The sequence below is a fragment of the Neorhizobium vignae genome (assembly GCF_000732195.1).
Classification (GTDB): domain Bacteria; phylum Pseudomonadota; class Alphaproteobacteria; order Rhizobiales; family Rhizobiaceae; genus Neorhizobium; species Neorhizobium vignae.
Genome location: NZ_JNNU01000003.1, coordinates 286,680 through 480,562 on the forward strand (window position 1 = coordinate 286,680; position 193,883 = coordinate 480,562).

A 193,883-nucleotide genomic window follows, 5' to 3' on the forward strand; every position below is an offset into this window, starting at 1 on the left:
CGATGAATGCACAGCGATGGAAAGTCTTCGCCAATCGTGCACGTTTGCCGGAAGCGGCGGTGCTCAAAGCGGTGGTCGATACCGTTGAACGCGTCAACCAGCTTTGGTGGTCGCTGCCGGAGCGTGAGGTCGTTCCGGCAAAAGTTCTTGAGCGGATCGATGCTCATGTGAAGTTGATGATACCAATCCTCAGCACGTGCGCGGACTAGCTTAAGGGCGTCGTCTGTCCGAACGGGCACAAGGCTCCGTACTAGCCGGCGCGCAAATTTTCCTGGCGCATTTTCACTCGTTGCCAAAGCGCATCGTCGATGCGACGGGACTTCCTGGATGACATCCCGCGCGGCGCATTCTCTCGCGATCAAGCGGCCCGCCGCATCTGAGGTCGGCGGGCACCGATGATCTGGCGGTTAGTTTGACCTGGGGCTCTCAACACCGGGGTCTTACGCACCATGGGTGGAGAGGGGCCCGAGGCGTTCGTGAATAGCGAGGAGGTAAGGGTACCGGCGCTGCCCGTGGATGCCGTGGATACGACTGCAGCCGGCGACTGCTTTGTGGGCGTACTGGCTTCGGCTCTCGATCGAGGTCTTTCGCTCGACGCAGCAATGCGACGGGCCGCAACGGCCGCCGCAATTGCCTGCTCCCGTCCGGGAAGCCAGTCGAGTATTCCTCTCATGACCGAGACGAATAGTTGGTTGGCCTGAGAAAAAGAGACGAGAGCAGCGCACTGTGCAGACATATGGATGTGACTGAAGTCGACATCAATTAAACCGCGAAGGACGGTATGCGACGAGGCGGTTTCTATCGACATAGACGAGTTGCGGCTGCGCGGTAAAGCCATCAAATGCAAAAGTTATGCGGCAGGCCGGAGCGATGCTGACGCCGCGCAACGCCACTGCCTTCCCGGCCATCTCTAGACTTGCATCTGGCTGGGGGCCGTGAAGCATCGGCCGGGTGTGTTAGATCCTGTCGTAGGTGAACGATGTCAGAAGCGTTGTGACGAAATTACTCGCCTTCTCCTTGACGAGAACTTCGGTCCACTCGTCGGTACCCCGTAGCATCAGCCCTGTGTAAATGCTGTCCACCGCGGCCTCTTCTACACGTTTGATATGCGCGTGAAACGAAGCCTCGTCCCCTGACTTGTAAAGATCCCGGACAACCATTCTCAGGATTTCCTGGATCGCGATCTGCCAGGCCGTATTGATCGCTTGCAGTTCGTTGGCGTGCTCTTTCATAGGATCTCCGATAATTGCCAACCGCGATCAGCAATCGATATGGATCGATCATTTTGATCAGCCATAAAAAAAGGCCAGGCATGATACCTGACCTCGATTGGTAGTTTGCTTTCGACAGTGCCAGTACATCCGTGGTCAAAGGAAAGCAGGTACCGGTTATACGGCCTGCAGATTGCAGGCAGACATCTTGCCCGACTTGTTGTCGCGCTCCAACTCGTAGCCGATCTTCTGGCCTTCGACAATTTCGCGCATACCGGCGCGCTCGACGGCAGAGATATGGACAAAAGCGTCAGTGCCGCCGTCGTCAGGCTGAATGAAGCCGAAGCCCTTGGTGGAATTGAACCATTTAACTGTGCCAGTGGTCATGATGAACCCTTTTCATAGCAATATAGGAAGACCGTGGCGCGGGAAGCGCTACGGATGGCGATAACGATTTTTGAAAGGAAGGTTCGTTCAGGGCGCGGTGCCAATCGCGCAGTAACCAAAGCTCAGCAAGCAAATATCGACAGCTGCATCAATAGGCTTATTGCCAACGCGCGTCAACTTTTAGTTTTTGTATCTGGCGGATTCTACCTATAATCGCATTCATCGATTTTGCAATTCTTCGAGAGGCGTCGCTTTTCCGGCATGTTTTGCGCAGAGCCAGCGCGGTACAAAGTTGACCGGTTCTGTGGCCAGGCGACTTACGATTGCCGCCGATAAAAATGATGCTTGAGAAAGTCAGAGGCTCTGTACCTGACGCCGGAAGGTCGTTCGGGATCCGCCATGTCAGATTCGGCCAGCATCTCCTCGTCCGCGGACAGCTTCCGCATGGGCACGGCGAGGAGCCTACGCCCCGACTCCGCGGTGAGGGCCTCGATCGCCCTCCGCAGGGAACCATGCTTGTCTACGGCGGCCCCCACGTCGGACCCGCTCCGTCCAAGGTGTTCGCCCACAAGCGCATTCCGCTGCTCGGTGATTTTAGCGGAGACATTCTCCTGATCGGGGCCAGCTTCGATGATGATGTCACATTCGGTGTCATAGCCCATCGAACGATTGTTGAGATTGGCCGATCCAAGTTTCAGAACCCTGTCATCGGCGATCATGATTTTGGCATGCACGTAAATCGCTGTCCCGGCAGCGTTGACAGGATAAAGCAGACGGAAACGATCGTACATGTCGGCCGTCCGGACCAGGCTCATCAGCCGGATTCGAGCGGAGTCCATCGTCTTGGCTTCAAGCCAGCCATTCGCGCCTTGCGGGTTGACCACGATGACCTCGGGGCCATCCGCTTCTTTGAGCCGTTCGGCGATTGCTTCCGCAACGCGACGCGACGCAAAATACTGGCTTTCGATATAGAGCGTCCGCTCTGCGTTCTTGATGATAGCGAGCGTGGCCGTTTCGATTTCGACGGTCTGCTTGCGACCTTCGTATTCCGGCAATGTGCGCGCTATGCCGATATCGATGTTGCGGAAATCCACTTCGAGATCGTCCGGCCATGCATCTGAGCACGTCTTAACCCGCTCAAGCGTTTCGTCCGTTGCAGTCTGCCAGCGTGACCGCGCCAGTTCGGCAAGTGTTGCTGCCGCGTCGCCGGAGAAGCATGTTGTCGCGTCATGCCAAGGGTTCTGGGCAAATCCCATCGGCGAGCGGCGACGCTTGTCCTTTTCCAGGTGATCGGGCGTATCCCACCGCCCGACGGTCATGTCGATACCGCCGCAGAATGCGACCTGGTCGTCGATGACAAGGAGCTTCATGTGGTGCGCGGACGCTAGAGGATGCGCGCTGTCCAGCTTTAGGTGCACGCGCTTGGAAAACATCCAGCCGAACATGTAAAGCGGCGTCTCTCCGCGCACGGCCGACGAAAGCAGGCCCATGTCCCACTTGAGGATACGGATAGTGAGCTGATCGTTCCGTTTGGCGAGCCAGTTCAGGAAACTTCCGAGCTTGTCTGGCGGCCCGTCTTCGTGTTTACCGGGAACAAGATCGATACGGGTGTCGAAATCCCATCCGATCAACAGGATCGATTCGCGTGCCTTCAGCATGGCTTGCCGGGCAAGCCGGAAGAAATCCGCGGCGTCGACGATCACCGACAGCCGGTCGGCACGGCTGATGCGCCAGCACGTTTCGCCTTCTGCCAATATCGTTCGCATGCCGTATACCAAATGACCTCGTTGCGGCCGCTATGTAGTGTCCGCTGTGGCTTTGACCAGTCGGCACCATCTCCTGCGAAGCCTCGGCGCAGATTTGATCAGCCTTAGTGTGGATCGTCAGCTGCGCAGAATGATCCGCTGCTCGCATAAATCATTACGGATGGTGGTGGCGGCGACTGAAGCCTGGCCCATGGCGCTGCTGATCTGGTCGAGACCCAGTACGACATCGCCAGCCGCATAGAGCCCAGTGACAGTAGTTCTTTGGTGCCGGTCGACCTCGACGCATCCCGCAGCGGTCCGCGTCACTCCAAGGGCTGCTGCAAGTTCCGACCGCACGTCGGATCCCAGCGCCGCGTAGATTGAGGCGAAGGTCAAAACGCGGTCAGTCAATATGAGGGTGATCTTGTCATCGTCCAACTCGATCCCAGCGACCGGGCCTGCAAAGACTTCTACTCGGTATCGCGCCAACGTGAGCAACTGTTCCCCAGTCAGGTCGTGGGCGCCTTCCGGCGCGATCAGGGTTATGCGGGAGGTAAAACTCCTCAGGAACAGGGCCTCGTTGAATGCGCGTTCCCCGGTTCCGAGAACACCGATGTGCTTATCGGTAATCTCGAAACCATCGCAGACCGGGCAGTATCGGATCAGCCCTTTCGCCAGCGCATCGGCGTGTAGTTCGTCAGACATCGGCGGTCTGTGATTTACGACGCCAGTGGCCAGCAGTACGGCTCGCGCGATGATAGGGTCATCGTTTGCCGTCGCGATAAAGCTGTCACCGTTGCTTTTCAGGGATGTCACCTCCGCGATGCGAAGCTGTGCCCCATACCGTTCGGCCTGGAGCCGCATCCGCCGGACAAGATCGTGCCCAGGTATCCCCTCCGGAAAACCTGCATGATTGTGAGTAATAGGGATGGATGCAGCGCGCCCCTGGCCGTGATCCACCACGATCACGCTCAGGTGGAACCGCGCCAGGTAGATGGCGGCGGTAAGACCGGCTGGTCCACCGCCGATCACGAGACAGTCATACATCATCGAGCTCGATCATGCGGTCAGCACTACCTTGATGCAGTTGTCTTTCTTGTCGCGAAAGGTTTCGTAAAGGGCAGGGCCGTCCTCGAGCCTTGCCCGGTGGGTGATAATGAAGCTCGGGTCGATCTCGCCTTCTTCGATGCGTCGCAGGAGATCCAGAGAATAGCGGTTGACGTGGGTCTGCCCGGTTCGGATCGTCAACCCCTTGTTCATGGCCGCCCCGAACGGGACCTTGTCGAGGAAGCCACCGTAGACGCCGGGGACCGACACGATCCCGCCCGGACGGCAAGCCATGATGGCGGCGCGCAGGGCGTGAGGTCGGTCTGTGCCCAGAAGCGTCGCAGCCTTGACTTTGTCGATGATTGCATCGAACGACGCGGTGGCATGGGACTCGGCTCCGACCGCATCGATGCACTTGTCTGCGCCGTGACCGCCTGTCATTTCCTTGATCCGCTCGAGAATGGTCGCGTCTTCATCGGCGAAGTTGATGATTTCTGCGCCCGCCTGTTGTGCCAAGGCGAGGCGCTCGGGCACGTTGTCGATCGCGATGACACGCGCCGCTCCCTGCATCAGCGCGCTCTTGATGCAGAACTGGCCAACGGGGCCGCAGCCCCAGATCGCCACGATGTCGGAAGGTTCGATCTCGCAATTGGCAGCCGCCATCCAGCCTGTCGGGAAGATATCGCCGAGAAACAGCGCCTGTTCGTCGCTCATGCCGTTCGGGACGACGATCGGCGAGACGTCGGCGTAAGGCACACGGACATACTCCGCCTGGCCGCCGGCATAGGCCCCGGTCAGGTGAGAATATCCAAACAGACCTGCGGTCGGATATCCGAAGGCCTTGGTGGCGTTGTCGGCATTCCGGTTCGTCCGCTCACAGACCGACCAGTTGCCTTTCAGGCATTGCTGGCAATCGCCACAGCAGATGGTGAAGGGGACGACCACTCTATCCCCGACCTTCAGCTTCTTGTTATCGCGTCCAACCTCAACCACTTCCCCCATGAACTCGTGTCCAAGAATGTCGCCTTTTTCCATGAAGGGAATATAGCCATCCATAAGATGCAGGTCGGATCCGCAGATGGCGCAAGCGGTCATCTTGATGATGACGTCTCGGCCGTCCTCGATCGTCGGTTCAGGAACCGTGTCGCAGCGGATATCGCCCTTGCCGTGCCAGCAAAGTGCCTTCATGTGATAATCTCCTTGTTGTCATTTTGCCCAGCTGTCCCGCTCGCACGGATTTCCGTGGTTGCTGCAAGGAAGAGTGCGGCTACGCCGACGAGATAGCTGGGCCACCGGAAATCCGGCGGGAAGTCGAGCAGCGATGGCAAGACCAGCATGAAAGGCAATGCGATGGCGATAAGACCAACAATGTAATCGATCACGCCGTGAACAAGCGTGGGAACGAACCGCATTCGTCATTCTCCGTTTTACGGTGGCTAGACCCAACGGAAGTTCTCTCGGTTTGTTCCTTTGCGTTTTTGATCGATGGCACGACCGTGGCAGAGAATGTGGTACCGGGCAGGAGCTGGGAGTTTCCCTATCTGTGACCCGATCAGGCGCGATGTCCTCGAGACGAGCGGGGATCGTTCGGCGATGCTCCGGCGCAAGGTCTCGAAGGGGGCCTCCGCGCGGGAGACCTCGAGAGGTCGCCGTGAGCCTCGATCGCACCGACAAGGCTGAAAAGCCTTTCTGAGTCAGTCAGTTGAACTGCGAAGACATCGCCTCACTGCACCTCGTTGACATAGCGGTGGTTGGCGGTGGTTGCCCGGTGCGCTGAAATCAAAACCGGTACGGCCATCTGGTCATAGGCCACTTCATCGATCGTTAGGACCGCTGCTGGCGGGCTCAGGTCCAGCCAATGGGCATCGGGCTCGGTCGCAAGGTCGGCGCCGATCTGCTCGCGTATGGCCGAGATGCGGATCCCATAGTTTTCCAGCAGGTGCAGGTAGAAGAGCTGAGGGATTTCCTCCGGCCTTTCCGGGAAGTCCGGAACCCGTTCGCAAGACAGGGTCAGCGTCTCGTGCATGATCGGCCGCTCATCGATGTAACGTACCCGGTGGAAGGTGACGATCGGCGATCCTTCGTCGATCTGAAGTTTTCGCGCATCGGCCGCGCAAGCAACGCTTCGGTCGAGCGATGTCACCTTCGTGACCGATTTGCTGAGCGAGCCATCCAGCCCGTGCAGTCGAAAATACTGAAAAAACAGTCGCAGGCTGTGCTGCGGCTTGCGGCCGGTCACGACGGTGCCAGTCTTGCGACGGCGGCTGAGAAGGCCGTCATTGGTGAGATCCATCAGCGCCCGCCGGATCGTGCCCACCGCCACGCCGTAGGTTTGCGACAGCGCCACTTCGCTCGGCAGAACCGAACCCGGTTCCAGTTTGCCGAGCATGATCGCTTCGGTGATCTGTCGTTTGACGACTTCATAGAGCGGCAACGACAATTCCGTCAGCTTGATCGCTCCTGATGAATTATTGGGCAGTTCCGGCAATGATTTGCCTCTTCTTTGGAGTTGACTCAGGGTATCGATCTACGCAGTATTACTATATAGTTTATATTAAAGCGCAAGCTGGGGAGGCTGGCGCGACGGGGACCGGGGACACTGCCATGAACACGCCGCCGCCAGCTTCTTCGCAACAGATCCTTGGATCTGCCATGGCAGCGATTGAGCAGGATGTCGAGGTTGCTGTCCATGATCTGGCCCGGATGATCGAAGTTGACACCTCATTCCCGCCGGGTCTGGGTTATGACGCTTTTGCCGATCTGATGGGCGAACTCCTTTCGCCCTTGGGGTTTGAGTTCGAGCGGGTCGTCGTGCCTCGTGATCTTTGGTACGTGCCCGGTGGACCGGCATCCGGCGAGCGGACCAACCTCATTGCTACCCGCGAAACGGGAAAGCCCGTCTGCGGTCTTTATTATCACGTCGATACGGTCCCGGCCGCGCCTGGCTGGGCGCGCGATCCTTTGAAGCTGACGGTTGAGGGTGACGATCTGTTCGGGCTGGGCGCAGCGGATATGAAGGGCACTATCGCAGCAACCCTGCTGGCGTTGCGGGCCGCCAAAAAATGCGGCCTGCCTCTGTACTACGATCCGATGCTGCTCCTCTGCACCGACGAGGAAGGGGGCCTGTATCCCGGCATTCGCTATCTGGCGGAGCAGGGCATGTTGAAAGGTCATATCCTCAATTTCAACGGGTCCGCGGCGCCGCGCATCTGGGCGGGTTGCTTCGGTGTCTTCCATCTGCAGGTGACGATCAGGGGGCACGCCGTTCATGCGGGCGAAGGCAATCGCACCGGCGCCGGCATCAATGCTATCGAAGGCGCCTTGCCCTTGCTGAATGCCTTGATGGCATTGAAGCCGGGTGTCGCCAGCCGGGCATCCGCGCTGCCGCCGCCGCCGCACACCACAGGTCCGCTGCGACCGCAGCTGTCGATTTCGGCCGTCAACGGCGGTACCGCCGGCGGGCAGGTGCCGGCGGAGATCAAGATTCTCGTGAGCCGGCGTTACGCGCCGGAAGAAAACTATGAGGACGCGCGCGCAGAGATCGAAAGCCTGATCCGCGACAGCGTCGCCGGCACAGGGCTGGGGCTCGAAGCGGACTTAGTCGGCCATCTCATCCCGACGGACGATCCGGAAGGTCCCCATTGGCCACGCTGGCAAAAGGCGCTGTCGCTGGGTTTCGGCTACAAGCCGGAAGACTTTCAAAAATGGGGCGCCGCGAGCTGTTCCGACTTTGGCTACGTGCAGAAGTCGGGCTTCGCACAGGAGGTGCTGCTGGGCGGGCTCGGCCGCCCGGAAAGCTGCATCCACAGTCCCGAAGAGCATACCACCCGCCAGGACATCATCGCCTTGGCGAAAAGCATACTGGCCTATCTCGCGGCGGACTTTGCCGCCGAAGCCATTCCTGAAAACCGCGCCTGAACCATAAGGGAACTGAAAAATGCTGGAAATGAAACGTCGCCTCTTCCTCGCCGGCACCGCCGCCGTCTTTGCTGCACCAGCGCTTGGCCTGGCGCAGACCGCAAAGTCCGCCAAGGGCGGCACGCTGCGTATCTCGGTCGACCAGGCCGCAAGCGTCATCCATCCGCTTTTGACGCGCGTCAACCCGGAATATCTGGTTACCGAGCTGCTCTATAGCAATTTGACACGCCTGAAAGTCGACATGTCGGTCGAGCCCGACCTGGCCGAAAGCTGGACGCCCAATGACGGCCTGACCGAATGGACGTTCAAGCTGCGCAAGGGCGTGACCTTCCATGACGGCTCGCCGTTCACGGCAAAGGACGTCGTCGCCACCTTCAAGGCAATCCTTAATCCGGCAACCGCGTCGCCCGGCCGCAACAATGTCGGCCCGATCTCCGACATCGTCGCCGTCGACGATACGACCGTGCTGTTCAAGCTCTCCGGCGCCTATGCCGACTTGCCGGTCGCAATGGCCTACACCAACGCTCGCATCATTCCGGCTTCGATCGCCACCGGCGACCTCAAGAGCCTTTCCACCAAGGCTGTCGGCACCGGCCCGTTCAAGCTGGTTTCCTACGAGCCTGACCGTCTGATCGTCGTCGAACGCAACCCGAACTATTACGACCCGGCTCGCCCTTATCTCGATCGTATCGAGGTCCAGGTATTCCCGGATATCTCTGCCGAAGGCTCGGCGATGATCGCCGGCAATGTCGACATCATCTCGACGCTGCAGCCGACCGAATACCTCCGGCTTGACGGCAATGACGGCGTCGAGGTCCTGCGCACGCCGTCCGGCCAGTTCTGCAACATCAACTTCGGTTGCGACACGGCACCGTTCAACGATGCGCGCGTCCGCCGTGCGATCGCGCTCACGGTCGATCGCGAGGCGATGGTCAACTTCGTTACCGAAGGTTTCGGCACGCCGGGCAACGACACGCCGCTGAACCCGTCCTACCAGTTCTTCAAGGCTGCCAAACAGCGCCAAAAGAATATCGCGGAAGCCAAGAAGCTGCTCGCGGAAGCCGGTTTCCCGAATGGCCTGCAAGCGACGCTCATCGCCTCCGACCGCCCGGCCGTGCGCACGCAGCTTGCCGTCGCCCTCAAGGAAATGGCCAAGGAAGCCGGCATTACCATCAACGTCCAGACGATGCCGCATGCCACCTATCTGGAGCAGGTGTGGAAGAAGGGCAGTTTCTACGTCGGCTTCTACAACATGCAGCCGACCCCGGACGGCATCTTCAAGCTTCTCTATACTTCGGATGCCTCCTGGAACGAGACGCGCTGGAACAACAAGGCCTTCGACGCCCTGGTCGCCGAAGCCCGCGGCACGATCGACGCCGCCAAGCGTACCGAGCTTTATACCAAGGCCCAGGAACTGATGAACGAGGAAGTGCCCTCGATCATCCCGTCCTTCTTCGACGTATTGTCGGCCAAGCGTAGCTGGGTCAGCGGTTACCAGGCGCATCCGCGCGCCTCGGTCTTCCGCCTCGACTACGCTTCCCTGACCGACAAGGCGCCCAAGCGCGGCTGATCCCGAACAATGCCGGGCGCTCCTTGAGCGTCCGGCTGGTGGAACAAGGAACACGACCGTGTCCCCGAACTATGTAGCCAAGCGGCTGGTGATGATCGTCTATACGCTCTTCATCGTATCGCTCATCGTCTTCGCCATCACCCAGATCCTGCCGGCCGATGCCGCCGTCATGATGCTGGGTGAGAATGCGACCCAAGACGCCCTCGCTGCACTGCGGGAAAACATGGGGCTCAACGCTCCGGTGTGGCAGCAATATGCAATTTGGCTCGGCCACGTGCTGCAGGGCGATCTCGGAACCTCGCTGCGCACCGGCCAGCCTGTCGGCCCCGTGATGTTCGAGGCGCTCGGCCGTTCGCTGCTTTTGGCCCTCCTGTCGATCGGCCTGATGCTGGTTCTCGCCATTCCGCTCGGCATCATCGCCGCCGTCCGTCGCGGCAAGATCGCCGACATGGTCGTCAGCCTGATCTCCTATGCCGGCGTGGCGCTTCCGGAATTCGTCACGGCAACCATCGCCGTCCTCGTCTTTGCCGACCTGATGAAATGGTTGCCGCCGACCGGCTATGTGCCGCTCACCGAGAATTTCGCCAGCGGCATTGCGCATCTGGTCCTGCCGGTCTGCGTCATTTCGGTGATCCTGATCGCCCACGTCTCGCGGATGGTTCGCTCTGAACTCGTCGACGTGCTGCATACCGACTATATCCGCGCCGCCCGGCTGAAGGGAATTTCACGCGGACAAGTCCTTCGTCGCCATGCGTTGCGCAATGCGCTCTTGCCGACCATTACCATAGTTGCGCTCGATGTGGGTTACCTGCTCGGTGGCGTCATCGTCGTCGAAGAGATCTTTGCCATTCCCGGCATCGGCCGCCAGTTGATCGTGGCGATCCAGGCGCGTGACCTGCCGGCCATCCAGGCCGGCGTGCTGATCATGGCGGCCACCTATTCGATCGTCAATTTCATCGCCGACATCCTCTATGCCTGGCTCGACAAGAGGATCCAGTATGACTGATTTCACCAAACGCCTTCTGCGCACGCCGCAGGGCGCGATCGGCCTGTTCCTTGTCCTGCTGGTGCTGGTGATCGTGCTGCTCGGACCAATGCTCGCGCCGCACGACCCGGAAACTCTTGCACCGCTGGCGCGATACAAGGGGCCGAGCGCCGCCTACTGGCTGGGAACTGATCAATACGGCCGCGACATCTTCAGCCGCCTGCTGATCGGCGCCCGCGCCACCGTGGTCATGGCCGTGCTCGCAACCATCGCCGGCACGCTGTTCGGCGCCTTCGTCGGGACCACCTCCGCCTTCCTCGGCGGTCGCGCTGACGAGTTGATCATGCGAACCATCGACGCCGTCATGTCGATCCCGAGCCTGCTGTTTGCGCTTCTGGTGGTCAACCTGCTCGGGTCCAGCACGGTCAACGCGCTGATCGCCGTTGCCATCGCGTTCGCGCCGGGCATGGCCCGCATCACCCGCAGCGTCGCGCTGTCGGTGCGCAAGCAGGATTACGTCAACGCGGCGGTCGCCCGTGGGGAGAGCTCCGCCTACATCATCCTGCGGGAAATGCTGCCGAACGTCATTGCGCCGATCATTGTCGAGATGACCATCCGCGTGTCCTTTGCAGTCATGCTGTTTGCAACGCTCAGTTTTCTCGGTCTCGGCGCGCAGCCGCCGGCGGCCGAATGGGGCCTGATGGTCTCGGAGGCGCGCCGCTACATGCACCTGAGTGCCGGTATCCTGATCTGGCCGAGCGTGGCGATCGCCGTCGTCGCCGTCGGCTTCAACCTTCTGGGCGACGGTCTTCGCGATGCCCTCAATCCGCGAACCTGAGGCCACGACCATGACGACAAAACCAGAAACTCCGGTTCTCGCGATCGAGAACTACTCGTTGGATTATGACACGGCCTCCGGCGTCTTCCATGCGCTCAAGAATATCGACCTCTCCGTCCACCGAGGCGAGATCCTCGGCCTGGTGGGTGAATCCGGTTCCGGCAAGACCTCGCTTGCCTGGTCGATCATGCGCTATCTGCCCAAAAACGCCCGCGAACCGAGCGGCCGCATCCTGCTGAGCGGCGAGAACCTGCTGGAAAAGACCGATGTCCAGATCGAGGCCTTTCGCGGCCGGCGCATCAGCATGGTCTTCCAGGATCCGAGCACGTCGCTCAACCCGACCCTGTCGCTCGGCACCCAGCTCGCCGAGGTGCTGGTCCGTCACCGCGGACTGACACGGCAGCAGGCCTGGAAGGAAGGCGAGGCGATGCTTGATCGCGTCGGCCTGAAGACGCCGGCAGCAATGATGAACCGCATGCCGCACGAGGCATCGGGCGGCGAGAAGCAGCGCGTCGTCATCGCATCGGCGTTCGCGTGCAATCCCGAATGCATCATCTTCGACGAACCGACGACGGCGCTCGACGTCATCACCTCATGCCAGATCCTTGACCTGTTCGTGGAACTGCAGGCCGAGACCGGTGTCGCCTCGCTCTACATTTCCCACGATCTGGCGCTGGTGTCGCGCACGGCCAGCCGCGTCGCGGTCATACGTCGCGGCGACATCGTCGAGCAGGGCGCGGTGCGCGATATCTTTGCCAATCCGCAGCAGGACTATACCCGCGAACTGATCGCGGCGGTTCCTGACCCGGCCCATAGGCTGGTCGACGACACTGTCGTTGAAACGAACAACCCGCTGGTGCGGGTCGAGAACGTCAGCGTCCACTTCGGCCGCAAGCCGTTCCTGGCAGCGCTGACCGGTCGTAAGACGGAACGTGTCGCCGGCAACAATGCCATCAGCCTCAGCGTCAATCCGGGCGAAATTCTTGGCATCGTCGGTGAATCCGGCTCCGGCAAGTCGACCCTGGCGAAGGCGATGACCGGTCTCAACCGCTTCGAGGGCAAGATCTGGTTCGACGGTCGCGAGATCAGGAACCTTGGCGACATGGACAATGCCTATCGCAAGGACGTGCAGATCATCTTCCAGCACCCCGACGCCTCGCTCAATCCTCGCCACAAGATCAGCGAGATCCTGTCGCGGCCGCTAAAGCTGTTCGGGGACGCGTCTCATCTCGACCAGAAGGTGGGCGACATGCTGGAGCAGGTGCGCCTGCCGCGCACCCATGCCCAGCGGTATCCGCATCAGCTGTCGGGCGGCGAGAAACAGCGGGTGGCGATCGCCCGTGCGTTCGCCTCCAAGCCGAAACTGGTCATCTGCGACGAGATTACTTCCGCACTCGACGTGTCGGTGCAGGCGTCCATCGTCCAGCTGCTGCTGGAACTGCAGAAGGCCAGTGGCACCGCCTATCTGTTCATTACCCACGACCTCAACCTTATCCGCCAGATCGCCCACCGGATCGCCGTGATGTATCGCGGCAATCTCGTCGAGATCGCACCGGCAGCGGACATCGATAGCCAGGATCGCGCCGAATATACCCGCCGCCTGATCAGTGCGGTGCCGCGCGCGGCCGGCCAATACCTATGACAATGCATCAAGGAGCATGACAATGGACCCGAAGTCCCTGGTGGATCGGATCGACGAAAAGGCCTGCCTCGATTTCCTGTCGAAGATGGTCCAGCACAAGAGCCATTCGGAAACCGACGGCGAGCGTGAACTTGCGCGCTACATGGCCGGCGAACTGGAAAGGATCGGCGTCGAAGCCGAACTGCAGCCATTCGACGAAGGCCGCCGCTTCAACACGATCGGACGCCTCAAGGGTACCGGCGGCGGCAAGAGCCTCCTGTTCAACGGCCATCTAGACACCAACCCGGTGACCGAAGGCTGGACGGTCGATCCCTACGCCGGCCTCATCGATGAGAGGTTCATCTACGGTATCGGCGTGTCGAACATGAAGGCCGGCGATGCCGCCTATTTCTGTGCGGTCAAGACGCTGCTCGAGGCCGGTGTCAAGCTCAAGGGCGACGTTATCCTGACCTTCGTGGTCGGCGAACTGCAGGGCGGCGTCGGCACGCTTGCGGCGATCAGACACGGCGTCAAGGCGGACTATTTCATCAACAGCGAACCGAGCGATCTCGTCGCCGTCACCATGCATGCGGCGGCTCTCAGCTATGTCATCGAACTGACCGGCGACACGCGCCATCTCTCCAAGCGCGAAGAGTCTGTCGATGCGATCGCGGCGGCTTGCGACATCATCCCGCGCATCAACGCCATGACCTTCAGCGGCGCCAGGAGTGACGTGCACCGGTCGATCAATCGCGGCCATGTCGGCGTCGTCCATGGTGCACTCGGCCGCAGCCTTGAGGAATGGCGTCCGCCACAGGTGGCTGATTTCGTCCGCCTCAAGGGTTCGTGCCGTTATGCGCCGGGGCAGACGCAGGAGGGCGTGTTGGCCGATCTCGAAAAGGAACTGGTGGACCTCGAAGGCCGCTTCCCCGGCCTCAAGGCCAAGCTGGTTCCGGAATTGATCGAGGGTCGCCCGCTGATGCCGCCCTTCGAGGTCTCGCCGGAATCGCGCATCGTCAAGTCGATCAACGCGGCCTATGAAGCCGTGCGCGGCGAAAAACAACCGACCGGCGCAATCACGCCGACCCGCTTCTACGGTACCGATGCCGGCCATCTCTACAAGGAGCTCGGCATGGAAGGTATCGTGTGCGGCCCCGGCGGCCGTTACAACACCATGCCCGACGAGCGTGTCGACATCGTCGACTATCTCGACATGATCCGCGTCTACATGCTGACCATCCTCGATATCTGCGAGGTTGCCTGATCATGTTCTCCCGGGCGGAGTTCGATAGTCGTATCGCACGCGCCCGGGACGCCATGGCATCAGCCGACGTCGATCTGCTGCTCGTCGACAGCGGCGAGCTGCTGGCTTGGCTGACCGGCTACACCGTCTCCGAAACCATGTACCGCGCCGCCTTTTTACCGCGCGAGGGCGATGCCTGGTTCACGCTGCGGGCGCTGGACGAGGCGCCGTGCCGGGAAAAGAGCTGGATTTCCGACGTGGTCGGTTTTGCCGATACCGACGAAGCACAAGCGGTCGTCGCGGCAAGCATCCGCGAGCGCCGATTTGCCGGTGCGCGCATCGGCCTCGATACCAATTCCTACAGCATGAGCGCTGCAACGTTCATGCGGCTTTCGGCGCTGCTGCCGGATGCGAAGTTCATCCCGATGCCGGGGCTCAGCGACAGCCTGCGCTGGGTCAAGTCGGAGGAGGAGATTGCCATCCTCCGCCAGGCATCTGCAATCGCCGACAAGGCGATGATCGAGATCGCAAGACAGGCTCGTCCGGGAATGACCACCCGCGATGCGGCGGCAATCGCCTCGCAGGTCTTCCTTCGTGAAGGTGCCGATACCGGGGAAGTGGGTCCGATCGTCAAGGCCACCGGCAACCACGAGTTTCTGCACGGCGCATTCAGGACCGAAACGATCACGGAGGGCGACGTCCTACATGTCGAACTCATCCCGCGCGTCGGAAACTATGGGGCGCGGATGATGCGGCCGGTCGTCGTGGGTGCTCCCTCCGCGGCACTTACCGCGACGGCTGGAAAGCTGATCGAGCTGCAGGATCGGCAGATCATGGCGATGAAGCCGGGCGCCATGGCGCGAGACGTTGATGCGATCATGCGCCGAGGTGCGGTCGACATGGGCCTCCGACCGACCTACGAAAACGTCACCGCCTATACGCTCGGTCTCTATACCCGCACGCCCCGCACTAGCGACTTTTCGCGGGCTCTACTGCCCACATCCGACTGGCCGCTGGAGGAGGGGATGGTGTTTCACCTTTATGCTACAGCTCAAGGCCTGGGCTTCAGCGAAACGGTGGTCGTCGATAAAGGGGGAGGCGTTCGGCTCACGAACACGCCGAGACAGGTTTTGGCGCCTAACCCAGCTGGTCGTTGATCAGAGGTGGATCCATGACGGGCTGCGTCTGTTCCAGGAAAAACCGCATGAGCCGCCAGCACCTTCGCGGCCCCTTACTCTCAAGCTAGTCCTAGGCGCTGTGTCGCGGTATCAATCTTCCCGTAAAAAGACGATTGAGATCCCGCTCTTCCGGATCCGCCAAAACTTTGACGAGGTATTCAACCATTTCCGTAAGGGGCTGCCGATAGGTGGTGAGGCGGTAGTTTGGATTGTCCGCCTGGGGCACGTCGTCAAAACCTGTAATGGCGATGTCCTTGGGAATTTCCAGTCCCAGCTTGTGCCGGATAACGTCACTTGCCCCCATTGCGAGTGCGTCATTCTCGCAAACGATGACATCCGGCAAGTCTGATGGCCCCCGATGGCTTAACGTTTCCATCACGATAGTTGCGGCCAGCGCGGGATCATAGGCAGGAACCGTGACCGACTCGGGTTGGAACGAGAAATGTTTCCCCCAGTATTCGAGAAATGTTTCTTTCCGGAGCAGATGTGCCGAATGGCTTTGGGGGCCTGCAACGAATAGAGGGCGTCGGTATCCGCGTTGATGCACGTAACGCGCCAGTTCTGTCATTGCTCCGACATCATCGACTGCGATCGAGATGGTGTCCGGGTTCTCCGAACTACGGGCGAAGACGATCAGCTTGCGGAAGCGGCGAGCCTGCAGCGCTGTTTCCAGTACGTCGTCGTCAAATTGGATGCCGATCAGGATTACCGCGTCGACGCGCCGCTGGCTTGCGTTCAGCAGCGCATGGCCAGCATCGTCTCTGTTCAGCGTGTTTACCAGCAGGATGTCCCAGCCCTCGCGCCGCAGGATACGGGTGAGGCGCTCCATCATGACCAGCTTGTGCGGATTGGCGAAGTCGTCGATCAGCAGCGCTACCAGGTTGGATCTGTCCGAGGCGAGGCTTGCGGCACGCAAATCAGGCAGATAGCCGAGACGCTCTGCCGCAACCATCACCTTCTGGAGGCTTTTCGGCGAGATGGATGCATCTTTGCGGAAGGCGCGATTGACCGTCCAGCGCGACACGCCTGCAGCGATTGCGACATCGTCCGCCGTGACGTTTTCGGCAAAAGGGGGTCTCTTTTGGTTCGGCATTCCGATCTCCCGCCTCTGTTTTGTATTGGTTTCGCCTCCATTGATAGCGCCTTTTTCATTTATCCCATCTTTTTTGCTCACGGGAGCAGATTTTTCTTGCTCGCGCGAGCAAATGTAAGGATAGTCCGTTTCAAGGCGGCGGGAGGCCGCTTTCGGGAGGATAATAGTGCTGAGAATTGGATTGCTCGGTGCCGGCCGTATTGGCCGTGTGCACGCCATTAATATTGCCGGTCATGCCAGGAGCGAACTGGTCGCCGTGGCGGACGTTAACGACGAGGCTGCGCGATCCCTTGCCAGCTTCTACGATGCGAAGGCACTGAGTTCCGAGGCGATCCTCAAGGACGCTTCGATCGATGCCGTGCTGATCGCGACCTCTACTGATACCCATTCCGATTTGATCGAGGAGGCCGCGAAGGCCGGCAAAGCCGTGCTTTGTGAAAAGCCGGTGGATCTCTCGCTGCAGCGAGCCAAGGCATGCTTGGCGATGGCTTCGGCCACTGGTGTTCCGGTCATGATCGGCTTTAATCGTCGCTTCGATCCGAATTTTGCAAGGGTCAAGGCGGCATTGGACGCCGGCGAAATCGGCAAGCCGGAACTGCTTTCGATTACCTCGTTCGACCCGGCTCCGCCGCCGGTCAGCTATATTAAGGTGTCGGGCGGGCTGTTTCGCGACATGATGATTCACGACTTCGACATGGCGAATTTCCTGATGGGAGATGCGCCGAAGACCCTTCACGCGACTGGAACGTCGATCGTCGATGCCGAAATCGGCGCGGCAGGCGACGTCGATACCGCCGTTGTCACGCTGACCTATGCCGACGGGCGTATCGCGGTCATCAAGAACAGCCGCCGCGCCGTCTACGGTTATGACCAGCGTGTCGAGCTGCTGGGCGCTGAGGGACTGCTGTCGGCGGCAAATGTACTCGAAAACACGGTGTCCAAGGCGACGAAAGCCGGCGTGACGAGCGCCAAGCCAGAGTTCTTTTTCCTGGAGCGCTACATGCGCGCCTATGCGGCGGAATGGGATGCCTTCCTGCGCGCCATTCTCGACGGTGCCCCCATCCCGGTCACGCTGGCGGACGGCGTTGCGGCGCTGGCGATGGCCGAGGCTGCGACCCAGTCGGCACGGTCGGGCCAATCGGTCGATCTGGCGCCTTAAGCATTTAGGGCGGTGGCCGGGGCCATCGCGCACGCATTGCCGCGGCACACGGGAGGTGTCGCCGCCGGCTGTCGGTTCCGGCCTGCTTGGCCGGAGGAATGGACGTACGGGAGTGACGTCCAAGGGGAATTCAATCGGGAGGTTAGCATGAAGAAATTATTAGCATCCGTCGCCATCGCCGCGGTCGTCGCCATGGCCGGTCCTGCCCTTGCGACCGACATCATCGTCGTGGCTCACGGCCAGGCGAACGATCCGTTCTGGTCGGTGGTGAAAAACGGCGTCGAAAAGGCGGCCAAGGATACAGGCGTTAAAGTCCAGTTCCGCTCGCCGGAAACTTTCGACATGGTTCAGATGGGCCAGATGATCGACGCCGCCGTCAACCAGGACCCCGACGGCCTCGTCGTCTCGATTCCTGATGGCGACGCGCTGGGTCCGGCGATCAAACGCGCAGTTGCTGCCGGCATTCCGGTCATTTCCATGAATTCCGGTTCGGATGTCGCGCACAAGCTCGGTGCGTTGCTGCATGTTGGTCAATCGGAATTTGACGCCGGAAAGATCGCCGGCCAGAAGCTTGCCGAACTGGGCGGCAAAAAGGCCATTTGCGTCAATCAGGAAGTCGGCAACGTTTCGCTCGACCTGCGTTGCGCCGGCTTCAAGGAAGGTTTCGGCAAGGCGGTCAAAGTGCTCCCGACCACCAACGATCCGGCGGAAGTCGAAGCCAAGGTGCGCGCAGCACTGGAGTCCGATCCGGACTTGAATGTAATCCTTGCACTCAACGCCTCGCTCGTCGGCGAGCCCAGCGTCAAGGCGGCGCAGGCGGTTGGACGCAACACGGTGTTGATCTCCACCTTCGACCTGTCAGCCGGTTTTCTCAAGTTCATCGCGGACGGCAAGGCGGCATTCGCGATCGACCAGCAGCAGTTCCTGCAGGGCTATCTGCCCGTCGCCTTCCTCGCGCTCAATGCGCAATATGGCCTTGTTCCAGGTGGTGACGTTCCGTCCGGGCCGAACCTCGTGACCAAGGAGGCTGCCGCCAAGGTCATCGATCTTTCGGCCAAGGGCATCCGTTAACCGCAGTTGATTGCCGGGCCGCAGCGTTCCACGTCGCGGCTCGGCCACCGATCAGGAGGCAGGTCAATGTCGACAGAAACGCTGGTGCGAGCGGACGAACGGGTCAAAACCGAGTCCTTCGCAACGAAACTCATGAAGCGGCCGGAACTTGGGGCGATCGGAGGGGTCGTTCTCGTCACCGTGTTCTTTTTCCTGACCGCAGACCGCACCATGTTCACGCTATCCGGGATCATGAACTTCATGACGCCGGCCGCACAGCTTGGCATTCTCGGCATCGCCGCCGCCATGCTGATGATCGGGGGCGAATTCGATTTGTCGATCGGCTCGATGGTGGCTTTTGCGGGCATGGTCTTTGGCGTCTTCGTTGTCAACATCGGCATGCCGCTCGTCATCGCAATACCATTGACGATGGGGCTCGCCGCGGCACTTGGCGTGACCAACGGGCTGATCGTGCTGCGCACGGGGTTGCCTTCATTCATCGTCACGCTCGCCGGTCTTTTCGTGTTGAGGGGCGCATCACTGGTCGGCCTGAAAATCTTCACCGGCGGTTCCACCCAGCTGCGCGGCATCCGCGAAGCAGTCGAGGGCGATTTCCTGGCGCCGATCTTTTCCGGTGACGCCTTCGGCTTTATTCTGACGTGGCTGGCAAAGGCGGGTCTTGTCGACAGCTTCAAATCCGGCGTGCCAAAGGTGCCGGGCATCCCGGTCGAGATTATCTGGTTTATCGCCTTCGCGCTGGTCGCAACTTATGTCCTGCTGCGCACGCCGGCCGGGAACTGGATCTTTGCCACTGGCGGTGACGCCTTGGCGGCGCAGAATTCCGGTGTGCCCGTCCGTCGGGTCAAGATCTCGCTGTTCATGCTGACGGCCATGGCCGCCGCGCTGGTTGCCATCATCACTGTGATCGATGCCGGTTCCACGGACGCCCGCCGCGGCTTTATGAAGGAGTTCGAAGCGATCATCGCCGCAGTCATCGGCGGCTGCCTCCTGACCGGCGGCTACGGTTCGGCGATCGGTGCCTTCTTCGGTGCGATCATCTTCGGCATGGTCACCATCGGGCTGACCTATACCCGCTTCGACCAGGACTGGTTCCAGGTTTTCCTCGGCGCGATGCTGCTGCTCGCCGTGATCTTCAACAACGTCATCCGCCGACGTGTGACCGGAGAGCGCTGAGATGTCCGCCCCTATCATCCATATGGAAAACATCAAAAAGCACTATGGCAACGTCATCGCGCTCAATGGCGTGACCTTCGACCTGCGCGCCGGGGAATGCCATTGCCTGCTCGGCGACAACGGTGCCGGCAAGTCGACCTTCATCAAGACCATGTCGGGCGTGCACAAGCCGACCGAGGGCTCCATCACTTTCGAGGGAAGGCCGCTTTCCTTCGACAGCCCGCGCGACGCCATGGAGGCCGGCATCGCCACGGTGTTCCAGGATCTCGCCATGATCCCGCTAATGTCCGTGACCCGCAACTTCTTCATGGGACGCGAGCCGACCAAGGGACGGGGCCTGTTCAAGCGCTTCGATATCGACACCGCCAACGAGATTACCATGGCGGAAATGCGCAAGATGGGCATCAACCTGCGCGGCCCCGACCAGGCGGTCGGCACACTTTCGGGTGGTGAGCGGCAGACCGTGGCGATTGCCCGCGCCGTCTATTTCGGAGCCAAGGTGCTGATCCTCGACGAGCCGACCTCGGCGCTCGGGGTGCGGCAGACCGCCAATGTACTTTCGACAATCAACCGCGTGCGTGCTCAGGGAATAGGCGTCGTGTTCATCTCCCACAACGTCCGCCATGCGCTTGCCGTGGGCGACCGCTTCACCGTGCTCAACCGTGGGCAGACGCTCGGCACCGCTACCCGCGGCGAAATCACTGCCGCCCAGCTACAGGACTTGATGGCCGGCGGCCAGGAAATGGCCGAGCTCGAAGGCTCGCTCGGCGGAACGGTCTGAGGTAGCCAGAATGGATAATTCGTCCTTACTCCCTCAACGTCCGCTCGGGGTCGCCCTCATCGGCACGGGCTTCATGGGCAAGTGCCACGCCATGGCCTGGCGCAACGTCGCCGCGGTATTCGGCGGCGCGCATCACCGGCTTGAGATCCTGTCGGATGCCACACCGGAGAGTGCCGAGGCCTTCGCCCGCCAGTTCGGTTTTGCCCGCGCCACCGGGCGCTGGGAGGAAGCCGTAGTCGATCCAAAGGTTGACATAGTCTCGATCACTGCTCCGAACGGCATGCACCGCCCGATGGCCGAGGCGGCGCTCAGGGCCGGCAAGCACGTATGGCTGGAAAAGCCGATGGCCCTAACGCTCGCCGACGCCGAGGCCATGGCGGCGACGGCAGCCGCACATCCGGGCCAGGTGACCATCCTCGGCTACAACTATCTGAGGAGCCCGGCCTTCCAGGCGGCCCGCGGCCTGATCCGCGACGGCGCGATCGGGCGACCGGGCGCCTTCCGCGGCGTCTATGACGAAGACTATTCGGCCGACCCGCTCCTCCCGTGGTCGTGGCGAATGACTCACGAGGCTGGCGGACTGGGCGCACTCGGCGACCTTGGCTGCCACCTCGTGAGCCATATGCTGGCGTTGATGGGGCCGGTCAGCGAAGTGGTCGCCCAGACCCAGGTGACCATCCCCACGCGCCCTTCTCCAGATGGGCCGAAACGGGTCGAGAACGAGGACAGTGCTCTGGCGCTCCTGCGCTTCGCCTCGGGTGCGCAGGGTTCGTTCGCCACCTCCCGTGTGGCACGGGGCCGCAAGTGCCGGCTGCAATGGGAGGTGCATGGCAGCGACGGCACGATCGTGTTCGATCAGGAGAACATGAACGAATTGTGGGTGCATCGCGCCGGCGATGCCGGCTTCGTGCGTCATCTGACCGGACCCGGGCAACCGGACTTTACCGCCTTCTGTCCGGCGCCGGGACACAATTTCGGCTTCAACGAGCAGAAGGTGGTCGAGGCGCGCGACCTGCTGCTGGCGATCGCTGGCGGTCCGAACTCAGGTCCCGATTTCGCCCAAGGGCTCGACATCGAGAAGGTCATTCACGCCATGGCCGCCTCGAATGGAGCGGTCGTCCGCATCGAAATGCAGTGAACGTGAGGGAGAACGTGATGTCATCGCCATTCGGCGCGGTGCGATCGATGCGGCACTGAGGGCTGAGAACCTCCAGCTGACAGAGCCTCATTCGCGACCCGTATCGGCTGAACGTCTAACAACATCGTCTGCGGCAGCGTCAGGCCCCGAATGAAGACGAACCTTCCTATGTCCCAGAAAAATCGAGAGAGTAAACATGGATCAACCCTTCACGCTCGCCGCCTGTGCAGAAATGCTGTGGCGCGACAAGCCGATCGAGTGGCGCTGCGCGCGGCTGGCCGACCTGGGCTTTCAAGTCGGCCTGTGGAACTGGCCGGACCACGATCTCGCCAGGCTGGAGAGATCGGGGGCCACGTTCTCGATCATGAACGGTTATCTTACCGGGCGACTTGCAGACGCCGAGGGCGCCGACGAACTGCTGCGTTCCGCGCGCGAAACGGCCATGGTCGGCAAGCGGCTCGGCGTCGCGCGCCTTAACCTGCATGGGACCGGGCTTGGCGAGGGCGGGCTCCCGGCCCGACCCAGCGATGTGGTGACAGGACGGATGTGGCTGAAGGCAAGGGACACGCTTTGCCGCATCGCAGACATGGCGGAGGAGGAAGACGTTGTCTTCACTCTGGAAAACCTCAACCTGCCGGTTGACCATCCCGGCACGCCGTTCGGACGTGCCGAGGATACCCTGACTCTGGTCGCATCGGTCAACCATCCGCGTTTACGCCTCAACCTCGACCTCTATCACGTGCAGATCGGAGAGGGGAACCTGATCGAAACCTGCCGTGCCTGCCTCCCATGGATCGGCGAGGTGCAAGTGGCCGATGTGCCCGGTCGGTGCGAGCCCGGTACCGGCGAGGTAAATTACCCGATGATAGCGCGCGCGCTCCACGAGATGGGCTATCGGGGGCCTGTCGGCATGGAGGCTTTCGCAAAGGGCGATCCGGAGAGTGCCCTCGAGGCATTTCGCGCCGCGTTTACACTTCGCAGGTAGGATAGTTCCGGTCCCTGCCTGGCCTGGGGTCTTTGCCATGGCCGGCGGTGATCGCCTACTGGCCAGGAAGGGCATTGCGCTTCTTGAGCGGTTCGGAAGCCCGGGATGTGTTATCCCGGTCCGCCTTCATCTGTCTTCTGCGATCAGGATGCTTTAACGCCAACCGAACGCCTTGAGGCGACATAACCTCTGCTGCCATCCATCAGCACGCGGGTATAGGGATGCGCGACGGTGTCGGCGAGCAGCTGCGCCTTAGTCGCCACTTCCACGAAGCCACCGTTCTGCATGATGGCGACGCGATCGCAAAGATGCGCGACGACCGCCAGGTCGTGGCTCACGAGGATATAGGTCAGCTTCTCCCGATCGCGCAGATCCTTCAAGAGATTGAGGATTTCCGCCTGAATGGATACGTCCAGGGCTGAGGTGGGCTCGTCGAGCAGCAGGATCCGCGGTTCCAGGATGAGTGCCCGGGCAATCGCTACGCGCTGCCGCTGTCCGCCCGAAAGCTGATGCGGGAAGCGATAGCGGAAATTGAGGGGCAGCCCGACATCCTTGAGCGCCTTTTCGACGCGCTCCTGCCGGTTGTCCTTGCCGTGGATTTCCAGAGGCTCCAGCAAGGTCCGCCCGATCGTGTGGCGGGGATGGATGGAGCCGAACGGATCCTGGAACACCATCTGTTGCTTGGCGAGCTGTGAAATCGACCGTTTCTGGCCGATCGCCTCGTCGTCGATGCGGATGGAGCCGGTCCATTGTCTGTTCCGGCCGGCGAGCGCTCCAAGGACCGTGGATTTGCCGCAGCCGCTTTCGCCGACCAGTCCGAATGTCTCGCCCTTCGCAACCTCGAAGGACACATCGTTGACGACACGGATGAGGCTGTCGCCGTGGCCATAGGAAACCGCAAGATGATCGACCTTGATCATGGTCATGGTTCAGTTCTCCAACCAGGCCGGATCGCGGCGCAGAACCTCGAGCCGATCGCGCGGATGGTCGAGGCTCGGCAGCGCGTTCAAGAGGCCGCGGGTATACGGATGCTGCGCGTCGTCCAGATCGGCGGCCGCGATCGTTTCCACGACACGACCCGCATACATGATGATGACGCGGTCGCAGAAGCTGCGCACCAGATTGAGATCGTGGGAGATGAAGATCAGCCCGAGGTTCCGCTCCGTCACCAGGTCGTCGAGGATGGACAGAACCTGCTGGCGCACGGTCACGTCCAGCGCCGAGGTGGGCTCATCGGCGATGATCAGTGACGGCGAGGCGATCAGCATCATGGAAATCATGATGCGCTGCCCCATTCCGCCGGAAACCTCGTGCGGATAAAGGTCGAAAACACGCTGCGGATCGCGGATGTTGACGCGCTCCAGCATGGCCAGCGTCCGCTGCCGGGCTTCTTTCCGCGAGACCCGCTCATGCAGGATGACGGTCTCCGCAATCTGCTCCCCCACGGTCATGACCGGATTGAGCGAATATTTCGGATCCTGCAGGATCATCGAAATCCGCCGTCCGCGCACCGAAAGCATCTGCTCCTCGGGGGCGGTCAGCAGGTTGATGTCTTCGAATTGCAGCCTGTCAGCCTTAACGACCGCCTGTGGGGGCTGTAGCCGCATGATCGCGCGCCCGACCGTGCTCTTGCCCGAGCCGGATTCGCCGATGATGCCGACTTTCTCGCGGCCGACGCTGAAGGAGACGTTGCGCACGGCGGTGACGACGCCGGACAGCGTCGGGAATTCCACCGACATGTTCTGAACGGTCAGGATGTTTTCGGGCGGTTTAAGCATTGCGGGGATCCAGTATGTCGCGCAGGCCGTCGCCGAAGAGATTGAACGCCAAGCTGACGACCAGGATTGCAAGGCCCGGGATCGTCGTCAGCCACCACGCATCGAGAAGATACTTGCGTCCGGCGGCGGCCATGGCGCCCCATTCGGCCATCGGCGGCTGGGCGCCGAGGCCGAGGAAGCCGAGGCCCGCGGCGGTGAGGATGATGCTCGACATGTTGAGAGTCAGGCGGACGATGATGGACGGCGCACAGAGCGGCACGATATGGCGAAGCAGAATGCGGCCCATGCGCGCGCCCTGCAGTTCTGCGGCGACGACGAAGTCGGCATGGCGGAAGGTCAGCGTTTCCGCCCGCGCCAGCCGGGCGATCGGCGGCCATATGGTCAAGGCGATGGCGATCACCGCATTTTCGATGCCGGGCCCGAGTGCCGCCGAGAACGCCAGCGCCAGGACAAGGCTCGGGAAGGAGAGGAAGATATCGGTGATGCGCATCAGCACGACATCGACCCAGCCGCCGAGATAACCTGCGCTGGCACCGATCACGAAGCCGATCGGAGCGACGATGACGGTCACCAGGATGCTGATATAGAGCGTCGTGCGCGCCCCGTAGACGACGCGTGTGTAGACGTCTCGACCGAACTCGTCGGTGCCGAACCAGTGGCTTGCCGAAGGCGCCTTGAGCGCCGTCGCGAGATCCTGGCCGTAGGGGTCGTAGACCGTCAGCACGGGCGCCAGCGCAGCAATGATGACGAGGGTTATGACCACGGCGAAGCCTGCAAACGCCAGCGGGTTCGCGAGCAGGCTAAGCCAGGCCACATAGGCCTTGTGCAGTCTGGCCTGCTTCGTGGAGGTGAAGTCCTCGTTGATGAGCCAGTTGTGAAGGTCGGTGAAGTAACCGGATTTGGTCATGGCGGTACCGGGGTCCTGGGTCATCGGGTTCGGGGATCGATGAAGCGGTAGACGATATCCGACAGGAGGTTGATCGCGATCGAGATGATGCCGATCAGGAGGACGCCGCCGAGAACCGCGTTCATGTCTGCGAAGAACAAGGCGGAGGTGAGATACTGGCCGAGGCCCGGCCAGGAGAATACCGTCTCGATGAGCACGGTGCCGTCGAGAAGGCCGCAATAGGCGAGCGCCACGACCGTGAGCAGCTGGACCCGGATGTTGCGGAAGGCGTGGCGCCAGATGATCGGCCGCGTGCCGAGGCCCTTTGCGCGGGCCGTCAGGATATATTCCTGCCGGAGCTGTTCAAGCATGAAGCTGCGGCTCATGCGGCTGAGATAGGCCATGGCCGCATAACCGAGGATGAGCGCGGGCGCGATGACATGGTGGAGCGCGCTCCAGAAGACGTTCCATTCCCCGGCGAGAAGCGAGTCGATGATCAGCGAGTTCGTCGGCCCTTCGACAAGCCCCTCGTTATAGATGTCAATGCGGCCACCGGCGGGAATGACGCCGAAGTTGGCGTAGAATATGAGGATCACCGTCGTGCCGATCCAGAAGATCGGCGTGGAATGCCCGAGCAGCCCAACGATACGGGCGAGATGATCGACCCAGGTCCCTTTCCGCACGGCTGACAGGATGCCGAGGGGAACCCCGAACCCTGCGCCGATGATCGTCGCGAGCGTGGCGAGCTCCAGCGTTGCGGGGAATACCCGCGCGAGATCACTCGCCACCTGGTTTTTGGTGACGTGCGACTGGCCGAAATCCAGCCGCACGATATCGGCAAGATAGGAGCCGAACTGCACATAGATGGGCCTGTCCAACCCCATCTCCTTGTAGACGCGATCATAGGTCGACTGATCCGCCTGATCGCCGACCACGGCGATGACCGGGTCAGCCGGGATCATCCGGCCGACGACGAAGGTGATGATCAGAAGGCCAAGCAAGGTCGTCGCGATCACCGCGAGCGACGTGGCAAGTTTACGCCCGGCGGACAGCAGCTTTCTGCTGCCCGCGCGTCGCGTTTCGATGGTCTGTGACATGCTCAATTGCGCAGTTCCTAGAAGAGGCGATCAATTGCCCTTGTTGACCGTGTCCCAGCGGGTCAGCCAGGTCGAATGGCCGATATAGCCCTTCACTTCGTTGCGAACCGCCTTGGCGTCGGTGCGCAGAAACGAGGTGACGAGGGCCGGCGACGAAGCAAGATAGGCCTCGTTGATCTTGGTATAGAGTCCGGCGCGCTTCGACTGGTCGGTCTCGTGCGCGGCAGCGGTGACCATCTGCTGGATTTCCTTGGGAACATCCCAGGCCGTGCGCCAGGCATTCAGGCCGACGAGCTTGGCCTCGTCGGTATTGTTGGCATTCGTCGCATAGGATTGCAGAACCGCATGCGGGTCCGGGAGCCGGTCGCCTGAGCGGGCCGAAAAGATCTCGAACTGGCGGTTGCGGAACTTGCCGATATGGTCGCCGCCCTGCAGGTCGAGCTTGATGCCGGCCTTGGCGGCATTGGCCTGAAGCGACTGGGCGACTTCGTATTCGGGCGTTACCGGCGTCGCGTAATAGACCTTGGAAAAGCCATTCGGATAACCGGCCTCGGTGAGAAGCTGCTTGGCCTTTTCGATATCGAGCTTGTACGGGTTCTTGTCGATCGCGCCCGGCAGGCCGGCCGGCACGATCGTCTGCTGTTTGATACCGTAATATTTCATGACGGTGCCCGCGAGGCCGTCATAATCGATTAGGTAGCGGAACGCCTCGCGCACCTTCGGCTTCGACAGAATTTCATCCTTCTGGTTCAGGGCCAGATAGTAAAAGCCGAAGCCGGGGGTCTTCTGGATCGTTACCTTGCCCCCCGTTTCGAGCGCGCCGAGGTCCGTGGACGAAAGCCGCGTCGCCACATCGGCGTCGCCGGCATCGATCTGCAGGCGCTGGGCGGACGATTCAGGGATATGCCGCAGCAAAACGCGGCGCATCTTGGGTTCGCCCTGCCAGTAGTCCTTGAACGCCTCGGCGATGATCAGCTCGTTGACACGCCATGTCCGCAACGTATAGGGGCCGGAGCCCGCGTCGGCGGTCTGCAGGAATTCCCTTCCCATATCGCCGCCCTTGTCCTTGTCGGCAAGGAACTTGCTGTCCAGGATCGAGGTGGAGAAACTGGCAAGCGAATAGAGGATGAGGTTTGAATTCCAGACCTCGGGGGTTTCGACAACGACGGTCGAACCGTCCGTCGCGCGAATGAGCTTTTCGACGTTGTCAGCCGTAAAACCCCACTGGCGCAGGTCCGTCGACGGCGCGAGGCCAAGCTTCACCAGCCGGCGCAGCGACCATTCGACATCCTTTGCGGTCAGCGGGTTGCCGGAGTGGAATTTGACGCCCGAGCGGATTTTGAACGTAAACGTCTTGCCATCTGGAGAAACCGTCCAGCTCTCGGCGATGCCAGGCTGCGGCTTAGATATGTCGTCGGCCGGCAGGACGATCAGCCGCTCGTACAGATTGGCGACGATCTCGGCGGCTTCCAGCTGGTTTATCTCGTTGGGGTCAAGCCCGCGCAGGGACGAGGTGTCCATGGCGACGACCAGTTGATCCTTCGGCGTCGCCGCCAAAGCAAGGCTTGGCGCAGCCAATGACAGGGCAGCGATGCTGGAAAGCAGAATGACGTGACGTCTAAGCATAAAAATCCTCCTCCGGGCTCCTCAAATCGCATCGACGACAGATTTTCGTATCGACATAGATCTGAAGTCTGGTATATCAGATCCCACAATCTCACTGTCTCGTCAACGGATTTCGCGAAAAATGATTCCTGAGCCAACTGGAAGCCCACGGTCCGAAGCGTTTGCGAAGATCGATCCGAAATTTCAGATGACGGTGCGGGATCACGTCCATCGCACCCTGCGAGCCGCTATCCTTGCAGGACGGTTCGCGACGGGGGAGAAGCTCAACGAGCGCAGCCTCGCCGAGCAGTTCGGCGTAAGCACGACGCCGATCAAGGAGGCCCTGCGCCAACTTGAGACGGAAGGCCTGGTCGAGGCTCTACCCCGGCGCGGCGTTATCATTCGGTTTGATATGAGCTGGGCGGAGGAGATGATTCTCGCTCGCGCGGCGCTTGAGTCGATGATCGCACACTTGGCCGCAAAGCGCATCGGCAAGCCGGCCGGCGCCGAGTTGACGGCGATAGCCGACCTGATGGCCAAGGCGACGTTGTCCGCGGATGCGGACAGCCTCGTTTCCCTCAACGAGCAATTCCACGAACACATTCACCGCAGTTCCCGCTGCGGTTACCTCGCGAAATTGATCGAACGGCAGCAATTCTACGACGCCAGCATCCGCCGCGTCATCCACATGGATCCCGCCGAGCGTCAGAAAGCGCTCGAAGAGCACACCGCCATCGCCAAGGCCATCGTCACGGGTGATGCGGATCTCGCCGAACGGCAGATGCGCAACCATGTCGTGCGCTCCGGTGAAACCTATCTGAACATCGTTTTCGGCAACAAAAAGGATATCTGACGTGAATGACAGGTTGCAGACTGTAAGAAAGGCGCTGACCGGCATTTCGGGTGTTCCGGTGACGCCTTACCGGCAAGACGGGACTGTCGACGTCGAAAAGCTCGCCGCGCTGATCAAGCGGCTGGCAGCCGCCATGGTGCACAACCTGATGGCGGCCGGCAATACCGGCGAGTTCTTCACGCTCACCATGGACGAAGTCCGCACGGTGCATGCCGCCACGATCAAGGCCGCCGACGGCATGTCGCTGGTGAGCGCTGCCGTCGGCCGCTCGCTGACCGAAGCAAAGGCGCTTGCGAAAGACGCGATTGCCGAAGGTGCGGATGCGATCATGGGCCACCATCCCATGGACCCGTTTGCCGGGCCATCCTATCAGGCCGGCTATTTCCTGGAACTGGCGGATTTCTGTACCGTACCGGTCATCGCCTATGTACGCAGCGACAGCTTTTCGGTCGAAGATTTCCGCAAACTCGCCCTGCATCCGAACATTGCCGGCATCAAGTTTGCCTCGTCGAACCTGATGCTGCTGGCGGACGTCATTCGAGCCACCCATGACGCTCCGGCAATCTGGGTCTGCGGTCTGGCCGAAGGCTGGGCGCCGGCATTCTACGCCATGGGCGCCAAGGGCTTCACGTCGGGTCTCGTCAACGTATTCCCCGAGCGCTCGCATGCGATCCATCGCGCGCTGGAGGCCGGTAACTATGAGAGGGCACGCGAACTGATCGACGGCATTGCCGGCTTCGAAATGCTCCGTACCAAATACAACAACGGCGCCAACGTGACGGTTGTGAAGGAAGCGCTCGGCATGCTCGGCACCGATGTCGGCCCGGTGCGCGTCCCGGGCGTCGTCGCCCTCAACGACGATGAGCGGCGGCTTCTGCGTGGCATCGTCGATCGCGTCAAAACCGAAACGATTGCCGCCTGAGGAGGAAACCAAAGTGCATATTACCGGAATAAAGACGTACATGCAGCGCGTGGACGAGCGTCCTCGCCTGCTGCTGAAGATCGAGACCAGCGAAGGCATTTCCGGCTGGGGTGAATGCTACAATCACGGCCCCGACCTGGCGCTTCCGCCGCTTCTCGATTACCTTTTCCATCAGATCGAGGGCGAAGACCCGCGCCGCGTGGAATTCCTCGTTCTGAAGCTCAACCAACAGTGCCGGTTTCCTCCCGGGGCGCTCGGCCTTGCCGCGATTTCTGCAATCGATCACGCGTTGTGGGATATCGCCGGCAAGGCTGCGGGTCTGCCGGTCTACATGCTGCTCGGCGGCAATGTGCGTGACCGCGTCCGCGTCTATTGCGGCGTTTACACCGCACCCGATCCGCAGGACGCGCTCGATCAGACGCTCAAGCTCAATGCAGACTACGGTTATACCGCGTTCAAGCTGAGCCCCTATCGCCGCGATCTTCACAACAGCCGCTGGGGCGAATTGGTGAAGGAAACGGGCGACTATTTCGGCAAGATCCGCGAGATCACCCCTTCGCATTTCGAATTCGCCTTCGATTCGCACGCGAAGATCTACGAACCCTACCAGGCTGTCCAAATGGCGGCCGCGATCGCACCCTATGATCCGCTTTTTTACGAAGAACCGATACGGCCGGAACATATCCCCGCATGGGCGGAGCTGAAGTCGAAGGTAACGGTGCCCTTGGCAACCGGCGAATCTCTCTACAATCGCTTCGAGTTCCTGTCGCTGCTGACGGCCCGTGGTGCGGACATCATCCAACCGGACATCTGCGTCGTCGGCGGCGTCACCGAAATGCGTCGCATCGCTGCCATCGCCGAAGCGCATTACGTGACGATTGCGCCGCATAACCCGATGGGGCCGCTGGCAACCGCCGTGAACATCCATTTCTGCGCCGCCCAGCCGAACTTCAAGATCCTGGAGTTCAAGCCGCATGTGCATGCGCCCTGGGCGCTCGACCCCTATATGCCGGTGGACGGATATATGAACCTGCGCCCGGATCGCCCGGGCTGGGGTATCGAGATCGACGAAAAAGTGCTGGCCAAGGACGATTACGTTCACTGGGAGCGGAAAATCACCCGCAAGCCGGATGGCTCGACCGCCTATCCGTGAAACAAGGGCCAGGCCACCATATAGCACGCACCCCGTTGCTGGCCGGTGAGGAGGGAGATTTCCTGACCTGTCAGCCGCTGCCGCCGGCGGTCGCGCGAGCTAGGGCATCAGGCTTCGGAAACCACGCTTGTGACCGTGTCGAGATTTCAGTCTCGCGACATAGGCATCATGGGAACCGAGGCCTGCGAAGTCGTCGATGTACGGGGCAAGCGATGCACATCTGACAAGATGCCGCGCCGCGTGCTTGTAGCGGCTGGATCGGGCGTTTTCGAGCGTGAAGTCGATCATCGAGCGCAGCACGATTGTTGCCGCGAGCGGGTATTTCTCGGCCAGAGCTTCGGCGGCTGGCGTCATCAGGTCGTAGAGATCGCCGTCGAGTTCTGCCTTCCGCTTCAGCACGAGCTTGGCCGCCTCGACCATCGCTGGCCAGTGCAGGAAAAAAGCGAGCGCTCGATGCACCTCCGGAAACGCCTGGGCATAAACGAATGCCTTTTCCTCGGCCTCCATGTCGTCGAAGTCCGGTAGCCGGCGGATAAAGGCACGCAGGTGCACGTCGTTCAGCGACTGCTCGAACCACGTCCAGCGATCCGCCTGGGCTTCCTCCGCGCGCCCCAGGGCTTCGAGCACCTCGACGCGTGCGAGCTGCCACTCGATCGGAGCGTCGACACGGCCCCGGGTATCGACCGCGTCCAGCGTTTCGAGTGCCTCGGCGGCGCGGCCTGCAGAAAGGAGCCGGCGCGCGATGTCTGTCGCCACCAGGGGCGCCTTGCGGGTCTTTTCAGGTTGCTGGGCGATATACGCATTCACGTCGCCCTGGGCATCGGCGATTTCCTGCAGGGCAATGCGCACCGTCCGTTCCCGGTGATTTTCGTAGGCCTGGTCTTCGTAGATCGGCCCTTTGCTGCTCCAGCCGATGACCTGACGGTGGCTTTGAGCGACCCTGTCCTCGGGTTCCCTCGACCACTGCACGAACAGGGCGTTGAGCCGTTGAAGACCGTCCTTGCCGAGTGAGGGCGCCATAGCCGCGATCAGCGGATCATATTGGCCATAATCGTTGTTCTGCACCGCCGCGAAGATCTTGTCGGCAAGGGCATCCTTCTCGATACCCGGCGACCTGGCGATCACGCCGGCATCCGCGCACGCCTGGTGGAAGCTCTGGATGATCGAGCCGCTGCCGTCAGCGGATCTCTGAAAGATGGGATCGGCTAACGCCAGGAATTGCCAGGCGAGTTCCATGGCTTCCTTCGGATCGTCGGGGGCGACGATATCGACGATCGTTTTCCGCTGTGTTTCCAGATCCTTCGTGACTGCCTTCACCCTGCGCCAGTTTATGAAGGTTCGCGAACGGGCAATGCTCGTGAGCCGCTTGCGCACTTCGCGTGCAATCTCGGCGCCGCTGTGATTGCCTGCGAGCTCCATGCGAAGCCGTCGTTTGTTTGCCGCGCTGCCGGTGCTGATCTCGATGAGCAGTTCGGCCAGGCGCGGCGCGCCGAGGGCCTCCAGGTTTTTGGCGTTGAGTGTCGTCGTCTTGGCTGCCATGGGCTTCCGCTGCTGTTCGCATCGGACATTAGCCTTGCGGCCGGATGGCGCAAGGTCCGGGAGGTTATTCTCGGCGTACCGCCATCATCGAAACAAACTTTCCAAAAGATCACGAATTAGGCACAAATTTTGTTTGCTTAAAAAGAGAACCATGCAATATTTGAATTGATACAGGTCAATGCTGCATTTTACGCATTATGGGTCGGCGATGGAAATCAAGCAGCTCGAAGTGTTCCTCGCAGTCATGTCGGCAGGCAGCATCACCGCTGCCGCCCGGCTGCTCGACCGCTCGCAGTCGCAGGTGACGCGCCTCATTCAGGAACTCGAAGCCTCCGTCGGCTTTGCGCTTTTTGACCGCAACGGTCCCCGCATCACGCCGACATCGCGAGCCATCGCTTTTCATTCGGATGCCGAGCGTTTCCTGACCGGCATCGGCCAACTCAAGGAGCGCGCCAGGAATATCCTTTCGGAAGAGCCGGCGCCGATCGAGATTGCTGCGATCCCGGCATTCGCAAGCGGTCTGGTGCCGCTCGCGCTTGCGGAAATGCCGGCGGACCTCATTCCGCGGAATGTGCATCTGCGCAGCATTTCGGCCGAGGCGGCCGTCCAGTCGGTGCTTGCCCGAACCGCGGATTTCTGCGTCGCTTCGCTGCCTGTCGAACATCCGGGCCTTGATGTGCACGGCCTGTTTCAGGCGCCTTGCGTTGCAGCGGTGGCAGCCGACGATCCTCTGGCGGACAAGGACATCATCTCCGTTCGCGACCTTGCCGATCGCTGCCTTATCACCATGGCCAATCCCTTCCGGCTGCGCCGCCGCGTCAACCAGGCCCTGCAGATGGCCGATGTCCGGCCATCGCGCGTCGTCGATACCAATGCGGCGCTGAATGCTCTGCAGCTTGCCTCCACCGGTTTCGGGGTCTCCATCGTGGAGCCCGCCACCGCCTACGGCCTGCAGCTCAAGAACGTCGAGATCCGGCCACTCGATGTCGACATCCCGTTTCTCTGGGGCGTTTTCTCGGCCGCTTCCAAGCCGCTTTCGGAAGGTGTTCTGGAGCTCATCCAGTTGATCATCAGGATTTCGGCCGCCCGCATACCGGGCTTCGTGGCGCATGATCCCGGCCATATCGAACGTGTGGCGGATGTGACTTTCGGCGCCGGCGCGAATGCACAGGAGCAGTGATTTTGAAGGCGCAGGATGCACAGCCGATGAAAGGCCTGGAAGCGCTTGAGCAGCGGCTTGCCGAGGACCTGTCGTTTCTCGAACTCCCTCCCAAGGAGTGGGTGCCGGCGACCGAATATGATGGTGTCCAAGTTTTCGACACCGTCGTAATCGGCGCCGGCATGTGCGGCCTGGTGGCGACCGCCTCGCTGAAAATGCTCGGCATCCATAACGTCGTCTGCCTCGACCGTTCCCCCGCAGGGCAGGAGGGGCCGTGGGTGACGTTCGCGCGCATGGAAACGCTGCGCTCTCCCAAACAGCTGCCGGGGCCGGCGCTCGGCCTGCCGGCGCTGACATTCAGGGCGTGGTATGTCTCGCAGTTCGGCGCGCAGGCGTGGGACGCGCTCGGCAAGATCCCCAAATCGCAGTGGATGGACTACCTGATCTGGTACCGCCGCGTCCTTCAGCTGCCGGTCCGCAATCTCGTCACCGTCACCGATATGATCCCGGTCAGCCAAGACCTGATCGCTCTCGATGTTTCGGATGCGCAAACCGGCAGGCAGGAACGGCTTTATGCCCGGCACGTGGTTCTGGCGACCGGCCGTGACGGCCTCGGCGGCGGTTACGTGCCGGAATTCGTCGAGCGGGTGCGGCCACAATTCTGGGCCCATTCCGCCGACGAGATCGATTTCCCGGCCCTGAAGGGCAAGCGCGTCGCGGTCGTCGGGGCAGGGGCTTCCGCCATGGACAATGCGGCAACCGCGCTCGAAGCGGGTGCCGGCCAGGTCGATATGATCATCCGGCGCAAGGAGCTGCCGCGCATCAACAAGTTCACCGGCATCGCCAGCCAGGGCGTCGTTCAGGGTTTTGCCGGCCTCAGCGATGCGTGGAAATGGAAATTCCTCGACTATGTGCTCGACGCCCAGACGCCGCCGCCTCGCGATTCCACCCTGCGGGTGTCGCAACATCAAAACAGCCGGTTTTTCCTCGGCACGGCGGTGACCGGCCTGCGGGAAAGCGGCGACCATATCGTCGTCGAAACCAGCCGCGGCGAATTCGACTATGATTTCGCGATCTTCGCCACCGGTTTTCGGGTCGATCTCGATCGCCGCCCTGAACTCACGCATTTCGCGCCTTACATTCAGTTCTGGAGCGACGTCTTCACGCCCGAAAAGGGCATGGAAAATGGCGAGCTCGCCACGTCTCCCTATCTCGGTCCCGATTTCGAGTTTCTCGAAAAGCTTCCCGGCAGCTGCCCGTCGCTGCGCCTCGTCCATTGCTTCAACTATCCGGCCTCGCTCAGCCACGGCAAGTTGTCGGGCGACATACCGGCGGTCAGCGACGGCGGTCGTCGGCTTGCACGCGGCATCGCCCGCAATCTCTTCGTCGCCGATCGCGAAACCCATTTCGCCAATCTCGTCGCGTTTGAAACGCCGGAGCTGCTTGGCGACGAGTGGACGGATTCCGCCGCGCTGATCCCGGCCATCCTCAAGGGAGCGGCCGAATGACGACCGCCGTTCTCCATCGCACGAGGGCCTGGCCGTGACCCGCTATCTCGTCGGCAAGCTGGCAGAATCGCTGCTCGCCATATGGGGCGTGGTCACGATCGTTTTTTTCGTGAGCCGCGTTCTCGGCGACCCGGCCGTGCTTCTGCTGCCGGTCGGTGCCGGCCAGCAGGACCTCGACGCGCTCCGGGCCTCGCTTGGCCTCGACCGCCCGATCCTCGAACAATATCTCATCTCCGTTCTGGCCATGGTCCGGGGTGATTTCGGCATTTCGTTCCAGCACCAGCGCCCCGCCATGGACGTCGTTCTCGAACGCATGCCGGTAACCGCCACGCTCGCCGGTACCGCGCTTGTGTTCGGAACGCTGATCGGAGCGGTGGCCGGTGCCATCGCGGCGCTGAAACGCGGCACCATCTCGGAATTCATCGTCATGGTGGCGGCTCTTCTGGGCCAGGCGACACCGGTTTTCTGGCTCGGCATCATGCTGATCCTGGTATTTTCGGTCGATCTCGGCTGGTTCCCGACGGGTGGCTCGGGAACGGTCGCGCATCTTGTGCTTCCCGGACTGACGCTGTCGGTCTTCGTGTCGGCCTCGATCGCCCGTCTGCTCCGCTCGTCGCTGCTCGACATCATGCGTGAGGACTATGTTCGGACCGCGCGCGCCAAGGGCCTGCTGCCACGCACCGTGTTCTTCTGGCACATCGCGCGAAACGCGCTGATCCCGGTGATTACGATGATCGGCATCATCGCCGGCGAGCTTCTCGGGGGATCGGTGGTCATCGAAACCGTGTTCGCCTGGCCCGGCGTCGGGCGCATCATCATGCAGGCGATCCAGGCCCAGGATTTCCCGGTCATCCAGGCGGGGGTCGCCCTGGTCGCCGCCATTTTCATCGTCGTCAACCTGTTGGTCGATCTGCTCTATGGCGTGCTCGATCCGCGCATCCGTCGGCGATAGGTGCGGCCATGAAAGCGTTCTTCCTCGCCCTCCTGAAAAGCCGCGCCGGACTGTTCGGTTTCCTGCTGGTCTCGGTCTTCGTGCTGGCCGCAGCTCTCGCGCCCTATCTCGGCCTGCCGGTGCCGACGCGGTCCAACCTGCTTGCCCGCATGGTGGCTCCCACCTGGACGGGATTGTTTTCGCCCGGCGCCCATCCGTTCGGCACCGACGAGCTCGGTCGCGATATCTTGTCTCGCATCGTTCACGGCAGCCGGATCACGCTCGCGATTGCGGCCGCGGCCGTCATTCTGGGCGGCATCGTCGGCACGCTGCTCGGCATTGTCGCCGGTTACTATCGCGGCATGGTCGATCGCGTCCTGATGCGCATCGTCGATATCCAGCTCGCCTTGCCGCTGATGCTTCTGGCCCTTCTGGTGGTTGCGGCGCTCGGACCCTCGACCCGCAACCTCGTCATCGTGCTCGCTCTGACGAGCTGGCTCCGCTACGCCCGCATCATCCGTGGCCAGGTGCTTGCCCTTCGCGAACGTGAGTTCATCCTGTCGGCCCATGCGATCGGTGCGGGAACCTGGCGCATCATGCTCAAGCACCTGCTGCCGAACGTCATGACCCCGGCGCTGGTGATCGCGACGCTGGAACTCGCCCGCATCATCATCATGGATGCGGCGCTTTCGTTTCTCGGGCTCGGCGTCCAGCCGCCCAATCCGAGCTGGGGCCGCATGCTGGCCGACGGCCGTGTCTATATCTCGACCGCCTGGTGGATCGTCACCTTCCCCGGCATTGCCATTCTCCTGACTGTGCTCAGCGTCAACCTTCTGGGTGACTGGCTGCGCGATCACTTCGATCCGAAATTGAGGACCATGCGATGAACCAGCTTTCCCGTTCCACGTTGCCGCCCCGCGTCGGACGCCTGAAGGCCGGCATGGCCCGGCAGGGTGTCGATGTCATCGTCTCCTTCAAACCGGAAAACAGCTTCTATTTCACCGGCTTCAACCCGATCATCTATTCCCATCCGGTGATCGCCATCCTGACCCCGGATCATGACCCGATCATGCTTGTGCATGCGCTGCGCGACGATCACGGCCGCGCCAGCGCCTGGGTGCCGGATATCCGCCTCTACGGTTCCTGGTCGACCAAGGTCACCATGGGGCCGAACTGGCAGGATGCGCTGGCCTCGATCCTTGCCGATCTCGGCGTGGCCGGCAAGACCGTTGGCATCGAGGAGGAATTCATCTCGATCCAGCGGGCCGGTCAGCTGCGCAAGGCGCTGCCGGACGCGGCATTCGCCGATGTCAGCCATCTGATCGACCATTGCCGTCTGATCAAGGATCCTGACGAGATCGCCAATGCCCGCATCGCCGCGCGGGCGGCCGATCTTGGCATGGATACGGCGGTCGCAACGCTTGCGGCCGGCGGCAACGAGCGGGAGGTCGCCATCGCCTCCATGCATGCGATGAACACGCTGTGGACCGCCGAATATCCCGATGTCGAGGTCTGCGACTTCGGCTCGCTGGAAGGCGGGGTCCAGAACGGCATGGCCACCTGGGTGCTTTCGGGGCCGCGCATGTTCTACAATTGCGACAATCCCACCCAGCGCAAGCCTCAGCGCGGCGAGGCCGTTTCGGTGCTGATCTGGACGATCGCCAACGGCATCCACGCCGAAAACGAGCGCACCGTCGCGATGGGCCCGCTGCCGGACGTCAACAAGCGGGCGCTCGACGCCATTCTCGAAATCCGCCAAGAGGTCGATGCCCTGATCAGGCCCGGCACGCCTTACAAGGACCTGTTCGAGAAGACCCGCGAGGGACTGAAGGCACGCGGTTACGGGGCTAACATCCCGGGTCGTATCGGCCATGGGATCGGGCTTGGTGCGCACGAACATTCCTCGCTCGACGCATCGTCCTCGCTCGTCCTCGAACCGGGCATGATCTTCACCTTCGAGCCCAATATCCGCGTTCCCGGCGTTTGCGCGACGCAGATCTCCGATACCGTTCTCGTCACCGAGACCGGCCGCGAGTATCTGACCCGCTCGGCCGGCGGCTATCTGGAGGTCTGAGCGTCCGATGGCACCCCTGCTCGAGGTCCGCAATCTTACCGTCGCGTTCGACACGCCGGCCGGCACCGTGCATGCCGTCAACGACGTGTCCTACAGCCTGGAAGAGGGCGAGACGCTTGGCATCGTCGGCGAATCCGGCTCGGGCAAGAGTGTCCATGCCCTGTCCATGGTCGGGCTGATCGCGACGCCGCCCGGCCGTATCGTCAGCGGCGAAGTCCTGTTCAACGGCCGCGACCTGCTGGCGCTGTCGCAACGCGAACTGTTCGAAGTGCGCGGCAAGGAAATCGGCTTCGTCTTCCAGGATCCGATGACCTCGCTCAATCCGGTCCTGACCATCGAGCGGCAGATCGCCGAGCCGCTGCGGCGGCATTTCGGCATGTCGGCAAGCCAGGCGCGGACGCGCGTCGTCGAACTGCTCGAACTCGTCGGCATCCCCGATGCCGCCCGCCGCGCCAGACAATATCCGCACGAGTTTTCCGGCGGCATGCGCCAGCGTGTGATGATCGCGATCGGCATTTCGTGCAATCCGAAGCTGCTGATCGCCGACGAGGCGACCACGGCGCTCGACGTCACCGTTCAGGCGCAGATCCTCGATCTGGTGCGCGATCTCAAGAAGAAGATCGGCACCACCGTCATCTGGATCACCCACGACATGGGCGTCGTCGCCGGCCTCGCCGATACGGTTCAGGTCATGTATGGCGGCCGGATCATGGAGCGCGGCCCGGTCCGCGCCGTGTTCCACGATCCCCGCAACGCCTATACCTGGGGCCTTCTGAAGTCGCTGCCGCATGGCGGCCGTCGAGGCGTGACCCGGCTTTACCAGATCCCCGGCAATCCGCCGGACCTGACCAAGGAGCCGATCGGCGATCCTTTCGCGCCGCGCAATCCCTTCGCGACCGAGCGCTGCCGCATCGAGACGCCGCCGCTTGGCGAAGTCGAGGGCAGCGTTGCCGGCCACAAGGCGGCCGCCTGGTACGATCTTCGTGCCGAGCTTGCCGCCACGCAGGTGCAGCCATGAGCGAGAGCACCATGAAACCGCTGGTTTCGGTCCAGAACCTCTGCAAGACCTATGGCGGCGAGAAGCGTTTGTTCGGCGGTTCGACGCGGGCCCTGAAGGCCGTCGACAATGTCAGCTTCGACATCGCGCCCGGCGAGACGCTCGGCCTTGTCGGCGAATCCGGCTCGGGCAAGAGCACGACCGGCCGAGTGCTGCTCCAGCTCGAGGCGCCGACCAGCGGCGACATCCTCTACAAGGGCGAGAATATCACCGGCCTGAGCAAGCCGATGTTGAAGCCTTACCGGCGCGACATGCAGGTCATCTTCCAGGATCCCTATGCCTCGCTCAATCCGCGCATGACGGTGGGCGAATTTGTCGGTGAGCCGCTGGAGGTTCATAAACTGGGCGGTTCCCGCCGCGAGCGTGAGGATCGCGTCGCCTCGCTGTTTACCAAAGTCGGCCTCGATCCGTCCTTCATGAAGCGTTATCCGCACGAGTTTTCCGGCGGCCAGCGCCAGCGCGTCAATATCGCGCGGGCGATCGCGCTCAATCCCGCCTTCATCGTCGCCGACGAGCCGATCACCGCACTCGACGTGTCCATCCAGGCGCAGATCGTCAATCTGTTTCAGGATCTTCAGGACGAGCTCGGATTGACCTACCTGTTCATCGCCCACGACCTGTCGATGATCCGTTATCTCTGCCACCGGGTGGCGGTCATGCTGCGCGGGCGCATCGTCGAAATCGGCCCCTGCGACGCGATTTTCGAAAACCCGCAGCATGCCTATACGAAGGCGCTGCTTTCGGCGATCCCGGTTCCCGACCCGGATATCGAACGGAATCGCCGGCCGCTCGTCTTCGACGTCGGCGCCAACCTGCCGCCGGAGGACGCCGTTCTGCGCCCCGTCGGCAACCGTCATTTCGTGCTGGAGGCTTGAGAAAATGACGCATCTGTTCGCAACCCATTTCGGCACTTACGAAGTCGGCACGGATGCGAACGGGAAGCGCAAGCTCCTGCCGTTCCGTCACGATCCGGACCCTTCGGAAATGGGTCTCGGTTACCTGGATCTGGCCGACCATCCGGAGCGCATCCGCGCCCCGATGGTCCGCAAGTCCTGGCTGGAGAAGGGGCCTCTTGCCGCCACCGGTGTTTCGCGCGGCCGCGAAGATTTCGTCGAGATAAGCTGGGACAAGGCCGCAAGCCTGATCGCCGGCGAGCTTCGGCGCGTGCGCCAGATCCACGGCAACCAGGCGATCTTCGGCGGCTCTTACGGCTGGGCCAGCGCCGGCCGTTTCCACCATGCGCAGAGCCAGCTCAAGCGACTGCTCAATCTCGCCGGCGGCTTCACCTCTTCCGTCAACAGCTATTCCTATGGTGCTGCGGCCGTTCTTCTGCCGCATATCCTCGGTCCGGACTACAAGGATGCCTGCGATACCTCGCCGTCCTGGAACGACATTGCCGACGGTTGCCGGCTGCTGGTCGGGTTCGGCGGCTTCCGGCTGAGCAATGCGCAGGTGGAGTCGGGAGGGACCGGCAGCCACCGCGCCGTCGAATGGCTGCGGCGCTGCCAGGACAAGGGTGTGTGCATCGTCGTGTTCAGCCCCGCTTCGAGCGATGCGCCCTCCGGTCTAAACGTCCGGCATATTCCCCTGCGTCCGAATACGGATGCCGCGGTCATGCTCGGCATGTGCCATACGCTGCTCGCCCAAGGCTTGTTCGACCGCGATTTCCTGAAACGCTGCACGACCGGCTATTGCGATTTCGAGAGCTATCTGGTCGGCGAGGCGGACGGCATCGCCAAGGATGCCGAATGGGCCTCGGCGATTTCCGGCGTGCCGGCGCAAACCATTGTCGAGATCGCCGAAGACCTGCATGACGTGCCGAGCCTGATCAACGTCGCCTGGTCGCTGCAACGGGCGCGGCGTGGCGAACAGCCCTTCTGGGCTGCGATCACGCTCGGCTCGATGGCGGGTCATGTCGGCAAGCGCGGCTGCGGTTTCTCCTTCGGGCTGACAGCCGTCAATTCCGTCGGCCAGCCGGTGCGGCGCCTGAAAGGGCCGGCGTTCGAACAGGGCCCCAACCCGGTCCGCAGCTTCATTCCGGTGGCACGGATCACCGATCTGCTCGAAAATCCGGGCGGGCGGATCGACTATGACGGGCAGGTCCTCGAACTGCCGGATATCCGGCTCGTCTGGTGGGCAGGCGGCAATCCCTTCCACCATCATCAGGACCTCAACCGGCTGACCGAGGCTTTCCGTCGTCCCGAGACCGTGATCGTCACCGAGAACATGTGGACTGCCACTGCCAAGATGGCGGACATCGTCCTTCCGTCGGCGTTTCCCTTCGAGCGCGATGATGTTGCGGCGGCGTCGCGCGAGAACTGGCTGGTCTACAGCCGCCGTGTGATGGATCCACCCGCCGGTATCTTGACCGATCACGAAGCCTATTGCCTGATCGCCGAAGAACTCGGTTGCCGCCAGCAGTTCGACGAGGGGCTGAGCATCGACGACTGGCTCGCCCGGATCTACGAAGGTTATCGCGAGCGTTATCCGGAACTGCCGGATTTCCAGGCGTTTCGCCTTCGGGGTTATGCCGCGCTCGACGAAGGCGAGCTTGCGCCTTCGCCCGCGAACCATTTTCGAGATTTCGTCAGAGACCCGAATGCGGCCCCGCTGAAAACGGCGAGCGGGAGGATCGAAATCGGGTCGAGTGCTGTCCGCGGCTTCGGTTATTCCGACATCGCCGGCCATCCCGTCTGGCTGGCACCGGAGGAGTGGCTTGGGGCGCCGCTTTCGGCCAAACATCCGTTCCATCTCCTGTCTCCGCAACCCGCCCACCGCCTGCATGGCCAGCTCGAATACGGTCCGGCGAGCCAGGCAGCCAAGCTTGACGGCTATGAGCGGTTCACGCTGAGCGTGATCGACGCCAGGCGTCTTACCCTGAAACAGGACGACCTTTGCGAGCTTTACAACGACCGCGGCCGAACGATCGCGGCGCTGACGATCGACGATGGCCTGATGCCAGGTGTCGCCGTGCTTGCGACCGGCGGCTGGTTCCGCCCCGATGCGGATGGCGTCGATCACGGCGGCAACCCGAACACGCTGACAGCGATTACACCCGCCTCGCATCTGTCGCAGGCGACCGCCCCCAATTCATGCCTGATTTCGATCCGTCCATGGACCGGATCCGCAGGTGGAACCTAAGATGGGAATGAGTGACTTGGACCAGATCGACATCCTATCCGGCTTGAAGCCAGGCTCCGAGCTCTACGCGATCCGCCGCGAACGACCGGAATTCGTGGAGGGCACGGAACTGTGCCGCGAAACGGTGCTCAGTCCAAATCATGGCTTTGGCCTCAGCCATGCTCTGCGCGCCGCGCTCGCCTCCCGCATGGCCCGCTTCATCGGCCGTGAGGACCTGGCGGCGGTCTATGATCTGATCCTGGACGATGCCGGCAGCGATCCGGACCTTGCCTCCATCGCCTCCGGCGCGGAAATCGCGGCTGCAGCCGATGCCTTTACCAGTGCCATCATCCGCCACGCCGATCTTGTCACCCGGACGCCGCGTAACAGCAGCAGGGCAGATATCGAGCGCCTCAAAAAGGCGGGCCTCACCAATCCGCAGATCATCGCGCTGTCCGAGCTGATTGCCTTCGTCAACTATGAAGCCCGTGTCCTTGTCGGCCTCAGCCTGCTGGAGGAGGTCGAATGAGCACGGCGCGTTTCAAGGTCAAGGCGCTCTCCTGGTCGCCCTATATCGAGCCGGTGGACGTTGCCACGGCGAGCGAAGAACAGCTGGCTGCGATGCAGGTGACACCGTCCAATACCAAGGTTTCCCCCTATGTGCGCACGCTCGCGCATGATCCGGAATCCTACGTGGCCCGCACGAAACTGTTCAATGCCATCATGTATGCCAAGGGCGGCCTCGACCGGGCGGAGCGGGAACTGGGCGCGCTCGTCGCCTCTGCCGTCAATCGCTGCGTCTACTGCGCCTCGGTCCATGCCCGCCGTTATGTCGAACTGTCGGGCCGCGAGGATGTCGTCGAGGAAATCTATGTGCGGGGCCTCGCAGGTCCGTTCGATGCCAGGACCCAGGCGATCGTCGATTTCTGCAAGGCGCTGTCCGAGACGCCGTCGCAGGCCACCAGGGAGCAGGTACAGGCCCTTCGCGATCATGGCATGTCGAAGGCCGACATCGTCGATCTCATCCACTCCGCCGCCATTTTTGGCTGGGCGAACCGGCTGATGCACACGCTTGGTCATTCTGTCCCTGTCGAAGCCAAATGAACGGAAGGGAGGAAACAGCATGACCGCCAGCTCCCCGGACAAGCCGATCATCGTTCCCGGCAGGGGGATGACCGAAACGTTCTGCAATCTTCGCAAATTCGATCCGCTTATGCTCAAGGGCGCCGAATAGAGGAAAAGCGTCTCTTGAGAACGCAGTGTAAGCCCGTGAAAACCAATAGGAATTAATCAGAAGGGAATGGACGTGACCAGAAAATCAATCTCTGCGGCAATCGCCGCACTTTCGCTCGGCGCCACGATCTCGACACCGGCGCTCGCACAGGACAAGACGCTGACCATTGCGATCACCAACACGATCAACACGTTCGATCCGCATATGACGGCATCCGTCGGCACCGATCTCAGCCTGCTCAGCCACATCTATCCGTCGCTGGTTCTGCGCGGGCCCGACATGAAGATCGCTCCGGCTCTTGCAACCGATTGGACGAACGTCGACGATCTGACCTGGCGCATCAAGCTGCGGTCGGACGCCACGTTCAGCGACGGCGAGAAGATCGACGCCGAAGTGGTCAAATGGAACTTTGACCGTGTGCGCGACCCGGCCGTCAATGCCCGCATCAAGGCCTGGTTCGCGCTGATCTCCGACGTCAAGGTCATCAGCCCGACCGAGATCGAGATCAAGACGAGCTCGCCCTATCCGGCGATGATCGGCCAGCTGTCGATGTTCTTCCTGCTGCCCCCGAAATGGGCCGCCGGGCACAAACCGGCGACCGAGACCGCTTCGGGCGGCGCCTATGTCATCTCCTCCGTCAAGCCGGGCGAGAGCATCACCCTCGACGCCAATACGCAATATTGGGGTCCAAAGCCGGATTTTGGCAAGGTCGTCGTCCGCATCATTCCGGATGCCGCCAGCCGTGTCGCCGCGCTGCTTGCGGGGGAGGTCGATTTCATCAACTCTATCCCGACCACGGAAATTACCCGGATCAAGACGAGCGGCAGCGCCCAGGCCGGCGCGGTGCCGAGCACCCGCACCGCCTTCATCAAGTTCAACACGCTGAAGCCGCCGCTCGACAACAAACTGCTTCGCCAGGCGCTGAACTACGCCATCGACAAGGAAGGCATCGTCAAGGCGATCTTCAACGACCAGGCCGAGATCGCCAAGTGCCAGGTGACATCGAAGAGCTATTTCGGCTTCAACACCGATATGAAGCCCTATGCCTATGATCCGGAAAAGGCGGCCGAACTTTTGAAGAAGGCAGGCGGTCCGCCGGCCGAGCCGATCGAAATCGAAGTGCCGACGGGCATCTACCTCAACGGCGAGGAAGTCGTCCAGGCCGTCGCCAGCCAGCTGGAAGAGATCGGCGTCAAGACCAAGATCGTCGAGATGCAGTTCAGCGCATATATGGACAAGTATCTGAAGACCAAGGACCTCGGCCGCATGAGCCTGCTCAGCCAGGCATGGCCGACGATCGATGCCGATGGTCTTCTGACCCTCTTCGCGCCAGGCAACATGTATGCCTATTGGGAGAATGCCGATTTCGGCAAAGCCCTGGCGGATGGCCGCTCGACCATGGACGTGGCGAAGCGCCAGGCGGCCTACAAGAAGGCGACCGAGGTGATGTGCGACGAGGCGCCGGCGCTCTTCCTCTATACCCAGCCCGCCACCTACGGCCTGTCCAAGCGTATCACCTGGACCGCCCGGGGCGACGACTGGGTCCGCGCTTTCGACATGAAGCCTGCGGCCAACTGAGTCCAGGACGCCAAATTTCGCCATCCCGCTTCCCGCCGAGGCGGGATGGTCTTCCATTGGCCCATGGCAGTTGTCGAATCCAGTATCGGCCGGACGATCGACGATCCGGCAGAAGCACGCACTCGGACGCCATATCAGCAGGATAGGATACTCCCATGCCGACAGTGACCCTCAACAACGCCACCTTCGTCTACGACGACATCGGCAATTCCGATGCCGAGCCGATTATCGCGCTGCATGGCGGGCGCGGCATTGGCGATCGCCACGGAGAGTTCAACGCCTACAAGGTCCTGTCAGACAAATACCGCGTCATTGCCTATGATCAGCGCGGCTGCGGGGAAACGAGCCTGACGCCGCCCTATACGTTCGAGCAGCTGGCGGATGACGTCGAGGCCTTTCGCGTGAACCTGTGCGGCGGCCGCAAGATCATCCTCGAGGGCGGCTCATTCGGCGGCATGATCGCGCTCACCTATGCCGTGAAATACGGCCAGAACCTGTCACGCTTGATCCTGCGCGGCACCGCCGCCAGCTACCACCACGAAGACGATGCCATGGTGGTGTTCAAGCAGCGTATTCACAAGGCGACCAGCGCCTCGCTCGACATGCTCGACAAGATGTTCTCCGACAGGGTCAAGGACGATACCGAACTGCGTCTGATCTGGCTGGCACTGCAGCCGCTTTATTTCGAAAAATTCGACCCGGATGCCGCGCTGGAGCGCACCCGCACCATGCATCTGCATGCCGAGACCCACAACGCGCTGTTCAAGGAACGCCTCTACGATCTGCGCGACAAGCTGAAAGACATCCCGGTTCCGACGCTGGTTGTCTGCGGTGCGCAAGACTGGATCTGCCCGCCGAACCATTCGCGGCTGATCGCTGAAAGCATTCCCAAGGGCGAGCTTCTCGAAGTGTCGAACGCGAACCACGCGGTCCATGTCGAAGCGCACGAGGTGGTGATCGCCGCGATAAGGGAATTTTTGGCGCGCACCGCGAAATGAGGTTTGGCGACACACAACCCGCTGTCCGATCGGTATGAGGATCCGTTCGCGTTGGAAACGGCAACAGCCGCTTGCCGACTGGGTGAGGCGTGCACGTCCGTGTCGTCTGTCAGGAAGCCCTCAATGCGGGAACCGGCCCGCAGTGCAGCATGAGAACAATCAACGCTCTATGTCAGCAGATAGACAAGGATTGAGGCTCCCAGCAACCAAAGCCCGCTCAGAAGGGCTAGAGAAACAGCTACCGTTCCGCGGTCAACCTGAACCCACGGCCGCTGTGGACCGCGCAGGCTCACAGCGGCCGTATTGTTGGGCGTGGCTGAAACTCCGAAGGCCGATATGCCTTCCTCAGAAGAGGTTTTTGAAAGTCTCGCGTTCATGCAAGTCTCACCCAATTTTGTCCGTGATTTTTAACCGAGTCCAACCACAGAACACGCGCCAGCAACGATTGCTGACCCGGAGAAGCCTGGCGGTCTCATGCAATGTTGTGGCGCTGACCAAAGATCTCATTTCCGATCGCCGGAAGCTTCTCGTCAATTTTGACGATATTCCGCCGGAGTTGGTTGTCGGTGCGTGGATCCGGTGCGCCGACGAGATCATGTGCCTGCAAAAGTTGTCCCAATACTCGTCGGTTGCGGTGGAAATTTACCGGATATTCGTTACACTTCCTGACTGAACTAGACGACGGCGACAGCCGTGTGGAAGTTCCACTGCCGCAGGGCCGCCCCCAGCGGTTACCCCACTGCGGCAAGGGCTCGACGTGCTTTCCATACCGCCCGTCGAGCCCTTTGTGCCGCCCCCACTGCACCGTTCAGCGACCTGAGCCGTCGACCATCATCCGATCGCGGTTCCCGCTTATTGATAGGTTTGACTTGATGTTTTGCGTGAGTGCTGGGTCGCCGTAACATCCAGGTCACCAGTCAGCTCCTTGGTGATCGCTTCAAGGGTCACGGAAAGTCCAGCCTCGACCTCGATCGATTTGAGGCCTTTTGCGATCTCTCTCGCGTAGATCACCAGCCTCGCCAGAGCGACGAGTTCTACTTCCATATCAGTTTGCAAATCCGAGCATGCCATGCACCAACCCCCAACGTGTGTGGGCAATCTAAAACTCTTTGCGGATCCTCGGGCGTGACATCGCCGTGACACAACGCATGGCTGATGACGCTAGTCATCGCGCCAGAGAGATGTTCGGTTAAACTCAAAGCGAGTGGGGGGAGAATAGGCCTCGGCCTGGCGCAGAGCGTCGATCAGGGCTATGGCGTCGGCTCTTTTTTGGTCCAAATAGTTGTGGCGAAGAATTCGCAGTACTTCGTTGGCCCGCCCACTCGGGATCTCCGAGCAGTTTGCCACGATCGCGCTCCAGCTACGGGCCTTGAAGAACAGAGATCGCGCGCTTTCCTTGAGATGTCGCGCCTCCAGGCCGCAGATCAGGCCGTGTGTGCAACAGGCAGCGACCGTTGCGTCTACATTGACGATCGGAATGGTGATGGCGACATATCCAAGCTCTTCCGGTCCGTGCAGCAGGGCGACATCCGCATCGTCGACACGGGTTTCGCTCGCATAGGCCGCAAAGATTTCCCCAATGCCGGTCATGCCGAAGGCGTGACATTCTGCCGCCCGCAAGGCACCCATGCTCGCCGCTCCAAAGACCGCCACGCCTTTCGAGAGACCGTAGAGAATTTCCTTGTGCCAGACGGGGGCCACATACTCGAAGGCACCGTCAATCAATCCGATCGCCCGCGCACCTTCGTCGACCGCCCGCCGCACGTCTCCCTGCACCGCCGGCGGCCTCACAATCATATCATCTGCGACGAAACGTCTTGCGTCCGGCAGGCTTGGACCGACAAAGAGTACTTTCATGAGGTAAACGATGCTGTCATCGCCCTGTCGCCAAATCTGTACCGTCGCTCTCCCTCGGGACTTTCCAGTCCAGGCACCAATATCTTGACGACCGCGAAGGGTAACGCCGGCTCGCTCAATCGAACGGCGATTGCTTGGGTGATACCCGACCGTTTCAGGTTCCCCAAGATTCCTGCAAGGTCGTTCGGACCGGGCAAGGGCACGCCGCGTGAAGGATCGGCAGAAAACAACTTTGACAACCGCTCTGGCAGTGGTCGCCGATAGGTTTCATGGAATACGTCATCGCGCGCGCCGCTAATATAAGTGACCCGGGACTGCGCGGCTTCCGTTAGCGCGCGCATGGCAGCGCGCTCGGAGGATGGATGAGCGCCGCAGCCGAACGTCACGTCGACATACCGCGGCGCACGCGCCGCGAGCGCGGTTTTCGCCGCAAGGAAGACGCCGATACACGGTATGCCGATATCGCTTGTCATGTCGAACATGCGCAGCAGCATGCCCGCATCCTCGATCTTCACGATAATGGACCTGACGTCCTCATCGCTGAATGCGTCGGGCTCCAGACATCTGGAGTGCTGGCGAGATTCAGGAAGAACCTGCCACAAGACATGAGCGTCGCGTTCGATCCGCTCCAGAAGGCCGTGGAAAATTGCCTCGTCATACGTATTGCCCGATGCAAGGCCGTCCGAGGATTGCCAGTACCGGCAGTTGGACAGGGTGCGATCGAGTGACACGGCTTCGGCCGGAACGTAGACGCGATCAAAACTGAAGAGGTCTTCTCCCGCCGCAAATGCCATAGTTTCGGTTGCTCGGGGAGCGGGCTGGTTCCGGCCAAGGAGCGGCACAAGCAAGTCGACACGTTCGTCGGCATCTGAAAGGGCTGACGCGGAAGCATTCTTGATTGACAGGAACGGATCGCAGGCGACAGCCCGCTCTATGGCCTCCATGACCGCGGATGTCCTCGCATCGGCATCGGTGAGCCCTTTGCCCTGAGCGACCACGATCGATTTGGCGTTTGGAGTATAGGCGCACCAAACCGGAATGCCGATATGATCGAGTCCGGTCTGGCGGCCAATACGGGTTATCCCAAGCGTCTTCAGAAAAGGACGCACCCGCTCATAGGTCTCCTCGGGTAAGCAGATGCGCTCCATCGCTTACGCCGTCGGCAGGTTAGCCATCGAAGACACCAGAGAAAGCCTGTTCAGAGGAGGAGACTGCAACCGCCAGGTTGACGTCTTTGACAATTGTTCCCCCCGCATTTCTAAGATCGTTTGCGGCAGCCAGCGGTCCGGACACTGGCGGCTGCATCGGCAGGACCGTTCCCGCGTCAATGTCCGCCAGATAAAGCTGATCGTCTCCGGGCAGTCCGATTATTACAACTCTTGCCATATCTTACCCCTTAGGTTGCTGGTGCTGAAAATCTAAAACCCGGCTTTCATCAGGCCCTCACGGTAGAGTTCCTTCTGCCATTGTTCTTTTACCGGAAGCACGGAAAGCCATTTATCGAGATCGAATTGCGGATTGAGCTCCTGAGCCCGGCGGCGATGAAAGCGTGCCTTCGCGGTATCGCCAGCCATAGCATAGCTCGCCGCAAGCAATCTCCGGGCCGACGAGGAATCCCCCATTCGGTCGATGTAGCCGATCGCCTGATGAAATTCACCCAGGAAATAGCTGGCGCCGGCCGCAATCCAGAAATAATCGTCGGGGCATATCGGATTCAGGCGGATAGCGTTGCTGATCTTCGCTAACCCATCGGCAGGCTTCGATGCATGAACCAGAGCGTCGGCATACCCGCATATTGCGTCGGCAAGGTGTGGGCTCAATCCTTCCGCCCGATCGAATGCCTCCAGGCTTCCGTCCACGTCGCCACGGTAAAGCCTCGATAGCCCAAGTTCCCGGTGCGCCGATGCCAGTTCCGGCTGCAGGGCCACTGCTTTTCTTGCCGTTTCTTCCGCCTGAACCAGCAGTTCGGTCTCTCCCCGCGCCGTCAAGACCCATTCCCAGGAGTAGGTACGGGATAAACCCGCCAATGCCGGCGCGAAATCCCCGCGCATTCTCAGTGTTTCTCGAAAGGCATTTCTAGCCCGGCGCACCTCAGGGAGCGTGAACTTGTTGAGATGCTGGGCGCTTGTAAGATAGGACCTATAGACATCCGGATGAGCACGGTAATCAGCGAGCACAATTTCGGTGCGCTGGAGGTGGCCGCTGATTGCCATCACGATCATCTGTGCCACTTGTCTGCGGTGTGAAGCAAGCGAGCTGGCATTGAGGCGGAAGCGTTCCGCCCACAGAACGCTGTCCGAGGGAAGAAAGATCATCTGTACGAAGAGGCCTTCGCTGCTGATGTTCGTGTCAAGGACGTAGGAGATGGAATGTCTCTCCAGCTGAGCCATCTTATCCGCATCCTGCCGGATGCGGGCAGCCGTATACGGAGCAACGACCGCCACCGTCCTCAAGGAGCAAAGACTTATCGTGATATCTTCCATCAATGCGCTGGCTGGATAAGCGGCGTTTTGCTCTGCCTCCTGCGGAGGAAGTAATACCAGCCGGGGCAGTTCCATGGGCATTGAGGGGACGATTGCCGTCCCTGCGGGCAACGTGAACTCAGCGCGGCTGTTCGATGATCTAGAGGGCCCAGGTTGGTCATCATGACGATGCGCCCCAAGCAACACCTCACGTACAGCGGAATCGCCCGGATCGTGTTCGAGGAGTTGTTTTGCACTATCCTTGACATCGGCCCATTCCGACCGGTGCGCCGCGGCGGCTTGTGCCTCGAAGAGCCCTGCGCGAAAGCGTTGCCACTGGACCGACCGTTGTTTCTCGACCCATGGTTTTAGGCCGACGGGTAGATTGGCTTCGTCCATGAACTGCCGCGTCATCAATTTCGACATCGCGTTCAATCGCGGCAGTGCTTCCAGATCACTGGAGAAGACGGAGAAATCCGCCTCAAGGGGCTCGGCAGATAGCTGTACGGTCGAAGCCGTGAAATCGAGTGGCGCAGGCCAGCCGTCCAAGGCGCATTTCCGCACGCGCTCGGTCATTTTTCGAAAGTTGATTTTGGCGGCGTCTTGATCGCCCGCCCAGAGCAGCCGCGCCAGGTAATCGCGCGGTAGTTCAGTTTCACCGCTGGCCAGCATATAGACGAGGCCAAACAGTGCCTTCTGTGGCAGTGGCACCGTCCCTCGTTCCTCGTCAGCAAGCCAAATACCCCCGAACGTCACAAGCCGGAGCATCGGAACGATCCGCTAACGCGTTGCGCCTGGACCCGCCTGCTCGCGATCCAGATCTGACGGGCGCCCCAGTGATTTGACCAGTTGAACAATGTTTTGGCGCAGCTTCGCATTTGCCACTCTTTGGAATGCCAGATTGAGTTCCACCCCCTCGCGGGTTGCCAGAAAGGAGGTCACTGCATCTTCCTCGTGCACGACAGGCTTGCTATCGGTTGTCGACGACGGGACTGGCGCATCGGCAAAGAAATAGCCAACAGGCGCGCCGAGTATCGTTGCAATCATCTGAAGACGACTGGCGCCAACCCGATTGGTTCCCTTTTCGTATTTCTGCACTTGCTGGAAAGTAATCCCAAGCCCGTCGGCCAGTTTTTCCTGGGACATTTTCAGCATGGCCCGCCTCAGTCGGATTCTTGATCCAACATGTACGTCAATCGGGTTCGGCATCTTCTGATCCATCACGGCACCCTCTGTCAACGCTACACAGTGGTATAAACCGAGACTTCGTGCAACTGGGACCTGCCGGCAAAAGTGTGCGCTATGTAGCAGGTCGCCGAAAAACATGTCCTTGAGGATAGCTTTCCGCGGTTCCGGCTGGTGACAGGTAGCGGACATTTTGGGTGTTACGCGGTCGGATGTCCTGGATGCCCTCCCACGGTTATTCAAAGGCTCTTTCCGGAAGGGTGGCCGTCATGGGCTCCCGTTCGCGCTGCTACGTCGCGGATGTCTTGCAGCAAGCGATTGCGATTGTCCGGTCTCCAGATGGCGTGGAGTTCGGCTACGCATTCTTCGCGGAGATCGATCGGGCGTAATACGACACTATCGAAGCAAGCGGTCCGGGTCTCGCCTGGGACGATTGCCAAACCTATGCCGGCGCTCACCAGTGACAGAATGGCCTGTGAATGGGTCATGTGCTGCACGATGCGCGGGGTAATCCGGGCTTCGGCCAGTAGCCCGGCCAGCTTTTCGTGCAAATATCGCGCCTGGGCGGAAAACATGATGAAGGGCTCGCCATCGAGCATGTTCAGCGCGGGACGGCGATTGGCGGCGAGGGGGTGAGCCCGAGGTATCGCAAGCATCATGGGTTCGCGCGCCACGCAGACGCTTTCGAGATAATGCGAACCTATCAACGGGCGCGACAAGCCCAGATCGATACGGCTGGCGTTGATCGACTGGAGTTGTTCCGCCGTCTCCATCTGCACCAGTTCCAACTCGATCTGAGGAGCGGTGGTGCGTGCGGAACTGATGAACTTTGGCAAAAAACTATAGGTTGCCGCTCCCACAAATGCGATCCTCACCGACCCCGCGCTCCCGCGTGCCGCTCGCCGCGCCGCTGTTGTGGCCGTATTGCCCTGTTCGATCAACTTTTGGGCTTCCACCAGGAATACCATGCCGGCAGGAGTCAGAACGACCCGCCGGCTCGTCCTTTCCAACAGCGTCACGTCCAGTTCCTGCTCCAAGAGCTTGATCTGCCGGCTGAGGGGTGGCTGCGTGATATTCAAGCGGCGAGCGGCACGGCTAAAATTCAACTCTGACGCCAGCACGACAAACGATCTGACCTGCGTCATATCCAGCATCGATCCAACTCCGGTATAGATTCTCTACAAAAATCAATCTGGACTTAAATGAGTGAGGTCGGTAACGGTCAAGACCAGATGCGAAACCTTTATGGGCGTGAGGCGAATGGATACGCACTCGACGACGGGCTCAAACCAACAGATCGGCGGTGCAGACAGCATTGCATGGATCAAGCTTTCCTCGATCTTCCTGCCGCTGAAAACGCCGATCAGCGATGCAAAGGTGCTGACCGGCCGGCAGAAGCCGCTGACCGAGGTCGCGTTCCTGTTCGCCGAGATAGAGACCCGGCAGGGGCATAGCGGCATCGGGTTCAGTTATTCCAAGCGGGCAGGCGGTCCGGGCCAGTACGAGCATGCAAAGGAGATCGCCGAGGTGTTAATCGGTGAAGATCCGAACGATATCGGCAAGCTCTGGAACAAACTCTGCTGGGCTGGCGCCTCCGTCGGTCGCAGCGGTCTTGCCATCCAAGCGATCGCTGCTTTCGACGTGGCCTTGTGGGATCTCAAGGCCAAGCGCGCGGGTCTGCCGCTCGCAAAGCTGCTGGGCGCACACCGTAATTCCGTCAGATGCTACAACACGTCCGGCGGATTCCTTTCTTCTCCGATCGAAGAGGTTCTCGAGAACGTCGAGCAGTCGGTCGCGGCCGGCATCGGAGGCATCAAGATCAAGGTCGGTCACCCGGACATGAATGTTGACCTGAAGCGAGTGGCGGCAGTTCACGACCGCATCGGCGGCCGGGCAGCCATGATGGTCGATGCAAACCAGCAATGGGACCGGCCGAGCGCCATGCGTTTCGGCCGCCTGATGGAGCCTTATAACCTGACCTGGATCGAGGAGCCGCTCGACGCATATGATGTTGAAGGGCATGCGGCGCTTGCGGCGCAGTTGGACACGCCGATCGCGACCGGCGAAATGCTGGCAAGCGTTCTTGAGCATGCATCTCTTATCCAGAACAATTCCGTTGATTTCATCCAGCCGGACGCTCCACGGGTAGGCGGCATTACCCAATTCCTGAAGATCTGTGCGCTGGCGGAAGCGAAAAAGCTGCAACTGGCGCCGCATTTTGCCATGGAAATCCATTTGCACCTGGCGGCAGCGTACGAACTTGAATCTTGGGTCGAACATTTCGACTGGCTCGATCCGCTGTTCAACGAGCGGCTGGAGATCAAGGACGGCCGCATGGCGGTGCCGACCCGTCCGGGGTTGGGGATCACGCTTTCCGAGCAGGCGCATCATTGGACAAGGGGAACGGCGGAGTTCGGCAAGCGAGCTTGAGGTCGTATGTCAGGCAGTTCCCCGCGCGACGATGTGGAAATCGACATTGATCATGGCGCCCACATCCTCGCTGCCGGCGATTTTTTTTAAGATCGATTGCGCCGCCTTGGTGCCGATATCGCGGCGATCGATGCGGACGGTCGTTAGCGGAGGATGCGTGTGTGGAGCAAAATCGAAATCGCCAAAGCCGATGATAGCCAGGTCCTCCGGTATCCTGCAGCCTTGGAAATGGGCTTCGGCCAGTGCCCCGTGGGCTACCACATCCGACGAACAGAAGACGCCGAGCGTGCCGTGTCCCCGGTCCAAAAGCTGCGCCATCGCGGCCCGTCCGTCGCTAAACGTCGATGGCGAGTTCATATCGAGCGCCGGCAGTTCCACCTCCGCAATTCCCGCCAGACGATTGACGAAGCCATCACGGCGTTGGACTGCGCGCGGGTCATTTGCGCCGATTTGGGCATAGCGGTCATATCCCTTCGCCAAAAGGTGCTCGGCGACAAGGACGCCCACGGCCAGGTGCGAAAAACCGACTGCCGTATCGAGCGGCGACGGCGTCGAGTCCCAGATCTCGACAATCGGCAACCCTGCTCCGGTCAGCATCGCGCGCGTCTCTTTCAGATGAGAGATTCCGGTGAGGATAATGCCGTCGGGACGGCGGGCAAGGATCGCCCGGGTCAGTTCGAGCTCTCGTTGGAGATCGTAGCCGGAAAGTCCAAGCAAGAGCTGGTAGCCGGCGGAAACAAGCTCGGCGTTAAGGCCCTCTATGGTCTCTGCGAAGATTGTGCTGGCGACCGACGGCACGATTGCGGCGATCAACCTCGTTCTTCGTGAGGCGAGCCCCCCGGCCAGGAGATTGGGCACGTATCCGGTCCTTGCGATGACGCGGGCGATTGCTTCCAGCGTTTGCGGCTTGACCAGATTTGGCGTGTTGATAGCTCTCGAGACGGTAACAGGAGATACGTCGGCCAGCCTTGCGATGTCGGCAAGCGTGACCGGCCCATTCGTCGGATTTCTTCTGTTTTTATCGTGACCTGTCATATTCGCCATTCCTGCAAAATGATTTACGCTTTCATTGAGCGCGCACACAAGTGTCTAAACCGGAGAAACTTCGACCGAACCGGTTAACTTACTGATTCAAAGCGGTATAAAATTTGCCACCTATGCTTGCGGGCCGAGATTTTAAAGTTACAATGAAAGCGCTTCCATTACTTTCCCGGGAGGTCTGGAAAGAGTGGGTTTATGAGGCTGGCTGTAGGCCAGGGCAAGGAGGACGTTCTATGTACTTCAAGCGTTTCACGACGTTTGCGGCCGTTGTGGCTGCAATATCCGCGACAAGCATGCAGTCGAGCCGCGCCGATGACTATCCATCCAGGACCGTGACGGTGGTGGTGCCGTTCGCCGCGGGGGGGAATACGGATACATTCGGCCGCCTCGTAGCGGAACAGTTGGACAAGCGGCTGGGGCAGCGATTTATCGTCGAGAACAAACCCGGCGCGGGCGGAAATGTGGGTCTCGGAGATCTCGCGCGGTCGAAGCCGGATGGCTATACGATTGGCATGGGCACGGTAAGTTCCAACGCCATCAATCAGACGCTTTACAAGAACTTGCCCTACGACAAGGAAAAGGGGTTTGCGCCGATCTCGCTCATCGCGACCTTGCCGAACGTTTTGGTGGTCAATCCGGACAAGATCAAGGCGACCTCCGTCCAGGAGCTCATCGAGCTTCTCAAGAAGGAGCCAGGCAAGCACACTTACGCTTCGTCGGGCGTGGGCACGTCCATACATCTTGCCGGTGAGCTTTTAGCCACCAAGGCAGGCATCAAGATGACCCACGTTCCCTACAAGGGAAGCAGCCAGGCCATTCTCGATGTGGTTGCGGGCCATGTTGACATGATGTTCGACAATATTCCGACGGCAGCGCAGCAGGTGAAGGCCGGCAAGGTACGGGCACTCGCGGTGACCAGTCTCGAAAAGGCGGCTCTTCTGCCGGAAGTGCCGACAATGGCGAGCATCATTCCCGGCTTCGAAGCCACGTCGTGGCACGGTATCTTTGCGCCTCCCGGCACGCCGCCGGAAATCGTCGAGAAGCTCAGCAAAGAGGTTCAGGCTATTCTTGCGGAGCCGGCCATGAAGGCAAAGCTGGAAGGCATGGGTGCGACCCCGGTCGGTAACACGTCGGCGGAGTTCAAGGCCTTCATCGACACGGAAACGGTAAAGTGGGCCGAGGTGATCAAGGCCGCCAACGTTCCGCCTCAGTGAGTACGCGCCGGTCGGAGCTGACGCCCGACCGGCTCATCTTTCCACGCGAGTGTCATGCCCATGTTGAAGATAAGAAATGGCCGCGACTTCATCGGCGGCGTGACCATGATCTGTGCGGGTCTGCTATTTATCTGGTTCGGTCGCAACCTGGAGGTCGGAAACTCTTTCCAGATGGGGCCGGGCTATTTTCCCACGGTGCTCAGCCTGGTTCTGATGGCGATAGGCGCGCTCATCATCCTTCAGTCCCTGGTGGTCGAGGCCGAGAGAGTGGAGCCCCAGAGACCGAATTGGAAAGCCTATTTTCTCGTCATCCTCGCGCCAGTAGGATTCGGTGTGCTGCTCTCCGGATTGGGTTTGGCGCCGACGATGTTTTTCCTGATCGTCGGCGTCGCGACTGCTAGCCGATACGCCAACTGGCGCCATTCCATCCTCCTCGGCCTGTTCCTGGCGGTCTGCTCTGTCTTGCTGTTCACGCGGCTTTTGTCGCTTCCCATCAGCGCGTTCGGACCGTGGGTCCCTTTTCTCGGCGACCTTTCATAACCCTCCCAGCGAGGCCGACGAAACCGGATTGGATTGCTTATGGACATCTTCTCGAACCTCTGGCTCGGCGCCTCGACCGCATTCCTGCCGATGAATCTGCTCTACGGCTTCGTCGGGTGCCTGCTCGGCACAGCGATCGGCGTGTTGCCGGGGCTGGGGCCAACGGCGACGATTGCCATGCTCCTGCCGATCACTTTCGGACTGCCGCCGGAATCAGCGCTCATCATGCTTGCGGGCATCTTCTATGGTGCCCAATACGGTGGTTCGACAACCGCCATTCTCATCAATCTTCCGGGCGAGAGCTCATCCGTCGTGACCGCGATAGACGGCTATCAGATGGCGCGAAACGGGCGTGCCGGTGCTGCGCTGGCGACGGCCGCACTTGGCTCCTTCTTCGCCGGAACGGTGGCGACAATCCTACTCGCGATGGCAGCCCCTCCTCTGGCTGCGGTTGCACTGAATTTCGGGCCTGCCGAATATTTTTCGCTGATGGTTCTGGGGCTGGTTGCCTCTGTGGCGCTCGCCAGCGGGTCGTTGCTCAAGGCGATGGCTATGATCGTTTTCGGGCTGATGCTTGGCACCGTCGGCACCGACGTCGAGAGCGGTACCCCACGTTATGTCTTCGACATCCCCGAACTTTATGACGGGCTTAACTTCGTCGCGGTCAGCATGGGCATATTCGGGATCTGCGAGATCCTTCGCAATCTCGAATGCGAGCAGGAACGTTCGGTTGGCGTCAAGCGCGTGACCGGGCTGATGCTGACGAGGAGCGATTTTAAGCGCATTATCGCTCCGATTCTGCGCGGCACGGCGCTCGGATCCTTTCTTGGTGTTCTGCCTGGAGGCGGCGCGATGCTCGCATCCTTCGCGTCCTATGCAATGGAAAAACGAATATCCCCGAACCGGGCTGAGTTCGGCAAGGGGGCGATCGAGGGGGTCGCGGCACCCGAATCCGCAAACAATGCTGGTGCGCAGACTTCGTTCATTCCGATGCTGACGCTCGGAATTCCCGGCAACCCGGTCATGGCCCTGATGGTAGGGGCTATGATCATGCAGGGCATCACGCCCGGCCCTAATGTTATCTCGGACGAGCCGGCATTGTTCTGGGGCATGATCGTTTCCATGTGGTCGGGCAATCTCATGCTTGTCATCCTTAATCTGCCGCTTATCGGGCTATGGGTACGGATGCTGACGGTGCCTTACCATCTGCTGTTTCCCGCAATTATCGGGTTCTGCTGCATTGGCGCCTATAGCATCAATAACAGCGTCTTCGACGTGTTTGTCATGGCAGGTTTCAGCGTCATTGGATTTGCGCTCAGCAAGATGCGGTTCGAGCCGGCGCCGCTGCTCCTCGGCTTCATTCTCGGGCCGATGCTGGAGGAGAACCTGCGGCGTGCCATGCTCATCAGCCAAGGTGATCCGTCGATCTTCCTGCGCAGCCCGCTCAGCCTTTCGCTGTTGATTTTCGCCGTCGTTGTCCTTGGACTGGTGCTGTCGCCGAGCATCAGCCGTAAACGGGAAGAAGCCTTTACGGAATAGCGTTGAACTCGATCAGGAACTCGCCGATGGGCACAAGGAAGCCGATATGGCAGTCTGGGAAACTTCCGATCAATTGCACCCTGCGCTCCGGCTGCCTTCGACCGTGGTACATGGTTTATCGATTGGCCTTGTCTGCAGGCAGCATTGGCACTCAAACTTGGTTCTGTGACCCTCAGTCACCGTGGCAATAAGAGACCGTCGGGAACACCAACGGTCTTTCGGGAGACGTGGACCCGCTGACTGTCAGAGATGTGGACCTGATCGAAATCTGCGGCCGGCTCAACGCAACGCCGCGCCAATGGCTTGGCTGTCGCACCGCAATTCGGTTAGAGCGGTCGTGTCACTTTGGCCGGCCATGACCATGCTGAGCGAGGCGCCGGCATGCACGTGTCGTGAGTGCCATGACCGTGAGAGTCGTTCCGGCGACCCCGCTCGTCGGGAAGGAACTTGCGTCCGTAACGAGAAGGTTGGGAACATCCCAGCTCTGGTTCCACGAGTTAAGGACCGACGTCTCAGGCGACGTCCCCATCCGTATACCGCCTGTCTCATGAATGGCGGCGCCCATCGACATGCTTCGATGGAACATCTTTCGAAACATCAAGCGGCTGAAGACATCAGCATTGGGATAGGCGCCCTTTCCCATTTCCTTCAACCCGAGCGGCGATCCTATGAATTCCAGGTCGCCACCGGCCTGCCTGACGATTTCGATCAGGGTTTCTTCCTGCCTGGCCAGGAGGTCACGCTCTCCGGCGCTCATGACACAGCGGATATGCGGGACGGGAATGTTCCAGGTATCCGTCTTGCGGCTATCCAGGGTCACGCGGTTGTCGGCGTGGGGCAGCATCTGGCCGTAGCCGAAAAACGCCATGCGAGCGGGCGTATCGCTCGAAACGGCCGCCCTGCCGACAGCCCCTTGATAAGCGAAATCGCTGCTTTGGCCTCCGTCCCCGGAAGGTTCGAACCGCGGGATGAAAATGCCGCCGGAGGCGTTATAGAATGGGTCTGCCGGCGCGGAATCATCCTTCATCCAGCCGGGGACCGGTGGAAAGGAACCCATGGCCAGGCAGGGCAGCTGGTCCATGAAGTAACGCCCCAACGCCCCGGAACTGTTGCCAAGGCCAAACGGATGTCGGGACGAGGCGGAGTTCAGGAGAAGCCGGATGCTCTCGATCGGCGAGGCGCAGACGACGACATTCGAAGCCCGGACCGTTTCCGTTCTTCCCGTGATGCTGTCGGTAAATTCCGCGCCGGTCGCCAGGCCCGTCCGAGTATCCGTGGTGATCCGACGAACGACTGCGTTGTAGCGGATGGCGAGGAGAGCGGTCGACTGCGCATCACGAAGGGCGCGGGGGATGCGTTCGGCTTCCGGAGCGATATAGCGCCAGGATACGACGCGCCGTTCTGGCCATCGTCCCTCAACGGCTGCCTTGAACGATTCCTCGGCCGGGGTGAGGGTTGCCCGCTTCGAGTAAATTCCGTCGGGCAGCGTCGAGACATGATCTTCCTGGCCGTAGAGGCCGAGATAGGATTCGACTTCGGCATAAAAAGGATCGAGTTCCTCATAGGAGAGGGGCCAGTCGACACCCTGACCGGTCCGGGCATGGAGCCTGAAATCGTCGTCACTCCAGCGTAGGAGAACGCGACCGAAGGTGTGCAGCCTCCCGCCGGCCTGCCGGCCTCTGATCCAGAGGAACGGAGCATCCGGCGGCGTCGTGTAGGGGTTTCGACGATCATTGATAAAGAGGTGGCTCATCCACTCCTTGAAGAAGACCGCGCGCGCCTGTACGGCCTGCCCGTTCGCCGTCGCGCGTGCCCGTTCCCAGATGTTGATGTCTTTCTGCGCCGCCTTCTTGCGAGCGGGGTCGAAATCCTTCGGACCGACCGAAGGTCCCGCCTCCAGGAGAAGGACCGACAGGCCTTGGGCAGTCAGTTCCTTGGCTGCAAAGGACCCGGCTGCGCCGGAACCGACGACCAGTGCATCATAGACGGTTTGAGACATAGCTTTCAGTATCCTGCCTGCGGCAAATGTATTGTCCCGGGGGATGGACGGAATTCCGGGTGTTGGTGGGGGCGGAACGACCGGCCAATGCAGCGACCCACTCTGATGCGGGCGTCCCGCCGTGTCGGTTCAACGGGAAGAGGGGACTGGGCGCCGCAGATCTGCCAGCCACTCGGCGCTGGCTTGCGCACATTCGAATGGCGGAAGCGTCGGAAAGTCCACTTCGGCAATCAGCCAGCCGTCAAAGTCAGGACCCAGTGCAGCGAGCATGCCATCAAGATCAAGTTCGCCAGTCCCGGGTTCCGCCCAAAGCCCGGACACGACGGTTTCCTGATAGCTCTTTCCGGCAGCCTTGGCCGCGTCGCGCACACTCAGCCGGCAATCCTTCACATGCACGACCTGTGTCCGGTCGCGGTAATCGCTCATGAGACCAATGATATCCGCCCCGGCCCATGACAGATGCCCGGTGTCCGGGCCGAAACCGAGCTGATCCGAACCGATATTGTCCAGCAGGCGACGGGTTTCGGCCTCGGTCTCGATCCAGGTGCCGATATGCGGATGCAGCGCCGCCTTGACGCCTTCTTCCCTCAGGATTGCCGAGGCTCGCTCGACGAGGTCGAAGATCATAACAAAGCGGGCCTCGTCGAATTCTGCCCCGACACCCGGCCGTTTGACACGTGGCGCGTCCTTGGTCATCCGGGTGGCGATGAACATGTCGGTCAGGCCGAGCTGTGCCTGTTGCGCGGCGCTGGTGCGCGCCGTTTCCAGTGTTGTCGCTATATCGACACCGTGTTCCGGCAAGCCCATCGACAGGTAGCCCGGGGCAGGCTGCAGCCCAGCGTCCTTCAGGGCGTTCTTATAATCCTCCGTCGTCCATCCGCCTGGAACCTGGGCGTGAACGGCGTGAAATCCGGAGCGCGCGATCTCCTTCAGCAGGTCCCGCGGCGCAGGCCCTTTGGTCGGATCGAGCCAGCCGTCCTCGGTCGCGAACCACTGGATGGGATTGAGAGCAAATTTGTAGCCGCCGGAAGCAAATTGGGGATCTGTCATGAACAATGTCCGCTTTTGGTTATTCCGCGCTGCTCGTCTCTCAATTCTCTGGCATGCCTCCACCAGCAGCCGGACGAGGTGTCCGGATGATGCGAAATGCCCTTACTGCGCGTGTTGCCGATGAGACGAGTACGTTTAGAGGTACATGAGCGCCTTCATCGAATAAAATAACTTCGACTGGCCGAGGTATAACTCATTTTCATAGACAGCCGATTCTATTCCGGGAGGACGCTTGTGGTCGCCCCATGTGTGCGCTCGATCTCCCGCAGCAATGCGGAGACCGTCGGCCGCAATTCGCCCTTGCGCCGGAACACGGCAAAGATGTTGCGTGTCAGTGACACTTCCTTGAAGTCGAGCGCCACCAGCCCCATTCCGCTGCCTTCGACACTGGCCCGGGTCAGGTAGGCGAGGTTCTGCGTCCTGGCGATCATCGACGTCATGAAGGTCACCGAGGTCGTTTCCATGACCACTCGGGGTTTCGGCAGACCCGCCGCCTTGAAAACCCCGTCAAGGGTGATCCGATCTGGCTCCGGCAGTGGTGGCAGCACCCAATTATAGGGCGCGAGGTCCGCCGGGGCGAGGTTCTTGCGCGTCGCCAGCGGATGGGATTTGTGGGCGACAATCTCGACTGGTTCGCTCAAAACCAGCCGCCATTCGAAGTCCTCGTTCAGGATGTCAGTGGGCTTGACCGTAAAGACGATATCCAGCTTGCCGTTGAAAAGCTGGGGTAGCATGCCCTCGTTCAGCCCTTCGTGGATGACAAGGCTGACATCCGGGCGCGCTGCCGTGAAGCGCACAAGGGCATCGGGCACAAGCTTCTTCAGCGCTGCGGGCATGCCACCGATCCGCAGAGAACCGCGGCGTGCTCCGCGCATTGCGTCGATTTCATCGACTGCCTCGTCGGCGAGCGACAGCAGCAACTCGCTATAGCCGATCAGGCGTTGCCCAAACAATGTGACTTGAATTCCCGTCGGTCCCCGGTCGAGCAGGCGAACGCCAAGCGATTGCTCCATGCTGCGGATGCTCTTGCTGAGCGCAGGCTGGGTTAGCCGCAGGTTCTCCGCCGCCATGCTGAAACTGCCCGTGTGCACGACGGCAATGAAATGCCGAAGCTGTCGAAGATCGAGACGGTGCAGGTTTTTATTCATGGAGGCCTTGCTGCCCGAAAAGCGTTTACAAGGGGCAGTATGACTAAAGGTTATACCTCGGGCAATGTTAGTTGTTTGACTTCGAGCCGCGGTGCACGGAGTGTCGTGTCATAAAGGCCGGGCGGAACACCGCCATGACATATCGACACCGGATCGGGATGCATGGTGATCGTTCTGCTAAGACCGGCCGCATAAGGGAACATGGTGACTGCGCTGAATATTCCGAAGACTGGAAGCCCAGCGTCATAGTCACGAAAAACGGAAACGGCGGGCCGGAGCCGCGCCGGGATTTTGTACACACGATCAAGCTGTAAGCATCCTGCATTTCCGGCAGATGCAGGCGGCAGCCGTGCGCGCAAATGCAAGAATCCGCGAACGACCGTACAAACAGGAGGTAAATACATCATGGTATTGCTAAGAACCGAGAAGACGCCGCGCGTGCCGACACTGCTGTCCATGGGTTTCGTGGTGGCTATGGCGTTGGCGTCCTCCGACAGAATGGCATATGCCCAGGCGGTGGAGCTTCCCAAGCCTCTCATCGATGCGGCGCAGGCCTATGCATCGAAGCTGACCGGCGGGCAGAAGATTGGCGGCAAGATATCCGTTCTCGGCGTCAACGGCGGCCGGGAGCTTGACATGCTCAAGGCGGCTTGGGCGCCTTTCCAGGCGGCGACCGGTATTACCGTCGACTATACGGGCACGACCGATTTTGCCGCGGTGCTGCAGACCCGCGTACAGGCTGGCGATCCGCCTGATCTGGCCGGCTCCACCAACATCAACAACCTCATGCGCTACGCCAAGCAGGGGGCTTTGAAGGATGTCGGCGCGATGGTCGGTGAAGCCGCCATCAAGGGCAAATTCGATGCGGGGCTTGTCGATGCGGCAAGCCTGAACGGCAAGATCTACGGGGTGTGGACCGAACTCAACAATTTCATGGTCTGGTACAACGTCCATACCTATGACGGCCCGAAGGCATCGCCGACCTGGGAGCAGTTCGACGCATGGGCCGTGAAGCGTGCCAATGCCGGCAAGACGCCCTGGTGTTATACCGACGAGCGAGGCGCTTCCTCGGGAGCGCTCGCCGGCAACTGGATCCAGGCTTACATCCTGAAGAACTCCGGCCAGAAGACTCTTAAAGGTCTTGCGGATGGCTCGGTTTCCTGGACCGCCCCCGAAGTGAAGGCCGCCTTCGAGGCCTTCGGCAAAGTCGCCCACGACCCCAAGATGATCCCGGGTGGCCCGGTTGCCGCCATGTCGACGCCCGCCGTCAAAGTCGGTACCGGACTATTCTACGAGCCGCCGCAATGCTCCGTTCTTCTTTGGGGGACCTATGCAGGCAGCCTGACCACCCTGATCTATCCGAAGGTCAAGCCGATCGAGGACCTGGATTTCATGCCGGTGCCGGGCAAGCCGGAAAATGCGGCCTATGAGACCTTCGGCGGAACGCTTTACCTGGCATTCAAGGATACGCCGCAGGTCAAGGCATTCCTGTCCTACCTCGTCTCGGATGAGGCGCAGAAGCTCGTGGCTTCCGCCGGCAACTGGACCGTGGCCAGCCAGGCTGTTCAGCCGAGCGACTATTCCAACCCGATTCTCAAGCGGGCTCGCGAGACGCTGCTCAAGCCGGGTGTGACGCTTGTCGCTCAACCGACCCAGGTTGTCGATCCGCCGGTGATCCAGGCCTTGTGGAAGGGTATTGTGCAATATGTGCTCGATCCTGGCAGCCTCGACAGCGTCCTGCAGTCCATTGACGCTGCGAGATAAGTCGGACGATCAATCCCGGGAGCGGCCTGCGGTCGCTCTCGGCACAAGACGGAATAATCGCCATGACTAGTCAGATCCTGCAACTCGTCCTCGGGCTTCTCGCAATGCCCGCGGTCGTCCTTGCCATCATCCTGCCGGGCGAACTGGCGATCAGGAGGTTTCCGCAGAAGCGCCAGAGCAGCCTGCGGCCATGGATCTGGCTCTCGCCTGTCCTTGCTCTGGTCGGGCTTGTCATCGCCTATCCGCTGGCCGCATCGATCGTTTTCAGTTTTCGTGATGCCACGGCCAGCAAATGGGTCGGGTTCAACAATTTCGTCTGGGCATTCGGGAGCGCCATGCGGCCCGTTCTGGTCAACAATGTCCTCTGGATCGTCGTCTTTCCGCTGCTGACAGCCGTACTTGCCCTTGCGGCCGCCATCATGCTGGACCGGGTCAAGTACGAGCGCATCGCCAGGACCTTCCTGATCCTGCCCACGGCCATGTCTTTCGTCGCCGGCGCCGTGATCTGGAAGATGATGTATACCTATGAGCCGCCGATGCAGCCCCAGACCGGTACGCTCAATGCCATCTGGACGGCGGTCACTGGCCGCATGCCGATCGCCTGGCTGATAGACCGCAACGTCAACAACTACGCGCTGATCTTCGTCGCTGTTTGGATGAGCATCGGCGTCGCCACGCTGATCCTTTCGGCTGGCGTCAAGAACATCCCGCGAGAACTGGTCGAAGCGGCCCGCATAGACGGGGCGGGGGAGTGGTCGATCTTCCGGTTCGTGACGCTACCCTCGCTGTGGCCGACGATCCTCGTGGTTCTGACGACCCAGGCAATCTTTTCCCTCAAGGTGTTCGACATCGTCTATGTCATGACCAACGGCTCCTTTGGCACCGATGTGATCGCCAACAGAATGTATACGGAGCTTTTCGTGAAGCAGAATCTGGGGACGGCCAGCGCCATCGCTGTCCTGCTCCTCATCCTGGCGTCCCCGGTGATCTTTATGAATATCAAGCAGATCAAGTCGGGGGGAGGAGAGTGACGATGTCAGCAATCGAAAGCCACAGAGCCATGTCCGCACCGATGCAATCCACGTCCAGGCTCGGAACCCGGCTGAAAGGCGCAGCGCTGCACACCGCGGTCTTCCTGCTTTGTCTGGTCTGGTTCACGCCTGTCCTGTCGCTTTTCGTGACGACGTTCCGATCGGAAAGCGACTCGTCGCGAACCGGGTGGTGGCACGCCTTCATCGAGTGGCGGCCAGTGTTGTCGAATTATGTCGAAGCAATGTATCTGACCGGCGTCGGCCGAAGCGTCGTGAACTCGATCGTCCTGACGGTCCCGACCGTTCTGGGCACCGTGCTCTTCTCCGCGATCGGGGCGTTTGCGCTCGCCCGGATGCGGTTTCGCGGGCGCATCGCCCTGTTCCTCGCCATGGTCGGTTTCCAGGTGCTTCCGCCCCAGCTCGTGCTGGTGCCGATGCTGAAGTTTTTTCTCGCGCTCGGCCTTACCGGGACCTTCATCCCGGTGTGGATCATCGAGATGGGGTTGACGGTGCCGTTCGGGATCTTTCTCCTTTACGGCTTCTTCGCCAGCATTCCATCCGACCTCGTGGAAGCCGCACGCATCGACGGCGCTTCCGAGCCCCGGATATTCTTCCAGATCATCCTGCCGCTGTCGGGAGCCGTTCTCGCATCGCTGGCGATCCTGCAGTTCATGATTGCCTGGAACCACCTGCTGATCCCGCTGATCTTCCTGGGGTCCGGCTCGCTCTCGCCGCTGACGGTACAGGTTGCAAGCCTGGCGCAGACCAACGCGGGGGGCCTGAACACGCTCACCGCGGCAACTTTCATCTCGGTGATCGTGCCTTTGGTCCTGATCGTCACCCTTCAGAAATATTTTGTCCGCGGCGTGCTTGGCGGCGCTGTCAAAGGATAACCATCAACGGCTTGCGATCCGCGAGAGCGGAAGGCAACCGCTGTGCCCGACGGGACAGTCGGCGCACGCAACGAGGAATGGAAGCATGGCCAACGTAAATCTCCGCGATGTCAGAAAGATCTATAATCAGACTCAGGTCATTCATGGCGTGAACGTCGATATCGATGACGGCGAGTTCGTGGTTCTGGTCGGACCGTCGGGATGCGGAAAGTCGACACTGCTGCGGATGATTGCCGGGCTGGAGGAAATCAGCGACGGCCAGGTCCATATCGGATCGACCATCGTCAACGACATGTCCCCGAAGGACCGGGATATCGCGATGGTCTTCCAGAGCTATGCGCTCTATCCGCATATGACCGTTGCGCAGAACATGGGTTTCTCCCTGCAGATGCGCGGCAACGCCAAGGCGGAGATCCGCACCCAGGTCGAAAAGGCCGCCAAGATTCTCAATCTCGAACCTCTGCTCGAGCGTTATCCGCGGCAACTGTCGGGCGGCCAACGCCAGCGCGTTGCCATGGGGCGGGCGATCGTGCGCAATCCGCAGGTCTTCCTGTTCGATGAGCCGCTGTCCAATCTGGACGCCAAGCTGCGGGTCGTCATGCGCGGCGAGATCAAGGCGCTGCACCAGAGGCTGGGAAGCACCATGGTCTACGTGACGCACGACCAGATCGAAGCTATGACCATGGCAGACAAGATCGTGGTGATGCGGGACGGTTTCGTCGAGCAGGTCGGTTCTCCCCTTGCTCTCTACGATCGGCCGGCCAATCTCTTCGTTGCGGGTTTCATCGGTTCGCCGGGGATGAATTTCCTGTCCGGCAGATATGCCTCGGGCGCGGTCTGGATCGGCGATGTCTCGCTTCCGGTTTCCGATGTGCCGGTCTCCGCCAGCGAAGGGAGGCAGGTGATTTACGGCATTCGCCCCGAAAACCTGGCCATTACCGATAACGATGGCCTGCCTCTTGTCGTCGAGGTCATCGAGCCGACAGGCGCCGAAACGCATGTCGTCGGCCACATATCCGGACAGCGGGTCATCGGCGTTTTCCGGGAGCGATTTACGACGCGGCCGGGAGATGTCCTTCGCGTCAAATTCGATCCCCGGAAGGTCCATCTTTTCGACCAGCAGAGCGAACAGCGGATAAATTGAGGGGCAGGCGGGCGAACAACAATGAACGCACATCAGATCGAATTATCTCGAGAGGCGAAGGTCTTTCGGCTGGCGGAGACGTTCAGTCCTTCAATGCGGACATTTCCCCAGATGATTTCTCTTCAGGCCGAACGTTACGGCGACCGCCCGCTCGTTAAAATCGACGACAGGACGCTCAGCTTTTCCGCGGTGAAGGAGCTTGCGGCAGGGGCTGGAAACACGCTTCGCGCCGCAGGCGTCAAGGCCGGCGACACGGTCGCCATCATCTGCTCCAACAGGCTCGAATTTCTTCAGATCCTGCTCGGCTGCGCCTGGTGCGGTGCCGTCGCTGTCCCCATCAATACGGCCTCCCGCGGGGCTCAACTCGCGCATATTCTGAAGAACAGCGGTGCCAAACTCGCCCTGGTCGAGGGCAACCTTCTCGGTGCCCTGGCGAACATTGAGGATGCGCCGCTGCCTCTCGAACAGATCTGGACCGTAGGCGACGTGCCGGACGATCTTGCCCTTCGCTGGCGCCACCATCAAATCCCCGAGATGAACGGCGACATGGAGGCTTATCCGAGCCGGCCTGCCGACACGATGGCGATCCTCTACACATCCGGCACGACGGGTCTTTCGAAAGGCGTGTGCTGCCCCCATGCGCAATATTTCTGGTGGGGTGTGCACACGGCGGCACTTCTGGGCGTTGCGGACGACGATGTCCTGCTCACCTGCCTTCCGCTTTTCCACACCAATGCACTGAACACGTTCTTTCAGGCCCTTCTGACCGGCGCATTCCTGGTGATCGACACGCGCTTCTCGGCGTCGCGCTTCTGGACGAGCCTTGCCACACACGGAGCGACGGTCACCTATCTCCTCGGCGCGATGGTGCCGATCCTTCTGTCGAAGGATGCAACCGATGCCGAAAAGCAGCACAAGACACGTATTGCGCTTGCACCTGGCGTTCCGCCTCAGTTCCATGCTTCTTTTACGGAGCGTTCCGGCGTGGCGCTGCTCGACGGTTATGGATCGACGGAGACGAATTTTGTCGTCGGCGCGCTGCTTCATGACCAAAAGCCTGGAACGATGGGAAAAGCCCGACCCGGCTTCGAGATTGCGGTGTTCGACGAGAACGACAACCAGGTGCCGGACGGCAGGCCTGGAGAATTGGTGGTGCGTGCGGCCGAGCCGTTTGCCATTGCGACCGGCTATTTCGGCATGGCTGAAAAGACCGTCGAAGCCTGGCGGAACCTTTGGTTCCACACCGGTGATCGCGTCACCAGGGATGCGGACGGTTACATTCAGTTTCTGGACCGCATGAAGGATGCCATTCGCAGGCGAGGGGAGAACATCTCATCCTTTGAGGTGGAGCAGGTGTTGATTTCCCATCCGGGCGTCGAGAACGCGGCGGTCTTCCCGGTCCGGTCGGAATTGGCGGAAGACGAGGTAATGGCATCGATAGTGCTCAAAAAGGACTTCGATCTCAGTGCCTCGGCATTGCTTGACTTCTGTCAGCCCCGGATGAGCTATTTTTCCGTGCCGCGCTTCCTGGATTTCATCGAGGCGCTGCCGCTGACGGAAAACGGCAAAGTCCAGAAATTCAAACTGATCGAGAAAGGCGTGACTAGCGGGACCTGGGACAGGGAGAAGGCAGGGTACATAGTGGCCCGTTGAGGTTTGATTTTGCGCGATCCTGATCGAAAGAGCAGCGATGTGTCCTAGACTGACAGGTTCTGTTGTCGCCGGATGACGGCGAGCGAGAGAATGTCCAACAGGCTCAAGCAGTTCCGGAGCATCGACATAGCTGCCGTCAAAATATGGGTGCCATACTTCTCAACAGGACCTTGTCTTGAACTTAGGTGCAAAGCGTTTGTAGATATCTGCCATATTCGCTTTTGCCCAGCTTCTTGCCAACAGCCTCCAGTTGCTTGTCGTCTATAAAGCCCCTGCGCCAGGCGACCTCTTCGGGGCTGTTGATCTTGATGCCCTGCCGCTTCTGTAGAGTGCCGACAAAATTGCCTGCTTCCAACAAACTCTCGGGGGTGCCGGTGTCGAGCCAGGCAAAACCGCGGCCCAATTGTTCAACGTTCAACTTGCCGCGTTCGAGATATACCCGGTTGACATCGGTGATCTCCAGTTCACCGCGCAGCGACGGCTTGAGGTTTGCGGCAATGTCGACCACGTCCTTGTCGTAAAAATAGAGTCCGGTAACTGCCCAGTTGGATTTCGGTACGGTCGGCTTTTCGACGATCGAGACCGCCTTCATTGCCTTGTCGAACTCCACAACGCCATAACGTTCCGGATCCTGGACATGATAGGCGAACACTGTCGCACCATCGTCGCGCGCCGCAGCGCTTTCAAAACGCTCCGTGATGCCATGGCCGTAGAAAATGTTATCACCGAGGATGAGGCAGGACCGATCCGATCCGACAAAATCGGCACCGATGATGTAAGCTTGAGCAAGACCTGCAGGTGACGGCTGTTCCGCGTAGGAGAGTGAAATTCCCCAAGCCGAACCGTCACCTAACAGGCCACGAAAATCGGGCAGGTCATGCGGGGTGGATGTGATGAGGATATCGCGTATCCCGGCCAGCATCAACGTTGAGAGCGGATAATAGATCAACGGCTTGTCATAGACGGGCATTAGCTGTTTCGACGTGACGAGTGTCATCGGGTGCAGACGCGTCCCGTTGCCGCCAGCCAGAATGATACCCTTCATCGACAATTCTCCTCAAAACGCATCTTCCATGCCGACCCGATTGCCTGGTCTACCGCGCACCGCTGGCCAAGAGCCGCTGCAACGAAGTCGCAGTCGCGATTTTCCAGTTTGGCAGTCGAACACCGTGAATCCGTTCGAGTCTGCTGCAATCCAACCTCGAATTGTCTGGCCTCGGAGCCGGTGTTGGATATTGCGCAGTCGGGATCGGATGGACGATCGCAGACGGGCCACCCATCTCGACGGACATGCGGAATATCTCGGACGCAAAGTCTGCCCAGCTGGCCTCGCCGCTTCCCGCCATGTGGAATATGCCGCGCAGGCGTCCGTCCCGTGACGACAGCAAATTGCCGGCAACCGTCAATATGGCATCGGCGATATCGAGTGCCGATGTTGGATTGCCGCATTGATCGGCGACGACATTGAGTTCGGCACGGGTTTCAGCAAGATGTAACATTGTGCGCAAAAAATTCTTGCTAAAGGGGCTGTAGACCCACGCAGTCCTGAGGATGACGTAATCTGCCCCCGATGCGATGAGACGACGTTCGCCCTCCAGCTTGGATTGACCATAAACAGAGAGGGGCGCGACTGGGTCGCTCTCATGATAAGGCGAAGTCTTGTTGCCGCTGAAGACATAGTCCGTCGACAGGTGAATAATCGGCACGTCAAGCTTGGTCGCGACGCGACCGATCTCATTTATGGCCGCGCCGTTGACGAGAAAAGCTTTGGCTGCGTCGCTTTCCGCCTGGTCGACAGCGGTATAGGCGGCCGCGGAAATGATCAATTCGGGTCTCGCTTTCACAAGAGTGCTTTCGATCGTTCCGATATCGGCAAGGTCGAGATCAGGTCGTGCTAGCGGGATAATTTCTATCTCGCTGTGGTGCTCGACGCGCTCGATCAGAGACCGTGCAACCTGCCCGCCACGTCCGGTGACCACATACCGCCGCGCCATTATTCGTCTCCGCATCCGTTAAGGAGACCGAGCCGGCCGCCACTGTATCCCTGACGTAGCGGCGTCCACCACCACTCGTTTTCCAGGTACCACTTGACCGTCTTTTCGATCCCGGTGTCGAAGTTTTCTTCTGCCTTCCAACCCAATTCGGTCTCGAGCTTCGTGGCGTTGATCGCGTAGCGTGCGTCATGCCCGGGCCGGTCCGTGACATATGTAATCAGCCGCTCATGTGGGGCTTTCTGCGGCCGCAGGGTATCCATGATCGCGCAGATCCGCTTGACCACCTCTATGTTGCGCCGCTCATTACGACCGCCGATATTGTACGTTTCGCCGACCCTCCCGCGTTCGGCGATGAGGTCCAGCGCCCTTGCGTGGTCCTCGACAAATAGCCAGTCGCGGATATTGGCACCGTTGCCGTAAACTGGCAGTGATTTGCCCTGAAGAGCATTCAGCACAATCAGCGGGATTAGTTTTTCAGGGAAGTGATACGGGCCGTAATTGTTCGAGCAGTTGGAGACAATAACCGGCATGCCATAGGTGCGGGCCCACGCTTTGGCCAGGTGATCAGATGCTGCTTTGGACGCCGAATAGGGAGAAGAGGGATCGTAGGGGGTTTCTTCGGTAAACAATCCGTCTTTGCCGAGAGAGCCATACACCTCATCGGTAGAGACATGGAGAAGGCGAAAGTTTGCCTTGGCTTTGCCCAAGAGATTCTGCCAGTAGTGCCGGGCTGCCTCCAGCAAGGTAAATGAGCCGATGACGTTGGTTTCGATGAAGTCACGGGCTCTAGTAATGGAGCGGTCCACATGGCTCTCGGCCGCCAGATGCATCACTCGCTCGGGTCGGAAACTGCGGAACGCCTCTTGCATCACCGCTCGATTGCAAATGTCTGCCTGAAGGAAACGATGCAGCGGGTTGTTTTCGACGGTGGCAAGCGACGCTAAGTTGCCGGCGTAGGTCAGCTTGTCTACGGTTAAAACCTCATAGTTTCTAACGAGAACCAGATGACGCACGACAGCCGATCCGATGAACCCGGCTCCGCCGGTAACGAGGACGCGCATTGCGGGTTCCCTAGCTGCCGGTAGCTACTGTGAAAGAAGTCGTCTCAAGCTCGGCGAGAAGGGGTTGCATCCGATCTCTCTCCGAAAGCACGGCGCTTTCTGCCGTCACTGGCCACCTAATATCGAGCTCCGGGTCGTTCCATAATATTCCACGGTCATGGTCGCGGCTGTAGTAGTCCGTTACCTTGTAGGAAATGATGCTGTTGGGCTGGAGAGTGCAGAACCCATGCGCAAACCCTGCGGGAATCCAGACCTGGCAACCGTTCTCGGCGGACAGTTCCGCTTGGACATATTGTCCAAAAGTTGGTGAGCCTCTCCGGATGTCGACTGCGACGTCGAGAATGGAACCGGCGATGCACCGGACCAGCTTTCCCTGGGCGTGAGGTTCAATCTGGTAGTGCAGTCCTCTAACCGTTCCAGCTTCAGCCGAATGCGACTGGTTGTCTTGGACGAAATTGAACGCACCGATGTTTTGACCAAAGACGTCAGAACGAAAAGTCTCCGAAAAGTATCCGCGACGGTCTCCGAATTTTCTCGGCGTCACCAGCACGACGTCGCCGATTTTCGTTCGTTCGAATTGCATGTCTTCCTCGCACTCAGATCGCTAGATCAACTCAACCACGTGATGGAGACTCCAAAGAGCCTTTTCGTTTTGTGCCGCTGCAGCGAGGCCAGTCTCTATTTCCTCCAGGTAACGCATCCAGGCGTGAAGCATCTTTTTGTGAGTGCAGGGCGCGATTCGTAATTCTCGATTCAGATAGAAATCGTTTAGCCAAATATCGGATATCAAGAAACACATATTCCTGTTGCGTGTGTAAATCTGTCGTTGATGTTAAGCAACATTTTACGCATGATTACATATCGGAGCGAATATAGTTCAAAAATTGAATTACTTTATTCCAAATCGCTTAATGGTGGCCGCATGATCATGTTTTCAGATGAAAATTTGGAGGTGATACGTCATCCTGGGTCGTCTCCCTATCTTCTCGTCACATTTAACGAAATGGACATGAGGGCGAACGGTAGTCGTTTCTGGGGGCAGCGATTGTGCGAGAAGGTCGGCATTTCGGCGCTCGGCTTCATCAGCCGGCGGCCGAACTGGTTTCCGGCGGCGAGCGTCGTCAAGGCTGTCGAGGCGGCTGCGCCTATACTTCACGGAGCATCGGAGCGGATACTCTACGGGCATTCGCAGGGCGGCTATGCGGCGTTGCGATATCGGAGGCGCTTCAACGCTACAGTCGCCATCGCCTTTTGCCCGCAGGTCTCGATCGATCCGAAGGCCGTTCCTTTCGACGGCAGGTTTGCGCGCCATTTCTCGTCCGGTCTCCATGCCAATATGGGGATCGCCCCTGACCACGCGGCAGGCCGGGCCTATCTGTTCTTCGATCCGTTTCACGCCGTCGATCGCCAGCATGCGGTTCGGATCGCGGCGCTGCAGGAGAGGACCCAGCTGGTGCCGGTCCATATGACCGGCCATGGCACCGTTCGCGCCTTTACCGGGACTTCGCGCGCGCTGTCGCTCATCGAGGCCTGCCGCGGAGACGATCTTCCGGGTCTGCGTGGTCTCGCCCGCGCAGCGCGCGTGACCGCGCCAATGCGGCCCTATCAGATCGCCATGACCGCGATTGCTCGGCATCGGGCCTGGGCCGACCGGTTTCACGCGCGCTTCGGCCCGGATTTCTCTCCTGTCGAGAAGGCAAACTTCCTCTACCATCGGGCCAACCGCCATATTCGCGACGGTGAACTTGTGACGGCGCGGGCAATGCTTGCCGACGCCATGACGTATCAGCCGGACAATCTCGGATTTGGCCGTCGGCTGGAGGAGTTGGACGGCCGTATCGCGCGGCTCAGAGCGGCAGGTGCCGCGCATTCGTGATCCTAATGTTGCCGGGTCTGCCCGGACGGACAAGGCGGCCTTCTCAACGGTTGTCGAGACGAGTGTCTAAAGCGCGGGCGAGAGAAGCTTGGGGCTCTCGGCGATCGCGGCATCGAGTTTCCGCCGTAGCAATGCGCGATAGAGTTTGACGTGTTCGCGCGCGCAGGCGGCGCGGTCGGCGGGTTGACGCATTGAAACGCGCAGCCGCTCCCAGATTTTGCCATCGCCCAGCACCTCAACAATGCGATCCGCGAGATCCTGGCTGCTGCCTGCGCGAAAGTGCAGGCCGTCCTTTCCGTCACGCACCTTCTCGGCCATTCCGCCGATATCGGAGCAGATCATCGGCCTGCGGTGGAGCAGAGCTTCCTGAATGACGACGGGCGAGTTTTCCCACCATACCGACGGCAGAACGACCCAGTCGACGGAACGCATGAGACGCGGCACGTCCGCGTTCTGATAGGCACCGTAGAAGCGAACGCGGTGGCCGGCGTCGGCGATGAGCTTCTTCATGCGTTCCTGGAACTCGACCGGCTGTCGCTCGAGATTGCCGCCGAAGATCATCAGGCACGAGTCTTCGCCCCATATCTCCTTCGGGATGCGCGAGACCGCTTCGATCAGCAGATCGGCGCCCTTGAACGGAGTCATTTGTCCGAAATAGGCAAAGCGATTGCGGCGCGGTTTGGGACTTTGAACCTCGCGGGGGGGCGCCGCTGTTTCCATGGCGATGCCATTTTCGATCACGCTGATCTTGTCTCCTTCGATACCCCATGCGGCGTAGCGATCCGCGAGGAACCGGCTGGGGGAGACGAAAGCGTCGGCAAGGCCGATCATGCCGCGGGCGAACAGTTCCCGCTTCAGGAAGCGCGAGACGGGGATATCGGGAAAGCAGCCGTGGCAGGCGACAGGGGATGCGGTTTCGCACAGCTGGCCGGAAGACCGTTTCACCATCTGCCCGTGATTGTGGCAGATCGACAGATATTCATGGAACGTGACGATGATCGCGGCGTGCGGAAACGCTTCTCTCAAGGCATAGAGCGCTTCGAGGCCGATACCGAGAACATGATGGAAATGGATGACATGGGGCCTGAGATCGCGCGCAAAACGCAAGAGGTCCCGGCTGATCGCCCGAGTGTCGCCGTTGGACAGGAAGAAGTGGTCGTAATCGTCCGTGTGGAACAGCAATTCGTCCTCGACAAGGCGCATGCTCATCAGCGCGGATGCGGCGTGCCGCGGCACCGGGTGTCCAATCCGGGCGAGATAAACCGATTCCACATTCGGCAATGCTTTCAGGCCAAGATGCAGGTTGTGGGACGCGATTTCCGCCCCGCCGAGCGAGACCGACGGATGTGCATGCGAGACGACAAGGACGCGAAGCTGCTCGTTCATGCGGGCCTCTTTTCAAGGTGCTTTTCAACGGAGAGGATAGGCAGCCATTGGCTCTTGAAGATCTTTCGATCGACCTCTTCCACCAAAGCCGTCATCGCAGGACTATCGCCGGCGCGGGCGTCGTCGCAGCCCCACATCTGCACGGACGGCAGCAAATAGGAGTCGAACCCGGACCGGCTGAGGCGGAGGCCGAGATCCAGACCCTTTTCCTGCGTGCCGAGATAGCCGCCGGAAAAGCCGCCCGCACGCGACAGGGCGTCGCGGGGCATGACGCAGCATTCGAGCGAGGCCGCCGCGATGCTGGTCACCTTCATGTCGGTCACCGCTTTGATCGGATATCCGGCGTAGCGGCCCACAACCGGTTGGTCGTCGTTGCCGTCGTCGATCCAGCTTCCTGCCCAGCGAACCGAATGGTCTTCGTAAGCCAGGACGGGCGAGATTATGCTTCCTTTCATCGCGGAAGCCGCGGCCACGAGCTTGCCATACCAGCCTGTCCCGTGTGGAATCAGCGAGGCGGAGAGCGACACGACCGTTTCACAGGAAAGCGCCTGCGTGCCCGTTTCCAGCATGTCGTAGACGTCACCTGTTCCCTTCATCGACACCAACCTGACCGAAAGGCGATAGAAACGCGCGAGCTCCTTGAGGCGGGCGGCCTGCCTGCGAAATCGCTCGGCAGGCATGGCGATCACAATCGGCGCGCTTCGGGTTTCCGGATCGAGCGCGAGCAGGGCAAGCAGCGGGGAGATGTCTTCCTCGCTCTCGCCTACGCCGATGATAACCGGCAAGCCGTTTTCCTCGTCGAAAAATCCGGCATCTACGATCGTTTCGATGACCGGCGCCGATCTTCCTGATGATTGTGTGAGGAACGGGATAAGGTGTGCATCGACGATCGCCGGCAGCGCGCTGTTGGCGGGATCGATCGAGCCGATCTGGCGCAATGCCGCCGAACGTGCCGAAAGGCGTGTCGGTTTTACCGGCAGAAACGCACGGCGCGAATCCTGCAGCGTCAGTTCGAAATACGGGAGGACACCGGGATCTTCACCCGATAACTGGGCGTGGACGACGAAGCCGTGGGCGCGCTGATCTCCCCGGAGACCCGGCACAAAGTGCGCCTGGTCGTTGAAACTGTCGGTGACGTCGGGGCGATCGAAGCGCGTCCAGTGCTCGTCGAGGCTGGCCGCGGCATTGCGTCGGCGCAGTCTGACTGTCGCGACGTGGCCATCGGGGTCGTAAAGCCAGCCGGAGATGAGGAGATTCCCCGCATCTGCCTCGAATATGCTGTCTATCCCCATCCGGACGAGATAGGGCAGGCTGGAGACGGTTTCCTTCCCCTCGAAGCTGTTGGCGGCCGCCCGCAGGGACAGGAGCACCTCCGGCGTGCCATGGGTGCGCATCAGGATCGACCGGATATGTTCGGGTGTTTCCTGCGGATCGGCGATGCGCTTTCGAGGGTGGATCGCAACATGCCTCCAACCGGTGCGCCCCCGAAAGACCAGACCCTCTATGTCGGCAGCGCGGGCAGCCTCGTCCGTCTCGATAAGGCCGACAAAACCAGCGGCGCCATCAGGAGCGTCGGGACGTGTGAAGGTGGCGATACCGCATTCCGCGACCACCGGCGTCGCCTTTCCGATCAGGGACATCCGGCAGGGTCCAGGCGTCATGCCGCGGCTCCAGCCCTGCAGGAATGTCACGCCATCATGGCTCTCGCCGATCAGTTCGACGAAGCCGTCGTTGGCGTGGGTGGCCTGTAGAAGCGCGATAATGGTGAGAAGCCTGCGGCGGCTGAGATTGCCGGTCATCAGAGTGTCTACGAGCCGGTTTATGACGGCGCCCGACTGAGATCCGGCGGACTCCAACAGGAGCGCGGCCGCTTCCTCCGTTGAGACAAGACGGGACGCAAAGATGTAGGGCGTGCCCGTCCCATTCTCTCCGAAGCGTATCGTGGTCATGGCAAGGTCCGTGTCCCCTGCCGGAAGGAGCGCCGCGAAGCCGTGCTTGGTCCGCGCTGAGGAGGGCCCCGATCGCCATTCCGAGACAAATGCGTTTCGCGTGTCGGCCTGGTCCTCGCCGACGCCAACCGTCACGTCACCGGCCGGGACATGGCCGAGGCCGATAACGAGCAGGGTTATCTCATCCACGCGACAGCCGATAACCCTTCCGGGGCGCATCGCCCTGCTCGCACCCTGCTTGGTGGGCATTGGTTTGGCGACCAGGGGGCTGGCGATGGGAGGATTGGTAACCGTGGGGGATTGTTCCGTAACCAGCATGCCTTGCCCTCCCTCGGTCATATCCTGGCAATCAGCGCGAGGCCGGCGCCAGCGGTAAATCCGACCAGAACGAACAGCAGCAACAGCATGGGTTTGAATTCGGCGCTTGCCCGCTTTTTCAATGCACTGATGTTCTTCTCCATCCCCGCCACGACTCCGTCCAGCCGCATCAGGTGGACATCGAGGTCATTCAGTCTTTGGCCGACCTCCACCTTGAGGTTTTCGACGGCGTTGCCGATTTCGGTCAGGCCGGTGGTTTCGGTCTTGTCCGCATCGATTTCCGGTGCGCGCTGCAGGGAGCGCTGCGAGACCTGCAACTGCCGCTGCGACGCCATCAGCACATCAAGCTTGTCGAGCACTTTCGCCAGCGGCGCCGCGATCAGGGCTTCGGCCGCCTGCTCGTTCGGCTGCGGAACACGCAGAGCCTGTTCGGAACCGCTTCCATTGCGCGCCATGACGACGATATCGTTGGCGCGCGAATGGAGGGGATCGGGCAGCGCGATTTCGAATGCGTGTTTGCCGTCGCCGATACCGTTGCGCCGCAGGTCGGGACGATTGCGATCGGCAACGGCCTCAGCAATTATCTTGCCATCGAGAAGGACACGGATGGTCAGCCGTTGATCCGGCGCCATCGGGTCGAACGCCCAGCCGAAAATCCTGCCCATGTCGACGGCGTCCACCCGGCCATTCATCGGCTTCACGTTGTCCTGTTCGGATGCGGCATCCGGTCGTTCGGCGGGACTGGTCATACGCTCTCCAATGCCTGAAGCTGTGCCGTCTCCATCCGCTTGAGATAGCGGCGGGCAGTCGTGTCGATGTCGTCGGGCTTGCGGGCGTTTTGCGCGAACAGGTGCAGCAGTTCAGGGTTTTCCACGATGTCGCGCATCGTTGCGGCGAGCGCCCGGGCATCGTTGGGCGGGACGGTCAGGCCGTTGATGCCATGCTCGACCATTTCAGCCATTCCGCCGATATTGCTGGCGATGACCGGACGGCCTTGTGCCTGGGCTTCCTGAATGACCAGCGGTGCGTTTTCCCACCAGACGGAAGGGACGATGGTGCAATCGACCGCGGCCACCAGATCGCCGATATCTTCGCGTCGATAGGGGCCACGGCCCTGCACGGATCCTGATGTTTCGGCAAAGCGCCGATTGATCTCCTCAACAAATGTCTCGCTCTGGAAGGGCGCGCCGCCATGGACGCGAAGTTCGAAATCCAGGCCGTCGGCCAGAAGCTGACGCGCCGCCTCGAGCAAGACGGTCACCCCTTTCCAGGGATTGAGATTGCCGAAATATCCGAAGACCGGCTTGCCTCCCTGGAGCAGATCTCTTCGCACGCCGGCGTCGCGGACGGGGATGCCATTGGGAATGACGCTGATCGTATTTTCGTCCAGTCCCCACTGCACGTAGCGATCCCGCAAAAACGCGCTTGGCGAGACGAAGTGGTCAACCGTGCTCAACAGGGCCTTCAGGTGGCGTTCGCGCAAGGCAAAGCGATCAAGCGGAATGTCCTTGAAGCAGGCATGGCAGCGGTCGGGGCTGGACTGGTGACAAAGCTCCTTGCTGCCGGTGCGCACCATCAGGCCGTCATGGTGGCAGATGGGGTAGTAGTCGTGGAGTGTCATGACGATCTGACAGTCGGGCAGGGTGCGGCGGACGATGTGGGGGAACTCGGCGCCAAGCAGGAGCATGTGATGGAGATGAACCACATCCGGCCGGAAATCGCGCAGCAGTTCGGCTATGTCGGGCACGACGCCATAGAGGTCGATCTGGCTCATGTAGAAGCGATCGAAATGTCCGGACCACAGCAGGATTTCGTCTCCCGCCGAGCCGATGCTCTGGAAACTCGTGCCTGGTCTCGCTTCGCGATGAATATGGTTTGTGGCACCGAGAAACAGAGCTTCATGGCCCTCGCGCTGATAGGCGCGAAACAGGTCATGAGCGAATATCTCGGTTCCGCCCGGATGAAGGGACGGATGGTTGTGGGCAGCGACCAGAATGCGCTTGCTCATCGGCCATTTCCCCGGCGCTTCGCCACAATGAAATCCTGATGGTGAGCCGCTTTGGTGCCCCGCCAATGGCCAAGCGATTTCAGGGCGATGGAGAGCCCGGCCCGTTCGAGCGCCTTGTCCAGAAAGCCGTCTTCGAAGCCAACCGCCGCAAGCGGTGCCTGGTTGGGCACGAACCAGCACGGGCTTTCCCCATAACGGCGGAACGCAAGGCGCGGATCGCGCCGCCCGTGCTCGTTTGCCGCCGCGATCCGGTCGACCACGAAGGCCGTCATGAACAGGCGTCCGCCGGGTGACAGGACCCTGCGAACCTCGGCGAGGTAAACGAGGACTTCCGCAGGGGGCAGGTGAGTGACTACCGACGTCATGATGACGAAGTCGAAATGGTGATCCGGAAAGGGAAGCCTCAGGACCTTGCCGCTGACCTTGCCGTTCGGATTGTAGAGTTCGTGCGCGATATCCAGTCGCTGGAAGGCGAAATTGGAATAGGCGGGCGTGATCGTCCGCTGGCACCAGTCGATGCCGCCCTCGACCGGGTCGATGCCATCGTAGCGGCTCGTCTGCGGATCGAGATATTGAGTGAGCGGCACGGCCATCCGGCCGATACCGCAGCCGATGTCGAGCACGCGGGCCTCTTCGCGCAGGCCGCCGATACGGATGAAGTGCCCTAGGAATTCCGCGCCTATCGCACGAAAATCACCGTCCCCCACGAAGACATTGGTGGGTTCCGGCTGCGGCAGAAAACGGTTGCCCCGAACGGCTTCAAGCAACCAGCGAACACGGTCCTCGTCGACCAGCCGAGCCGGCTTGGGAGGCTGCGCGAGTGCTACCTGTGTCACGCTGCGTTCCTTTCCCTGTCTCTCCTATTCGTGGCGGCGGGGCGATCTTGATCTCTGCCGAATTGGTTCGCCATCAAGTCGGTGATGTCGTCCTCCCAGCGTTGCGTATGCAGCCATGAATTGTATTGGCTGGCAACGCCGCGCATATAGTCCTGGCTACGGCGGATCGAGCGGCGCTCGAAATGATACAGGCACGCAGCCGGCTCATAGGCGATCTGGAGCCCGAGACGGCGGATCTTGAGGCAGAGGTCACTGTCCTCGTAGTCGCCGATCACGTAGTCCTCGGTGAAGCCGCCGACGCGCTCGTAGATGGCCCTGCGGGTCACGAGGCAGGCCCCGGTGACGCCGGGGACTTCGCGGCCTTGTTGGGCGGGAGCGTAGTCTCCGGGCATGCCCTTGTTGAAATGGTGATTCAACCAGATCCCGCGCTGGTCGCGGCCAAAATAGAGGCCCGCATGCTGCAGCGATCCGTCTTCGAAAAGCAGTTTCGGGCCGATGGCGCCCAGCCTGCTGTTTTCCAGCAGCGGCCGCGACAGCATCTGAAGCCAACCTGGTCCCTTTGGCACGACATCCGAATTGAGCATGACCAGAATGGCGCCGCGGGCAAACCGAGCGCCGGCATTGCAGGCTCGTGCGTAGCCGCTATTGCGGTTCATGATGACCAGTTTCATCGGCAGCCCGTGCAGGAGGTGCAGGCCGCCCAGCATATGCTCCGTCTCATCCTGGATTTCCGGTGAATCGAGGACAAAGATGATCTCGGCATTGGCGACGAGCCACGGATCGGTGGCCATTCCCGACAGTTGGAAGCGCAGGAAATCGAGGACCTTGTAGAGGGGGATGACAATCGAAACGAGGGGTGTGGTTTCGGGCAGGCTGTAATCCTTCGTGGAATCGACCTCTATGGTCTTGCCCAGTCGCCGTTCTATGTCCTGCAGGGCGGGCGCGAGGATCGTGCGGAACGCACTGTCGACCGCATGCTGCGGCGGCACGGCGCGCAGGACATGGTTTCGCTGCGTTGCGGGCTCGAAAGGCTGCGGCTTGGGTATCAGCGGCCGGACGGCTCCCGAAGCAAGGCGCAACTGAAATCGCGGCTGCAGGAGCGGGCCCGGAGATTCCGTTAGCGGGATCCAGGCAACGAAACCGGTCACATCGGTCTTGCTCTTCTCATCCTTGCCTTCCGCCCAGGCCGGGAATTTGTAGCTGTTTGCGTCAAGCGGAACGGCTGTGCCGTCTTCCTTGAGGTAGTCGATGCCGGCGAAGGCGGATGACGGTGCATGGAACCAGCCGCCTGCCAGAAGGCCATCGTCGAGCGCCAGGGCGAGATCGATTTCTCCGGACGGATGCATCGACGACTTGGCAATCCGGGTTGCAGGCAGCGGGGCGTTGACCTGAAGGTCGATCGCCGTCGCGGCGCTGCCTTCCGGCAAGGTGGCGAGGCAACGAACGATCATTTCGCGCAGTTCCACCGCCTCACGGTTTTTGCTCCACCAGCTCTGAAGGCTGGGATGGCGAGGCTTGCCATCAGCAACCTGCCGGATTGCGGCACCATTCTTGCTCAAGAGGACGATGAGAAACGGAGGAGAGGGAAAAGGCGCCTCCGCGATGAAATGGCAGGGTTGCAGACCGCTTTTCGTTTTACGTCCGAGGACAGGCCTTGCGGCCATGCGCGCGATCGAAGTCGCGCCGATCGCATAGATCGCCATGATGTCGCCGAGGTCCGGATTGATTGCCGTCTCGATCAGATGGCGTCCCTGGGCAACCTGGCAGACGATGCCTGCGGCCTGCGGTTCAGGCACGAGCGCATGGAGGGCGTCTTCAACGATCATATGGAAAAGGTGGTCGCCGGCGATGCGGAAGGCGCTTCGCCAGACTGTCAGCAGGTTGTTGACGAACTTGATGCGGGAACCCGGCGCAAGATCCGTAAACAGCGCTTCCACATCGAGTGGCATGAGCATGTGCGCCGGCTGCATGACGACAGTTTCGGCGATTCCGCCGTGTTCCGTGCAGATGTCCACATTCACCGGCCGCTGTTCCGGTCGCATGGCCCAGAACATGCGTTGTCTTCCGTGGCCGAGTGGAAGCATCATGCTGACCAGCGGTACAGGTGAGCGATCCATCGACAACAGGCACTTGGTGGCTGCGGGAAATGGCGAGGGGAGATCCCAGACAAGGATTGCCAAATCCGCGCCGAGCCGAAAGATTTTTGCGTTTCTGAAAACGCCGGTGGCGTCTATCGCTTCGTCGAACGTCACACGCTGCCCCTTTGGATCGGAGTTGCGCGCCCCGCGGGAGGAGGCAGGGCGCACAGAAATCATGCTCAGTGAACGGTGAAGTAGTTCTCGGGATTGGCATGAATGTCGTCAGCGTCGACATTGACCAATGTGAGCGTATCGCCATGGCCGAGATCCACGACGACATTGCCACCGACCTGCGTGATGCGCGAGGCCAGATCGTCCGGCGAAGTCACGTCGAGGCCATTGATGCCCTTGGAGATCTGCAGGATATCCTCGCCAGCGGTGAAGTCGAGAATGACGTCATTGCCGCCGCCGCCGCCGAAGACGAAGACGTCGCTGCCGGCCCCGCCGACCAGGAGGTCATTGCCTGCGCCGCCATCGATGACGTCGTTGCCGTCGCCGCCGTAGAGGATGTCAGCACCCTTGCCGCCGGACAGGAGGTCACTGCCATGTCCGCCGAGCAGGGTGTCATTGCCCTTGTCGCCGTAAAGAAGATCATCACCCCAGCCGCCGACAAGGTTGTCGTCGCCAGCTTCACCGTTCAGCAAGTCGCTACCCTCGCCGCCGAACAGGGAATCATGTCCCTTTCCGCCGAACAGGATGTCGTCACCTTCACCGCCGAACACCATGTCGTGTCCGTTACCGCCGTTTACGAAATCATCGCCCCCATGGGCGCGGATGAAGTCGTTGAAGCGGGAACCGAACAGGGCATCGTCGTATGCTCCGCCTTCCAATGTGGCCATCTGCCTCTCCTCTTCAGGTTTGTATGAGTGCGTTGTCGGCGCAGGGTGCGACGATCTCGCGCTTGAAATGTGCACTGCAAAAAACAGAAGCGCAAGCATATCTGGCAGCTAAAATGTCAGAAGTTGGGAAATATATTTCCTGAATTGAATATTAATGGCACATTATTTCGATAATATTGCAGTTTATAAATTAAAATTGGCGTATTTTACTTCGAAACAAATTCAATATTTGAAATAATTTCTGCTATGCAGCATTTCTTGCGGCCTAGACTCTAATCTTCCCTGAAGGCGCGATGGAAACTTTCAAGGACGGGAGAGGTGATGTAGTCGATCGCGCGCCGTGACGCGTGAATGATCAGCACCTCTGCCGGCATGCCTGGATAGAGGCGGACATCAGGGTTTGCCTTGAGCGATGCCGGGTCGAGTTTGGCGCGTGCGACGAAAAACGCACTGTTTGATTTCTCATCGACCGATTGGTCCGCTGCGATATACGTGATGGTCCCTTCCATCGGCAGGCGGGACCGCTGGTTATAGGCCGTCAGCCGGATCTGGGTCTGCGAGCCGACGGCGATGCTGTCGATGTCGCGAGGATTGACGCGCATCTCGACCAGCAGCGGCTCGTTTTCCGGAACGATCTCCAGCAACGGCTGGCCGGGCGTGACCGCGCTGCCGGGTGTACGCAACAAGATGTTGCTAATGATGCCATCCTGCGGAGAGCGGATCTCAAGCCGCCGCAGGACGTCCTTGGAAGCGGTGATCTGTTGTTCGACGTCGGCGAGATCGACGCGGGCGGTGGCGATTTCGCCGGCAATCGTCGATTGAAAATCGCTTTCGATCCCGGTCAACGCAAGCTGTGCTCCGGCTGCGGCCTTTTCGGATTGGGCCTTGTTGCCGACGAGTTCGCCCCGTTGCCTCGCGAGCTCGCTGAGTCTGGAGTCGATCTCGATGATCTGAGTACGTGGTACGGCGCCTATCTTCACCAATGAGTCCATCGACGCGCGGTGCTCCCGGATGAAGCCGATTTGCCGGTCAATCGCCTCGATCTGGATATCGTATGACGCCGCCAGTTCGAGATGTTCCTCGATCGTTTTTCTCTGGACCTCGACGCGTCCGACCTTGGTCTCGCGCCGCTTTTCAAAAAATATCGTCTCCGCCCTGACGGAGTCGTCGATCGTAACATCCCAGGCGTCCCCGAAATCGTTCGGAAAGCTGATTTGCTGAGCGTCATTCTGTTCCGCTTTCAGTCGAGCCAGTTTGGCGATCAGGCCGATGCGCCGGGCCTGGAGCGACCGGAGGCTGGAACGGGCGCGGGTATCCTCCAGTTCGATCAGGGGCTGCCCGACAGTAACCTTGTCGCCCTCCTGGACGAGCAATCTGTTCATCACGCCGCCTTCGAAATGGCTGATGGTCTTCCGTTTCGAATCGACGATGACCGTGCCGTTAGCGACCGTCGCGCTGCTGAGCTCGACCGAAAATCCCCAGGCAAAAAATCCACCGAAGGACACGAGGATCGTGGCGAGCCCCGCAATGACAAGACCGCGGAGCGGTGAACGGTTGTCAAACTGGTCGAACTCAGGGTTCGCTGGGCCGGCATCCTGCAAGACCGGCTGATATCGCTGGATTTGACGCTCGGAAAGATCGGCGCGGATCGCGAGCGGTTTCTTTTCAATCACGAGGGGTTTCTGCGCGGTCATATTGCGGTTACCTCGCGGGTTGTTTCGGCGGGAACCACGGACGTCCGCGGTCCGAACTGGGTGATACGGCCGTTCTCAAGCACGAGCAGCTTGTCGGCGACCTGCATGATGGCCGGCCGGTGAGCGATGATGATGACGATGGCGCCACTTTCGCGGGCGCGCTCGATCGCGCGGATAAGGGCTCGCTCGCCGATCGCGTCCAGGTTTGCGTTCGGCTCGTCGAGCACGATGAGGCGAGGTTGGTTGTAGAGGCAGCGCGCCAGCGCGATGCGCTGCCTCTGGCCTCCGGAAAGGGTCAGATGTCCGTCGCCGACCGGCGTGTCGTAGCCGAGCGGCAGGCGCCCGACCATTTCATGAATGTCTGCCAGTCGCGCCGCCTCCAATACCTTGTATGGATCGCTGTCAGCCATTCGCCCGATGTTTTCCCGGATGGTGCCTTCCAGAAGCGAGACGGATTGCGGCAGGTATCCGACAACCTGGCCGAACGAACTGCGCTCCCAGAGATAGGTATTGTTTCCGTCGAGGAAGACGCCGCCGGATGTGGGGCGCAGGATGCCGACCAGCAGGCGCGCAAGCGTCGATTTGCCCGCGGCGGACGGGCCGATCACGCCCAAAACCTCGCCCGGAGAGAGGGAGAAGGAAATGCCCTTGATGATCGGCACATCCAGCCCGGGGGCCGCATAAATGAGCTTGTCGACCACGATATCGCCCGGCGAATGGGGCGTCGGCATCGTCTGGCGGATCGCGACGTCCGCCGTGAGGATGGCCTCGAGGCGATGCCAGGCCGCTGCCGCCAGCACCCACTGCCGCCAATTGTCGATGAGCGAATCGAGAGGGATCAGGAGACGCCCGACCAGGATGCTCGATGCCATCATTGCGCCGGGTGTGATTTCCTGCTCCAGCACCAGAAAGGCACCGGCCGCCAGGGTAATGATCTGGATGGAATAGCGCAGGCTGCGGGTAATGGAGGACATCGCCTTGCTCCTGCTCCCGCTCGCTTCAAAGGCGCTGAGGGCTTGCAGTTGCAGGGCACGCCAACGGGCCGCCAGGGCCGGCAGCATGCCCATTGCCTCGATTGCCTCGGCATGTCGCAGCGATGCGCCAATCTTGGACACCGCCTCGATATTCGTCTGGTTCGCCTCCTTGGTGAGTTGGCGCGTCAAAATGTCTGTAATCAGTCCTCCGCAGAGGAGCAGAGCGGCGGAAACGGCTCCGATAAGGCCGAAAAGTGGATGCAAGAGGAAAAGGGCGCCGAGGAAAATCGGTGACCACGCCGCATCGAGGGGCGCAGTGACTGCTGACGACGTCAGGAAGCTTCGCAATTCCGAGATGTCCCGAAGCGACTGGGTCGCGCGCGACAGGCCCTGGTCGACCGAGGCCTGAACGGCGGCCGCCAGGATGGGCATGTTCAGTCGGCGCACAAGCGCACCTCCCATGGCCTGGAACGAAAGGGCGCGGATGAATTCCAGAACACCGAGCACGATCAGGGCGCCTATGGCCAGGATGACCAGCATTCCAAGCGTGTCCATGCTCTGACTGTTGAGCACCCGGTCATGAACCTGCAGCATGAACAGAGGCATCGTCAGCTGTAATAGATTCAGACACACGCTGAGCGCCGCGGCATAAAGCAACCCCGAGACAAATACACGCTTTGATTGCGATACCAGCAACCCTGGACTGTCTATTTTTGAACCTCCCCGGATTTGCCTCTTGCTTGTTGTCTCATTTTGAACAGTATCGCGCATGGCAATTTGCCTCAGGTTAACGTTAGATCAATCAGTCGGAGGACGTTTTCGTGATAGCTAAACCAAAGGATAGTATTGCTTCCTCCAATCTGGCACATAACGGAGGGCTTATGCAAGCTCATGGCGATTGGGGGGATTGGGCGTAGTTGAATATTACTTCAAATTTTGAAGTAGTTTCCTAAAGCGGAGATTAGGATGAAAGAAGAAGTCGTGCTTAATTTGCCTGTAGAGCTGAACGGCGAACTAACAGTTCAAATGGGTCAGGCGGCACAGACAGACCCCAAGCATCCTCAGGATGCCGAGCTTGGGGCCCTCCAGCAGGTTACATATTTCGAACTCGCTCGCCTCATGGAGCGGGCAAGCCGGCGCTTCTCGGGTCTGATCCGTGCGGAGCTGACCAAGCTTCGGGTCGACGATATCGGGCCAGCACAGGCAATGATCCTGCTGGCAATCGGCGATTCGGAGCTGTCGGTCGCCGAGCTTCTGGATCGGGGGCATTATGTCGGCTCCAACGTTTCCTACTATCTGAAACAGCTTGGTGATGGTGACTACATCGATCGGGTTGCCTCCCAGCGCGATAAGCGGTCCGCACGCATCAAGTTGACGGAGAAGGGGCGGCAGCTCAGGGCAAATCTCCGGGAGGCAGCGATGACCTATGAGCGCGCGGTGAATCGTGGCGACCAGGAGCAGCGGATGCTTGAAACCGCCTTCCAGACACTGCATCAGCTCGAACTGGCCTGGGGCAGCACCTCACGGTACGGCGTTTGAGTGGTGAGTGAGGCCGCAGCCCTGATCGTGGGGGAATAGACGCGATGCACGTGGCGTTTGTTCATCGACGAGGTTTCGGTCAGTTCGCTGCCCTGGCGGCCCAGCTCTCACAGCTGGGCCATGAGGTCAGCCTCATCACCGAGACCATAGATCAGAAGATCCCTTCCGTTCGCGTCATTCGACATCGAGCGGAAGCAGGCCCGCGTGCGGATCCGCATATGGCCCGACACATGGCTACTCCCGATCACCATGCGCGAATCGGCCATCGCGTCGCCGAGACGCTCGATGCCATGGTGCGGCAGGGGCTGGTGCCCGATGTCGTGGTCGGCCATATCGGCTGGGGAAGCATGATGTTCCTGAAGGATGTGCTCCCCCAGGTGCCCGCATTGGGGTATTGCGAGTTCTTCTACCGGTCGGAAGGGGCGGATATAGGGTTTCCCCCCGACGATCGGCCCGATCTGGAGACCCGCAAGAGACTGCGGCTGCGCAATATCGCGCAACTCCTGTCCCTCGACGCCATCGAGGCCGGCATCAGTCCCACCCATTGGCAGAGAAGTCTCTATCCGGCCGACGCCCAGGGGCGCATTTCGGTGTGTCACGAAGGGATCGATACGGTGCGGTTTCGACCCGACCCGACGGCTTCGGTCACGCTTCCGGATGGACGCGTGTTGAGTGCCGATGGTCCCCCCATTGTCACCTTTGTCGCGCGCGATCTCGAGCCGTATCGCGGATTTCCCCAGGTTCTGGAGGCTGCTGCCAAGGTGGTGCGCCAGCGCCCCGACGCTCTGTTCGTCTTCGTCGGAGGAGACGGTGTCAGCTATGGCGTGCCGCCGCCGGGCGGCGGGGCATGGAAGGATCATCTCCTCAAGTCGCTGGATATACCGCGGGAGAATATCGTCTTTCCCGGTGCGGTGCCGCATTCGGTCTTGCGGCAGATCTACCAGATCTCGTCCGCGCATCTGTACCTGACCTATCCCTTCGTTCTGTCCTGGTCGGTGCTGGAGGCGATGGCTTGCGGCGCGCTGGTTATCGGATCGGACACCGCCCCCGTTCAGGAGGTCATACGTTCCGGCAAGAACGGCCTTTTGGTGCCGTTCTTCGATACCGACGCACTCGCCGAGGCCGTTATCGGCGCTCTCGCGAATCCGGAACGTCATTTCGGGATGCGCGCTGCGGCGCGCCGGACAGTCGAGAGGCGTTTCCGGTTGACGGAGTGCCTTAACCGTCAACAGAATATTATTGAAAAGCTGACTGGAAAGTCGTTTAGAGGTATCCAGAGTCCAGCGTTGGCGGCCTCATAATTAATACTTCAATTTTTAAAGTATATTTGGAATATATTTTTTTATATCGGTTGAATTTTGTTATTGTGCACTGCAATGTTAGTTGTTAGGCTTCTCATAGAAGACGAAGGATGACCTTGAAAAGTTTCGGTTATCCGGAATGTTTGTTCTTTGTTGCAGGGTAATTCTTCAGGGGCGGTGCGTGCTAAATTTGACGTCTTCCGGCATTGGAAAACAACTGGTGACGAGAAAGCTGATCGCGGCATCGGCCCGGGATCGCTCCTGCTTCGAAGGAAGCGATATCGAACATCAGGTCGTTTTCCTCGATGCCGATGGTCTTCCTCCAGTGACATTGCAGAATGCTTTTCCATTGGTCGCCGTCGCCTATTCGGACGAGGGCGAGGTGGATCTGCAGGCGGGTTTGGCGCTGCTTGGATCATTGGGGACGGTTCCGGCCGTTCCCATCCGGCGGCTTGATCCCGCAAACAGGCCGGAAAGCCTCCCGCTTCTGCAGGCTCTGACCGAAGGCAGTGTCGGCCGGCTTGCGCGATACAGCGCCTCGATCACCTCGGAACTTGCGATCCTGCGAAGGGAACGAGAAACGCTGCTGGAAAACTACCGAGCGCTCGAGGATGCGTTTCAGGCGCGAAACTGGGAGCCGGTTTCGGAGATTTTCTCCCACGATCCCTATGCCGATCCGAAGGACGAGGGGATCGGGCCGTTGCTTGCCGCTGCCTTCATCGAACAGCTTCTGCCTGTATCCAGCCTTGGCGTGGCGGGGTTTGCCCTCCACTTCCACTCGGTGCCCAGGATCAGCGGAGAGCTTGTCGTGGCATTGAGCTATCTCGAGAGCGGCGAAGGGGTGGCCGAATGGACGGTCCCCTATGCGCAGCTCGTGCCGAACTGGAATTTCTTCTCGCTGCCCCGCGCCTGTGGAGGAGCTGCGCGTACGTTGCGGCTGCGGATCTCCGCGACCGGGCCGGAAACAGTCGGCCTTTCGCTCGGCTATCCGATCGCCGGCGAGCGTTATTCCGCACGCTCGGAGCTTCCCCATCCGGATCTCGACCTGCGCCCGCTGGCGTTCAAGGTGTTCACGGGATTGCCCGGGGTCAAGCCCACCAGAACACCCAACATGATAGCGCCGAGCAGCCTGCTCGAAGGCCAGTACACTGTCGACTACCGCCTGGCGGTTGCGACGCTGAGTCAGATCGCCGACGTTTCGGTCACGCCCATCGTCCCGGAATTCCAGACTGTGCGCTTCCTTGAGCATGAGCATGCCATCGTCTGCCATCCGTTGCCGAGCGGCATATCGGCCGGAGCGGTCAGCGGCGCCATCGAGCCCGGAACGATATCCTTTTCGGTGAGCGCCTTTATCGATCATCCCGAAGGCAAGCCCGCGGCGGTCAGCTTCCTGCTTGCGCCGGCAAATTCGAATGCGCGTTCCGAAGTGGCCGAGATCGCGCGAAAGGGCACAGCCAGACCGTCGGCATTCTTCAGCGGATGGCGGGAGGTCAGCTCCAGCGAGGTCGTCAACATCAACATTCAGCTGGACGAGCCGGTACGCGGCCCGATGGATCTGATGATCCTCAGCCGCGCAGTGACGGATTCGGTCGATTTCTCCTGGCTTAAAGTGTCCGGCTTCAGGATGGTCAAGCAATTTAGGGAGGCCGCCGATGTCCGGTAACAGGGAGCCAGCGGATCTGATCGCCGTGGCCATGCCTCTCTATGGTCACGCGGCGCTTGCCCTCGAGGCGATCGAATCGGTGCTTGCCTCGAATCCCGGCAACTGCCGTATTGTCATCGTCGTCTCTGTCGACGGCGATCCGCGGCATGAGACGTTCGATCAGCTGCTGCTCTACGCCGCGGCCCATCCTTGCGTCCATGTCATATTCGGCCGGAACGCCGGCCCGGGCGGCGCACGCAATCGCGCCATCGATTTCGTCATCGAGCATTTCCCGGAGGCGAAGGCGGTCTATTTCCTCGATGCCGACAACCGCATCCTTCCCGGCACGATCAAGACGCTTTACCAGCAGCTCGTGTCCAGTGGCTGCGGGTGGGTTTACACGAATATCGACACATTTTCGGTCAGTTGGCGCGCCCATTACGGCAATCGCTATTCGCGGCTGGTGCACTGCATCACCGACAATATCTGTGATACGGGATCGATGATCTCGATCGAGGTTTTCAAGGACGGCGTCCGCTTCAATGACGACCGGCAGAACGGTTTCGAGGATTGGGAATTCTGGCTGTCCTGCATCGAGCACGGTTTCGTCGGCACCCCCTGCCACGACACCGTCTTCGAATACAGGCTGAGGGCGGAAAGCCGCTTCAAGGAGGCGAACCGCGACCGCGCCACGTCGGTCAGCTTCCTGCGCAAGCGTCACATGCCGTTGTTCCAGCGCCCGATGCTGGTGGATTTCGAGCATGAGGATTGCCCGCGCTACCTGTTTGCGCGGACGGAGGATACGGCGATCTCCTTCTTCACCGATCCCACCAAGCCACCGACGATGCTTCGCCTCGACGACATCATCCCGGCCTTCTGGGGCAATATCGGCGAGCCGGACAATGAACATTTTCCGCCATTCCTGGTCGCCGGAAGCGGCGCGGCACTCGACCTTCTGCGGCGCTCGCGCATGCTGCCGAACGTGCTTGCTCATCTCGAGCGCCTGAGCGAGGTGAGCAACGTCGTCTTCGTCCAGCTCGCCAACGATGCCGCCCAGCGCAAGATCGAGCCGGTCATCCATGGGCCGGGCGCACAAAAAATCGGCCCGGCCGATCTTGTTTTCCTGTCGACTCGGATCGCCCAGGACGTGGTCCAGAACAATGCCGTGGACTGGTTCGCCTCGATCGCAAGCCAGCAGGTATGGCCGACATCGGCCGTTCTGAAAGTGCGGTTCCCTTTTCCAAGAAGCCTCCCGCGCCGCTCTCTCATCACGCCTCAGCAGGTGATGATCAATTGCCTCAACGCGATTGCCTCGAGCCCCCTCCGCGAGACGGCGGGCAGGCGGTGGACCTGGCGCCCCGCACGGCTCGTGCCCTATACCGATCTCCACAAGGCGCTACGCAAGGAGATCGGAGGATCGCCGGTCCTGCCGCTCGGACATAACGAGGGCAAGCGGACCGTGGCGCTGCTGGTGCCAAACGCCTCGTTCGGCGGAGCTGAAAAGGTCGTTTATGCTGCGGCCCGGGAGTTGAAGGCGGCCGGTTATGAAACCCACCTCTTCGTGCTCGGCACGTCGAGGATGGACGTGATCGACGAATTCGATTCCAGCTTCGACTACATCCATTTCTGGGAGACGGGAATTCCGGCCTGGGGAGGATCCGGTTCCTTCCTGGGGCAGGACTTCATCGCCGAGGAGCATTCGGTCGACTGGCAGGCGCTCAAAGGGCAGCTTTCCGGCTTCGACCTGGTCATCAACAACCACGTGATGGCCGTCCATCCCCTTATCGCGCGACTGCGCTCCGAAGGCACGCGCACGGCCTGTTATCTGCATGTCGTCGACAACACGGCCTTCAAGAGGCCCGCCGGTCAGCCCTTCGCGGCGATTGCCCACGAGCATTGCTACGATGCCTTCCTGACCTGCTCCGAACAGCTCAAGATCTATCTGCACAGTTACGGTGTCCCGCACGAAAAGGTCTTCGCCGTAGCGAACGGCGCAAGCTTCTCGGTGCCGCCCAAGGTCTTGGCGGAGGTTCTGGCCGTCAGGCGGATTGAGCGCAAGGATGATCGCTTGCGGATTCTTTACATGGGCCGGTTTGACCAACAGAAGGGTATCGACAGGCTGGCGGCAGTGCTCACGGAATTGCGGGCCTCCAACGTCGCCTTTGACGGCCGGGCCATCGGAGGGGAAATTCTCGCCGATTCCACGGTCTCCTGGAGTGAACGGCTGAAGGACCTCGGCGTCGACGTGCGCCCGCCGGTCTTCGCGAGCAAGGATCTGATCAAGGCGCTGGGCTGGGCCGATGTTCTCCTCATGCCGTCACGCTGGGAGGGCGCGCCGCTGATGATCGCCGAGGCACAGCAACTCGGCTGCGTGCCCATCGCGACCGCGGTTGGCGCGGTGGACGAGCTCATTTGCGACGGCGAGGACGGCATACTCATCGACGCGGCTTCCGATCCTCAGATGGTAAGGGAGATGGCCCGAATTATTGAAGAGGTTGCGCGCAATCGCGGAAGACTTGCGCCGCTCATGGAGGGCTGCATCAGAACCGCCGCGCACCGGTCATGGACTTCCTCCTTCTCCGATTTCATCTCGTGGAGCGATCGGTCCGTGAAAAATTCGTCACTGTCCCGTGCCGCGATCTTTCGCGAGCAGGCGGCGGCAAACCCCGTGGTCGCGGCAGCTGGCTGATCGCCGAGCCGCTTCTTTGAAACAGAAAGGTCTAGTCGAATGCGTCCGCGAATTCTCGTGACGGGTATTCCTGGTCACTACACGCGCCTTGCCAATGGCGCCCATGGTTCGTCTGTCTCCTATTCGGAGCGGCAGAAGCAGCCGGAAACGAAAGAGGAGTTCCTGCAAGAGCTGAGCAACATCAGCAATACGGGGAACTACCTCATCGGCGAGGGTGCCCTGCGGGCGCTTGCGCCGCATGCCAAGCAGGTTCCCTTCTGGCATCTCTACAATTTGAGCAAGAACGGCAGCGGGTTCGATGAATTCAACGCCAATTTCGATATCTGCGTCTTCACCTGCGCGAACCTGTTGCGCAAGGGGCTTTCGGCGGATGCCGAGGCGGATGTCCTCAGCCGGCTTAACATGCCAATCGTCATGCTGGGCATCGGATTGCAGAACCGCAAGGACCTGGAGAACAATCTTCCGGAAGGAACGAAGCGGCTTCTGGCCGTCCTGAAGGAGCGGGAACACTATTTCCTGACACGCGGCTACGAGTCCGCGGGCTTCCTGAAGGATCAGGGTTTCTCCTTCGTGCGCCCGACCGGCTGCCCTTCCGTCTATTTCATGCCGGACAACATGCGCCGGTCGATGAGGAAGCTGTCGAGCGTTAAGATCGGCAAGGCGAAGACCATTTTTTCCGGCTATCTCGGCGGCAATCAGGATGCGATCCTGGACGCGAACGCGCTCGCCCCGCAGGATAGCGTACCGCCATACGTTGTGCAGGACGAGTTCCTTCACTTCGATATGAAGGTGGAGCCCAATGACGAGGGACGTGTCTATGATTCCGCGTCGGGCCGGATGATCGGCGATCTGACCTATCCCGGCACTGAACGGGAGAAACAGCGGTTCGAGGTTCGCACCTTCTTCGACAACAACCAGTGGCGCGGCTGGGCCTCCTCGATGGATTTCAATTTCGGCCGGCGTTTCCACGGTTCGATCATCGCCATGCAGGCGGCAGTGCCGAGCCTGATGGTGGCGGTGGACGACCGCATGCGCGAGATGCTCGGTTTCACCGGCCTGCCGGCCGTCGATATCACCGAGGTCGACAAGGCGGAAAACCGTGCCGAGTTCGTGGCCGACCATCTGGCGCAGATCAACACGAGCGAACTCGTCGATCGGTATTCCGATCGCGAGAGCGCCTTCCGCACCACGCTTCGCGAAATCGGCATCGGTCTTTAGCGGGCCTATCCAGGGCCCCGCGGGCCTTCACCCTTCGGTTTAGAGGACAGTCATGCGTATCTTGCTTACGGGCATTCCCTCCTATCTGCAGCGAACGATTGCGGACGTCTCCGGCACGACCGTTATCCATCGGCCCTATTTCGACGAGACGAGGAAAAAAAAGGATCTGATCTCGCAGGTCAGGAAGATCGCCAATACCGGCAACTACCTGATCGGCGAGGGAGCGGCCGAGAGCCTGCGCGGTCATAACGTCACCTATCTGCCGTTCTGGCATCTGGCCAACAATCGGGACTCGAACGAGGTTTTCGAACAGGTGAACCGCGAGTTCGATCTGTGCGTCTTCGCCTCCGCCAATCTGCTGCGCCCGGGCTATTCCGCCGATCTCGAGGCGGAAATCTTCGCGAAGCTGAAGATGCCGGTCGTCGTGATGGGCATCGGCATCCAGCGCAAGGAGGGCCTCAAGGATCAACTGCCGGCCGGTACGCTCAAGTTCCTGGAAGTGTTGCGGAACAAGGAAAGTTTCTTCCTCACGCGCGGTTACTTCACCGCCGAATTCCTGAGGGAGCAGGGGATGAAGTTCGTCAAGCCGACCGGCTGCCCGTCGCTCTATTTCTCGCCGAACGATATGAAACGTTCGCTAACCGCGCTCGCCAACCCGGCGCTGGCGGAAGCCCAGAAGATCGCTTTCGGCGGCTATCTTGGGAGCGTTGCCGATACGATCGTCGACGCCCACGCACTGCTCAAGCCCGACAGTGTCGCAAGCTATGTCGTCCAAGACGAACTTGTTGCCTATAACCTTTCCCTGACCGGCGATGACAATGACATCGCCTATGACCGGTCGAGTGCGCGCATCACCGGGGGCACGGAATACAAGCATTCGGAGAAATGGCAGCGGAAATACGAGTTGCTGGTCTACTTCGATACGAACCAGTGGCGCGGTGCGATGTCCGAGCGCGATCTCTGCTTCGGCCGCCGCTTCCATGGATGCATCATCGGCATGCAGGCCGGCACGCCCGCCCTGATGATCGCCGTCGACGACCGGATGCGGGAGATGCTGGAATTCATCGGCTTCCCTTATATCGAGGCTTCCACCTGGAACAGAGAGACGGACAAGCGCGCCTATCTCGCCAACTTCCTCGGCAAGATTGACACGCAGGCCGTGATCGACCGTTATTCCGCTTGCGAGGCGAATTTCCGCAGTGCGCTGGGGCAGATCGGACTTTGAGCGGATGAATGTGGCGGTGCGGATGCAGGCGATCCTCGCCTTTGCGCTGGCGGTGTTCTGGGCGTTTGCTCCGGTACCGCCGGCGGGCGCGGGCGATGTGCCTACCGATCGCATCGGCGTCAACCGGGTAAACCTCGCCTGGCTTTCGCGTACCGACCAGGAACGCATACTGAAGGAAATCGCAGCGAGCGGCATCACCCATGTCCGGCTTTCGCTGTCGATGCCGGTGGACAGGAGCATCGACGCGCTCGAAATCGCAGACCGGCTTGGACTGAAGGTTCTTCTCGAGATCCAGCTCGGCAACAAGGATTATTATCCCCCGGGGGCGCGTCCCCGCACCGGTTTCGGCCGTATCTGGGATGTTCAGCGGCTTTCGGATCTCGATCTCGGTCTTTACCGGTCGCACTTGCGCTCGGCCCTTCGCCGCATCGACGGCATGGGCATCCGCATCGACGCCGTCGAGCCAGGAAACGAGATAAATTATAGCGCCTATAACGGTGACCTCGTCGTCTATGAAAAGCCCGGACGACCGACACCGCGCAACGTTTCGGAACTCGCAGACCGCTCGGCCTTCGGGCGGGGGCTGGACGCCTATGTCGGTGCCGTCCGTATCACGCGGGAGGAGTTGCGGGCGACGGTTCATAGCCGCGATGCGCTTTTGATTTCGGCCGGTCTGTCCGATGTCGGCACAAGGGAGGCCGACAGCCGGGGCATGGAACGGCTCGACCCCGGCGAATTCATTTCACTCCTGCGAGAGCGGGGTATCGATGCGCTGGTCGATGGCTATGGAATTCATCTCTATCCGGGGCGCAAGGATGACGCGGGACTTGCGAGTTATGTAACGACGCTTCTCGGCTTTTGCCGGCCCGAAGGGGAGGGCAAGCCGTGCTGGGTGACCGAATGGGGCATTGCCAACACCGCACTTTCGTGCCCGGTCGACGATCGCGAGCGGGAAGTGGCGGTTCGTGCCGTGCGCCGCAGCTTCGAAAAGCTGATGGATGAAGGAAGACTGAGAGCGGCCTTCTATTATGACTGGGACACCCAGGCGGTCTATAGCGTCTGGCGTTGCGGCGCCTTAAGCCCGGCCGGCGTCGCAGCTACGAAAACGGGAAAGGTTGACGCGAACTAGGAAAAGCCACGATCTCAGGGTCGCAAAGACCGAAAATGCGCGGCAGACGCTAGAGTTTCCCGTTCAAGAGAACCGCTCCCGGAATATGGGCGAGCCAGCTTCCTCCTCCGCGATGGCAGCGCGATTGGCAGCCTCGCGCAGCGCCTGAAAGTCGGCCTGGTGCTCGACCCTGGTACCGCCAAGCCGCACCGTCACCAATATCTGGTGCTCCTGCCCGGCTGTGAATGTGGTCTCCTTTACCTGCATGCGGATGCGCTCGCAGATGGTGCCGGCATTTTCCATTGTCGTGCCGGGCAGATAGATGCCAAGTTCGTCTAAGGCAAGACGGGCGACAAGGTCACTATGGCGCACGGAAGAATAGACGATCCGGACCATCGATTGAAGCAGCGTATCAGCCCATTGTGGACCGTATCGACGATCGATCGCATCGAAATCATCGATCTTGAGAACGAGCAAGACGCCATCGGAGCTTTCCGTGCTGCTTGTGCGCCTGCGTTCTATCGCATGTTCGACCGAATTCGCAAATTCGCCGGCGCGCATTGTGCCTGTGACGGGAATGCGACTGAGCGCGTGCCGAAGCTCTTCTTGGATATCACGCAGCGCTTCGTTCCGCAGACAAAGCGCCAAATGAAGCGGAAATGTAACAGCGAGCGCTATCAACGCCACCACTGTCAATTCCACCCAGAACGGACGTTGGGGAACAAGCAGGCTTAGTAGCCAAGCAATCGCGATCGCTCCAATCGCAGTGGCGAGGGCGCGAAGTATGGCCATCTTGATATGCGGTACGACTACCGCCCGGCGAAAACGAAAATGCAGGGTCATCGGTTGAGAGAGCTTTTGCGGTGGCCTCTATCTTTGAGATATTCCGTGAAAATACCACGTGAATAAACCCTTTGGTATTTTAACGACAGGCACGAAGAATTTGATCGTCAGGATCAACCAGATCACAGCCTTGTCAGGTCTATCGCCAACCCCATCGACGCAGAACATGACGGATGCCGCAAATGCTGCCGTTCTGCTTCAGCGCGTGGCAAGATTTCTCTCGGCACAAAAGCAGAGAGACCCTTCGCATTACCGCTTCATCTCACCCAGCTTCGTCAGGAGCGCCGCCCCCGTCTTGATGCCTGCAATGAACAGATCCAGCTTGAGGTTCTCGTTCGGCGCATGGTTCGCCTCATCCGCATTGGCGTAAGGCACGACGAACGCAGGTTTCTTCAGGATCTTCGTGAACACGTAATCCGGGAGTGATCCACCAACGGTTGGGTAGAGCAGCGGCTCGACACCACGGGCGGTGAAGATCGCGTCCTGGATGACCGGTGCGAATGGGCTGTCCATCGGCGTCTTCGACGGCAGCATGGCGTTGAGTGGGACAAACTCCACGTCCGGCGCGTGGGCCGCGACGTGTGCCCGCACTCTCTCGAACACGTAATCCGGCGTCAGGCTTTCCACGAGGCGGATATCGCACTTGGCAAATGCCTCGCAGGGCAGGACCGTTTTCTGGCCCGGGCCGCCATAACCGCCATGCAGGCCGTTGATCGTCAGTGTCGGGTGGAACATCAGCCGGTCGAAATAGCCGCGGTCGACCGGCGCGTCGAGTTCCTTGATGCCGAGGTCGGCCTTGATCGCATCGAGATCGAGCGGCAGCTTGCTGACTGCCTCACGCTCCATATTGGTCGGCGGGACGACGACGTCGTGCAGGCCGTCGATGGTGATCTCGCCCTTGTCGTTCTTCATCGTGGCGAGCAGATGCACCAGCTTCCAGATCGCGTTCGGCATCACGCCGCCGAAATTGCCGGAATGCGCATCGCGGTTGGCGGTCTTGGCGCGCAGTTCGAAGGACGCGACGCCGCGTACGCCAAACGTGATGATCGGCGTGTCGCTTTCATGCAGCGGGCCGTCGGAGGTGACGACCAGATCGGCGGCATTCAGCTTGTCGGCATGTTCGGCGACGAATTCGGCGATATGCGGGCTGCCGATTTCCTCCTCGCCTTCCAGGAGGAAGATGACGTTGCAGGGCAGTTCCCCGGTCACCTTCAAATGCGATTCCAGCGCCATCAACTGGGCGAAATGCTGGCCCTTGTTGTCGCCGATGCCGCGCGCATAGATGCGGCCGTTGCGGATCGTCGGCTCGAACGGCGGGCTATCCCAGAGTTCGTAAGGCTCCGGGGGCTGTACGTCGTAATGGCCGTAGAGAAGCACAGTCGGCCTGCCGGGCTGCTTTTCCATGCGACCGAGAACCATCGGGTGGTTCTTGGTCGGGATGGTGATCGCCTCCATGCCCATGCCGTTCAGCATGTCGACAAGGATAGCCGCCACTTCCGCGATGCCCTGGTTCTGCGCGCTGATCGAGGGATGGCGGACATAATCCATCACCCGTTCGATGAAGCTTTCGCGGTTTTCCTCGATATGTGCGAAGACGCGGTCGAGATCGGTCTGGGCTTCCGTCATGTCATGCATCCTGCTTGCGGGTGAGAAGAACGGCACCGGAGCCGTGTACCGTGCCGGTCCAGCCGGGCGAGACCAATGTCGTCGTGTCGAGCTGGGTAAGGATCATCGGCCCCTGGAACGTGGCGCCGGCACCGAGCGTCGAACGATCGACGACCGGAACGCTCGCCACGCCGCTTTCGAAATGCACCGGCACATGGTCGAACGGGGTGACATCGAAGCCCTTCTCCAGAACAGCCGGCGGCGGTTCGATCGTCATGCCGGCGGCTTCGACGCGCAGGGTCACCAGTTCGATGGCGGCTTCCAGCGCAAAACCGTAGAGCGCCTTGTGCTCGGCGGCGAAGGCGGCTTCCACAGCCTCGCGGGTCTCGCCCCAGGTCACGGCAAGCTCGCCGCCCTGGCCGTGATAGCGCAACAGCGCGACGGTCGCGATGCGGCGGTCCTTTTCGGCCACGTTCTCCATGTCGAACCAGGCGGATGCCTGCGCCTTGAGTTCGCCGACGATGCCGTTGGCGGTGGCTACATCAATGGCGCCGGCCTTCGGCAGCGTGCGGCTGAACTCGGCCTTGAGGTCGGCGGCCAGCAGACCGTCGGCGCAAAGGATGCCCGGAGCCGGCGCGATCATGATGCGGGAAATGCCGAGCAGTTCGGCAAGCGCGCAGCCATGCAGCGGACCGGCACCACCGAAGGGCACCAGCGTGAAGTCGCGCGGATCATGGCCACGCTCGACCGAGACGACGCGCACGGCGCCGACCATGTGGTTGTCGACGATCGCCAGGATACCGCGCGCGGCCGTTGCCGTCGAAAGGCCGAGCGGCGTCGCCACCTTGCCGTCGACCGCCTTGCGGGCGGCATCGGCGTCGAGCGCCATGCGGCCCCCGAGCAGGCGGGCCGGCAGATGGCCGAGCACGACATGCGCGTCGGTCACCGTCGGGTTCTCGCCACCATGGCCATAGGCTGCGGGGCCCGGACGGGCGCCGGCGCTCTGCGGGCCGACGGTCAGCGTGCCATCCGCCACCTTGGCGATCGAACCGCCACCGGCGCCGATCGTCACCATGTCGACCATCGGCAGCGGCAGCGGCCATTCGCCCACCTTCCCGTGCTGGGTGAGGCCGATCTTGCCGTCCTTGATCAGGCAGATGTCTGCGCTGGTGCCGCCGATATCGACGGTGATGATATCCTTGATGCCGCAGGCGGCGGCAACCGAACGCGCACCGACCACGCCGGCCGCCGGACCGGACAGCGCCGTCAGCGCCGGCGCCTGGCGGATGGTGGCAGCACCGGCGACGCCGCCGTTCGACTGCATCAACAGCAGCGGGGCCGCCACCTTCTCGTCCTCCAGCCGCTTTTCGAGGCGTCCCACATAGGTTGTAACGCCCGGCATGACGGTGGCATTGAGCACGGTCGTCAGCGTCCGTTCGAATTCGCGCACCACAGGCAGAACGTCGGTCGAGGTGGTAACAGCGAGATGCGGCAGTTCCTCGCGGAGGATTTCGGCAGCGCGCTTCTCGTGCACCGGATTGGCAAAGGCATGCAGCAGACAGACGGCAACTGCCTCCACATCCATGCCGCGGATCGCTTCGGCGGCATGCCGCACGCTATCCTCGTCCAGCGCATCGAGAACCGCGCCGCCGGCGGCGATGCGTTCGTCGATCTCGACGATGCGCGAGGCGGGTACAGGTCGCGCCGGCTTCACCCAGGTATAGAGGTTCGCCTTGCGGGGAATGTCCTGGCGGCCGATAGCGAGCACATGGCGGAAACCCTTGGTGGTGACCAGCGCCGTGCGGGCGCCCTTGTCTTCGAGGATCATGTTGGTCGCGACCGTCGTACCGTGCAGCACCTGCCCCAGCGAGGACGCCTCGCGGCCGGCGTCGGTGAGCGCCAGGCGAATGCCGTTGAGGAAGGCTTCCGAAGGATCGGAGGGCACGCTCGGCGTCTTGGCACGCCAGACCTTGCCGGTGGCACGGTCGAGAAGCGCGACGTCGGTGAAGGTGCCGCCGATATCGACTGCGACGGAAAGGGACGTACCGATAAAGGTCTCAGGCGAGGACATCGACATACTCCTGACGATGGAATGCACGGGTAGAGGGGCGGTTGGCGCGAAGTGCGGCCGTAGCCGCCTGGTCAACCTTGGTGCCCTTCACGACGACACCATAGAGGCGCTCTGCGGATTCGGGGCTGACGAAGCCGCCGAGCACGTCTTCGAGGACGGCATCGAGATCGCGGTCGAACGGATGGCCGTAGCCCCCGCCCCCTCCGGTCTCCATGCGCAGCACGTCACCCTTGACGAGCTTGTTGCCGTCCGAAAGCGGCGGCACGATGCGCTGGTCGGGCCGCCCCGGATTGATGGTGACGCGGCCGGTGCCGCCGCCCATGCCGCCATTGATGCCCCAGGGCGGGTTCTTGACGCTGTCGATGCGCACCGCAAGCATCATGTCTTCCGCGAGGATTTCGTATTCGCGGATGATGCCGCAGCCGCCGCGGAATTTGCCGGCCCCGCCGGAATCCCTGACGATGCCATAGGTGCGCAGGCGCACCGGATAACCGACCTCGAGGAACTCGACCGGATAGTTCTCCTGCGCCACGAAATAGACCGCGTCGATACCGTCCGAATCCGGCCGTGCGCCGTAACCGACGCCGATGCCGTCGGCGAGCAGGAAGCGCTTCAGGTCGCCTGCGTCATCCTTGTAGTTGCCGCGCATGATGGTGATGACATAGGCCGAGTTGGAGGCCGGCGCCTTGCCGCCCGCCGTGTTGACGAGGCCGTTCAGAGCCGACAGCACGCGCATCATGGTCAGGCCGCGCATGCCGAGTGCCGCGGGGAAGTTCGGCTGCAGGAAGGAGCCCTGGCGCAGGTTCACGGCGTCAAGCGCCTGCGGGCCGCCGGCATTGCAGACCTGGCCCGGATCGCCGCCGAGATAGAAGAGACCGAGCGCCATGCCCGGCACGCCGCGGTTCATCAGGAAATTGATCGGACCGGGCGCCTGATCGTCGGATTCGGTCGCATCGAAGGTGAACTTGTCCTCGCCATTCGCTAGCTTTTCGCGCGTCAGCGAGAGGCGCATCTTGAACGGGCCGTTGCCATGGCCGTCGCTGTCGATCGCATCGGTGAATTTGTGCGTGCCGTAGTCGAAGGTCTCCGCGAGCCTGGAGCGCACCAGCTTGCGGGTGCGGGTCAGCAGCTGCGCCAGCGCATCTTCAACAACGTCGGAGCCGAAGCGGTCGAGGATTTCGCCGATGCGCTTCACGCCCACATCGACGCTCGCCATCAGCGCGCGCATGTCGCCGATGCTCTGTTCGGGAAAGCGGGAATTGCGGTGGAAGATATCAAGCGTCGCCTCGTTGGTGGCGCCCTGGTCCATCAGCTTGGTGACCGGAATGATGATGCCTTCCTGGTAGATATCGGTCGCGTCCGGACTGATCGATCCCGGCCGCATGCCGCCGATATCGGCGAAATGCGCCCAGCTCATCACGAAGGCGCAACGCTTGCCGTCTTTGAACACCGGCGCCAGCAGGACCTGGTCGTTGGAATGCGAAACCGCGCCGCGCGAGCCGTAGCAGTCATTGTACCAATAGAGATCGCCGGGCTTCATCGTGTCGGCCGGGAACTTGTCGAAGACCGGGCCGGTCATGTCGCCGAAGACCGGCACCATGGAACCGACCGCCATCACGCCTTCGCTATCGAACAATGCGGTATAAAAGTCTTTCTTCTCGCGGATGAAGGCGGAGATGGCGGTGCGCTCGAGAAGCGCTTCCATTTCCGACTGGGCGGCGGCGATCGCGCCGCGGATGATTTCGAGCGAAACGGGATCGCAGACGGATCCTTCCGGTTTTACCGCCTTCGTGGGCGTGCCTTCGCTTTCCTTGGGATTGTACATCTCGGAATCCTCGTTGGATGCTGTGGAATGGATCGATCGGGTGCTCATTGGGCACCTCCGATCAGAACGACGACGTTGCCGAGACTTCCGCGCTCTACGCGCTCATGGGCCTTGGCGATATCGTGGAGCGGGAATGTCGCGCCGATGGCGACCTTGAGCCTGCCGGCATCGGCAAGCTCGGCGATCATCTTTTCGCCCGCCAGCCGCTGATCCTCCGGGATCAGGAAACCCTGAATGAAGCGCAGGTTGGCGCCCTTGGCCGCGAAGGCGTAGTAGGGGAGCACAGGCGTCGGATTGCTGCTCGACGAGTAGGAGGCGACGGTACCGTTGCGTTTCAGCACGGCCGCGTCGAGTTCCAGGTTCGCCCCGAAATCGACCTCGACGACGCGGTCGACACCTTCTCCGTTGGTCAGTTGGAGGATACGGGCCGATACGTCTTCCGTCTTGCGGTCGATCGTTGCGAAGGCACCGGCTTCCTTCACATGCGCCGCAGCCTCCGCCGTGCTGACAGTGCCGATCACCCGCGCACCGCCGGCAACCGCCATCTGCACCGCGAAATGGCCAACTGCGCCGGCCGCGCCGTTCACGAATATCGTCTGACCGGTCACCGGGCCATCGGCGAAAACCGCGCGATAGGCGGTCATCGCCGGCACGCCGAGATTGGCGCCATCGGCAAAACTCAAGGCATCGGCAAGTTTCACAGCCTGAGGCGATGCAATGGCGATGAATTCGGCAGCGGTTCCGAAGGCGCGGCCTGCCTCGCCGTAACCGCCTTGCGCATTCCACATCCAGACCCGTTGCCCGATGCGCGCCGGATCGACGCCCGCGCCGACATCGGCGATCTCGCCGGCACCGTCCGTATGCGGGATGATCAGCTTGTGATCCATGCCCATGCCGCGCCAGCCGCCGCGGCGTTTCACATCGGCCGGATTGATGCCGGACGCGTGCACGCGCACCAGCACCTCGCCGGGGCCGGCGACCGGCGCAGCCATCTCAGCCACGGAGAGAACTTCCGTGGCGGGACCGGTGCGTGTGTAGGAAGCGGCGAGCATCGATAACTCCAATCATCAGTACAGATGGCAGGCGACAGTGCGGGTGCCGACCGGCTTCGGCAGAGGTATTTCGGATGCGCAGCGCGCATGAGCTGCCGGACAGCGGTCACGAAACACGCAGCCGGAGGGCGGATTGCGCGGGTCCGGCGCGCCGCGGCCGATCGGCAGCGGATCATGGCTCTGGTCCGGGTTCGGCACCGGAACGGCAGCGACCAGCGCCTTGGTATAGGGATGCAGCGGTTCGCGGACGATATCCTCGGTCGGCCCGTCTTCCATGATCCGGCCGAGATACATGACGATCGTCCGCTCGCAGACGTAACGCACCAGCGCCAGGTCGTGGCTGATATAGATGGCGGTGAGGCCCAGCCGGTCGCGGACGTCCCGGAAGACGTTGAGCACGCCGGCACGCACCGACACGTCGAGCATCGAGACCGGCTCGTCGGCCACCACGAATTCCGGCTGCAGGATCAGCGCCCGCGCCATGACCACGCGCTGCAACTGGCCGCCGGAGAGTTGGTGGGGATAACGGTCGAGGAACTGCGCCGGCTCGGGCAGCTTCACCAGTTCGAGCGCGGTAATGATCCGGCCCTCGCGTTCGCGCCTCGGGATAGCTGCATTCTCCAGCGGCTCGGACAGCGTCCGACGGATGGTGAAGCGCGGATTGATCGCATCGAACGGGTTCTGGAAGATCAGCTGTGCCTTGGAGCGGAATTTCTTCAGCCCGCTGCCCCGGACGGCCCCGATCTCCTCGCCGTCGAAATGGATCGTACCGCCGGTCTTCTCTTCAAGCTTCAACAGCAGCCGGCCCATCGAGGTCTTGCCGCAGCCCGATTCACCCAGAAGGCCGACGCTTTCGCCCCGCCGGATATCGAAGCTGACGCCATCGACGGCTTTCACCACCGTCGACTTGCCGCGCATCGCCGCGAATGCACCACCCACGGCATAATGCAGCTTGGCATCGAAGACCGAGACCAGGACAGCCGGTTTCTTGGTGACGGTTTTTTCGGTGGCGGGGTTCATGCCGGGGCCATCCATGTCTCCGTCTTGGCGGATTCGATACGCAAGGCAGCACTTTCATGGGCGCGGTGGCAGAGCACCGGATGATCCGGCGCGACCTCGATGACCGGCGGCTCGGTGCCGCAGATGTCGAGTGCGAAAGGACAGCGCGGCTTGAACCGGCAGCCCGCCGGCGGCGAAGCAAGGTTCGGCGGCGCGCCTTCGATCGGGGTCAGGATGCCGGAGGCGGCCCCCTGCAGATCCGGAAAGGCATTGCGCAGGCCCATCGTGTAGGGATGCGACGGCGCGGTCAGCGCCGCCTGCATGGTGCCGGATTCGGCCACCTTGCCTGCATACATGACGACGGTGCGGTCGCAGATATAGGCGACGACCGAGATGTCGTGGGTCACGAGGATGACCGAGACGCCGAGCCGCGTCTGCAGCTCCTTGAGCTGGTCGAGGATCTGCCGCTGCACGATGACATCCAGCGCCGTCACCGGCTCGTCGGCGATGATCAGCTTCGGGTCGAGGGCGAGTGCCAAGGCGATCGCGACGCGCTGGCGCATGCCGCCTGAGAACTGGTGCGGATAGTCGTTCAGGCGGTTCGCATCGATGCCGACCATCTCGAACAGTTCTTCGGAACGGGCACGGGACTGTTTGCGGTTCAGGCCGCCGCGGCGGCGCAGCACTTCGTCGAGCTGGTATTCGACCGTATAGACCGGATCGAGCGAGTTCATGGCGCTCTGGGGAATGAAGGCGATGTCGCGCCAGCGCAGCGCATTCATCTCCTTTTCGGGGATCTTTGCGAGATCCTTGCCGTCAAACAGGATCTGTCCGCCGGTGATCGCGGCATTTTCGGCGATCACCCGCGTCAGGGCACGGGCAATGGTCGTCTTGCCGCAGCCGGATTCGCCGACGAGGCCGGTAATCGAGCCGCGCGGGATGTCGAAGCTCGCGCCATCCACGGCATGGACGAAATTGCGCCCCACCTGATAGCTGACCCGCAAATCCCTGACGGAAAGAAGGGGGTCTCGAACGGAGAGAAGGGGTTCGCTCATCGGCTCAACTTCGGGAAGAGGATGTTTTCATAACCACGGGTGATGAAGAAGCCCGCGCTGACGACGAGGATGATGCAGATGCCCGGAGGCACGAACCAGTAATAGGCCTGCTTGGCGAGCGCCTGGCTGGCAAATGCATCCTGAAGCATGTAGCCCCAGCTGATCGAGTTGGGGTCGCCGAAACCCAGGAAACTGATCGACGCTTCGGTCAGGATCGCCCAGCCGATCGCGATCGATCCGTAGAGGAAGGAGAGCGGCAGGATGTTCGGCGCGATATGGCGCAGGATGATCTTGAAATCGGAAGACCCCGCCACCCGCGCTGCCTCGACATAACCGCGGGTCCGAAGCGTCAGCACCTGGCTGCGGATGACGCGGGCGGTATCGCGCCACAGGACCAGCGCCATGGCGATGACGACGTTCCAGATCGACGGCTTCAGGAAGGCCGCAAGCACGATGACGAAGGGCAGGAAGGGAATGCCGAAGGCGATATCTGCAAGCCGCATCAGGATGGCATCCACCCAGCGGCCGAAATAACCGGCGACGAGACCTATGACAGAGCCGATCAGCGCCACCATGAAGGCGGCAGTGATGCCGATCAGCAGCGCCGAGCGGCTGCCGTAAACGAGCTGCGAGAAGATATCCCGGCCGAGGCTGGTGGTTCCCATGATGAAACCGTCCTCCCCCGGCCGGAGGTCCGCCGCGAGATCGTAGGCTGGCGTATAAAGAATTTCGGTCGGGTCATGCGTGGCGATCTGATCGGCAAACACCGCAACGACGATGAACACCAGATAGATGAGGAGACCGGCGACCGCGAACGGGTCGTTCATCGGCAGTCTCAGCGCGCGGAACATCCGGGCAAGGATATGGGGGCGCCTCGGCTTGATGATGGCGGGTGCTGCGATCTCAGGCATGGGAAATCCTTGGATCGAGGAAAGCATAAAGCAGGTCGGCGAGTAGGTTCATGAAGATCACCACCAGCGCGATCATCAGGAAGGCGCCCTGCGCCAGCGGATAGTCGGAAGCCGCGACCGCGTTGACCAGTTCGCGGCCGAGGCCGGGCCAGGAGAACACCGATTCCACCACGACATTGCCCTGCAGCTGATAGCCGACGGCAATCGCGAACGAGGTCATGACCGGCAGCAGCGCGTTGCGGGCGGCATGACGCACCACCACCGTCCAGTTGGACAGTCCCTTGATGCGGGCCATGGTGACGAAGTCCTCCTTCATCACGTCGAGCATGTTGGAGCGCATCAGGAGAAGCGGCAGGCCCTGGCTGTAGATCGCCAGCGTCGCCGCCGGCAGCGCCAGATGGGCGAGGAAGTCGCGCGAGGTATAGAGGTCGAGAAAGCCGGAATATTCATTGCCGGGAGCACGCGTGCCGCCCGCCGGCAGCCAGCCGAGCGAAAACGAGAAGATCGCCAGCATCACCATGCCGAGCCAGAATTCCGGCATGGCGCGGGTGGTGAGTACCAGTGGAATGGCCGCCTGCTCCACCCAGCTGCCGCGGCGCCAGGCGAGGTAGGCACCGGCCAGAATGCCGAAGACATAAGCGACGATCAGCGAGGAGAAGGTGAGGATCAGCGTGTTCGGCAGCAGGATCCAGATCCGCTGCCCAACCGGCTCGCGATAGCGAAAACTCTGGCCGAGCTCGCCCTGCAGAAGATTGCCGAGATAGATCAGGTACTGCTGCCAGAGCGGCTTGTCGAGGCCGAACTGGGCCATCAACTGCTGCTGCTGCTCGAGCGTAAAGGTCGGGTCGATATAGGCGGCCATCGGATTGCCCGGCATCAGCCGGAACATCAGAAACAGGATGGTCACCACCGCCCATAAAACAAGAGCGAGCTGCAGCAACCTGCTGCCCACAGCCTTGAAATTCTTCATCTGAAAAAATTCCTTCTCTTGGCTCGGCGCTCCCTTCGGGAGGAAAGGCGAGGCTACCGATGTCAAGCGTCAGGCAAAAAGGGGAGGCGGCGTCGCGACAGCCCGCCGCCTCCGCGAGGATTACTTGGCGGCGATGGTTTCCTTGGTATCGCCCGGATAGCGAAGCTTGCCGCCCTCCAGCGTGTAGCCGGCATCCTTCAGGGTCTTGGCCGCAACGGCCTGTCCGGCCTTGAAGCTGTCGACGACCGACTTATCATGCCAGTATTCGAGCGCCGGAGAGACGATGGAGTTCGAGGCGACCGCGAAACCGCGATACGCAGCCTTGACGATCAGCTGGCGATCGACCGCTTCGGAAAGCGCGCGACGGAAAGCCGGGTCGTTGAAGGGCGGGCGGCGTTCGTTGAAGGCGATGTAGCGGAAGCCCATGTCGACGGTGGAAACCACTTCCAGGTCGCCGTCCTTCTTGGCGGCATCGATCAGCACCTGCGGATCGCCGGTGAACTCGCCCATGAAGTTGATCTCACCCGAGCGCAGCATCCCGAGTGCGGCTTCCGCGTTCGGCACGATACGCAGAATCCAGCGATCGACCTTCGGCGCGGCGAAGTGGTCCTTGTTGGCGGCAAGCGTGACGGACTCGTTCTTGGCCCAGCTGGTAAACTTGAACGGACCGGAGCCGATCGGCATCTGCTCCTGATAGCTTTCCGCAGTCTCCGGCTTGGTGGCGAGATCCTTGAGGATCGGCTCCCAGATATGCTTCGGGATCAGGTTGACCTTGGCAAGGCTGGACGTCACGAAGGAGGCGGCCGGCTTCTTCAGCTTGAAGGTGATGACATCGCCGTTGATGGTGATGGCATCGATATTCGTCGCAAAAGGCTTGTACATCGGGGCTTCGCCGCCGACGGCCGCTTCGAACGAGAACTTGACGTCCTCCGGCGTGACCGGCTTGCCGTCATGCCACTTCATGCCGGATTTCAGCTTCACGTCGACCGTGGTGCCGTCCTTCCAGGTGAAGCTTTCGGCGGCCCATGCCTTCGGCAGGCCGTCCGGGCCGACGCGCAACAGGCGGTCCCAGACGAGTTCGGTGATCCAGCTGTCGACGCTGCCCGAGATATAAAGCGGATTGATCGCCTTGATATTGTCAGACGAGTTGATGATCAGGTCCTTCTTGGGTCCAGCCGGCTCGATGCCGAGGAAGGTCCAGGTGTTGCGGATGCCGATGCCACTCTGGTTGACGACCGATTCCGGCTTCCAGACGGTCTTATCGAAAGCGAAAGTCGACTTCGGATGCACCAGCATCATGTAGGGCTGATCTTTCGACAGGATCTCCTGCGCCTTGAAGACGAGCGCCTTGCGCTTGGCCGGATCGATCTCGCCGCGCTGGGCTTCGGCGGTCGCATCGTAATCCTTGTTCAGGTAGCCCGCGAAATTGTAGCCATCCTTGGCGGTCGAGGAATGGAAGAGGTTGAAGATAAGCTCGTCCGGATCGGAGCGCTCGGGCCGGCCGACCATCTGCCAGGCGGTCGAGTCCCACTGGTCGCGCTTGTACCAGACTTCGTCGGACATCTGTTCCCAGGGGATCGCCCGGACTTCGACATCGAGGCCGAGCTTGCGCCACTCCTGGGCGATCAGCTGGACGGACTGGAATTCCGCCTGCTGGCCGGCCTGCGGACGAGACAGGATGGTGATCTTGCGGATCGGATCGCCGGCCCAGGCAGGCAGAGCGATGGCTGTCACAACAAGAGCTGCGAATGCACTTCTCAAAACGGACTTCATGGTCGTTCTCCTCTGAATAGCTTGACTATTCTCTTATTTGGCAAGGGGTTTTCTCCCCTCGCATCGCAAATCCGAAATCGGCCGTCGAACACGTTTCCCGCGCATTCAAGACCGATGCTCAATCCACAGAATTCTCAAGGAGTGCCGTCGAAGGGTTTGCAACCCGGCCCTCGATGTTTTATTGTGTGAAACATCGTTTCGCATTGATGGCGAGTAAAACACATTCCAAGAAGATTGCAAGAAGCTTCAAGCAATCCAAAACAGATGCCGGAGGAGACCATCCGATGACCGAACCAAAAGACTACAAGATCGCGGCGGTGGACCGGGCGCTCGCCCTTCTGGAAGCCCTTGCCGACCGTCCGGACCAAGGTGTGACATCGCTTGCAAAATCGCTGGGGATGACCAAATCGCTGGTTTTCCGCCTGCTCCACACCCTGGAGGAACGCGGCTTCGTATCGCGCGATCCGGAACGCGCCGAATACGCGCTCGGCTACCGCATCGGCGTGCTTGGCGAGCGCCTCGGCAAGGACGGCGCCCTGCTTTATGCCGCCCGGCCGGTCATGGATGCGCTCCGCGACCAGACATCCGAGAACGTCAATCTCGTGGTGCGGGAGGGCCTGAAGACCTACGTTCTGGCGACCCGCGCTGGCCGCCATTCGATCCGGCTTTTTGCCCAGGCCGGACGCAATGGCCCCTTGCATGCGGGCGGCGGATCGCTGCTTCTGCTGGCTTACGCGGATCCGTCGGTCATCGATGCGGCACTCTCCCAGCCGCTCGAAGCCTTCACGCCCTATACGATCACCGACCGGGCGAAACTGCGCCAGGCCCTCGAACGCATCCGCGCCAACGGCTACAATATCGTCCTCAACGATCTCGATGAAGGCGCCTTCTCCGTCGCCGCCCCGATCACCGGTGCCGACGGCACGATCATCGCCTCGATCTCGGTCGCCGGGGCTGTCGCCCGTTTCGACGAGGAGCGCCGTGAAAGCCATTTGAAGGCCGCCCTCGACGCCGCTGCGGAAATATCCGAGCGCCTCTCGATCCACGGCCCCGGCGAAAACGGTCGCGTGAAATCAAGGGCTTGAGGCCCGATCAGGCCGATCTCCAATCCACCGGAAAATCGCGGGCGCCTTGGCGCCCGTTTTCGTCGGTGCGATTTCTAGCCCTTCGAAGCCGCTTGCGGGGTCCCCAAACCTCTGTTAGCGTTTTCATGTTTTTATGAAACATCGTTTCATCAGATAAAACAAATTGGGGAGTATCGGATATGAACGAGATCGAATCCGCCGTTCTGGGAGCGGTGACGCTGGATGAACCCTGGGCTCTGGTGGAGAGCTTTGCGACCTACAAGCGCGAGCATCCGACCGATGTGAACCGCGCCATGGACGAGGTCGCGGCCCGGCTCGCCAAGCACGATGTCGAGGTCAAGATGCACGAGGCAGACCTGTTTCTCAGCCTTCCGGGCCTTGCCCATGTCGAAGCCGGGGGCAAAACCTTCCGCGCCAAGCCGCCGTCCTATTCGCTGGATGCATCGAAGGGCGTGAAGGGCGAGATCGTTTATATCGCCAGCCTCCAGCCGAAAGCGATCTCGACCATGTTCGAGAAAACCGTCGATGGCACCGGCGAACTCGCCGCCCGGGTCCGCGGCAAGGTGGTTCTCTCGGAAGGGTTCGCCAATCCGGGCCTCGTTTCGCAGTTCACCGAGCTCGGCGCAGTCGGCGTCATCGCCATCAATCCCGGCGTCGACATCCACTGGGGCACCTGCACCACCGTCTGGGGCACGCCCGATCTCGACGACCTGCCACGCAAGCCGTCGATCCCGGCCGTTGCCGTCAATCGCGAAAGCGGCGATGCGCTGATCGAGCTTGCCAAGACCGGTGCTGAAGTCACCATCTTCGCGGATATGGAAGAAGGCTGGTTCAAGTCGAAGCTGCCGGAAGTCTTCATCAAGGGCACCGAGGAACCCGACAAATACGTCTTCCTGCACGGCCATCTCGACAGCTGGGATGTCGGCGTCGGCGACAATGCGACCGGTGATGCGACGCTGCTCGAAATCGCCCGCGTTCTCTGGGCCAACCGCGACAAGTTGAAACGCTCGATCCGCATCTGCTGGTGGCCCGGCCACTCGACTGGTCGTTATGCCGGCTCCACCTGGTTCTCCGACAATTTTGCGCTCGACCTCGACGAAAACTGCGTCGCCTCGGTCAACTGCGACAGCCCCGGCTGCCGCTGGGCAACCGAATTCATCAACCTCTGCATGATGACCGAAACGGAAGCTTTCCTCTCCGACGTCATCGAGGAAGTGGCCGGCAAGAAAGCCGAAGCCGAACGCCCGCACCGCGCCGGCGACTATTCCTTCAACAATATCGGTCTTTCAAGCTACCTGATGCTGTCCTCGACCATGACGGAACGGGACCGCGAGGAAAAGGGCTACTACACGGTCGGCGGCTGCGGCGCCAACATCGCCTGGCACACCGAAAACGACACGCTCGAGATCGCCGACAAGGACATCATGTTGCGCGACATCAAGGTCTATCTGCTCGCCGTGCTGCGCAATGCCAATGCAAAAATCCTGCCCTTCGACTGGCGCGCGACGGCACGAGAGTTCCTCCACACGGTCGACACCTACCAGAAGAAGGCCGGCAACCGCTTCGACCTTTCGCCGAGCCGCAAGGCGGTCGAGTCCTTGGCCGAAGCACTTGCCGCATTCTACGCCGGGATCGACAGCGGCAATATCGAGCCGAAGGCCGCCAACCATGTAATCCAGAGGCTCGCCCGCATCCTGGTGCCGCTCAACTACACCCGCGAGCAGCGCTTCCGCCACGACCCGGCCCTGCCGATCCCGGAACTGCCGGCCATCTCGACGGCCGCCGATCTCGACAAGCTCGGCCCTGAAAAGCTCGGTTTCGCCAGAACCCAGCTCGTGCGCGGCCAGAACCGCGTAATCTCGGCGTTGCGTCAGGCCGAACAGCTGGTTCGCGCTGCCTGATTGTCAAAACCTGGACAGGCCCGCGCCGGGAGACTGGCGCGGGCTTTTTTTCTCACGGCTTCACGTCGACGCCCGGGTATCTGTCATTCTCTCCTCATGGCCGTGCCCAAAATACCCTGGCGGATTTAGCCTGACATCACCTGCCAGCGAGATCGGCAGGTGATTTCCGAGGAAACAGACGTGTTTCAGGACCGCGAGCCCTTTTGGCCATAACGACGTGGCCGCCGCAGATAGTGTCCAGATTATTCGCAAAGTTCGACGTCTCGGGTCAGCGCAGTGATTCCCGAGCGAGAAATGCGAGATACCGCTTCGGCCCAACTCGTTGCCCCCCGACTTTAACGCTGTTTTGACGCTGCTTTGACAGCGGCGCGCTAGGGCAGGTTTGCGGTTTCCAAGGATGCTTTTTATGCTTCAATTCGTCGATGGCCACAACGCTGACATGCGCTGCCGAATCCCAGGCGCGCCTGTCGCGCTCTTGTCAAGGGCCACTTTTGTGTCAGACTGTCTGCTGGACGGGCAGCCCAGGTTCGATGAGATGATCGAGAGGGGCACAATACGAGTTGGGCCAATGGATCGCATGGATGCAAAACATGCAGTGTTCCGGATGTACCTGCTTGGCCCGTTCAGTCTCGTTGACAGCAAGGGGAAATCTGCCACACCCCGGTCCCAGAAGGCCCAGGCAATTCTTGCGATGCTTGCTCTCTCTGCGCGGGGATCTCGCTCGCGGGTTTGGCTGAGAGACAAATTGTGGAGCGACCGGTCCGAGGATCAGGCGGCTGCCAGCCTAAGGCAGGCCCTGCTGGATATTCACAAAGCCCTGGGTTCGTCCCGCGATCTCATCATCGCCGATAAGAACACCGTGTGGCTGGACATGGACCGCATCGCGCTCGACACCGATGAGATGCTCCGCAGCGAGCGCGTGGTCGATCAGATCACCGACGAGCTGCTCGAAGGCATGGATATCCGCGATCCTGAATTCGAGGACTGGCTGACGGTCGAGAGACAGAACTGGTACCGACGCATCGAAGAAGGGCGCGTCGACGATGTGTTCGAACCTCGGCAGCAACCTCGCCGCGACGTCAGCACGCTATCGGCGCTCCTGCCTTTGACAGGCCTGCCTGACCAGCGCCCGACCAATATTCCCTCGGCAGCTGTGGGTGGTGATCCGGATAAGCCGCCGTCGCCGGACAATATTCAGTGGACCATCGCTCTCCAGCCGCCGATTGTCATCGGCGCCGGAGATGGGGGGCAGATCGCCGCATTGCAGTTTCAAAACCTGCTCGCCAAGGCGATCTTCGACGGATTGGGCCTCGGCATTACCGATCTTTCCTTCGATCCGCACCTTGGACAACCAGATCGAAAGATGGGCCTTCCACTGTGCCTTCAACTGCGGCTGACCTTCGACGGCAGTCAGGTGCTGGTGGAACTGGCGATCAAGCATCTGCTCGACAACCGGATCATGTGGCTTGGCAGCCGTATGATCGGGCGCACCCAGATGGAGCGGTCCGAATACGGGATCGCCGCGGCTCTGATCAGCCAGGCAATCGACCAGTTGTCGCTGTTTCAGGAGATGAGCGCCGGCGACGGTCGGCTGACCCGCGATGGTCTTTTCATCGATGCGGTCAATGCGATCTTCCGGCTTTCGAGAGGGGATCTCGAAAAAGCGGAAAAGCGGCTGCAGGAGCAGGTTCAATATCAGCCGCGAGCGTCTGCCTTCGCCTGGCTGTCCTTCATCCGCACATTCCAGGTCGGCCAGCGCTTTAGCGCGCTGGATGCGCATCTGATCGAAGAGGCCCAGGCCTATGCGCGAAAGGCTCTTGAACTCGATCCGAATAATTCCGTCTCCCTGGCGCTGGTCGGACATGTCCACTCTTTCCTGTTCCGGGAGTACGATTACGCCGCCGGTCTGTTCGAAAAGTCGATCCGTTTGAACCCGGCCTTGCCGCTGGGGTGGGATCTCTATGCCATGTTGCACTGCTATGCGGGGCAGCCGGAAAAGGCCAGTGCAATGGCGCGGTGGGTTCAGGAACTCGGCGTCTACAGCCCTCATAAATATTACTTCGATACGACGAAATGCATCAGCGCCGGGCTGGCGGGAGACCACGTGGCGGCAATAGCGGCAGGCGAGGATGCCCTGCATTCCCGGCCGAACTTCAATAGCCTGTTGCGCTATCTCGCTTCCAGCCACGCTCACACGGGCAATTTGGAGGCCGCACGGCAATATGTGGAACGGCTTGATAAGGTTGAGAACGGGTTTTCCATAACGTCGTTTCGCGGCACGGGTTATCCGTTGCTCAGTACGGGCGGTGGAAAGCTGTTGCTCGACGGCCTGATCAAGGCCGGCGCCAGAATTCGCTAAGGCAACGTTCACGATGATCTCATTTGGGGAGGCTGGGGCATGGTAGGGGAAGCAAATTTGGGTCTGCAATCAAAGATTGTGCATTTTTTGAATTCTTATAGATTTAGAGTTGAGCCTGATACGGTTCTCCCTTGCGAACCGAGGCCTGTCGAGGTGATTCCGGAGGTGGTGGAGCCGCCTCCCTCCGTTCCACCTGCGCCTGCCCCTTTGTCCGAGGAAGGCCTATCCATAGACGAGCCTCCTTTGATGATGGCGACAATGGCAGCTGCCTCGGTCCTCAACAAGGGCGTTGCAAACAAGTCTGTGCTCAACAAGGCCACGCTGAACAAGAACAAGAATAAAAACAAAAATAAGAATAAGAACAAAAACAAGTCGACGATGGACGGCGCGAGTCTCGGCGTATCGCAGCTCATTCCGGCGTTCGAATTGCGCCGATTGCACCAGCAGCCATCGCGCAACGCGTTCACGGCCGCGCGCCGCTTTACGTGGGAAATGCTCGACATCTCGCCACCACCCGGACCGGACTATACCCGACTGGAAGCGGCGGTGCTGCTTTCCATGCAGCGGCGCGATCGTGAGCGGGCGAGGCGATTGCCTGATATCCAGGCCGAGGCGACCATTTCCGTGTCGGAATTTACCCGCGCCTTGTATATCGAGGACATTGGCGGATACGAACAGACCGAGGGCTTGTTTCAGGCGATTTTGACCGCCTGCGAATATGTCGGGCTTCTCTACAAGAGCCAGTTCAACAGGCTTCGGCCGAACCAGTTCGAATCCCTGTTGCGACCGCTCCTGCCCGTGCCGGTCCACGAATCCTATCCCAGCAACCATGCCTTCCAGTGCTTTTCGATCGTATTCGCTTTTTCGACGATCCTGCCCGAACATCCGGCAACGGACGAACTCGCCCGTATCGCGCAGAACGTCGCTGAAAATCGCGAATGGGCAGGCCTGCATTATCCGAGCGATACGCAAGCTGGCCGGGACCTGGCACGGCGTTTCGCTCCGTACCTCCATGACGCGTTCGGGCCGCTTTTCCAGGCGGTCCACGACGAATGGGTTTGAGGCCGATTTTATTCTTTGAGGAGAACGAAAATCATGACGTCCGCCGACATGGAAGCGCCGCAAGCCGCACCGATGAACTACTACTATCTCTGGCATCTGACGGCATTGGGCGTCATCGACGCCGACTACGGTTCGCCGCCGATCGTGCCGCCATCCCAGAACGAGACTGCGGCGCGTCCCGTCCCTGACCCGGAGATCGCGGGAAGTGTCTGGGATACCATTAAGGCTGCCGGTTCTATCCATCCCGCCCGCGTGGCGCTGATCGATGTCGGGATAGCGCCCGATCATCCGAATTTGGCGACCCGGCTTGACCGTGAAGCCTCGATCGACCTTACGAGCCATCGCTACGGTTCGCGCGTCGCCGAAATCCTCGATGGGACCACATCCTTCGACCGTGAAGAAAAGCAGGCGTTCTTCGCGGGGCTTGATATCGCGCCGTTGGGAAATCTCGGCCTATCCAACGATGATCGGGAATATCTCGACGACATTGTCGCGGAATACGCGGCTTCACAGGGCGTCGTCCGACGGCTGTTCCACCCGGAGTCGCTTTTTGCATCCCATGGCACGTGCTGTGCCGGCCTGATTGCCGGCGAACCGGCCGTGGCGACCCAGGACGGAGGTCCCTCGGCTCTCCCCGAGGGCGCATTCTATGGTGAGGACGGCACGCCTTGCCCGAGCTCCAATCGCAACGTTCTTCCCTATTTCGGTGTCGATCCCTTCTCCCGGGTGATCTCGATCAGGACGTCTTTCGAGGATGATGTCCTGCAGTTCATCGCCGCATTTCTCTACGCCTATCATCAGCGCGTCGATGTAATCGTCCTGCCACGCGGCTTGCCGGACCCGAAGCGCAGCCGGGTCATTCCGAAGAACGAATTGAAGGCCGATCTCGAACGCTGGAAAAACCAAATCGCCGCCGATCTGTTCGCCCGTATTTCGTTGGCGGAGCAGGGGGGCGCCGAGCTGGAGCCAAAAGCCCCGCAAAAGGGATCAAACCCCGATAGGGCGTGGCATATCCTCAAACAGCTCATCGTCGCCATCAGCCATCATATTCCAATCGTTTGTGCCGCGGGAAACAGCGGCGAAAGCCAGCTGATCTATCCGGCCAACCTCGCTGCCGATGACAACGGGATAATTGCTGTCGGAGCGGTCACGGTCGAGGGTTACCGCTCGGGATACAGCAATTACGGAGAGGGGCTCACGGTCGTCTCGCCATCCGATGACGGCGAAGTCTTCAATCGTCATCAGTTGCGCGTCGACCGCCTGTCTCCTTTCGCCGCGCAACATGACCATGAGGCATTCGGGCTGCGGGAATATAGATATTCTCACTTCTCACTGCTGACGACAGACCTTCCCGGCGCATTCGGTTACGACCGGGGGGCGGATCCATGGTCGTCCATGGTGCCGTCCGCAGCCAATCCCGGCATTGGGGGAGGTTACTACACCACGTTCGGCGGCACGTCGGGCGCCTCCGCACAGGTGGGCGGCATATGCGCGTTGATCCAGCGGGCACATAAGACTCGGAACGGTGGCGATGCACGGCTCTCCGGCCCTTCGGTCAAGTCAATCCTCCAGTCCACCGCCCGGCTGGATGCGATGGTAGCGCCTGGAATACGCGCACTGACCGCCGACTGCATGAATGCGGATGGCGAAGACGCTCTCGATATGAGCTATTTCTTCGGGTTCGGCCTGCCCGATGTCCCGGCAGCTATCGCCGCCGTATTGTCTCCGTGAGCCGATCTTCGGCGAGGATCACCAGGATTGAAGCCCCCTCAAAAAAGGGGGCTTTTTTGTTGCAAAGCTTCCTTTTCACGGAAGTTTAACGCGGTGCTGGCGTGCCGATGACGGGTCCACAAGAAGCTCCTCTCAACGGAAGACTAGACGAGATCGTGGTTTCAAGCCGGAGGGCCGTCGGTACGGCCGGTCTGGCGGCAACTAATCTTCCCTGAAGTGGCGCACCTCATGACGAGGTTCGAAGCGTCCGGGTGAGGAGAGCTTAAGATGTCTGCTTATCAGAGCGAGCCGTTGGCGGATCAGGCGAGAGCTTTGCTCCAGCGCAATCCGCTTTTGTCAAAGTCCGGTTTCGTGAATGCGGCCGCGACGGGCAATATGCTGAAACAGCGACCCCGTTATGCCCGAATTCTTGCCGCCGCTTCCGAGCTGCCGGGTTGCGGAGAAAGGGTCGAGGCGTTGGCCCGTTATTTCCCGGGCCTTGCGGATGGCGGATATCATGATGCCGACGCGTTCCTGCCCACCGCAGCCTTCCTGCCCGTGCGAAGCGACCCCTACCGGTCTCCCGCGCTGGCGGCTTGGATGGATGAGCTTCAGCGGGGGCTGGAAAGCTACATCGACGGCGCCAGTTCTGACGTTGTGGACTACAGCCTTCAGCCTGATCTTGTGGCTGAAGACCTTGCGCTCGAACGCCGTCCTGCCCGCCGGCTTGCCTGTGGTATCGGTCTCGTCCTGATCGACAGTCTGGAAGCGAGCCGTACCATGCGCAAGCGCATCGCTCCTTGCCTCCCGTCCGATCCCGGCTTCGAACAGGCCCAGATGAGCGATCACGACCTGGACCGGATCGACGATCATCTCACCAAGGCAATCGAATTCATTTCGACCGTCGATCCCGGTGGCTATCAACGGCTCACTGCAGCCCTTCACACACTTTATGTCGGAACCCGGCCCGGCGCGATAAGCTCGTTCTCCAGTTCCGGCGACCTGCCGGGGAGTGCCGTCGTGGTCCTGTCCCAGGAAAAGCTTGACGCCGAAGACTATCCGGCGACTGCCGCTGAGCTTCTGCGCGAAGTGGGGCAGGTCCTGCTGCGGCTGTATATGGCGGCTGCGCCGTTATCGCTGCCCGCCGAGGCGCGATACCTATCGCCATACACACACAGTTTACAGACGCTCGAAAGCATCCTGCATACGGCCTACGCCATTCCCTGGGAGTGCGCCGTCCGCATCGCATGCTTGCCTTTCAGAGCACCGCATGAGCACCGCGCGCGGGAAGCAGCTTTTGTCATTGCGTATGCTGCCCGCCTAATTCCGCTCATCGATATCGCCCGCGAGGGGATCGAGCGTCTGGGCGGCGATGTTCTTCTCGACCTCCGGGACATCGCCGTCATTCCATCCTGGGGCGCCGCAATCCTGGCGCTCATCGACCGGCTTCTGGAATGCGAGCCGCCGGCTCGGCGCAAGGCCTATTATGCCCAGCGCCTGTGTGTTGTGGATCGTCAGGCCTGGGATCTCGGGCAGATGCTTCTGCGGGGGGAGCAGCCCATCGACCCGAGATTGGGCCGCCCGATGCTGCAGGGCAGCGGCGATGGTCTGAGCCTCTGGTACGATGGCCGGCTCCATATGATCCGCAAAGCCGCCAGACAGCCTCCCGATGAGCTTTTCATCCAAGATGTCGCGCTGGCGGGAACGTCAAGTTCGACGGTGATGGAGCATGCGTGATGGGTGCGCGGTTCCTGTGAATTCTCAGCAGTTCCCGACCGGTTCAAGCAAGGTAAACGATCATGAGAGCCTTCGAATATCATGCCGATCTGTTTGATGTCATTCACGACACGGATTTCATAATTCTCGGATGCGGAGGCCTCGGCTCCCAGATCGCCTCCCAGCTTGCAGCGCTTGGGGCTCGCAATTTCTTCCTGGTGGATGGTGACCGCATCGAAGAAAGCAGCCAAAAACGGATGACCTCGGCGACGGCGGAGGATATCGGTCGATTAAAGGGCGACCGGTTGGCAACTTATCTCGCCTCCCGCTTTTCTGCTGCGGTCGCAATCATGACCCAGTTCGCCGATGGGGCGGAAGCCGCCCGGCTCATTCTGGCCCGGACACGGAAGCCTTTCCTGATACTTGCGGAGGACGATGTCTCCCTGGCCCGCCAATTCCTGGCGGAATATCACGCGACGGCGCCAGAGCCTCCGCCTTACCTGCATGTCGGCCAGATCGGGCCGTTTTCGGTCGCCGGGCCCCTGGTGGCGCAGCCGGACGATGCCTGCCCTTTCTGCTGCTCGACATTGCCAGCATCGGTCGACGCAGAGATCGCAGCGACGCCTTCGCCGGCCGATAACGCCCTGATTGCTTGTTTTGCGGTTTCGCAGATCGCCATCGAACGCCTTACCCGCCGCAGTTCATTGCGCGGCCATCGCTGGCTCTTCAATCCGGCCATGGGCCACGCCTCACTCCACCCGGTTTCCAGAAGCCTCGATTGCAAGGTGTGTCAGCCATGAAGAACCTCTCTTCCCAGGACTACTATTTCTCGATCGTCGCAGCTTTGAAACAGAAGAACGTGCCGCCTGGCGGGGAAGCAATGATGGAGGCGATTTTTGCCGCCTTTCCCGGTGGCGCGCGCAAGATTGTCGACTTCGGCTGCAATACCGGCTGGATCAGCCGCAGGGTTGCCCGGGCTTTTCCGCGAGCCGAAGTGATCGGCGTGGACAAAAATCCGGCGATAATCGAGGTCGCGCGAGAAGTCGCACGGCTGGAGGACTCGACGGCAGTATTTTCCTGCGTCGACATTGCCGCGCTCCCAGGCCTCATATCGGAGGCAGATGTCATTATCTGCGGAGGAAGTGCTGCCTTTTTCGAGTGGCCGCTGGATCTTTATCTCATGGTTGCGAGGTGCCTGAGGCCCGGCGGTCTCCTGATGGATTGCCACTATGTCTACGACGCCGATGCACCTCCTTCTCTTCGCCAGGAGGAGAAAGAAACGTTCGGCCTGGGGTGGATGCCTGACGGGCTGAACGACATCGTGTCCGTTCACGAAGATGCGGGATTGAGCGTCGCGAAGATCAAGCGGCTGCCTCGGTTCCATTTCGAAGACAGCGCTGCCGCCCGGTTGGCGCGCGATATCCTGCACACGGTTCCAAAGATGCAGGAACTGGCGGAAGCGATGGCGAAACGCCGCCGGTTGATCAGCAAACTGGCGCATCACCGACACCCCTATCTGCTGGTAGCGCGCGCCGGCGAACAGACCGTCGCGGAAGGCGTGACGCACCGCAAACGCTCAGAAGTCCCGATGGCGTTCGAAGCGGTCACGTCCAATCGCCATGCTTCCGTTCGCCGTCCGACCGTGATCGGATGCAGCTTTTGGAGCGAGGCCGCAAAGGCGGTCGGCCTGCGAAGCGCATATTCATAAAACCGGGATCATCTCCCACGCATTCCAGAAGACAGCAGGGGCGCTCAGACAATGTCCGCTCGAGAGAGCCAAGCTTTTACGACCGAAATGTTGCGATAAAATTCTCGATCTTTGGCCACGGTTGCTCCGTTAGTCACGTCGGAAGAGCCTTCGATCGAAGGTCCGGTGCGCGTTCCAATTCAGTTGTAGCGACGGATTTCCCATAACATCCGGCTCTCCGGCACCACCTGACACAATCCCAATATCAAACGCCTCACATTCTGCACGAGATAGTCTCGGGAAGCCTTTAGGCATCACGAGAGATCCGGGCGTTATCTGTAGGTATAATCTAAAGTGATCTGAGTTGATGTTATATTTACGATAATAGTATTGAAATCTTTCGACGAAAATCTTTCGGTAATATATGCAAAATTTGCGATATCTTGTCAGAATATCTTGTTTCACTCCAGGGTGCACGAAATTCTAGTTGGTGACCGCTCTCCATTGTCTTCTCGCCACCGCAATTTTTTACGGAAATTTAACGCCGCGCTGGCGGGGCGATGACGGGTTCGAGAGATAGTCTCATCACGAAAGACGGTGGAGCACACGGTCCGGCTGGCTGGCATTGGTCGTCCCCGGCAGCACTCAACCGATCGGCAGGGAATATCCGCTCACAACGCTTCAAGCCGGCGGGGCAGATCCTCATGCCTACTTTCGTTTCCGAAGGACGAAGAGCTCACGGGAGCTTCGGCAACACCGTTCAAGGGGCCGAGAGGAGATCCTCCAGTCATTTGGAAAATCGATGACAGCGACTGCTGTCTCGCAGACTTAAAATCAAACACGACGTCCGCGGAAGCGGGTTTCGCCAAACAATGGAGTGAAAAATGACTGTGCCTATAGAGAAGATTGCGTTCCTCGTCGCCGCGGCGTGCATGGCCTCCTTTGCCGGACACGTTCTGGCCTATGACGGCCAGCGGTTGACTTCGGGAAACGAGGTTTCGTTCGCCGTCCCGGCGGATGCCGCCAAAACCGAGGCAAAGGCCGATACCACGCGTGACGTGGCGCAGGTCCGTTCCCCGACCCGTCGCGACAACCGTCTTACCGGCGACGAACGGCAGTAGAGCCCAGAAGCAAGCATCCACAGCTCATTCAAGACATCGATCGGTTGGGTCGCACCAGAAGCCGATCAGGCAAAACAAGGAACAACGACTATGAAAAACTCTGTCATCTCCACCATCCTCGCCACCCTGATGGCATCCACCTTTGCAGGCGGCAGTGCCTTTGCGCAGGAAGGCGAATATTATGAGGGCGCCTCTCCCGACTCCGGCCATCTGGCGGTCACGGCGGATTCACTCGGCATCCCCTCGGTCACCCGTTATGGCTATCCGCAGCCGAAGCGCGATCGGCGTGTCGATATTCCGGCGTCTCAGACGATCGACAGCGGTGACTATTACGACGGCCTAATGCGCGCCCGCTAATACCGAAGGTTCGAATATAAGGTCCGATTATAGAGCGCCGGGATTCCCCGGCGCTTTTCCTGTGGCTTCGCTACCCTATAAGGCCGCAGAATTGCTCACTTGGAAGCGTTCGCCTATCTCGGTGACCTTCGATGAAGTCCCTCCGTCTCGCGCTCCGGTCGCTGAAAACCAATGATATTGATTTTCACGCCCAATGGTAATACCTTTGATGCGTCCGGTATTACAAGGTCACGGAAAATGACGACAACGGTCACAGCAAAAGGGCAAGTCACGATTCCGAAGGCGGTTCGAGACCTGCTCGGGATCGTTCCCGGCAGCAAGGTCGATTTCCATCGAGCTGCCGATGGGAGCGTTGTTCTGACGAGGGCTGACAAGAAGCAGCCGGCGAGCCGTTTCGAAAGACTTCGTGGCCATGCCGGGGAAGGCCTTGATACCGATGCCATCATGGCGATGACACGTGGCGAAGCGTGACGCTCGTTGACACAAATGTACTGCTCGATCTTGTAACCAATGATCCGATCTGGGCTGACTGGTCCGTAGCGCAGCTGGAAGCTGCCAGCCTCGCAGGGCCGTTGTTGATCAACGATGTAATCTATGCAGAACTCGCTGTTCGTTATGGACGCATCGAAGAACTTGATGCGTTTATCGAAGAAGCCGGCTTAGAGCTTACTTCGTTGCCGCGCGCGGCCCTGTTTCTCGCCGGAAAAGTATTCGGGCAATACCGCGGGGCCGGCGGTTCGCGCACGGGTGTGTTACCGGACTTTTTCATAGGTGCGCATGCAGCCGTGTGGAAACTGCCCTTGCTGACGCGAGACATCGGCCGTTATCGGACCTACTTCCCGACAGTTGAGCTGATCACGCCGGATTCGTGATGTCATATGAGGCACGAGAAATTCCTGCTTTGGTTATAGGATCGCAGCCTTGGTGCGGTTCACACACTGAACCTGCCGCGCCGGTGCCAGGCGCGAGCCGAGCGATCTTCCTGTCCGAGAGGCCGCCGGTTCGCAGTGGATGGGCTACAAGAAGCTAGCCTCGAACAGCTCGCGGGAATAGCTCGCGTGGGTCACGCCCGCCTGCAGATCCTGCCTGGTGAGTTCGTCGACAAATACGCCATTCTGCATGACGAGGACCCGATCACACATGTGGGAGATAACGGACAGATCGTGACTGACAAGGATGAACGTCAGATTGCGCTCCTCCCGCTGGTCTGCCAGGAGATTGAGAACCTCCGCCTGGATCGAGACATCGAGCGCCGAGGTCGGCTCGTCGAGAAGCAGGATCGGCGGCGACAGGATCAGCGCGCGTGCGATCGCTACGCGCTGACGCTGGCCGCCGGAAAGTTCATGCGGGAAACGGCTGGCGAAATGCGCGGGCAAGCCGACCTGTTGCAGTGCCTCGGCGACCCTTGTCCAACCGTCACCAGCCCCCATCGACCTGATCGGTTCGGCGAGGGCGGTTCCGATGCGGTGGCGCGGATGCAGCGAACCATAAGGGTCCTGGAACACCATCTGGGCAAGCTTCAACTCGTCGCGCGTCCGCACCTTACCGACCGGCTTGCCGTCAAACGATATCGATCCTGTCCAAGCGCCCTCGAGGCCGGCAAGCGAGCGCAGCACCGTCGATTTGCCGCAACCGGATTCACCGACGATACCAAGCGTTTCGCCACGGCTCACGGCGAAGCTGACGCCGCGTACCACATGATTGCTTTTATCCTTGGAGCCATAGACGACATCGAGGTTTTCGACCTTGATCATGGATTGGTCTCCACTTCGATGGATTTGCGGTCGAGGACTTTCAGACGCCTGACGGGATGTTTGGGATCCGGCATCGCGGCTATCAGGCCTCGGGTATAGGGATGCGCCGCATCTTCGAGCCTGCTCAGCGTTTCGACGACGCGACCGTTATACATGACCAGAATGCGCTCGCAAAAAGCTGCGACCATGCGGATGTCGTGGCTGATGAGGATCAGGCCGGAATTGTTCTCCCGCACCAGTTCATCAAGCAGCATCAGAACGTCCTTGCGTACGCTGACGTCGAGCGCGGAAGTCGGTTCATCGGCGATCACGAGCTTCGGGCGAGCCAGAAGCATCATCGCAATCATCACGCGCTGGCCCATGCCGCCGGATATCTGGTGGGGGTAAAGAGACAGGACGCGATCGGGGTCGTTGATGCGCACTCTCGCCAGCATGTCGCGGGCGCGCGCCACGGCATCCTTGCCACCGACGCCAAGATGCAGCTTTGCAGCCTCGGCAACCTGCTTTCCGATGGTCAGGACGGGGTTCAGCGAATAACGCGGATCCTGCATGATCAGGGCGATGTCTTTGCCGCGAAGGCCTCCCATCTGCCGTTCGGTCTTTTCCAGCAACGGGCTGCCGAGGAAATCCATCCGCTCGGCGGTTACGCCGGCGCGTTGCGGCAGGAGCCGCATGATGGCGCGGCCGGTTGTCGATTTGCCCGACCCGGATTCCCCAACGATGCCGATGCGCTCCCGTCCCACGTCAAAGCTGACATTGCAGACCGCCGGAATGGAGTTTCGGCCGAAGCGGACATTCAGGTCGCGAACGGAGAGGACGGGCGTTTGATCAAGATCTGGCATGGCGCGGGTCCAATAGATCACGAAGCGTGTCTCCGGCGATGTTGAAGGCAAGGCTGGTCAACAGAATTGCAAGGCCTGGCATCACCGCGACCCACCAATAATCGAGCATGAATTTTCGCCCGCTGGAAATCATCGCGCCCCATTCCGGCAGCGGCGGCTGCGCGCCGAGGCCGAGGAAGCCGAGGGAAGCTGCCGTCAGGATGATGCCTGCCATGTTGAGGGTCAGCCGCACGATCACAGACGGAATACACATCGGCGCAATATAGAGAAACAGGATGCGCAAGGGTGAGGCGCCATAAAGCCGGGCCGCCGCGACGTAATCCGCATTGCGCACGACGAGCGCTTCCGCGCGTGCGAGCCGGGCGATCGGCGGCCAGGCCGTCAGCGAAATGGCAACGATCGCGGTTCCCAAACCTGCCCCGAGAGCGGCGGCGAAGGCAAGCGCCAGGATCAACGACGGAAACGACAGGACTATATCGGTGGCACGCATCAGTATGGCATCGGTGCGTCCGCCGAAAAAGCCTGCGACAACCCCGATCACCAGGCCGATCGGCCCGACAATCACTGAGACGGACAGGACCGTTTGGATCGTGATGCGCGTGCCGTGGACGAGGCGGCTGAAGATATCGCGCCCGAATTCGTCCGTGCCGGCAAGATGTGCGAAGCTCGGAGGCTGAAGCGCGTCACTCAATGTCTGGGCCGCGGGGTCGTAAGGCGCGATCAGCGGGGCAAAGATCGCGACCACAACCAGGATGGCGAGGATGATGAAACCCATCATGCCAAGAGGTTCGTCGGCGAGCTTGTGCAGAATGCGGGAGGTCGAATTCCATATCCTGGTACCGATTGCCGGCGGCCGGATGATGGCGTCGTCCTGGGCGATATTGCTCATCGTGCGGCCTCCCGAGTGCGCGGATCAAGAAGCGCGTAGGCAATGTCTGCAACGAAGTTCAGCAGCATGAAGACGAATCCAACAATGATGGTCGCCGCGAGGATCGCGTTCATGTCGCCGATCATCAGGGCATTGGTCATGTACTGACCGATGCCCGGCCATGAAAATACGATCTCCGTCACCACGGCGCCTTCGAGCAGGTTGCCGTAGGAGATCGCGAGCACCGTGATCAGCTGAACGGCGATGTTGGGCAGGACGTGGCTGATGACGGTGCGCACCGGACCGACGCCCTTGGCGCGCGCGGCGATGACATAGTCCTGGTTGAGCTGCTCCAGCGTGAACGCGCGGGTCATGCGCGTAATATAGGCCATGGCCATATAGGCAAGGATGCAGGCCGGCAGGATGATGTGCGACAGGGCGTTCCAGAATATGTCCGTCTCGCCTTCGAGCAGGGTGTCCACGAGCATCAGCCCCGTGGTCGGCTCGATCAGGCCTTCGTAGAAGACATCGACGCGACCCGGCCCGCCGACCAGATTGAGGCCGGCATAAAAGATGACCAACCCCACGATACCGAACCAGAAGACCGGGATCGAATGTCCGACCAGCGCGAAGACTCGGGCGAACTTGTCGATCGCGCTGTCCCTGAAAAGACCGGCCGCCAAGCCGAGAGGAACGCCGACCAGAGTGGAAATCAACACCGCGAGCGTCGCAAGTTCCAGTGTAGCCGGGAATGCCTGGGACAGGTCCTTGGTGACCGCGTTGCCGGTCAGGATGGCCGTGCCCATGTCGCCGTGCAGCAGTCCCCAGACATAGACGAAGAATTGCTGGTAGAGCGGCAAGTCGAGGCCAAGCCTGACGCGCATGGCCTCGTAGGCTTTCGGATCGGCGAGTTCACCGACAATGGCCCCGACCGGATCGGTCGGCATGACGCGGCCGATCACGAAGGTGACGCACAACAGGATGAACAGGCTGACGATCAGATGGAGAAGTCGTCGTCCCAGCTCGCCTAACGAAAGTTCCTTCATGATCGGCTGCCTGACCTGACGTTAAGTTACTTATCGGTCTTCGTGACACCTTCCAGACGTGTCGTCTGGCTCGGATGCCCGACATAGCCCTGCACACGGCTCGTCAGGACGATCGGTTCGTAGCGTTCGAAAAGCGGCAGAACAGCAGGCTTCTGGGCAACGAACATTTCCTGCATCTGAACGTAAAGCGCTCCGCGCTTCTTCGCGTCCGGCTCCAGCGCAGCCTTGGCCGTGATCGCTGTCAACTCGGGAATGTCCCAGCTGGAACGCCATACGAAGTTGCCGGCATTGTTGGCCTTCAGCGAATTGTCGGGATTGCTCGAGAATTGCTCCATCGCGCCCAGGACATTCGGCATATAGGCCCCGGTTTGCGGGATCAGGAGATCGAAATCACGCGCTCGGTGCGCGGCGATGATATCCGCACCATTGCCCTGCATGATATTGATCTTCACACCGATCTGGCCGAGCGACGCCTGGATCGCGGTCGCAAGATCGATGCGCGGCGTCTGGGCAATCGTCTTGAGGTTCAGCGTAAAGCCGTCCTTGTACCCGGCTTCTGCAAGCAAGGCCTTTGCCTTTGCCACGTCCAGCTTCCAATCCGGGCTCGGAATGGCATATTCGAAATTTTCCGGAACGGGAACCGTGCGTGCCCGGCCGTATGGCCCCATGATCGCCTTTTCCATGCCCTTGTAGTCGATGCCGTAGGCAATCGCTTCGCGGACCTTCGGATTGGAGAGCGGTTCCTTGCCGGCATTCATCGACAGGACATAGAACCCCCCTGTCGGGACGCGCTGGATTTCATAACCCTGCTTGCCGCTAAATGTTGCAAGGTCGGTCGCGGTCAGTGCGCTCGCGATGTCGATATCGCCACGCTCGAGCATCAGCCGCTCGACCTGGCTTTCAGGCACATGCCGAACGACGACGCGGCGCATCTTCGGCTGTCCGGCGACATAATTCTTGTTCGCGTCGAGGATGACGATCTCGTTCGGCGTCCACTTGTTCAGCGTGAAAGGGCCTGAGCCCGCCGAATTGGTGCGTAGCCATGCATTGCCCCAATCGTCGTTGACGACATGGCTCTTCAGTTCCTTGCTGTCGACAACGCTCGCGATGACCATCGCCAGACGATAGAGCAGGAGTTCCGACGTGACCTCGCCGGAAAGGTCTATGCGCACGGTCTTCTCGTCCGGCGCCGTGACCAGCTTTTCAACGTTGCCGCCGTTGTAGCCGACACGCTTGAGATTGGCGGCCGCGGCCTGGTCGAGTTTCAGGAGGCGGGTGATCGAGTATACCACGTCCGCGGAGGTGACCGGGTTGCCCGAAGCGAATTCCGCCTTGCGCAGATGGAATGTGATCCCCTTGTCATCGATCTCCCACTTTTCGGCAAGTTGCGGGGAAATCTTTCCAGAACCGTCGGTCGAAACCAGGCGATCGTAGAGGTTTGCCATGATCTCGTTGGCCTTGGCTTCCGTCGCCTGATGAGGATCCAGCGAAAGAACCTGGGCAAGCGAGGTCGCAATGACGAGCTGGTTGGCCGGCGTCTCGGCAAAAGCTGCCGGCGTGCCGAAAGACATGACGGCAAAAGCCGCGCCGACAAGCAATCGGGCGCAAAGGTATTTCATTGTAACTCCTCCCAGAGTGGACCTAAGACATAACGGGGTTGTCCAGATGTTGTATGATGACTTAGCCAACTTTTTCAGGGATGGCAAGCTTGCCGCACGAGCCTTCCGCGAGCCTTCATTTTACAGAGCTTGGGGAGTGAACGATAAATCTCTATGATAATACGCATTATCAGCCGATTTCATGCTGATTTCTCAGGAGGAAGAGGCAATGGAAAGCCAGTTGTTCAGGTCTGGTTTCGCCCACCAGATCTCCACGTTTGCCGCACGAAGATACTCGACAGCCGCTAAGAAATCATATTAGGTCGTATGATATGATACGCTTAGGGAGGATGTTGAAATGTATGTGGGCACCCAAGTTGGCGCGAGAGACGATGACGACTACCGCGTTTTCGCTCAGTTGGGATTGAAACACATCTGTGCAGATCCGCCCGGCGCGCCGTCGAGCTGGAAACTGGAAGATCTCGAACGTCATCGCGACAAGATTGAAAGCTTCGGGCTCATCCTCGACATGATCCAGCTTCCGCTTCCGTCGCAGCCCATCGAGAAGGCCTCCTATCCGGATATCCTCCTCAAGGGTCCCGATCGCGACCGGCAGATCGACGCGGTGTGCAGGCTGATCGAGGAAACGGCCAAGGCCGGGATACCGTCGGTGAAATACAATCTCAACCTGATCGGCATCCCACGTACGGAGATGGAACCCGGGCGGGGCGGGTCGCTCAACGAGGCCTTTAGATGGGACAAGGCCGACCAGCAGGCTCAGCCAGGCCTGGCGGGCGTGCTGTCCGAGGACGAAAACTGGGAGCGGATCGACTATTTTCTGGAACGCGTGGTGCCCGTTGCGGAAAGCAACAAGGTGCGGCTTGCCTGCCATCCCCATGATCCTTACACCCCGCCCGGCTACAAGGGCGTTACTCGCGTGCTCGGCACCGTCGAGGGTCTGAAGAGGTTCGTGCTGATGCGCGAGAGCCCCTATCACGGTCTCAATTTTTGCCAGGGCTCGATCGGTGAAATGCTGGACAATCCCGGGCAGGAAATCGACGATATCATTCGCTGGTTCGGGACGCGCGGCAAGATCTTTAATGTCCACTTCCGCAATATCGCGGGCGGAAAGCTCTCCTTCATGGAGACCTTCCCGGACGAGGGCGACATGGACATGGTACGCTCTCTCAAAATTTATAAGGAGGTCGGCTATCGCTACATGATCATGCCGGACCACGTTCCCACGATAAGCGGCCGCGACCCTACAGGCGTAGCCTTTGCGTTTTGCTACGGCTATATAACGGCCTTGCTCGAAGCAATGAAAGACTGACTTTGACGGTCGCTCATATGCCACGTCGTTGATCGAAGCTGCCGGCTCGGCAGCTCCCTTCCCGAAGCGATGCAGGAGGGCTCCGTCCTTGATCTTGCTGCCACGTCGTCATGGCCCCGTCGCGGGAGCGATCTGCATCTGGACGGGCACGAGCTTGTCCGGTTGGCCGGAAAGCGGCTCCTGACCGGTCAGGCGTTCGTCGGCTGAAGCGGGAGGCGGCGCGGGGGGCGTCGTCGACGCGGTGATTTCCGTTCCGATACCGGATACTCCGGCGGGAAGCCTGTCGCTTTTCGCGGGCGATGACAGTTGCTGATTGACCGACACCTGGTCCGTACCGATCGGCTGGGGCGTGACGCGACCGTCGGATGAAGCAACGCGCCAGACGGTATTGCCGGCGTCATCGGCAACAAGCAGCGCTCCCGTCCCATCGATCCCGACGCCGACCGGCCGTCCTTTCGCATGGTCGCCCAGGATAAAGCCCGTGACGACATCCTGCGCCTTGCCAGATGGCTTGCCATTCTGGAACGGGACGAAGATGACCTTGTAGCCATTGAAGCTGTCCCGATTCCAGCTGCCGTGCTCGCCAATGAAGGCGCCGTTTGCATATGCGGCTGGCAGGGCGGAATTCATCGAGAAAGTCAGTCCGAGCGCGGCGACATGGCTGGACAGGGCGTAGTCCGGCTGGACTGCCTTTTTGACCATGTCGGGACGGGGCGGATGAACGCGAGCGTCGACGTGGTTGCCGTAGTAGCTCCACGGCCAGCCGTAGAAGGCACCGTCCTCCACCGAAGTCATGTAATCAGGAACGAGGTCCGGGCCGAGCTCGTCGCGCTCGTTGACGACGGTCCAGAGCGCACCCGTTTCGGGATTGAAGGTGAGGCCGTTCGGGTTGCGCAGGCCCGAAGCGAAAACGCGGGCGGCGCCGGTCTGCCGATCGACCTGCCAGATCGCAGCACGGCCTTTTTCTGCTTCGAGCCCGTTCTCGACGATGTTGGAGTTCGATCCGACCGAAACATAGAGCGTCCGGCCGTCAGGACTGAGGGCAAGATCTTTTGTCCAATGATGATTGATCGGACCGCCGGGCAGTGGTGTCAGCGTTTTCGGCGGCCCGGTGATTTCGTTCTGGCCGAGTCCGTAGGGGTAGGCAAGGATGGCGCTCGTCGTGGCGACATAAAGCGTGTTGTCGATCCAGGCGAGGCCGAAGGGAGAATCGAGCTTCTTCAGGAGGTCGTGGCGTTCATCGACCGTGCCGTCGCGATTGGTGTCACGCAGCAGGGTGACGATATTGCTTTCTTTCTGTTCACCGCCACCGCCGTGGGCGATCGACATGATCCAGTCGCGGATGAAATCCTTCGGCCGCGACGTCGGCTCGCCAGCCGGACCGCGGGACTGGACGACGAGTACATCGCCATTCGGCAGAGTATGGACGTTGCGGGGATTGGCAAGGTCCTTGGCATAGGCAGAAACCTTCAGGCCATCGGGAACGGCAGGCGTCTCGCCGTCCTTCCAGCCGATCACTTCCGCGACCTTCAGATCAGGTATCAGGGAAGGAGAAGGGTCAGGCAGGACCGGGTTCGGGCCGATCTGCTGGGACAGATCGAATTTGGCTTCCTGCGCCGACGCGCCGAGCCCGAGGGAAATCGACAGAACCGAAGTGCCGAGAATAAGGAACCTCATCATCATATCCTCCAGGCCAATCTGGCATATTTGCGGGCGGAAACAGCCGCTGCCGCCAGGCAAAGCACAAAGGTCAAGGCAGAGAGCGTCAGTCCATAAGGGACCACGGCGGTCCATCCGTCACCGGCATGGACGAGGCTGTTCAGGACGGCAAGGGCGAGGATGACCAGGTAGAGAAACGCGGCTGGGAAAGCCGGCCGGAGTGGACGGGTGCGGGGCCGCACGAGGTCTATGAGACCAGCCAGGATCGCAACCACGCCGAACATCAGGCCAGCTAACAACAGCCATGCGGAGAAGTTCTGCCACATGAGGTTGTTTGTCTGCCAGAAGGCGATATCGGTCGCGAGCGCAAGTGTGAAGCAGACGAAAGGGAACGGGACGAAAAGCGACTGTATCGGATAGGCGGCCGCGTCTCGATTATTGGAGGAAAGTACAGCCATGGCATGCTCCCAGAGGCAAGAGCGCGAAACATGCCATCCAACCCGCAGAAGCAGGGGATGGTTCCGTTCCAGTGTTGCGCCCATGAATCGGAAGTATTTTTCGTCTGCAGAGTCCCGTCACCCGGTGTGGCAAGGCAGGATCAATGGCTTGCGTCGGCAAGCGGCAACCTCCGCCGGCGGAGCCGCCCTCAATTGAATGGAACTTTCAGGATTTGACTTGGTTCGGGGGACTTAGCGCGATGTTCCAGCCAAAGCCGGCACTCGGCATGTCGCGCCGTCATACCCAAGGAAACAAGCCAGTCCATCAGCGAGAAAACTGGAATGGAGGTTCAGATGAAAAAGTTTATTGTCATTGGATGTGTCGGGTTGTGCCTCACAGCTTGCACGTCGACTGAACGAGGGGCGGGAATCGGCGCCGCCACCGGTGCCGTCGTCGGCGGTGTGGCAACGGGCAACGTTCGCGGGGCCGCGGTTGGTGCGGCCGTGGGTGGCGTGACCGGCGCTTTGATCGGGAATGTCGCGGGGCAGCCCGGCCGCTGTTACTACCGTGACCGCGATGGGAACCGCTACGTCGATCGATGCTGAGGTCTCTCGGCCATTACGAGGAACGTTCCTTCAACCCAAGCAGCCAGAGAAGATAAGGCCCGCCGATCAGCGCCGCAAAGAGGCCGACCGGCACCTGATAGGGATAGATGACGACGCGCGACAGCCAGTCGGCCATCATGAGCACGCCAGCGCCGATCAGGATTGCCGCGGCAAGTTGGTGATGCAGCTTCTGGAGGCCGATCAGCCGAGCGAGATGCGGCGCGATCAGTCCGGTCAGGCTCAACGGGCCAACGAGGAAAGACGAGATCGCCGTCATCAATGCCGCAAGGACGGCGAGTACAAGGCGGGACGGCAGGACGCGAAGGCCGATGCTGCGGGAAAGGCCTGTGCCGAGCGGCAGGATGGTGAGCCAGCGGATCATCAGGAATAGCGGCGCGGTCAACACGATGAGCGTGATTATCGCGGTCCAGGCTTCGAAGGCGCCGGCGCGACTGGTCGATCCGGCCATCCAGGTGAGCAGGATATAGCTGCGCATGTCACCCTGGGCGAGCACCATGCTGACGATCGCCATGCAGAAGGCGCTGATGGCGATGCCGGCGAGCAGCAGCCGTTCGGCCGAAAACCCGGAGCGGCCGGCAATCGCAATCATCACCAGGAGGGCGGCAAACGAGCCGAGCGCCATGCCGAGAAGCATGATGGCAGGCGATGGGACGCTGAACAGGAAGAGAGCAGCCGTCAGCCCGGCACCGCCGCCGCTCGAGACACCGAGTACTTCGGGACTGGCGATCGGATTGCCGGTCACGCGTTGCATGATGAAGCCGGCTGCTCCGAGCATGGCGCCGGCACCGCCGGCAGCCAGGATACGCGGCAGGCGGAAGGGCAGAAGCTCGGAAAAGAGCGGGCCGGTTGCAACGCTCCAGCCTTGATCCCTCGGACTTAGCCCGAGTGCGAGGGCGAAGATGATGGCAAGCGCCAAGGCAAGCAGCGCCAGCGTGACCGCAGGCTTTCGAACCTGCCGAGAGGCGGCATCGGCCGTTGCGGTTACGGCCGAAAAACCGTGGACGCGCGGCAGGAGCATGAGAAGCAGCGGTCCGCCGAGCAGAGCGGTTGCGGCACCTGTCGGCACGAGATCGGAAAAACCCGGCCCGAGCAATTGCGTCAGGCAATCGGTCAGGAAAAGCACCGCGGAGCCCGTCAGAGGAGCGGTCATCATCACCTGTCCGGTTGTGCGTGCACCGCAGAACCTGGCCATGGTGGGCGCCGCAAGGCCCAGGAAGCCGATAATGCCGACGGTTGCCGTGACCGAGGCGGATAGCCAGACCGCGAGGACGAGGATCGAAAACCGCACCCCATGCAGCGCGACGCCGAGGCTTCTGGCACTGGAATCGTCAAGCGCCAGGACATTCAGCGGCCGTAGAAGGAGTGCCGCGGCGAGGATGCCCGCCGCGAGCCGCGGCGCCAGCGAGATGACACCACTCCAGTCCTGCTGGTTGAGCCCGCCCGCCCCCCAGACATGGATCGACATGGCGTATTCGCCGCGCGCCAGAACCAGGGTCACGCTGAGCGAAGCCGCGATCAGGCTGACGATCATGCCGGAGATCGCCACAGTGACCGGATCGAGCCCGCGCCGCCAGCTCAGCACCAGCACGATTGCCACCGCGGCGAAACCGCCGGCAAAGGCAATCAGTTCGCGGGAGATGCCGGTGAGAAGCGGCAGAAAGCCGAGGCCGAGTGTCAGCGCCAGTTGCGCCCCTGAAGCAATGCCGAGGGTCGAGGCATCTGCAATCGGATTGCGCAGCACCCGTTGCAGCAGCGCGCCGGCAAGACCGAGTGCTGCGCCGGCGATCAAGGCGATCGCAGCGCGGGGCAGAAGGCTGTCCCACAGCAGGATTGCGTCGAGCACCGCGGCAGTCGCCGCCTCTCCGGGAACGTGCGGGCGAAAAGTTAGAAGCAGGATGAACGACGTAACGCAGGCGATGCCCAGCACGGCGGCAGGGAGAAGATGGGGCAGGCCGTTGCGCATGGGCATTGGGAGACTAGCCGTTCCGGACACGGGATATCCCTTCCGCCAGGAGATTCGCAAAGCGGCTCGCGGCCGGCAGTGCCCCATAGGGATTGATCGATCCGACCGTCAGCACTCGGTTTTCACGCACTGCGGGCAAGGCCTTCCAGAAAGCACTTTCGGTCAGCGTCGCAAAAGCGTCTTCCGGATGCGGAGGAATGAGGACGATCCAGGCGTCGGGCATGGAAGCCAACGTCTCGATACCCATCGGCGCCATGGCCGAATAGCTGGTCGCGCCTGTCCACGCGTTGGCCAGCCCGAGGCGTTTCAAGACCTCGCCGAACATGCTGTCGGAACCGAAGACCCGGTAGTGGCGCGCATCGCCGAGATTGATCGGCAGGACGGGGCGGCCGTCACCCCTGGCGAAGAGGCCCCTGTAGCGATCGAGCCGGGCAGCGAGCTCCTCGACCATCCCGCGGGCCGCAGGTCGCCGCAAGCGCTCGCCGATCGCCAGCGTTGCCTGTTCTGCAAGGATATACGGGCTTTCGCCCGGTTTGTAGATCGAATGGGTTTCTACCGGTGCGATCCGGCTCATCAGCGGATTGGCCCAGGCATAGAAATTCGAGTTGAGGATCAGGTCCGGGCCGGCAAAGCGCAGCACCTCGAAATTCGGCGTGCCGCGCAGGCCGAGGTCGGTAACGCCTTCCGGGACATCGGGCTCGATCGCAACCTGTCGGAACTGGCGAAGCTCGGTCGCCGCCACGACATTGGCGCCGATCGCGAGCAGCGTTTCGAGAAGGGCCCAGTCGAGCGTTGCAACCCGCGGCCCCGCTTCCTGGGCCCGCAGAGTACGCGCCGCCGCCAAGGCGGCTGCGGCTGTAAGCATGGTTCTACGGGTCAATTGCTGCACTATTGGCCTGTCTCCAAACGCACAGGAAGGCCCGAGCCAGGCCTTCCTGCAGAACCTGTGTCAGATCGTCAAACTACCAGACCTTGCTGATCTTGAAGTTGACGGTGCGGGCCTCGCCGTAGCCGCAGAAATACTGCGTGTTGCAGCCTGCAACATAGCTCTTGTCGAACAGGTTGGTGACGTTAAGAGATGCTTTCCAGTCGTTCTTCTCGTAGCGGATCGCCGCGTCGAAGACGGTCGCATCCGGAACGCGCAAGGTGTTCTCATTGTCCGCCCAGGACTTGCCGCGATAGCGGACGCCGGCGCCGAAACCGAGCCCTTCCAACGGCCCTGCCGTAACGGTGTAGTCGAGCCAGAGCGAACCAAGAACGTCGGGCACGACGTTGGGTGTCCTTCCGATCAGCGTCGGATTGTCCTTGGTGATCTCGATGTCCGTATACGACGCTGCGGCGATGACCTTCCAGTTTTCGTCCAGATTGAACTTGCCTTCCACTTCGACGCCCCTTGAGCGGACTTCGCCGAGCTGGCTGGTTACCCCGCCGGTGGTGATCGTGTAATTCTGTTTCGTGATGTCGAAGACGGAGGCCGTCAGGCTGCCGTCGAGCCAGGTCGGCTCGTACTTGACGCCTGCCTCGAACTGGTAGCCTTCCTCGGGCTTTGGCGCCGCGCCGCCCGTCAGGCCGACGATCGGGCTGAAGAAGGTAGCGGCGCTGACATAGGGCGTCAGGCCGTTGTCGAACTCGTAGGCCAGACCCGCGCGGCCGCTCCAGGCACGGTCGTTGCTAGAATAGTTCGCCGTTCCTCCCGGCAAAAGGTCATCGATCTCGTTGTGGACATAGTCGTAGCGGCCGTTGAACGTGGCGATCCAGCCGTCGCCGAACTTGATCTGGTCCTGCGCGTAAACGCCGACCTGATTGATCGTGTAGACCTGGTTCAGGTTGCGGCTAATTGTAACGGGCGTGGCGCCGTATATGGGGTTATTCGGGTCAAAGTTGGAATCGAATGGGAAAGACGTCCCAAATTGATCTGTATGCAGGCGATAGTAGCGGTAATCGAGACCAACCATGACCTTATGGCTGGCGCCGCCGAGATCGAAGTCGTTTTCCAATCTGTTATCGACGTTAAAGGCATCGCCCTTGGATGTTATATCTTCCCCATAACGTCCAACGAAGGCATCGGTCTGGTTAAAATCGAAGGGGTAGATATACTTTTCACGCTTATCGAGGTTGGCATAACGCAGGTTCTGCGTGAATTTCCATCCACCTTCGAATTCGTGCTCGAACTCATAACCGATCATTTTCTGTACGACACGGCCGTGGTCAAAGCCGGGCTCGCCGAGGAACTGGTCACGCGGGATCTTGCCGTAGCCGGCGTCGACGACCGTGCCGCCGTAGGGCAGCAGGCCGTTGGTCGTGTGGACCTGGTCGAGGCCGCTGATATAGGCCCAGACCGTCAGGCTGGTGCCCGCGTCCGGCGAGAAGGTGAACTGCGGCATGATAAAGCCGCGCAGGTCCTCGCTGTAGTCGGTGTAGTTGTCGCCACCGGCGATCTTGCCGGTCAGGCGATAGCTGAAGGTGCCGTCCGGGGTGATCTTGTCGGAGACATCGAAACCGAAGTAGGCGTTGCCGTTCGTGTTGATGCCGGTCTCGGTGTAGTAGTAGGGCTCGTCGGTCGGACGCTTGCGGATCAGGTTGACGACGCCGCCGGCATTGGCGCCGCCGAGCAGGACGGAGGCCGGCCCCTTGAGGACCTCGACGCGCTCCAGCATGAACGGATCGAGCTGGAAGCCGCCATAGGCGTGGCTGGTGAGCGCGAGGCTGTCGAAGAACACCCCCGTCTGCGAAGCATTGAATCCGCGAACATAGATCCAGTCGGTGTCAGGGTCCGAGCCGTAGGGCTGGCCGAACACGCCGGGCGTATAGAGGAGCACCTGGTCGATCTTGCTGACGGCGCCGCGGTCGTCCATTTCTTTCCGGCCGATGACCGATACGGACTGCGGAATTTCCTTGAGCGGCGTATCGGTCTTGGAACCGGTCGTCGACTGCCTCGCGACATAACCTTTGACCGGGCCGGTTCCGTCGCCTTCGCCCTCGCCACGAATGACGATCGGCGCCAACGTCGTATCGGCATCCTGGGCATGAGCCGCCCACGCGCTGCAAACGGCAATAAACGCCACACCCGCACCCAGGCCGAGCCTTGCCCCCAACGCTGTTTTTCTCTTGTCCATTCTATGCCCCACTCACACGAACTTTTCGCCGCTCGCAGGCAGCGGCATTTCATAAGGTGAGCAGTTAACTCATATTTAAAGTTTCGGCTTGGTTCGATCGGCGACAATTGAATGCTTTTGGGCAAATTCAGAAGGAGTGAGCAAATATTTGCGGAAATGCATCACTGCTGCCTAGCCTTACGCCAGCGGGCCGGAGTGGTCCCCACATGTTTGCGGAAGACCCTGGTGAAATGCGCCTGGTCCGAGAAGCCGGTTTCGGCGGCAACTTCGGTTAACGCATAGACCTCCGACATCAGCAAAGCTTTCGCGCGTTCCAGCCGGGCATTGATCTGCCAGTCATGGGGCGCCATTCCGGTCGATGCCTTGAACGAATGGCTGAAATGCGATGGCGACAGGCCCGTCAGGTCAGCGAGTTCCTGCAGGCGGATATTGCGCATGCAGTTTTCGGTGATGAAATCCGTAGCGCGCCGCAGTTGTGCTACTGCCAGCGTTCCTCGCCGCCGGGGTGGTACCTTTAGCATCTTCAGGACATCGATGACGAGCGCCAGGGCGAGCCCGTCCCCATAGAGATCATGCAACGGCTCCGGATTGGAAATCTCGGCGGCGATCAGTCCGGCCAGCGCCATGACACGCTGGTCGGAGAACAGCAACTGGGGGTCTTTGAGCTTTTTTGGGTTGATGTCTTCCATCAAACGGCGGCCGAGGATGTCCGCGTCGAAGTGGATATCGAGGTGGCGCACATACTGTACGTCGGCAATGTCCAGCCAAAGCTCCATGTCGGCGGGAATATAGGAGATCGGGCTCTGACTGCTGTCCTGTGGCGCGCCGCGGGATTTCGGGGAAAGCTTTACTACAGGGCGTCCGCGGCCGCGCTGGTCGAGCAGGATGAACAGTCGCGGATCCCGTGCCACGTAGTGGCCGCCCGCATAGGCGGCGCATTCCACGTCCCACAGGTCGGCGGTGATGCCGTTCCAGTAACGGCGCCTCAGCCCCCCGATGACCGAAAAACCCTCGATCCTGTTCTGCATCCGCGGTTGAAAAATCATGCAGCTACCCGAATAAATAAAACTTGCATATTTTTATCAACTTTAATCCACTGTATCAATCCCGCGGGCGTTGCAGATGCCGCATCCTCCCGATCTGCGCGGCACGCGGGTGCAAATACACATAGTGACAGGCCGGCAACGTGACCAACGGCACGATAAAGGACGTCGGTTGACCGGAACGTCCGATTCGAAGAAACATGAGTCTAGTTTCCGGTTTGAAAGACGACGGACGGATGGTAACCATGCCGCTGAACCCAAATGAGCGTGAGATCGCCAAGGCAAATCTCCCTCTCCTGTCATTGAAGGAGGCGAGCTTTGCAATCGAAGGCCGCGTCCTCTTACATCCGCTGACGCTCGATCTTCGGGCAGGCAGGTCGATTGCTCTGATCGGTCACAATGGCTCCGGCAAATCGACAATGTTGAAATTGATCGGCCGGCAGCAGGCGCTGAGCGCGGGTACTGTCCAGTTCGAGGGCAAGCCCCTTGAAGACTGGAGTGCGCGGGAATTCGCCCGCCGGCTCGCCTATCTGCCGCAGCGGACGCCAGCCGCGCCCGGCATGCTGGTCAAGGAACTTGTGGCGCTCGGGCGTTATCCATGGCACGGCGCGCTCGGCCGGTTCAGCGCCATCGACAAGCAGAAGGTGGAGGAGGCAATCGAGCTCACCGGTATCGGCTCTTTTGCAGAACGCATGGTGGACAGCCTGTCGGGCGGTGAACGCCAGCGTGCCTGGCTTGCCATGCTCGTGGCACAGGATGCCACCTGCCTTCTGCTCGACGAACCCATCTCCGCGCTCGATATCGGCCATCAGTTGGAAGTCCTGTCCTTGACGCACGACCTTTGCCGCGAAAAGGGCATCACCGTCATCACCGTGCTGCACGACGTCAACATGGCCGCCCGCTTCTGCGATGAGATCGTCGCTCTGCATTCCGGCCGGTTGATTGCCCATGGCACCCCGCAAGAGGTCATGACGACCGAGGAACTCGTTCGCATCTACGACGTCCGGATGGATATCCTATGCCAACCCTCAAGCGGCCGGCTGGTGGCGTTGGCGCAGTAATTTCAAGTATGCAAGTCGGGCCCGCTGGAGATTGCCGTTGGACCGTAACCATAAGAAGACGGCGCACATGATCCGTCATGATGACATGGATGCGGAATAGCGGCAGCCGTCACGCTGCCGCACGATCTCACTCGTTTTTTAGAACCTGTATCCTACTCCCAGCATTGCGAAGGGTTGAACATCGTCCTTGACGATCGGGCTGTCCTTGGCATCGCCGAGCACGAAGCCGGCGCCACCGGCCCCCGTGACGCTCCAGTTCTCTGTCATCATGTAGGTGATGGAGCCCTTGAGATCGACGCGCTTGACGCCCGCCTTCGCTTCGTATTCTGCCAGGCCGGACTGAGCTGACTGGATCGAAGTCACCCCGAAATACGACTCCATGTGCTTGTCGTCGGCCCATGTGCCGGACACATCGGCGGAGAAGATGAACCGTTCGTAGCGATGGGAAACTTTCGCGCCGAAAGTGCCCGTTAGTCCCGCGCTGCCGCCTATCGTCTTGTCCAACTTGGCGTAGACGCCAAATGGACCGACGTCATAGCTGACGATCCCTCCGATGACCCCGCCCATGTCGATGTCGCCCAGACCTCGCAGATAGTCCGAGTCGTCCTCCTTGCGTCCCATTTCGACGCCACCGGTAACGCCAACCCTGAAGCCGTTTGTTTCGAAAAGATCGATAGTGAGGCCACCGGTATCGAGATGCACGCGCTCCCCAAACTGGGCGGAGACGAGCGGAAACGGCTGCACCTCGAATTCGTCGGATCCTTCGTATTCGGGCAGGTAAACCGCCCCGACGCCGATCGTCACCTTCCAATCATGCAGTTTGCCGCGAATGCCGCCGTAGCGTGCCGTATCGAACTGTTGCGGAGGGGCAATCGCCGCATCGGTCGCTTCAAGGTCGGCCGCGAGTGCCGTGACCGGGAAGAGTGCCGAGGCTGCGGCCAATGCCGTGATCGAGATTTTTATCGTCCACCGTCGCTGAATGATGTCGGAAGCCCCAACTCCGCTTAAGACCGTATTGCGGTGCCGGTCTTCCGGATGATGCTGATCGTGCTGGCTCACCAAATTAACTCCTGATTATAAAGGCTAAAGAAACCGGGGCATGGTTTCGGGGAGAAGTTGCGGCTGAAGAATTGCCGCAGCATTACAAGTCGAGATGAAAACCAGCCGGCAATGTCGGTGCGGCAGGGCGAAGCGATGGCGGCCAATCCTATTGCCAATGCCGGCGAGCAGCGGACGAACGGAGCAAGGCTTTTGGGGGTGCCGGCCAGTGCTCCGTCCGTCCATGCCGCCTTACGGGGTCAGGTGGTCGCTGGAGGGTCCGACCGCCGTTCTTCCGTAAAAAGTGCAACGGCTTCGCTGACGCGCATGCCGGTCCTCTCGGGTGAGATGTCAGTGCGTAATGGCCGGTTTCGGCTTCTTGTCGGTCCATTCCGGCGGCGCGCCGTACTTGGCCGCCACGGCTCCCACCAACCCAGGCGCCCGCCCGAAGGCGTCGCAAGCCGGGTATTTCGGTTTTCCGCCGAGCCAGGACCGCATCCGCTGCCCTGAAGGAAGGGAGATGTTCAATCCTTTCGGCTCCTTGCCGGAAATGAGCATTCGCGAAAAGTCGGACGCGAACTTGGAGGCGAGGCCATATGCGTCCCCGACTTCGGAAACGCGGGGTTTGTCCTGGATCGAATTTGCGCCGCGGGCCCACACCATTGCCGCGCTCTGAATGCCGCCGCCGTTGACAGCCTCCGCTTCGACCGCCAATCCGCCGAGGCCGAAGGGCAATCGCGGCACGCTGACGGGCAGGACAAAGCCGGTACCGACGGTGACGGCGGTTGCGACCCCGGCCACGGCCCTGTTTGTCGGTACGATATCGGTGACGACGGATCGTATTGTCAGATCTGCCGGTTGGCCGGCCGGGACCATTTGATACTTGTCGCTGAGCGCGACGCAGAGCGCCCGGTCCAATGCGTTCGACACCAGCGAGCGGTCGGCTTCCGTTTTGATCCGGGATTCGGCGCTGAAAGAGAAAGTTGTCGGCACGATGCTGACCGTCTTGACCGTGGTCAGATGTCGCCCATCGACGTAAAGGCGTTTCTTGGCCAGCGTTCCCTTTGGCGTGCCAAGATTGCTGTAGGAAGTCAGTGTGCCTGCCTCCTTCAGTGGCACCGAGGTGCATCCCGTTACCGCCAGGGTCAGGGGCAAAGCGAAACATAGAGATCTGAAAGCTGATTTGGATGGAGATCCGGCAACTCGGAAAAATGGTTCAATGGATGGATTGCTGCGCACGCCTTCGGGCCTCCGTCACGGATGTACTGGGGTGACAGTGCGGGGCAAGGATTGCCGCAGCATTACAGAGGATCGGTCACGGGGTGGACCCGGTGCCGTCTGTCAGAGTTCGATTGCAACCTGCGTTCCGGTCGAGCCGCTTTGGAGACTGACTTGCCCCCGGTGGTTTGCGACGATCTGTTTCACCAGGCTCAAACCAAGGCCCGCGCCTCTGCTTTTGGGGGTGACGCGATAGAAGGGCTCGAAAACCAGCTCCTGATGTTCGGCCGGTATGCCTGACCCTTCGTCGGCCACGGTGATCCGCCCGCCGGCCAAGACCGAAATGGTAATCATTCCCCTATCGCCACCGTGGTCGATCGCATTGCGAACCAGATTGCTGATCGCTCTTGGCAGAGCGGAAGGGCTGCCGCGCCGTTCGAGGCTTTCCACCTCGCTTTGAAAAGAGATCTGGTAGCCGGCGGCGATCGCCTGAGGCGCCAGGTCGGCGACTACTGTCCGTGCGATCTCGACGAGATCGACCGCTTCATGGAGCTCGGTCGCCTGGTCGTTTCGCTCAAAATCGAGGAGCTGTTCGGCGGTCTCGGCCAAACGCGCAACGTCGTTCAACAATCGCCTGCGTTCCTGGCCCTCGGGCGTCCCATCGATCCGGGTCTGCATGATGGCGATCGGTGTTCTGAGCTCATGCGCCGCGTCGATTAGGAAGCGCTGGCGTTTCTTCAATTCGTTCTCAAGCCGCTCAAGCGTACCGTTGAATGCAATCACCAGCGGAGCAACTTCTTTGGGAATACCTTCCACCGGCAGGCGTGCTCCATGCTGGCGCGGTTGGATCTGCGATGCTTTGTCAGCGACATCACTCACCCTTGCAAGCGCGCGGCCGACGATTCGCGGGACGGTAAGGAAGATCGCTGGCAGAGCGACGGCAAGCAGAGAGACATAGATCGGGTAGGCCCTGGTCAAAAGAGCGAATGCTGGCCAACCTTTGCCAGCCACTCCACCAAAAAGAATCCGTACCTCGCCGAAAGCTGTTTCGGCACTATCGATCGTCGCGACCTCTTTTGTCGTAGCCGACCCCCGTATGTCTGCATCGTCGAACAGATGGACCAGATGCGCGAGATCCCGATAGGGTGGGGGGATGGTGCCATAGGACACGGATACACCATCTATCGTAGCCACCACATACCAAAGCGCACTGTTCTGCTCCTTGAGCGCCTTTAGCTCCAGCGTTTCTCGCAACGCCAAATGTCCTTGGTTGTCGCGTGACGTGGCCGCAGCTATCGCTGAACCAACTGTCTCTTCCATGGCGATGTTGGGCGACATGATCGTCGCTGCCCATACGCAAAGCCCGATGATCACCGCGGCAACCACGGCGACGATAACAAGGCTGAGCTGCCAGCTGAGCTTCCACCAAAGGGACGGGTTGGATCGGTTCGAAGGGCGCATCATTCTTCCTTCAGGAGATATCCGACGCCTCGGATGTTATGGACCGCGACGCCGGCGCCGGCATCCAGCAGTCGTTTGCGCAGTCTTGAAATATGCGCATCGAGCGCATTCGACTGGATTTCTTCTTCATAGTTGTAGACTGCCGCCTCAAGTGTCGATCGAAGGACGGTTTTGTCTTTCCGTTTGGCCAGCGCCGCCAGAACGAGAAGTTCGCGCCTGGGCAGGTCGAGCGGGGTCGATTCGACGGTCACACTCAAATGCAGGGGATCGATCACCATCCGGCCGACAGTAATCTGAAGTTCCGTCAGGCTTGGCGGTCGTCGCAGAACCGCCCGCAATCGCGCCATCAGCTCGTCCACAAGAAACGGCTTGCCCAGATAGTCGTCCGCGCCGACATCCAGCCCTTCGACCCGCTCCAACGGCTCATTGCGCGCCGTCAGCACAATGACCGGCGTGTCGGTGCCCGTCCGCCTCAGCATCGGAATGAAGGTCAGGCCTTCGCCGTCAGGCAGGCGTCGATCCAGAAGAATCGCGTCGTAGCTATTCTGGCGCGTCAATTCGAAAGCGTCCGCAAGATGCGTGGTGTGATCGGTGACGATGCCGTGTTTGCTCAGCGCCCTTGAAAGAGCGTCAGCCAGCTCTCTCTCGTCCTCTATCAATAGAAGTCTCATCGTCCCTTGGCTCTCCTGTCCCGTCCTTCTCCGCCGCGAAGATTGCGGCAGCATTACGGGGGACAAAAGAACCATCAGGTAATGCTGCTGCAATTGTCGAAGCCTAGCAACCGGAGCCATCCAGTCGCGAAAACGCGAGGCGCCGCCGCAGGTGGCCGTGCATTAAATCCAAGGAATGTCGCTATGGCTTTGAAATGGACGATGAGATTGACCAAGGCAGGAATGCTCCTGGGGGGCGTCTACCTCGCTGTCGTGTTTATCGATCCCGCACGCGGAACGGTTGATGCAAATGAGCGGGTGAAAGAGGTCGTCGCCGCGGTCGCGGGGAACCAGCTCGATAGACCGCTGGAACTGGAACCTTCGGAGATCGCTGACATCCGGCCCACGTCGATGGCGGAACGGGTGAGCGTCAGCGGCGACCTCGAGCCGATCAACCGCGCCGTCCTGCACGCCAAGGATGGAGGAAAGATCATCGAGGTTCGCGCCGTTGCGGGACAGGCCGTCAAGGCAGGGGACGTGCTGGCACGTTTTGAGACGGATGATCTCCAATCGATCCTCAAGCAGCGTGAAGGGGATCGCGATGTCGCGGCGGCGGAGATGCTGCTCGCCACGCAGTCACTCAACAGGATCGAACAACTCGCGGATAAGAACATTGCAAGCCAGGAGCAACTCGATAAGGCACGAAGCCAGGTTGCCGCCGCGACCGCCAGACTGAAAGGCCTTTCAGCACAGGCGGATATCGCACGCACCGCTTTGCGGGACGCCGAAGTTCGGGCGCCGTTCGATGGGGCGATCTCAAATCGGGCGATCAATCAGGGCTCCCGCGTCGGCGCCGGCGCAGAACTTTTCACGATCGTCGATACGCGCATTCTGGAAGCAAAAGTCCTGGTCTCCACGCGCGACGTTCACCGTATTGCCATCGCCCAACGGGCAGAACTGCACATCGACGGGCTTGACGGGCAAACGGTCATCGGACGGGTGGATCGTATCAGTCCGGTCGCCGACCGCGGCACGCGCTTCATCCCGGTCTATATCCGGCTCTCCAACAGTGGCGCCCATCTGAGGGGCGGATCGTTCGCGACAGGCTCGATCGTGGTCCGGCAAAACGAAGACGCGATCATCATACCGGCGATCTCGCTTCGCAAGGACGAGACGGGAGACTATGTCCTCAAGCTGAAAAAAGGCCGTCTTGTCCGCCAGCCCGTGACCGTGGGATCGGGATGGGGCGGGAGTGACAGCCTGGAGGTTTCCGAAGGCCTGGCTTACGGCGACACGATCGTGACCGCACCGCTGCCCGAGCTGCGACCGGACGTCACCGTCACGATTTCGAAGGCGAGCTGACATGTTCCTCACCCGCATTTCCATCGGTCATCCCGTTTTCGCCACCATGATGATGGTGCTGCTGCTTGTGCTTGGCGGGTTTTCCTACGAGCGCCTCGGCGTCGACCAGTTTCCGAATGTCGACGTTCCGGTTGTCGTGGTCACAACGACCTACCCGGGTGCCACGCCCGAAACCGTCGAGACGGAGGTGACCAGGCCCATCGAGGAGGCGCTCAATACGATCAGCGGCCTCGACGAGATCACGTCGACGTCCTACGAAGGACGGTCGGTCGTCATCGCCCAGTTCAAGCTGGAGGTGGAGAGCACGACCGCAGCGCAGGACGTCCGCGACAAGATAGCGGCCCTTGAAGCAGACCTTCCCGAGGAAGCCGCCAAACCGGTCGTGGCCCGGTTCAATCCATTGGACGAACCGATACTTTCGGTGGCAATTAGTTCGCCCTCTCTCGAAATGCCGGAACTTACAACGATCGCCGACCAGCGCGTATTGCGCCAGCTGACGACGATAGCCGGGGTAGGGCAGGCGACGCTGATCGGCGGTCAGAAACGGCAGGTCGACATCAGCATCGACGAGACGCGGATGCGCGCATTGGGCATCGGCGTCGACGAGGTCATCGAGGCCCTCCGGACCACCAACCAGAACAGGCCCGCCGGAAGCGTGACCAGCGGTATCACCGACCGCACCATTCAGGTGCAGGGACAGATTGCGGAGCCGAAGGACCTTCTGGATGTGATCGTTGCCCGCCGCGGCGACGGGGATGTCTATCTCCGCGATGTTGCCAACGTAAGGGATGGCGCAGCGGATCCGGAAAGCCGCGCGATCTATAACGGCGAAACAGCGCTCGCCGTGGCCATCGTCAAGGTCCAGGATGCGAATACCGTGCAGGTGGTGAGCGATGTGCGAAAGCGGCTCGATCAGCTGAACGTCGAACTGGGCGCCCAAAACGTTCGGCTTCAAATCATCACGGATGCCTCGGCCCCCATTCAGGAATCGCTCGGCGAGGTGCAATCGACACTAATCGAGGGAGCGGCATTGGCGGTCGCCATCGTCTTCCTGTTCCTCAACTCATGGCGAAGCACGGTGATCACCGGGCTGACGCTTCCGATCGCCATGATCGGCACGCTCGCCGTCATCGATTTTCTCGGCTTCACGCTCAATATGCTCAGCCTGCTGGCGTTGACGCTCTCGATCGGCATCCTTGTCGATGACGCGATCGTGGTGCGCGAGAACATCATGCGCCATCTGCACATGGGCAAGTCGCATTTGAAGGCCGCTCTCGATGGCACCAACGAAATCGGACTCGCTGTGACTGCGACGACGGCCACGATCGTCGCAGTCTTCCTGCCCGTAGCATTCATGGAAGGCATGGTTGGCCGTTTCTTCTACGAATTCGGCGTCACAGTTTCCGCTGCCGTGCTGATCTCGCTGTTCGTCGCCTTCACCCTCGACCCGATGCTTTCCAGCGTCTGGCATGATCCCGATGCTGAGCCCGACGCACGGCGCGGACCGGTCGGACGGCTGATTGCGCGTTTCGATGACGGGTTCGAAAGGCTCGCCGAGCGCTATCGAGAGATCATCCGCTGGACGCTGCGACATCGTTTGGTCACGCTCGGCCTGACTGGCGGCATCCTCGTCGGCAGCATTCTGATGGTTCCTCTGGTGGGCGTCGAATTCGTTCCCAATGCGGACGAAGGTCGATTCCAGATCAACGTGACGACGCCGGCAGGCTCTTCGTTGGACTATACGCGCACCAAGGTTGGGCAGATCGAGAAGGCGCTGCATGAGTTTCCGGAAGTTGCTTCGATCTACTCGACGATCAATACCGGCAGCGCCATCGGCAAACACAAAGCCGCCATTCTCGTCAGCCTCGTGCCGCTGGAGCGGCGCAAACAGGCGCCCGCCACCATTGCGGGTCCCATCCGCGAGCGTCTTTCCGTCATACCGGGCGTCAAGATCGCCATCATCCAGGAGGGCCTGGGCGGAGGCGCCAGTCCGATCCAACTGAGCGTCCTGGGTGACGATCAGCGGGTACTGGAAAAGATCGCCGCGGATCTGACCAAGGGCATGCGCGGGATGCCCGGCATGGTGGATATCAATTCAAGCGCTGGCGAGGAAAATTCCATCCTTTCCGTCCGGCTCAAGCGCGAGCAGGCGAGTGATCTTGGCATCGGTATCTCCGAGCTGGCCGGAATGCTCTCGCCGCTGATCGGCGGTGAAGACGTTTCCAGCTGGACCGATAGGCGCGGAGAAACCTACGACGTTGTCGTCCGGCTTCCCCGCGACCAGCGCGCCAACGCCGCCGCCCTCGGGGAGTTGATGATCAAAGTCCCGGGCAATGACGCAAGCGGCAGCCCGCACATGGTCCGGCTGGATCAGGTCGCGGACATCGCAGTCGTCCCGGCGGCTTCCGAGATCCGTCGTCTCGACATGTCCAGAGAGATCCTGATTTCGGCGGATGTATTTGGCCGAGCCGCGGGGGATGTCACAGCCGAACTGGAGGCCATGGTAGCCAAGCAAGATTTGCCGACTGGCTACCGGATAAAATTCGGCGGGGATTCCGAGGACATTCAGGAAGCGACAGGCGGCATGTTCAAGGCGCTGACGATGGCGGTGATCTTCATCTATGTCGTGTTGGCTTCGCAGTTTGGAAGCTTCACCCAACCGATCGCCATCATGGCTGCACTTCCCCTGTCGCTGATCGGCGTGCTCCTCGGCCTCATGGTCGCGGGAAGTACCATCAACATGTTCTCGATGATCGGCTTCATCATGCTGATGGGGCTCGTTACCAAGAACGGCATCCTGCTGGTCGACTTCGCCAACCGGGAGCGCCGGCAGGGGGCGACCCTCAGCGAGGCGCTTGTCAATGCAGGCGCCGTACGGTTCCGCCCGATCATCATGACATCGCTCGCGATGATCGCCGGCATGATCCCGCTCGCGCTGGCGGCCGGTGGCGGCGGCGCGCAACGGGCTCCGATGGCGCATGCCGTCATCGGCGGCCTTGTCAGTTCTACCCTTCTGACCTTGATCGTGGTGCCCGTCATCCTCTCCTACATCGACAGTCTGGCGCTTTGGATTGCGGGGAGGCTGCGGACGCATTCGATCGGCGAAAACGAACTTCATTCGCCGAAATCGGCACAGCCATGACCCGCAAAACAGTTCTTCGCCTCTTCGGCAGGTTCCTTCTATCCGCGATCATGCTGGCGGCCCTCCTTGGAGGACCGCTTGTCCTGCTGATTTTTCTCTCGAGGCGGTTCACCATGTAGAGACTTCGCGCTTTGTCGAGCAGGAGCAATCGCGTCAATCCGATCACGATGATGAATCAGCGGTCCGCAGAACTGCCACCGGCACCGAAACGCTGTGCTGCAATAGGCAATTCAGCCCCGATGCCTAATTCCCGCGCGCGCTGCGCAATTCACGCTCGCCTCTTTCGAGTGCGCTGGCATTCAATACCTTGCGGAGCAGGGCGACGGCGACGGCGCGCATGCGAAGATTGTACCAGCCCTCGGGGCCGTTGCCGGGCCCCTCGTAGACGTCCAGTTTTTCATAGAGTTGCTGAAGGCGGTTCTGGACGCTTCGTAACGAAAGCTTTTTTCGCTGGGCTATCGCCTTGTCGGTCAGGCCGAGTGCCACATCCACCAGGATTTCGTATTCCGCGTCGCTCAGACCGTGCGCAGTACCCAGGCTTTTCTGCTGGATGCCCCGGACCTCGCGGTCGATAACGCATTGCGATTCGATAAAGACGCCGCGCAATGCGAGCTTCAACCGCTCGTCGGAAGTAGATTTCAACACGTATCCGTATGTCGCACCTTCTGGCACGATACGCGCCACGCCACGCACATAGGCTTCATCGGAATAGTTCGACCAGAACAGAATTTTGGTATCCGGCCGTTCGCGCCAGATAGTGCGGGCCGCCTCGATGCCGTTGCGTTCGCTCATCTGCAGGTCCATGACCACGTGCTCGGCTCGGGATTGGCGCGCCTGCACCTCACCGGCATGGCCGTTTTCCGCCTCCAGAACCGTGTCGCATTCAGGCAATGCCGCCCGCACGGCCTCGTGCAGGTAAGACCGGTGCAGCGGGTCGTCCTCGATGATCAAGACTTTCATGCCGATTTCTCCGCAACATGCCTGCGTTCCATTGACAGCACGACCTTGGCCGTCGTGCCGCGCCCGCCGGGATTGCCGCCGATCTCGAATTTTGCCGAGATCAGCCGCGCTCGCGTCTTCATATTGCCAATCCCGTGCCCGGCCTTGTCGCGACCGTTGCGCAGGCCGCTCCCGTCGTCGCTGATCTCGATCGACAGCGCGTCGCCCTGGATACGCAGATGTACCAGGATCGTCTTCGGTTGCCCATGACGGATCGCGTTGTTGACCGCTTCCTGGACGATGCGGAACAGCGCGGTCGCCACGGTCCTGTCGAGGTCGAGCAATGCTCCACCTGTCTCATCGACCATCCGCCAGGCGACCGGCAGGCCGCTTTCGCGCACCGAGCGTTCCAGGTGGTTCTCGATCGCCTCTGCCACGCCGAAAAGCTGCAGCACGGTCGGCTTGGCCTCCTCGATGATCTGGCGAAGGTCGTGCATGCATTGCTGCAGGGTGCGGCAGAGTGGTTCGAGCGCATCTCCATGCATGTCCGGAAGTCCTGAAAGCCGCTCCATGCGCCGTGCGAGCCGTGTCAGGTCGGCGAGCGTCTGGTCATGAAGGTCCATGCCAATCCGCTGCCGTTCGGCCTCCAGGGCCTCGGTCAGCTTGAGCGCACCCAGCCGCAATCCCTCTTCGCGGGCGCGGGCCTCCGTTTCGACGATTGCGGAGCGTTTGGCCTGTTCGGCAGCCCTCAGTGCAAAGAAATATGGTGCCAAAAGGTCGGCGATCGAGCGGGCGTTCTCGACGTCCTCCATCGAGTACTTGCCATGCTCGTGGCTGGAGCAGCTCAGGGCGCCGATGATGTCCCCTTGAACCTTGAGCGGCACATGCAGCCGGCTTCTCAGAGACAGTTCGATTATCGGGCTCGAAAACGCGCCATCGAAATGAAAGCGCGGATCGGCACAGGCATCCGGCGAAAGCAGGAAATCCACCTCGCCGGACAGGAGCGTACGGATAGGGCTGCCGGTCAGCAGCGCCGGAGGCTGTTGGCTCCAAGCGGTCGCAAGCCCGCTCTCGTAGGCGATGTGGTATTTCCCGTCCAGCATCTTGATGCATACGTCGAGATGATCGTGCGGAATGATATGGCTGATCTCAGCCGCCACCGCCTGGATGATCGAGTTGAAATCGAGTTGGCCTGCGAGCAGCCGGGAAATTCCGAGATAGCGGTCAAATAACGCGCTTGGCGCCGGATTGAGCATGACGGACATCCTCCAGTCCTCCAATTATTAGACGCCTCGCTGCTGCTCTTGTCTTGCGGGAACCCGCAAATTTTCCGCGAATACCCGCAAGCAGGTTGCTTGTATGCGCCTATACAACATCTGATTTCTCCTCCATGCTCGCTTTACTGAGCAAACGGGGCTCAGCGCAATCACTATCTTCGAACAACCGTTGAGGAGCGGCCCGAAGAACCCGTCGAGAACTCTAGGGAGGAAATCATGATCATCAGGAAGATGCTATTCGCATCTGTCGCTATTGCTTGCGTTGCTGGGCCGGTCTCCGCCCTGGCCGATACTTCGGGCAAAAAGATCGCCCTTTCCAACAATTATGCCGGCAATTCCTGGCGTCAGGCCATGCTGACAAGCTGGGACAAGATCACCAAGGAGGCCGTCTCCAAGAAGATCGTCGCTGCCGCCGATCCGTTCACGACGGCCGAGAACCAGGCGACAGAGCAGGCCGCCCAGATCCAGAACATGATCCTGCAGGGCTATGACGCGATCGTTATCAACGCGGCGTCGCCGACTGCGCTCAATGGTGCGGTCAAGGAAGCCTGCAATGCCGGCATCACCGTCGTGTCCTTCGACGGCATCGTGACCGAACCGTGTGCCTGGCGCATCGCGGTGGATTTCAAGGCGATGGGCGAAAGTCAGGTCGAATATCTCGCCAAGAAGCTGCCGAAAGGTGGGAACCTCCTGGAGATTAGGGGTCTCGCAGGGGTTTCGGTCGATGACGAAATCCATGCGGGCATCCAGGCGGGCGTTCGGAAAAACCCGCAGTTCAAGATCGTCGGTGCTGTCAACGGCGACTGGGCGCAGGACGTCGCGCAGCGCGCTGTCGCCGGCATCCTTCCGAGCCTTCCGGAAATCACCGCCGTGGTAACCCAGGGCGGCGACGGCTACGGCGCGGCCCAGGCATTCGCTGCCGCCAATCGTCCCACTCCAACCATCGTCATGGGCAACCGCGAGGACGAACTCGTCTGGTGGAAGCAACAGAAGGACAAGAACGGTTACGAGACGATGTCCGTCTCCATCGCTCCCGGCGTTTCGACGCTTGCCTTCTGGGTGGCCCAGCAGATCCTCGACGGCAAGCAGGTGAAGAAGGACCTTGTGGTGCCCTTCCTGCGCATCGACCAGGGCAATCTCGAAACCAATCTCGCCGGCACCCAGAAGGGTGGCGTCGCCAACGTCGAGTATTCGCTGGAAGACGCCCAGAAAGTCATCAGCGCAGCCAAGTAAGCTGATCCTCCCCAAGACAGGATGCGGCGCCCTTGCGCGCCGTGTCCCGATCCGAGCCAGGCCGCCTCCCGAACTGTCGACGACGTGTTTCGCATGAATGAAGTGACAACAAGACCAGAGGTAGTTGCCGCCCGGGGCATCAAGGTGACCTTCGGCGCTGTCAAAGCATTGGACGGCGCCGATCTTGTCATCCACGCCGGCGAATGCGTCGGATTGGTCGGACATAACGGCGCCGGCAAATCCACGATTGTCAACGCCATCAACGGTGGTCTTACTCCCCATGCAGGCGAAATCAGCTATGGCGGTATCCGCGCCCAGCACGGCATCTCGACTGCGCGAGCCAATGGCGTTCGCTGCGTTTTCCAGGAACTGTCGCTTTGCCCCAACCTGACCGTCAATGAGAACGCCCGCATCATGCACGCGGAACTCGCAGGCTGGAACTGGCGCAGCAGGGCGGGCGCCCTCGTCGAACTCCAATTGCAGGAAATTTTTCCCAACCATGGCATCGATTGCGACAGCACGATCGACGATCTCTCTATTGCCGAGCGACAGATGGTCGAGATCGCCGTCAGCTTCGCCGGCCTGAACCAGAAGCCGAAACTCGTCATTCTCGACGAACCGACATCTTCGCTCGACGCTGGGCTGGCGGCGCAGCTGATGGCCTATATCCGCAGGTTCGTCGGCGAGGGGGGATCGGTCCTGCTGATCTCGCACATCCTCGGCGAAATCCTCTCCACCTCGGACCGCATCGTGGTGATGAAGGACGGTCGGGTCGTCGCCGACCGCTCTGCATCGGAGTTCAGCAAACGCAGCCTCGTCGAAGCCATGGGCAACGTGGCACGCGAAAAGGAGTGGCAGCGCGCGGGTGACAAGCGCAACGGCGCGCCGGTGCTTGCCATGCCCGCGCGACGAGGGCAGGGCCTTGCCTTCGAAGCCCATCGTGGCGAAATGATCGGCCTTGCCGGCCTCGGAGGCCATGGCCAGACGGAAACGCTTCTCGATCTCTATCTTTCCCGCAACAGCAACTGGTGGCCGGCCCGCCGGAAGGAGATCGCCTTCGTCGCCGGCGACCGCAGCCTGAACGGCATATTCCCGCTCTGGAGCATCCTGAAGAACCTAAGCATTGCCTCGCTTGGCGATTTTTCCGCCCGGACCATCGTGGACCGTGACCGTGAAGGCGCGCTCGGCAACGGCTGGAAGAAGCGCATCGAGATCCGTACGCCGGATATGGAAAACCGCATCCTGTCGCTCTCCGGCGGCAACCAGCAGAAAGTGCTGTTCGCCCGCGCATTGGCGACGAGCGCGAGGATCGTGCTGATGGACGACCCGATGCGCGGCGTCGATGTCGGCACCAAGCAGGAAGTGTATGACATCCTCCGCTTGGAAGCGGCAGGCGGGCGCACTTTCATCTGGTATTCGACGGAAATGGACGAGATACGTCTTTGCGACCGGGTCTATGTCTTCCGAGAAGGGGCGATCGTCGCCGAACTCGCGGGCGACGAGATCACTGAGAAGAATGTGCTGGAAGCCTCCTTCAGCGGAGGCGAAGCGGCATGAGGATATCCACCAGCACGATCCGTCTTGTCATCCCTGCCGCTTCGCTCGCATTGCTGCTCGCCGCCGTCTTCTACATGCAGCCGCGCGCCATGAGCTATACCGGCCTGAACCTGCTCTTCAATCTCGCCGTGCCGATCGCGCTCGCGACGGTGGCGCAGATGCTCATCATGGCGGTCAACGACCTCGACCTGTCGATGGGTGCCTTCGTCAGCTTCTGTGCCTGCGTGACGGCAACGTTCCTGCAGGCCTCTCCGGCGATCGGGGTGCTGATTTTCCTTGGAGCTATTGCGGCCTATGCCGTGATCGGCATTGTCATCCACGTTCGAGAACTGCCTTCGATCGTCGTGACCCTCGGCATGAGCTTCGTCTGGGGCGGGCTTGCGGTCCTTATGCTGCCGTCTCCGGGCGGCGAAGCTCCGGGCTGGGCCCGCTGGCTGATGACCTCCCGGCCACCCTTCGTGCCGATGGCGATCGTTGCCAGCATCGTCATCGCCTTGGTCACCCATTTCGCCATCATGCGCTCCTCCGCCGGCGTGCTGATCCGCGGCGTCGGCGGAAATGTCCGCTCGGTCGAACGCGCCGGTTGGTCGGTCATCCGCATCCGTGCGGGAACCTATGCGCTGGCCGGCTTCTTCGCCGTGCTGTCCGGCATCGCGCTCGTTGGCCTCACGACTTCGGCGGATGCCAATATCGCTCTGCGCTACACGTTGCTGTCGATCGCGGGTGTCATCCTCGGCGGCGGCGAGTTCGTCGGCGGCAAAGTCTCGCCGATCGGCGCCGTCATCGGGGCGTTGACCTTGACGCTCGCCGGTTCGTTCCTGTCCTTCCTGCGCATTTCTCCCGATTGGCAGATCGGCGCTCAGGGAGCAATCCTTATCGTCGTGCTGGGGCTGCGCCTCCTCCTCAACCGGCTGGAAAAGCGGGAGAAGAGCCGATGACCGGCGCGCGCCTCCTCCTCTCCAAACCCTGGATCTGGTCTTTCGCGGCCACGATTGCCGTCTGGATCGTCACCGTCCTCTTCACCGGCGGAGCAAGCTCGCTCGGCCTGTCGCAGGCGGCGCTTACTTTCGCGGCCTTCTCCGTCATCGTCGGCCTCGGCCAGATGTTCGTCATCACGCTCGGCCCCGGCAATATCGATCTCTCGGTGCCCGCCACGATGACGCTTTCCGGCACGATGGCGCTGAAGCTGATGGACGTGCAGGACGGCATGATCATCGTCGGCCTGCTGGTTTCGATCCTTCTCGGCCTTGGGATCGGTATCGGCAACTATGTGCTTATCAAGCTGCTGCGCATTCCGCCGATCATCGCGACGCTATCCATGAGCTTCATCATCCAGTCGACGGCGATCTGGACGAACCGCGGCCTGCGCATCAAGCCCCCCGAGATACTGGCGAGCTTCACCACATCCAATCTGTTCGGTGTTCCCAATATCGCCATCGTCGCGCTCATCCTCTCGGTGATCGCCTGGGTCCTGCTCGAAAAGACAATCTATGGCCGTTGGATCTCGGCGATCGGTCAAAGCACGTTTGCCGCCCGCATGACCGGTATACCGGTCGACGGCACGCGGCTCGTCACCTATATCCTATGCGCCGTCCTCGCATCGATCTGCGGCTACCTGCTTGCAAGTTTCTCCGGCGGCGCAGCACTCAATATGGGGTCCGAATACCTGCTCATGTCGATCGCCGTCGTCGTGATCGGCGGCACCGCCGTCGCGGGCGGCAATTCCAACATTCCGGGCATATGGGGCGCATCGCTCTTCATGTTCCTTGTCGTGTCCATGCTCAACACTTATGGCTTCGGCGCCGGGTTCCGCCTCATCCTCACCGGCCTCATCATCATCGCCGTCATTCTCCTCGCCGGCGGCCGTCAATCCAACCGATGAACAACGCCAATCGGACACATTCCCATGCCGCAGAAAACCTCCATCTACGAAATTCACGACGAAGCCTTCCGGCAGTTGATCGTCGCCAGCGCGGCGCTCGAGGAACTTTATTCCGACTGCCGCTGGGCCGAGGGGCCTGTCTGGTTCGCGGACCTGAACTGCGTGATCTGGAGCGATATCCCAAACCAGCGCATGATGCGCTGGGCGCCGGAGGGCGGTGTTTCGGTGTTCCGCTCGCCATCGAATTTCGTCAACGGCAATACGCGCGACCGTCAGGGCCGGCTGGTTTCCTGCGAGCACGGCGGCAGACGTGTGACGCGTACCGAGATCGACGGTTCGATCACCATTCTGGCGGACCGCTACCAGGGCAAGCGGCTCAACTCGCCGAACGACGTCGTGGTACGCTCGGACGGCAGCGTCTGGTTCACCGATCCGACCTACGGCATCAAGTCTGACTACGAGGGTTACAAGGCCGAGCCGGAGCAGGATACACGTAACGTCTACCGCCTCGATCCGGAGAGCGGCGATCTTGAGGCGGTCGTGACCGATTTCGGACAGCCGAACGGCCTTGCCTTCTCACCGGACGAAACGAAACTCTACGTCGCCGACTCCGCCTCCAGCCACGACATCAAGGCGCCACGACACATCCGCGTGTTCGATGTCGTCGACGGCAAGCGTCTCGCCAATGACCGGATTTTCTGCAGCCTGGACAACGGCCTGCCGGATGGTTTCCGTGTTGACGTAAAGGGAGATGTCTGGACGAGCGCCGGCGACGGCGTGCATTGCTTCTCGCCGGACGGAGTGCTGCTCGGCAAGATCCTCATACCGCAGACGGTTGCGAACCTCACCTTCGGCGGCCCGCGCAGGAATAGGCTGTTCATCACCGCCAGCAAATCGCTCTATTCCGTATTCGTGGCGACTAACGGCGCAGCATTGGGCTAATTGCGTCGCTTGTCCTTTTTCCTGAGACGACAAGGCTGTCTGTGCTCTTGTTCAAAGAGGCGACTTCCGCCGAGCGAAACTCCGCGCCGTGGCGCATAGCCTGACTTCGCATCGGTTCGACCAGTTCGTATCCAGATATCCCGTTCGGGTAACCGGCGTGGTTGCGGGTCCTTGGGATCGCGACCGCTCGCCAGCGCGATCGGAAAGGCGATTTCACTTGCGTAGGCCCCGTTCTTCGCTCGCCGCCGGAACACTTGGGCGTGGCGATAGTTCCATGGCGCCGGCTTCGTGATTTGCACGGGAGCCGGGAGAAGGGGAACGCGATGAATCAGATCGAGGGATTATTTCCCTGGAAGTCAGTTCGATGAGAAGAGTCGGACCGAAGGCCCTGAGTGAACAGGATGAGCTCGCGAACCAATACGGGGTGGAGGCGAAACGGCCGTCGCCAAGCGGCGAGGAAGTGCCTGTCTCGGAAATCGGCCGGCGCAAAATACTGTCGGCATTGAAGGCGCTTCCGCCTGCCCAGCCCCCTCAACTCGCTTCCGACCTCCCGAAATGCTTCCTCCCCGATTTCGCGGGCACCGATCGCATCTGGGGACTGTCGTGCCAGCTTTACGAACTGAGGTCGGGTCGGAACTGGGGTATCGGCGATTTCGCCGACCTCCGCTCCGTCATCGATCTGGCAAAGGCCTGGGGAGCCGACTTTGTCGGCCTCAATCCTCTCCACGCCCCTTTCCTCGCCGCGCCCGACCGATGCAGTCCCTACGAACCTTCGAACCGGCGGTTCCTCAATCCGCTCTATATCGCCGTCGACAAGGTCGAGGGTTTTACCGCATCCCCGGAAGTGCAGGGCGAGATCGAGCAATTACGCCTTGCACCGCTGGTGGATTACCGACGGGTGGCTCGCATAAAGCTCGATGTCCTGCGCAAGATCTGGCGGAGTTCGCGAGATTCGCGAAGGGAAAAGAGCGCCGCCCGCCCTGAATTCTCGAAGTTCCGTCATGACGGCGGCGGCGATCTCCGCCTTCATGCTCTGTTTGAAGCCATTTCCGAAGCTCAAGTCGTCTCGGGCGGAGAGGCAGGCTGGCACCGCTGGCCGGAACAATACCGTGATCCGCGAAGCGAGGCCGTGTCGCGCTTCAAAGAAGAACACGCCGATGAGGTCGAGTTTCACATATGGCTTCAATGGCTGGCGCATCGACAGCTTTCGGAGGCTGCCGATCACGCGCAGGGACTGGGGATGCGCATAGGGCTGTACCTCGATGTCGCGGTTGGCGAAGCGCTCGACGGCTCCGGGACCTGGAGCAACCGCGGGATCTATGTCCAAGGAGCGAGCATCGGTAGCCCACCGGACCCGATGGCTGCCGGCGGGCAGGACTGGCGACTGGCGGCGTTTCACCCGTCGGCGATTGTCGAAGGTGAGCCGTCACCGTTCGAAAAGCTGATGTCCGCGGTCATGCGATACGCCGGTGCGGTTCGTATCGATCATGCCGCCGCCTTGCGCCGGCTATTTCTGGTGCCCGCGGAGAACGGACCCGAGCAGGGAGTTTATGTCGGCTATCCTCAGCAGTCGTTGATCGCCACGCTGGCGGCATTGTCCAAGAGATATCGCTGCGTGGTGATCGGAGAAGACCTCGGTAACCTGCCGGAGGGCTTGCAAGCCCAATTGGCAGCGGCGGATATTCTCTCCTATCGGATAATATCCTATGAGCAGACGAAGAGTGGGTTCAAGCTGCCCGACGATTATCCCTCCCTCGCGCTTGCCTGTGTGTCGACCCATGATCACCAGACATTTGCCGGATGGTGGAAGGCGGCAGACGTCGATATGCGCAGGAGCCACGGGCTCGTTTCCGGCGACGCTGGCCGCCAGCAGATCAGGGACCGGAAAAGGGAACGACGACAGGTTCTGCGGGCGTTCAAGACGGCAGGCGTGATGAGCGACGCGACGGCACCCGAGAACGACATTTCGGCTCTGGCCGTGATGGCGCACCGTTTCATCGCCAAGACGCCTTCGTTGCTCGTGGCAGTGCGGCTGGCTGACGTGACGGACGAAAAACAGCCCACCAACGTGCCGGGGACCAGTGACACCTACCCGAACTGGAAGCCCAAACTATCGATGACCGTCGAGGAACTGGCGGGCCTGGCCGATACCCATCCCATCATCGTCGTGGTCGGCGAGGAACGTCGTCCTGCACGCGCGGGTCGGTCCGATCAGCTAGAGGTGCGCTCGCGATCGATCCGGAATTGAGGGGAAGGCAATCACCATGTCTCGGAGCTTGGCAGCTCACGTTGCTGCTATCGCCGGCACCCTTGAAAACACCGCGAGCGGGAGATCGGTGACGCCAACGTTCGGCCGTCTACGCGACCTGCTTGGCCGGGAGCATGCAAAGCAATTGCAAGGGAAGAACCTACGATCCAACCCCATTGCGTCTCAGGCACGGCATCTGTGTTCAAAGAGGTGAGAGAGGCCGGCGGTCGTCCATTGATGCGCCGGCATCTCACTGGCTTCGCCTTTTCGGCTCAACCGCGTTTTTAAGTCTAAACGCGCATCGCCGATTAAAGGGCGCTGACGTTTTCGGCTTTTGACTTTCCAGTTTTGCGGTCCTGGCCTAGCTCATAGCTTACCTTTTGCCCCTCTCTCAAAGATCCGCCTCGTTCCAGTGCAGAGACATGCACAAACACATCCGCTCCACCATTCTCGGGCGTGATGAAGCCAAACCCTTTGTCTTCGTTGAAAAATTTGACAGTACCGGTAGGCATGAAGGCTCCTGATGTTTGCACGGCCGTTGCCGCGAGCGGGAGCCTATAGCTCATTCTCCCCGCTTTCAAGGCATGTGCGACTTCGTTGTTACGCAGAGGGGCTTTGTTGGGTGTTTATCGGCCAGGCCGAGGTTTTCGGAAATGAGCCGTCATCAGGATGTTAACAAAGGTAAATACCTAAATTCCCGGGATATCTTTTGGATGACGCATGGGGCGGGGCAGCTCGCTGCGGAACAACTATGTCCGGCCGTCGGGCCATTCAGTCGGGCGCAGATAACGGCCATGAGGGAAATAACCGATGGAACGTTTCTTTCAGATGCGGGGACCAAGTGCGGCCATCGCCCATCTTCGCGGTCTCATCGCCATCGCTGTGCTGCTTTGCCCAGCAGTGGCTGTGGCCGATCCGATCCGCGGGGCTGGATCGACCTTTGCTGCGCCAATCATCGCCAGATGGGCCGAGAGCTACGAGAAGGCGCGCATGGACGACGGCGATTTCAGCTCGCCGGACTGGACCGTCGACTATGAACTGGTGGGCTCCCTGGCTGGCCTGATGCGCCTCGACCAACCGGAACTCGACTTTGCTGCGTCAGATGTGCCTGTTTCGCATGAGGAACTGGCAAAGCATGGTCGTCAGCAGTTTCCGATCGTGCTCGGCAGCGTGGCTGTCGCCGTCAATCTCGACGGGATCGAGAAAAGCGGGATCAACCTGACCGGGCCTGTTCTTGCCGACATCTATTTGGGAAAGATCAAGTCCTGGGCCGATCCTGCGATCAAGGCCTTGAACCCCAATATCGCGCTCCCCGACCTGGCGATCAGCGCCGTCGCACGCAAGGACGGTTCTGGTACTACCTTTATCTTCACGGAGTATCTGTCGTCCGTCAGCCCGGAATGGAAGGCGACCCATGGTGCGGATACTCTGATCAAATGGCCCGTCGGAGCCTCTGTGGAGGGCACCCAGGATCTCATACGCGCCGTGCAGGCGACCAAGGGCGCTATCGCTTATGCCGATTTCGGCCAGGTGAAACGGGCAGATCTCCCCTACGCGGCCATCGGTAACAAGGCTGGCAAGTTCGTGAAGCCCGGGCCGGAGGGTGTGCGGGCAGCCGCAAGAGCGGCCTTCTGGGATGAAGCGAAAGATTTCGCCGTGTCGCTGACCGACCAGCCCGCGGAAGGCGCCTATCCGATCGCCGGCGCAACGTTCGCTGTCGTTTCCATGAAAATAGGACCGCACAGGTTCGGGCGGGTTCAAGACTTCTTCCGCATCGCATTCGAAAACGGTGGCAAGGACGCCGAGGCGTTGGGCTACGTGCCCGTGACGCCGCAAATTGTCAGCCAGATCGCCAAGTACTGGCTGAACAAGGACACCGCCGCCAGCCGGTAGGCTGGTGCTTTCGTAGCCAGGTTTTTCACTCCGGCGCTCCTGCCGGTTGCGAAAGGCCTCATTGGATCGTGCCGCCACGGCGTCAAGAGGGGTTAGGCGTTATGAATATTGATATCTTTAAGGATATCCTGGTTCCGGTCATCGGCGGTCTCGGTATTTTCATGCTGGGTCTCGAGTTCATGTCGAACGGCATCCAGGCACTCTCCGTCAACAAGATGCGGGCGTTCCTCGCCAAGGCTGCGGGTACGCCGATCAAGGGCGTCATTGCCGGTACGGTCATCACCGGCGTCATTCAATCCTCCACGGCCATGACCGTCATGGTCGTCGGCCTCGTCAACGCCGGCGTCGTCGGCCTGCGGCCGGCCATCAGCGTCATCATGGGTGCCAACATCGGCACGACCCTTGGAAACGGTCTGATCGCCCTACCGCTTGGTCCCCTCGGTCTGATCTTCGCGGGCATGTTCTCGCTGGTCTATTGTTTTGCCAAGAGCGAGAAGGTGCGCAACATCGCGCTGGCCTGCATGGGGTTCGCGCTGATCTTCTATGGCCTCAATCTGATGACGGGTGGCCTTCGGCCGCTGCGCAACATACCCGAGGTCATGGCCGTTCTGTCTACGTTGACGGCCGATTCCTATTACAACCTGATCAAATGCGTGCTGATCGCCGCCGGCGTCACGGCGATGATCCATTCGTCGTCAGCGACGATCGGCATCGTCATGGGGCTCGGCGCGGCCGGCGTCCTCGATTGGACGACGGCGGTTGCCTTCTCGCTGGGTGCCGATCTGGGGACCACGATCACCTCGTGGATCGCTTCCCTCAATCTTTCGAAGAATGCCAAGCGCGCCGCCTACGCCCATATGTCCTTCAACATTATCGGCGTCTGCATCACCATACCGTTGTTCTTCGTCTCGATCGACGTGCTGGCATGGGCGATGCAATGGTTCGGCGGCGATCCGGGTGTCGCCGTCGTGATTGAGGGCAAGGAAACGTTTCCGCTGGTTCCTGTGGCCGTCGGTCTTTATTCGACGTTCTTCAACGTCTTCAACACGGCGCTGCTGTTTCCCTTCGTCGGCGTGTTCGACCGGGTCCTCTCGCGGATCGGCCGCACGGATTCCGAGGATGCCGAGGATTATTCGACACCGAAATTCCTCGACCGCAAGCTTGCCGGCAATTTTGCCCTCGCGGTTCCGGCGGTGCAGAAGGAAACCGCCCGGCATCTTCAGGCCGGCGCCATGTTCCTGGATATCGCCCGTTCCGCCAAGTCGGCACCATCCGATCCGGGCGAACACTATCTCGCCACCGATATCCTCAGCCGCGATATTCGCGACTATACCGCCTCGCTGATGAAGGAGGACTTGCCCTACGAGCAGCTCGATCTCGTGGCGAGCCTGATCGAGGAGGCGGATTTTACTGCGGCCCTGACGGAATCGATGCATCAGGTCGCCCGGCGGGTAAGGCGTGAAAAATTCAGCAGCCAGGCCCAGTCGATCGTCGATGTCGCGTTGAACAAGCTGGGCACTGCCCTGCAGGAAATCATGCCCGATCACGGCGTCACCCGGCCGGACATGCCGGCCGGCCATGTCAGCCTCCCCGAAGTGGAGGAGCTGCGTGCCCGCACGCTGGCGCTCGGACCCAATGCCGGCGCTGCGGAACGCGGGACCATCCTTGCGCTGCTCGGTTCAATCGAACGGGCGCAGATCCTGATCCACCGGATCGATGCGGAGCGCAAGTCTGTGAACCGGCAGAGCATCCTGTCGCGCGTGCCGCGCCAGCGCGACGAGCAGGCTCGTCCCATCGGCAACGAGGGCGGGTTCAGTCCGATGCCTGCCGAGTAACGGACATTGCCGTCAAGATCTGCACGTGGCATCTTCGCGAAAGAAGATGCCACGTCCTGCGTTAAGGGATGACGGCTACCCGTTGCCGCTGCGCAATCTCTTAACCGACGGAGGCTCGAATGAGCGTTGGCTTGATCGCCCTTCTTGACGATGTCGCGGCCTTGGCGAAAGTGGCTGCCGCCTCGCTCGACGATATCGCCGGACAGGCGGCCAAGGCCGGCGCGAAAGCGGCAGGCGTCGTCATCGACGATGCGGCGGTCACGCCCCGCTATGTCACCGGATTTTCGGCGGAACGCGAATTGCCGATCATCGGTAAGATCGCGCTCGGTTCGCTGAAGAACAAACTTCTGATCCTGCTTCCCGCCGCGCTGGTCTTAAGCCTTGCCGCGCCGCAGGCCATCACGCCGCTGCTGATGATCGGTGGACTCTACCTCTGTTACGAGGGTGTGGAAAAAATCTACGAAACGCTGCTGCCGCATGCCGCTCACACCCACGAAACAGGGCTCGAAACGGCAAGTCTCAGCGCCCAGTCGCTCGAAGACGAGAAGGTTGCGGGCGCGATCAAGACGGATTTCATCCTGTCGGCCGAAATCATGGCCATAACGCTCGCCGCGGTGCCGTCGGGCAGCGTCATCACGCAGGCCTTTATCCTTGCGGTCGTGGGATTGAGCATAACGGGCATGGTTTATGGTGGCGTGGGGTTGATCGTGAAGGCCGACGATCTGGGTCTGATGATGGCGCGTGTGCAGACGCCGCCGCCCATGGGACCGTTCGTACGCGCCCTCGGACGAGGGCTTGTCACCGGCATGCCGTATTTTCTGAAATTGCTGGGTATCGTGGGAACGGCCGCGATGATCTGGGTCGGCGGCGGCATCATCGTTCACGGGCTCGAGGCTTATGGCATTGGTGGCCTTGCGCATCTGATTCATGATGCCGGGGAGGTGGTCGCGCATGCGATCCCCGTTCTGCCCTCCGTGCTGCGCTGGATCGTCGAGGCGGCAGGAGCGGGCATTGTCGGTATTGTCCTCGGCTTTGTCACGATTCCGGTGGCAGGCTACGTCATCTCGCCGATGTGGCGATATTTCAAATCGCGCCTGCCGGGTCGCCGGCGCAAGGAAGCATTGGCGGACGAGAAAAAATGAATGATAGGCCCATCGGCAGCCGCGACCGATGGGCGGACGGCGTGGCATCGTTCAAGACGTCATATCCAGCGAGCGCGCTTGAACCGAATGAAAAGTGCGATGCACATGACAGCGATGACTGCCAAAACGACAAAATAGCCGTAGCTGGTCTTCAGCTCCGGCATATTGTCGAAATTCATGCCATATATGCCGGCGATCGCCGTCGGAACGGCGAGAATGGCGGCCCAGGCGGCCAGTTGTCGCGTGATAGTGCCTTGTCTTTGCTGTTCCAGCAGATTGCTCGCCTCGAAAACGGACGTGATCACGTCGCGCAGGCTTGCTACCATCGTTTCGACGCGGTGCATATGCTGAAGTGCATCCCGGAAATAAGGCTTCGCTTCGCTGTCAAGCGACGGCAGATCAAGGTGGTAGAGTTTTCCGCAAAGGTCGAGCATTGCGTCCAGCACCCGCTGAAACAGGATGATTTCCCGTCGCAGCTTGAAAATGCGCTTGATCTGGTTGCGGTCCAGAAACGCATCGAGCATCTTCCTTTCCATGTCGAGCACGGAATCCTCGATCGTGCGCACAATGGGAAGATAGCCGTCGATAATGAAATCGAGAATGGCGTGCAGGATGTAGTCGGTACCATGGCACAGCGTCTGCGGCGATGTTTCCAGCCTGCCGCGCAGTTCTTGATGTCCACGCTCCGAGCCATTGCGGACCGTTATGATATAGCGCTTGCCGACGAAAATCGCTGTTTCCCCATAGGTGATGTGGTCGCCTTCCAGCTGCGCCGTTTTCGCGATGACGAACAACTGATCGTCATAGACGCTGAGCTTCGGCATCTGCAGCGGGCTGAGCGCGTCGGCGATCGAGAGTTCGTGAAGGCCAAAACGTTCTTGCAGCATCAAAAGGTCGTCGCGGGTGGGCTTGTGTAGCCCGATCCACACGAATTCGCTGTCCATTGCCGGGATCGCCGCTTCGTCGAACGGCACGGCTTCAACTCGCCGGCCGTCGCGATAAAGAAAAGATGCGGCGACGCTCATGCAGCCTCCTGGATTACCATCATCATGCTGCGCCCTTCCGGGCATGCCTTGCGATGTGATACCCGCAATCTCACGACCCTTTTGTGACTATGCAACACCGACCTCCAGGTTTGCCACAATCGTGGTCAAACATCGTCAGGTGTGGCGCACCTTTGTGGAGTTTCGGTCGGCGCCGTGATACGAGACGGCTATGACCTTATCGAACGATTTTGATTGCCAGACATGCGGCGCGTGTTGTTCGTTTTCCGCCGATTGGCCACGCTTCTCCATGGAAAGCGAAGCTGCCCTCGATCTGCTGCCGGCCCGGTTCGTCGCTGCGGACGAAGGAGGAATGCGTTGTGAAGGATCCCGTTGTTCTGCATTGTCAGGGCAGGTCGGTGTCGGCACGTCCTGCCTGGTCTACGATATCAGGCCTGACGTTTGTCGCGAATGCCTTCCGGGAGACGATGCTTGCTTGATGGCGCGTGAGGCTTTCGCATTGAATTCGGCGTAGAGCCCGCTGACATTTCTGTCCCGTCCCCGGCCGCTCGGATGTAGATCATTCATCGCCGTCTCAGGTGGTTCACTGGCCGATTCCCTGAGGTGAAGGCTATTAATCCGCTGATGGATCTCCGAAAGGCTACATCTGCGACATGTCGTCCAGCAGGTTCTGCGCCAGTTCGCTGATGGCGGTTTCCGCTTCTTCCAACGTCCAGCCGACGCTTTCGGCGCGTTTTGCAAGACCGGCTAACACCGGCGGCAGGTTCCCGCCAGCCGTCGCCACGATATCGTCCGGCGTCAGTCCCTTTGCAAGCTGAAGAAAGACCTGCTCGAGGGCTTCCTGACAGCCGATATCCCTGTCCCGATAGGGTTCGGAGCTGCGCGGCCTGTTCAATACAACCATTTGATCCTCATCTTACCCTGCAGCCTGAGCGGTTGGCGAACAATTGCGGCCCAGGCCGCGTCCGCTGCCGCCAGGGCGGCCCATCGATATTTTCTGCATATACGAACGAAGGGCCCCGATCGATCGGGGCCCTTCATAGCACAAGACGTGATCGAGTTCCCGACGGGAACCCGTTTACATCATGCCGCCCATGCCGCCCATGTCAGGCATGCCGCCGCCCGCAGCATCCTTCTTGGGCAGGTCGGCAATCATGGCTTCCGTCGTCACCAGCAGGCCGGCAACCGAAGCCGCGTTCTGCAGAGCGGTGCGAACGACCTTGACCGGATCCACGATGCCCATGGCGATCATGTCACCGAATTCGCCAGTCTGGGCGTTGTAGCCGAAGTTGTCGGTATCGCTTTCCAAGATCTTGCCGACCACGATCGAGCCTTCGCCACCGGCATTCTCAGCAATCTGGCGAACCAGGGACTGCAAGGCCTTGCGGATGATGCCGATGCCGGCATTTTGATCGTCGTTCTCGCCCTTGATGTCGAGAACGATCGAAGCGCGAAGCAGGGCCGTGCCGCCGCCAGGCACGATGCCTTCTTCGACTGCTGCACGCGTCGCATTGAGGGCGTCGTCGATGCGGTCCTTCTTTTCCTTGACTTCGATTTCCGTCGAGCCGCCGACGCGGATCACGGCAACGCCGCCAGCGAGCTTGGCCAGGCGTTCCTGCAGCTTCTCGCGGTCGTAGTCGGAAGTGGTTTCTTCGATCTGAGCCTTGATCTGGCCGATGCGGCCGTCAATATCCGCCTTGGTGCCCGCACCATCGACGACGGTGGTGTTCTCCTTGGTGATCGAGACCTTCTTGGCGCGGCCGAGCATCTCGAGCGTGACGTTCTCGAGCTTGATGCCGAGGTCTTCCGAGATCACGGTGCCGCCGGTCAGGATCGCCAGATCCTCCAGCATGGCCTTGCGGCGATCGCCGAAGCCCGGAGCCTTGACGGCAGCGATCTTGAGGCCGCCACGCAGCTTGTTGACGACGAGCGTCGCAAGAGCTTCGCCCTCGACGTCCTCGGAAATGATCAGCAGCGGTTTTCCGCTCTGGACGACTGCTTCCAGGATAGGAAGCATGGCCTGCAGGTTGGAGAGCTTCTTTTCGTGCAGCAGCACGTAGGCGTCTTCCAGTTCAGCCACCATTTTTTCGGCATTGGTGACGAAGTAGGGTGACAGGTAGCCGCGGTCGAACTGCATGCCTTCGACGACTTCGAGTTCGGTTTCGGCGGTCTTGGCTTCTTCAACCGTGATGACGCCTTCGTTGCCGACCTTCTGCATCGCGTCGGCGATGTACTGGCCTATTTCCTTCTCGCCATTGGCCGAGATGGTGCCGACCTGGGCAATCTCTTCCGATGTGTTGATTTTCTTGGCCTTGGCAAGCAGGTCCTTCACGACGGCGGTAACGGCGAGATCGATGCCGCGCTTCAGGTCCATTGGGTTCATGCCGGCTGCAACCGCCTTGCCGCCCTCGCGAACGATAGCCTGGGCAAGAACGGTAGCCGTCGTGGTGCCGTCGCCGGCGATGTCGTTGGTCTTCGAAGCAACTTCGCGGACCATCTGGGCGCCCATGTTCTCGAACTTGTCCTCAAGTTCGATTTCCTTGGCGACGGTAACGCCGTCCTTGGTGATCCGCGGTGCGCCGTAGGATTTGTCGATCACGACGTTGCGGCCCTTCGGACCCAGCGTCACTTTCACTGCGTCAGCGAGAATGTCGACGCCGCGCAGCAGCTTTTCGCGTGCATCACGGCCGAATTTGATCTGTTTGGCAGACATGGAAAAACTCCCGGGCCGTTGGCCCCATGGTCTTCGTCAAAAGGAAATAGGGAAGCCGCCGAAGATCAGGCGATGACGCCCATGACGTCTGCTTCCTTCATGATCAACAGATCTTCGCCGTTGAACTTGATCTCGGTGCCGGACCACTTGCCGAACAGGATGCGATCACCTGCCTTGACATCGAGGGGAACGATCTTGCCGCTCTCGTCGCGGGTGCCGGTGCCGACGGCGACGATTTCGCCTTCCTGCGGCTTTTCCTTGGCGGTGTCGGGAATGATGATCCCGCCCTTGGTCTTGGCTTCAGCCTCGATACGGCGAACGACGACGCGGTCGTGCAACGGCCGAAAATTGGTATTGTTCATTTTGGGTTCCTTAACGAGAGCGCAGCCCAATGGCGGGTTCCCGATCGGATATTCTTAGCACTCTTATGCTGAGAGTGCTAGCACCATTCGTGCATTGGTGGTGATCCGGCTTCCGCGGTGGCCCTGTCGAGAACGCCAGCGGGTCGCTGGCACACGTTAGCAGAAGCCGTTGAGCTTGAGGATTCTATGGGCGTCGATCGACGCCTGAAGCTGATCCTCGGAATTGCGCTCTCCCTGGTTCGCGTCGGGATGATGCATCTTGAGCCTCTGTTTATAGCGGCTTCTGATCTCCTCAGGCGTTGCGTCCGGCGAAAGGCCGAGCGTCTCGAAAGCCTTGGCCTCCAGAGCCTTGAGCTTACGTTGCTGAAGATCCACTTTTGCGGCTTGGCGTTGTGCCGCGCTTTTACGTGCGTTGGTGGCCTTCGCGGTACCAGAGCGGGCCATGGAGGGGAGCGGCATCTCCGAGGCCTTGTTGATGCCGGTGCCCCAGGTCGGGCGGCTGCCGCTTGCCGCTTCCCTCTGATAGCGCGCGATCAATGGGTCGGAGAGATTTGGCGCGAAGTTATAGCCTTTGCTGTATTCCTTTACGTGCTCAGGACAGAACAGCAGATAAAGCCCTTCGGCATCCCGCCCGACAGGAGCGCGATGAGTGCCACCCTTTTCGCATCCGTCCCACTGGCATTTCGGATGGTTTGGTTCGTGGTTCGGAGCCGGTTTTTTGCGGATCGACCGTAGGCCGACAAATATCTTTGAATCAGACGTCATCGCGCCTTATATGGCGGTCCTGCGCAAGCAGGCAAGCGATATGGACAAGGCCAACCTCAGACCAGTCCGTTGCTGGGAAAGTTCCCCGCTTACCGGCCGGGTCGAGGTCACCAGTGAGAGCCTTTCGGTCAGTTGTTGTGCCCGGAAATGTAAATCCGCAGGCTGCCAAAACTAAAAGTTGACATGCGGGTGGATAGCCGCTATTTATGGTTTATCGATCTTTTGCTTGCTGAACTTTGGTTTCCGCGCGATTAGCACCGCGCCTGACGAACTTCCCTTTCAAAATCAATCGCTATCACCATCCACAGGGCTTTCGCCCTGAGGTCACTCAATCTTGCTTTGAAAGGGTTCATCATCATGACCACAGGCACAGTTAAATGGTTCAATTCCACCAAGGGCTTCGGCTTTATCCAGCCTGACAATGGCGGCGCTGATGCGTTCGTACACATTTCTGCCGTCGAGCGCGCCGGAATGCGGGAAATCGTCGAGGGCCAGAAGATCGGCTACGAACTCGAACGCGACGTAAAGTCCGGTAAGATGTCGGCTTGCAACCTGCAGGCTGCCTAACCAAAAGCGGCTTCCGCTTTGACCACGGATGTACTGGCACCGCTGGAAGCTGATTTTTTAAGGGCCGGGCATCATGTCCGGCCTTTTTTGGTTTTCAATCCTGCACAGTTTGCAACAGGAGCAATCATGACGCACAACAAGACCCGGCAGCAGGCCGAGATGGCCTTCGACCAGGTTCAGTCGCAGTTCTTCGCGCGCGACCACGCGGTCGAAGAGCTTGATTATGTCGCGCAGGTACGGGAGGCGAAGACCCTGCGTCTTCGTGAAGCCCGCCTTGCCAGGGAAGAGCGTGATCGGGATGCAGCGCTCGCCATCGCGCTCGCGAAACGCGCGAAACAGAGACAGGTGTGAGCAAAGCCGTGACCGAGAGTCGCCTCGCTGAGAATCCCGAGTGGGGACTGGATCAGTTGCGCAACGCAATCCATGCGGCGGGCGTGGCCTTATGGTCCTGGAACGTGGACACGGACCGTTTCATTATGGACGGTCACGGCTTTACTCTCTGGAACGTCACACACGATGTTTCCCTGACGTTCGAGCATCTGTCCGAGAAAATACATCCCGCCGACCGGGACCGGGTGAGGGCGGCTTTTGTCGCGACACGCGCCGTAATCGGCCCTTACGAGATCGACTTCCGCATACTCGTTGGATTGGACGTGCGATGGATATCGGCACGGGGGCAAGGCAGCGATGCGGGCATCAAGAACCGGGCAATGACGGGTATTTTCCTGGACGTCACGGGGCGCAAGCAGGCCGAAGAAAGCCATGAGCTCCTTGCGGGCGAAATGAGCCACCGCGTCAAGAACCTGCTTGCCATCGCGTCGGGGCTTACTCTGATTACCTCACGATCCTCTGCGTCCATCGAGGACATGACGAAGCAGCTGACCAACCGGCTGACCGCACTCGGCCGGGCGCACGATCTTGTTCGGCCGCTCCCGAGTGGCCAGGGCGATGCTGCGCTTCTCGGAGACATCTTTACCGTTCTACTCGCTCCATATGATGACGACGGAGCATTTGCCGGAAGAATCAGAGTAGCCGTTCCGCGTCTCGGCGTCGGCCAGGCGGCTGCAACGTCTCTGGCACTTGTGGTTCACGAACTGGCAACCAATGCCTTGAAGTATGGCGCACTATCGGTGCCGGAAGGCACGCTCGATGTCTCGGGCACGATGGTTGAGGACGACGTCGAAATTCGCTGGACGGAAAGAGGGGGGCCTGAAGTCAGCGCCCCTAAGGGGCCCGGCGGATATGGAAGCAAGCTTCTCCGCCGCACCCTGGCTGGCCATCTCGGCGGCGCCCTCGAACACGTATGGTCTGTGGAAGGATTGCTCGTAAACCTGCGCATTGATAGCGTTCGACTGTCGCGCTAGCCGTTCAATGAACGGACACGCCTGCTCTGCAGCGTGGTTGCGGTCTGATATTATTAATGAGCCGCGGCAACGTGGCGATTTGGCCGGCTGTCCGGAATATCCAACCAGCTGATATCCCCGTCCATTTCTTTCGGGCAGCCTGAATACTATGCTGTAGATGCTGGCCATCACCGCCGAGGCGATATAGAAGCCAGATTTCAGCAACAGGCAGATCACGATGGATGACTCGATCAAGATAGACAATCGCGGCGACTTCGGTCTCTGGGCCATCGAGGTCGCCAAGCAGATCGTCAGCGAACAGGGTTTTGACCTGGCCAACGCGTCGCGGAGCGGCACGGAGGACGAGCTGCGCGTCGCCGGCAATGCGCTGGGGCAGGCGATCACCAATGCACTCATCGAGGTGTATGACGGTCTGCTCGAAGGAGCGCCAGAAGAATAGGTCGCAGAACCGGGCCGGGAAATTGGGAAAGGCCGCCGCGGGCGGCGGCCTTTCCGATTGCGATGGAGCGCCACTATTCGGCAGGCTGGCCCGAGGGTATCAATACCGCGCTTTCGGGATCGGCGCCGCCCGCCATGGCAGCAGCAAACTGTGTCTGGTCCAGTTCGTTTTCCCAGCGGGCGACAACGACGGTCGCGACCGCATTGCCGATCAGGTTCGTGAGCGCCCGGCATTCCGACATGAAGCGATCAATGCCGAGGATCAGCGCCATGCCGGCGACCGGCACGGACGGAACGACCGAAAGCGTTGCCGCCAGGGTGATGAAACCGGCTCCGGTAATGCCTGCAGCCCCCTTCGAGCTCAGCATCGCGACCAGCAGCAGCAGGACCTGGTCGCCGAGTGTGATCGGCGTGTCGGTCGCCTGGGCGATGAAGAGCGCGGCAAGCGTCATATAGATGTTCGTGCCGTCGAGATTGAAGGAATAGCCAGTCGGAATAACAAGGCCGACCACCGAGCGCTTGCAGCCGGCGCTTTCCATCTTTGCCATCAGGCCGGGCAACGCGGCTTCCGACGAGGAAGTGCCAAGCACGAGAAGCAGTTCTTCCTTGATGTAGCGGATGAGCGAGATGATCGAAAAGCCGTTGTATCGGGCGACGGCGCCGAGGACGACCAGAACGAAAAGGAGCGAGGTGAGATAGAAAGTGCCGATCAGCATGGCAAGGTTGGCAATCGAACCGATGCCGTATTTGCCGATGGTAAAAGCCATGGCGCCGAAAGCGCCGATCGGGGCAGCCTTCATCAGGATGGTCACGAGGCGGAAGATCGGCGCGGTCAATGCCTGCAGGAAATCGAGAACCGGACGGCCACGGTCGCCGACCATGCCAAGCGCGATACCGAAGAGAACCGAGAAGAACAGCACCTGCAGGATATCACCCTGTGCGAAGGCGCCGACGATCGTGTCCGGGATGATGTTCATCAGAAAGCCGGTGATCGTGGCGTCATGGGCTTTCGCCGTATAGGTCGCCACCGCCTTGGCGTCGAGCGTTGCCGGATCTATGTGCATGCCGGCGCCGGGCTGGACGATATTCGAGACTAGGAGGCCAACGGCGAGCGCAAGCGTCGAAAAGGTCAGGAAGTAGATCATCGCCTTTCCCGCGACACGCCCGACCTTCTGCAGGTCGGCCATGCCGGCGATGCCGGTTGCCACCGTCAGGAAGATCACCGGCGCGATAATCATCTTCACCAGCTTGATGAAGGCATCGCCGAGCGGCTTCAGCGAAGCGCCGACATCCGGGTAGAAATGACCGAGCAGGATGCCGGCGGCAATCGCCACGAGAACCTGAAAATAAAGGTGGCGGTAGAAAGGAAGTTTGTCGTGCGTTGGCAAATCGGAGATCGTTGCTTTCATCATGTCCTCCATGGCGCCCCAACCAATTGGCCTCCCGGGGCGGCGGCGTTACTTTTGCTGCAGGTGTGCTGCTGGCTTGGCTGGAGCAACATGCATGCCAGAAAGGCGGCTACCGCCTAACCCATTGATTTTCCGTATTCGGACTGAGCAACCGGAGTGGTTCCTGAAGTGTTTCGTGCGGATTTCCGCCACTGGCCTTTACTTTTTATGCGGATTTATGCACACATCCGCCGATGCTTGAGCAGCGCCGCCGAGAGAAATCCGTCAGGGATCCCGCATTCGCGTGGACACCGTGGCCTGTCTTTGCCTTCGCAGCTGCCGCGATCCTGATATCCGCTCTTCATGCAGCCGGTCTTTACGGCCGCAGTTCCGCAGTCGGAGCGCTCCTCGACCAGGGCCGCGCCGATGCCAATCTCAAGGTTGCGCTGCTGCGCGCGGTCCTCGAAAGACCGCGAGCGCTTCCTCTGCTGCTGGCCGAGGATCAACAGGTGATCGGCGCGCTCGCTTCGAGAAACGCGGAGGCCGTCGGCGCCCTGGACCGAAAGTTGGAAGGGCTCGTGGCCGGCACCCATGCTTCCGTTCTCTACGTCACGGGCAAGGATGGCATCGCGGTCGCATCCAGCAATTGGCGCGAACCCTTGAGCTTCGTCGGCAACGACTATTCGTTCCGGGAATATTTCCAACGGGCGATGGAGAATGGAACGGCAGAGCACTTTGCCTTGGGCAGCGTCAGCAAGCGTCCTGGGCTATATATCTCCCGGCGCGCCGAAAATCATGCCGGCCCGCTCGGTGTGGTCGTGGTGAAGATGGAGTTCGACCAGCTGGAAGGCGATTGGCACGACGCCAACCGTCCCGTTTATGTCACCGACGCCGATGGTGTGGTCCTGATCACCAGCATTCCGTCCTGGCGCTTCATGACCGCCGCGCCGCTGCCTGCGGAACGGCTTGGCGCCATTCGCCAAAGCCTGCAATTCGGGAACGCTCCATTGGCACCTCTTCCGATCGTGCGGCAGGAAACGCTTTCGGAGGGGGCATCGATTGTTTCGGCGGTTTTGCCCGGAACAAGCGCAGGTGAGTATCTTCGTCTTCTGACGCCGGTCCCTTCGACATCCTGGCGCCTTGAATATCTGGTGCCGACCGAGCCTTCCGTCGCCGCTGCGGTACGCGAGGCGCGGCTGATTGCACTTGCGGTGCTTGTTCCGATCCTGGCACTGATCGCATTCCTTTTGAGGCGGCGGCAGATGATCACCATTCGCATCGCCCGGGAGAAAACTCTGCGCGAGGAACTGGAGCGCCGTGTCGCGGAAAGGACCGTGGATTTGAGCCGCGCGAGGGACCTCCTGCAGGAAGAGATTGCCGACCATCGCAGTACCGAGTCGAAGCTGCAGGTCGTGCAGCAGGAACTCGTGCAGGCAAATCGCCTTGCGATCCTTGGTCAGGTTGCGGCCGGAGTTGCCCATGAAATCAACCAGCCGGTCGCGACGATCCGTGCCTATGCCGACAATGCACGTGTCTTCCTGCAACGGAACCGGAAGGCTTCGGCGGAAGAAAATCTCGGCGAGATCGCCGCCCTGACAGAACGGATCGGCATGATCACCGAGGAACTCAAGGCCTTCGGACGCAAGGGACGAACGCCGCCCGAAGCCGTCGATCTGCGGGGTGCTATCGAAGGCGCGGTGGTTCTTTTGAGGAGCCGTTTTGCCGGGCGGCTCGACATACTCCAGATCGATCTGCCGCCAGCCGGTCTTGCCGTAACCGGCAATCGCGTCCGCCTCGAGCAGGTGTTGATCAATCTGTTCCAGAATGCCTTGGAAGCGCTGGAGGGCAGAACCGAGGCAAGTGTGAATGTCGCGGTGGAGACCTTGGCGGATGAGATCGTGATCCGGGTTTCCGACAATGGTCCCGGCATTGATCCAACGGTTAGAAATTCGCTCTTTTCGCCCTTCAACACGTCCAAGGAAAATGGCCTGGGCCTCGGTCTGGTCATATCGAAGGATATCGTGGCGGACTATGGCGGTCGCATCGAGGTGGAAAGCGGCGAAACCGGCACGACTTTTATTGTCTATCTGCGCAAGGCGGTCTCATGAGAGATCCAACACCTGTCTTTCTGGTTGACGACGATGCCGACCTTCTCAAGGCCACCGCCCAGACGATCGAGCTGGCAGGTTTTTCGGTCTCCCGATTTTCGAGGGCGTCCGACGCGCTTGTCCGGATCGACGATGGTTTCGCTGGCGTCATCGTTTCCGACATCCGCATGCCCGAGATCGACGGGCTGCAGCTCTTCGACCGCATCCGCAAGCTCGATCCGGACCTTCCCGTTATCCTGATGACCGGCCATGGCGACATCCCGATGGCCGTCAAGGCGATGCAGGATGGGGCATACGACTTCATCACCAAACCTTTCGCGGCCGACCGCCTGGTGCAGGCCATTCGTCGCGCCGCAGAAAAACGCCGGCTGATACTGGAGAATAGAACGCTCCGCGATGTGGCCGAACAGGCACGCGACGACCTGCCGCTCATCGGCCAGACCGCGGCCATGGAGCGGCTGCGAAGAACGCTTCGCCAGATTGCCGATACCGACGTCGATGTTCTGGTGACCGGAGAGACCGGCAGCGGCAAGGAGGTTGTTGCCAATCTGATCCACCGATGGAGCCGGCGGTCCAAGGGCAATTTCGTCGCGCTCAATTGCGGCGCGCTTCCCGAAACGATCATCGAAAGCGAATTGTTCGGCCACGAGCCCGGCGCCTTTACCGGCGCTCAGAAGAAGCGTGTCGGCAGGATCGAATATTCGAGCGGCGGCACCCTCTTCCTCGATGAAATCGAAAGCATGCCGCCCGCCACGCAGATCCATATGCTGCGCGTCCTGGAGGCGCGTGAAGTGGCACCTCTCGGCACCAACGAGACACGACCGATCGACCTGAGGGTCGTGGCGGCTGCCAAGGTCGATCTCGGCGATCCCTCGCAGCGCGGCGCATTTCGCGAAGACCTCTACTACCGGCTCAACGTCGTCACCATCTCCATTCCTCCGCTGCGTGAACGGCGAGACGACATCCTCCTCCTTTTCGGATTTTTTTGCGAACGGGCCGCCAAGCGGTTCAACCGCCAAACGCCAACCCTGTCATCTTCTACCCGCCATCACCTCGAAACCCATCATTGGCCCGGCAACGTTCGCGAACTGTCCCACTTTGCAGAACGGTTCGTCCTCGGGCTTGCAGGGGAAGGCGAGAGGGCGACGGTGCCACCGGAGGCGGGCACCCTGACGCTACCCCAGCGTCTCAACCAGCATGAAGCGGAAATCCTCCGGGAGACGCTGGCGAGCAACGCAGGTGATGTCCGCCGGACGATCGAGGCACTCGGAATTCCGAGAAAGACCTTTTACGACAAGCTCCAACGGCACGGGATAGAGCGAGCCTCCTTCGACCAGGGTGTCAAGCCTGCCAGATAGGGTCTCAAGGCCGCAGGCAGACATTGTCGGCGCGCATGCGATACCGAGACGGAAAGCCCAAAACATCGGCCGGCATCGTCAATGTCCGGTTTCGGCATCTGCATGGTGGCAGGCGGTCAGCAACCCCGGGGCAGCCGTTCTTGCCGTCAGGCCAGGCTCCTGTTCGGCGCAGATCGAAGTGGCCTTCCAGCAGCGCGTCCGAAATCGGCAGCCGCTCGGCGGATTGGCAGGGCTTGGAAGATCGCCTTCCAGGACAATGCGCTTGCGATGTCCGCGAAGTCTTGGGTCCGGCGTCGGAACGGCCGACATCAGGGCCTGCGTATAGGGATGTGCCGGCGCGCTGAAGATCGATTGTTTCGGCCCGGTCTCGATGATCTTGCCGAGATACATGACCATCACTCGATCCGAGACGTGCCGCACGACGGCAAGGTCGTGCGCGACGAAGAGCATTGCCAGATTGCGCTCACGCCTCAGCCTGGCGAGCAGGTTGACGACCTGTGCCTGAACCGAGACGTCGAGGGCGGAGACCGGCTCGTCGCAGACGAGGAGGGTCGGGTCGAGTGTCAGGGCACGCGCGATTCCAAGCCGTTGCCGCTGGCCGCCTGAAAATTCCGAAGGATAGCGGTCCGCATGTTCCGCACGCAGTCCAACGGATTCAAGCAGCTTGACCGTCTCTTCCCGCCAGCGGGCCTTCGGCACGGCACCCGGATGCAGCGCCCAGGGTTCGGAGATCAGCCGGTCGACCCGCATGCGCGGATTCAGTGACTGGTAGGGGTCCTGGAAGACGACCTGCATCTTGCGGCGCAATTCATGCAGCTCCCTTCCACTCGCTTTGGTGATTTCCACACCATCGAGAACAGCGCTGCCGCTGGTCGCCGGCCCGAGCTTCAGGAGAGTCCTGACCAGGGAAGTCTTGCCGCAACCGCTTTCGCCGACAAGGCCGAGGGTCTCTCCTTGGGCGATTTCGAAGCTGACGTCATCGACTGCCCGCACGGGCGTCGCGCCGCTGCCGAAATGTCGGGAAAGGTTTTGGACTTTGAGAAGAGGCTGGTTCATGCTGGCGATACCGGGAAATGGCAGGCGGCCTGGCGGCCCGGCCCCACGGTTTCAAGGGGAGGGACGACCTCTGCGCAGAGCCCTTCGGCGCGTGGACAGCGCGTCCTGAACGCGCAGCCTGAAGGAAGGGCGAGGGGATTGGGCGCCGAGCCGGGGATCGGCACCAGTTCGTCCTCATCGGTATCCACGCGCGGCTGCGAGGCGAGCAGGCCGAGGCTGTAGGGATGTCGTGCATCCTCGAAGAGTTCGAAGACATTTGCGGTCTCGACGATCCGGCCGGCATACATGACGGCCACGCGGTCCGCGAGTTCGGCTACCACACCCAGATCGTGAGTGATGAAGATCATCCCGGCATCGCCGCGTTTACGGATTGTGGCCAGAAGATCGACCACCTGCGCCTGGATCGTGACGTCGAGCGCCGTCGTCGGCTCGTCGGCGATGATGACATCCGGTTCGAGTGCTACGGCCATGGCGATCATGATGCGTTGACGCATGCCACCGGAAAATTCGTGCGGATATTGCCGCGCCCGACGTTCAGGGTCGGGAATGCCGATTGCCGTCAGCAGGTCGATCACGGCCTTCTTGACGCCACCTTTCGGCTTGCGGCCGTGGATGCGGTACATCTCCGCTATCTGCCAGCCGACGGGATAGACGGGATTGAGTGCCGCAAGCGCATCCTGAAAGATGAGGGCGATCCGGCTGCCGCACAGATCTCGCCGCTCGTTGCCCGAAAGCGTCAACAGTTCCGCCCCGTCGAAGCGGATCGATCCCCGGTCGATCGCGCCCGGAGGATTGGGAACGAGGTCCATGATGGCAGATGCAGTCACGGACTTGCCGGAGCCGCTTTCTCCAAGAAGTGCCAGGACTTCACCGCGTTCCAGCGAGAAGGAGACGCCATTGAGTGCGAATATGCGGCCGGACGCCGTATCAAAACTGACTTGCAGATCCTTGACTTCGAGAAGGGCCATCAACGCCTCCGGCTCACAAGGCGCCAGTGCTGCGACGGATCGTTGACGATCCGGAACCAGTTGGCGAGGAGGTTGAAGGACATGGTGGTGAGCATCACGGCGAGGCCGGGGAAAAATCCGAGCCACCAGGCGGAGGACAGATAGCCCTGGCCCTGGGCGACCATCAGCCCCCAGCTTACCGAAGGCGGCTGGATGCCGAGGCCGAGATAGCTGAGACCGGATTCGAACAACATGACCATGGCGAGATTGACCGAGGCGAGCGTCAGCATGGTGGGTGCGACGCTGGGGAGGATATGGGTGCGCAGGATCCAGGTCGGCCCGCCACCGAAGGCGCGCGCCGCATCGACGAAAAGTCGTTCGCGAACCTCCAGCGTTTCGGCTCTGGCGACCCGGATATAGGCCGGCATTCGGGTGACGGCGAGGACGATCACGAGGTTGCCGACGCTCGGACCGAACAGATAGAGGCCGAAGAGTGCCACCAACAGGGTCGGGAAACCGAGGATGATATCGCAGATCCGCATGATGACGTTTCCGACGACGCCGCCGAAATAACCGGCGATCACGCCCAGCAGCGTTCCGCCGATCAGGCTTGTCAGCACGGTCACCACGGCAATGCCGATCGTCGTCGAAGCCGCCTGGATGAGACGGACGAGGAGCGGCCTTCCGAGCGCGTCGGCACCCAGCCACAAGGTCCAGGACTGGCCGAAGTCGAACGGTGGCAGGTTGCGCGCCTTCAGCGAAATGCGGTTGTCGCCCAGGAGCGACAGGGAATCAGTGAAGATGGCGAGCACGACGATCAGCAGCCAGATCGTCGCCGCGACGGCCATCGGGTCACCCGCGAGCGCACGCAGGAGCCAGAGGATGCGGCGGCTACGGCGCTCGCGGGCCGGGAGGAATTCGGCGGATGTGTCGGTCATTCGACCCTCACGCGCGGGTCGATCGAGGCATAAAGCATATCGACCAGGATATTGATGACGAAGATCACGACAGCGACGGCAAAGATCGATGCCTGGACGATCGCGAAATCGCGTTTCAGAATGCCGTCGATCAGGAGTTTGCCGATGCCGGGAAACCCGAAGACCACCTCGACGACGCCGCCACCGCCGGCGAACTGGGCGGCAAGGTCGCCGGTCACAGTGACTGCCGGAAGGAGGGCATTGCGGAGCGCGTGCACGAAGGTGACCCGTCCGTCACGCGCACCCTTGGCCCGTGCCGTCCGGACGAATGTTGCATTCAGCGCTTCAATCATCGAGCCGCGGACGATCTGCACCAGAGTTCCAAAAGGTCGGGCAAACAGGCAGGCGACGGGTAGCACCCAATAAATCGGGCCGCCGAAGCCTGAAGTCGGCAAAATGCGGAAGGTGACCGCAAACAGAAGCACGCCCATCAGGCCAAGCCAGAAATCCGGCACGCTTGCGGCTGCCTGCGACAGGACATTGACGCCCCGGTCGATCCAGCCACCGGCATTCACGGCAGCAATGGATCCCATGACGATCGCGGCTGTGAAGGCCAGAGCCAACGCGATGGCGCCAAGTGCGAGCGTGTTCGGCAGCGCCTCCAGCACCACGTCCATGGCCGGGCGGTTGTGCCAGAGAGACATTCCGAAATCGAGGCTGAGAATATCCCAAGCCCAATCGAAGAGCTGGAGCAGGAGCGAGCGATCGAGCCCAAGACGGATGCGCATGGCTTCACGTGCCGCATCCGATGCATCGACGGGCAGGTAGAGATTGACGGGATCGCCCGTCAACCGCACGAGAAAGAAGGCGGATGTCATCAGCGCCGCAAGCGCGAGTGCCGCGAAGGCCGCACGTTTCAGGAAATAGGTGAAGGACATCCGCTCTCCTCAAGCGACATACAAGCCGTCGGCCGGGCAGATCAACGGTAGCTGATCGACTTCAGCTTGATCTCGTTGCCGGCCTGCACATCAGGCGTATAGTTCACGTTCTTGGCGACACGGGCGATCGTGACCATGTGAAAGAGCGGTGCGATGTTGACCGCATCGACGGCGATGTACTTGAATGCCTGTTGAAACAGCCTCTTGCGCTCGTCGCCGGTTGCCTTCGAGCCATCGGCGATCAGCTTGTCGAGACCAGCGTCCGTGATGGTCGACTGGTTGCCATCGGTGGTAAAGCGGTTCGGCAGCGTGAACACCGCATCGCCCTCGGCATTGTCGATCTGTGTCTGCAGGATGGAAGGCTGGCGATCCTTGTCCCACGGCTTCAGCAGCCGCTTAAGCCACGGGCTGGTCTCGAGCATTTCAAGCCGGGCGTTGAAGCCAGCATCCGCCAGCATGGCCTGAACGGCCTCCAGGCTTTCGGACGAGTTCGGATAGATGCCGATGCGGCCGTAGATGACGATCTCCTTGTCGACCGGCACGCCATCCGCCTTGGCTGCAGCAAGCAGTGACTTCGCCTTTTCCGGATCGTAGGTCCAGACGGGAATGTCCGGATTGAAGCCGAAGACCGACGGTGGCACGACCTGCATCGCCTTTTGAGCGTCCTTGTGGAAGATCGTTCCGATGAGACCATCCCTGTCGATCGCGAGGTTGAGTGCTTCGCGAACGCGCTTGTCGTTGAGGGGCGCGATCTGCGCATCGATCCTCAACAGCGAGGTTTCGGCGTTTGGGAAGGCCTGATCCTGTCCGGTGGTGCCGTCCTGGGGTGCGATTTCATAGGCGATCTGCGCTTCGCCGGTATCGACCATCGCGGCGCGCACCGCGGACTCGGCGCGCCAGATGATCGTCGCGTTGGGAATTGCCGGCTTGTCGCCCCAATAGCCTTCATAGGCCACCAGACCCACGGACTGGCCGGGTGTCCACGCGACCAGCTTGTAAGGTCCCGTCCCGGCCGGCGTGCGCGTCTTGGCGTCGCCCGGGGTTGCCGGCGAACCGATGTCCAGGGCGGACATCTTGTTCGGGAGGATCGGCTCGACGACGTCCGTCTTTATGCGGAGGGTCGTCGGGTTCACCGCTTCTGCCTTGAGTTTGAGGCCCTTCAGCGTGGCGAGTCCCACTTCGCAGGCGAGCGCCGGGTCCTGGGCCCGCTTCAGAGCCGCGATAACCGCATTGGCATCGAACGCCTTGCCGTCGTGGAAGGTCACGCCTTCGCGCAGCTTGAACTCCCAGGTCAGGCTATCGACCTGCTGCCAGCTGGTCGCGAGGCTCGGGACGACCGAACCATCCTTGGGGCTGAGATTGACGAGAGCTTCGGTGATGTTGTTGTGCAGAATGCGTGAATTGCCCGAGAGGTCCGTGTCGCAGGGATCGAGCGATTTCGGCTCATCCGTCACCACGACCGTCAGCTTGTCCGTGGCCGCGCGAGCGGGAATTGCGGCGCTTGCCGCCAACGACATTGCAAGCCCCATGCTCAACGCATGGATAGCCGTAATCTTCTTCATGAAAGCCCTCCTCCAAATCCAAACGAGCCGCATAAGGCGTCGCGGCGATCTCTTCCTCAAAGTCATCCGGGGCCGGGGAATAACCCGCGCTCAAATGGCTTTACTTCCTCCCGCAAGTGCGTAGTGTCAAATGTGACACTTGCGATGCCAACATGCTCGTTCGATCTGACTGAGTCAAGGCCGGTAATCCGTATATGGAATTTGAAGTTCATGAGTGAACCAAAGCATGGCTCTCCGGTGGTGGAGAAGACGGCGCATCTGCTTGAAGCCGTCGCTGACGCGAAGACCGGTATTTCGCTCGGTGCGTTGGTCGATCAGCTCGGAGTGCCTCGTTCGACCGTGTATCGCATCCTTAATTCGCTGACTGCGCACGGGCTCGTGGCTCGGGTGAATGGCGGGGCTTCCTACGAACTGGGGCCGAAATTCGTGCAGCTCGCGCGGCGTATTTCGCCCGGTGCGGATAGGGTGACGCTGATCGAGGCGGCGAGGCCGGTTCTGGCGGCAGCAGCTGACAGGATCTATGAATCCTTCAGGCTGGCGGCGCCCGAAGGCGATGAAATGATGACGATATTTGCGGCCCCCAGCCCCGGCGACTACGCTTTGTTCATTAAGGTCGGCGGTCGTTCGCGCAAGCATGTCGGTGCTGCCGGCAAGCTTGCGCTGGCCTTTTCCGACTACCACGAGATCGAGGCATATTGCGCCGGCGGTCTGGAGGCCCGGACCCCGTATACGATCACCGATCCCGAGACGCTGAAAGAGGCGCTCGCTGAAATTCGCCGCAGCGGAAGTGCTGAGGACAATCAGGAATCGAACCTTGGCTTGCGAGCTTTCGCTGCTCCCATATTCGATTCTGCAGGACGCCTGGTCGCCACCGTCAGCGTGCCGTTCATCGGCGAGGCGACGCCGGAGCGCGCTCGATCAATCAAGCGCGAGGTCCTCGACGGAGCTGCCTTGGTGATGAAGGCTATCAGTGGCGCTCATCCATCGTCCAAATAAGAAACAATAAATTCGCAGTTGAACTATCGTGTCGTTATGCTAGACCTCGCAGCCGGACAAACGGAGGTTAATCATGGCGGCGTTGGACCCATCGGTTTACGCAAAGCTTCTGCGGACAAATTCGGCGACCCTCAGCACCTTGCTGCTGAAACGTGGGCTCAGAAACACTGCGGTTCGCGGCGTGCGGCCGCTCGCCGGCGCCGACAAACCGATGATCGGCCCGGCCGTCACCGTTCGCTACATACCCGCCCGGGAGGATATCGACGGCTCGACCTACAGTTCCGATCCCTCCAACCAGCAGCGCAAGGCGATCGACACGATACCCGAGGGGCACGTCCTCGTGTTCGATTGCCGTTCGCTGGCGGAGATTGCCGGGATTGGCGCGATGCTGGCCCGGCGCCTTGTCTACCGCGGATGCGCTGGCCTTGTACTGGATGGCGGCGTTCGCGATACGGCCGATATCGCCCAATTGGCCCTCCCGACCTATTGCATGGGACCGGCAGCTCCGGCCAATCTGGTTGCCCACCATGCTTCCGATATGAACCAGCCGATCGCCTGCGGCGGTGTCGCGGTTTATCCAGACGACATCATCTTCGGCGACAGCGAGGCCGTCATCGTCATTCCCCGGGAATATGTGTACGAGATCGCTGACGAGGCCGTCGCAATGGAGGAACAGGAAGAGTTCCTGAAGCTGGAGATCGAGGCGGGCAAGCCGACACTTGGTGTCTATCCGCCAAACAAGGAAACGCTCGAGCGGTTCGAGGCTTGGCGCAGGGCCCGCATCGAGGCCGTTTGACGCCGGTGACAACGTTCGACGAGTTCGGCCCTGTAGCTCGCCAGGGTGGAATCTTCGTCTACGGCGACGCGCTTAGGCCCCGACGATAGGGTTGAAATCAACGCCAATTCAAACGTGCATCAACCGATTTTAGCGGCATTGTTCTGAAGAACGGCGGGGCTCTCCTGAATCTCAGGCGGAGCCCCTATCGATTGCCGCTTGATGAGGGTGGTCGCAAGTACCCGGCAGCGTGGCGCATCACCGCTGCCGGTAATGCGCCGGACGAGGATTTGCGCGCTTTCGAAGCCGAGGTCGTAGACTGGCTGGGCAATCACCGTAATCGGCGGGCTGGTCACGCTTGTCCAGTCGGCATCGTGGAAAGCGATCAGCGACAGGTCTTGAGGGATGGACATGCCCAGTCTGCGAAGGGTCTTGAACACTTCAAGCGCCACCACGTTATCCGAAGCGAGTATGGCAGTCGGCCTGTCGGCGCCCTGAAGCAACTCGGAAATGATCTTGTCACCCTCGCCGCGGCGGTTGGCACCGAGCCGGATATAGCGCTCCGGATTCTCGATACCGGCAGACCGGCTTGCCGCGACAACGCCTTCTATTCTCTCCATCACCGTGCTCAGATTGATCTGGTGTGGTCCCCGGTAGATCGGGTCGTCCGCTTCCGTGGCTGAGATGTAGGCGATGCGGCGATGGCCGGCTTCGATCAGCGCTCGGGTAGCGGCCTCGGCAGCCTGCCGGTCGTCCGTAACGACGGCATCGACCGCAAGATCCGGGATGGTCCGGTCCAGAAGGACGAGAGGTCGGCCGGATCGCTGAATCTCGTGCAGATGCTGTGTCTCATATACAGAGGCCGGAGTAACGATCAATCCATCCACGCGCTTGCCCAGCAGGACGCGTACGGCCGCCTTTTCCTTGGCTGCATCCTCGCCGGAATTGGAGAGAATAACATCGAAGCCGGCAGCGTGCGCCGCATCGCTGATTCCGCGCACGGCCTGACCGAAATACGGGTTTTCGATATCGCCGACGATGACCCCGATCGTCTTCGACTTTCCGGTCGTCATGCTGCGCGCAAGCTCGTTGGCCTGATAGCCGAGCCTCTTTGCGGCTTCGCGAACCTTCTCCTTCACGACAGGGCTTGCCGTACCGTAGCTGCCGAGAACGCGTGCGGCGGTTGCCTTGGATACACCTGCGCTCTGCGCAACGTCCGAGATGGTGACAAGCCGCTTTGACGTCGTTCTCTTCATCATAGGTCCGTGACATAGGCTGAGAAAAAAACGGCGTCAAGAAAATCACACATTGACATGTGAGACCGGTCTCAAATACGCTTGATACCGGTCTCATTGGAAATATCGATGCTTTTGCGCCGCCGATGGACGAAGGCCCTACGATAGTCAAAGACGAAGGAACATGCAGTTGACAACCTCATCCTCCAGCCAGCGGATTGTCGTCATCGGTGGCGGTATTTTCGGTGTTTCCTCGGCGGTTCATCTGGCCCGACTCGGCGCACACGTCACCCTGGTCACGGAAGGGGCGTTCGCCAGCGGGGCGTCCGGCCGATCCCTGGCATGGCTCAACTCGGCGCGTTTCCGTTCCGCCGCATATCACCGTCTTCGGGTCATCGGGATCGATCGCTACCGGACGCTGGCAAGCCGCAATGAAGGCGCTGCATGGCTGCGCTTCGAGGGCGGTTTGACATGGGATGCGGACGACGCGTCGAACCGGATTGCGGAAACCTGCGCCCACGAACAGGCGATCGGTTATGATTGCCAACTTCTCGCTGCAGCAGAAGTGGTGAAGGTCACGCCCGGCATCAACGTGGCCGCGATTTCTTCTCAGGGCGCGATTTTCAATCCCGGTGAGGGCTGGGTGGATCTGCCTTCCCTGATCGATATCCTCCTCCAGGAGTTCAAGGCACTCGGCGGCCAGGCCGTGGCCCATGCAGGAAAGGCAAGCGTCGACATCAAGGGTGGTCGGACAGCCGGGGTCTCGACGGCGAATGGTACGTATATAAAGGCGGACGCAGTTCTCGTCGCCACCGGTGCGGCCGTACCTGACATGGTAAAACAGGCGGGCCATGCCATTGCCGACGGAACCCCGATCGCACTCCTTGTCAAATCGAAGCCTTTCGGCCCTGCAGTTCGCGCGGTTCTCAATACGCCGAACGTAGCGTTGCGACCGACGCGGGACGGCGCGGTCGTCTGCGATTCCGCATGGTCGGAGGAAGAACTCAATCGTGGCTCCGATGGGACTTACGAGGTCAAGGAAGAGACGCTTCGTCGTCTTCTTTCGGAAGCCTCGAACGTGCTCGAGGGCAATCCTACACTCGAATTGGAAAGCTATCACTGCGGGCCGAAGCCTGTGCCGGGTGATGGGGAACCGGTGATCGGTCCGCTCGAGGGCATTCCGGGTTATTTCGTCGCCTTCAGCCATAGCGGCGCGACACTGGGCCTGATTACCGGTGAGCTCATCGCGCGCGAAATCGTGACCGGGGAGGTGAGCCCTCTGCTTGCAAATTTCCGGCCGGCCCGTTTCGCGCAGAAAAGCCAGGCCTTGGCATCGTAAGCTGAGCTGCAGGGAGGAGATTGCAGATGACAGCGAATGGGAAGACTTCGGAGATGGTTGATCCGGAAATTGCCGTCGAATTGTCCGGCGTCGACAAATGGTTCTCCATCCTCCAGGTGCTGCACGGCGTCAACCTCACCGTCAGGTGTGGTGAAAAGGTGGTCGTTTGCGGTCCCTCGGGGTCCGGCAAGTCCACCATGATCCGTTGCATCAATTACCTGGAAAAGCACCAGAAGGGCCGCATCATCGTCAACGGCACGGAGCTGACGGACAACAAGAAGGTCATCGACCGTGTCCGGCAGGACGTCGGCATGGTGTTTCAGAACTTCAATCTCTATCCGCATCTCACCGTGCTCGAGAACTGCACGCTGGCTCCCCGCTGGGTAAAGGGCGTTGCGAGAAAGGATGCTGAGGCTGTGGCGCGCGCCTATCTGGAACGGGTGCGAATTCCGGATAAAGCCGATTTCTATCCAAGCCAGTTGTCCGGCGGACAGCAGCAGCGCGCGGCGATCGCCCGATCGCTCTGCATGAACCCGAAGATCATGCTGTTCGACGAACCGACCTCGGCACTCGATCCGGAACTCGTGCGCGAGGTGCTGGACACGATGGCGCAGCTGGCGAACGACGGCATGACCATGGTGTGCGTCACACATGAAATGGGTTTCGCGCGGCAGGTGGCGGATAGAGTGGTGTTCATGGACGCGGGCAGGATCGTCGAAACCGCGCCTCCGGGGGAGTTCTTCAGCAATCCGAAGGAAAGCCGGACCAAGGCGTTTCTCAGCCAGATACTGCACTAGCAGGTCTGATTTTCTGCATCCGGACCGGTTGCGGCAAAAAGCATACGGACGGGCAAACGTTCGGTGGGCAAAACAATGAAACAAAGGGAACGACTGTCATGTACACATCCATCAGCATGCTGCGCCGCACGGCTGTAGCTCTCGGCACTCTTGCCGTCCTTGCGCTTCCGGCGCTGCCTGCTTCGGCTCAGGCCCTGCCCAAGACGATCAAGGATGCCGGCGTAATCCGCATCGGCGTCAAATGCGATTCTCCTCCGTTCGGGGCATCCGGCACCGACGGCAAGCCGGCCGGCATCGAGATCGAGATGGCGAAGCAGATCGGCATTGCAGCCTTCGGGGCAGCCGAAAAGGCGGAACTGAGCTGCGTGGCGACGGACGCCCGCATTCCCTCCCTGACGGGCGGGAAGATCGACCTGATCATTGCGACGCTCGGCAAGACGCCGTCGCGTGAACAGGTGATCGACTATTCCGATATCTATTACTGGGGCAGCAGCCGGGTGATCGTGCCGAAGGACAGCAAGGTTCAGAAACTGGCTGACCTCGACGGCAAGTCCATGCTCATCATCAAGGGCGGCTCGCAGCTCAAGTGGCTGAAGGAACGCATCCCGAGCCTGGAATTCGTCCAGCTCAACACCAATGCGGACAATCTGCAGGCTCTGCAGCAGGGCCGCGCCGACGGATATGTTGGAGATGCGATCACGATCGCGACGCTTGCGGCCAACTATCCTGAATTCCGCACGCTGGAAGAGCCCGTCGATCTCGGCTTCAATGGCGTCGGCGTCCGCAAGGGTGAAGACGAACTCAAGGCTTTCGTCAATGGTGTGGTCAAGAAGCTGAAGACCGAGAAATTCTACTCAAAGACGGTGCCGACCTTCGTCAAGGATCCGGTCGTCGCGGCGGAAATGGTAAGATCCTTCGAAACCGACCCGCCGGCTGCAAAGTGAACCAATCCGGTCCTGACGTTTGAAACCGTCAGGACCCCCGTGTGCACCGGTATTTTCGAGCAGGATGACGGCCATGGATTTTGCTTATATTCTCGAGGCCCTGCCGGACCTGATGACCGGCCTCAAAATGACGCTGATCGTCAGCTTTCTCGCAATATTCCTGTCCTGCCTTATCGGCCTGTTAGGCGCGGTTTTGCGGACAAGCGGGATCAAGCCGCTGCAATATGCTGTCACGGCCTATGTCGAATTCATTCGCGGCACGCCCTACCTCGTGCAGATCTTCTTCATCTTCTATGGCCTTCCGAGCCTGGGGTTGCGCTTCAGCATCTTCTGGTCCGGAGTCATTGCTCTCACGGCCTGGGCAAGTGCCTTTCAGATCGAAAATTTCCGGGCGGGTCTCGCGGCTGTCGGCAGGGGAATGCATGACGCGTCGGCGTCGCTCGGCCTCAAGCGCTGGCAACATTCGGTATTCATCGTGCTGCCTCTGGCGACCCGTGCCGCTCTGCCATCGGCGATGAATACGATCGTGGCTACGGTGAAGAATTCCGCCTACCTGCAGGCGATCGGCCTGGTGGAGCTTACTTTTGTCGCCGTCGACCGGATCGCCTACGATTTCCGGGCGATCGAGATGTTCGCTTCGATTTGCGTGATTTATCTAATCTGCGTCTTCACCATTTCCGGCCTCGGCTACATGGTCGAACGACGTCTCAGCCGACCTTTCGGCGGGAGGTAAACGATGCTGCTTCTGGAATTTCAGTCCTTCCTGTTGGAGGGCCTCCTCAATACCCTGTTTCTCTCGTCGGTCATGATCGCGGGCGGTACATTCTTCGCGGTGGCGTTCGCAGCCGGTCTCTCCGCTCAAACGTGGTGGTTGAGGCGGCCTGTCTACGCTCTCGTCGAATGCCTTCGCGACATTCCGCTGATGGTCACGGTGCTGATGGTCTATTTCGTGCTGCCGCACGCGGGCCTGTCGTTCAATCCGTTCTGGTCGAGCGCGCTCAGCGTGTCGGTCTGGGGTGGGGCGAACGGTGCGCATATTATTCGCGCCGGCCTGATGTCCGTGCCGAGCGGCCAGCGGGAAGCCGCCCTGTCATCCGGCCTTCGCGGCTGGAAAGGGCTATTCCTGGTCATCGTCCCGCAGGCGATGCCTGTCATTCTGCCCCCTTATGTCAGCCTCGTCACCAGCCTCACCCAGGCGAGTTCTCTCGGCGCGGTCCTCGGTGTCAACGAACTGCTGCGCTCGGCGCAGATCCTGATCGAGCAGACGACCATCGCGCGCGGAGGAAGCCCGGCCTATCTGGTCTACGGCGCCATTCTTGTGGTGTATTTTGCTCTCTGCTGGTCGATCTCTGCCTTGGGCGCGAAGCTCGAGCGGCATTTCGCGAAACCTTACCAGCGGACCAATGGCAAGACGGGGCTCGCGAAGCCGGTGGTTGCCCTTCAGATCAGCACGACCTGAACTGGCATCCTGTGCTTGATATCGCGCAGGCCGAAATCTTCGGCTCGGCTTCAACTAAGCGACTTTGGCCGTTTACGCGATTGCCTGCTCCAAGACCCTTTCAGAGGGTCTTGAGGCGTATGATCAACGTCCTTGAACGGCGGAATGCGGTAAAGGCTGCGCCGAGCGCGATGATACCGAGACCAATCATCAGGATCTGATTGTAGCCGCCCCACAACGGCTCAAGCACGGATATCAATCCTGCTGCGGTGATCGTTGCCATCCGGTGCTGCTTTGCCATCGGGCCGGAGAAATCACTCGGATTGTCGGTGGCCCGGCCGAGCTCCCTGACATAAGCCGTCAATACGGCAAAAGCGCCGGCGGCCCAGCCGAGGCCGGGCATGCCGATCCCATATCCGATGCCCGCGAAGATCAGCAGGTCGGCGATGCGGTCCGGGAATTCGTTCCAGAACGGGCCGTCCGGCTCTCCCTTTCCGCCTTCGACGGCGACCATGCCGTCGAACAGATTGCAAAGCAGCCGGCCCTGGCAGCAAAGCACGGCCACGAGCAGGCAGGCGATGCGGGACCAACCGACCGTCTGTCCCGCGATGTAGAAGGCGCCACCGGCAAGGGCTGCCGCGACCATGCTCGCCTGCGATATCTGGTTGGGGGTGATGGTTTTCGACGCCATCCATCGCGCGATCGAGCCTGCCCAGCGGGTGTTGCGGCTTGCCAGCGGCCGCCTGTCGCCTGTTTCGGTCATGTCCCGGCCCCTCGTCCTGCTGAGATCGAATAATTGTAGATCGCGGCGTAGCTTGTCGATACCAGGAGCGGAACCGCGACGGTCTTGAGGATTTCCGGCGTGCCGCTTGCCGCATGGATCGCGACGAGAACCGCAGTCGAGCCGAGGCAGGCAATCAGCGGCGGTGCCCACAACTGCGTCGGGCCGTCAAAGCGCTTCGAAAGCCTGTCGATCACCGACTTCAGGAAGAGTGTCAGGCAGGCGGACATCACGCCCTGCACCAGACCGGAATAGAGCGGTCTCGGCATTGGATAGGCGCGATTGGCAAAGACGGCCCAGCCGCCCATGGCAAGAAAAGCGAACAGCACATGCACCGTCCCGCTGCGTGCAATCCCTCTCAGCGCATCCGGCGTCACAGCGACCACCAGTAGCGCACGATATGGAAGAAGATCGGTGCCGAGAACACGACGGAGTCGAGCCTGTCGATCAGGCCGCCATGGCCTTCGATGAGATTGCCCCAGTCCTTGATGCCGCGATCCCTTTTGATCGCCGACATTACAAGGCCGCCGAAGAAGCCCATCAGCGTAATGATGAAGGCGAGGAGCCCTGCCTGAACAGGCGTGAATGGGGTTATCCACCAGAGGGCAGCACCGATCAGAGTGGCGCTGATGACGCCGCCGACGAAGCCCTCGACTGTTTTGGACGGCGACAGTTTCGGTGCGATCTTGGTGCGCCCGAACAGTTTGCCCCAGACATATTGCAGCACGTCGCTCAGCTGGACGACGATCACCAGGAAGGCGATCAACAGTACGTTGCGGCCGTCATAGCCCGGTATGTTCAAGGTCAGCAGTGCCGGGACGTGCGAGGCGCAGAAGACGCAGATCATCAACGCCCATTGCACCTCCGCAATGCGGATCAGAAAACGCTCCGTATCGCCCCTGAGCACCGATATGATCGGCATCAGCAGGAACGCATAGACCGGAATGAAGATCGAGAAGATGCCGTATTGCTCCGCCCAGAGCAGATAGTACTGAAGCGGCACCACGATGAAGAAGGCGGCGGCCAGTGCCCAGTGATCGGCCCTGCGGGTATTGATGAGGGTCACAAATTCCCGGAGCGCGGCAAAAGAGCAAAAGCCGAATAGAACGAGAACCCCGATGCGGCCCGCCACGAAAGCGATGCCGATCAGGATAACCATGATCCACCAGGCCTTGATCCGGGCGTTGAGGTTTTCGATCGCCGCGTTCGAACCGTTTGGCGAGAGGCGCTGCTGCAGCATGTAGCCAATCGTCGATGCAAGAATAAGCACGCCGAAGATACCGGCCACCAGCGTCAATAGATCGGAACTCGCGGCACTCATTCACCACTCCCTGCAGGCTTGGGGGATAACGCTAGAAGAGCCGTCTGCATGCGCTCAAGGAAGGCGTCCTTGGCCTCATCCGGAGCCAAACGCAGGGCGCTGCCGAAGGTGACGGTGCAGATCAGCGGTATAGGGACGATCTCTCCCTTTGGCATGACCCGGTTGAGATTGTTGATCCAGACTGGAACGAGATCTATGTGAGGTCGGGCTGCTGCCAGATGAAAAATGCCGCTTTTGAACGGAAGAAGAGGGGCCTCGGACTGGTTGCGCGTGCCTTCCGGAAAGAGGATCAGGGATGATCCGGCGTCGATCGCCGCGGCCATTTGCGTGACGGGATCCTCTGTCCGCTGGTCTCGCTCCCTGGCGATCAGAACCGCATTGAAGACGTCTCGGCCAATAAAGCGGTTGAGGCGCGATTTCAGCCAGTATTCAGCACCGGCAACCGGACGAGCCTGACGACGGAGCCTTGGCGGCAATACCGTCCAGACCAGAACGAAGTCACCATGGCTGGAATGGTTGGCGAAATAAACGCAAGGGCGGGTGGGCAGGCCCTCCTCGGGCCAGATGGCGCGAACCGCCGTGACCGCACGGGCAAATACGACGATCGCCGCCGCCGCGGCCTTTGTTATAAAAGCCTTCATTCGTCCCCCGGTCGACCTGAGCGATAACGCCGATTAAAACTTTAGCATTGTCACAGTCGGAAGAAAGGGACTTTGGAACATTCCAACGAAAAACAGCACCGATGCCGTCGCACTCTTTCCCGTTGACAGTCTCGGTCATCCGGACACCGGAAATCCATCCGGATTGGTTGTCAGTAATCCCTGTGTTTCGGCGTGGAATATTGACCCCTCTGGCGGGGTGACCGGCGTCCAATTTTGACCCCCTACCTGTTTCGTCTGACCATCCGTCTTTTGCAGGCGGATGGAGGGGGAGTTGAAGCGAGTGGATACGATTGCGCGTGTTCGTCGAGCCTTCCATGTTCAGGGCTGGTCGGTGAAGAAGATCGTCCGGGAGCTGCATGTCTCCCGCAACACGGTCCGCAAGATACTGCGATCTGATGAGACGGACTTTTCCTATGAGCGCGAACGGCAGCCGCTTCCGAAGACCGGGGCCTGGAAGGCTCAGATCGAGCGCTTCCTGACTGCGAACGAAGGCAAGCCCTCTCGTGAACGGCTGACGCTGATCCGGATTTACGAAGAGCTTCGAGCGCTGGGTTACGACGGCAGCTACGATGCGATCCGGCGCTATGCGAAGGGATGGTCGAAGGACCGGGGTGCCGTGACGGCCGAGGCCTATGTGCCGCTCTACTATGCGCCCGGCGAGGCCTATCAGTTCGACTGGAGCCATGAGATCGTCCTGATCCAGGGCGTGACGACGACGGTGAAGGTCGCTCATGTCCGGCTCTGCCACAGCCGGATGATGTTCGCGCGGGCCTATATGCGTGAGAGCCAGGAGATGGTTTTCGACGCGCACGACAAGGCCTTCGACTTCTTCCGTGGCACCTGCACGCGCGGCATCTACGACAACATGAAGACGGCGGTCGAGGCCGTCTTTATCGGCAAGGAGCGGCTCTACAATCGCCGCTTCCTGCAGATGTGCAGCCATTATCTCGTCCACCCCGTAGCGTGCACGCCAGCATCCGGCTGGGAGAAAGGACAGGTCGAGAACCAGGTCGGCCTCGTGCGTGAGCGGTTCTTCACGCCACGCCTCAGGGTCAAAAGCCTGGAGGAACTGAATGTCTGGCTGCTCGACAAATGCGTTGCCTATGCCAAGGCCCATAGCCATCCCGAACAGACGGCGCAGACGATCTGGCAGATGTTCGAAGCCGAGCGTGGGTGCCTTGTGCATTACGTTGGCCCATTCGATGGTTTCCACAGCGTTCCGGCCTCGGTGTCGAAGACCTGCACTGTCCGCTTCGACAACAACAAATACTCGGTCCTGTCGACTGCCGTCGGCCGCCCCGTCGAGGTTCATGCCTATGCGGACCGGATCGTCATCAAGCAGGATGGTGTGACGGTTGCGGAACATCAGCGCAGCTTCGGCCGTGGCGAGACCGTCTATGATCCCTGGCACTATGTTCCTGTCCTCGCTCGCAAACCCGGTGCCTTGCGCAACGGCGCTCCGT

Annotated in this window: 170 protein-coding genes and 1 pseudogene (1 of these 171 only partly in view); 89 read left to right on the top strand and 82 right to left on the bottom strand. The window is 60.7% G+C overall.

Going from position 1 to position 193,883, the window contains the following annotated elements; translation table 11 throughout:
* Positions 1 to 209, top strand: the 3' end of a protein-coding gene (locus GQ59_RS06000; RefSeq protein WP_037078775.1) for a type II toxin-antitoxin system HipA family toxin. Its footprint begins 1,045 nt before the window's first position; 209 of the gene's 1,254 nt are visible here — the last part of the coding sequence; its start codon lies off the left edge, out of view; it ends in the stop codon at positions 207 to 209.
* A 240-nt stretch (positions 210 to 449) separates the two neighbouring features.
* Positions 450 to 701: a PfkB family carbohydrate kinase gene (locus tag GQ59_RS30965; RefSeq protein WP_084683067.1), complete on the top strand. Its 252-nt coding sequence runs from the start codon at positions 450 to 452 to the stop codon at positions 699 to 701.
* Positions 702 to 956: 255 nt separating this feature from the next.
* Here the strand turns inward: GQ59_RS30965 and GQ59_RS06005 are convergent, their stop codons facing one another.
* From GQ59_RS06005 to GQ59_RS06035, 7 genes are all read right to left on the bottom strand, one after another.
* A complete protein-coding gene (locus GQ59_RS06005) occupies positions 957 to 1,232 on the bottom strand; it encodes a hypothetical protein (protein WP_037078777.1) in 276 nt (91 codons plus the stop codon).
* Between the two features lie 156 nt (positions 1,233 to 1,388).
* Positions 1,389 to 1,598, bottom strand: a complete 210-nt coding sequence (locus GQ59_RS06010; RefSeq protein WP_037078778.1) for a cold-shock protein — start codon at positions 1,596 to 1,598, stop codon at positions 1,389 to 1,391.
* Positions 1,599 to 1,915: 317 nt separating this feature from the next.
* Entirely contained in the window at positions 1,916 to 3,376 is a 1,461-nt protein-coding gene (locus GQ59_RS06015) for a phospholipase D-like domain-containing protein (RefSeq protein ID WP_244447913.1), read from the bottom strand.
* 105 nt (positions 3,377 to 3,481) lie between these two features.
* Positions 3,482 to 4,390, bottom strand: a complete 909-nt coding sequence (locus tag GQ59_RS06020) for an NAD(P)/FAD-dependent oxidoreductase (RefSeq protein ID WP_037079192.1) — start codon at positions 4,388 to 4,390, stop codon at positions 3,482 to 3,484.
* Positions 4,391 to 4,402: 12 nt separating this feature from the next.
* Positions 4,403 to 5,578, bottom strand: a complete 1,176-nt coding sequence (locus tag GQ59_RS06025; RefSeq protein ID WP_037078784.1) for a zinc-dependent alcohol dehydrogenase — start codon at positions 5,576 to 5,578, stop codon at positions 4,403 to 4,405.
* Entirely contained in the window at positions 5,575 to 5,802 is a 228-nt protein-coding gene (locus GQ59_RS06030) for a hypothetical protein (RefSeq protein WP_037078787.1), read from the bottom strand. The genes GQ59_RS06025 and GQ59_RS06030 overlap by 4 nt, the downstream gene beginning before the upstream one ends.
* A 311-nt stretch (positions 5,803 to 6,113) precedes the next feature.
* The gene (locus tag GQ59_RS06035) at positions 6,114 to 6,878 is read right to left on the bottom strand and encodes a GntR family transcriptional regulator (RefSeq protein WP_051903818.1); all 765 of its coding nucleotides are present in this window, start codon (positions 6,876 to 6,878) and stop codon (positions 6,114 to 6,116) included.
* Between the two features lie 116 nt (positions 6,879 to 6,994).
* On the opposite strand from GQ59_RS06035, the gene GQ59_RS06040 reads away from it, so the two are divergent.
* The 7 genes from GQ59_RS06040 to GQ59_RS06070 are packed head-to-tail and all read left to right on the top strand — an operon-like array spanning position 6,995 to position 15,722.
* A complete protein-coding gene (locus GQ59_RS06040) occupies positions 6,995 to 8,308 on the top strand; it encodes a M20 family metallopeptidase (RefSeq protein ID WP_037078793.1) in 1,314 nt (437 codons plus the stop codon).
* Between the two features lie 19 nt (positions 8,309 to 8,327).
* Positions 8,328 to 9,878, top strand: a complete 1,551-nt coding sequence (locus tag GQ59_RS06045; protein WP_037078795.1) for an ABC transporter substrate-binding protein — start codon at positions 8,328 to 8,330, stop codon at positions 9,876 to 9,878.
* A gap of 58 nt (positions 9,879 to 9,936) precedes the next feature.
* A complete protein-coding gene (locus GQ59_RS06050; protein WP_037078798.1) occupies positions 9,937 to 10,884 on the top strand; it encodes an ABC transporter permease in 948 nt (315 codons plus the stop codon).
* Entirely contained in the window at positions 10,877 to 11,701 is an 825-nt protein-coding gene (locus tag GQ59_RS06055) for an ABC transporter permease (protein ID WP_037078801.1), read from the top strand. The genes GQ59_RS06050 and GQ59_RS06055 overlap by 8 nt, the downstream gene beginning before the upstream one ends.
* Before the next feature lie 10 nt (positions 11,702 to 11,711).
* Positions 11,712 to 13,343: a dipeptide ABC transporter ATP-binding protein gene (locus tag GQ59_RS06060; protein WP_037078804.1), complete on the top strand. Its 1,632-nt coding sequence runs from the start codon at positions 11,712 to 11,714 to the stop codon at positions 13,341 to 13,343.
* A 22-nt stretch (positions 13,344 to 13,365) separates the two neighbouring features.
* Positions 13,366 to 14,586, top strand: a complete 1,221-nt coding sequence (locus GQ59_RS06065) for a M20 family metallopeptidase (RefSeq protein ID WP_037078807.1) — start codon at positions 13,366 to 13,368, stop codon at positions 14,584 to 14,586.
* Positions 14,587 to 14,588: 2 nt separating this feature from the next.
* Complete coding sequence (locus tag GQ59_RS06070; protein WP_037078810.1) at positions 14,589 to 15,722, top strand: M24 family metallopeptidase; 1,134 nt, start codon at positions 14,589 to 14,591, stop codon at positions 15,720 to 15,722.
* Between the two features lie 91 nt (positions 15,723 to 15,813).
* Here GQ59_RS06070 and GQ59_RS06075 read toward each other — a convergent pair whose 3' ends face one another.
* Positions 15,814 to 16,917: a LacI family DNA-binding transcriptional regulator gene (locus GQ59_RS06075; protein ID WP_244447914.1), complete on the bottom strand. Its 1,104-nt coding sequence runs from the start codon at positions 16,915 to 16,917 to the stop codon at positions 15,814 to 15,816.
* 85 nt (positions 16,918 to 17,002) lie between these two features.
* On the opposite strand from GQ59_RS06075, the gene iolG reads away from it, so the two are divergent.
* The 6 genes from iolG (at position 17,003) to GQ59_RS06105 (ending at position 23,143) form a co-directional block, all read left to right on the top strand.
* A complete protein-coding gene (gene iolG / locus GQ59_RS06080) occupies positions 17,003 to 17,995 on the top strand; it encodes an inositol 2-dehydrogenase (protein WP_037078812.1) in 993 nt (330 codons plus the stop codon).
* A 147-nt stretch (positions 17,996 to 18,142) separates the two neighbouring features.
* Positions 18,143 to 19,066, top strand: a complete 924-nt coding sequence (locus GQ59_RS06085; RefSeq protein ID WP_037078814.1) for a sugar ABC transporter substrate-binding protein — start codon at positions 18,143 to 18,145, stop codon at positions 19,064 to 19,066.
* Between the two features lie 66 nt (positions 19,067 to 19,132).
* Positions 19,133 to 20,239, top strand: a complete 1,107-nt coding sequence (locus tag GQ59_RS06090; RefSeq protein ID WP_037078816.1) for an ABC transporter permease — start codon at positions 19,133 to 19,135, stop codon at positions 20,237 to 20,239.
* 1 nt (position 20,240) lies between these two features.
* Positions 20,241 to 21,020, top strand: coding sequence for an ATP-binding cassette domain-containing protein (locus GQ59_RS06095; protein WP_037078818.1), 780 nt, complete (start codon positions 20,241 to 20,243; stop codon positions 21,018 to 21,020).
* A 10-nt stretch (positions 21,021 to 21,030) separates the two neighbouring features.
* On the top strand, positions 21,031 to 22,158 hold the full coding sequence (locus GQ59_RS06100) for a Gfo/Idh/MocA family protein (RefSeq protein ID WP_037078820.1): 1,128 nt from the start codon (positions 21,031 to 21,033) through the stop codon (positions 22,156 to 22,158).
* Between the two features lie 196 nt (positions 22,159 to 22,354).
* Complete coding sequence (locus tag GQ59_RS06105; RefSeq protein WP_037078822.1) at positions 22,355 to 23,143, top strand: TIM barrel protein; 789 nt, start codon at positions 22,355 to 22,357, stop codon at positions 23,141 to 23,143.
* Between the two features lie 143 nt (positions 23,144 to 23,286).
* Here GQ59_RS06105 and GQ59_RS06110 read toward each other — a convergent pair whose 3' ends face one another.
* From GQ59_RS06110 to GQ59_RS06130, 5 genes are read right to left on the bottom strand one after another with little or no spacing between them, the layout of a single operon-like run.
* Complete coding sequence (locus GQ59_RS06110; protein ID WP_201772419.1) at positions 23,287 to 24,063, bottom strand: ABC transporter ATP-binding protein; 777 nt, start codon at positions 24,061 to 24,063, stop codon at positions 23,287 to 23,289.
* Between the two features lie 9 nt (positions 24,064 to 24,072).
* Complete coding sequence (locus GQ59_RS06115) at positions 24,073 to 24,921, bottom strand: ABC transporter ATP-binding protein (RefSeq protein ID WP_152564247.1); 849 nt, start codon at positions 24,919 to 24,921, stop codon at positions 24,073 to 24,075.
* Complete coding sequence (locus GQ59_RS06120; RefSeq protein ID WP_244447915.1) at positions 24,914 to 25,852, bottom strand: ABC transporter permease; 939 nt, start codon at positions 25,850 to 25,852, stop codon at positions 24,914 to 24,916. The genes GQ59_RS06115 and GQ59_RS06120 overlap by 8 nt, the downstream gene beginning before the upstream one ends.
* On the bottom strand, positions 25,849 to 26,910 hold the full coding sequence (locus GQ59_RS06125; RefSeq protein WP_037078826.1) for an ABC transporter permease: 1,062 nt from the start codon (positions 26,908 to 26,910) through the stop codon (positions 25,849 to 25,851). Before GQ59_RS06125 ends, GQ59_RS06120 begins: the two co-directional genes overlap by 4 nt.
* 24 nt (positions 26,911 to 26,934) lie before the next feature.
* Complete coding sequence (locus GQ59_RS06130) at positions 26,935 to 28,530, bottom strand: ABC transporter substrate-binding protein (protein ID WP_037078828.1); 1,596 nt, start codon at positions 28,528 to 28,530, stop codon at positions 26,935 to 26,937.
* A 121-nt stretch (positions 28,531 to 28,651) separates the two neighbouring features.
* On the opposite strand from GQ59_RS06130, the gene GQ59_RS06135 reads away from it, so the two are divergent.
* The 3 genes from GQ59_RS06135 to GQ59_RS06145 are packed head-to-tail and all read left to right on the top strand — an operon-like array spanning position 28,652 to position 31,437.
* Positions 28,652 to 29,362, top strand: a complete 711-nt coding sequence (locus GQ59_RS06135) for a GntR family transcriptional regulator (protein ID WP_037078830.1) — start codon at positions 28,652 to 28,654, stop codon at positions 29,360 to 29,362.
* A 1-nt stretch (position 29,363) separates the two neighbouring features.
* Complete coding sequence (locus GQ59_RS06140) at positions 29,364 to 30,284, top strand: dihydrodipicolinate synthase family protein (protein WP_244447916.1); 921 nt, start codon at positions 29,364 to 29,366, stop codon at positions 30,282 to 30,284.
* 13 nt (positions 30,285 to 30,297) lie between these two features.
* Positions 30,298 to 31,437 (top strand): mandelate racemase/muconate lactonizing enzyme family protein, encoded by a 1,140-nt coding sequence (locus tag GQ59_RS06145; protein WP_037078832.1) that lies wholly within the window; start codon positions 30,298 to 30,300, stop codon positions 31,435 to 31,437.
* 99 nt (positions 31,438 to 31,536) lie between these two features.
* Here the strand turns inward: GQ59_RS06145 and GQ59_RS06150 are convergent, their stop codons facing one another.
* Positions 31,537 to 32,976 (bottom strand): DUF6880 family protein, encoded by a 1,440-nt coding sequence (locus GQ59_RS06150; RefSeq protein ID WP_037078834.1) that lies wholly within the window; start codon positions 32,974 to 32,976, stop codon positions 31,537 to 31,539.
* A gap of 208 nt (positions 32,977 to 33,184) precedes the next feature.
* Here GQ59_RS06150 and GQ59_RS06155 point away from each other — a divergent pair, with 208 nt between their 5' ends.
* The 12 genes from GQ59_RS06155 to GQ59_RS06210 all read left to right on the top strand — a co-directional run bounded on the left by GQ59_RS06155 (position 33,185) and on the right by GQ59_RS06210 (position 46,635).
* Positions 33,185 to 34,156 carry a LysR family transcriptional regulator gene (locus GQ59_RS06155; protein WP_244447917.1) on the top strand — a complete coding sequence of 324 codons (972 nt, stop codon included), beginning with the start codon at positions 33,185 to 33,187 and terminating at the stop codon, positions 34,154 to 34,156.
* Between the two features lie 26 nt (positions 34,157 to 34,182).
* A complete protein-coding gene (locus GQ59_RS06160) occupies positions 34,183 to 35,643 on the top strand; it encodes an NAD(P)-binding domain-containing protein (protein ID WP_037079203.1) in 1,461 nt (486 codons plus the stop codon).
* Between the two features lie 34 nt (positions 35,644 to 35,677).
* The gene (locus tag GQ59_RS06165) at positions 35,678 to 36,595 is read left to right on the top strand and encodes an ABC transporter permease (protein WP_037078837.1); all 918 of its coding nucleotides are present in this window, start codon (positions 35,678 to 35,680) and stop codon (positions 36,593 to 36,595) included.
* A gap of 8 nt (positions 36,596 to 36,603) precedes the next feature.
* Entirely contained in the window at positions 36,604 to 37,461 is an 858-nt protein-coding gene (locus GQ59_RS06170) for an ABC transporter permease (RefSeq protein WP_037078840.1), read from the top strand.
* Positions 37,458 to 38,648, top strand: coding sequence for a M24 family metallopeptidase (locus tag GQ59_RS06175; RefSeq protein ID WP_037078842.1), 1,191 nt, complete (start codon positions 37,458 to 37,460; stop codon positions 38,646 to 38,648). Before GQ59_RS06170 ends, GQ59_RS06175 begins: the two co-directional genes overlap by 4 nt.
* Before the next feature lie 7 nt (positions 38,649 to 38,655).
* Positions 38,656 to 39,666: an ABC transporter ATP-binding protein gene (locus tag GQ59_RS06180; RefSeq protein ID WP_037078845.1), complete on the top strand. Its 1,011-nt coding sequence runs from the start codon at positions 38,656 to 38,658 to the stop codon at positions 39,664 to 39,666.
* Positions 39,663 to 40,580: an ABC transporter ATP-binding protein gene (locus tag GQ59_RS06185; RefSeq protein WP_037078848.1), complete on the top strand. Its 918-nt coding sequence runs from the start codon at positions 39,663 to 39,665 to the stop codon at positions 40,578 to 40,580. The genes GQ59_RS06180 and GQ59_RS06185 overlap by 4 nt, the downstream gene beginning before the upstream one ends.
* Positions 40,581 to 40,584: 4 nt before the next feature.
* On the top strand, positions 40,585 to 42,846 hold the full coding sequence (locus GQ59_RS06190) for a molybdopterin-dependent oxidoreductase (protein WP_037078851.1): 2,262 nt from the start codon (positions 40,585 to 40,587) through the stop codon (positions 42,844 to 42,846).
* Positions 42,847 to 42,853: 7 nt separating this feature from the next.
* Entirely contained in the window at positions 42,854 to 43,354 is a 501-nt protein-coding gene (locus GQ59_RS06195) for a CMD domain-containing protein (protein WP_037079205.1), read from the top strand.
* On the top strand, positions 43,351 to 43,929 hold the full coding sequence (locus GQ59_RS06200; RefSeq protein WP_037078853.1) for a peroxidase-related enzyme: 579 nt from the start codon (positions 43,351 to 43,353) through the stop codon (positions 43,927 to 43,929). The genes GQ59_RS06195 and GQ59_RS06200 overlap by 4 nt, the downstream gene beginning before the upstream one ends.
* 196 nt (positions 43,930 to 44,125) lie before the next feature.
* A complete protein-coding gene (locus GQ59_RS06205) occupies positions 44,126 to 45,637 on the top strand; it encodes an ABC transporter substrate-binding protein (RefSeq protein WP_037078856.1) in 1,512 nt (503 codons plus the stop codon).
* 155 nt (positions 45,638 to 45,792) lie between these two features.
* Positions 45,793 to 46,635: an alpha/beta fold hydrolase gene (locus GQ59_RS06210; protein ID WP_037078857.1), complete on the top strand. Its 843-nt coding sequence runs from the start codon at positions 45,793 to 45,795 to the stop codon at positions 46,633 to 46,635.
* Between the two features lie 852 nt (positions 46,636 to 47,487).
* Here GQ59_RS06210 and GQ59_RS06220 read toward each other — a convergent pair.
* The 7 genes from GQ59_RS06220 to GQ59_RS06250 form a co-directional block, all read right to left on the bottom strand.
* On the bottom strand, positions 47,488 to 47,679 hold the full coding sequence (locus tag GQ59_RS06220; RefSeq protein ID WP_037078863.1) for a hypothetical protein: 192 nt from the start codon (positions 47,677 to 47,679) through the stop codon (positions 47,488 to 47,490).
* A gap of 117 nt (positions 47,680 to 47,796) precedes the next feature.
* Positions 47,797 to 48,492, bottom strand: coding sequence for a TfuA-like protein (locus tag GQ59_RS06225; RefSeq protein ID WP_037078866.1), 696 nt, complete (start codon positions 48,490 to 48,492; stop codon positions 47,797 to 47,799).
* A complete protein-coding gene (locus GQ59_RS06230) occupies positions 48,489 to 49,640 on the bottom strand; it encodes a YcaO-like family protein (RefSeq protein WP_051903822.1) in 1,152 nt (383 codons plus the stop codon). Before GQ59_RS06230 ends, GQ59_RS06225 begins: the two co-directional genes overlap by 4 nt.
* Before the next feature lie 19 nt (positions 49,641 to 49,659).
* Positions 49,660 to 49,878: a hypothetical protein gene (locus GQ59_RS30970; protein ID WP_040124903.1), complete on the bottom strand. Its 219-nt coding sequence runs from the start codon at positions 49,876 to 49,878 to the stop codon at positions 49,660 to 49,662.
* 32 nt (positions 49,879 to 49,910) lie between these two features.
* Positions 49,911 to 51,722 (bottom strand): hypothetical protein, encoded by a 1,812-nt coding sequence (locus tag GQ59_RS06240; RefSeq protein WP_037078870.1) that lies wholly within the window; start codon positions 51,720 to 51,722, stop codon positions 49,911 to 49,913.
* 12 nt (positions 51,723 to 51,734) lie between these two features.
* Positions 51,735 to 52,175, bottom strand: a complete 441-nt coding sequence (locus tag GQ59_RS06245) for a helix-turn-helix domain-containing protein (RefSeq protein ID WP_037079211.1) — start codon at positions 52,173 to 52,175, stop codon at positions 51,735 to 51,737.
* A 203-nt stretch (positions 52,176 to 52,378) separates the two neighbouring features.
* Positions 52,379 to 53,293: a LysR family transcriptional regulator gene (locus tag GQ59_RS06250; RefSeq protein ID WP_051903823.1), complete on the bottom strand. Its 915-nt coding sequence runs from the start codon at positions 53,291 to 53,293 to the stop codon at positions 52,379 to 52,381.
* Positions 53,294 to 53,399: 106 nt separating this feature from the next.
* On the opposite strand from GQ59_RS06250, the gene GQ59_RS06255 reads away from it, so the two are divergent.
* Positions 53,400 to 54,569, top strand: a complete 1,170-nt coding sequence (locus GQ59_RS06255; RefSeq protein ID WP_037078872.1) for an L-talarate/galactarate dehydratase — start codon at positions 53,400 to 53,402, stop codon at positions 54,567 to 54,569.
* Between the two features lie 9 nt (positions 54,570 to 54,578).
* Here GQ59_RS06255 and GQ59_RS06260 read toward each other — a convergent pair whose 3' ends face one another.
* On the bottom strand, positions 54,579 to 55,604 hold the full coding sequence (locus GQ59_RS06260) for a LacI family DNA-binding transcriptional regulator (RefSeq protein WP_037078874.1): 1,026 nt from the start codon (positions 55,602 to 55,604) through the stop codon (positions 54,579 to 54,581).
* A 239-nt stretch (positions 55,605 to 55,843) separates the two neighbouring features.
* Between GQ59_RS06260 and GQ59_RS06265 the strand changes: the two genes are divergently transcribed.
* From GQ59_RS06265 to GQ59_RS33000, 4 genes and pseudogenes are all read left to right on the top strand, one after another.
* A complete protein-coding gene (locus GQ59_RS06265; protein ID WP_037078876.1) occupies positions 55,844 to 56,824 on the top strand; it encodes a Bug family tripartite tricarboxylate transporter substrate binding protein in 981 nt (326 codons plus the stop codon).
* Between the two features lie 54 nt (positions 56,825 to 56,878).
* Positions 56,879 to 57,364 (top strand): tripartite tricarboxylate transporter TctB family protein, encoded by a 486-nt coding sequence (locus tag GQ59_RS06270; RefSeq protein WP_244447918.1) that lies wholly within the window; start codon positions 56,879 to 56,881, stop codon positions 57,362 to 57,364.
* A 39-nt stretch (positions 57,365 to 57,403) separates the two neighbouring features.
* The gene (locus GQ59_RS06275; RefSeq protein ID WP_037078879.1) at positions 57,404 to 58,903 is read left to right on the top strand and encodes a tripartite tricarboxylate transporter permease; all 1,500 of its coding nucleotides are present in this window, start codon (positions 57,404 to 57,406) and stop codon (positions 58,901 to 58,903) included.
* 96 nt (positions 58,904 to 58,999) lie between these two features.
* A pseudogene (locus GQ59_RS33000) lies at positions 59,000 to 59,262 on the top strand (IS30 family transposase); the annotation flags it as partial.
* Here the strand turns inward: GQ59_RS33000 and GQ59_RS06280 are convergent.
* From GQ59_RS06280 to GQ59_RS06290, 3 genes are all read right to left on the bottom strand, one after another.
* Positions 59,244 to 60,902, bottom strand: a complete 1,659-nt coding sequence (locus tag GQ59_RS06280) for a GMC oxidoreductase (RefSeq protein ID WP_037078881.1) — start codon at positions 60,900 to 60,902, stop codon at positions 59,244 to 59,246. The pseudogene GQ59_RS33000 and the gene GQ59_RS06280 sit on opposite strands and share 19 nt — an antisense overlap.
* 129 nt (positions 60,903 to 61,031) lie before the next feature.
* The gene (locus tag GQ59_RS06285) at positions 61,032 to 61,952 is read right to left on the bottom strand and encodes a sugar phosphate isomerase/epimerase family protein (RefSeq protein ID WP_051903824.1); all 921 of its coding nucleotides are present in this window, start codon (positions 61,950 to 61,952) and stop codon (positions 61,032 to 61,034) included.
* Positions 61,953 to 62,167: 215 nt separating this feature from the next.
* The gene (locus GQ59_RS06290) at positions 62,168 to 63,100 is read right to left on the bottom strand and encodes a LysR family transcriptional regulator (protein ID WP_051903825.1); all 933 of its coding nucleotides are present in this window, start codon (positions 63,098 to 63,100) and stop codon (positions 62,168 to 62,170) included.
* A gap of 405 nt (positions 63,101 to 63,505) precedes the next feature.
* On the opposite strand from GQ59_RS06290, the gene GQ59_RS06295 reads away from it, so the two are divergent.
* The 5 genes from GQ59_RS06295 (at position 63,506) to GQ59_RS06315 (ending at position 69,585) form a co-directional block, all read left to right on the top strand.
* A complete protein-coding gene (locus GQ59_RS06295; RefSeq protein ID WP_037078883.1) occupies positions 63,506 to 64,864 on the top strand; it encodes an ABC transporter substrate-binding protein in 1,359 nt (452 codons plus the stop codon).
* 62 nt (positions 64,865 to 64,926) lie between these two features.
* Positions 64,927 to 65,895 (top strand): carbohydrate ABC transporter permease, encoded by a 969-nt coding sequence (locus tag GQ59_RS06300; RefSeq protein WP_037078886.1) that lies wholly within the window; start codon positions 64,927 to 64,929, stop codon positions 65,893 to 65,895.
* Between the two features lie 2 nt (positions 65,896 to 65,897).
* On the top strand, positions 65,898 to 66,788 hold the full coding sequence (locus tag GQ59_RS06305) for a carbohydrate ABC transporter permease (protein WP_051903826.1): 891 nt from the start codon (positions 65,898 to 65,900) through the stop codon (positions 66,786 to 66,788).
* A gap of 85 nt (positions 66,789 to 66,873) precedes the next feature.
* Positions 66,874 to 67,932 (top strand): ABC transporter ATP-binding protein, encoded by a 1,059-nt coding sequence (locus tag GQ59_RS06310; protein ID WP_037078888.1) that lies wholly within the window; start codon positions 66,874 to 66,876, stop codon positions 67,930 to 67,932.
* A gap of 21 nt (positions 67,933 to 67,953) precedes the next feature.
* The gene (locus GQ59_RS06315) at positions 67,954 to 69,585 is read left to right on the top strand and encodes an ATP-dependent acyl-CoA ligase (RefSeq protein ID WP_037078890.1); all 1,632 of its coding nucleotides are present in this window, start codon (positions 67,954 to 67,956) and stop codon (positions 69,583 to 69,585) included.
* Positions 69,586 to 69,766: 181 nt separating this feature from the next.
* On the opposite strand, the gene rfbA is transcribed toward GQ59_RS06315, so the two are convergent.
* Genes rfbA through rfbC form a run of 4 tightly spaced genes read right to left on the bottom strand, consistent with a single transcriptional unit; the run spans position 69,767 to position 73,223 of the window.
* Positions 69,767 to 70,630 (bottom strand): glucose-1-phosphate thymidylyltransferase RfbA, encoded by an 864-nt coding sequence (rfbA, locus tag GQ59_RS06320; protein ID WP_037078893.1) that lies wholly within the window; start codon positions 70,628 to 70,630, stop codon positions 69,767 to 69,769.
* 49 nt (positions 70,631 to 70,679) lie between these two features.
* Positions 70,680 to 71,579 (bottom strand): dTDP-4-dehydrorhamnose reductase, encoded by a 900-nt coding sequence (gene rfbD, locus GQ59_RS06325; protein WP_037078897.1) that lies wholly within the window; start codon positions 71,577 to 71,579, stop codon positions 70,680 to 70,682.
* Positions 71,579 to 72,640, bottom strand: coding sequence for a dTDP-glucose 4,6-dehydratase (gene rfbB, locus GQ59_RS06330; protein WP_037078899.1), 1,062 nt, complete (start codon positions 72,638 to 72,640; stop codon positions 71,579 to 71,581). Before rfbB ends, rfbD begins: the two co-directional genes overlap by 1 nt.
* 10 nt (positions 72,641 to 72,650) lie before the next feature.
* Positions 72,651 to 73,223, bottom strand: a complete 573-nt coding sequence (rfbC, locus tag GQ59_RS06335; protein WP_037078901.1) for a dTDP-4-dehydrorhamnose 3,5-epimerase — start codon at positions 73,221 to 73,223, stop codon at positions 72,651 to 72,653.
* Between the two features lie 339 nt (positions 73,224 to 73,562).
* On the opposite strand from rfbC, the gene GQ59_RS06345 reads away from it, so the two are divergent.
* A complete protein-coding gene (locus GQ59_RS06345; RefSeq protein ID WP_037078905.1) occupies positions 73,563 to 74,516 on the top strand; it encodes a hypothetical protein in 954 nt (317 codons plus the stop codon).
* Positions 74,517 to 74,582: 66 nt separating this feature from the next.
* Here GQ59_RS06345 and GQ59_RS06350 read toward each other — a convergent pair whose 3' ends face one another.
* From GQ59_RS06350 to GQ59_RS06390, 9 genes are all read right to left on the bottom strand, one after another.
* Positions 74,583 to 75,902, bottom strand: a complete 1,320-nt coding sequence (locus GQ59_RS06350; protein WP_037078907.1) for a glycosyltransferase family 4 protein — start codon at positions 75,900 to 75,902, stop codon at positions 74,583 to 74,585.
* On the bottom strand, positions 75,899 to 78,169 hold the full coding sequence (locus GQ59_RS06355; protein WP_084683074.1) for a glycosyltransferase family 2 protein: 2,271 nt from the start codon (positions 78,167 to 78,169) through the stop codon (positions 75,899 to 75,901). The genes GQ59_RS06350 and GQ59_RS06355 overlap by 4 nt, the downstream gene beginning before the upstream one ends.
* Before the next feature lie 17 nt (positions 78,170 to 78,186).
* A complete protein-coding gene (locus GQ59_RS06360) occupies positions 78,187 to 78,918 on the bottom strand; it encodes a hypothetical protein (RefSeq protein ID WP_037078909.1) in 732 nt (243 codons plus the stop codon).
* Positions 78,915 to 80,177: a glycosyltransferase family 4 protein gene (locus GQ59_RS06365; protein WP_037078911.1), complete on the bottom strand. Its 1,263-nt coding sequence runs from the start codon at positions 80,175 to 80,177 to the stop codon at positions 78,915 to 78,917. Before GQ59_RS06365 ends, GQ59_RS06360 begins: the two co-directional genes overlap by 4 nt.
* Complete coding sequence (locus GQ59_RS06370) at positions 80,174 to 81,013, bottom strand: class I SAM-dependent methyltransferase (protein ID WP_037078913.1); 840 nt, start codon at positions 81,011 to 81,013, stop codon at positions 80,174 to 80,176. Before GQ59_RS06370 ends, GQ59_RS06365 begins: the two co-directional genes overlap by 4 nt.
* On the bottom strand, positions 81,010 to 83,265 hold the full coding sequence (locus GQ59_RS06375; protein ID WP_051903842.1) for a glycosyltransferase family 2 protein: 2,256 nt from the start codon (positions 83,263 to 83,265) through the stop codon (positions 81,010 to 81,012). The genes GQ59_RS06370 and GQ59_RS06375 overlap by 4 nt, the downstream gene beginning before the upstream one ends.
* 65 nt (positions 83,266 to 83,330) lie before the next feature.
* Positions 83,331 to 83,990: a calcium-binding protein gene (locus tag GQ59_RS06380; protein WP_037078915.1), complete on the bottom strand. Its 660-nt coding sequence runs from the start codon at positions 83,988 to 83,990 to the stop codon at positions 83,331 to 83,333.
* 272 nt (positions 83,991 to 84,262) lie between these two features.
* Positions 84,263 to 85,663 carry an HlyD family type I secretion periplasmic adaptor subunit gene (locus GQ59_RS06385; protein WP_152564262.1) on the bottom strand — a complete coding sequence of 467 codons (1,401 nt, stop codon included), beginning with the start codon at positions 85,661 to 85,663 and terminating at the stop codon, positions 84,263 to 84,265.
* Positions 85,664 to 85,680: 17 nt separating this feature from the next.
* Positions 85,681 to 87,429, bottom strand: a complete 1,749-nt coding sequence (locus tag GQ59_RS06390) for a type I secretion system permease/ATPase (RefSeq protein ID WP_037078921.1) — start codon at positions 87,427 to 87,429, stop codon at positions 85,681 to 85,683.
* A 195-nt stretch (positions 87,430 to 87,624) separates the two neighbouring features.
* Here GQ59_RS06390 and GQ59_RS06395 point away from each other — a divergent pair, with 195 nt between their 5' ends.
* From GQ59_RS06395 to GQ59_RS06425, 7 genes are all read left to right on the top strand, one after another.
* Positions 87,625 to 88,197 carry a MarR family transcriptional regulator gene (locus tag GQ59_RS06395; protein ID WP_037078923.1) on the top strand — a complete coding sequence of 191 codons (573 nt, stop codon included), beginning with the start codon at positions 87,625 to 87,627 and terminating at the stop codon, positions 88,195 to 88,197.
* 44 nt (positions 88,198 to 88,241) lie between these two features.
* A complete protein-coding gene (locus GQ59_RS06400) occupies positions 88,242 to 89,498 on the top strand; it encodes a glycosyltransferase family 4 protein (RefSeq protein ID WP_037078925.1) in 1,257 nt (418 codons plus the stop codon).
* A gap of 139 nt (positions 89,499 to 89,637) precedes the next feature.
* On the top strand, positions 89,638 to 91,161 hold the full coding sequence (locus GQ59_RS06405; protein ID WP_051903827.1) for a DUF6212 domain-containing protein: 1,524 nt from the start codon (positions 89,638 to 89,640) through the stop codon (positions 91,159 to 91,161).
* Positions 91,151 to 93,829 (top strand): glycosyltransferase, encoded by a 2,679-nt coding sequence (locus GQ59_RS06410; RefSeq protein WP_037078929.1) that lies wholly within the window; start codon positions 91,151 to 91,153, stop codon positions 93,827 to 93,829. Before GQ59_RS06405 ends, GQ59_RS06410 begins: the two co-directional genes overlap by 11 nt.
* A 39-nt stretch (positions 93,830 to 93,868) precedes the next feature.
* On the top strand, positions 93,869 to 95,047 hold the full coding sequence (locus GQ59_RS06415) for a polysaccharide pyruvyl transferase family protein (RefSeq protein WP_037078931.1): 1,179 nt from the start codon (positions 93,869 to 93,871) through the stop codon (positions 95,045 to 95,047).
* A gap of 52 nt (positions 95,048 to 95,099) precedes the next feature.
* The gene (locus tag GQ59_RS06420; protein ID WP_037078933.1) at positions 95,100 to 96,272 is read left to right on the top strand and encodes a polysaccharide pyruvyl transferase family protein; all 1,173 of its coding nucleotides are present in this window, start codon (positions 95,100 to 95,102) and stop codon (positions 96,270 to 96,272) included.
* Between the two features lie 22 nt (positions 96,273 to 96,294).
* Positions 96,295 to 97,401, top strand: coding sequence for a hypothetical protein (locus GQ59_RS06425; RefSeq protein ID WP_051903843.1), 1,107 nt, complete (start codon positions 96,295 to 96,297; stop codon positions 97,399 to 97,401).
* A gap of 63 nt (positions 97,402 to 97,464) precedes the next feature.
* Here the strand turns inward: GQ59_RS06425 and GQ59_RS06430 are convergent, their stop codons facing one another.
* From GQ59_RS06430 to GQ59_RS06475, 10 genes are all read right to left on the bottom strand, one after another.
* Positions 97,465 to 98,223: a GGDEF domain-containing protein gene (locus tag GQ59_RS06430; protein WP_037078935.1), complete on the bottom strand. Its 759-nt coding sequence runs from the start codon at positions 98,221 to 98,223 to the stop codon at positions 97,465 to 97,467.
* A gap of 249 nt (positions 98,224 to 98,472) precedes the next feature.
* Positions 98,473 to 99,849, bottom strand: coding sequence for a M20/M25/M40 family metallo-hydrolase (locus GQ59_RS06435; RefSeq protein ID WP_037078937.1), 1,377 nt, complete (start codon positions 99,847 to 99,849; stop codon positions 98,473 to 98,475).
* Position 99,850: 1 nt separating this feature from the next.
* Positions 99,851 to 101,899 carry a hydantoinase/oxoprolinase family protein gene (locus tag GQ59_RS06440; protein WP_051903828.1) on the bottom strand — a complete coding sequence of 683 codons (2,049 nt, stop codon included), beginning with the start codon at positions 101,897 to 101,899 and terminating at the stop codon, positions 99,851 to 99,853.
* The gene (locus GQ59_RS06445) at positions 101,886 to 103,772 is read right to left on the bottom strand and encodes a hydantoinase B/oxoprolinase family protein (RefSeq protein ID WP_037078939.1); all 1,887 of its coding nucleotides are present in this window, start codon (positions 103,770 to 103,772) and stop codon (positions 101,886 to 101,888) included. The genes GQ59_RS06440 and GQ59_RS06445 overlap by 14 nt, the downstream gene beginning before the upstream one ends.
* Positions 103,769 to 104,776, bottom strand: a complete 1,008-nt coding sequence (locus GQ59_RS06450; RefSeq protein ID WP_037078940.1) for an NADPH:quinone reductase — start codon at positions 104,774 to 104,776, stop codon at positions 103,769 to 103,771. The genes GQ59_RS06445 and GQ59_RS06450 overlap by 4 nt, the downstream gene beginning before the upstream one ends.
* Before the next feature lie 15 nt (positions 104,777 to 104,791).
* Positions 104,792 to 105,796, bottom strand: coding sequence for an ABC transporter ATP-binding protein (locus tag GQ59_RS06455; RefSeq protein WP_051903845.1), 1,005 nt, complete (start codon positions 105,794 to 105,796; stop codon positions 104,792 to 104,794).
* A complete protein-coding gene (locus GQ59_RS06460; protein WP_037078942.1) occupies positions 105,793 to 106,830 on the bottom strand; it encodes an ABC transporter ATP-binding protein in 1,038 nt (345 codons plus the stop codon). Before GQ59_RS06460 ends, GQ59_RS06455 begins: the two co-directional genes overlap by 4 nt.
* Positions 106,827 to 107,741, bottom strand: a complete 915-nt coding sequence (locus GQ59_RS06465; protein WP_152564251.1) for an ABC transporter permease — start codon at positions 107,739 to 107,741, stop codon at positions 106,827 to 106,829. Before GQ59_RS06465 ends, GQ59_RS06460 begins: the two co-directional genes overlap by 4 nt.
* Positions 107,734 to 108,711 (bottom strand): ABC transporter permease, encoded by a 978-nt coding sequence (locus GQ59_RS06470; protein WP_037078947.1) that lies wholly within the window; start codon positions 108,709 to 108,711, stop codon positions 107,734 to 107,736. The genes GQ59_RS06465 and GQ59_RS06470 overlap by 8 nt, the downstream gene beginning before the upstream one ends.
* A 120-nt stretch (positions 108,712 to 108,831) precedes the next feature.
* On the bottom strand, positions 108,832 to 110,484 hold the full coding sequence (locus GQ59_RS06475) for an ABC transporter substrate-binding protein (protein ID WP_037078948.1): 1,653 nt from the start codon (positions 110,482 to 110,484) through the stop codon (positions 108,832 to 108,834).
* 284 nt (positions 110,485 to 110,768) lie between these two features.
* Between GQ59_RS06475 and GQ59_RS06480 the strand changes: the two genes are divergently transcribed.
* The 12 genes from GQ59_RS06480 (at position 110,769) to GQ59_RS06535 (ending at position 124,354) form a co-directional block, all read left to right on the top strand.
* A complete protein-coding gene (locus tag GQ59_RS06480) occupies positions 110,769 to 111,569 on the top strand; it encodes an IclR family transcriptional regulator (RefSeq protein WP_037078951.1) in 801 nt (266 codons plus the stop codon).
* Between the two features lie 179 nt (positions 111,570 to 111,748).
* Positions 111,749 to 113,470: a M28 family peptidase gene (locus GQ59_RS06485; RefSeq protein WP_037078954.1), complete on the top strand. Its 1,722-nt coding sequence runs from the start codon at positions 111,749 to 111,751 to the stop codon at positions 113,468 to 113,470.
* 568 nt (positions 113,471 to 114,038) lie between these two features.
* Positions 114,039 to 115,829 (top strand): SARP family transcriptional regulator, encoded by a 1,791-nt coding sequence (locus GQ59_RS06490; protein ID WP_244447920.1) that lies wholly within the window; start codon positions 114,039 to 114,041, stop codon positions 115,827 to 115,829.
* 39 nt (positions 115,830 to 115,868) lie between these two features.
* Entirely contained in the window at positions 115,869 to 116,891 is a 1,023-nt protein-coding gene (locus GQ59_RS06495) for a phosphatase PAP2 family protein (protein ID WP_037078957.1), read from the top strand.
* Positions 116,892 to 116,924: 33 nt separating this feature from the next.
* The gene (locus GQ59_RS06500; protein ID WP_037078960.1) at positions 116,925 to 118,622 is read left to right on the top strand and encodes a S8 family serine peptidase; all 1,698 of its coding nucleotides are present in this window, start codon (positions 116,925 to 116,927) and stop codon (positions 118,620 to 118,622) included.
* 312 nt (positions 118,623 to 118,934) lie between these two features.
* Positions 118,935 to 120,338: an aKG-HExxH-type peptide beta-hydroxylase gene (locus GQ59_RS06505; protein ID WP_152564253.1), complete on the top strand. Its 1,404-nt coding sequence runs from the start codon at positions 118,935 to 118,937 to the stop codon at positions 120,336 to 120,338.
* A gap of 62 nt (positions 120,339 to 120,400) precedes the next feature.
* A complete protein-coding gene (locus GQ59_RS06510) occupies positions 120,401 to 121,117 on the top strand; it encodes a ThiF family adenylyltransferase (protein WP_051903830.1) in 717 nt (238 codons plus the stop codon).
* Positions 121,114 to 122,025 (top strand): class I SAM-dependent methyltransferase, encoded by a 912-nt coding sequence (locus GQ59_RS06515; RefSeq protein WP_037078962.1) that lies wholly within the window; start codon positions 121,114 to 121,116, stop codon positions 122,023 to 122,025. Before GQ59_RS06510 ends, GQ59_RS06515 begins: the two co-directional genes overlap by 4 nt.
* 863 nt (positions 122,026 to 122,888) lie before the next feature.
* Positions 122,889 to 123,125, top strand: a complete 237-nt coding sequence (locus tag GQ59_RS06520) for a hypothetical protein (protein ID WP_037078964.1) — start codon at positions 122,889 to 122,891, stop codon at positions 123,123 to 123,125.
* Positions 123,126 to 123,215: 90 nt separating this feature from the next.
* Positions 123,216 to 123,482, top strand: coding sequence for a hypothetical protein (locus GQ59_RS06525; RefSeq protein WP_037078967.1), 267 nt, complete (start codon positions 123,216 to 123,218; stop codon positions 123,480 to 123,482).
* Between the two features lie 237 nt (positions 123,483 to 123,719).
* On the top strand, positions 123,720 to 123,953 hold the full coding sequence (locus GQ59_RS06530) for an AbrB/MazE/SpoVT family DNA-binding domain-containing protein (protein ID WP_037078969.1): 234 nt from the start codon (positions 123,720 to 123,722) through the stop codon (positions 123,951 to 123,953).
* The gene (locus GQ59_RS06535) at positions 123,950 to 124,354 is read left to right on the top strand and encodes a type II toxin-antitoxin system VapC family toxin (protein WP_037078971.1); all 405 of its coding nucleotides are present in this window, start codon (positions 123,950 to 123,952) and stop codon (positions 124,352 to 124,354) included. The genes GQ59_RS06530 and GQ59_RS06535 overlap by 4 nt, the downstream gene beginning before the upstream one ends.
* Before the next feature lie 144 nt (positions 124,355 to 124,498).
* Here GQ59_RS06535 and GQ59_RS06540 read toward each other — a convergent pair whose 3' ends face one another.
* Genes GQ59_RS06540 through GQ59_RS06560 form a run of 5 tightly spaced genes read right to left on the bottom strand, consistent with a single transcriptional unit; the run spans position 124,499 to position 129,563 of the window.
* Positions 124,499 to 125,236 (bottom strand): ABC transporter ATP-binding protein, encoded by a 738-nt coding sequence (locus tag GQ59_RS06540; protein WP_037078973.1) that lies wholly within the window; start codon positions 125,234 to 125,236, stop codon positions 124,499 to 124,501.
* Positions 125,233 to 126,078 (bottom strand): ABC transporter ATP-binding protein, encoded by an 846-nt coding sequence (locus GQ59_RS06545; protein WP_037078975.1) that lies wholly within the window; start codon positions 126,076 to 126,078, stop codon positions 125,233 to 125,235. The genes GQ59_RS06540 and GQ59_RS06545 overlap by 4 nt, the downstream gene beginning before the upstream one ends.
* A complete protein-coding gene (locus GQ59_RS06550; protein ID WP_037078977.1) occupies positions 126,065 to 126,967 on the bottom strand; it encodes an ABC transporter permease in 903 nt (300 codons plus the stop codon). The genes GQ59_RS06545 and GQ59_RS06550 overlap by 14 nt, the downstream gene beginning before the upstream one ends.
* On the bottom strand, positions 126,964 to 127,992 hold the full coding sequence (locus GQ59_RS06555; RefSeq protein ID WP_037078978.1) for an ABC transporter permease: 1,029 nt from the start codon (positions 127,990 to 127,992) through the stop codon (positions 126,964 to 126,966). The genes GQ59_RS06550 and GQ59_RS06555 overlap by 4 nt, the downstream gene beginning before the upstream one ends.
* Before the next feature lie 26 nt (positions 127,993 to 128,018).
* Positions 128,019 to 129,563, bottom strand: coding sequence for an ABC transporter substrate-binding protein (locus GQ59_RS06560; protein WP_432762570.1), 1,545 nt, complete (start codon positions 129,561 to 129,563; stop codon positions 128,019 to 128,021).
* Between the two features lie 385 nt (positions 129,564 to 129,948).
* Here GQ59_RS06560 and GQ59_RS06565 point away from each other — a divergent pair, with 385 nt between their 5' ends.
* Positions 129,949 to 130,920: a mannonate dehydratase gene (locus GQ59_RS06565; protein WP_037078982.1), complete on the top strand. Its 972-nt coding sequence runs from the start codon at positions 129,949 to 129,951 to the stop codon at positions 130,918 to 130,920.
* A 108-nt stretch (positions 130,921 to 131,028) separates the two neighbouring features.
* On the opposite strand, the gene GQ59_RS06570 is transcribed toward GQ59_RS06565, so the two are convergent.
* Together GQ59_RS06570 and GQ59_RS06575 are read right to left on the bottom strand one after the other, a co-directional pair.
* Entirely contained in the window at positions 131,029 to 132,600 is a 1,572-nt protein-coding gene (locus GQ59_RS06570) for a PQQ-dependent sugar dehydrogenase (RefSeq protein ID WP_037078984.1), read from the bottom strand.
* Positions 132,600 to 133,037, bottom strand: a complete 438-nt coding sequence (locus tag GQ59_RS06575; protein WP_037078987.1) for a DUF2231 domain-containing protein — start codon at positions 133,035 to 133,037, stop codon at positions 132,600 to 132,602. The genes GQ59_RS06570 and GQ59_RS06575 overlap by 1 nt, the downstream gene beginning before the upstream one ends.
* A gap of 333 nt (positions 133,038 to 133,370) precedes the next feature.
* Here GQ59_RS06575 and GQ59_RS06580 point away from each other — a divergent pair, with 333 nt between their 5' ends.
* Positions 133,371 to 133,622 (top strand): YMGG-like glycine zipper-containing protein, encoded by a 252-nt coding sequence (locus GQ59_RS06580; protein ID WP_037079248.1) that lies wholly within the window; start codon positions 133,371 to 133,373, stop codon positions 133,620 to 133,622.
* Positions 133,623 to 133,635: 13 nt separating this feature from the next.
* Here GQ59_RS06580 and fhuB read toward each other — a convergent pair whose 3' ends face one another.
* From fhuB to GQ59_RS06600, 4 genes are all read right to left on the bottom strand, one after another.
* Positions 133,636 to 135,606 carry a Fe(3+)-hydroxamate ABC transporter permease FhuB gene (gene fhuB, locus GQ59_RS06585; protein ID WP_037079251.1) on the bottom strand — a complete coding sequence of 657 codons (1,971 nt, stop codon included), beginning with the start codon at positions 135,604 to 135,606 and terminating at the stop codon, positions 133,636 to 133,638.
* Positions 135,607 to 135,619: 13 nt separating this feature from the next.
* Positions 135,620 to 136,471, bottom strand: a complete 852-nt coding sequence (locus tag GQ59_RS06590) for an ABC transporter substrate-binding protein (RefSeq protein ID WP_037078989.1) — start codon at positions 136,469 to 136,471, stop codon at positions 135,620 to 135,622.
* A 97-nt stretch (positions 136,472 to 136,568) separates the two neighbouring features.
* Positions 136,569 to 138,722, bottom strand: coding sequence for a TonB-dependent siderophore receptor (locus GQ59_RS06595; RefSeq protein WP_037078990.1), 2,154 nt, complete (start codon positions 138,720 to 138,722; stop codon positions 136,569 to 136,571).
* A 161-nt stretch (positions 138,723 to 138,883) separates the two neighbouring features.
* Positions 138,884 to 139,768 (bottom strand): helix-turn-helix domain-containing protein, encoded by an 885-nt coding sequence (locus GQ59_RS06600; RefSeq protein WP_037078992.1) that lies wholly within the window; start codon positions 139,766 to 139,768, stop codon positions 138,884 to 138,886.
* 242 nt (positions 139,769 to 140,010) lie between these two features.
* On the opposite strand from GQ59_RS06600, the gene GQ59_RS06605 reads away from it, so the two are divergent.
* Positions 140,011 to 140,826 (top strand): ATP-binding cassette domain-containing protein, encoded by an 816-nt coding sequence (locus GQ59_RS06605; protein WP_051903832.1) that lies wholly within the window; start codon positions 140,011 to 140,013, stop codon positions 140,824 to 140,826.
* A 138-nt stretch (positions 140,827 to 140,964) separates the two neighbouring features.
* Here GQ59_RS06605 and GQ59_RS06610 read toward each other — a convergent pair whose 3' ends face one another.
* From GQ59_RS06610 to GQ59_RS06625, 4 genes are all read right to left on the bottom strand, one after another.
* Positions 140,965 to 141,810, bottom strand: a complete 846-nt coding sequence (locus GQ59_RS06610) for a MipA/OmpV family protein (protein WP_037079256.1) — start codon at positions 141,808 to 141,810, stop codon at positions 140,965 to 140,967.
* A gap of 405 nt (positions 141,811 to 142,215) precedes the next feature.
* The gene (locus GQ59_RS06615) at positions 142,216 to 143,103 is read right to left on the bottom strand and encodes a DUF3313 domain-containing protein (protein ID WP_037078995.1); all 888 of its coding nucleotides are present in this window, start codon (positions 143,101 to 143,103) and stop codon (positions 142,216 to 142,218) included.
* A gap of 102 nt (positions 143,104 to 143,205) precedes the next feature.
* The gene (locus GQ59_RS06620; RefSeq protein WP_037078997.1) at positions 143,206 to 144,543 is read right to left on the bottom strand and encodes a sensor histidine kinase; all 1,338 of its coding nucleotides are present in this window, start codon (positions 144,541 to 144,543) and stop codon (positions 143,206 to 143,208) included.
* Positions 144,543 to 145,214: a response regulator transcription factor gene (locus GQ59_RS06625; protein WP_037079000.1), complete on the bottom strand. Its 672-nt coding sequence runs from the start codon at positions 145,212 to 145,214 to the stop codon at positions 144,543 to 144,545. Before GQ59_RS06625 ends, GQ59_RS06620 begins: the two co-directional genes overlap by 1 nt.
* A 183-nt stretch (positions 145,215 to 145,397) precedes the next feature.
* On the opposite strand from GQ59_RS06625, the gene GQ59_RS06630 reads away from it, so the two are divergent.
* Together GQ59_RS06630 and GQ59_RS06635 are read left to right on the top strand one after the other, a co-directional pair.
* A complete protein-coding gene (locus GQ59_RS06630) occupies positions 145,398 to 146,555 on the top strand; it encodes an efflux RND transporter periplasmic adaptor subunit (protein WP_037079003.1) in 1,158 nt (385 codons plus the stop codon).
* 1 nt (position 146,556) lies between these two features.
* A complete protein-coding gene (locus GQ59_RS06635; protein WP_051903833.1) occupies positions 146,557 to 149,697 on the top strand; it encodes an efflux RND transporter permease subunit in 3,141 nt (1,046 codons plus the stop codon).
* 243 nt (positions 149,698 to 149,940) lie between these two features.
* Here the strand turns inward: GQ59_RS06635 and GQ59_RS06640 are convergent, their stop codons facing one another.
* Both GQ59_RS06640 and GQ59_RS06645 read right to left on the bottom strand, forming a co-directional pair.
* Positions 149,941 to 150,657 (bottom strand): response regulator transcription factor, encoded by a 717-nt coding sequence (locus tag GQ59_RS06640; RefSeq protein ID WP_037079005.1) that lies wholly within the window; start codon positions 150,655 to 150,657, stop codon positions 149,941 to 149,943.
* Entirely contained in the window at positions 150,654 to 151,892 is a 1,239-nt protein-coding gene (locus GQ59_RS06645; RefSeq protein ID WP_037079261.1) for a GAF domain-containing sensor histidine kinase, read from the bottom strand. Before GQ59_RS06645 ends, GQ59_RS06640 begins: the two co-directional genes overlap by 4 nt.
* Positions 151,893 to 152,129: 237 nt before the next feature.
* On the opposite strand from GQ59_RS06645, the gene GQ59_RS06650 reads away from it, so the two are divergent.
* The 6 genes from GQ59_RS06650 to malQ all read left to right on the top strand — a co-directional run bounded on the left by GQ59_RS06650 (position 152,130) and on the right by malQ (position 159,775).
* On the top strand, positions 152,130 to 153,146 hold the full coding sequence (locus GQ59_RS06650; protein WP_037079008.1) for an ABC transporter substrate-binding protein: 1,017 nt from the start codon (positions 152,130 to 152,132) through the stop codon (positions 153,144 to 153,146).
* Between the two features lie 93 nt (positions 153,147 to 153,239).
* Positions 153,240 to 154,703, top strand: a complete 1,464-nt coding sequence (locus tag GQ59_RS06655) for a sugar ABC transporter ATP-binding protein (protein WP_037079011.1) — start codon at positions 153,240 to 153,242, stop codon at positions 154,701 to 154,703.
* On the top strand, positions 154,700 to 155,641 hold the full coding sequence (locus GQ59_RS06660) for an ABC transporter permease (RefSeq protein WP_037079014.1): 942 nt from the start codon (positions 154,700 to 154,702) through the stop codon (positions 155,639 to 155,641). Before GQ59_RS06655 ends, GQ59_RS06660 begins: the two co-directional genes overlap by 4 nt.
* Positions 155,638 to 156,585, top strand: a complete 948-nt coding sequence (locus GQ59_RS06665; RefSeq protein ID WP_037079017.1) for an ABC transporter permease — start codon at positions 155,638 to 155,640, stop codon at positions 156,583 to 156,585. Before GQ59_RS06660 ends, GQ59_RS06665 begins: the two co-directional genes overlap by 4 nt.
* A 24-nt stretch (positions 156,586 to 156,609) precedes the next feature.
* Positions 156,610 to 157,527: an SMP-30/gluconolactonase/LRE family protein gene (locus GQ59_RS06670; protein WP_037079019.1), complete on the top strand. Its 918-nt coding sequence runs from the start codon at positions 156,610 to 156,612 to the stop codon at positions 157,525 to 157,527.
* 364 nt (positions 157,528 to 157,891) lie between these two features.
* Positions 157,892 to 159,775: a 4-alpha-glucanotransferase gene (gene malQ, locus GQ59_RS06675; protein WP_084683086.1), complete on the top strand. Its 1,884-nt coding sequence runs from the start codon at positions 157,892 to 157,894 to the stop codon at positions 159,773 to 159,775.
* Between the two features lie 308 nt (positions 159,776 to 160,083).
* On the opposite strand, the gene GQ59_RS06680 is transcribed toward malQ, so the two are convergent.
* The gene (locus tag GQ59_RS06680) at positions 160,084 to 160,287 is read right to left on the bottom strand and encodes a cold-shock protein (protein ID WP_037079265.1); all 204 of its coding nucleotides are present in this window, start codon (positions 160,285 to 160,287) and stop codon (positions 160,084 to 160,086) included.
* 394 nt (positions 160,288 to 160,681) lie between these two features.
* Between GQ59_RS06680 and pstS the strand changes: the two genes are divergently transcribed.
* The 3 genes from pstS (at position 160,682) to GQ59_RS06695 (ending at position 164,645) form a co-directional block, all read left to right on the top strand.
* On the top strand, positions 160,682 to 161,668 hold the full coding sequence (pstS, locus tag GQ59_RS06685; RefSeq protein WP_244447921.1) for a phosphate ABC transporter substrate-binding protein PstS: 987 nt from the start codon (positions 160,682 to 160,684) through the stop codon (positions 161,666 to 161,668).
* Between the two features lie 101 nt (positions 161,669 to 161,769).
* Positions 161,770 to 163,503 (top strand): Na/Pi cotransporter family protein, encoded by a 1,734-nt coding sequence (locus tag GQ59_RS06690; protein ID WP_037079021.1) that lies wholly within the window; start codon positions 161,770 to 161,772, stop codon positions 163,501 to 163,503.
* A gap of 119 nt (positions 163,504 to 163,622) precedes the next feature.
* Positions 163,623 to 164,645 carry a DUF808 domain-containing protein gene (locus GQ59_RS06695; protein WP_037079023.1) on the top strand — a complete coding sequence of 341 codons (1,023 nt, stop codon included), beginning with the start codon at positions 163,623 to 163,625 and terminating at the stop codon, positions 164,643 to 164,645.
* 59 nt (positions 164,646 to 164,704) lie between these two features.
* Here GQ59_RS06695 and GQ59_RS06700 read toward each other — a convergent pair whose 3' ends face one another.
* Positions 164,705 to 165,670, bottom strand: coding sequence for a magnesium and cobalt transport protein CorA (locus GQ59_RS06700; RefSeq protein ID WP_037079025.1), 966 nt, complete (start codon positions 165,668 to 165,670; stop codon positions 164,705 to 164,707).
* Between the two features lie 190 nt (positions 165,671 to 165,860).
* Between GQ59_RS06700 and GQ59_RS30985 the strand changes: the two genes are divergently transcribed.
* Positions 165,861 to 166,163: a YkgJ family cysteine cluster protein gene (locus GQ59_RS30985; RefSeq protein WP_084683088.1), complete on the top strand. Its 303-nt coding sequence runs from the start codon at positions 165,861 to 165,863 to the stop codon at positions 166,161 to 166,163.
* 126 nt (positions 166,164 to 166,289) lie between these two features.
* On the opposite strand, the gene GQ59_RS06705 is transcribed toward GQ59_RS30985, so the two are convergent.
* The 4 genes from GQ59_RS06705 to GQ59_RS06720 all read right to left on the bottom strand — a co-directional run bounded on the left by GQ59_RS06705 (position 166,290) and on the right by GQ59_RS06720 (position 169,489).
* Complete coding sequence (locus GQ59_RS06705) at positions 166,290 to 166,553, bottom strand: hypothetical protein (RefSeq protein WP_037079027.1); 264 nt, start codon at positions 166,551 to 166,553, stop codon at positions 166,290 to 166,292.
* A 174-nt stretch (positions 166,554 to 166,727) separates the two neighbouring features.
* A complete protein-coding gene (groL, locus tag GQ59_RS06710; RefSeq protein WP_037079029.1) occupies positions 166,728 to 168,362 on the bottom strand; it encodes a chaperonin GroEL in 1,635 nt (544 codons plus the stop codon).
* 65 nt (positions 168,363 to 168,427) lie between these two features.
* A complete protein-coding gene (gene groES, locus GQ59_RS06715; protein WP_037079031.1) occupies positions 168,428 to 168,724 on the bottom strand; it encodes a co-chaperone GroES in 297 nt (98 codons plus the stop codon).
* 156 nt (positions 168,725 to 168,880) lie between these two features.
* The gene (locus GQ59_RS06720; protein ID WP_037079034.1) at positions 168,881 to 169,489 is read right to left on the bottom strand and encodes a J domain-containing protein; all 609 of its coding nucleotides are present in this window, start codon (positions 169,487 to 169,489) and stop codon (positions 168,881 to 168,883) included.
* A 357-nt stretch (positions 169,490 to 169,846) separates the two neighbouring features.
* On the opposite strand from GQ59_RS06720, the gene GQ59_RS06725 reads away from it, so the two are divergent.
* The 4 genes from GQ59_RS06725 to GQ59_RS06740 all read left to right on the top strand — a co-directional run bounded on the left by GQ59_RS06725 (position 169,847) and on the right by GQ59_RS06740 (position 171,859).
* Positions 169,847 to 170,056: a cold-shock protein gene (locus GQ59_RS06725; RefSeq protein WP_037079037.1), complete on the top strand. Its 210-nt coding sequence runs from the start codon at positions 169,847 to 169,849 to the stop codon at positions 170,054 to 170,056.
* A gap of 126 nt (positions 170,057 to 170,182) precedes the next feature.
* Positions 170,183 to 170,407, top strand: coding sequence for a hypothetical protein (locus tag GQ59_RS06730; protein WP_037079040.1), 225 nt, complete (start codon positions 170,183 to 170,185; stop codon positions 170,405 to 170,407).
* Complete coding sequence (locus GQ59_RS06735) at positions 170,404 to 171,420, top strand: sensor histidine kinase (protein WP_244447922.1); 1,017 nt, start codon at positions 170,404 to 170,406, stop codon at positions 171,418 to 171,420. Before GQ59_RS06730 ends, GQ59_RS06735 begins: the two co-directional genes overlap by 4 nt.
* 217 nt (positions 171,421 to 171,637) lie before the next feature.
* On the top strand, positions 171,638 to 171,859 hold the full coding sequence (locus GQ59_RS06740) for a hypothetical protein (RefSeq protein WP_037079042.1): 222 nt from the start codon (positions 171,638 to 171,640) through the stop codon (positions 171,857 to 171,859).
* A 73-nt stretch (positions 171,860 to 171,932) separates the two neighbouring features.
* Here GQ59_RS06740 and GQ59_RS06745 read toward each other — a convergent pair whose 3' ends face one another.
* A complete protein-coding gene (locus GQ59_RS06745) occupies positions 171,933 to 173,279 on the bottom strand; it encodes a dicarboxylate/amino acid:cation symporter (protein ID WP_037079045.1) in 1,347 nt (448 codons plus the stop codon).
* A gap of 221 nt (positions 173,280 to 173,500) precedes the next feature.
* Here GQ59_RS06745 and GQ59_RS06750 point away from each other — a divergent pair, with 221 nt between their 5' ends.
* Together GQ59_RS06750 and GQ59_RS06755 are read left to right on the top strand one after the other, a co-directional pair.
* A complete protein-coding gene (locus tag GQ59_RS06750; RefSeq protein ID WP_051903835.1) occupies positions 173,501 to 175,354 on the top strand; it encodes a sensor histidine kinase in 1,854 nt (617 codons plus the stop codon).
* Entirely contained in the window at positions 175,351 to 176,712 is a 1,362-nt protein-coding gene (locus tag GQ59_RS06755) for a sigma-54-dependent transcriptional regulator (RefSeq protein WP_037079048.1), read from the top strand. Before GQ59_RS06750 ends, GQ59_RS06755 begins: the two co-directional genes overlap by 4 nt.
* Before the next feature lie 78 nt (positions 176,713 to 176,790).
* On the opposite strand, the gene GQ59_RS06760 is transcribed toward GQ59_RS06755, so the two are convergent.
* Genes GQ59_RS06760 through GQ59_RS06780 form a run of 5 tightly spaced genes read right to left on the bottom strand, consistent with a single transcriptional unit; the run spans position 176,791 to position 182,132 of the window.
* Positions 176,791 to 177,768 (bottom strand): ABC transporter ATP-binding protein, encoded by a 978-nt coding sequence (locus tag GQ59_RS06760; RefSeq protein WP_037079050.1) that lies wholly within the window; start codon positions 177,766 to 177,768, stop codon positions 176,791 to 176,793.
* A complete protein-coding gene (locus GQ59_RS06765) occupies positions 177,765 to 178,736 on the bottom strand; it encodes an ABC transporter ATP-binding protein (RefSeq protein ID WP_084683089.1) in 972 nt (323 codons plus the stop codon). The genes GQ59_RS06760 and GQ59_RS06765 overlap by 4 nt, the downstream gene beginning before the upstream one ends.
* Positions 178,736 to 179,653 carry an ABC transporter permease gene (locus GQ59_RS06770; RefSeq protein ID WP_037079053.1) on the bottom strand — a complete coding sequence of 306 codons (918 nt, stop codon included), beginning with the start codon at positions 179,651 to 179,653 and terminating at the stop codon, positions 178,736 to 178,738. Before GQ59_RS06770 ends, GQ59_RS06765 begins: the two co-directional genes overlap by 1 nt.
* Positions 179,650 to 180,570, bottom strand: coding sequence for an ABC transporter permease (locus GQ59_RS06775; RefSeq protein ID WP_037079056.1), 921 nt, complete (start codon positions 180,568 to 180,570; stop codon positions 179,650 to 179,652). Before GQ59_RS06775 ends, GQ59_RS06770 begins: the two co-directional genes overlap by 4 nt.
* Positions 180,571 to 180,611: 41 nt before the next feature.
* Positions 180,612 to 182,132: an ABC transporter substrate-binding protein gene (locus GQ59_RS06780; protein ID WP_037079059.1), complete on the bottom strand. Its 1,521-nt coding sequence runs from the start codon at positions 182,130 to 182,132 to the stop codon at positions 180,612 to 180,614.
* Positions 182,133 to 182,342: 210 nt separating this feature from the next.
* On the opposite strand from GQ59_RS06780, the gene GQ59_RS06785 reads away from it, so the two are divergent.
* Both GQ59_RS06785 and GQ59_RS06790 read left to right on the top strand, forming a co-directional pair.
* Positions 182,343 to 183,128, top strand: a complete 786-nt coding sequence (locus GQ59_RS06785; RefSeq protein WP_037079062.1) for an IclR family transcriptional regulator — start codon at positions 182,343 to 182,345, stop codon at positions 183,126 to 183,128.
* Between the two features lie 73 nt (positions 183,129 to 183,201).
* Positions 183,202 to 183,924 (top strand): ribonuclease activity regulator RraA, encoded by a 723-nt coding sequence (locus GQ59_RS06790; RefSeq protein ID WP_037079065.1) that lies wholly within the window; start codon positions 183,202 to 183,204, stop codon positions 183,922 to 183,924.
* Between the two features lie 119 nt (positions 183,925 to 184,043).
* On the opposite strand, the gene GQ59_RS06795 is transcribed toward GQ59_RS06790, so the two are convergent.
* Positions 184,044 to 185,162 carry a LacI family DNA-binding transcriptional regulator gene (locus GQ59_RS06795; RefSeq protein ID WP_051903836.1) on the bottom strand — a complete coding sequence of 373 codons (1,119 nt, stop codon included), beginning with the start codon at positions 185,160 to 185,162 and terminating at the stop codon, positions 184,044 to 184,046.
* Positions 185,163 to 185,328: 166 nt separating this feature from the next.
* Between GQ59_RS06795 and GQ59_RS06800 the strand changes: the two genes are divergently transcribed.
* The 5 genes from GQ59_RS06800 to GQ59_RS06820 all read left to right on the top strand — a co-directional run bounded on the left by GQ59_RS06800 (position 185,329) and on the right by GQ59_RS06820 (position 189,677).
* On the top strand, positions 185,329 to 186,477 hold the full coding sequence (locus GQ59_RS06800) for an NAD(P)/FAD-dependent oxidoreductase (protein ID WP_244447923.1): 1,149 nt from the start codon (positions 185,329 to 185,331) through the stop codon (positions 186,475 to 186,477).
* Between the two features lie 26 nt (positions 186,478 to 186,503).
* Positions 186,504 to 187,274: an amino acid ABC transporter ATP-binding protein gene (locus tag GQ59_RS06805; protein WP_051903837.1), complete on the top strand. Its 771-nt coding sequence runs from the start codon at positions 186,504 to 186,506 to the stop codon at positions 187,272 to 187,274.
* A 98-nt stretch (positions 187,275 to 187,372) separates the two neighbouring features.
* Positions 187,373 to 188,218: a transporter substrate-binding domain-containing protein gene (locus GQ59_RS06810; RefSeq protein ID WP_037079069.1), complete on the top strand. Its 846-nt coding sequence runs from the start codon at positions 187,373 to 187,375 to the stop codon at positions 188,216 to 188,218.
* A gap of 73 nt (positions 188,219 to 188,291) precedes the next feature.
* A complete protein-coding gene (locus GQ59_RS06815) occupies positions 188,292 to 188,951 on the top strand; it encodes an amino acid ABC transporter permease (protein ID WP_201772417.1) in 660 nt (219 codons plus the stop codon).
* A gap of 3 nt (positions 188,952 to 188,954) precedes the next feature.
* Positions 188,955 to 189,677 carry an amino acid ABC transporter permease gene (locus GQ59_RS06820; protein ID WP_051903838.1) on the top strand — a complete coding sequence of 241 codons (723 nt, stop codon included), beginning with the start codon at positions 188,955 to 188,957 and terminating at the stop codon, positions 189,675 to 189,677.
* A gap of 100 nt (positions 189,678 to 189,777) precedes the next feature.
* Here GQ59_RS06820 and GQ59_RS06825 read toward each other — a convergent pair whose 3' ends face one another.
* The 4 genes from GQ59_RS06825 to GQ59_RS06840 are packed head-to-tail and all read right to left on the bottom strand — an operon-like array spanning position 189,778 to position 192,399.
* On the bottom strand, positions 189,778 to 190,419 hold the full coding sequence (locus tag GQ59_RS06825; RefSeq protein WP_037079073.1) for a CDP-alcohol phosphatidyltransferase family protein: 642 nt from the start codon (positions 190,417 to 190,419) through the stop codon (positions 189,778 to 189,780).
* A complete protein-coding gene (locus GQ59_RS06830; RefSeq protein ID WP_037079076.1) occupies positions 190,416 to 190,823 on the bottom strand; it encodes a hypothetical protein in 408 nt (135 codons plus the stop codon). The genes GQ59_RS06825 and GQ59_RS06830 overlap by 4 nt, the downstream gene beginning before the upstream one ends.
* Positions 190,811 to 191,758: a phosphatidate cytidylyltransferase gene (locus GQ59_RS06835; protein ID WP_037079079.1), complete on the bottom strand. Its 948-nt coding sequence runs from the start codon at positions 191,756 to 191,758 to the stop codon at positions 190,811 to 190,813. Before GQ59_RS06835 ends, GQ59_RS06830 begins: the two co-directional genes overlap by 13 nt.
* Entirely contained in the window at positions 191,755 to 192,399 is a 645-nt protein-coding gene (locus tag GQ59_RS06840; protein WP_037079081.1) for a lysophospholipid acyltransferase family protein, read from the bottom strand. Before GQ59_RS06840 ends, GQ59_RS06835 begins: the two co-directional genes overlap by 4 nt.
* Before the next feature lie 292 nt (positions 192,400 to 192,691).
* Between GQ59_RS06840 and istA the strand changes: the two genes are divergently transcribed.
* Positions 192,692 to 193,883, top strand: a 1,192-nt coding sequence (istA, locus tag GQ59_RS06845; protein ID WP_152564256.1) for an IS21 family transposase, incomplete at its 3' end; no start/stop codon positions are given.

Excerpts from the sequence above, each read along its gene's own strand:
- GQ59_RS06545 (WP_037078975.1), bottom strand. The coding sequence starts at position 126,078 with ATGCCAGATCTTGATCAAACGCCCGTCCTCTCCGTTCGCGACCTGAAT.
- GQ59_RS06640 (WP_037079005.1), bottom strand. The coding sequence starts at position 150,657 with ATGAAAGTCTTGATCATCGAGGACGACCCGCTGCACCGGTCTTACCTG.
- GQ59_RS06495 (WP_037078957.1), top strand. The coding sequence starts at position 115,869 with ATGGTAGGGGAAGCAAATTTGGGTCTGCAATCAAAGATTGTGCATTTT.
- GQ59_RS06055 (WP_037078801.1), top strand. The coding sequence starts at position 10,877 with ATGACTGATTTCACCAAACGCCTTCTGCGCACGCCGCAGGGCGCGATC.
- GQ59_RS06575 (WP_037078987.1), bottom strand. The coding sequence starts at position 133,037 with ATGGCTGTACTTTCCTCCAATAATCGAGACGCGGCCGCCTATCCGATA.
- GQ59_RS06645 (WP_037079261.1), bottom strand. The coding sequence starts at position 151,892 with ATGCTCAATCCGGCGCCAAGCGCGTTATTTGACCGCTATCTCGGAATT.
- GQ59_RS06550 (WP_037078977.1), bottom strand. The coding sequence starts at position 126,967 with ATGAGCAATATCGCCCAGGACGACGCCATCATCCGGCCGCCGGCAATC.
- GQ59_RS06425 (WP_051903843.1), top strand. The coding sequence starts at position 96,295 with ATGCAGGCGATCCTCGCCTTTGCGCTGGCGGTGTTCTGGGCGTTTGCT.
- GQ59_RS06410 (WP_037078929.1), top strand. The coding sequence starts at position 91,151 with ATGTCCGGTAACAGGGAGCCAGCGGATCTGATCGCCGTGGCCATGCCT.
- GQ59_RS06795 (WP_051903836.1), bottom strand. The coding sequence starts at position 185,162 with ATGATGAAGAGAACGACGTCAAAGCGGCTTGTCACCATCTCGGACGTT.
- GQ59_RS06480 (WP_037078951.1), top strand. The coding sequence starts at position 110,769 with ATGACCGAACCAAAAGACTACAAGATCGCGGCGGTGGACCGGGCGCTC.
- GQ59_RS06250 (WP_051903823.1), bottom strand. The coding sequence starts at position 53,293 with ATGCTGGATATGACGCAGGTCAGATCGTTTGTCGTGCTGGCGTCAGAG.
- GQ59_RS06175 (WP_037078842.1), top strand. The coding sequence starts at position 37,458 with ATGAACCAGCTTTCCCGTTCCACGTTGCCGCCCCGCGTCGGACGCCTG.
- GQ59_RS06815 (WP_201772417.1), top strand. The coding sequence starts at position 188,292 with ATGGATTTTGCTTATATTCTCGAGGCCCTGCCGGACCTGATGACCGGC.
- GQ59_RS06185 (WP_037078848.1), top strand. The coding sequence starts at position 39,663 with ATGAGCGAGAGCACCATGAAACCGCTGGTTTCGGTCCAGAACCTCTGC.
- rfbB (WP_037078899.1), bottom strand. The coding sequence starts at position 72,640 with ATGCGCGTCCTCGTTACCGGCGGAGCCGGGTTCATCGGATCGGCTGTC.
- GQ59_RS06045 (WP_037078795.1), top strand. The coding sequence starts at position 8,328 with ATGCTGGAAATGAAACGTCGCCTCTTCCTCGCCGGCACCGCCGCCGTC.
- GQ59_RS06440 (WP_051903828.1), bottom strand. The coding sequence starts at position 101,899 with ATGTCCTCGCCTGAGACCTTTATCGGTACGTCCCTTTCCGTCGCAGTC.
- GQ59_RS06290 (WP_051903825.1), bottom strand. The coding sequence starts at position 63,100 with ATGAATAAAAACCTGCACCGTCTCGATCTTCGACAGCTTCGGCATTTC.
- GQ59_RS06315 (WP_037078890.1), top strand. The coding sequence starts at position 67,954 with ATGAACGCACATCAGATCGAATTATCTCGAGAGGCGAAGGTCTTTCGG.
- GQ59_RS06755 (WP_037079048.1), top strand. The coding sequence starts at position 175,351 with ATGAGAGATCCAACACCTGTCTTTCTGGTTGACGACGATGCCGACCTT.
- GQ59_RS06780 (WP_037079059.1), bottom strand. The coding sequence starts at position 182,132 with ATGAAGAAGATTACGGCTATCCATGCGTTGAGCATGGGGCTTGCAATG.
- GQ59_RS06390 (WP_037078921.1), bottom strand. The coding sequence starts at position 87,429 with ATGCGCGATACTGTTCAAAATGAGACAACAAGCAAGAGGCAAATCCGG.
- GQ59_RS06510 (WP_051903830.1), top strand. The coding sequence starts at position 120,401 with ATGAGAGCCTTCGAATATCATGCCGATCTGTTTGATGTCATTCACGAC.
- GQ59_RS06085 (WP_037078814.1), top strand. The coding sequence starts at position 18,143 with ATGAAGAAATTATTAGCATCCGTCGCCATCGCCGCGGTCGTCGCCATG.
- GQ59_RS06625 (WP_037079000.1), bottom strand. The coding sequence starts at position 145,214 with ATGAGACTTCTATTGATAGAGGACGAGAGAGAGCTGGCTGACGCTCTT.
- GQ59_RS06195 (WP_037079205.1), top strand. The coding sequence starts at position 42,854 with ATGAGTGACTTGGACCAGATCGACATCCTATCCGGCTTGAAGCCAGGC.
- GQ59_RS06025 (WP_037078784.1), bottom strand. The coding sequence starts at position 5,578 with ATGAAGGCACTTTGCTGGCACGGCAAGGGCGATATCCGCTGCGACACG.
- GQ59_RS06260 (WP_037078874.1), bottom strand. The coding sequence starts at position 55,604 with ATGACAGGTCACGATAAAAACAGAAGAAATCCGACGAATGGGCCGGTC.
- GQ59_RS06485 (WP_037078954.1), top strand. The coding sequence starts at position 111,749 with ATGAACGAGATCGAATCCGCCGTTCTGGGAGCGGTGACGCTGGATGAA.
- GQ59_RS06570 (WP_037078984.1), bottom strand. The coding sequence starts at position 132,600 with ATGATGAGGTTCCTTATTCTCGGCACTTCGGTTCTGTCGATTTCCCTC.
- GQ59_RS06060 (WP_037078804.1), top strand. The coding sequence starts at position 11,712 with ATGACGACAAAACCAGAAACTCCGGTTCTCGCGATCGAGAACTACTCG.
- GQ59_RS06305 (WP_051903826.1), top strand. The coding sequence starts at position 65,898 with ATGTCAGCAATCGAAAGCCACAGAGCCATGTCCGCACCGATGCAATCC.
- GQ59_RS06750 (WP_051903835.1), top strand. The coding sequence starts at position 173,501 with ATGCTTGAGCAGCGCCGCCGAGAGAAATCCGTCAGGGATCCCGCATTC.
- GQ59_RS06010 (WP_037078778.1), bottom strand. The coding sequence starts at position 1,598 with ATGACCACTGGCACAGTTAAATGGTTCAATTCCACCAAGGGCTTCGGC.
- GQ59_RS06560 (WP_432762570.1), bottom strand. The coding sequence starts at position 129,563 with ATGTCTTTCGGCACGCCGGCAGCTTTTGCCGAGACGCCGGCCAACCAG.
- GQ59_RS06160 (WP_037079203.1), top strand. The coding sequence starts at position 34,183 with ATGAAAGGCCTGGAAGCGCTTGAGCAGCGGCTTGCCGAGGACCTGTCG.
- rfbD (WP_037078897.1), bottom strand. The coding sequence starts at position 71,579 with ATGGCGCGGCGGTATGTGGTCACCGGACGTGGCGGGCAGGTTGCACGG.
- GQ59_RS06395 (WP_037078923.1), top strand. The coding sequence starts at position 87,625 with ATGAAAGAAGAAGTCGTGCTTAATTTGCCTGTAGAGCTGAACGGCGAA.
- GQ59_RS06180 (WP_037078845.1), top strand. The coding sequence starts at position 38,656 with ATGGCACCCCTGCTCGAGGTCCGCAATCTTACCGTCGCGTTCGACACG.
- GQ59_RS06490 (WP_244447920.1), top strand. The coding sequence starts at position 114,039 with ATGGATCGCATGGATGCAAAACATGCAGTGTTCCGGATGTACCTGCTT.
- GQ59_RS06745 (WP_037079045.1), bottom strand. The coding sequence starts at position 173,279 with ATGGAGGACATGATGAAAGCAACGATCTCCGATTTGCCAACGCACGAC.
- GQ59_RS06670 (WP_037079019.1), top strand. The coding sequence starts at position 156,610 with ATGCCGCAGAAAACCTCCATCTACGAAATTCACGACGAAGCCTTCCGG.
- GQ59_RS06105 (WP_037078822.1), top strand. The coding sequence starts at position 22,355 with ATGGATCAACCCTTCACGCTCGCCGCCTGTGCAGAAATGCTGTGGCGC.
- GQ59_RS06605 (WP_051903832.1), top strand. The coding sequence starts at position 140,011 with ATGCCGCTGAACCCAAATGAGCGTGAGATCGCCAAGGCAAATCTCCCT.
- GQ59_RS06265 (WP_037078876.1), top strand. The coding sequence starts at position 55,844 with ATGTACTTCAAGCGTTTCACGACGTTTGCGGCCGTTGTGGCTGCAATA.
- GQ59_RS06225 (WP_037078866.1), bottom strand. The coding sequence starts at position 48,492 with ATGAAAGTACTCTTTGTCGGTCCAAGCCTGCCGGACGCAAGACGTTTC.
- GQ59_RS06220 (WP_037078863.1), bottom strand. The coding sequence starts at position 47,679 with ATGGAAGTAGAACTCGTCGCTCTGGCGAGGCTGGTGATCTACGCGAGA.
- GQ59_RS06420 (WP_037078933.1), top strand. The coding sequence starts at position 95,100 with ATGCGTATCTTGCTTACGGGCATTCCCTCCTATCTGCAGCGAACGATT.
- GQ59_RS06040 (WP_037078793.1), top strand. The coding sequence starts at position 6,995 with ATGAACACGCCGCCGCCAGCTTCTTCGCAACAGATCCTTGGATCTGCC.
- GQ59_RS06760 (WP_037079050.1), bottom strand. The coding sequence starts at position 177,768 with ATGAACCAGCCTCTTCTCAAAGTCCAAAACCTTTCCCGACATTTCGGC.
- GQ59_RS06835 (WP_037079079.1), bottom strand. The coding sequence starts at position 191,758 with ATGAGTGCCGCGAGTTCCGATCTATTGACGCTGGTGGCCGGTATCTTC.
- rfbC (WP_037078901.1), bottom strand. The coding sequence starts at position 73,223 with ATGCAATTCGAACGAACGAAAATCGGCGACGTCGTGCTGGTGACGCCG.
- GQ59_RS06070 (WP_037078810.1), top strand. The coding sequence starts at position 14,589 with ATGTTCTCCCGGGCGGAGTTCGATAGTCGTATCGCACGCGCCCGGGAC.
- GQ59_RS06515 (WP_037078962.1), top strand. The coding sequence starts at position 121,114 with ATGAAGAACCTCTCTTCCCAGGACTACTATTTCTCGATCGTCGCAGCT.
- GQ59_RS30965 (WP_084683067.1), top strand. The coding sequence starts at position 450 with ATGGGTGGAGAGGGGCCCGAGGCGTTCGTGAATAGCGAGGAGGTAAGG.
- GQ59_RS06500 (WP_037078960.1), top strand. The coding sequence starts at position 116,925 with ATGACGTCCGCCGACATGGAAGCGCCGCAAGCCGCACCGATGAACTAC.
- groES (WP_037079031.1), bottom strand. The coding sequence starts at position 168,724 with ATGAACAATACCAATTTTCGGCCGTTGCACGACCGCGTCGTCGTTCGC.
- GQ59_RS06820 (WP_051903838.1), top strand. The coding sequence starts at position 188,955 with ATGCTGCTTCTGGAATTTCAGTCCTTCCTGTTGGAGGGCCTCCTCAAT.
- GQ59_RS06155 (WP_244447917.1), top strand. The coding sequence starts at position 33,185 with ATGGAAATCAAGCAGCTCGAAGTGTTCCTCGCAGTCATGTCGGCAGGC.
- GQ59_RS06665 (WP_037079017.1), top strand. The coding sequence starts at position 155,638 with ATGACCGGCGCGCGCCTCCTCCTCTCCAAACCCTGGATCTGGTCTTTC.
- GQ59_RS06150 (WP_037078834.1), bottom strand. The coding sequence starts at position 32,976 with ATGGCAGCCAAGACGACGACACTCAACGCCAAAAACCTGGAGGCCCTC.
- GQ59_RS06525 (WP_037078967.1), top strand. The coding sequence starts at position 123,216 with ATGAAAAACTCTGTCATCTCCACCATCCTCGCCACCCTGATGGCATCC.
- groL (WP_037079029.1), bottom strand. The coding sequence starts at position 168,362 with ATGTCTGCCAAACAGATCAAATTCGGCCGTGATGCACGCGAAAAGCTG.
- GQ59_RS06280 (WP_037078881.1), bottom strand. The coding sequence starts at position 60,902 with ATGTCTCAAACCGTCTATGATGCACTGGTCGTCGGTTCCGGCGCAGCC.
- GQ59_RS06765 (WP_084683089.1), bottom strand. The coding sequence starts at position 178,736 with ATGGCCCTTCTCGAAGTCAAGGATCTGCAAGTCAGTTTTGATACGGCG.
- GQ59_RS06555 (WP_037078978.1), bottom strand. The coding sequence starts at position 127,992 with ATGAAGGAACTTTCGTTAGGCGAGCTGGGACGACGACTTCTCCATCTG.
- GQ59_RS06405 (WP_051903827.1), top strand. The coding sequence starts at position 89,638 with ATGTTTGTTCTTTGTTGCAGGGTAATTCTTCAGGGGCGGTGCGTGCTA.
- GQ59_RS06775 (WP_037079056.1), bottom strand. The coding sequence starts at position 180,570 with ATGTCCTTCACCTATTTCCTGAAACGTGCGGCCTTCGCGGCACTCGCG.
- GQ59_RS06825 (WP_037079073.1), bottom strand. The coding sequence starts at position 190,419 with ATGACCGAAACAGGCGACAGGCGGCCGCTGGCAAGCCGCAACACCCGC.
- rfbA (WP_037078893.1), bottom strand. The coding sequence starts at position 70,630 with ATGAAGGGTATCATTCTGGCTGGCGGCAACGGGACGCGTCTGCACCCG.
- GQ59_RS06680 (WP_037079265.1), bottom strand. The coding sequence starts at position 160,287 with ATGCCTACCGGTACTGTCAAATTTTTCAACGAAGACAAAGGGTTTGGC.
- GQ59_RS06120 (WP_244447915.1), bottom strand. The coding sequence starts at position 25,852 with ATGACCCAGGACCCCGGTACCGCCATGACCAAATCCGGTTACTTCACC.
- GQ59_RS06245 (WP_037079211.1), bottom strand. The coding sequence starts at position 52,175 with ATGGATCAGAAGATGCCGAACCCGATTGACGTACATGTTGGATCAAGA.
- GQ59_RS06580 (WP_037079248.1), top strand. The coding sequence starts at position 133,371 with ATGAAAAAGTTTATTGTCATTGGATGTGTCGGGTTGTGCCTCACAGCT.
- GQ59_RS06230 (WP_051903822.1), bottom strand. The coding sequence starts at position 49,640 with ATGGAGCGCATCTGCTTACCCGAGGAGACCTATGAGCGGGTGCGTCCT.
- GQ59_RS06465 (WP_152564251.1), bottom strand. The coding sequence starts at position 107,741 with ATGCCTGAGATCGCAGCACCCGCCATCATCAAGCCGAGGCGCCCCCAT.
- GQ59_RS06355 (WP_084683074.1), bottom strand. The coding sequence starts at position 78,169 with ATGCTGGTTACGGAACAATCCCCCACGGTTACCAATCCTCCCATCGCC.
- GQ59_RS06100 (WP_037078820.1), top strand. The coding sequence starts at position 21,031 with ATGGATAATTCGTCCTTACTCCCTCAACGTCCGCTCGGGGTCGCCCTC.
- malQ (WP_084683086.1), top strand. The coding sequence starts at position 157,892 with ATGAGAAGAGTCGGACCGAAGGCCCTGAGTGAACAGGATGAGCTCGCG.
- GQ59_RS06520 (WP_037078964.1), top strand. The coding sequence starts at position 122,889 with ATGACTGTGCCTATAGAGAAGATTGCGTTCCTCGTCGCCGCGGCGTGC.
- GQ59_RS06725 (WP_037079037.1), top strand. The coding sequence starts at position 169,847 with ATGACCACAGGCACAGTTAAATGGTTCAATTCCACCAAGGGCTTCGGC.
- GQ59_RS06005 (WP_037078777.1), bottom strand. The coding sequence starts at position 1,232 with ATGAAAGAGCACGCCAACGAACTGCAAGCGATCAATACGGCCTGGCAG.
- GQ59_RS06310 (WP_037078888.1), top strand. The coding sequence starts at position 66,874 with ATGGCCAACGTAAATCTCCGCGATGTCAGAAAGATCTATAATCAGACT.
- GQ59_RS06540 (WP_037078973.1), bottom strand. The coding sequence starts at position 125,236 with ATGATCAAGGTCGAAAACCTCGATGTCGTCTATGGCTCCAAGGATAAA.
- GQ59_RS06475 (WP_037078948.1), bottom strand. The coding sequence starts at position 110,484 with ATGAAGTCCGTTTTGAGAAGTGCATTCGCAGCTCTTGTTGTGACAGCC.
- GQ59_RS06660 (WP_037079014.1), top strand. The coding sequence starts at position 154,700 with ATGAGGATATCCACCAGCACGATCCGTCTTGTCATCCCTGCCGCTTCG.
- GQ59_RS06190 (WP_037078851.1), top strand. The coding sequence starts at position 40,585 with ATGACGCATCTGTTCGCAACCCATTTCGGCACTTACGAAGTCGGCACG.
- GQ59_RS06110 (WP_201772419.1), bottom strand. The coding sequence starts at position 24,063 with ATGATCAAGGTCGATCATCTTGCGGTTTCCTATGGCCACGGCGACAGC.
- GQ59_RS06630 (WP_037079003.1), top strand. The coding sequence starts at position 145,398 with ATGGCTTTGAAATGGACGATGAGATTGACCAAGGCAGGAATGCTCCTG.
- GQ59_RS30970 (WP_040124903.1), bottom strand. The coding sequence starts at position 49,878 with ATGGCAAGAGTTGTAATAATCGGACTGCCCGGAGACGATCAGCTTTAT.
- GQ59_RS06435 (WP_037078937.1), bottom strand. The coding sequence starts at position 99,849 with ATGACGGAAGCCCAGACCGATCTCGACCGCGTCTTCGCACATATCGAG.
- GQ59_RS06635 (WP_051903833.1), top strand. The coding sequence starts at position 146,557 with ATGTTCCTCACCCGCATTTCCATCGGTCATCCCGTTTTCGCCACCATG.
- GQ59_RS06720 (WP_037079034.1), bottom strand. The coding sequence starts at position 169,489 with ATGACGTCTGATTCAAAGATATTTGTCGGCCTACGGTCGATCCGCAAA.
- GQ59_RS06590 (WP_037078989.1), bottom strand. The coding sequence starts at position 136,471 with ATGCTTACAGCCGCAGCCGCCTTGGCGGCGGCGCGTACTCTGCGGGCC.
- GQ59_RS06455 (WP_051903845.1), bottom strand. The coding sequence starts at position 105,796 with ATGAACCCCGCCACCGAAAAAACCGTCACCAAGAAACCGGCTGTCCTG.
- GQ59_RS06020 (WP_037079192.1), bottom strand. The coding sequence starts at position 4,390 with ATGTATGACTGTCTCGTGATCGGCGGTGGACCAGCCGGTCTTACCGCC.
- GQ59_RS06470 (WP_037078947.1), bottom strand. The coding sequence starts at position 108,711 with ATGAAGAATTTCAAGGCTGTGGGCAGCAGGTTGCTGCAGCTCGCTCTT.
- GQ59_RS06170 (WP_037078840.1), top strand. The coding sequence starts at position 36,604 with ATGAAAGCGTTCTTCCTCGCCCTCCTGAAAAGCCGCGCCGGACTGTTC.
- GQ59_RS06135 (WP_037078830.1), top strand. The coding sequence starts at position 28,652 with ATGATTCCTGAGCCAACTGGAAGCCCACGGTCCGAAGCGTTTGCGAAG.
- GQ59_RS06620 (WP_037078997.1), bottom strand. The coding sequence starts at position 144,543 with ATGCGCCCTTCGAACCGATCCAACCCGTCCCTTTGGTGGAAGCTCAGC.
- GQ59_RS06300 (WP_037078886.1), top strand. The coding sequence starts at position 64,927 with ATGACTAGTCAGATCCTGCAACTCGTCCTCGGGCTTCTCGCAATGCCC.
- GQ59_RS06130 (WP_037078828.1), bottom strand. The coding sequence starts at position 28,530 with ATGCTTAGACGTCACGTCATTCTGCTTTCCAGCATCGCTGCCCTGTCA.
- GQ59_RS06275 (WP_037078879.1), top strand. The coding sequence starts at position 57,404 with ATGGACATCTTCTCGAACCTCTGGCTCGGCGCCTCGACCGCATTCCTG.
- GQ59_RS06695 (WP_037079023.1), top strand. The coding sequence starts at position 163,623 with ATGAGCGTTGGCTTGATCGCCCTTCTTGACGATGTCGCGGCCTTGGCG.
- GQ59_RS06115 (WP_152564247.1), bottom strand. The coding sequence starts at position 24,921 with ATGCTTAAACCGCCCGAAAACATCCTGACCGTTCAGAACATGTCGGTG.
- GQ59_RS06655 (WP_037079011.1), top strand. The coding sequence starts at position 153,240 with ATGAATGAAGTGACAACAAGACCAGAGGTAGTTGCCGCCCGGGGCATC.
- GQ59_RS06705 (WP_037079027.1), bottom strand. The coding sequence starts at position 166,553 with ATGGTTGTATTGAACAGGCCGCGCAGCTCCGAACCCTATCGGGACAGG.
- GQ59_RS06345 (WP_037078905.1), top strand. The coding sequence starts at position 73,563 with ATGATCATGTTTTCAGATGAAAATTTGGAGGTGATACGTCATCCTGGG.
- GQ59_RS06205 (WP_037078856.1), top strand. The coding sequence starts at position 44,126 with ATGGACGTGACCAGAAAATCAATCTCTGCGGCAATCGCCGCACTTTCG.
- GQ59_RS06430 (WP_037078935.1), bottom strand. The coding sequence starts at position 98,223 with ATGACCCTGCATTTTCGTTTTCGCCGGGCGGTAGTCGTACCGCATATC.
- GQ59_RS06840 (WP_037079081.1), bottom strand. The coding sequence starts at position 192,399 with ATGAAGGCTTTTATAACAAAGGCCGCGGCGGCGGCGATCGTCGTATTT.
- GQ59_RS06240 (WP_037078870.1), bottom strand. The coding sequence starts at position 51,722 with ATGCTCCGGCTTGTGACGTTCGGGGGTATTTGGCTTGCTGACGAGGAA.
- GQ59_RS06700 (WP_037079025.1), bottom strand. The coding sequence starts at position 165,670 with ATGAGCGTCGCCGCATCTTTTCTTTATCGCGACGGCCGGCGAGTTGAA.
- GQ59_RS06270 (WP_244447918.1), top strand. The coding sequence starts at position 56,879 with ATGCCCATGTTGAAGATAAGAAATGGCCGCGACTTCATCGGCGGCGTG.
- GQ59_RS06770 (WP_037079053.1), bottom strand. The coding sequence starts at position 179,653 with ATGACCGACACATCCGCCGAATTCCTCCCGGCCCGCGAGCGCCGTAGC.
- GQ59_RS06790 (WP_037079065.1), top strand. The coding sequence starts at position 183,202 with ATGGCGGCGTTGGACCCATCGGTTTACGCAAAGCTTCTGCGGACAAAT.
- GQ59_RS06445 (WP_037078939.1), bottom strand. The coding sequence starts at position 103,772 with ATGAGCACCCGATCGATCCATTCCACAGCATCCAACGAGGATTCCGAG.
- GQ59_RS06360 (WP_037078909.1), bottom strand. The coding sequence starts at position 78,918 with ATGACCAGTCCCGCCGAACGACCGGATGCCGCATCCGAACAGGACAAC.
- GQ59_RS06740 (WP_037079042.1), top strand. The coding sequence starts at position 171,638 with ATGGATGACTCGATCAAGATAGACAATCGCGGCGACTTCGGTCTCTGG.
- GQ59_RS06530 (WP_037078969.1), top strand. The coding sequence starts at position 123,720 with ATGACGACAACGGTCACAGCAAAAGGGCAAGTCACGATTCCGAAGGCG.
- GQ59_RS06415 (WP_037078931.1), top strand. The coding sequence starts at position 93,869 with ATGCGTCCGCGAATTCTCGTGACGGGTATTCCTGGTCACTACACGCGC.
- GQ59_RS06295 (WP_037078883.1), top strand. The coding sequence starts at position 63,506 with ATGGTATTGCTAAGAACCGAGAAGACGCCGCGCGTGCCGACACTGCTG.
- GQ59_RS06365 (WP_037078911.1), bottom strand. The coding sequence starts at position 80,177 with ATGAGCAAGCGCATTCTGGTCGCTGCCCACAACCATCCGTCCCTTCAT.
- GQ59_RS06600 (WP_037078992.1), bottom strand. The coding sequence starts at position 139,768 with ATGATTTTTCAACCGCGGATGCAGAACAGGATCGAGGGTTTTTCGGTC.
- GQ59_RS06785 (WP_037079062.1), top strand. The coding sequence starts at position 182,343 with ATGAGTGAACCAAAGCATGGCTCTCCGGTGGTGGAGAAGACGGCGCAT.
- GQ59_RS06285 (WP_051903824.1), bottom strand. The coding sequence starts at position 61,952 with ATGACAGATCCCCAATTTGCTTCCGGCGGCTACAAATTTGCTCTCAAT.
- GQ59_RS06595 (WP_037078990.1), bottom strand. The coding sequence starts at position 138,722 with ATGGACAAGAGAAAAACAGCGTTGGGGGCAAGGCTCGGCCTGGGTGCG.
- GQ59_RS06565 (WP_037078982.1), top strand. The coding sequence starts at position 129,949 with ATGTATGTGGGCACCCAAGTTGGCGCGAGAGACGATGACGACTACCGC.
- GQ59_RS06350 (WP_037078907.1), bottom strand. The coding sequence starts at position 75,902 with ATGAACGAGCAGCTTCGCGTCCTTGTCGTCTCGCATGCACATCCGTCG.
- GQ59_RS06450 (WP_037078940.1), bottom strand. The coding sequence starts at position 104,776 with ATGCTCGCCGCTTCCTACACACGCACCGGTCCCGCCACGGAAGTTCTC.
- GQ59_RS06805 (WP_051903837.1), top strand. The coding sequence starts at position 186,504 with ATGACAGCGAATGGGAAGACTTCGGAGATGGTTGATCCGGAAATTGCC.
- fhuB (WP_037079251.1), bottom strand. The coding sequence starts at position 135,606 with ATGCGCAACGGCCTGCCCCATCTTCTCCCTGCCGCCGTGCTGGGCATC.
- GQ59_RS06460 (WP_037078942.1), bottom strand. The coding sequence starts at position 106,830 with ATGAGCGAACCCCTTCTCTCCGTTCGAGACCCCCTTCTTTCCGTCAGG.
- GQ59_RS06650 (WP_037079008.1), top strand. The coding sequence starts at position 152,130 with ATGATCATCAGGAAGATGCTATTCGCATCTGTCGCTATTGCTTGCGTT.
- GQ59_RS06095 (WP_037078818.1), top strand. The coding sequence starts at position 20,241 with ATGTCCGCCCCTATCATCCATATGGAAAACATCAAAAAGCACTATGGC.
- GQ59_RS06810 (WP_037079069.1), top strand. The coding sequence starts at position 187,373 with ATGTACACATCCATCAGCATGCTGCGCCGCACGGCTGTAGCTCTCGGC.
- GQ59_RS30985 (WP_084683088.1), top strand. The coding sequence starts at position 165,861 with ATGACCTTATCGAACGATTTTGATTGCCAGACATGCGGCGCGTGTTGT.
- GQ59_RS06730 (WP_037079040.1), top strand. The coding sequence starts at position 170,183 with ATGACGCACAACAAGACCCGGCAGCAGGCCGAGATGGCCTTCGACCAG.
- GQ59_RS06065 (WP_037078807.1), top strand. The coding sequence starts at position 13,366 with ATGGACCCGAAGTCCCTGGTGGATCGGATCGACGAAAAGGCCTGCCTC.
- GQ59_RS06200 (WP_037078853.1), top strand. The coding sequence starts at position 43,351 with ATGAGCACGGCGCGTTTCAAGGTCAAGGCGCTCTCCTGGTCGCCCTAT.
- GQ59_RS06690 (WP_037079021.1), top strand. The coding sequence starts at position 161,770 with ATGAATATTGATATCTTTAAGGATATCCTGGTTCCGGTCATCGGCGGT.
- GQ59_RS06210 (WP_037078857.1), top strand. The coding sequence starts at position 45,793 with ATGCCGACAGTGACCCTCAACAACGCCACCTTCGTCTACGACGACATC.
- GQ59_RS06380 (WP_037078915.1), bottom strand. The coding sequence starts at position 83,990 with ATGGCCACATTGGAAGGCGGAGCATACGACGATGCCCTGTTCGGTTCC.
- GQ59_RS06090 (WP_037078816.1), top strand. The coding sequence starts at position 19,133 with ATGTCGACAGAAACGCTGGTGCGAGCGGACGAACGGGTCAAAACCGAG.
- GQ59_RS06030 (WP_037078787.1), bottom strand. The coding sequence starts at position 5,802 with ATGCGGTTCGTTCCCACGCTTGTTCACGGCGTGATCGATTACATTGTT.
- GQ59_RS06255 (WP_037078872.1), top strand. The coding sequence starts at position 53,400 with ATGGATACGCACTCGACGACGGGCTCAAACCAACAGATCGGCGGTGCA.
- GQ59_RS06400 (WP_037078925.1), top strand. The coding sequence starts at position 88,242 with ATGCACGTGGCGTTTGTTCATCGACGAGGTTTCGGTCAGTTCGCTGCC.